We start from the raw sequence: 225,921 nt of genomic DNA on the forward strand, positions 1-225,921 counted from the left end.
CCATCAACGCTGATCGGCAATAACACCACAAGGGCTGACTGCATCCCGAGCTGAGTGGAGAAGATGGCCCCGGAATCTAGATAACGAGCCACCACCAAACTCAGCGACATCACCACCGAGGCCTGCCAGATACCTTGGCCAAACCAATGCATCAGCGTATCGCCCAGTGCCACACCCAAGGTGCAGCCCAAAGCGACTTCAGCGGTTTTGCGTATCGTGGTTGAGGCTCCAAAGCCCAAGGAGATCAGTGCGCTGGTGGCGGCAAAAATCGGTTGTGTATGTCCCCAGATGCTCTCCGCGATCCAGAAGGCGCCGATGGCGCCCATGGTCATGCGCAAAATCCTTGGAAGGGAGCTGCGCGCGCGTAACAGCCCAGAGCGGTTGCGCGCAGCGAGGAAGCCGGTTACCCGGGTTGGTAGCGACTTCGCTTTGCTCTGAATTGCCATAGGGTCAGTCTCCCACGCTCAGGGCTTTAACCCGATGAAGTTGCCTGCATATTGCTCTAGTGAGCAGGATCACGACAATACGTAGAAGCTGTTAACCCTTTGTTCATCTTTGCCGGGGGATCTGGTTACCTTGGCTCTTTAACGTCATAGATGAAGCGGGCGAAGATCCGCTGGAAGTTTTCATATTCATCGTATTCAACATGGGGAGTACCAACTCGTGAAGCTTAATCGCCTTGGCAGTGCAGCTGCCGTCCTTTCTGTAGCGGCAATCGCACTGACTGCTTGTGGCTCGGATAATCCGACCGCCACCTCAAGCTCGGGCAGCTCCGCAAGCTCGTCGGGCTCAGGTGCCAGTGGCACCCTGACCGGCATTGGCGCTTCCAGCCAGACCTCGGCTATGGAAGCTTGGAGCGCAGGCTTCAAGGCTGCCAACGCAGGCGCTAACGTACAGTACTCGCCAGATGGCTCGGGCGCTGGCCGTAAGGCATTCTTGGCTGGTGGCGCTCAGTTCGCTGGCTCGGATGCTTACCTGAAGGAAGATGAAGCCGAATCGTCCAAGAAGATTTGTGGCCCAGAAGGCGCTTTCAACATTCCTGCGTACGTCTCGCCAATCGCTGTAGCTTACAACCTTGAGGGTGTTGACGAGCTGAACATGGATGCGCAGACCATCGCCAAGGTGTTCAAGAAGGAAATCACCAAGTGGAATGACCCAGTGATTGCCAAGCAGAACCCAGATGCAACCCTGCCGGACAAGGAAATCACCGTTGTTCACCGCAACGATGAGTCGGGGACCACCGAGAACTTTGTTGAGTACCTCAAGGCCGCCGCTGGCAAGGTCTGGAACTACGAAGTTTCCGGAGAATGGCCAAGCGACATCCAGTCGGAAAACGCTAAGGGCACCTCCGGCGTGGTTTCCACCACCACCTCCACCGACGGCGCAATCACCTACGCTGACTTCTCGGCTGTAGGCAAGCTGTCCACCGTCAACGTCAAGGTGGGCGACGAATACACCAAGATCTCAGCAGACGCTGCCGCTAAGGCGCTGGAGACCGCAACCCCAGTGAAGGGTGCCTCCAAGAACGACCTGGCACTGGATCTGAAGCGCGACACCACCGAAGCCGGTACCTACCCAATCGTCTTGGTTTCGTACCACATCTTCTGCAGCACCTACAAGGATCAGGCAACTGTTGACCTGGTCAAGTCCTTCGGTAAGTACGTAGTTTCCGCTGAGGGCCAGAAGGCTGCTGCGGATTCAGCCGGCAACGCTCCACTGTCGAGCAGCATCGAAGAAAAGGCTGCCAAGGCTATCGACGCAATCACCGTCGCCAAGTAGTAACTCGCCGGAATCCGGCACTCGGTGCGGGTGGTGAACTCGACCACCCGCACCAGCAACACCCCTCCACCCCTGCAGCATTGGCTGCATCACCCCCGTTTTGTAAAGGCTCTAGCCATGACTACCAATGCTTTGACAAGCAAGTCATCGACTTCAGGCCGCCTAGGCGACAAGATCTTCTCCGGTGCAGCCCTGGCCGCCGGTGTACTGATCCTAATCACGCTCTTTGCGGTCGCAGTCTTCTTGCTGATCCAAGCCCTGCCGACGTTCTTTGCCGATCCGGCAGAGGTTTCCGGCGGTCAAGGATTCTTCGCTTATATCTGGCCGATTGTTATCGGTACGGTCATCGCCGCGGCTATCGCCCTGGCGATAGCTACCCCAGTCGGTCTGGGTGTGGCACTGTTTATCTCGCACTTCGCTCCACGCAAGGTTGCTGGCCCGCTGGGCTACCTCATTGACCTGCTGGCAGCAATCCCCTCGGTGATCTACGGTGCTTGGGGCTACATGATCCTGGCACCAGCCTTGGTTCCCGGATTTGAATGGCTGGCCAAGAACCTCGGATTCATCCCGATCTTCGCCGGTCCTGCCTCGCAGACCGGTAAGACCATGCTCACCGCCGGCATTGTGCTGGCCGTGATGGTTCTGCCGATTATCACCTCGCTGACCCGAGAAATCTTCTTGCAGACTCCAAAGTTGCACGAAGAAGCCGCCCTGGCTTTGGGTGCCACCCGCTGGGAAATGATCACCACCGCCGTTCTTCCTTTCGCCCGCCCGGGCATTATCTCGGCGGTCATGCTGGGACTGGGACGAGCCTTGGGCGAGACCATGGCAGTGGCCCTGGTGCTTTCCACAGGCAACCTGATCCCTTCGCTGATCAAGACTGGAAACCAGACCATCGCCGCGGAAATCGCGTTGAACTTCCCTGAGGCCTTCGGCCTGCGACTCTCGGAGCTGATCGCTGCCGGCCTAGTACTGTTCCTGATCACCCTGGTTGTGAACATCTTCGCCCGTGGCATCATCGCCCGCCACAAGGAATTCTCGGGGGCTAACTAATGAGCGCTACAACCACTAACGCACGACATAGCAGCGGCAACAGCCCGGTTCCACCGGTACGCAAGCGCAATTCGCTGGCCAAGGGCAAGCTGCCTAAGTGGGCCATCTGGGCCATCGCAGCCGGTTCGATCATCATCGGCGCTGCAGCTTCAACCCTGACCGGTTTTAGCATTGCCGCCTTTGCGATCTACTCCGCCATCATCTTCTTAGTTGCCGCCTCGGTAATCACCACCGTGGTGGAAGGCAAGCGTCGCGGCACCAACGCGATGTGGACCTACCTGATCTACGCCGCATTTATCGTGGCACTGATCCCGCTGGCCTCGGTGCTCTACACGGTGCTGGAAAAGGGCCTGCCGGGCCTGAACGGTCACTTCCTGTTCACCTCGATGAATGGTGTTACCGGTGCAGTAGATAATCAGGGCGTGGAAAACGGCACACCAGTTGTCGGTGGCGCGTACCACGCAGTGATGGGCACCTTGCTGATCACCCTCTGGGCTACCTTGATTTCCGTACCAGTGGGCATGCTCACCGCGGTTTACCTGGTTGAATACGGTCAGGGCAAGACGCTATCCAAGGCGATTACCTTCTTCGTGGACGTAATGACCGGTATTCCTTCGATCGTCGCCGGCTTGTTCGCAGCAGCGTTCTTCGGCATGATCCTTGGCCCAAGCGCCCGAATGGGCATTGTTGCCGCGGTGGCTTTGAGCGTACTGATGATTCCAACAGTGGTTCGCTCCACCGAGGAAATGCTCAAGATTGTCCCGAACGAATTGCGCGAAGCTTCCTTCGCACTGGGTGTGCGCCGCTGGCGCACCATCTTGAAGGTAGTTGTCCCAACCGCGATCTCCGGCATCGCCTCCGGTGTCACCCTGGCAATCGCCCGCGTCATCGGCGAAACCGCACCAATCTTGGTCACCGCCGGCATCGCAAGCAACATCAACATGAACGTGTTTGCTAACTGGATGTCCACGTTGCCGACCTTCATTTACTACCAGATCATGAACCCGACCAGCCCAACCAACGTTGACCCATCGGTCCAGCGTGCCTGGGCAGCAGCCCTGCTGCTGATTCTGATGGTGATGGCACTGAACCTGATCGCCCGCCTGGTCGCTTCGATCTTCGCTCCCAAGAAGGGCCGTTGAGCTTAAGGCTCCGTCTCTGACCCACCCAAAGTTTTAAGGAAATATCATGGCAAAACGCATCGACGTCAACGATCTGAACGTCTACTACTCCAAGTTCCTGGCCGTTGAGGGCGTCTCGATCAACATCGAGCCAAAGTCCGTTACCGCCTTCATCGGCCCATCGGGTTGTGGCAAGTCCACCTTCCTGCGCACGCTGAACCGTATGCACGAAGTCATCCCCGGCGGCCGCGTTGAGGGTCAGGTACTGCTTGACGGCGACGACCTCTACGCACCCGGCGTTGATCCGGTCACCGTGCGCAGCCAGATCGGCATGGTCTTCCAGCGTCCGAACCCATTCCCAACTATGTCCATCAAGGACAATGTGCTCGCCGGCGTAAAGCTGAACGGCAACAAGATCTCCCGCTCGGATGCCGAGGACCTGGTTGAGAAGTCGCTACGTGGCGCCAACCTCTGGAACGAGGTTAAGGACCGTCTGGATAAGCCAGGTTCCGGTCTTTCCGGTGGTCAGCAGCAGCGTCTATGCATCGCCCGCACCATCGCGGTGAAGCCAGATGTGATCTTGATGGATGAGCCATGTTCGGCACTGGACCCGATCTCTACCTTGGCCATTGAGGATTTGATCAACGAGCTCAAGAACGACTTCACCGTAGTGATCGTGACTCACAATATGCAGCAGGCAGCCCGCGTGAGCGACAAGACCGCGTTCTTCAACATCGCAGGCACCGGCAAGCCGGGCAAGCTCATCGAGTTCAACGACACCACCGCCATCTTCTCTAACCCAGAGCAGAAGGCCACCGAAGATTACGTCTCCGGACGCTTCGGATAAAGATTTCGGATGCCGCCACTTTTTAGTAGGCGGTAGACGAACCGGAAGGGGGGTCTTCCGGGGATCCTGGAGGGGATCACCGCCAGCGGCGCACCATCAAGGGTGCGCCGCTGGTTTTTAAAATCTGAGGTAAAGCACCCTTGACTGTAAAGCGTCCTTGTCTGTAAAGTAACGTTTACACAGCGATGAAGGAGAGCGATAAAAATGAACGCAGAACTATCGTCCAAAACCAGATGGGGTCGTTCGCGATTTGGTGGAGGCGCAGCCCTGTTGATCGGCATCAGCCTTATCGCAGGTGCGGCCCTAGCTCTTGGAGCTGGTTTGCTCTTTGCCAAGCTGAACGCCCCACAGAACCCAGTTTTTGCCACACTGATTATGGCCGCGGCCTTGTGGCCGATACTGTCCGTCATTTTCTGGGTCTTGTTGGTTGACCGAAATACGGTTCGCGGATCCCTAAGAAATCCCGAGATCTCAATTGAAGGTCAATGGCATGACGAGGCTGTTGTCAAAGTGTTCCAAGACCTGATGATTATTTGCGGTCTCGGCGCAGCGGTATTTTCGTTTATCAACGTGCAGGCATCTGTAAGCCTGGTGCTCACCGGTGTTTTGCTACTCACCGGGGCAGATTTCATCCTGCGCTACTTCTTGATCAAGCGGGCGCAGAGCTAGTGCAGAGCAATCTCAGTGAATACCGCAAGGACCGCGGGATCTCCCAACAGGCGCTAGCCGACCTGCTGGGGGTCTCCAGGCAGACGATCATTTCCCTAGAAAAAGGGCGCTACGACCCGTCCTTGCCGCTGGCGTTTAAACTCGCCGCACAGTTCAACTGCCGTATCGAAGACCTATTTATCCCCGAGGATCTTTAGTGACCGGCAAATAGCGGGCGCACCGCCAGTGTGAAAATCGCGCCACCGAGGACACAAACCACCGGGGTTAATAGCCAGTGCCAGACCACGCGGTACACATTGCGCCAAGCCACCGATTCAAAAGACTGATTCCGGCCAGCGCCGATAATACCGCTGGTCACCGCCTGCGTTGTGGACAGCGGTAGGTGGACCAACAGGGAGCCAACAAAGAGCATGCCAGCAGCCACGCCCTGGGCAATCATGCCGCGCAACGGATCAAAGTGCACCAAGCGCCGGCCCAGGGTATAGGTAATCCTCCAGCCGCCCAGCAGCACGCCGAAGCTCAAGGCGGAAGCCGCCGTGAGCTGAATGGCCACGGTCAGTGGCCCAGGATTCATCATCTGGCCGGTGATGAGCACCAGACTCAACAGGGCGCCGGTGCGCTGGCCGTCCTGCAGTCCAAGACCCAGAGCCACCGCCCCCGCCGCAACCGCCTGTCCCGCTTTGGACCCTTCGTTGACGGAGCGCGATGTGTTGTGGCGCAAGAACCAGGTTGCCGGGAAAACTAAGAGGTAGGACAGGACATAGGCGATGATTGAGGCCAGCACCATCGGGATGATCACCGAGGACAGCAACAAGCCCCACACATTGCGAGTGGACTCATCGCCCATGATCGCCGAGGCACCACTGCCACCGGCTAAAGCGGAGAGTAATGCGTGCGTGGAACTAATCGGCAAACCGCGCCACCAACAATAAATGCCCCAGATGCCGGCGACGATCAGCCCGCTGATCAGCAGTTTTAACCCATCAACTCCCGAGGGCACGTTGATGTTCAGTTCCTGCACCAGGGTCACACTCAACCCCGAAGTTGCCATGGTGCCAATGAAGGCGAACACCGCCGCTAAAGACACCGCAATGGCCGGGCGCAACGCCCTGGTGCGCACCGAAGCTGCCACCGCGGTGGAGGCGTCACGCATGCCGTTGAGCACGGCGTAGGCCAGCGTCAGGACGACCGCCACAGCGGTGAGGACCGTAATGAGGGTCATGGGTTTTAGGATTCCTTGACCAGCACTCGACCGAGGTGGTCGGCGAACTGGCGCAGAGTGTTGACAGTGAGCATCAGCTGGTCGGCGACCTGCTGATGGCGGTGAATGGTGCCAGCCTTAGCAAAATTAGCGATCTCATCGCCCCACACAAGGTGGGTGCGTGCGGCACGTTTGGAGAACTGAAGCATCTGCATCCAGTGATCTTCCAAATCATCGAGGTTGTTCAGTCGTTGCACCGCATCGGAGGCCAACTCAGCAAGCTGGCCAATCAACTCCAACTGCTCCGAGGAACGCTCGGAGAGCGGGGTGGAACCCACGGTCATAATCAGTTCGCCGGTACCACGCAGGTGCTCCATGGTCTCGTGCAAGAAGCGCGAGAGTGCGTACATGTCCTCGCGTGGCAGCGGGCTGATGTAGCTCGTTCTTAAGTGGGTGAGCACAGCGTGCACCAAGTCCGAGGCCTCGGCTTCAGCATTTGCAAGGTTGCGCAATTGTTCCGTGCGCGTGCTAGGACTGCCGATCATTTCGGCCACACTAGCCACGGACCCCCGAATGGTGGTGGTCAGAGCACAAAGCAACTCAATGCCACGCGAGGCGGAGGGAAAGACCTGGAACTTCACTTTTTGGGCGCACCATTCAAATCGACAGCTTTTGGTACCAACGCAGAACAGTTTACGACGTGGAAGTTAACGCCGGGGGATTGAAGGTGTCGGACCGGGAACGCCTCTCGGCGGAAGGTCGCTCGAAGCGGCAGAATTTTGGAGCCCGGGGTTACCAGCGGCCCGACACCGTTACCTAGTTTTCTCGCCTTACGCCCCTGATGTCAACCGTAATAACCTGTGCGTGTAATTTCTCACGCTAACGACGCAGATTCTTTTCCGCACCGCTCAGGCATAACAGCGCGCAACAGAACCAGATGGCGCCTGCCGGACCGAGGCCAGCGGCCACAGAACTTGAAATAACCGGTAAAGCTACTTGTCCGAGCCGGTTTCCCATAAGCCGCACGGCCAGTGCAGACCCACGATCCACCGTGGGCACCAAGGTAGAAATCATGGTCATGGTCATCGGCTGACCCAGACCTAGGAAGAAGCCTCCAATGAGCAGCGCCAACCCAGAAACCCAGAGCACGTCGATGAACGTCGGAGCCAACGCGATGGAAACGCCGGAAATGTACAGGCTGGCGACCAACATTTGGCGTCGGTCAAAGTGCGCGGAGAGTTTCGGAATGAACAATCGTGACACCACTGAAGCGCAACCACGAATGGCCAAAAGCACACCAACTGCTGCCGGTGTGACGTCATGTTTCTCCGCAACCAGCGGTAGGAAGGCAGTCAAAATGTCCAACATAGACAGCAAGGTCAACGACGCAAACATATGCGAGATCATGCCCTTGATTTTCAGGATCGAACCGATGGACGCTGTGGAGCGTTCCGGGCGCGCAGAGGTGACCGACTTGGAGGTTCGAGGCTGCCAATTGGGAAGCAAGAACGGCACCGCAAGTAGCGCGCATCCCGCGCCGATCCACAATGACTGGCTAATATCGGCTATTCGCTGCGCCGAGTGGGCATCCGTGCCGGTGCCCAGCAGCAGGCCGCCAACTAGCGGGCCCAAAAATTGCCCGGCCGCGTACGCAGCAGTGAACCAGCCGAAGCCTTTATCCAAATCACTGTCCGGGAAAAAGCGGGCGATGGATGACTGCCCACCGATGGTGAACATCAAATGCCCCAAGCCCAACACTGCGCTGGACAGGGCCACGCTGAGCGCATTAGGCGACAGGTTAATGCCCACACCGCCCACGGCAATCAGTGCCACACCGGCCACCATGAGTAACCGGATGCGTCGGATTCGAGAGCTAACCCGGCCCAAAAGCATTGCCGTGAATAGCGGCAGAATTGCGTAAGCGGCCGTCACCGCACCAACGGTAAATGAGCCAGAGCCAAAGGAGATGAGTTTATAGGTGGTCACCGGGCGAATGAGGTTTAAAGCTGCCTGGGACAGCAGTCCGGTGGCAATCAGTATCACCAGCCAACGCATGATCCCCGAAGAGTTCGCTTTTGATCCAGCGACCACACGTACCTGCCTAAAATTACGGGACTAGTTCCTCATCCATCCTAGAACTCTGTACTGGCTTTTTAATCCAATGCATCTTGGCGCCACAGGCGGGCGCAGATTTCCAGATCGGCTGCGGTCCTGCTCAGCGCACGAGCCTGCTGTGTCAGCTTGCTGCCACGATCACTATTGGACAGGTCAGCGGCATCAGCGTGTTCTGTCATTCCCAGCACAAGGACTCGGCAATAGGCCGCGGTACGCTCCAACGCGTGGGCGAAATCTCCGTCAAATGCGCCGGATAGAATCGAGCCGGTCATGTTCTTCAGCTCTTCCGCGGTAGGAGGTTCGGCAACGCCGGCGACAATCCGTTCAACTTGGGCCCTATGCGCTCCTGCTTGGAAACGCGCCGAATGCACTTCTGGTTTACTCATGGTTGCCGCGCGAACTGCGTACAGACGCCATAGTGCGCCGGGCAGTGAATGAGCTGGTGCCTCACTCCACAGTTCTGCGAGCACCTCAAGACCCTCATTTTCGGCCACCGCAATCAGCCGGTTAGAAACCTCTGGGTCATTGTTGGCGATGCCACGGCGGACAAATGCTTGGGCTGAAAGATGAGCGGCTTCTGAAACGCGCGCCGGGTCGGCACCACCTTCGTAGGGCTCGAATTCTTCGGGGGAGAAGGGGCGTGGTTTGTGATGACGGTATCCGGCATCCTGAGCTACTTTTGATCCTGCGCGTGCACCTTTCATGGGCTCAAGAATACTCCCCGAACCTTGAGGGTTCGTTAACTGGTGTTGCAGCGCACAAGGTGCGGGATTTAGCCAAATATGCGGTTGTCCGACGCGCTAATACGGCCGATTAATACTCACGCGGTTACATCAGGTAGTATGGTTTTTGGCCTTGTGCCGTGCGCCTTTAGCTCAGCTGGTAGAGCACTGGACTTTTAATCCATTGGTCGCGGGTTCGATCCCCGCAGGGCGCACAACCAGAAGATCCCCTTCACCGATTCGGTGAAGGGGATCTTCGATTTTCGGCTCATTTTTTGCTTAGAGGACGCTTTGGGCGTACTCCCAAAGTTTCTCGGCGTGCTCAGGGTCAAGTGCGTGCGCAGCTACGCCGGCACCAGTGTCACTTGTCGCGATGGCTGCTTCCTGATTGTCTTCGAAGTAACGTCCGGTGACGCCCGCTAGGATCGGTGACGCCGCAAACAGAACATTCGTTGCCGCCCCTTGTTCCATTGTTTTGTAATGCGGCTGATCGATGCGGTTGCCTTCAGCGTCTGCCCCGCCCATTTTTTGCAATGTTTCCAAGTCGATGTGCCGCTGCAGATTGGTATTGATCCAGCCAGGCATGAGCGCGTTTGCGACGATACCGTCCTTCGCCCAGCGGTTCGCGATGCCAACTGCCAGCAGTACGCCTGCCGTTTTGGATTGGCCGTAGGCAACCCATGGATCGTAAGGTGTCTGCTCGAATTGGGGATCTTGATAGTTTAAGGGGTGATTCCGATGTGCACCTGAGCTGACGATGGTTACTCGCGCATCGCCTGCGGCACGCAGTGCGTCATCTAACCAAGTGGTCAATGTGAAGTGGCCTAGATAGTTGGTAGCTAGTTGTAGCTCCCAGCCGCCGGGCGCGCGTCGCAACTCAGGGATGGCCATGATTCCGGCGTTGGCTACCAATGAGTGCAGAGGTCCGTCCCAGGAATCAGTAAATTCGCGTACCGAGCCAAGATCTGCAAGGTCAAGCCGGGCCGCGTTAATCGTCCCGGGCCAGTTTTTGTCTTTTGCCTCTTGAATGATTGGTTGCAGTGCGGCTGGATTGCGGACGGCAGCGGTAACTTCGGCACCAGCCTTGGCAAGGGCGCGCACCGTTTGTGCTCCGATGCCGGAGGCTCCGCCAGTGACAATCATGCGTTTGCCATTAAGTGCGACCCCGTCCAGAATGTGATCTGCCGTTGCGCGAGGGGGAACTCGGTGGTGATTAGATTGGTCATTTGTGCTACTTTTGTGAACTTCTTCCACAATAGGCCCGCGAGAGATAGACTATCTATCGTTATGAGTCCAGAAAAACCTATAAATCATCCAGATTTGATCGATCCACTTGAGGACGTCCTCGCATTACTCAAGGCCCGTGGTGAGCGTACTTCGACCTTCACCGGCCGTGGGGCATGGGCGGTGCGATTTCCGGCTCCGGGCGGAGCCAAGTTCAATTCGGTTTTAGAAGGTTCCTGCACACTGGATACCGAAGGTTTGGCTCAGCCGCTGACCTTAAATACAGGTGATTCTTTCCTGCTTACCCGACCGCAAGAATTTGTCCTCTCCACTTCCGGTCAGGTTCCCGAACAGCAAGCTTCCTCGCTATTCCGGGCCACGGCCGGTCGTAGCGCAGAGGTTGGTGCCAGCGAGCAACCGGTGAGCGCAGTGCTAATCGGCGGGAGCTTCAGGTTTGACCGCAACGCGCATGAGCTGTTGCTGGATTCGCTTCCGCCGGTCATTCATTTACCGGCGCACGCTCCGGGTGCTGCGATGTCACAGTACTTATTGGGGAGGATTGGTCACGAATCATCTGACCAGCGTATTGGCGCCGGTGTTGTAGGCGCACACCTAGCAGTTGTCCTGTTGATCGATATCATTCGTCATTATCTGGCTCAGGATCCGCAAGGCACTGGCTGGCTCAATGGGCTCTCTGATCCAGTTGCGTCCGACGCATTGCGTTCCATACACAGCAACCCGTCAGCGCGTTGGACTGTTCAGCTTCTTGCTGATAAAGCGCATGTTTCCCGATCCACCTTGGCGGCCAGATTTAAAGCGGTTGTAGGGGTCGGTCCGCTTGAATATCTCACACGTTGGCGCGTTGAGATTGGAGCCCACCGTCTGACCTCTACAGATGAAACCATTGCCACTATCGCTGAAGAAGTTGGTTATGGTTCGGAAGCTGCCTTCGCCCTTGCTTTTAAGCGGGAGTTGGGCAGTCCTCCGGGAACTTACCGGCGAACCGCATTGCAAGGTTCAGAGCGTTTTTGATGATCGACCAAGGCGTAATAGCCGTGGCCAAATCCGCTACGGCAACAAATAAAAGATGGTGGGCATGCACCCATTCGGCGATGCCCTGCCTTCAGCAACCGATATCTGGACGCGGACCTTCCAAATATTCGAGTGACGACAGAGAAATGCCGAGTATTCTCAGAAAATCATGGAGCTGAAGAAGACAGCTTCTATGAATCGTTGGTTGAGGACAAGTCCTAGACGTAAGGCTCCAAGAACTTGATGATCCGTTCCATGACCAGCGCCCTGGCCGCAGGATCATGCGAAGGCAAGGAGCTGTCGGTAAACAGATGTTGGTTTCCCGGGTAGGTGAACAACTGCGCCACGTCTTTACCTTCACCTTCGGCGAAGTTTTGTGCCGATTCCAAGTCGCCTTCCATGGCGAAGAATGGATCTTCATCCATACCGTGGATCTGTACTGGAACATTTTCCGGCCATGGCCCGAAGCTCCAGTCGGCGTCCAGGTCTACGAAGGACTCAAGCAACACAGCTGCGACGGTTCCCGGGCGCTGTTGTGCGCACTGTTGGGCCAAGGCTGCACCCCACGAAGTGCCGATGTACACCAGCTCTTCGGGTAGCTTGCTGAAGAGCTTGTCCACGCGTTCTTGGATCTTGTCTTCGCTGAGCTTATTGGCCAGACGAATTCCGGACTCAAGGTCCTTGGGGAGTTTTCCTGCAAACAGATCCAGAGTATGAACCGTGTGCCCGGCCGCACGCAGTTCGCCCGCCATCGCTTGGACGCCGGGGGTTAGTCCTTGGACGTGGTGGAACAAAACAATGGTTGCCATGACAGTACTCCTAGAAGTCTCTAGCGTTCGTCGACGAGGTTATTAATACGTTGAGGTAAGTGCTCCAAAGCGAGATCCCAGCCAGGCATTTGGCTGTTGATTTCTACGCTGTAGCCTTCAACCAGCATGAATTCTGCACAGGTAAGGGCTTCTTGCCCTGATCCGGTTTCGTAAATGAACGCACGTTTGATATCAGTCCAGAGCAAGGTGGCGGACTGGTCGATGACCAGTCCGGTGTTTACTACTTCAACGGTGCGCTGGGGATATGACATGTTCCACTTGCTTTCGAGATCCGCGGCGGTGTGCTTTGCTCAAGTCTAAACCGGAAGCACACCGCCAGTTGGGGATCAAACCGGGTCGGGGTAGGACTTGCTCAGGTTTCCTTGTGCCGAGAGTTCAAGAAAATAGTCCAGCTTCAGCTGTGCCAGGAACTGCTGATCGTGGCTGACTACCAACAACGCTCCACGGTAGGTCTGCAAAGCTTCGGCTAGCTGTCGCACACTGTCGATATCCAGATTATTTGTCGGCTCGTCGAGTATGAGCATTTGCGCAGTGGGCTCAGCCAGTAAGAGCGTGGCTAGATAAACGCGGAAGCGCTCACCGCCTGAAAGTGTGCCCAGTGCCCGATCTGCGCTGGCACCACGCAACAGCAATCGGGCGAGCATATTGCGAATCTGCCCGCTATTTGCCGACGGCGCTACGGCAGCCACGTTGTCCATGGCGCTGAGCTGGTCATCAAGACCCACCAGCCGCTGCGGTAGATAGCCGACGCGCTCTAGGTGCAGCGTCCCGCTCAGTTGCTCTTCGGGCTTTGTGCCTGAAACTAATTGCCGCAACAAGGTGCTTTTGCCTGACCCGTTAGGCCCGATCAGCCCGACTCGTTCAGGACCCTGAATGATGTGCTGAGTTAGACCAGAAAGCACCGTAGCTACCTGCTTACCTGCGGGCAACTGTGGATCAGGCAGTTCAAGGTTAATATGTTCAACCTCTCTCACTTTTTGATCCGCGTCATCAACCTTTCCCTGAGCGCTCTCGACCTTTCCCTCCAGATTTGAGCGCATCTTTCCAGCATTCGCTTCGGACTTCTGACGCAGGCTATTGGCCAGAATCTTCGGTAATCCGCTGCCGAGTTGTTCGGCACGGCCTTTGCGTTTGGCGCGCGCCAGCTTGGTCTCAGCCTGCACGCGCTGACGCTTTTCCACCTTCAGGTGATTTTGAGCAGTTTTTGCCGCTTGCTGTGCGGCGAGCTGTTCAGTATCCAGCTGCTGAAGGTAAACGCTGTAGGGCCCGCCAAATACGCGCAGTTCCCCGGCGTACAGTTCCACGGTGTGCTCAATTAGCTCTAACAACGCCAGATCGTGGCTGACCACAATCAACGATCCTTTCCAAGAACGCACCAGATCATAGAGCAGCTCACGGGTGGGCGCATCAAGATTATTGGTTGGTTCATCAAGCAGAGTGGTCTCGTTTCCGGCAAGCTGTAGGCCCAGCACGGCCAGCAACATGGCTTCGCCACCGGAGAGTGAACCTACCTCACGTTCCAAACTCAGGTGCCCAAGGCCAAGTCGGTCCAACTCAGCTTCAATACGCGCTTCTACATCCCAGTTATCGCCCACCGCATCAAAGTCGGCCGGATCGACACTGCCAGCCTCAATGGCTCGCAGCGCAACAAGCGACTTGTCAACGCGAAGTAGCTGCGCCACAGTTGCGTTCTTTTCCGAGGTGATCGTTTGTGGCAGGTAGCCGATCTGGGCGTTAGCTTCAATTGATCCGCTGGTAGGCTTCAGCAGCCCGGCCATGAGCTTAAGCAGTGTCGATTTTCCGCTGCCATTTCTGCCGGTGAGTCCGACTCGTCCGGCCGGGAAGGTTCCTTCCAAGTTAGTTAAAGCGCGCTCGCCGGTAGGCCATTGGAAGCTGAGATTGTGCAGGGTTATTGGTGGAGTCAAAGACATATATTCCTCCCACAGATGGTGAAGAGGCTGCCGACTGGCGGAATCAAGAACTGGCTCAACCTATAGGGAGCTAGAAAGAAAGGGACACCGTAGCCGGTAGCCAAAATGAACGGGTCGCCCCGAATATGAGGGGCGCAAGATCATTGGCTAGCTTAGTAGGTATCCATGAAAACGAGTGTAACAGCAGATTGTTGTCTCGTCGTTAACGAACTTTCGGCCCGCATCCAGCAAAGGATGCGAGCCGAAAAGTAAGACTGTGAAGGGTTACTTCCAGGCGCGGTGTACCGCGACGATGCCGCCGGTCAGATTGCGGTATTCCACATTCTTCCAGTCAACGTTGATGAACTTGGCGCCCAGATCCTCCTGGTTTGGCCAAGCCGCGATGGACTCTGCCAGGTACGCGTAAGCGGTTGGGTTAGGCGAAACAATGTAGCCCAGCGCAGGGATCACGCGTGGCAAAAATTGCTGGTAGGCCACCTTGATTGGGGTAACCGTTGGGGTGGAGAACTCAGCGACGACGATGCGTCCGCCTGGCTTGGTCACGCGACGCAGCTCCGAGAGTGCCTTCTCGGTGTCGTCGATATTGCGCAGACCGTAGGAGATGGTCACCGCATCAAAGGTGTCATCTTCAAATGGAAGTTCGTGTGCGTCGCCGTAGACGAAGTCCAGCTGTGGGTAACGCTTGCGTCCTTCTTCGAGCATGCCGTTGGACATGTCGCAGGCGGTGACATTGGCGCCCGCTGCTGCCAACGGGACCGAAGAGGTGCCGGTGCCAGCTGCTAGGTCGAGGATGCGCTCGCCGGGCTTTGGGGCAATAGCCTCGGTGGTGATCTTGCGCCAGTAGTTCACAATGCCACCGGTCATCAAGGTATTGAGCAAGTCGTAGCGTGGAGCCAGCTTGTCGAACATGTCCTGAACCTGATCGGCCTTCTTATCCAGGCCCGCGCGCGCGTTGTGAGAACTCATGAAGCTAAGTCTTTCATATTTGCGCGCGAGCGAAGACAGGATGTGGGGCGAATCGCCATCTAGAGAATTGATTCGAGCCGGGCGTAGCTGGCTTCCATTCCCTCTGTCATTCCGGTGGCGAGCACCATGTCGCGGGTTTGCGCGTCGGGATAGGTAATGAGCGCGGTGAGCAGGGTTCCGCCGTCATTTGGTGTCAGTGTCAGCTCGTTCACCGTGGCTGGGTAGTCCGTGTCGATCATCTGCTCGGTGGTCTGTTCATAGGACTGCGGCAAGGATTCCAGCACGGCGCCGGTGAACCCGAACCCGGAACCCGCATCAGCAGAAATCGGCTCCCACCAGTATCGGTAGGTCTCGCCTGTTTCCTGCGCCGTTGCACATTCAGTCATCTGCCATCCGTCGGGGCCGAGCATCCAGCGCTTTATGAGCTGCTCGTCATGGTGAGCCCGCCAAACTTGCGCGACTGACCCGCGAATCAGGCGGGTGATGCGTACCTGGGTATCAGAGAGAATCTGTGCATCGGTACTGAAATTTTCGGCGTAGTCACGCAGGTCGATGAGGACCTGTTCGATCTGGCTCATCGCCGAACGGGTGCCATCGATCATGCCCATGGCCACCACCTGTTCTAGTTCCTCGACGGAGTCAAAAACCGCGGTAATGCTCAGTTTTGATCCTTCGGGTGTCGGGTCGAAAGTGAAGACCATGCGGCTGAGTGGCAAATCGGTATTCGGAGTCCCCTCTGCATGCGCAAAGCCGTCACTAACTTCGAAGAACTTGTGCTCGACGATTTCGTTCCAGATCCAATAACCGTGAAATTCTTCTCCCTCGGGCGTGGTCATGTGGTAATTCGAACGACCGCCAACAATGGCATCATGTCGGGTGAAAGTTGCCGGGCATTCAACCGGACCCCAGAACTTTTCAAGCTGCCGGGCATCAAGGTAGGCATCCCAAAGGCGGGATACCTTGACCGGAAATTCTGCATGGACGGTCAGCGAGAGTGTTTCCGGATCTTTGACAACGGATGTGACGGGCATGGGAATGCTCCTTATTTGTCCCCATCGGCGAGCAAATCATCGAGCCTGCTGATGCGCTGGCGCCAGATGCCTTCGAGGGAAGAAAGTAGTTCTTGTGCGTGCCGGATGGTGTCCGGCTGTCCGCGAACTATGCGTTCGCGACCACGTGCGATTTTGATGACCAGACCAGCGGCTTCCAATGCGGCGACGTGTTTCTGAACGGCCGCAAACGACATGTCGTAGCTTGCGGCAAGTTCAGAAACGCTGACCTCGACGTGAAGGGTCCGCCGTACGATATCTCTTCGTGTGGCGTCTGCCAAGGCGCGGAAGACCTTGTTCGTCTGTTCTTCGCTCAACTCATATACAACCATTTGGTTGTATATTACTCTCGCGCAGAGGGTAGAGTAAAGAAATCGGTAAAAATAAAAGAAAGATAGTGTACTTGTCGACTATAAATTGGGCTCAATGTAGGTGACTTGTCGAACCGAATGCTCTGGCGGGGCTTGATATCTCTTCTCAAGCTTCCGCTATTGACCTAGTCTGGTTGGAAATGCAAAGAACCAACTTTTTAATGGGGTGAAGGGGGAGTATGGGCACGTCTGCTATCGACTGGTCCAACGCAACTCGCCGCGCACAAAAAGCCCGCGAGCTACTCTCCACACAAGAAGCGGCTCTAGGTGAGCTTCCATTGCGCACAGATGTTCGCGAATCCTGGAAACGGTCACTGGCCCAAACGGGTTCGCTCCAAGGCCCACCGGTTTTGAGCGACGACCGGCTGCGCCTTGCCCGTGAACGCAGTGAACTTCAGCGGATCTGGCCTGTTTTTGAAAAGCTCCTTGTTCCTGCCGCGACCGACGCCAATCTTTTGGTCGCGCTGGCGGATGCCGGAGGAACGTTGTTGTGGGTGGCGGGTAGTAACAGCTCCATGAGCCAAGCCGAGCACGTAGGTTTTATGGCCGGTGCCGACTGGGCCGAAAAGTCGGTCGGCACCTCCGCGCCTGGCATGGCGTTGGCCACCGGGGAAGGATCTCAAGTTTCCGGTGCGGAGCATCTTTACGAGCAAGCCCAGCAATACAGCTGTTCGGCGGTTCCCATTCGCAACCCGCGCACCGGACAGGTGATAGGCGCGATTGATCTGACCGGTGGGCCGGATGCGATCGCCATGCACTCTATGCCGCTATTGCAGGCCTCCGTGATGGCTGCAGAAACTCAGCTGCTACTTCCTGGCGCAGGTGTGGTGGCTGACCCGGATTACCTTGATTTGGGTCAACCCGATGGTGCTCACCTTGGATCGCACCCAATTTCTTTGAGGCATGCCGAGATCTTGACTCTTTTGGCTCAACATCGTGATGGGCTCTCCAGCGCACAGCTGGTTGACGAGCTGTTTGAAAGGCCGGATTCCGCAGCCGAAGGCACCGTCCGTGCGGAAATGGTGCGACTGCGCAAAGTCTTAGCTGGATTCCCGGGGCGTTCCTTGAATTCTCGCCCGTACCGTTTGCAGTGGGAACTGCAAACTACCCTCGGACGACTGCGTCGAGCGCTGGAAAATGGCGACATCGAATCCGCGCTGCAACTCTACTCGCCGGGCATGCTTGAGCGCTCGCAAGCTCCCGGCATTTTGGTACTGCGCTACCGTGCTGAGGCCGCGCTGCGTGAATTGGTGATGGACCGCGGTACCGCGCAACAGCTACTGAACCTCGGTCGCCAGCTCACCGATTCAAACCTTTTGCGCGCGGCCCTGCGTGAACTTCCGGCCACCTCTCCGGCCCGTTCGCTGATCGTTGCGGAGATCCAAGAACTCGAAGTCTAAAACTGTCGGTGCGTTGCAACCTACCTGCAACGTTTATGTGACTAGAGTCACACTCAAGGCACTGCGGGGAAAACTCGCGGCATCAGTCACTGACAAAGGAGTCACCATGAGTGTTTATGCAAACCCGAACACCGACGGCGCGCTGGTCAATTTTAAAGAGCGCTACGAAAACTACATTGGTGGGCAGTGGGTCGCCCCAGTTAAGGGCATGTACTTCGAAAATGTCACCCCGGTCACCGGCAAGGTCTTCTGCGAAGTTGCCCGTTCCACCGCCGAAGACATCGAAGTGGCACTGGATGCAGCACATGCCGCAGCTCCGGCCTGGGGCAAAACCAGCCCAGCCGAACGTGCGGTCATCCTGAACAAGATTGCCGACCGCATCGAAGGGAACCTTGAGATGCTGGCCGTGGCCGAAACTTGGGATAACGGCAAGGCTATCCGCGAATGCCTGAATGCCGACCTGCCGCTGGCTGTAGACCACTTCCGCTACTTCGCCGGAGCCATTCGCGCTCAAGAAGGCAGCTTGTCCCAGCTTGATGATGACACCACCGCCTATCACTATCATGAACCGCTAGGCGTGGTTGGGCAGATCATCCCTTGGAACTTCCCCATCCTGATGGCCGTGTGGAAACTGGCCCCAGCCCTCGCTGCCGGCAACGCGATTGTGCTCAAGCCAGCCGAGCAGACCCCGGTCTCCATTTTGGTGATGATGGAATTGATCGGTGACCTACTGCCAGCAGGTGTGCTGAACATCGTTAACGGTTTTGGTGTGGAAGCCGGCAAGCCGCTGGCCAGCAATAAGCGCATCCGCAAGATCGCGTTCACCGGTGAAACCACCACGGGCCGACTGATCATGCAGTACGCCTCCGAGAACCTGATCCCGGTCACCCTTGAGCTGGGCGGCAAGTCACCAAACATCTTCTTTGAGGACATCGCCGCGAAGGACGACGCGTTCTACGACAAGGCCCAAGAGGGCTTCACCCTCTTTGCGCTAAACCAGGGTGAAGTCTGCACCTGCCCATCGCGTGCGCTGATTCAGGAAAGCATCTACGACCGCTTTATGGGCGATGTGGTGGCCCGAACCAAGGCCATCAAGCAGGGCAACCCGCTGGATACCGACGTGATGATGGGTGCCCAAGCCTCCAATGACCAGCTGGAAAAGATCCTGTCCTACATGGACATTGGTAAGGCCGAAGGTGCCAAGGTACTGCTCGGCGGTGGCCGCGCAGACCTGGGTGGGGAGCTCTCCGGTGGCTTCTACGTGCAGCCGACCATCTTTGAAGGCACCAATGACATGCGCATCTTCCAGGAGGAGATCTTCGGGCCGGTGGTCGCGGTGACCAAGTTTAAGGACTACGACGATGCCATTAACATCGCCAACGACACCCTCTACGGCTTGGGTTCCGGTGTTTGGAGTCGTAACGGCAACGTCGCCTACCGTGCCGGACGCGCCATCCAGGCTGGCCGTGTATGGGTCAACCAGTATCACGCCTACCCGGCCCACTCGGCCTTCGGCGGTTACAAGTCTTCGGGCATCGGACGTGAGAATCACCTGATGATGCTTGATCACTACCAGCAGACCAAGAACCTGCTGGTCTCCTACTCGGAAGATAAACTCGGCTTCTTCTAAACCGAAAGGTATTCACAAAAACCCAAAGGTGCGGGTCGACTTAAGAAACGTCAGGGACGCGATTGGTTTTATTTTCCCAACGGTGGTTTCTGCCCAGCACTGTCGTTTTTCTTGCAAAGGACAAAGTACATGAGCACGATGAAAGCTGCAGTAGTCAAAGGTTTCGGCGACGAACTAGAAGTCGAAGATGCTACCATTCCCCAGCCCGGCCCCGGGCAGGTGCTGGTCAAACTGATCGCCTCCGGCGTCTGCCACACCGACCTTCACGCTGCCGAGGGGGATTGGCCGGTCAAGCCCAAACTTCCGCTGATCCCCGGGCATGAAGGGGTAGGTACCGTCGAAAAGCTCGGCGAAGGTGTCACCGAAGTTGCCGTGGGTGATCTGATCGGCAACGCGTGGCTAGCCAGTGCTTGCGGGCACTGCCAGTATTGCCGCACCGGCTGGGAAACATTGTGTGAAGAGCAGTCCAATGGTGGGTACTCCATGGATGGTTCCTTCGGGCAGTATATGCTCGTGGATGCACGCTACGCTGCCCACATCCCTGAAGGATCTGATCCGCATGAGATCGCGCCGGTGCTGTGTGCTGGGGTGACGGTGTACAAGGGGCTGAAAATGACCGAGGTTAAGCCAGGTCAATGGGTTGCGATCTCCGGCATCGGTGGTCTGGGGCACATTGCGGTGCAATATGCTGTGGCCATGGGGATGCGTGTGATCGCCATTGACGTGGCCGATGACAAGCTCGCGCTGGCCTCCAAGCACGGTGCGGAAATTACCGTCAACGCCTTCGCGCAGGATCCAGCTGAAGTTATTCAGGAGAAGGTCGGAGGCACCCACGGTGTGCTGGTCACCGCGGTCCACCCTAAAGCCTTTGGCCAGGCGATCGGCATCACTCGTCGTGGTGGAACCATCGTGTTCAACGGCTTGCCCGCTGGTGACTTCCCAGCTCCCATCTTCGACATTGTGCTCAAGGGGCTGACCATCCGCGGCTCGATCGTTGGTACACGCCAAGACATGATTGAGGCACTGGACTTCTACGCTGCAGGCAAGATCAAGCCGACGTTCCACACTCGTCCGCTGGAAGATATTAACGCGGTCTTCGACGAAATGCGTCATGCAAAGATCGATGGACGCGTGGTCATCGACTACACCGGAACAAAATAATTTACGTGTAACCTCGGGCTTGCCCGCCGCAACATTGTGGCGGGCAAGCCCGAGGTTTTTACTTCAGCAACACCGTGGACTGCATGGATGAAATGGAGGACACTGGCAACAACAACTTCACGCAGGAGTGAACCATGAGATCCGTAACTGAAACCAAGGCAACCATCGCCGGGGAAGGCTTCTCCCGAGTAGCCTTCGCGTCCGAGGCCCTAGACCTGTTGCGCAAACTCTGGGGCATCCATGGTCCGCTGATGTTCCATCAGTCCGGCGGGTGCTGCGATGGTTCCTCGCCCATGTGCTACCCGGCCGGGGAATTCCGCACCGGTGACTCGGATATTTTGCTCGGATTACTTCCCCTCGATGATGCCAACGGGCAAGCCTTGGGAGAGATCGAATTCTGGATGTCCAAAGAGCAGTTTGAATACTGGAAGCACACCAAACTGACCGTTGATGTGGTCACGGGTCGTGGCTCCGGCTTCTCTGTTGAAGCCCCAGAAGGCAAACGTTTTTTGATCCGCAGTCAGCTCATCGAATTTCCAACCAGTTAGGGAAACATGTCTTCCCCAATGATTTACGTGCTCTTCGAGCGCAATGCACGCGAAGCGATGAACTTTTATGCGGAGATTTTTGGTGGAGAGCTTCGGCTCTTTACCCATGAGCAGTTCAATCGCGACGAAGGTACGCCTGAGGCGATCGCGCACGCCGAGCTGCGTGGGGTGGTGAACCTAGGCGGCGCAGATGTTGCGGCAGGGCAGAGTGCGGTGAAGACTCAAGGCCTAATGCTTTCCCTGCTGGGGAGCGCTAAGCCAGAAATTATGCGCCAGTGGTTTGAGCAACTGTGTGTTGACGGTGAGGTCATCGACCCACTGTCACTCAAACCCTGGGGTGCTACAGATGGCCAGGTCCGCGACCGTTTTGGCCTTCACTGGCTGGTTGGCTTCGAGGTTGAATCGGCCTAGCCGAATAACCGCTTGAAGAAACCCTTTTTAGGTTCGGCTTCGTGACCTTGGCAGCGGTCCTTGGCCGAAACGTTGCGCATTACTGAATCAACGTGTTGGCCGCAGCCAGCCCACGTGGTCTTCTGGCAAATCTTGCATTGAACTTGACGGCACATAATTTTCCTTGGTGTTTAGTGGTGTGGTTAGGACAGGGAGAGGAATAGCTTTTCGAGTTCTTCGACGCTCAGTCCATCTTCTTCTTTGGAAGCTTTTTCTGGATCTGCAATGCAGTACTGCATTGCAGTGGAGACGATGGCGAAGCCTGCACGATCCAAGGCGGTAGACACTGCCGAGAGCTGCGTGACAACTTCACGACATGATCCGTCGGTTTCCACCGCATTGATGACTGCATCAAGCTGGCCACGGGCGCGCTTGAGTCGGTTAAGAATTCGCTTGCGGGTTGCTTCGTCAGCGGTACGCATCGTTGTCTCCTTGTTAGCTGGCCGGCCATCGGACTGGTGATCGTTCGGTGTAAGCGTCTTGAACTGTTCGATCAGCTGTTCCAAGTCGCCAGTGTTTAACGCGCCGGGTTTTGAATGTACAAGTATCCCATTTTTGAAGGCCCTAAGTGTCGGGATCGAAGCAACTTTGGCTTCTCGTGCCAGTTCACTTTGAGTTTCGGTATTAACCTTCGCAAACGCGATTTTCGGGTGTCGCACGCTGGCCAGGTCAAAGATCGGTGCAAAGCTGCGACAAGGAGAGCACCAAGGTGCCCAGAAATCCACAAGCACCAGCTCATTGTTCTCAATGAATGTCGCAAAATTGTAGGCGGTGAGTTCTATCGGCTTCATAGGCCGCCGCCTTTGGCCACAAGCGGGCATCGGATGTCGAGCGTTGGAAGCATGCGGCACAAGATAAGAAGTGCACCGCCAGTCACCGCTGTCCAACTGAGTATCAGCCCGCCTGGAGCTGGAAGCTCTTGGCTGAGTACAAATACCCCCATGGCTAAAACAAAATAACCAAATCCGCGACGCAACGCGCTGTCGTTGATTTTTTGAGAGATTTTCATCCCGATCAAAGATCCAACGATTGTTACTGCCGCCAAGCCCAATGCTAGCGTCCAATTAATTGAGAGGGCATTAAGCTGCCCTGACATGGCGGCAACTGAATTCAGGGTGATCACCAACAAGGAAGTTCCCACGGCATGCTGCATGGACAGGCCAGCTAATAAGGCCAACGCCGGAACGATCAGAAAACCACCGCCAGCGCCCACCAGTCCGGTCACCATTCCAATGCCCAGACCCACAGGGACGAAGAACCTCAAAGGAAGGCTGGCGTTGGCACGCTCCTTCCGTCCACGGATCATCCCGCGGGCGCTACCTACCATGATCACTGCAAAGCCGATCATGAGGAGCTGAGCAGGAATTCCTTGGGCCAATAACCCGGCTCCGTAGGCGCCAACCATGCTGGTGGCTGCAAAAATCAGACCTTGTACCCAGCGCACATGACCTTTGAGCGCATGTGGCAACAGGCTGACCGCCGAGGTTGCTCCCACCACAAGTAGAGAGGTGGCAATTGCTTCTTTGGTGGGCATCGCGGCTACATAGCTCAGTAGCGGAACCATCAGGATTGAACCCCCGCCACCGAACATTCCCAGGGCTAGCCCGACAACGCCCGCTAGGGCCAAGATCATGATCAGCAGAGGTCCAATTTCCATGGTCTACTTCTTTACCTTGTTCCAGGGTGCCATGCTCAGGACGTTGATCATCGGGCAGCTATCGCGTACAGCCGAGTATGCAAGCCCACCGCCGATCCCCGCCGAAAGGTAAGCGAACTTCGGGGAGATGAACTTTGCGCCGAGCAATCCAACTAATACCAAAGAACCGGCGGTCATGCGCATCTGGCGGTCCAAGGCCCAGCGCTGTGTACCGCGCACTATAGTGCCACCTGCAGATTCGTAGGCGGTGATACCACCACTGAGAACGGTGCTACCGGTGATATTCAGTTCCTGCAGAACGTGTTGCGCCTTAGTGGCCCGGCTACCACTGTGGCAGATCAGTATCGGGCGGCCAGGAATCTTGTTCAGCACCTCGGCAGCGTTCGCTTGGAACTCATCCAGCGGTACGTTGTAGGAACCGGGGATGTGGACGGTCTCAAATTCACCAGCCGTGCGTACATCGATCAGCGCGAGCTCGCTATCCGGGGTAGCTACCAGACACTTGAGTGCTTCAGCGTCCAGCACAGTCTTAGGGGAAGTCATAAAATTCAGTTCAGCTTTCGGTACTGTCGATGATTAGTTGTCTAGCTTGGACCAGCCGAGGTAACTACCTTCGAGCTCAATCACGTTGAATCCGGCATCACGTAGGGCGCTGGCAGCCACTGCATTGCGCATGCCGCTCTGGCAGTAGGTCACGATGGTGCCATCCGTTGGCAACTGGTCCTGCTGCCACAGCACTCGACCACCGGAAATCTGTGTGGCACCAGGGATATGCCCGGCGGCAAATTCGGTCTTGTTGCGCACATCTAGCAGTAAGTCATGGTCGAAATCAGTCAGTTGTGCAGGTGTGATTGACTGCGGCTTGTAGCTTGGGAGGCCATCAAGGGAGAGTGCGTAACCCTTCACGGCGTCGATCCCTACGCGCATCAGGTGTGCACGGATTTCATCTGCGTGCCCAACAGATTCCGCCAGCACCACCATTGAACGACGATCCTCTTCAGGGTCGTAGGCCCATGCGCCGAAGCTCGCGGTTTTTGCTTTGCCGGGGATCGACAGTGCGCCAGGAACTGTGCCTTCAGCGATCTGGATGTGACTGCGGGTATCAACAAATACCGACGTGCCAGCTTCCATCTGCTCAAGGATCTGTGCGGCATCGAGCTCTGTGAGCTGTTCAAGCTCACCAAGGATAGTTGGTCCCTGACGATTCTGCCGCTTCATACGGGCAAAGTAGGCGTGGGCATCTGGCTGGCCGTTGAGCAGTTCGGCGATGAAACCGTCCTGATCATCAGTGGCCAGGTAGGTGCTCCACCAAGCGAACTTGCGCTCGTAGCCCAGCGTAGTAGATGGAACCGCGCCAAGTGCCTTGCCGCAGGCGCTACCGGACCCATGACCCGGGTGGATCTGGATGTAGTCGGGCAGTTCGGCGAGAGTCTTCTTTAGGGACGCATAGAGATCGCGGGCGCCTTCAAAACGAGTGTCTACGCCTCCGGCGGCCTCGTCTAGGAGGTCAGGTCGGCCCAGATCGCCGGCAAAAATGAAGTCTCCGGAGAGCAAGTAGCCCGGGGAGCTGCTGAACGCGCCGTCGGTGACCAGATAGGCCAGGTGTTCTGGAGTGTGGCCCGGGGTGTGGCGAGCGACGATGCGTAGGTTGCCCAAGGCGATTTCATCCCCGTCGTAGAGTCGCTGGGCTTCAAAACCGTACTGCCAGTCTTCTCCACCTTCACCGGAAACGTAACTGGTGGCGCCGGTGGCAGCTGCCAGTTCGCGGGTGCCGGAGAGGTAGTCGGCGTGGATGTGGGTTTCGGCAACGGCGGTGATGCGCATGCCGTGTTTGGAAGCCAGAGCCAGGTAGTCGGAGATGTCGCGACGGGCATCGACCACAAGGGCCACACCCTTAGCTTGGCAACCAATAAAGTAGCTGGCCTGCGCGAGGTCCTCATCGTAGAGGCGTTCAAGCAACATGGTGATTCCTTTCGGGACGGATGTAGTACGAGCTTATACATACCCCCTGGGGTATGTCAAGAATACGGGCGGGGGTATGCGTGCGTCCAGTGAAAGTCGGCTTGTTGCGGGAGGGTTCTCCGGCCGCGCTGTTGCCTACAAGCTATCTAGGTGCGCGGCTAGTCGTTCGCTCGCATTCTCTAAATGCTGAGCTAATAATTCTGCGGCGCCCTGTTGGTCGCCGGCGGTGATCATTTCCAGTAACCGGGCATGTTCGTCGGCGATATCCGTGGTGTTTAGCAACGTCGCATCTTGCGCCTGCGTCATGCACAAGCGGATCTCGTCGCTGAGTTGGCCGTAAATGGCGCTGGTGCGCGGCGAATTTAGCGCCTGAACCAAGGCGGTATGGAAGCGAACGTCCGGGTCCACGATCTGGATCGGCGAGGCATCACGCAGGGCAGTGATTTCTTCGTTGGCCGCACGAGCGGCTTGCGGAACCTGGCCGGTGCTGGCCAGTAGGCGCACGGCCTCGGCTTCGATGATGGCGCGGGTGCTGTAGATGTCGCGGGCATCAGCCGAGGTCAGGCGCGTGACCCGGGCGCTCTGGTGGGCGTTGCGGGTGAGCAGGCCGCTGGCCACGAGGTTTTCCAGCGCGGCCTTGGCGGTGGGACGGGCCACCTCATAATGGGTGGCCACATCGACTTCGCCCAAGGGGGTGCCGGGGGCCAGCTCGCCGCTGAATATGCGGGTGCGCAGTGAGGCGATGACGGCCTGCACCACCGAAACCACTCCTAATCGGGCTGCCACGTGATTTCCTTTCGCGCCGGCAGAAAATAACTATGTAAGTATCCCATGAAACGTACTATCATGGCATGTATTCTTGTTAGACAATTTTCTTCTTGGGCAGTAACCACCTGCCCGCAACACAGGAGCGCACCATGGCATTGAGCACGCCGGCACTCGGTGAACCTAGGGTTCCATCCAGTATTCTCGACCTCGTGGGCGATCCGGGGCGCGTTAAAACTCGATCCATCGACCGTGTCGCCTACGCCTCGGATGCCTCGCATTACCTGTACACCCCTCAGGCCGTAATCCTTGCCAAAGATGCCGCTGAAGTCGCAGCCCTGCTGCGCGCCTCGGCCGCTAATAACCAACCGGTGACCCTGCGTTCGGGCGGCACCTCGCTGGCTGGCCAGGCCAGCGGTGATGGTTTGATGATCGACGTGCGCCGCAACTTCCGCGACATTCAGGTGCTCGACGACGGTGCTCGCGTGCGGGTGCAGCCCGGCGCCACCGTCCGCCAAGTTAACGCGCGTCTGGCGGTGTACGGCAGCAAGCTCGGTCCGGATCCGGCGAGCGAAGCGGCCTGCACCATCGGCGGAGTGATCGCCAATAACTCTTCTGGCATGGCCTGCGGCACCGAGTTCAACACCTACCGCACCTTGGAATCGATGACCTTTGTGCTGCCCTCGGGCACCATGATTAATACCGCCGATCCGGATGCCGACCGTCAGCTAGCCGCCGCGGAACCGGAACTGGTCGCCACCTTGGACACGCTGCTCAAGCGCGTGCGCACCAACCCGGCCTCGGTGGCCAAAATCCAAAAGCACTTTGCCCTAAAAAACACCATGGGCTACGGCATCAACGCCTTTTTGGACTATGACACCCCGGCGGATCTGATGGCGCACCTAATCATCGGCTCCGAAGGAACCTTGGCCTTTGTTGCCGAAGCGGTGTTCCGTACCGTGCCGATCCGTAAGTTGGCCATCGCCACCCTGGCCGTGTTCGAAAACCTGGATTTGGCCACCCGTGCCCTGCCTGAACTGTTGGAATCCGGGGCGGCGACCCTTGAACTAATGGACTCCACTTCACTGCGTGTGGGTCAAGAACTGCCCGGTGTGCCCGAGGCGATTATGGGCTTTGAGGTGGATCAACAGGCGGCGCTGCTGATCGAATACCACGCGGATAACGCCGAAGAACTTACCGGGTTGCAAACCGCTGGCCAACGTCTGCTGGACACCGCGGCGCTACGCGCCCCCGCACTGCTCTCTGACGATGCCAAGAGCCGGCAGGCTGCCTGGAAATTCCGCAAGGGCCTCTACGCCTCGGTGGCAGGCGCTCGCGCATCCGGGACCACCGCCCTACTAGAAGACGTCGTTGTCCCGGTTGAATCACTGGCTGAAACCTGCGACAACTTGCAAGGCCTGTTCACGGAGTACGGTTACGAAGATTCGGTGATCTTCGGCCATGCCAAGGACGGCAACATCCACTTTATGCTCACCGACCGCTTTGAGGGTGATGCGTCACTAAACCGCTACAACTCGTTTAACGACAAAATGGTTGAACTGATCCTGGCCAAGGACGGGAACCTGAAGGCTGAGCACGGTACCGGCCGCGCCATGGCCCCATTTGTTCGCGCGCAGTACGGCGACGAACTCTACGAGGTGCACCTTGAATTGAAGGCTGCCTGTGACCCGCGGCTGATGATGAACCCAGGGGTGATCATCGACGAGGACCACGCGGTCCACATTCGCAATATCAAGCTCAACGAAACCATCGAAGTTGAGGCCGACCACTGCGTGGAATGTGGTTACTGCGAGCCTGTTTGCCCTTCCAAGGACCTGACCCTCACCCCGCGCCAGCGCATCGTGGTGCGTCGCGCCATTGCCAAGGCTGAAGCCGAAGGCAACACTGAACTGGCTGCGGAGCTGGAACGCGATTACGAATATAACGGCGTACAGACCTGCGCCGTGGATGGCATGTGCGTGACCGCCTGCCCGGTCGGTATCAATACCGGTCTGCTGGTCAAGCGCCTGCGTCGCGAAGATACTCACCCGGTTTTGGCTGCCGGTTTTAAGGCCGCCGCCAAGGGCTGGGGACCGGCCACTCGTGCGGGGTCCCTTGCGCTCAGTGTTGCCGATAAACTCCCGGCACCGCTGGTACGAGGCGTCACCGATGTGGCCCGCAAGGTCGTGAGCACCGATGTTATGCCACGCTATGATGCGGATCTTCCCGGGGGAGGCAAGGCACGTAAATTATTGGCTGGGAATTTAGGCGCTGCTGGCACCGAGCCGCTGGCGATTTACCTTCCTGCGTGTGTGAACTCGATGTTTGGCCCGACCGGTGAAGGCGAAGGTGTGGCTTCGGCCTTCACCAAGTTGCTGCATGCCGTTGGCGTTTCGGTATATGTCCCGCAAGGCATTGAATCCACCTGTTGCGGTACCCCTTGGACTTCCAAGGGCTACGCGGAGGGGCACGAGGCGATGGCCGAGCGCGTCCTTCAAGAAGTTCGTTCAGCCTTGCCGGGGAAAAATCTGCCGATCATTTCTGATGCTTCCAGCTGCACCGAGGGCTTTGCCCACACCCTCGAAGAGCAGGGGTATGAAGTGGTTGACCTGTTGGCTTTCACCTCAAAGCACCTGCTGGACAAGTTGCCTGAAATTCAGAAGATCTCCTCGATCACGTTGCACCCGACCTGCTCGTCCACCCAAATGGGTCTGAACCCTGATCTGCAGAAAATTGCACAGACCGTGGCGCAGCAGGTGAACACTCCAGTGAACTGGGGTTGCTGTGCCTTTGCGGGGGATCGTGGCATGTTGCACCCCGAGCTGACTGACTCGGCCACCGCACGCGAAGCTGCCGAAGTTCGCGAGCTGGATGCGCAAGCCCATGCGTCGTGCAACCGCACGTGCGAACTTGGAATGTCCCGCGCCACCGGCAAAGAGTACCGCCACGTGGTTGAACTTCTTGCTGAGGCCGTCGGCAAGTAATCGCAATGAGGTCGTCCAGAAAGCTTTTCTGGACGACTTTGTTGTTGGTGCGAAAAGTACGCAGATCTGCACTCGCGGTGCCAAATAACCTAGACATATCAGGGTGCGCTCAGAATATGGTTAAACCTAGCCATCGATGATGCTTGGAAGGAACCAAATGCGTATCGTAGTAATGCAGGCCGAGGCAGAGGTATTGGAGATTGAGCGCAATCTTCTTGCCATCGATCATGCTGCGCAACGTGCTGCCTCCGATGGCGCCAAAATCCTGCTCACTTCCGAGCTTTTCACCGTCGGCTATGCGCCCTACGTCCTGCGCGATTCGCTGGATATTTCGTTGTTGCCTGGTGCGCGTGAGCGGTTGTCGGCCATTGCCGCCAAGCATTCGATTGCCCTGGTCTACTCCCTACCCGAGATCACTGATCACGGTTGGCTGATCACGTCTACTTTTGTTGATGATCGGGGAGCGAAGCTGGCCCATTATCAAAAGGTGCAGCTCTTTGGTACTGAAGAGCATGAAGTCTTTATCGCTGGCAGCAACCCTCCAGCCTCCTTCGAATATGAGGGCATCACGCTGGGCATGGTGATCTGCTTTGACGTGGAATTCCCGGAGGTTGTCCGGGAAGCCTCGCGACGTTCAGTGCAGTTGCTACTTGTTCCCACTGCCATGGGCCGCGGATACGAGCAAGTGTGCACTCAACTTGTTCCAACTCGCGCCATGGAGAGCCAGCTTTTTATTGCCTACGCAAACCACAGCGGAACTGAAGCTGGATTTGAGTTGGCAGGCACCAGCGTAATCGCCGGTGCTGATGGCACCATCCTGGCTCAAGCCGGTGCAGGTTCCGAGATTCTTGCTGCGGATATCGACGTGAGTTCTTTGGCGAAGATTAGATCGGAAGTTCCGTACCTTGCCGAAGCTCGGACGGATCTCTACGCGCAATGGCTAATGGAGAAATAACTGACCCATAGGGTATGCCCGCGCAGCGAAGTGCTGCGCGGAAACACCTTAGGTTTGCGGTCATGATGTGTTGGAAGCCGGCGGATCGCCCCGGCTCAGCCTGCCCTTGAAGTCTTTGAACCACGTTGCATCGGTCGCCAACTGTGGGAAAGGCTTATGCACATATCCGGTCGCAGGTGGGGCCGTGGACTGATAAGACATTCCGGATACCGGGCTGATGAGCATCGTGTGCGGACCCTTCATGGCCGTGAGCTCAATCCAACCGTAAGCTTCCTTATTCTTGTTGCAGTTTTCGCAACGGCCGCAGGAATTGTGCACGTTGGTCTTCCCACCCCGCGCGTACTGCTCCACGTGGTCAGTTTCGGCAACGATTCCATCGCAGAAAGGTGTGCGGCAATGTCGATCTCGAATGCTGACGAATTTCTTGAGCTTCTCCGGGAAGATCCGGGCCTTGGAATCCATGCTTATCAAGTCTTGGTTGCCGGGAGCCGTATATATTCTCGCGAGTTCGGTGAGCACTTCGATTTCTTCAATATGTTCCGGGGTGAGCTTTGCTTCCATCTCTTCGAAGGTTAATTCGTTGTCGATCTGGTGCCCGCCGATCCATTCACGCACCTCTTGTGCGGGAATGTATCCGTAGCCTTCGAGGAAAGCGGGTTCACGTTCGCCTTGGAAGAGTGCTCGCTCGGTCATGATGACGCCAACCTGCAAGTTGATGGGCATCTTTGAGGGCTCACCGATCATCATGTAGCTAAAGAGAATGTCGGCCCGGATCTGGTCCTTGGTGCGCTTGTCGCCCTTCTTATTGAGCTTGCGGGACTCCTTGTACAAGTAGTTCTTGAGTCCCATTCCCGACAGTAGTGGGAACTGTGCGGTCAGCTTCACGCAGCCCTTTTTCTCGTCGATAGTCATGCGAGCGAAACGAGACTCTTCGACAGTTTTGTGCTCTTTGGATACAGGGTCGGAATTGAAGGAAAGCGTGAAATTTCGGACGGTATCCTTGATCCGTTTCCGCCCCATGCCCTCGAACATGTTCGGATTCTGGCCGAAGAGATCATCAAATTCGGTGCGACGTTGCGCTTTGACAGTCTGCAGTTCGTTGAGGATGGTGAAAATTTGAGGTTCGGTAAATTCGCCCCGGGAAAAGGCTGCAGCGATATTTGGTGTGTCTTCAAAGAGGATGCGGCAGTTGACTAGGTAATTGCGGTAGCCATTTGGGGACTGTTTGCGGGCAATGGCTACGCAAGCAGCGGCACCACGAGTCTGGTCGTCAAGGTTGACGCCACGTTCCTCATGGTCGGAAACGAATTTCTTTTCCAGCTGGTGAGAGAGGCCGGCCTGCTGGAAGTTGGCAGACGCTATGAGCCCTTCGAGTAACTCGATGCCCCGGACACAGTCCTCTTTACTGCCGTGGTCTTGTATCCACGTCAGGTCTCTTTGCAATGCGAGCCAGTGGTTTTCGAATTCCGCTGGCTCTACCGCCTGGGGCAGGGCATCTCCGTGCACCTTTGCTTCGGACATATTCTAATTATACTTCATTAATTAGAATATGTCTTCGAATGTTGTGGAAAAGTTTCTTGAATCTCGGGCGCTGGGCTTAGCTCATGGAGCGGAAAGTTAAGGCCAGATATAGCTCCTGACGGACGTCGGCGCGGTTGAGGTCTTTGTTAAGAACCTCGCCGATGGCGGCGATGTGACGACGCACGGAATTGCGGTGCAGGTCGATGTTTTTCGACGTTTGGTCCCAGGAACCGTTGGCTTCCAACCAGCCTTGCAGCACCTCTAGATACAGGTCGCGACGCGCTTCGGGTAAATCAAGGATGTGTGCCAGGGTCTCCTGTGCTAGCTGCTTTCCGGCCTGGCTGGGTAGTAGGGAGAGGAACGAGCGGGGAATCACTTGAGCATCAAGGCTCTGGCCCTGTTCGCGCATCCGAGGCAGTAAGCCGGTTGCCTGGGCGAGTAGGTCGTGCAGTTTTTCGCCGAGCTGATGGTCGACGGGCGCTGGTGTGCTGAAGCCTGCGAGGTAGCCGGAGGACTTGAGCCGATCGAACCTAGTCTGGGTGGATTCGCAACGGGTGAGGGCCACAAAGTAATCGTCGTGCTGCATGACCAGTCGGGTATCAAACAGAGCCTGCAGGTGGGTGAGGTGGAAGTTGGCCTCGGTGCCGGGTTGATGCGACAGCGCGGTGATTACGACAACGCGGGCGGGGTCTGTGCGGTTCCCGCCGAGGTTGAGATTCAGCAGGGAGAGCATCGAGTCATCCAGCGGACCGCGATTGCCCAAAAGCAGCGCGGTGGCCAGCTGGGTTGCGGTGGAGGAGCTGGCGGCGCGCTCGCGGGCGAGGACTTCGAGTAGACCCAGCGCGGTGGTGATGAGGTTGTGGTCAAAAGCCGAGGGAGTACGGGCGAAGCCGACCGAAAGCACCCCAAGAAGTGGCGCGCGGCCGCCGGTGGGAAGTGTGGCGCGGATCGGGAAGGCTAGGTCGACCAAGGAATCTTCTTGGTGCAGGGCGAACTGCCCAGCGGCGGTGGTGGCCTGGGTGAAGAGCTCTAACTTCAGCTCCTCGTTGAGCTCAGCGGTGTCACCGATGGTGGCCTGGTAGCGGATGGCGCCTTCGGTGCCCAGCAGTCGCACGCTGGCAATTAGGCGCTGGGAGAGTACGGAAACCAGCGCGCTTTCGGGATCGCTCTGGGTCAGGCAGCGCATCAGTGCGCGGTTGGCTTCGGCGCTGGCATGCAGCTGCGCGGCGTTGTCGGCCTCGGTGAGCTTGGCAAAGGCGATGCCGATCGCGGCGAAGGGCACGCTGGCCGGAATTTGTAGCAGGGGCATCTGGTGCTTGCGGCAGGCGTCGAGCACCGTTCTCGGGATTTGGGTGAAATATGGCTCCAGCCCAAAACCCAGGGCGCTGACTTTGGCGTTGGCCAGCCGGCTGATAAAACCGTTGACCACCTGCGCATCATCGCTGTGGCCGACTAGGGGGAAGCCACTGGTGAGGATCATCTCCTGATCCAGTAGGTAATCGGTGGGGTCATCCATATCGCTGGCTTCTACCCAGCGCAGCGGCCGATCACCTGCGTCGTTGACCAGCGTGATTTCCGGTGGCAGTTGGCGCAGGAAACGACCTAAGGTGATGCCCGGGGTGTCGACGCTCGACCAGGATGGCGGCGGTGCAAAATGTCCCATAGGAAAATATTTTAGTTCAAAACTTCCATGCTGAGAGCCGGATCACAGATCTAGGCTTGAAGGCAGAAGAAAACCCACTGTGCAGCGAGGACCCGAGATGAACAGCACGACACAAGCCAGGCGCAAGCCAGCCACCGGCCTCGGTCCGCAGCTGCGACGGCGCAAGTCGATCACGCAGATGGTCTCCGAGAGCGAAGCCAACTCATCGGGCGGAACACTGCGCCGAACCCTAGGCATGTGGCAGCTGACCATGATCAGTGTCGGCGCGACCCTGGGCACCGGCATCCTGGTGATTCTTGGCGCCACGGTGCCGATCGCAGGCCCGGCCATCTGGATCTCCTTTGTGATCGCTGGCATCACCGCACTGCTTTCGGCGGTGTCCTACGCAGAGATGGCCGGAATGGTGCCGGTGGCAGGTTCCAGCTACTCCTATACCTACGCGACCATGGGTGAAGGCATCGCCTGGATCTGCGGTTGGTGTCTGGTGCTGGAATACGCGGTGTCCGTGGCCGCCGTGGCCGTGGGCGCCGGCGAATATGTCAACGAAGCGTTGCGCGCCTTTGGCCTGGAACTACCCGTTTCACTGGCCGGGGGACCGGCTGAAGGTGGGGTAGTGAACCTGCCGGCGTTGATCGTCGTGGTGCTCGCCACCTTGCTCTTGATGCGTGGAGCGCGCGAATCGGCCATCGTGAACACCGTGGTGGTCATCATCAAGGCCGGCATCCTGATCTTCTTCTCGATCGTCGCCTTCAGCGCCTTTGATGCGGGCAACTTCCAGCCGCTGTTGCCGATGGGCGCAGCCGGCGTCACCGCCGCAGCCTCCAGCGTGTTCTTCTCCTACATCGGTTTTGACGCCGCCTCCACGGCCGGCGAAGAAGCCAAAAACCCCAAGCGTGATCTGCCACGAGCCATTATGCTCTCGATGCTGATCGTCACCGTGGCCTATGTGCTGGTGGCGGTTTCCGCGGTCGGCGCCCGAAAGTGGACCTGGTTTGAAGGCTCCGAAGCTGCCCTGGTGCAGATCGTCGGCGAAATCACCGGGCAGCCATGGATGGTGCTGGTCTTTGCGCTGGCCTCGGTGCTGGCCATCGCCTCGGTGGTACTGACCGTGCTCTACGGACAGACCCGCATCCTGCTGTCCATGTCCCGCGACGGACTAGTGCCGGCGGCCTTCGGCAAAATTTCGCGCCACACCGGCACCCCGGTGCTGGGCACCGTGATTACCGGTGTGCTGGTGGCGATCACCGCCGGCTTTATCCCGCTGGGCGCACTGGCCGACGCCACGAGCATCGGCACCCTCTTCGCCTTTGCGCTGGTGGGCGTCTCGGTGATGTACCTGCGCCGCAAGCAGCCACTGGCACCGCGTACCTTCAAGGTGCCGTTCTACCCAATCACCCCGATTTTGGGCGTGCTCGCCTGCCTGTTCCTGATGACCCAGCTCAGCTGGCACACCTGGGTAGTCTTCGGTGCGTGGATGCTGGTAGGCATCGTGCTCTACCTGGCTTATGGACGCCGCCGATCAACGCTGGGCAAACTAAGCAAGCAGGCCTATATCGACAGCCACCTTTCGAAACTACCTCAGGACTAGCAATGAATACCAGCAACCCCATCACCATGCTTAACCCCGACTTCCCGTTCAGTTACGACAGATTTGTAGCCAACGAAGCCGGGCTGGGCTCAGTGCCCGAAGCGCTGTACGGCACCGAGGTGGCCGTGATCGGCGCCGGACTTTCGGGTCTGGTGACCGCTTATGAACTGATGAAGCTGGGCCTGAAGCCAGTAGTTTATGAGGCCGATTCGATCGGTGGGCGACTGCGCACCGCCAGCTTTGCTGCAGCCCCGCAGATCACCTGCGATCTGGGCGGCATGCGCTTCCCGGTCTCCAGCAAGGCGCTGTACCACTACATCGAGCTGCTTGAGCTGGATACCTACGACTTCCCGAACCCGCTGGCCGAGCCCACCGACTCCACGGTGATCGAGCTTAAGGGACAGAAAATCTACGTAGAAGACGTCGCCGATTTGCCGGTCTTCTACCAAGAAGTGGCCGAGGCGTGGAAGCAGGCCCTGCGCGAAGACGCCCACTTTGAGCAGATGCAGCAGGCCATCCGCGACCGCGATACCGCCACCATCAAGGCCTTGTGGGACTCGACGCTTGAAGAGTTCGACGAGGAAAGCTTCTACGGCTTCATCGCCAACTCCAAGGCCTTCAAGGAGGCCGGCTTTGAGCACCGCGAAGCCTTTGGCCAGGTGGGCTTCGGCTCAGGCGGTTGGGACACCGACTTCCCCAACTCGATCCTGGAAATCCTGCGCGTGGTGTATACCGACGCCGATGACTACCACCGCGGCATCACCGGCGGCGCGGCCAAACTGCCCGAGGCGCTATGGAATCACGCACCACAAAAGATGGCGCATTGGCCAGAAGGCACTTCCCTGTCCTCGCTGCACGGCGGCGCGCCACGCGGTGCGGTCTCCAAGGTGTACCGCACCCAAAACCCAGGCTTTAACGGGGCTAACACCATTGAGGTGACCGAACGATTTGGTCGCACCGCAGAATTTGGCGCCGTGGTGTCCACCGTGCAGTCCTGGTTGCTGTCCACCGGGATCGACACCGACGAGGAGCTCTTCCCAGCCGAACTGTGGACCGCGATCGAGCGCAGCCACTACATGCAGTCCTCAAAAACCTTCGTGATGGTGGACCGCCCGTTCTGGAAGGACCGCGACCCGGTGACCGGGGAGCACCTGATGTCCATGACGCTCACCGACCGGCTGAACCGCGCCACCTACCTGCTAGATAACGGGGAGGATCAGCCCGCGGTCATCCTGCTTTCCTACACCTGGAACGATGATGCGCTCAAGTGGCTCTCCCTGTCGGCGCAGCGCCGCATGGAACTGATGCTGCACTCACTGGAGAAGATCTACCCGGGTGTGGATATCCGTAGCCACATTGTGGGCCAGCCAATCACCGTATCGTGGGAGTCCGATCCGAACTTCATGGGTGCGTTTAAGGCCAACCTGCCGGGCCATTACCGCTACCAGCAGCGTCTCTACACGCACTTTGACCAGCAAAAGATGGCTGCCGGTCACCGCGGCATCTTCCTTGCGGGAGACGACGTGTCGTGGACCGCTGGCTGGGCCGAAGGCGCGGTGACCACCGGACTGAACGCCGTGTGGGGCGTGCTTCAGCACCTTGGCGGATCGGACGCGCCAGCCAACCCGGGTCCGGGTCAGTTCTTGGCCGAGTTCGGGCCCAAGGCGCTGTAGTTAGAACCAGCAAAAATCATAAGTCTCGTGCGCTGCTTCGGTTGGTGCGCGAGACTTTTGGGTTTAAAGGACCGCGGTGGCGTTGGCGGGGGAGCCGGTGCCGCCAATAACATTCAGGGGCTTGATGGTCAGTAAGCAATCCCACCTCTTCAGCTGGCTCATGCGTCGGGCCAATGGTCCCAATCGCCAAAGCTCTCCGAGCGGGAGGCCGAGCTTTGCCAAAAACTCTTGGTGCATCATTCCACGATCATTGGGGGCTGTGCTGATGAAGGGGGAGTTGGCCACCGGTGGCAGGCACTCCACGGCGAAGTTATCGGCCGCCAGGATGCTCAATCCCGAATCCCACGCCCAGTCCAGTAGTTCTTCGGATTGCACCAACCCGGTGGCTTTGCCACCATCACGTTGCCGGGATTTTCCCTCCGGGGATAGCGCTAAGAACCATTCGCTCCAGCCGGTGTGAACCATCAGCGAGTCCCCTTGTTCCAACGAGATTCCTTGGTGGCTTATGGCCTCAAGGAGCTGGGAAAGCGGGATCTGCTCCCCGTTGGCATGATCAAGTTGATGGCCGTGGGATTGAGCAAACCCATCCAGATCGATCAAAAGGCCACGGGTCACGATGGGCCGATCCGACCAGTATTGGATGCCCAGTTCGCTGGTACCTACAATGATTTTTTCGTCGGGCACACCATTGTAGAAGCCGACTTCATCCGAACGGCGGTGGCGCAGTCCATCGATCTGCGAGGAGCCTTGAAGGTAAAAGCTGTCCAGGTAGTCATCACGATGGGCCGGATGATTGCCAAAAATGTGGTGCTCTGGAGCGCCTCGGGTTTTGGACATGCCAGGCGAAAACGCATCGATCGGATAATCCAGCCCAAAGGTTTCTCCCAAGCGGACCGATGTGGCCGCCTGAATACGTTTGGCCGCATCAATCTTGTCGGGGGCGCCAGCAGACGGGGAGCTAAATAGGTCCCATGAGGTACCGGCAAGGATTCCCGGGCGTTGTTTTAGCTCGGCACGAGTGGGGTACTTGCTCATTTTGATGAGTTCTCCTGTGCATATTTCACCGGGGTGGAGCCCACATGGAGCAATAGATAGGCGGCGATCGAGGCAATAGATGCACAGATGCAAAGTACCGTTTTGAACACCGTGTTGGGGCCGGTCAGCAAGAGCGCACTGCCGAAGATCATTCCGGCGAGCTGTAACAGGACAAAAACGATTCCGCCGCACAGGGCCAGCGCCAGTGAGACGACAAAGGTTTTTCGAAGTATAAGTTGATACATTTTTCGTTTCCTTTTAGACCGGCAAGATTCCGGATGCGATCAACACACCAATGGCCAGCAACGGCAGTGCGTAGAACAGCATCATGGAACGGAAGGTGCTGTACGGGTTGACCCCGGCAATACCGCAGGCAACGTACAAGGGTGCTCCACCCGGGGGAACCGCCGCTTCGCAGGAGGAAAATACCAGCACAGCAACGGCAGCTGTCGGCGCCGGGACTCCGGCGGCCACAAGGGCGGCCACTCCCACGGTGCCCACCGCGGCCATAGTTGCTGTTGAGGACAACGGAGCCGCCACAGCAATGACGATTAACCCAATCACCAGGGCGAGCAGCCACACCGGCAGTGAAAGTTGGTTCAACACTGTGGTGAGTTGCTCCGGCAAGCCGGTGCTGGCCAGGGCGTTGGCGCCGGCAAAGGCGAAGAGCACGGTAATTCCGACAATGCCAAAGCGGGGGATAGAGTCCTCAAGCATGGATGACCAGGCCTTGAGGCTGCGTGGCAATTTGCTCAATCCGAGCAGCAATCCCATGACGATCAACGCGATGGGGATCCAGAAGATCGGGCTGATCGCTTTGGTCACGTTGGTTTGGGTGTAATTGCTCAGTGCCTCGGCGATGGCACCGCTGGTGATGATCATCGGAATGGCAACACCAACAAAGAGCAGCAGGGTGCTCCAGCCTTGCCTAAAAGCCACCGATAGTTGCTGGCGCTGTTCGGTGGGTGTGGCTTGGGCTCCGCTGCGGCGAACCAATAGATAGGTCACAACCAGTCGATGCGCCACGCACCAGAGCCCACCAAAAATCAAGGGGACCAGCAACTCATTGGCTGAGAGCAACGGGCCAACGGTGGAGGAACCAACAAGAACAAACATTGAAGCACTGAACGGGAAAGTGATTCCCATGCCCGCGTTACCGGCCACGATGGTGGCTGCGGTAGGGCGGTCGATCTTTGAGCGTTCCATCCACGGGATGGTAATCGATCCAACGGTTGCGGCGATGGCCGCCTGATTGTGCACGATGCTACCCAAACCGGCCGAGGATACCGTGGACACGTAGGCGGCTCCGCCCTTACTGCCACCGATCAACGAGTCCAGCAGGTTGATCATGCGTTCCATGACTCCGGCTCGTTCAAGCAGGTAGCCCATGAATACGAAGATCACTGTTGCATAGACGATTTCGTCGGTGAGCGCCTCATAGAGTGCGGCCCAACCAACGGACAGCATCTGGCTGCCACTGAACGCTGCGGCCACAACGAAGCCAAGAATCATCGCTTCACCGACGTTACGGCGCATTAGCACCGTCCAAACGATGATGACCGCGAGGTAGACGCCTAGCGCCCAGATGCCAATCATGCTGTTTCCTTCCAAGCTTGCTAGCGTCGCTGCTAGCCAGCTGTCATTTTAGTATCGATGGCCATGCGCTCCATTGCACTGGCCGAGGCGTCAGACATTTCGTGTGGGACGCCTAGGTCTTCCAAGTACCCGCCGGTCGAGCGCATTTCTGCCGCGCGCCGTACCGCGTGTTTGGCGGTGCCGCTAAGGAACCGGTCGATGGTTGCCTGTCCGTCACCGGCGAGCATTGTAGAGATTTCTGTTCGGATCCATGGTTCAAGTCCTGCAGCGGCGCCTGCGTGAACGGCTTCAATCACCACGGATGCAAGACCCTTGGTGAAGACGCTGCGTAGCAACTTGTGGGCCATGGCGCTGCCCGGTCCGCCTGCTACGACTTCGACCGGTGCTCCCACAGACTTGAGCAGATCGGCAAAGTCCTCAGCTCCCTGGCCACTAGCCATCAGCGGAGTTTTTGCACCCTGGGCAATAACGGGTCCAAGGATGGCGACATCGATGAAGTTGACCTGGCCCGAGGTGGCACCCAAGTCTTCCATGACCTTGGGGGATGAACTGGTCAGATCCGCGTAACCAGATCCTGGCTTCATCACCGGTAAGCATTCCTGCGCGACCTTTGGTGCGGCGCCGGCGCCGGTCAGAACCAAAACCATGTCTGCATCCTTAACTGCTTGGGCAGCTGACTGCGCTAATTGCGCGCCCTGCGGGGCATGATTGATAAACGGATCGTAGCCGGTGATCTCGTGACCAGCTTCGAGCAGCGCGGCAGCATAAGTCTGTCCGACTTCACCGAGTCCGATGAGTGCACATTTCATAGTATGAGGACCTTAGATTATTAGGAATGGGAGATTTTGCGGTCAGCAAGAATGGCTGCGCGGCGCTGTGACTCGTCAAGGTTCACGGCTTCGGCAGCGGTGGCGATGTCCTTGGCGCGTTCTGCCGGGATGATGACCAATCCGTCCGAGTCTCCGACGACAATGTCTCCCGGCGAGACGGCAACACCGCCAAAGGCGATGGTTCCGTTAACTTCGAAGGGACCATTCTTGTAGGGGCCGGCGGGGCTAGTAGCTCGAGCAAAGACCGGAAGATTGATTTCGCCGAGATCCACCGCATCCCGAACCGCCCCGTCGACGGCAAATCCCGCGACACCCTTGGATATTGCGCGCTCGCCGATAAGCTCTCCGAGCAGTGCGCGGTCGGTATAACCACCGCCGTTGACAACGATGACTTCGCCGGGCTGAACATGTTTGAGCGCTTCATGGATTCCGGCATTGTCGCCTGGGGCCACCCATACCGTGTAGGCAGGTCCGGAAATTTTAGCGCCATCCCACACTGCTTGGATGTCCGCCGAAGCAATTCCTAGTCGTTGCATGGCATCGCCGATGTTGGCGGCAGGAAGCGCGGCAAGTCGATTGATGACAGATTGTGCGACGCAAAGAGACTGTGTCGATTGATTCATGGGGCACCTATCCCAAATCTGGGGTGAGCGTGAAACAACTGAGTTAATTTCAGTAGACGTTCTATAGTTTCACACTACGCAATTTCTTGATGATGTACGGAATCATGGCATGGGCTGCGTCACAGTGTCAAGGTGTGGGAAATTGTGTTTCGCGCAGAGGGCGCCAAAAGTGTCGGAAATTCTGGGCACGACAATCAGGCGCGTGATTCACGCGCCTGATTGGGTTGGTTATTGCCTTAGTAGACGCTGCTTGCTAGAAGATCGGACAAGCGACGAGCGGCCTGAAGGAGTTCCGGAGCCCGAGTTTCCAGGGCTTCGCGGGTAAGCGTGTGGATGGGGCCGGTCAAGGAGAGTGCCTCGGTTGGTGGGCCTTGGCGAGAAGGAATGGCGGCGGCAATCGAGATAATGCCAAGGGCACGCTCATCCTCGGAGATGGCGTAGTTGGCATCGGTGTTGGGGGCGCGGTCCTTGATGGCCAAGAGGTCAAAGTCCTCTGCTTCGTAATGCAGGCGTCGAGACGTCTCGGCAATCTGCGTTAGCTCATCGTCGTCTGCGCCAAGCAAGAAAATGCGTCCGGCCGCGCCGGCCGTTAGTGGAAGGCGTCGTCCCTGCGGGAGGTTGTAACCTAGGGAACTTTCGCCCACCACGCGTTCAACCAAAACTCGCTCACTGCCCAGACGGGTGTACAGCGAAGCTGTCAGCTTCGTGGCTTGAGAAAGTTGCTGAAGGATCGGCTGGGCAACTCGCGGCAAGGGATCGTTTTCCAGGAAGACGCGGGCCGCAGGGAGCACCGCTGGGCCCAATCGGTAGCTCTTGTCGGTCTGGCTGACGAGGCCTGCTTCCTGAAGCACTCGCAAGATCCGAAGTGTGGTTGGCGAGCTCATGCCCATATCGGCAGCGATGGTGCTCAGGCGCCGAGGGTGCTCATAGCGCTGAATCTGCTCGAATACGGCAATAGCTCTGGTTAATGACCTCATGCCATTGGGTGTCTCGGACTTCTCGTTTTCTGCCGCCATGATTTCATTCTATGCAATTAATTTGTAATTTGATGCACTTGCTTGACGACCTCTTGTGTCCCATGTCACTATTTCATGGAACGCTAGATAATGTTACTGTATGAAATTTACGAACAAACTATGCAATTGGAGGATGCTGTGTCGAATGATGCAACGGGAAGCTCGGTTCCTTCCGGGCGATGGCCACTGCTCATTGGCCAAGCAGTCATCGCGCTTATCGGCCTGTATGCGCTGCTGGGTTCATTGAAGCTTGGACTCTGGAGCGCTTTGGGCCCAGGCGCCGGTTTTTTCCCCGCGGTACTTGGCATATTCCTGATGGCGCTTGCCGTCTTGTGGTTCCTGCAGGGACGCGCGACGCCAACAGAGCAAACCGAGGCAGAGTCGTTCGACGGGGCGCAAGTAGGGGCTGTCATCCTCAGCCTGGTGATACTGGCTGCCGCTTTGCCATTCCTCGGATTCCAGCTGAGCGTATTTGCCTTCCTCATGTATCACCTTGGCTTCCGGGCTCGGATCGGGTGGGTGAAAGCCGTAGTTATTTCTCTTTGCGGGAGCGTCGGTGTGTTCTACCTGTTCACGACCGTCCTGCACGTCTCTCTTCCGGTGGCAACGTTGCTGCCGTTGAGCATGATTGGAATTTGATATGGACGTTCTTAATGAACTCATGATGGGTTTTGCCGAGGCGATGACCTGGCAAAACCTGCTCTTCGCCTTCGTTGGCTGCCTGCTGGGCACGGTCATTGGCGTACTGCCTGGCATCGGACCGGTCGCCGGCATCGCCTTGCTAATTCCACTGACTCTCAATCTTGATCCTGCCGGTTCTATCATCATGCTGTGCGCGATTTTTTATGGCACAACCTACGGCGGAACCATCACCAGCGTTCTGCTTAATACGCCCGGCGAAGCCGCTTCTGCGATTACCGCCATCGATGGTTACCAAATGACTAAAGTCGGCCGTGCCGGCGTAGCCCTGACCATCGCCGCGGTTGGTTCATTCATCGGCGGGACTATCGCCACCGTGGGTCTGGTCCTGGCTGCCAAACCGCTCGGAAGTCTGGGGTTGCTCATTGGTCCACCAGAATTTTTCGCTCTTGTAGTTGTTGGAATTTCTCTGCTTGTTGCTTTGGCAGGACGCTCCATGGTCAGGGCGCTGATTTCCGGTGCCCTGGGTCTGCTGATTTCAATGATTGGTATTGACCCGGTCATGGGAGCACCACGTTTTACCTTTGGCATGGACCGTTTGCTTGACGGCGTCTCATTTGTGGCCGTTATCGTTGGCATCTTCGGGTTGTCGGAAATCTTGTCTTACCGCCCGGGAAAGAACCAGACGGTGACGCAGACACCTGGACTGCGTGCCCTACTTCCCACACGAACTGACTGGAAACGCAGCACGCCAGCTTTCGCTCGCGGTACCGGCATTGGATTCGCGATGGGACTGATTCCGGGAATGACCGGATCGGTTTCCTCCCTGCTTTCCTACGGAGCGGAAAAGAAATTCTCCAAGTATCGCAACGAACTGGGACGAGGAGCCATCGAAGGTGTCGCCGGTCCCGAGACCGCAAACAATGCGCACGCAAACGGTGCACTAATCCCGCTCTTTACCTTGGGAATTCCCGCCTCGCCGACCATTGCAGTGCTCATGGGAGCTTTCCTGCAGCAGGGCCTGACCCCAGGCCCGACGTTGTTCGCCGAACACAGCACGCTGGCATGGACGATTATCGCCAGCCTGTTCATCGGTAACGTTCTGCTGCTTGTGCTCAACGTTCCTCTGGTCGGCCTGTGGACTTCGATCTTGAAGGTGCCTTACCCAATCCTGGCCGGGTTGATCTTGATGTTCATGGTTGTTGGTGCCTACACGATCAACTTCTCGGTATTCGACGTATTTGTCATGATCATCTTCGGCCTGGTCGGTTTGGGACTGCGTCGTCTGGACATCCCTCTGGCTCCGATGGTCCTGACCCTGGTTTTGGGCCCACTGATGGAACGTTCCCTGCGCGAGTCCTTGGACATTTCGCACGGTAGCTTCTCCATTTTCTTTGACCGTCCCATCACGATGGTGCTCCTGCTCATCGCATTGGTTATTGTCTGCAGTCCGCTACTGAAGCTGCGCAAGCCAGCCGCGCTGGTGGCTGAAGACCCTGAAAGCTAAACACTCGCAATAAGTTGTACCGAAAACGAAGGAAAACACATGAAACGCATCATCACCGCCGTTGCTGTAGGTGCTCTCACCCTGGCTGCTGCCGGCTGTTCAGCCAGTGGAGCATCCACGTCCAATGCAGGAGCCGATTTTCCAAAAAATGGTAAGTCCGTAGAACTGCTGGTGTCATTTTCGCCCGGCGGACCAGTGGACACCGCTGCTCGCCTGATTCAGCCCGTACTGGAAAAAGAGCTAGGAACCAATGTCGAAGTGGTCAACAAGCCGGGTGCTGGTGGGCAAATCGGCTACACATCACTGGCCAATGCCAAGCCTGATGGCTACACCATTGGAGCCGTGGGTTCACCATCAATTGTTGTCATCCCAATGGACGAGGCACGCGGAGCGGCCTTCAAACGTGAAGACCTTCAGCCGCTGGCGCGACAGGTAGTTGATCCGATGGTGATTGCTGTGCAGGCCGACAGCAAATACAAAAATCTCAAGGACCTGCTCGAGGACAGCAAGGCCAAACCTGGGTCTATTAACGCCACGACCACAGGTCAGATGGGTGGCGAGCACTTTGCCATCGCACAGATCAACGATGCCACCGGGGCTGAACTGAGCCCAGTTCATTTCTCGGAGGGAGCCTCGCAGGCCTCTACTGCTTTCCTAGGCAAGCACGTTGACGTGTTGGTTGGAAACATCAGTGAAGTGATTGATCTTCAGGAACAGGGCAAAGCCAAGGTGCTCGGAGTGATGGACAAGGAACGCGCCGAGGTCTTGCCGGACGTGCCAACCTTCAGTGAAGAAGGCTATGACGTGGTGGCAGCAACTGCTCGCGGTTACGCTGCGCCAGCGGGCCTGCCTGAAGATGTGGCCAAAAAATTGGAGGCCGCGTTGCAGGCTGCTATCGAAGATGAGTCCGTGGTTTCAAAGATGGACAATCTTGGCCTGACAACTAGTTACCAAGATTCGGCGGAATACGGAAAATTCTGGACCAAGCAGGAAGCCGACTACAAAAAGGTTTTGACGCTAGTGCAGGCTAAATAGCGGGATATTTTTGCACCAGGCGTGGCTTAAACATGAGGACTTCAGCGGTCGTTTTGAACTGCTGAAGTTCTTGTGCTTAACGTGCCATTAGGTCATAGTGTGAAATATGCGGATAATCCATGAGTCGTCCATGCCTTTCAGTGCAGAACAAGTCTTCACTTGGCACGAGCGTGTTGGAGCCATGCAGCGGCTCCTACCACCTTGGCAACCGGTGCGCGCGGTGCACCAAGCGGACTCGCTGGCCCATGGTGCCTCGGTCATTGGTTTGCCTATCGGTCTACGGTGGCGAGCGGAACATCAAGTTGCAGACTACGAACGTTTCCGACTCTTCACCGATGAGCTCGCGCCCGTTGGGTCTCGACAGCTACCTTTGCGGCCGCTTCGGTGGCGACACAAACACGAGGTTGTGCCAGAAAGCGCGAACACTTGCCTCATGCGCGATGAGGTCGAAACCAATTTACCGGCACGGATGGTACGGCGAATGCTCACCTACCGCCATGTGCAGCTTGCCCAAGATCTGACGGCTCACCAGCGTGCGGCCCGGCACGGTATGGAGCCTATGGTTATCGCGGTGACTGGATCTCACGGGCTTGTGGGGACCGCGTTGGTAGCTTTTCTGCAATCCGGAGGTCACAAGGTCTATCGCCTGGTCCGCGGCACTGCGCGCGCGGACAATGAGCGCTTCTGGAATCCCGAGGACCCGGATGTAGCGAGCTTGGCTGGGTGCGATGCCGTCATCCATCTTGCTGGTGCCACGATCGCCGGACGCTTCACGCAGAAACATCGTGAGCGGATTCGCGACAGTCGAATCGATCCCACGAGAAAGTTGGCTAGGGCCGCCGCAGCAGCCGGGGTGAAGACCTTTGTCTCAGCCTCAGCCATCGGCGTTTACGGCGCACACGCTGGAGAGAAGCTGTTGGATGAGGATGCCGAACACGGAACCGATTTTCTAGCCCAAACGGTCCAAGACTGGGAGGCTGCAGCCCGCGAGGGTCAAGCCCAGGGTATGCGCCGTGTGCAGGTGCGCACCGGTCTGGTTCAAAGCCCTCAGTCAGGGGTGCTGGGCTTACTTAGGCCGCTGTACTTGTCGGGGTTTGGCGGAAGAATTGGTCAAGGGCAGCAGTGGCAGTCATGGATAGGCCTAGACGACTTGGTCGAGATCTATCATCGTGCGTTGTGGGATGTGTTTTTGGAAGGCCCAGTTAATGCGGTGGCACCATGCCCAGTAAGGAATCAAGAGTATTCAAAGACCTTGGCACGAGCACTTCACCGATTGGACTTGCTTCCCGTTCCGACGTTGGCGCCCAAACTTCTTCTGGGCGCGCAAGGAGCAGACTTGTTGGCCCTAGCCAGCCAGCGCGTGACACCTGCAAAACTGCTTCAACGCTCGCACGCATTCCGCACGCCGCACTTGGATGAGGCGCTCGCGCACTGCCTAGGCGTTCAGCCTGAGGACAAAGCGCTCTAGCGCAAACTGCTCCCAGTGCCCTATCATCATTGAGTCAGGGGTCACAGTATTGTGGATTCCGGCGCTCTCAAAAGGGGCGATACCCGTTGCCGTAGCAACTGGTAACGGCAGACATATATGGAATTTTCTTCATCATCATTTCTTGAAAAGAGTCCATAATGTCTAGCGTTTCCGCAGCCATTGCCCATGCCCTAAAACCGGTAGCCCCACAGATCTTCGGATTGATGGGCAACGGCAACGCCCACTTCCTTGATGCCGCCGTTCGCGCGGGATTCGACTACACCGCGGTGCGCCATGAATCGGCCGCTGTCTCAGCAGCTGACGCGTACTTCCGGATTTCAAATAAGCTGGCCATCGCCACCACCACCTATGGTGCCGGCTATACCAACGGGGTGACCGCGCTGGCCGAAGCTGCCGCCGCTGGCACCCCGTTGCTTTTTGTCACCGGCGATGCGCCGAGCACTGGACTGCGCGGCTGGGACGTAGACCAAGTCGCCATCGACGCTGGGGTGCGAGCACCTCGTTATGTAGTGGACCGCCACACTCCGGGAAGCACCGCTCTTCAAGCCGCCGCGCATGCGCTGCGTGAGCAGACTCCAGTGGTTCTGGCCATTCCCTACGATCTGGCCGCGGCCGAAAGCGCTGAGGAAGAACTTCCAGAACTCGCTTCGATGAATTGTGCGCCACCCAAGCCCCGGCTTGCTTCCGCCACACTGCAGCAGATCGTTCAAAAGCTCGACGCCTCCAAACGCACGCACATTCTTTATGGTCGCGGTGCCATCGACGCCGCCGAGCAAGTTAGAGAACTGGCGCAGAAGTTGGATGCGAGTACCTCGGGCACGTTGCTGGCACGCGATTTGTTGGACTACACATTTGATCTAGGTATCACCGGTGGTTTCAGCACCGGAGCCAACGCGCGCATTATCGCCCAGGCCGATACCGTGCTGGTTTTGGGTGCGTCCCTGAACCAATTCACCATGCGCTTCGGCGAGCTGATTGACCAGTCGACGACGCTGATTCAAATTGATCTGGCGCCGAATGCCACCAACGCGCGCGTGGACATCTTTGCCCAGGGCGACGTGCAGGTTGCCCTCGAAGATTTGCTGCATGCAGTGCACACCGCCGATAGCACCTGGTGCCCGAGCCTAGATCTGGAGGACCTACGCACCCGTCCGGCCGGCGACGACGTGGCTGAGGACGGCTTGCTTGATCCGCGCCGGGTGGCTAGCGAACTGGAAAAGATTCTGCCGGCCAACCGTGTGCTGGTTCAAGACGGTGGTCACTTCATCGGCTGGGGACCAATGTATTGGTCCACCACCGGTGCCCGCTCGCTGAGCTGTGTGGGAACCGCCTACCAGTCCATCGGACTAGGCATCGCTTCGATGGTGGGCGCTGGCGCAGCGGCCGAGGGGCGAACCGTGGTGCTGGCTGCCGGCGATGGCGGCTTCCTGATGGGCTTGGCAGACCTGGAGTCGATCATCCGCACGGTCAACAGCGGAGTCATCGTGATCTACAACGATTCCGCCTATGGCGCCGAGGTGCACCAGTACGGTTCGATCGGTCTGCATGAGGATCCGATGCTGATTCCGACGGTGGACTTCGCTGGCATCGCTCGGTCCATGGGTGCCACTGGCGTGCGGGTTGATCAGCTTGAGGACTTGAGCGCTGTTGGCGACTGGGTAAGTGCCGGTGCCCATGGAGTATGTCTGGTTGACGCCCGCGTATCTATGCGGATTCGTGCCCCTTATATGGAAGAGATTCTCGAGGCCAACAAGAAGGCGACGATGAAGCTCGCATTACAATCCGATTAAGGTGCTGGAAAAACGGTTGGGGTACGGCGTAGGGTTGATCCGTGCGAAAGTTTTTAGTTGGAGCAGCAGGGGTGAGCCTAGGGACGCTTTTAGTGTTCCCCGCAGCCTCGGCCCTTGCTGTCCCAGCCGGAGCCACTGATGTAGCTGGCATCCCAACCCAAGCACTGTCGCAGACCTCATTGCGTGTTGCCACCATCGAAGCGAACCTCACCGCGGATGCGCCGGGTAAGTTGAACGAAAACCTGATGGGGGCAAGCAACCTGCAGGCAGGGCATGTCGCTGACAGCATCGCTCAGTCCAACGCTGACGTAGTTGTCCTTACCGATGTGGATGCGGACCAGGCAGCCCTAGATACCTTCCGCGACCAGTACCTGAACAACACCGAGGATGAACGTCCAGATGTTGACTATCAGTACTCCTATCTAGCCGTTGGTTCCAAGGGGTTGCAGAGTGGCGCGGATCTGAACGCTGACGGTGTCATTGGTGGGGCACAAGATGCCTGGGGTCAGGGCGAATTTGAAGAGCAGGGCTCGGTAGTCGTGCTCTCCAAGTACCCGGTTGATGAAGATCAGATCACCGCGGTCTCCAAGCTCAAATGGCAGGACGTTGCCAACAACCAGTTGCACCACACCAAACTCGACGGTGTACTGGCCGCATCAATTCCAGTGATGAACACCGGACTATGGGACATTCCTATTGAGTACCGCGGTCAGCGTGTGCACGTAGTAGCCACACAGACTGAACCCGAAGATCAGAACCAAGACCTTGCCGCAGCTCGCCAGAGTGATGAACTTAAAGTTATCTCCGACTATCTAGCCGGCAAGGACTACGTTCATATCGATGAGGGGCGCCAAGCCAAAGGTGTGGGCGACGAGAAGTTTGTCATCGCCGGAGCCCTGAACCTACAAGAGTCCGGCGAGTCACGCATCAAACCGTTCCTTAAGTCACTGGGCCGCGAAGATGCGCTCAACGAGTCCGGAAGCTACTTGGTACCTGATACTTCGTGGCAGGTTGTTGGCCAGGGCCTTATCGAGCAGAGCCAGCCACCGCTGGATGAAGCAATACCAACGATCATTGATGAACCTGGGTCATTAATCTGGACTGACATTCAGTTCTAGCCCGTTCGCGCAGGGCGATCATCCCTGTATTTTCTCGCCTTAGCATTGCAGAATCCCGCAACTGAACGTGCCGTAACCGTCACTGGTCTGAAGTTATCTGTAGATTAAGTTCCACAAGCAAGTAATGCACCATCCACTCAATGGCAGCGAACCCGAGCAAAGCACGGCAGACTCAAGGTAACTCTCAGGGTTTTGCGGAAAGCTGGAGGCATCATGAAAAAAGATCCAATCTCGATGACTTTCATTGGCAAAGATGGCAAGCCACGCCCTAATGTGCAGCAAGCTATTTTGAAGGGCATTGGCGTGCAGCGGCCACTGGTACTTGCGTACATCAATCGACTGCGTAAGAGGCGCCCCCAAGCGGACTCGACCGAACTGGCCGCCATCGTGGAACGTGACTACCTATTAGTTGTCACCGGTTCCGGAGCTGCCGTCGGTGGTACTGCAGCAGTACCGGCTATTGGCACGGTGATATCACTGAGTCTTTCAGCTGCGGCGACCCTGGGCTTCCTTGAAGCTTCTGCACTCTATGCGCAGAGCTTGGCCGAACTACACGGCATCGCCATCGAAGATCCAGACCAGTCACGAGTCTTGGTGATGGGCATCCTCATGGGTGAAGAAGGAAGCTCGATGATTGCAGGGCTTACCGCTCAGGCCGCTGGCCGTGGTGGAGGACCTGTGAAGGGTTGGGCCCAAGCCTTCGGGGCGAACAAGAATACCAGCCTCTACTCCAGCATGCAGCGCACCTTGCAGAAGAAGTTTCTGCATAAGATCATTGGCACCCAGGCTGCCAGCATGATGGGAAGATTGGTTCCGTTCGGTGTTGGCGCGGTGATTGGTGGGGCTGGCAACCGATTCATGGCAAAGCGCGTGATCGAGAATGCGAACGTAGCTTTCGCCGGCATGCCAACGATTGTCCCGAGCGCACTGTCGCAAGATGACCCACGCGTTCTGGACGCCGAAATCGTCGAAGACTAGACGGTTAACAGGTTTTGGCGCCGATGACGGCGCTTACTAAACACCCTGTAAAACAGTTTTAACTGTTTTACAGGGTGTTTTTTTGAGTTTAAACCGCATGATGTCGCGGTTTAAACTGGTTGCAGCGGATTAAGTGTGCACGGTCACCGCCACAAACCACCTCACCGATTTGCACGACCCCCCAAACCTGTGTATAGTTTTTCCTTGTCGCCGAGAGCAAAACGGAAGAAATAACCGGATGTAAATCGGAGGCAAAACCCCAGAATATCAACGGTTTTGCACAGGTCACTGTGGAAAAGATGTTGAAGAATGGGAACCATGAATACTGATTCAAATCACAAACAATTGATTTGACTTTCAGAAATTCACGGTGATAAGATTTGAATATAACGCTGGACGAAATTACCGCCTGAAATGGTCGGTAAAGAACCGGTAAGTGTTTGTTGTTTGAGAACTCAATAGTGTGCCAAGTTTGTTGATACCGAATATTTATTTTATTTGGTGAATACATAACATTTGCTTGAGGCATTGCACCCCCGTGTGATGTTCTTGAGTGTTTTTTATTCGCCAGGACTTCATTGGTTTCGCCCTTATTTTCCGAGGGGTTGCTGATGGCTTTTTATTTTTTTATGGAGAGTTTGATCCTGGCTCAGGATGAACGCTGGCGGCGTGCTTAACACATGCAAGTCGAACGATGACCCCGTGCTTGCACGGGTGATTAGTGGCGAACGGGTGAGTAACACGTGAGTAACCTGCCCCCGACTTTGGGATAAGCCCGGGAAACTGGGTCTAATACCGGATATGACTTCTTACCGCATGGTGGGTTGTTGAAAGATTTATCGGTGGGGGATGGACTCGCGGCCTATCAGCTTGTTGGTGAGGTAATGGCTCACCAAGGCGACGACGGGTAGCCGGCCTGAGAGGGTGACCGGCCACACTGGGACTGAGACACGGCCCAGACTCCTACGGGAGGCAGCAGTGGGGAATATTGCACAATGGGCGAAAGCCTGATGCAGCGACGCCGCGTGAGGGATGACGGCCTTCGGGTTGTAAACCTCTTTCAGTAGGGAAGAAGCGAAAGTGACGGTACCTGCAGAAGAAGCGCCGGCTAACTACGTGCCAGCAGCCGCGGTAATACGTAGGGCGCAAGCGTTATCCGGATTTATTGGGCGTAAAGAGCTCGTAGGCGGTTTGTCGCGTCTGCCGTGAAAGTCCGAGGCTCAACCTCGGATCTGCGGTGGGTACGGGCAGACTAGAGTGATGTAGGGGAGACTGGAATTCCTGGTGTAGCGGTGAAATGCGCAGATATCAGGAGGAACACCGATGGCGAAGGCAGGTCTCTGGGCATTTACTGACGCTGAGGAGCGAAAGCATGGGGAGCGAACAGGATTAGATACCCTGGTAGTCCATGCCGTAAACGTTGGGCACTAGGTGTGGGGGACATTCCACGTTTTCCGCGCCGTAGCTAACGCATTAAGTGCCCCGCCTGGGGAGTACGGCCGCAAGGCTAAAACTCAAAGGAATTGACGGGGGCCCGCACAAGCGGCGGAGCATGCGGATTAATTCGATGCAACGCGAAGAACCTTACCAAGGCTTGACATGTGCCAGACCGCCTCAGAGATGGGGTTTCCCTTCGGGGCTGGTTCACAGGTGGTGCATGGTTGTCGTCAGCTCGTGTCGTGAGATGTTGGGTTAAGTCCCGCAACGAGCGCAACCCTCGTTCCATGTTGCCAGCACGTAGTGGTGGGGACTCATGGGAGACTGCCGGGGTCAACTCGGAGGAAGGTGGGGATGACGTCAAATCATCATGCCCCTTATGTCTTGGGCTTCACGCATGCTACAATGGCCGGTACAATGGGTTGCGATACTGTGAGGTGGAGCTAATCCCTAAAAGCCGGTCTCAGTTCGGATTGGGGTCTGCAACTCGACCCCATGAAGTCGGAGTCGCTAGTAATCGCAGATCAGCAACGCTGCGGTGAATACGTTCCCGGGCCTTGTACACACCGCCCGTCAAGTCACGAAAGTTGGTAACACCCGAAGCCGATGGCCTAACCACCTTGTGTGGGGGGAGTCGTCGAAGGTGGGACTGGCGATTGGGACTAAGTCGTAACAAGGTAGCCGTACCGGAAGGTGCGGCTGGATCACCTCCTTTCTAAGGAGCTAACCATTATTATGGTTGCCCATGTCTGTGCACGAGTGTTGTACGGGTGGGTTGCTCATGGGTGGAATATCAATGAACTCAATACTGGAAAACGTGCGCACGCTGGTCCTCATTATGAGTGGTTGGGGTGTGTGTCGGGGTATTGGCTGTGGCTGTATGGTGTTGGTGCTTGCGAGTACGCATTGTTACTTCACATGAGTGAATCCGTCCTTTTGGGTGGGTTTGTTGGTGTGTGGTGGTGGTGTTGGAATGTGGGTGTTGATGGTGTGTGGTTTGTATGGTTTGGCATGCTGTTGGGTTTTGAGGCAACAAGCCTCCGTCCCTGGTGGATGATTTGATCAAGTGTTGTGGTGCTGGCCTTTTGGGGTTGGTGTTGTGATGGTTGGTTGATTGTCTTCTTGGGTGGCGGGGTTCTTGGTGTTTCGGTGTTTGTCCTGTGTTTGCTGCAGGCATGCTCGGTACGAGCAATAGTCCTTTTGGGTTGTTGTTGGTGGGTGTGTTTGTGGGGGTGTGGGGTTGTTGTTTGGGAACTGTATAGTGAACGCGAGCATCTTGCAGATGAGATGAGTCTTATGACCCTTTTTCCTTGGGTTGTAGGGTGTTTGAGTCTTGTCTGTGTGATTTTGTTAGATTGTTTTATTGCTCAATTCTGAGAACTTTGTTTTGTGTTGAAGTTTTTAAGGGCGCACGGTGGATGCCTTGGCATCAAGAGCCGATGAAGGACGTGGGAATCTGCGATAAGCCTGGTGGAGTCGATAACCGGACGTTGAGACCAGGATTTCCGAATGGGGGAACCCCGCACCATGTTATGTGGTGTGACCTGCAGCTGAATGTATAGGCTGTGTGGAGGGAACGCGGGGAAGTGAAACATCTCAGTACCCGCAGGAAGAGAAAACAATAGTGATTCCGTTAGTAGTGGCGAGCGAACGCGGATGGGGCTAAACCGGTTGGTGTGTGATAGCGGATAGGCGTTGCATCATCGGGGTTGTGGGGTTGACATGTACCAGCGCTATCTTGCTGGTGGGATGAGGTGCAGGCGTATAGGTGAATCGGTTGGAATGCCGGACCATAGAGGGTGATAGTCCCGTAGGTGTAATGCGTGTCTGCCGTTCTAGTGTTGATACCCGAGTAGCACGGGGCCCGTGAAACCTTGTGTGAATCTGCCAGGACCACCTGGTAAGCCTGAATACTACTTGATGACCGATAGTGAATCAGTACCGTGAGGGAATGGTGAAAAGTACCCCGGGAGGGGAGTGAAATAGTACCTGAAACCGTGCGCTTACAATCCGTTAGAGCCTGGGACTTGTTCCTGGGTGATGGCGTGCCTTTTGAAGAATGAGCCTGCGAGTTAGTGTTACGTCGCGAGGTTAACCCGTGTGGGGAAGCCGTAGCGAAAGCGAGTCTGAATAGGGCGTTTGAGTGGCGTGATCTAGACCCGAAGCGAAGTGATCTACCCATGGCCAGGTTGAAGCGCGTGTAAGAGCGTGTGGAGGACCGAACCCACTTCAGTTGAAAATGGAGGGGATGAGCTGTGGGTAGGGGTGAAAGGCCAATCAAACTTCGTGATAGCTGGTTCTCCCCGAAATGCATTTAGGTGCAGCGTTACGTGTTTCTTACCGGAGGTAGAGCTACTGGATAGCTAATGGGCCCTACAAGGTTACTGACGTTAGCCAAACTCCGAATGCCGGTAAGTGAGAGCGTAGCAGTGAGACTGTGGGGGATAAGCTTCATAGTCGAGAGGGAAACAGCCCAGAACGCCAACTAAGGCCCCTAAGCGTGTGCTAAGTGGGAAAGGATGTGGAGTTGCTTTGACAACCAGGAGGTTGGCTTAGAAGCAGCCACCCTTGAAAGAGTGCGTAATAGCTCACTGGTCAAGTGATTCCGCGCCGATAATGTAGCGGGGCTCAAGCACACCGCCGAAGTTGCGTCATTCAAATATTTGCTTGGTCTTCGGATTGGGCGTTTGGATGGGTAGGGGAGCGTCGTATAGCGGGTGAAGTCGCGGTGTAAACCAGCGGTGGACGCTATACGAGTGAGAATGCAGGCATGAGTAGCGAATGACGGGTGAGAAACCCGTCCGCCGAATGATCAAGGGTTCCAGGGTTAAGCTAATCTGCCCTGGGTTAGTCGGGGCCTAAGGCGAGGCCGACAGGCGTAGTCGATGGATAACGGGTTGATATTCCCGTACCGGCGAAGGACCGCCCATACTGAGCTGTTGATGCTAACCATGATGGATTCCAACTGTTGATGCCTTCGGGTGTTTTTGTTGGTTGATGTGGTGGGAACCGATGCAGTGAGGTCAGCGTATTAACAGGTGTGACGCAGGAAGGTAGCCGAGCCAGGCAATGGAATTGACCTGGTCCAAGGGTGTAGGACGAGTCGTAGGTAAATCCGCGGTTCATGATGTCTGAGACCTGATAGGCGCCCACTTTGGTGGGTGATTCGGTGATCCTATGCTGCCTAGAAAAGCATCGGCGCGAGGTCCTAGCCGCCCGTACCCCAAACCGACACAGGTGATCAGGTAGAGAATACTAAGGCGATCGAGAGAATCATGGTTAAGGAACTCGGCAAAATGCCCCCGTAACTTCGGAAGAAGGGGGGCCTGCCCCGTGATCAGCTCTTGCAGTTGTGAGCGGGTGTGGGCCGCAGAGACCAGGGGGAAGCGACTGTTTACTAAAAACACAGGTCCGTGCGAAGTCGCAAGACGATGTATACGGACTGACTCCTGCCCGGTGCTGGAAGGTTAAGAGGACCGGTTAGCAACTTGTTGCGAAGCTGAGAATTTAAGCCCCAGTAAACGGCGGTGGTAACTATAACCATCCTAAGGTAGCGAAATTCCTTGTCGGGTAAGTTCCGACCTGCACGAATGGAGTAACGACTTCCCCGCTGTCTCAACCATGAACTCGGCGAAATTGCAGTACGAGTAAAGATGCTCGTTACGCGCAGCAGGACGGAAAGACCCCGAGACCTTTACTATAGTTTGGTATTGGTGTTCGGTGCAGCTTGTGTAGGATAGGTGGGAGACTGTGAAGCTTGGACGCTAGTTCAGGTGGAGTCATCGTTGAAATACCACTCTGGCTGTACCGGTCACCTAACTTCGGACCATGATCTGGTTCAGGGACAGTGCCTGATGGGTAGTTTAACTGGGGCGGTTGCCTCCTAAAATGTAACGGAGGCGCCCAAAGGTTCCCTCAGCCTGGTTGGCAATCAGGTGTCGAGTGTAAGTGCACAAGGGAGCTTGACTGTGAGAGTGACAGCTCGAGCAGGGACGAAAGTCGGGACTAGTGATCCGGCGGCACCTCGTGGAAGGGCCGTCGCTCAACGGATAAAAGGTACCTCGGGGATAACAGGCTGATCTTGCCCAAGAGTCCATATCGACGGCATGGTTTGGCACCTCGATGTCGGCTCGTCGCATCCTGGGGCTGGAGTAGGTCCCAAGGGTTGGGCTGTTCGCCCATTAAAGCGGTACGCGAGCTGGGTTTAGAACGTCGTGAGACAGTTCGGTCCCTATCCGCTGCGCGCGTTGGAAATTTGAGAAGGGCTGTCCTTAGTACGAGAGGACCGGGACGGACTAACCTCTGGTGTGTCAGTTGTACTGCCAAGTGCATCGCTGATTAGCTACGTTGGGAAGGGATAACCGCTGAAAGCATCTAAGCGGGAAGCCTGCTTCGAGATGAGATTTCCATGCACCTTGAGTGTGTGAGGCCCCCAGCTAGACCACTGGGTTGATAGGCAGGATGTGGAAGCAAGGACTAAAGACTTGTGTAGCTGACCTGTACTAATAGGCCGATGACTTTCAACACACAATATATACAATAATGACTAATAAGATCATTGCTGTTCGCGTTCACTATGCGGTTACGAGACAACAACTCGACAACCGAAACTAAACATGAGACTTGACAAGTAGTTTTTGTCGCATCGTTTCATACAACACCAGAAAATTGGTTTGTGTGCTTCGTGATTGTTACGGCGGTCATAGCGTGGGGGAAACGCCCGGTCCCGTACCGAACCCGGAAGCTAAGGCCCACTGCGCCGATGGTACTGCACTCGTGAGGGTGTGGGAGAGTAGGTCACCGCCGGACTTAACTTAATAAAGATGAATGTTGGTTTGAGGCCCTAACCTTTTGGTTGGGGCCTCACCTGTTTAACCAGTTGAGACTGCTGGTTGCTGGTTGGTGGGGGTTGAGCTGAAGCTCGACCCCCTTTTTCCTGTTTAAGAACAAAGATCATTTGGGATCCCTTGACGCTGCGCTGACAGCGGCTCTACAGTCAACGCACGCACTTGCCGTTGTCAGAGGAGAATCTGCAGATGGGGCAGCTAACGTGGCTCTTAAAACTTAAGCGTGGTGCAGAGTGTTCAGCACGGGCGCAGCCCTGCCGTATATAACAGTATCCGAAGGCGGTAATGCGCATGGTTCCGATAACCCCGGCCAATGCGTTTCAAGTTCTTCGCCGTCAGATTCGCTGCCTCACTCCTGGCGTTCGTCAATCTGGTTCTAACGAACACCAGCAACTCCCTGCGCCATCCGGTCAACGTCCGGAACAGCGACTTCGCCTCAACCATTGTTGTTGCTCGCACGGACTTTTCCAGCACCGCCCACCGGGATTGGAACTCATGGATATTCGTAGCTTTCAATAGTTCCCGCACATGCTCCTTGATCGCATAGATCACTCCGAGTTCCGGGTCTGATTCCAAGATCAGCTTCAACCGTTCAACCTGCTTGATCGACAAGTTCTCCAGATTGCAAGTCAATAATTTCCGGTACTTGTAAGCCGGATCAGCAGCCCGGCCACGACGATCAAAGACTTCGTGGGAGCGACGTCGGCGGACCTGGGTGATCATCAGATTCGCCCGCTGAATCACGTGGAAATGATCCACGCTAACCTTTACCTTCGGCAGATTCTCCCGCACCGCCTTGCGGAACTCCGATGACATGTCGATCGCGACGTACTGCACCCGTTGGCGCCAATACCGTGGCCGATTCTTCAGCCACCGTTTCACCGCCGTGCCGCGGCGTCCGTCCACGATATCCAGAATCTTTCCGGTATCCAGATCAGTAAACACAATCGACCACGGCTCAATCCGCACTACTTTCCCGGTCCGGCCCCGTGCGTAGCGGACTTTGCGAAACCGGTGCTCATCAATGCCGAGCCGGCGGATGAACATGCGGTCCACGTCCCCGACCAGTTCACCGATCGTGGTTAGCCGGGCCATGACCGTAGGCCAAGACACCCCATGCGCGGCAGCGACCCGGGACACTGCCCTGAGTTCGGAACTCATCTCGTCCACGAACTGTTGGGAGAGTCGTGTGGTGATCCTGGCACGGAACGGGAGTTGCTCGGTGGTTTGAACGAATGAACGGCGTTCGCAGGCCGATTCCTGGCAGGCCATACGGCGTTTGCGCACCAATACCTGCAGGTCGGTGCCGCCGACTGGCACGTCCTTCACCCGATGTATTGGTCTGGCCTGGATTCGTTGGGTGAGCACTCCACAGGTGGGGCATGCTGCTTCGGTAGCTTTGGGCTCGATGAGGGCTTGTCGTCCGTCTGCTTCGTGGGTGGCGCTGATGACGCGGTAGTCGTTGAGGTTCAACAGAATCGACGCAGCATCGATTGGCCCGGTATCCTTGAACACGGCTCGTAGTTCCTTGCTGATGTATGTCTAGACAACACTCATCTTCGCAGAGGACTGCGGGCCTTACTTCTTTTTCGGGGTCACCACGCTAAAACTTGAAGAGCCGCTAACGTTCGCTATAAATGTCACTCTTGACGGGTGTATCGACCATAGGGTCGGCATCGCTGACGAAGAGACGCACGACTACTTCACTGACCTCATGAACCAGCATGGCGTTATGCTGTGGGGACGAACCACGTACGAAATGATGGAAGACTACTGGCCACTGGTGGCTAGCGGGGAAGTTGCCGCACCCCAGGCATTGCGCGATTGGGCGATCCAGCTGCAGGACAAGCCCAAATACGTAGTTTCTAGCACTCGAACCGAGTATCCATGGAACAACAGTCACCACCTTATGGGTGACCTGGCTAGCTCAGTTCAGGCGCTCAAGGATCGTACGTCAAACGGGGTGCTGGTGGGCAGCTGCAAGCTGGCAACAGCATTGGATCAGCTAGGGATGATCGACGAGTATCGCTTTTTAGTGCAACCCCTCATCGCTGGGCATGGGCCACGGTTATATGATGCGGGGCTACCTGATGCGCGTCATCTTCAGCTGCTCGATACCAAGATACTATGCAACGGCGTGATCGCGGTGCACTATTCTCGCGCACAATAAAGCCGGCCCGCTCATGCATTGGGTGCACGAGCGGGCCGGCTGTCAGAGGCCAGTTGGCTAGCGGGTGGAGACCTGCTGATCCGTGAGCTGCGCCAGGGTGGCCACAGCGCCTTGCTGATGCAACGACTCCAAGGTCTTCAGATACGGGGTGGTGAACCGTTCATCATCAATAACGTCCCCAAAGAGGTCGCGCTGGCGCAAGAAGGCTAGCGGATCTTCGCTGTGCTTAGCCGCGGCAGCCTTGACCTCTTCGGCCAAGCGGTCCACGATGCTGATCTCTTCGCCCGCTTCATCGGTGCCCTCGGCATAACGAGCCCAGCTGGCGACGATGGCTGCGGATAAGGTGACCTCACGATCGGCGGCAAGATTTTCGCGAACCACTGGCATGAGCCATTTGGGGATGCGATCGGAGGAATCCGCGCAGAGGCGGGCCACGGTATCAGCAACGTACTCATTGCTGTAGCGCTCAATGAGCTTATGCTGGTAGGCGTCCAGATCAACGCCGGGCAGTTCGCGCAGGGTCGGCTCGGCCTCGTTTTTCATGTAGCGAAGCAAGAAGTCTGCAAACAACTTGTTGCGGGCCACGTCGTGCACCGCTTGGTAGCCGGCGAGGTGGCCAAAGTAGCATAGGCCCTGGTGGGTGGCGTTAAGCAGGCGCAATTTCATCAGCTCGTAGGGCACCACGTCGTCAACCAATTGCACGCCAGCTTCTTCGTAGGGTGGGCGGCCGGCAACAAACTTGTCCTCCAGCACCCACTGCTCAAAATCTTCGCAGACAACTGGCCAGCCGTCCTCGATGCCATAACGCTGCGTGACGTCGGCGCGATCGGCATCCGTGGTGACCGGGGTAATGCGGTCCACCATGGAGTTTGGGAAGGACACGTTCTCTTGGACCCACTGGCCGAACTCGGCATCGAGGGCGGAAGCAAAAGCACCAAACATCTTGTGGGCCACTTCGCCATTACCTTGGATGTTGTCGCAGCTCATCACGGTGAAGGGGGCGATGCCACGGGCTCGGCGCAGCTTCAGCCCGGCGCTGATCAACCCGAAGGTGGTGCGTGGTGCCTGCGGGTTGGCAAGGTCGGCGGCGATGGCCGGATTGGCGGTATTAAACTCCCCGGTGACTGGGTGGACGTTGTAGCCGCCTTCGGTGACCGTCAGTGAGACGATGCGGATCGCAGGATCGGCCAGCTGGTTGATGGCGGCGTTTATGTCATCTGGTGCGTAGAGGAAGTCGAGGATCGAACCGATGACTTCAACCTCGCGGGAGCCATCAGGGTTTTTCACTACGAGGGTGTAGAGCCCGTCGCTGTCCTTGAGTACATCGCGCATGCGCTGATCGGACTCCATAACGCCCATGCCGATAATTCCCCAGTCCAACGCCTGGCCCTGATTCATCAGCCGGTTCAGATACATGGCCTGGTGAGCGCGGTGGAAGCCACCTACGCCGAAGTGCACAATGCCGGCGCTGGCTTGTTTGCGGTCGTACTGTGGGGTGCGAACCTGCGGGTCAACCTGGTTCAGGGTGTGGTTGCTCAGTTTCATTATTCAATGCTCCTTAGTCAGGATCGATTAGTGGGTGCTGACGGCGGCGGGTTGGGCGACACCCTGAAAGCCGGGCTGGGTGCCGCGCAGTGCGTGGGACATCAGGGCCGCGACGAGGTAGAGGGCTGCAAAGAGGAAGACCATGCCCGCAGCACCAAGTACGTTGTAGAGCACGGCGACCAGCAGTGGGCCAGCAAAGACGGCGGCGCCGATGCCGAGGTTATAGGAGGCCATGGCTGCCCCTGGATGTTCGGGAGCTAGGGACACGGCGATGGCCGAGAGTGGAACAAAACCTGCCAGCCCGATGCCAAAGATCGCCCCGATGATCAGGGTCAGTGGGTAGGCGAAGGGGTAACCGTGATCGGTGGCCCACGCTGGTACGAGGTACAGTCCTGCCATGGAGATCGCGCAGAGCACCGCGCCGAACCACACCACGACCTTGGACCAGCCCAGCTTGTCGCCCAGGGCGCCGAAGAAGAGGTTGAAGGGGATGTTCACCGCGTAGATCACGGTGGTCAGGATCAGGAACTGGCCCACGCTCCAGCCGAAGCGGTCCACGAACAGGGCCGGGAAGAAGATGGCCATGCCGTAGGTGGGGACCGAGTTGATGGTTCGGGTGAGCATGACCATCAGGGCCTTGCGGTTGCTCACCAGTAGGCGCAGGCCGAAGCTCATGGTGCTGAAAACCTGTTCGGGATTGGCCACCAATGGCGCGCGTCCGGTCTTTTCCTTCACGCCGATCAGCGCGATGGCCGCTCCGATGACCACCAGGGCCAGGGAGACCCAGAGGGTCTGGTAGTAGCTCAGGGAGAAGAGTTCAAGGCTGGCGCTGGCGGTCAGCGCGCCGAGGGTGGGCAATCCGGAGCTGAAGGCGACGTAGAACCAGCCGATGGCCACGGCCAGGCGCTTGGCGTTGGCGGTGGCGGAGATCCAGACGAGGAAGCCGTAGGCGAAGAACGGGTAGCCGAAGCCGCGTAGTCCGTAGGCGATGAAGATCAGCGGCGTGCTCGAGGTGTTCAGCGCGATGCCCAAAAAGAGCAGTTCAAAAATCACCCAGATGCCGGCGCCGATGAACATCACCTTGCGCGGGCCCCAGAGGTCGGAAAGCGAAGCGGAGAGGAAGGCGGCGATGGCTACGGCCACGCCGTAGACGGTGACCAGGGTTCCGGCCAGCGGGATGGAGAAGCCATGTTCGCCGGTGAGGTACGGGGCGAGGATGTTCGTTTCCACGCCGTCGCCGATCATGAAGATCATCAGGCCCACAAAACCCCATAGGAGCGGACGCGGTAGCCCTAGGCGATCAAAGATCGAGGGGTGTGTTGGCGTTGAGTTTGTGGTCATGACGCTCCTTTGCGACGGCCTTGCCGGTGTGATCGATTGAACCAATCTAACACCAAACAAACAAACTCAACAGATTTTCTGTTAAAAACTTGAAGAAAGTGATGTTTTGAGACTTGAGACGCAGCATCTATCATCAGAGATGTGGCAAATCACGAATTCGATGTTGAAAACGATGGTCCCGGCTTAAGTCAGGGGCTGCCTCCAGAGACCCGCCGGGACGAAATCACCGGGCACGTTAATAAGGTGCGCACTTCACGGGTGGAGGAATTGGCCGAGCTCTTCTCGGTCAGCGCCATGACCATCCACCGCGACCTGGACTACCTGGCCAAGGAAGGCCGGCTCGAGCGCATCCGCGGTGGAGCACGAGCCATTACCGCCCGGCTGGCCGAACGCGATGTACGCCTGCGTCGGCACCTGAACGCTGAGCTAAAAAGTCAGCTTGCCGCCACCGCCGCCAAGCTGATCGAACGCAATTCGGTGATTGCGCTGGATGACTCCACCACGGTTGGGGCGCTCGGTGCGCACCTAGAAGAGCGCGAGCCTTCCACGGTAATCACCCACTCGCTGGCGCTCATGGGCGCGGTCTCGGCCATGGCACATATCGACATGGTGGGCCTCGGTGGACAGTACTATGCCGAAACCGATTCCTTCCTCGGCTCCATCGTGGTCGAACAAGCACAACGGCTGACCGCCGACGCAGTTTTTGTCTCCACCACCGCCATCAAGAACAACGCCTTATTACACCCGGATGCCGAGGCAGCGCGCACCAAACGCAGCCTGCTACAGATGGGGCGACGCAAGATCCTGGTGGTGGACTCCAGCAAATATGAATCGGCAGGCATTTATCATGTGATGAACCTGTCCGAGTTCGACGATGTGGTGATCGATGATCAACTTGATGACGCACTGATGACCCAGCTGCAGCAGCTGGGCCCACGCATTCACATAGCCACCACCTCTGCAAAGGCGCAGCCATGAAGCCCACCTATGTACTAGGCATCGATTCCTCCACCCAGTCCTGTAAGGCACTGTTGGTCGACGCGAACAGTGGTGAAGTAGTGGCCGAACAACGCCATGGGCATCCGCAGGGAACACAGGTTGACCCGCAAGAGTGGATCACCGCACTTGAAGCGGCCACCGATGGATTACTTCAGCGGGCCTCAGCGGTGTCCATTGCCGGCCAACAACACGGCATGGTCGCCCTTGATAAGCACGGGAATCCGGTGCGTGACGCGATGCTGTGGAATGATACTTCTTCGGCGCAACAAGCAAGGGAGCTGACCGAAGAGCTCGGCGGCGAGCTGGCCTGTGCGCAGCAGATTGGCAGCGTACCGGTGGCCTCACTGACGGTGACCAAGCTACGTTGGCTACGTGATCAGGAAACGGAGAACGCAGAACGCACAGCGATGGTCTTATTGCCACACGACTACCTCACCTGGCATTTAGGTGGACGCAAAGAGGCGGTCAGTGATCATGGGGACGCCTCGGGTACGGGATACTATTCCCCAGCGCAGCGCCGCTTTGTACCCGAAATAGCTGCCGCAGCGTTGGGGCACCAGGTGCAATTGCCACGCCTAGCGCAGGGCAACGAGGTGGTCGGTCGAACGTCCACCGGGGCGGTAATCGGTGCGGGTACCGGAGATAATATGGCGGCCGCCTTGGGGCTGGATCTGCAGCCCGGTGACGTCTGCATTTCCATGGGCACCTCCGGGGTGGCCTCCGCAGTGGTAGAACACAGCGTGCATGACGGATCGGGCATGGTTAACGGCTTTGTGGCCGCCAACGACAAATTTTTGCCACTGGCCTGCACGCTAAACGGGGCACCGGTGCTGGACTTCGGCGCCCGCATGCTCGGGGTGGGACAACAAGAATTTTCAGACCTCGCGTTGGCTGCACAACCGGGCTCGGGCGGGGTTGTATTACTGCCCTACTTTGGCGGAGAACGTACCCCCAATCGGCCCGAAGCCACCGGTCTATTACAGGGGTTACGCACCAGCACTTCCCGCGAACAGATTGCTCGCGCGTATGTGGAAGGACTGTTGTGCTCCATGAAAGATGCGGTGGCTGCCCTGGAGGCGAGCACCAAGGTGAGAACCCGACGCATCTTGCTGATCGGTGGGGGAGCGCAGTCCGAAGCGGTGCGAGTGATCGCCCCACAGATCTTCGGCGTCGCCGTCCAGGTCCCGCAAACAGCAGAGTACGTGGCCTTGGGTGCTGCGAGGCAAGCGGCCTGGGCACTGAGCGGGCAGGATCAACCGCCGGTATGGAATAGCGCCGAGTCCACTACCTATGAGGCGCAATCCCGTCCAGAAATTTATGCGAACTATGCACGCCTGCGTGATGACACTAAGGGGTGGAAATAAGCGACAGATCGCGTAGCGTAGGGACTATGGATACGCTCTTTTTCGCCCACCGCGGCAGTTCCCACAAATATTCGGAGAACACCCGGGCCGCCTACCTGCAGGCCATTGATGAGGGTGCGGACGGTATTGAATGCGATGTCCATTTGAGCTTGGACGGTCAAGTGGTATGCCACCACGACCCCACCGTTGATCGCACCTCTGATGCCTCGGGACTGGTATCTACCTTTACCCTCGAGCAGCTCAAAGCCATGGACTTCACCGGGGTTGTACCGACCGAAGTACCGGCAGAGTACGGCACGGAAAATGAGCAGCTACTGAGCCTTGATGAGCTTTTGACGCTGATCGAAGAACGCGGCAAACCGGTGGGTTTGGCTGTGGAGATCAAACACCCCAGCCCTTATGGGTATCTACTTGAAGACCGGGTCATGCAGGTCCTTGCTGCTCACGGTTTTGATCCTCAAACCGGGCGGGCCGGAAGCGCGGGGCAGATCGCGGTGACACTGATGAGCTTTGATCCTGGCTCATTGCGCTACCTTGGCCGCAAGGTGAATCCGGACTTGCTCTGCCAGCTGATGACCGAGGTGAATCCCGATTACATTCAGGAGCTTGTAGATTCGGGGCAGGTGGGCCGGGCCGGTGTGTATTCGGTGCTGTACCGTTCGGTGGCCGAAGGCATTGAACTGATCAACGCCGGTGGAGCCGGGATTATCGGCTCGGGCGTTGCCTGGACGCGTGCCAATGAACCGATGGTGCGCCAATGGTTGGCCGAAGGGCGACATGCTCGCATCTGGACGGTGGACCGCCCTGCCGATGCACAGTATTTGATTGACCTTGGGGTTGGTGAGCTAACCAGCAACCGGCCAGTGGAGCTTCGCCGGGAATTGGAACAGCATTAAAAGATGAGCGATACAAGTGAATAAATGGTTGACCCCGGCCACCAAGATGGGCCTATCCATCGCGGTCGCGACCGGGTTGTACGGTATTTCTTTTGGTGCGTTATCCATCGCCGCGGGGCTGAACCTGTGGCAGACACTCGCGCTGAGCGCGCTGATGTTTACCGGCGGATCGCAGTTCGCTTTTATCGGCGTGATCTCTGGCGGCGGGGCCGCATCGGCGGCATTTTCCGCGGCTTCATTATTGGGCATCCGCAACGCGGTATACGGAATGCAGATTAAACAATCCTTGCGTCCGCGCACAGCGCAGGTGCCGGGAATGGCCCAAATAACCATCGACGAATCCACGGCCGTGAGCCTAGGACAAGCAGAAATCGGCGAAAAGCGTCGCGGATTTTTCACCGCGGGCATTGGCGTTTATCTGCTGTGGAATCTCTTTACCCTGGTGGGAGCACTGCTGGGTGAGAAGATGGGGGATCCTGCCGCTTGGGGCCTCGACGGTGCCGCGGTGGCCGCGTTTATTGGGTTGCTGTGGCCGAGGCTCAAGTCGATGCAACCGATACTGATCGCGCTCGCGGCGGCGATCGTTACTGCGCTCGCGGTGCCGGTGGTTGCACCGGGCTTACCGATCCTTTTAACTGCTATTTGTGCCGCCGTTTATGCGGTGCTTTCGGCGCGACAAAAGCCTGCTGCTACCCAGCACGGTGATCTAGACCGTGTGGACGGGGAGTAACAATGAGTGAATTAAGCTGGTGGGTTCTAGCCAGTTGCCTCACGGCCTATGCCATCAAATTGTGCGGCTATTTTGTCCCGCGCAAGGTGCTGGATTCGCCGATGATGTCCCATGTGGCTTCCACCTTGACCGTTGCCCTGCTGGCCTCCTTGGTGACAGTAAACGCCTTCACCTCGGGCCAAGAACTGAAAATTGATGCCCGCATTGGCGCCTTGGCAGCGGCAATTATTGCGCTGATCTTCAAAGCGCCCTACCTGGTGGTGGTATTGGCTGGCGCACTGGCAGCGGTGCTCTTGCGGGCCACCGGGCTAGCGGCCTAAGCCAAGTAAGTGGGACAGTAGAGGCATGATTGTAGCTTTTTCTGTAGCCCCAAGTAACGACAACCCCAACGGTTCAGTCCACGATGCCGTGGCTGAAGCCGTGAAGATCGTGCGTGATTCCGGTCTGCCTAATCGCACCAGCTCCATGTTCACAGAAATTGAGGGTGAATGGGACGAGGTTATGGAGGTCGTTAAGCAGGCCACGATGGCCGCTGGAAAGTTCGGATCCCGCGTTGCGCTGGTGCTCAAAGCCGATATTCGTCCCGGCTACGAGGGCGAAATTGACGCGAAGATTCAACGGCTTGAGAAGGCTATCAAGGATAGTTAGGAGAGTGCGTCGCCATGATTCACCATAGGGCTGAACGTGAGGCCGGTGCGGTTGAGCAGTATCTGGAAGAATCCCTCGGGCTTCAGGTCCAGGCCCTGGAAAAAGGCCGTGAGCATGATCGGGCCTCGGGGCTGCCGTCCATTGAAGTCAGCACGGGGCAGGGAAAATTTCTGTAGTTAGTAGCGCAGATGATTGGCGCTCGCCGAGTGCTAGAGATCGGGACCTTAGGTGGCTACTCCACCAGCTGGCTGGCCCTTGGTGTTGGTGAATCGGGCAAGGTGATTACCTGCGAATTTGAGCCCTTGCATGCCCGCGTAGCGAGAGGAAACCTCGAACGGGCCAGGCTTGGCGACCGTGTAGAAATCAAATTAGGTGCCTCCCAAGCAACCTTAGACTCACTGATTACCAAACGCACCGAGGCATTTGATCTGATCTTTATCGATGCCGACAAGCGCAATAACGTGATCTATCTTCAACGAGCGCTGGAACTCTCGCACCCGGGAACGGTGCTGGTCTCAGACAACGTGGTGCGAGGCGGGGCGATCTTGGATGATTCGGGCCAATTGGGAAGCCAAGAAGCCGACGTGTGAGGAGTCCAAGAGGCACTGATCTGGCTACGTTATCATTCGCGGGTCTCAGCCACCGCACTGCAAACAGTGGGCGCCAAGGGCTGGGACGGGTTTGCGCTGGCCAGGGTGCTGTAAAAATGCGGAGACGGTACTAGCGTGCCGAGTGGTGTTCGCTGAAGCTGCGTTCGGGTTCCTCGTCGGCCTCCGGAGCAAAAGGTGGGGCCTTGATAATCAAGACGTACATTGCCACAGCGCAGATCACGGCGACCGGGGCTCCGATCCATAGGGCGTATTCGGTGTTGCGCACTAATCCTGCAACAACCGGGCCAATGAGCATCGGGACGATGTAGTAGTAATGCTGCGGTGTGGCCGGGCCCCAAATACGCTCGAGTTTTGAGATGAGACTGAAGCCGGCGGCCAAAAGAATGCATCCGAGCAGGATGACCCAGAGCGTTGATGAAAGGCTGATAGTCAGGGTCAGCGAGCCGACTAGGCCCGCGGTTAGATAGGCGTACTTCGTATTTTGATGCAAGCCTTCTCCCTTTTCTGCTCCAGTTTGATTTGATGCGATACATGTATTTTTTCAAACCTTTGGACAGTTCGCAATGCTACTTAAGTAGGAGGGGTGCCGGGAGCGTTGAAAGAAATAAGCCCAAGCACTGCCGTAGGCTAGAAATGTGCCACAAATGAACGACTACCGAATCCGACTGGCGACCGAAAACGACGTACGCCCAGCCTTGGAAATGAAACTTGATTCCTGGCGCGAAGCCTATGCTGCGTTACGCGAGCCCTCCTTCTTCGCCCATCACCAAGAACAGCTCGAAGGCCAAGTAGCTTGGTGGGAGCGGGGCTTGGCTTCCGGCGCGCAATTTTTTATCGCCGAAGATGAGCAGGGCAAGATCATTGGCCTTGCCGGCGGTACCCCAACCATTGAAGAAGACAAAGACACCGGCGTTGAGATCGAGCTGGGCATGCTCTACGTAGAAAAGCAGTACTACGGCAGCGGGCTGGGTGCACACCTGATGGACGTGGTGCTCGGTCAGCGTGATGCGCTGGTTTGGGTGCTGGAAGGTAATTCGCGAGCCCAGGCCTTCTTTGAAAAGCAGGGTTTTAAAGCCGATGGAACTACCGAGTCACTGGTGGGCACCTGGCAGGGATTGATTGAAAGACGGATGGTACGCGCCCATGGCTAGGGACTCCAAGGACTCATTGCTCGGCGAATTCCCCATTGATACGGGCACAGCCATTATTGAGTCCGATCCCTACGGCGGAAACCGGTACATCCTCAAGGTCAACGGGGTCCCGTCCTCGCATATTGACCTCGACGACCCGACGTACCTGGACTTTGAGTACATGCGCTGGATGGAACCGATTTTCACCTATGGTTTCCCTGCCGAAGACTTTGACGGCCGCGCCCGAAAACTGCGGGTGCTGCACCTAGGCGGCGGCGGTTGCTCGATGGCCCGCTGGGTGGCCGCGAGCTACGAGAACGCTCGCCAGGTGGTGGTGGAGCTCGATGCCAAGCTGGCCGAGCTGGTCCGTACCTCATTCGACGTGCCTCGTGCTCCGCTGGTGCGCCTTCGTGTGGGCGATGCCGCCGCGGTATTGCCAACCCTGAGTGATGACAGCCGCGATGTCATCATCCGCGACGTGTTTGCTGGAAGCACCACCCCGAGACAGCTGACCACGGTGGAGTATGCGCGAGATGCCCAGCGGGTTCTGGACGCGAATGGTGTGTACATCACCAACTGTGGTGACACCGCTGATCTGGCCGGAGCTAAGGCTGAGGCCGCCACCCTATTAGAGGTCTTTGAACATGTGGCCATGATCGCTGACCCGCCAATGCTTAAGGGCCGTCGCTACGGGAACATCGTGTTCTTGGCCAGTGACGAACCGTTGAAGCTTGGGGCCGGATTTGAACGCAATCTGCGCACCGCACCCTTGCCGGCGCAGTTGGTTGCAGGGGCAGGTGTGCAGCGTTTCGCTACCGGCACCAGCGCAATTCTGGCCTAGTTAGCGGCACCGCGCTGGTAGCTGGAGCCATCAGCAGCACGCAGCAATAGGCCGTGGTCAACCATGTAACGGCGCAGCAGTGCCACATCGGGGTGAAAGACACGCAGGCGCTCATTGACCTGTTCTTCGCGCAGTTGCTCATCCTGGCCGATGATCGCATCACGAAGGTAGACCAGTACCTCGTGGCGGTCCGCTGGCTTGGCCGGCAAGGTATCCAAACGGTGACCGGTGAAAAAGCGCTGAATGCCGTTGGACGCCGGCTTTGTTGCCGCGGTCGAGGCTAGGGTTCGCTCCAGGAACTGCTCGTTGAGTACCCAACAGTCATCCGCTTCGGATAACAAACCGATTTTCACCCAGCGCGCTAAATCTTTGCGTTGGGTTTTGGCTGGTTGCTCAGCAAGGTCGGACCCGGAAAGCACTGCACCAAGAAGCTGACGCATTGAAGGGTTTTTTAGCCCGGCAGCAACCTGAATCCACTCATTGGTCTGTTGTTGACTCATGAGCAACAGTCTAACCATTTTCTGCCTTTGCTCTGGGTGCACAACAGCCCGCCATGACTAGGTCATGACGGGCTGTGAAGACAAGTGGTGAGTATTAGACCCCAACCCACATTTCAATCAAGCCAATGCCGAAGAACAGCACAAAGGCCGCGGAAACTACCCACATCAATGGGTGGATTTCCTTGGCGCGGCCCTGGGTGGCGCGGATGAAGACGTAGGAGATGAAGCCTGCACCGATGCCGTTAGCGATCGAGTAGGTGAATGGCATCAGGGTGAAGGTCAGGAAGGCTGGCAGCGCAATGCCCCAGTCGTTCCAATCGATCTTTGAGACCTGGGTGATCATCATGAAACCAACAACTACCAGTGCAGGAGCCACAGCTTCGAAAGGCACCAGATAGATCAGTGGGCTCAGGAACATAGCCACGATCATCAGCAGGCCGGTCACCACCGAAGCCAGACCGGTTCGTGCGCCTTCGCCGATGCCGGCGCCGGATTCCACAAAGATTTGCGCCGAGGAACTCGAGGTACCGCCACCGACGATAGCGCCGGCTGCATCAACCATCAGGACCTTATCCACGTCTGGGATCTTACCGTTTTCATCCATGGTGCCAGCTTCAGAAGCCAGACCAACCATGGTTCCCATGGCGTCGAAGAAGATCGATAGCAGGATCACGAAGGCCAGCAGCGAGGCGGCGGTGAAGCCCAGCTTGCTGAAGGCGCCGAAGATGTTGACGTGCCCGATCAGCGACAGGTCAGGCAAAGTCCAGTTTGGCAAGGACGGAACAACCAGCGACCAGGTGCCGGTCTTAAACGTGCCAATGTGGAAGATGGATTCAAGGATGTTGGCGATTACCGCGGAGACGACGATACCGATCAGGATCGCGCCCTTAACCTTGCGGACAACCAAAGCCATGGTCAGCAGCAAGCCGATGATGAAGACCAGGATTGGCCAGCCCATCAGTTCACCATCAAAGCCCAGTCCCACCGGGACGGTGGTCTTGGCCGCGTCAGGCACACGCTGAACAAAGCCGGCGTTCACCAGACCGATCAGCGCGATGAACATACCAATGCCCACCACGATGGCGGTTTTCAGGCCTGCTGGGACCGCGTTGAATACCGCGGTTCTAAAGCCGGTCAGCACCAGGACAAACATGACCACACCGGCGATGAGCACTAGGCCCATAACATCTGGCCAGGTAAGTTCCGGGTTTGTGGCTACGGTGATGGCCACAAAAGCATTAACGCCAAGGCCGGTGGCCATGGCGAAGGGGTGGCGGGCCCAGATGCCCATGAGGATGGTCAGGATGCCGGCCACAAAAGCGGTCACCGCGGCAACGCGCTGGATGCCCAACTCGCCGCCCGAGGAGTCGGCGCCGGAAAGCACCAGCGGGTTGAGGACGACGATGTAGCTCATCGCGAAGAAGGTGGCGATGCCGCCGCGAACCTCGGTGGAGAACGTGGAGCGCCGTTCCGAAATCTTGAAGTACCGGTCGATCCGCGCGGCCGCAGACGTGCCGGAAGCAGTTTTGGTGGAGGAGGACATGGAAAAATTCTATGTTGTTTTTGTTGCGTATCGATATCTAACTTCTAACTAACTAGGCACAATCAGAAAACTTTAGACCCAACTCACACCTAGTAACTGCCAAAGCAAGTACATTGGAGGTAAGGGAAATCACACCCATGTTGATCTGAGGTTATGAAGGAGCGATTCAGATGAGTGATGAAGCGCCAGTCGCAGCAGAAAAGATCGAAGGAATTGTTGTCGGTGTTGATGGTTCGCAGCAAAGCAAGTGCGCTTTGCGGTGGGCCGAACGCGAGGCGGTGCGCCGCGGAAGCGTGCTGAATATCGTTTCCGCCTACACCATCCCGGTCTTCGCCGCGTCCTCCATGGATGCTGGTTACTCGACCCTGGACGATGATTTGATTCGCGGCGGAGCCGAGGAAATCGTCCGGCAGGCGCGGGCCGATCTTGAAGGCAGCCAGGCGCAGATCCGCACCTATATCGAATCCGGGGATCCGGCCGGTGTATTGCTGGATCTTAGCGCGGATGCGGAGCTGGTTGTTGTTGGCACCCGAGGCCGTGGTGGCTTTGTTGGTCGCTTGCTCGGCTCGGTGTCTTCGGCGCTTCCGGCACACTCCAAGTGCCCTACCGTCGTGGTGCCTTTGTGCATGTCCAAGGAGCAAGAAGCCGGAGCCGCGAGCACAAATGAGCGCAAGGCGGTGGTGGTTGGTATTGATGGTTCGGACCGAGCTCGTTCGGCCGTGCTAGCTGCCGCTGATGCTGCGATGGCCATCGGCCTGCCGATCCGACTGATTTGTGCGGTGCCGCCGGTGGGTGCAGCGCTGGCATGGATGCCAGCGACCATCGACCAGGAGGCAGTGCTAGAAGATGTCCGCTATCAGATGGGCGTTGGAACCCGATGGCTTAATTCCCACTACCCAGATTTGCAGATTGAAACCGACGTGGTTTCTGGGCCACCGGTGGAGGTGCTGATTCGCGAGTCTGAGCACGCGGTACTCACGGTGACCGGTTCACGAGGTCGTGGCGGATTTACCGGCATGCTGTTGGGCTCCACGTCTCAGGGCGTGCTGCACCACTCCAAGGGGCCGGTGATGGTGGTCCCTGACTCGGAGGATCCTCGCTTGGCTGATCGTCATAAGTTCGATACTCGCGCCCAGGAACAGTAGAAATAACTAAATGAACATAGACTAACGGCCACACACCCCAAGGGTGTGTGGCCGTTAGTCTATGTTGGCTGCTGCTTAGTAGCGAGCTGCCTGTGAGTACAGGTTGTTGACCCAGCTCAATGGCGTTACCGAAATACCAACACTTGGGTTACGGGCGTGTACTACGTTGCCGTTACCGATGTAGATCGCAACGTGGTAGAACGATGCGCCACCGTTGGAGGACGAGAACACCAGGTCACCTGGGCGCAGGTTGCTCAGCGACACGTGCTGTGGTGCGCTGAAGAACTGCTGGGTCGAGGTGCGTGGCAGGTTGATGCCCGACTGGCCGAAAGCACGCTGCGAGAAGCTCGAGCAATCAAATGCGTTTGGACCGTTGGCACCGTAGACGTAGTACTTGCTTGGATCGTCAGCGGTCTTTAGCGCCCAAGCGAAAGCAGCCGAGTAGCTCTTACCTGAAGACTCTGGCTCTGGCTCAGCGGTCTTGGTTGGCTCTGGCTCAGCAGTCTTGGTTGGCTGTGGCTTTGGAGCTGGCTTAGGTTCGGCCGTTTTGGTCGGCTTAGGTTCAGCGGTCTTGGTTGGCTTTGGTTCGGCCGTTTTGGTCGGCTTAGGTTCTGTAGTCTTCGTCGGCTTTGGCTCTGCAGTCTTAGTCGGCTTTGGTTCGGCCGTCTTAGTTGGTTTTGGCTCTGCAGTCTTGGTTGGCTCAGGATCAGCCGACTTAGGAGGTTCTGGAGCGAGGGTAGGAGTTACCGTATCGAGCTCTACAGCCTTTGGCCTGACCGTGTCCTCTTCTTCAGAGTCCTCGGTAGTCTCAAGTTCCGTTGGTTCTGCTACGGCCTTTGGCTTAACCGTGGCTTCTTCTTTGGAGTCTTCAGTTGGCTCAAGTTCCTGTGGCGCAGCTACAGCAAGTGGCTTGATAGCTTCAGGTGCTTCTTTTGGAGCTTCGGCAGTGTCTGCAGTAGCGATAACCTCTTCGAGGGCTGCTTGCTGCTCTTCGTTCTCTTTTTTCTCAACTGCCTTGCGAACTTCAGCCTTTTCCTTCTGCTGCAAAGTAGCAAGGTTGCTGATTAGTTCATCGCGAAGCTTCTTTTCCGGATCAACAGCGTTCTCATAGGTGGAAAGAGTGCTGTTGGCGGTAGCTGCGGCGGAGTCGTAATTTGCGGCGGCATCTTCAGCGGCGCTTTGTGCTGCGTCAGCGTATTCCTGCCATGCCGAAACCAGTGCTTCAGCTTCGGAAGCGGTGTTGACCGACTTCACCTGCTGTTCGCTCAGTGCGTCAATGGTGGCGGCCTTTCGGAACAGGTCACCATCCTGGTTGTCATCCAGCAACAGGCCCAGTGTCGAGTTGCCTGCACCGTTGCGGTAAATATCAGAGGCGATAGCGCCTAGATCCTTGCGGCTCTGTGCAAGGTAGGTTTTTGCGTAATCCAGCTGCTGGACTGCCTTCTTGGCATCAGCGGTGCGCAGATCGCGCTCTTCGCCGGCCGATAGCAGTGACTCTTGCGCCTGAGCAGCTTCGTTTTCTACTCGCTGCATTTCAGCGCGGCTGGAAGCCAAGGATTCCTCGATGCGAGCGATCATCGCGTTCGTCGAGTCTTTATTCTTCTTGGCTTCTTTGATCTCTGCGTCAGTAGGCAACGCGGAAGTGCTTGGTGCAGCTGCAATGGACACAGATGCAGGGAACGTAGCAGCGGTTGATGCGGAAGCAGGTAGAGCACCTGCAAGGCAGGATGCTGCTAGGGCCAGCGTGCTTGCGGCAACACTGAGCGTGTGGCGAGTAGCCATATCGTTCCTCACTAAGTACTTGGATGACGTGGAATCTTGAAAACGTGACTCTCTGAGGTAGAAAGATCACGATTTGGATAAGACTCCAATTAGCACATTAGGCTAATCGTGACACCCTTGGCAACACTGTTCACATCAGTCACATGAATCCCAAACGTGTAATTCATCTGCGGTTTTAGCGCGTGATCTGCGGGAACGTGTAATTGCGCGTGGTGAACTTTCTGAAAGAAACCTTGGAAAAATTTTCTGAATTTATGTCCCGAGGCTTGGTGCACTGAACTAAAGGTGAAGCGTTGGTAACGCGGGCAGCACGTCCCGGGGGTGATTCCTAACGACAGTAAAAAGTGGGTGCGTTAATAGGGAGCGTTTGGCACGTAGTGGAAAGCGGCAAGATGGACGCAGGCGTGTTCCCAAATATCCGCGCGAGCCAGGCGTGTGGTCCGCCTCTCTTTTATTCGGTCTCTGGCCACCAGCTTCGTTGAACTTTGTGAGGCAGATCTCAAAACAAGTTTTTGCGTTTTTTGCCTCAGGACCACCCCAAAGCATGCAATTTTTCATCATCGATTCCAAAGTGATGGGCCACTTCGTGCATGAGCGTGATTCGAATTTCACGCACCACGTCTTGATAAGTTTCGCAGGCCCGAAGGGTCGGATTTTTGAAGATTGTAATGTGGTCAGGCAGCGCTCCGGCGTCCCATCCTGAATCTCTCTCGGTGAGGGCTGTACCCTCATAAAGCCCCAAGATTTCAAGGTTTTCTGGCTCGCCTGGACGTGGCGTGTACTCGTCTTCGATGAAGAAAATGACGTTTTGCATCATGTCTATGGCGGAGTCCGGAATGGAGTCGATGGCCTGTTCAACTAGCTGCTCAAACTCGTCGTCGCTGATGTTCAAAAGCATGTTTTCAGCCTAGGCGAGGACGCTGAGTTGAGCATCGCAAATTTGGATCAGGAGCCGATTTTGCGAAATCAAAAAACCCCACGTATAGTTATTGGAGTCCGCTACGGAGAAGCAAGAAACCGAAGCGAACTTAGGCCCCCATCGTCTAGCGGCCTAGGACACCGCCCTTTCACGGCGGCGGCACGGGTTCGAATCCCGTTGGGGGTACAAGCAATCATTTTATGATTGTTAGATGGAGAAATCCATTGGCTTGCGAAAGCAAGGCCCTGTAGCGCAGTTGGTTAGCGCGCCGCCCTGTCACGGCGGAGGTCGCGGGTTCAAGTCCCGTCAGGGTCGCTCAATTTACTAATCTATTAGTAAATTTGGTGTCCACTTAGTGGTACCAGGCTCTGTAGCTCAGTTGGTAGAGCGTTCGACTGAAAATCGAAAGGTCACCGGATCGACGCCGGTCGGAGCCACGCAGGCCCTCGGTTTACCGAGGGTTTTACTGTGTGTATTGAAATAAATTCAAAACACTAGGCCCTGTAGCGCAGTTGGTTAGCGCGCCGCCCTGTCACGGCGGAGGTCGCGGGTTCAAGTCCCGTCAGGGTCGCATATGAACAGAAGCTCCGGATTGATTACCGGAGCTTTTGCTGTATCTACAGCACGTCAGTTCGCTCGACCAAGGTGACGCGGACCCAACCATCGGTTGCTCAAACGGCGGTATGCCGCAGCTGCGCCTGTCATGTCACCATCTTCCATTGCTTGAAGGCCATCCAAGAGATCACTGGCGGAATCATCGGGCCAAACAATCTCAGCCAGTAGCCCATAGTCCAGCTCAATTACCGAGCGGCTATCAAAGGACTCGAGCCAACTGCCGAGGTCTCCTAGCTCTTCAAAAAGCTGGGACTGCGGCGCATGGGTAACTAAAGTCTGCACGGCCCAGGCTAGGCGCTCTACGGCCTGTTCAAAACCGATATACATGCGCACGGTCTTCAGGCGTTCACCCTCGTGCACCGTTTCGCATTCGTCGTCTTCACGGAACAGCGCAAACCAGCTCAGCGGAATTCCCCACGAAGAGGTACGGGTATGTAGGTGTGTTAGATCTGCAGCCAAACGATCTGGATCGATCCGCTGTGAGTTGGCTTCACGAGAAACCGGCGGAACCAATAGATCGAATACCTCGGGGCGAATGGCTTCTTCGGCTTGTTCTGTCGCCAGGAAGCTGCGGGCTTGCAGTTGCCCGGGGCAGTAACGGGTATGTTCGGTGCCCTGATAGTCCAAGGTCTTCACGCTGCGGAAGAATTCGGGCTCGTTGTGTGGGAACGGGTCTGAGACGCTACGCAAGGTGCGCTGCCATAGACGTGCGTTCTCAAACTCATCCCATTGATCAGCGGTGCGTGCCGGCGCACGCAAGATCATCGACTGGGCCCAATCTTCAAAGGTATCTAGTGGTTCGTAGACACGAAGAAGTGCTGTGGCCGAAGTAAGTTCGCTGGTGGGCCCAGTCAATTTTGGGTTCATAGTTAGTCCGACAACTCCACGATGACAGGCGCGTGGTCACTGGCGCCCTTACCCTTGCGTTCTTCACGGTCAATGCTCGCAGAAGTCACTCGCGCGGTGAGGGCCGGGGAAGTTAGCGAGAAGTCAATGCGCATACCTTCACCCTTTGGGAAGCGCAGCTGGGTGTAATCCCAGTAGGTGAATTGTCCCTCAGTGTAGTCGCGAACTACATCCTTGAATCCAAGCTCCTCAAAGGCGCTGAAAGCTGCGCGTTCGGGTGCGGAAACATGGGTGAGCTTGTTCTCTAAGAAGAAGTCGATATCCCAGACATCTTCATCTTTCGGTGCGATATTCCAGTCACCCATCAAAGCGATCTGCGCTTCGGGGTTTTCGCTGAGCCACTGGCCAGAACGCTGCTTCAGCTCATCAAGCCAATGAAGTTTGTAGGCCATGTGCTCATCGTCTAGGGCGCGACCGTTGGGAACATAGAGGCTCCACACCTGGACTCCGCCACACGTCGCGGCAATGGCGCGCGGTTCTTGAATCGGGTTCTTGCCACCCTTGCCAAATTCTGGCTGGCCCGGGAACGTTCGTTGTACATTTTCGAGTCCCACACGGGAGGCGATGGCTACACCGTTCCACTGGTTCACGCCAAAGTGGGCTACCTCGTAGTCATTGTTCTCAAACAATTCCCACGGAAAATTATCGTCTTTGCATTTTGTTTCCTGAATAGCCAGGACATCTACATCTGAGCGCTGCAGCCAATCCTCCACGCGGTCAGCGCGGGCTCGTAGCGAGTTCACATTCCAAGTTGCAATCTTCACTAGTTCAACCTATCAAGTTTGCGGAAGTGTGCCACTTCAATTTACTTGGAAGCCCGAGTATATTCTTAGTCAAACTGTGGCGCCATTCATTCCAAGGAGGCAACGTTGCCTGAAATTTTGACTGAACGACGTGGGCATTTGGGTTTGATCACGCTGAACCGGCCCAAAGCGCTGAATGCGCTTAATGCCGAAATGTGCCAGTTAGCTCTTGAAGCTTTGTTGCAGTGGCGAGATGACCCTGAAATTGTTCAGGTGGCGGTGCAAGGTGCAGGGGAGCGGGGACTGTGCGCCGGTGGCGACATCGTGGCTATTTACCGAGACATCAAGGAACGCACCGGTTCTTCGGAGAATTTTTGGCGTATTGAGTACCAACTCAACGCCTTGATCAGTGAATACCCCAAGCCATATATCGCCATCATGGACGGAATCGTACTTGGCGGTGGCATCGGAATCTCCGCCCATGGCAGTCACCGAATTGTCACGGAGACAAGTCTTTGTGGCATGCCTGAAGTGGGTATCGGTCTGTTCCCAGACGTTGGTGGAACGCACCTTCTAGCCAAGGCGCCTCAAGCAGCAGGCCGCCTTGCGGCCCTGACCGGAACCAAATTTGGTGCAGCCGATGCCATGCTGCTCGGCCTGGCCGATGTTTATGTTCCGCAGGCGCGGCTAGCAGAACTGCTAGAGAAGCTGGCCAGTGAGCCGGTGGATGCATTATTGGGGCATTTCGCTGAAGAGCCAGCCGAGGGGTTTATGCACGAAGAATGGGTGCAGGCTTTCACCCATCAGAATCTGCGAACAGTGTTGCTTGAACTTCACAAAGAATCGGCTCCGAAGGCGCAACAGATGGCGAAAGCGCAACAGATGGCGAAGGCGCTGCAAGCTGCCTGCCCAAGTTCGGTGCGACTGACCGATGAGCTGATACAACAAGCCGGAGGAGATCTTCGGGTGGATCTCCAGCGTGAATTCCGTGCAGTGGTTCACCGGTTAGATGATCCTGATTTTGCTGAGGGTATCCGGGCTGCGGTTATCGACAAGGACCGGACGCCACACTGGGTTGAATACCTGCCGGGCCTAAGCCACGAACAACGCACCGCAAAACAGCTCGGTCCCCTTCCCGGGGCGGAGCTGAATTTTGCATTGCTGGAGCACTAAATTTCGCGCTGATGGTTTGAGACTTTAGACGAAGTCTCCGGAGGCTTTGCGGAAGCGGGAGAGGATCTCAAATAATTCGGTAGCGTCCGAAGCACAGAGATTGCTCTGGGCAAAGAGCAGTTCGTTAAGATCATCGCGGGCCGCGTTTAATACCTGCTGACCTTGTTTGGTCAGTTCTAATAAACGCGTGCGCCCATCGGTAGGGTGCGCCATGCGCCGAACCAAACCGGTGGATTCCAACCGGTCTACCGAGTTGGTCAGGCTGGTGGCGTGAACCTGTAGTAACTCGCTGGCCTGGCTCATAGGCAGGGAACCGCGCTTGGAGAATCCCAGCAGTGCAAGCACCTCAAAGCGGGCAAAGGTCAGGCCATGAGGCTTCAGGATGGAGTCGGCTCGTTGTAAATAAATTGAGGCAGTACGCATCACTGCGGTGATTGCTGCCATCGGTTCGGCCTCAGCTTCCCACCCGTGTGAGATCCATTGTTCTCGCGCTTGGGCGATCGGATCGCGGGACAAAGGTGAAGCCATTGAGATACCCCTAAATTAGTAGACTTAGTCCAACAATATACTTGGACTTCCTAGGGAATGGAAAGAGCGCTCGCTCGACCTGATGGTCGCGGTAGCTCAAAGAATGTTTCAACAAGTACTTTCCAATATGGAAAGTACTTGTTAGTCTGAAGTTATTCGTTAGGTTCGCAGGCAAAGGAGTAGGGCAATGAAGATGACCTTCAATTCTTGGTACGTCGCCATCATTAGCGCGGGAGGCCTGATCTTCCTCGCCTTGGCGATGACCGCCTACGTTACAGGTCATTCCTACCTGCTCTGCGGGGGGATCGTTTTCTTTACCGCGGTCACCGTGACGATGTCCTCTACTTACGCACAGCGTCAGAACAAAGCTCGCAAGGTGGTCGGCAAATGAGTTCCGAAGAGCAGCTGAATGCCGATGAGCAACTGGCCGCCCTGAATGTGGCGCAACAGCGCATGGAGCGCGCCTCCGGCTACGGCGCCAAACTCATGGGCGTTTACTGCGTGATCTTGGGTTTGCTCATCGGGTCACTAGCGGCCCTATTGCAGGTCTACCGCCCCGAGAAAAACTTCACCGGATTCATTGTTCTTACCGCACTTTTTGCCATAGCCGTTGTAGCAATATCGTTGGCCTACGCGAAGCTATACCGTTCACTACCGCGGGGATTTTCCAAACTATATCTTCGCGGATTCTTCGGGAGTATGGCCCTGTACATGATTGCGGTTGCCATGCTTAGCGCAGGTGAATTGGGTTGGGGTGTTACCGCGTTGACCTGGATGGTAGTTGCTGCGCCGCTGTGTATCACTGGAATAGTGATGGTGCGCAAATGAGTGGCCACGCTCGCGAACGACTCAATGAGGACTTCTCAAATCCGGTCAGACTCTCGCTCATGGGATCTTTGCGAGCTGTAGATGAGGCTGACTTTAAAACCCTGAAGGAAACGGTGGGAATTTCCGACTCGGTGCTTTCTAGGCACTTGAGCGCGTTGGAGGCAGCTGGATACGTGCGTATCAAAAAGGGTTACGTAGGCAAAAGGCCCCGTACCTGGGCGAAGCTAACTTCGAGCGGGCAAGAGGCCTTTGTACAACATGTTCAGGCGTTGAAGGAAATCACCGGATTGGCGTGAACCTTAGGCCCGCCACCACTTGTCCCAATAGGTAGCTGGGACTGCACGCTTGTGACGAGAATTCACAAAACGCTTCTCGATGGCTTGGGCAGCAGACTCACTAATCTCGCGACCTTCAAGATAGTTATCAATCAGCTCGTAGGTCAGTCCAAGTTCATCTTCGTCGGTGCGCTGCGGCTGACCATCAAGAAGGTCAGCGGTAGGCTTCTTTGACCACAGCAACTCAGGAGCCTGGAGCTCACGTAATAGGGACTGGTTTTGACGCTTGTTTAAGCCAGCCAGTGGCAAGAGGTCTGCTCCGCCGTCGCCAAACTTGGTGAAGAATCCGGTGACGGATTCGGCAGCATGGTCAGTGCCCAGTACCAACAGGCCGCGGTCACCAGCCAACGCGTACTGCACGATCATGCGGGTACGCGCCTTAGCGTTACCACGGTTGAAGTCGCTGATCTTATCCAAACCGGCATCGGCAATTGCTTCATCCAGTGCGGCGACGGGCTTTGCGATGTTGACTTCATACTGTTCATCCGCAGCGATGAATTCCATGGCTGCGGCAGCATCAGCGGCGTCTTGCTGTACTCCATGAGGCAGGCGCACCGAGACAAAGCGAGCTTCGCCGCCGGCCTCTCGGACTTCCTGTACTGCCAACTGGGCTAGGCGACCGGCCAAGGTGGAATCAATGCCTCCAGAAATCCCCAGCACGAACCCCTTGGCGCCGGTTGCGGCGAGGTACTCCTTGAGGAAATCGACCCGACGCCGAATCTCCTGCGTGGCGTCAATTTCAGGGCGTACGCCCAACTCTTCAATGATCTGTGCTTGCAATTCACGCATGTCTTTAATCCTAGGCAGTGGGGGTGGGCGCAGGGCAACTACGGTGGCGTTTGCCGCGAAATTTAATCTGTTCTCAACATACGCGTTGATCAGTGGTTAGGGAGTCTGTGGCTCTTGCTCCGGTTCCCAGCCCAGGCTGCGCGCAATCTTTTCCAGCGTCTGGATAACAGCGTCATATTCTGAGCCATCTAGATCCTGACCGAACTGCGTGCGGATCTTCTCCACTAGCTCGCTGAGCTTCAGCAGTGAGGTGTGGCCACGTCCAGTGATCGAATACTCACCGTTATGTACGGTGACCCACCCGGATTCCACCAGCTCGGCCAAGTGCTCACTTAGCGACTGCGGTTCATCTTCGGACGCAAAGAAGGGGGAGAGGCCGGTGTTTAGCTGCGCTTCGCTGGCAGGTTGATGTTCTAGCAAGTTCAGGACCTGCCACTGCCGGCGTGTCACACCGTGTTCTTCTAGAGTCGCTGCAAACTGCTCGTCAATCAGCGAATCCACCAATTTTAACCAGTAACCCAAGGGGCGTTGTGCGTTCATAAAATCAGCCTAGCGATGATGCCGACTAGAATCGAGGGTATGAGCGAAACCGGCGCCCGTGCGCGACTAAAAGAACTGATCCAAGAACTAGCCATTGTGCGTGGCAAGGTCATCTTGTCTTCGGGCAAGGAGGCCGATTACTACATCGACCTGCGTCGTGTAAGTCTGCACCAGGAAGCTTCGGGTTTGATCGGCGAGGTCATGCTTGACCTGCTTGATGAAGCCAAGCTGGAATTCACCAATGTTGGTGGTTTGACCATGGGCGCTGACCCAGTGGGCACCGCCATCATGCATACCGCTCGCGCCAAGGACCGCGCCATTGATGCGTTTGTGGTCCGCAAGGCGCAGAAGTCCTACGGCATGGGTCGTCAGGTTGAGGGCCCAAGCGTTGAGGGACGCGACGTCATCGTGCTTGAAGATACCTCCACCACCGGTGGCTCGGCGCTGACCGCAGTTGAAGGTGTGCGCAAAGCTGGCGGCAACGTGATTGCCGTAGCCGTGATCGTAGATCGTAACACCGGTGCCAAGGAACGTATTGAATCTGAAGCTGGCGTGCCGTACCTGTTTGCCTACGGCAAAAAGGAGCTGGGCCTGTAACCAGTAGTTGCTTTTTTGGTCTCACAACCCGCTATTCCGAATCATTCGGAATAGCGGGTTGGCTGTTTTCTGAACTGTTTTAGCTCTGCGGTGGGGCAGCGGTGGTATCGCGCGGAACCAACACGGCAGGTAGCTGGTGCGGCTCGGTGACCTCTTCACCCTGAAGCAAAGCCAAGAGCATGCTCACCGCATGACTACCCATTTCATGCAGCGGCTGGCGCACGGTACTGAGCGCGGGGGCGGATTGGGCAGCGGCGGGAATATCGTCAAAGCCGATAATGGATAGTTCCTGCGGAACGGCGAGTCCACGTGCGGAGGCGACCTCTAGGGCCGCCAAGGCGGAGATATCGTTGGCCGCAAAAATTGCGGTGGGTGGCACCGGTAGGGCGAGGAGTTGTTCGGCCGCTTGCGTCGCGGTGTCCCATTGGTAATCGCCAGCGTGGATCAACTGCTCATCAAATTTGATGCCGGCTTCATCCAGCGCTCGCCGGTAGCCTTCTTCGCGTAGGTGTGCGGAATTCAAATCATCGCGCCCACGGATATGCCCAATGCGTTGATGGCCCAGATCAATGAGGTGCTTGGTGGCCGTATATGCGCCACCAGAATTGTCCACGTCTACGGTGTTGGGCATATCGGTGCCGGCCTGCGGGTCGATGGCGACAACAGGCACTGAGCTGTGCGGGATTTCTACGGTTGGGGTGACAATGATGGCCCCGTCAATGAGCGTTCCACCCAAGCGTGAGAGTGAACGACGTTCCCAGCCGATATGCCCTTCTGGGCTCAGGTTGCCAGCGTAGGCCATGAGGTCATATTTGGTGCCGCGCAGGGTGGCGGATATTCCGTTGAGAAGCTCCAGGGCGAAGGGCTCAAATTCGGCAACCAGGATGCCGATAATGTTCGTTTGAGAGTTGCGCATCGAGGATGCGACCAGTGAAGTTTCGTAACCGAGTTCATTGATGACCTGATGCACGCGAGTGATGGTTCTTGGTGCAACGCCGTAACGACTGTTAACAACTTTGGAAACGGTGGACACCGAAACTTCGGCAACGCGTGCCACATCATTGATGGTCACTCGGCCTTCCGCTGGCTTTTCGGCAGACGTTGGAAACTGCCCAGCGGTGGCATTCACGTGGTGTTGGGTCTCAGGGGTCATCACCCGACTAACAGTAGCTCATAAATCCGCGAAAACAGTGGTGTTTGTGGACTTGTGACCGGTGATTAGCAAATTTTCGATAACGTTTTCGCTAAGGATTTCGAAAACGTTATCGAAAACGATTGACATGATGTGCGTCACAGTGCAATTCTTGGTGGAGCCAAGTGCCTGCCGCGTGGAAGTCGACGGGTCATCACATCATCAATGCACAGGAGCACACGTATGTTGTCCAAGTCCCGAACTGCGAAAATGTTGGCGCTGGCAGCCACTGGCTCGCTACTTTTCTCCGGCTGCGCCTCAGGCTCTGATACTCCTGAAGCCTCGACAAACGGAACCACCACCATCACTTGGTGGCACAACTCGAACAACGGAGAAGGCAAGGCCTACTACGAAAAGGTCGCCAAAGATTTTGAGGCTACACATCAAGGCGTGGACATCGAGGTTAACGCCATGCAGCACGAAGACATGCTCACCAAACTCGACGCCGCTTTCCAAAGCGGTGACACCCCAGATGTGTACATGGAACGCGGTGGCGGGGAACTGGCCGCGCACGTGGAAGCCGGGCTGACCAAAGACCTCAGCGAGCAAGCCAGAGAAGAACTAAAATTCCTCGGAGACACCGCCGGCGGCTGGCAGATCGATGGCAAGACCTACGCCCTGCCGTACTCATTGGGCGCTGCAGGGTTCTGGTACAACAAAGCATTGTTCAAAAAAGCCGGCGTCGACAAGGCGCCCGAAACCTGGCAGGACCTTCTTGACGCCAGTGACAAGCTCAAAAAAGCTGGCATCACCCCAATCTCCGTAGGAGCGGGTGACAAATGGCCGGCAGCTCACTACTGGTACTACGCTGCGGTGCGTGAATGTGCCCAGCAAACCTTGGCTGACTCGGTCACCAATATGGATTTCAGCGACCAGTGTTTTGTGAAAGCTGGAGAAGACGTAGATCAGCTGATCAAGACCGAGCCGTTCAACCCAGGATTCCTCTCCACTCCAGCTCAGTCCGGTCCAACCTCAGCCTCGGGCCTCCTAGCCACCGGCAAAGTTGCCATGGAACTGGCCGGTCATTGGGAACCGGGCGTAATGCAGGGGCTCACCGAAGACGGTAAAGGTCTAGGCAAAAACACCGGCTGGTTCTCCTTCCCCGCAATTGAAGGTGGCCAGGGTGATCCGAAAGCACAGTTAGGTGGCGGCGATGCCTGGGCGGTAGCTCAAGACGCTCCAGACGAAGCAGTCGAGTTTGCCAAGTACATGGTCTCCGAGAAAGTCCAGAAGGGCTTTGCCGAGTTGGACATGGGCTTGCCTACTAACCCCAAGGCCAAAGACTCCGTTGCAGACCCAGCCTTGGTATCCATGATGGACGTTCGGGATAAGGCGCCTTACTTCCAGCTGTACTTCGACACCGCTTTTGGTGCTTCAGTCGGTGGAGCCATGAATGATCAAATCGCCTTGCTCTTTGCTGGCAAGTCCGATGCTCAGAAGATCGTTGATGCCAGCCAAGATGCCGCTGATCTAGAGAAGTGATCCCTACCGTGGCTCAAGAAGTAAGTTTTGTATCAAGTTCGCGTACCGATGACGCTGACCCAAATCCGGTGAGCGTTACACAACCGACCAGAATCAAGTCGGTCAAGGCCAAAGAGCGTCGGCGCAAACCAGCAGATAAACGCAAGAATCTAGAAATCTTGTTTTTCATCAGTCCGGCATTGATTCTCATCGCAGTATTTATGCTGTTGCCCATCATCCAAGCTGTGCGCTTCTCGGTGTACAACTGGAAGGGCTTCGGCCCACTGGTGGACTTTGTAGGGCTGAAAAACTACGCCCGCGTACTGCAAAACGAGGTTTTCACCGATGCGATGATTCATAACCTGATCATCATTGGTGGATCTATCGCTCTGCAATTGCCCATTGGTTTAGGGATTGCTCTCTTGCTCAACCGCAAGATGAAAATCCAATCATTGCTGCGCACCATCATCTTTGTTCCTTATGTGCTCTCCGAAGTCATCGCCGGGGTGATCTGGTTCCAACTCTTGCAACCCCAGTACGGGGTCGTGGACACCATCATCTCCAAGCTGGGCATCCAAGGTCCTGCCCAAGGCTGGCTCGGCACTCCCGAGCTGGCGCTGTGGACGGTACTGGCCGTACTGACCTGGAAGTACCTCGGGCTGGCGGTGATCTTGTTCTTGGCAGGACTCCAAGGGGTTCCCTCGGAGCTTTACGAAGCAGCACAAATCGATGGAGCGTCCTGGTGGCAGATCCAACGCAAAATCACCATTCCATTGTTGGGGCCGACCCTGCGCACTTGGGGATTCTTGTCCATGATTGGTTCACTGCAGCTCTTTGACATGGTTTGGATTCTCACCGGCGGGGGACCGGCCAACTCAACGACCACGATGGCCAGCTTCCTAGTCTCTGAGGGAACAAAACGGCAGAACTTCGGTGTGGCAGCTGCTGCCTCGGTGATCCTGTTTGTCGTTGCTTTGATCCTCGCAGTTTCCTACCAGCAGTTTGTTCTTAAGCGAGACTCGCAGCCAGATGACGAACGAACCAAGCCGAAGAAGGTCAAAGCATGAGCACCATCCTGGCCACCGGACCACAGCACACCCCAACCCAAGCGAAGCGCGCTAAAAAACGTTCCAAAAACCAAGGCGGAAACGTTCTGGTTTATGCCCTTGCGCTCGCCGTAGTCGCTCTAACACTCGGCCCGGTGCTCTATGGGGTGCTTGGTGGCTTTCGCACCAACGCTCAGTTAGCGCAAAACCCTGCGGGGCTGCCGGCCCCATGGGTGTTGGATAACTACCTAGGCGTGCTAAAAAACCCGGACTTCTGGAACTACGCACTGAACTCATCAATGATCGCGGTCATCACAACCCTGATCGTGGTGATCTTTGGAGTGATGGCGGCCTACCCGCTGGCGAGGTATCAGTTCCGACTGCGCGAACCGATCTTTATGGTCTTCGTTTTGGGTCTGCTTTTCCCGGCCACTGTGGCCATCGTTCCACTGTTCATCATGATTACCAGGGACCTGCATATGGGTAATACCTGGTGGGGTGTTGCCCTGCCACAGGCGGCATTCGCCTTGCCGATGACGGTGGTCATTCTGCGCCCGTTCCTGATGGCGCTGCCACAAGAATTGGAAGAAGCCGCCCAGCTCGATGGCGCCAGCCGAATCGGATTCTTCTGGCGCATCCTGCTGCCTCTATCGGGACCGGGCATGGTCACCGTGGGTGTCTTGGCCTTTGTTGGCTCGTGGAACGCCTACCTACTTCCACTGCTCCTATTACAAGGAGATATGCGGACCCTTCCCTTGGGCGTCGCAGATTACTCATCGGAGCACTCGGCGGACACTGCCGGCGTTTTCGCCTTTACCGCACTGGCAATGATTCCAGCACTGATCTTTTTCCTTGCCATGCAAAAGCGCATCGTCAACGGGCTACAGGGAGCAGTCAAAGGCTAATGCGTCCAGGCGAAAACACGCCTGCCCACTTTTTGAAGAATAGGACTTTCATGAAAACTGCCGAGCAGACTTGGCGTAATACCGCATTGCCAACCGAACAGCGCGTAGCTGCTCTTATGGAGCAGATGACCCTCGAAGAAAAAGCGGGGCAACTTGGTTCCTACTGGATCCGTCCAGAGGAAGAAAACCACGATAGTGAAGCCAACGTGGCACCCATGGCTGATACCTTCAGCGGCGGCCCGAGCTTTGATACTGCGATCCAGAACGGGCTGGGGCACATCACCCGTGCCTTTGGCACTGTCCCCGTAGATCCGGGCCAGGGGCGAGACCGGTTGGCTGAACTCCAAGAACAAGTTATTGCTGCCAACCGATTCGGCATCCCGGCCATCGCCCACGAGGAATGTCTTACCGGATTCACCACCTTGGGGGCTACCTGCTATCCGGCATCTATTGCGTGGGGAGCGAGTTTTAACCCGGAACTCATCAAATCGATGGCCGCACGCATCGGTGCAGATATGAAAAAGATGGGTGTACATCAAGGTCTTTCTCCGGTCTTGGATGTAGTGCGTGACTACCGCTGGGGACGCGTTGAAGAGACCATCGGTGAAGACCCACACCTAGTCGGAGAATTAGCGGTCGCCTACGTGAAAGGACTTCAGGGCTCTGGAGTCAACGCCACCTTGAAGCATTTCGCCGGTTACGCTGCCTCCCAAGCTGGACGTAACCACGCGCCGGTATCAATTGGTCCGCGTGCTTTGGAAGATGTGGTCTTCCCACCTTTTGAACGCGCAGTGCGTGAAGCACAAGTGGCGTCAGTAATGAACTCGTACGCGGATATTGATGGTGAAGCACCGGCCGCGAGCCGCCGGCTACTCACCGAAGTCCTGCGTGAACGCTGGGGCTTCACCGGCACCGTGGTGGCCGATTACTGGGCCGTGAGCTTCTTACACAGCATGCACGAAATTGCCGAGAGCGAAGATGCTGCTGGGCTGCTAGCGCTTTCGGCCGGCATGGACGTGGAGCTACCTGAAACCATCTCCTTCGCCAATCTGGCTGAGGCGGTACGTGCTGGGCGACTACATGAAGACGTGCTAAATACCGCGGTGAGCCGGGTGCTGACACAAAAGATTGAAGCCGGGTTGCTGGATCCTGACTATGACCCGCGGGGTGCATGGCTAGGTGATGATACGGAACTGGACTCGATCGAGAATCGAAAGCATGCCCGGGCCATGGCCGAAGAATCCATTATTCTTTTGCGTAATGAGCAGATCCTTCCACTCAAAAGTCCGGCACGCATGGCGGTCATCGGCCCCAGCGCCACACAGCCACGCACCCACCTCGGTTGTTATTCCTTTACCAACCACGTGTACTCGCGCTTCGCTGAACACGAGGACTATGGCGTCGAAATGGTATCCATTCTCCAAGCGCTTGAGGACTCCCCAGCGCTCGCCGGAAGCAACATTGAGTATGTTCGTGGCGTGGACTTCACCGACCTCGATGACAGTGGAATTGAACAGGCCGTTCAGGCCGCCCGTAACGCGGAAGTTGCCGTGGTGACAGTTGGAGATCTAGCCGGACTCTTTGGGCGTGGAACTTCGGGTGAAGGCTGTGACGTGGTGGACCTGAAGTTGCCTGGGCGACAGGCCGAACTTGTTGAAGCGGTCTTAGAAACCGGAACACCTACCGTGCTGGTCTTGGTCACCGGCCGCCCCTACTCGCTCGGACAGTTCGCCCATCGTGCGGCAGGCATCGTTCAGTGCTTCATGCCGGGTGTCGAAGGTGGCCCCGCACTCGCTGCGGTACTGACCGGCCAAGTGAATCCATCAGGCAAATTGCCGGTGCAGATTCCTGACCATGTGGGCGGACAGCCAGGAACCTACCTGACGCCCAAGCTGGGTTGGCACTCTGACGGAGTTTCGAATCTTGATCCCCGTCCGCTCTATCCATTCGGCTACGGCATTTCTTATACAGAATTTGAGATATCCGAGCTGCAGCTATCCCACACAGAAATCTCAACCGAAGGAAACCTGGAGATCAGTGCGACGATCACAAACACTGGTGGATTTGCAGGCGCGGAAGTAGTCCAACTGTATTTGTCGGATGAGGTCTCACAGGTGGTGCGTCCGCGACGTTGGTTAGCTGGTTTTGCCAAAGTTCAGTTGGAAGCTGGTGCTTCGACGCGGGTCACCTTCGACGTGCATGCGGATAGAACATCATTTATTGGATTAGCTGGGCGCAGAATTGTGGAACCGGGCAACTTCATCGCGACGGTTGGCTCAAGCAGTGAGGACCTGCGCCTTCAGGGACAATTCCGGATTGTTGGCCACGTCCGTGAGCTCAAAGAAGGTCGAGTCATGGATACTCCGGTGAGAATCGACTAGCTCCAGGCAGGCCTTGAGGCCGTAGCGATGTGCCTGAGAGTAGCCACCAGCAGTATTCAATTCATTTTCTAGTGAGTACAGTTCGAATCCAAAGCCTGAGGTGATCAATCGGCCTCAGAATAATTGGGGTGGATTTGATGGACGCGGACGTCATTATTGTTGGTGCTGGTCTTGCCGGTCTGGTTGCGAGCAACGAAATAGTCAAGACCGGCAAGAAAGTACTGATCGTTGAGCAGGAGAACGCCGCGAACCTGGGCGGTCAGGCCTTCTGGTCTTTTGGCGGAATCTTCATGGTTGATACCCCGATGCAGCGCCGCTTCGGGGTACATGATTCTTTTGACCTCGCTTGACAAGACTGGCAAGGGTCAGCCGGGTGGGATCGCTTGGACGGTGAACATCCCGAAGATCAATGGGCGCAGAAGTGGGGGCGCGCCTATGTTGAGTTTGCTGCCAGCGACAAACGCCAGTGGCTCCAAGAGCAGGGGGTGAAGTTCACTCCCTTGGTCGGTTGGGCAGAACGTGGCAGCTTCGCTGCCAATGGTCACGGCAACTCTGTACCCCGGTTCCACATCCCATGGGGCACTGGCACCGGAATCTCAGAACCTTTTGCCAATAAGGCACGTGAAGCGGTCGAATCAGGTCTTGTGCAGTTTGCCTTCCGACATCAGGTTGATGGGCTAGTCTTCACCGCAGATAAGGTCACCGGCGTGCACGGAACAGTCTTGGCTCCAGAGACGGCCAAGCGCGGAGCACCTTCGAACCGTCAAGCAATCGGCACTTTCGAATTCACCGCACAGGCAGTAGTTATTGCTAGTGGCGGGATTGGTGGCAACCACGAACAAGTCAGAAAATGGTGGCCACAGTCTCTGGGAACTCCGCCTAAAAAGATGATTACCGGGGTACCCGAATATGTTGATGGGCGCATGCTTGATATTGCCAATGAGCACGGAGTTCGGCTAGTAAACCGCGACCGCATGTGGCATTACACCGAAGGGCTACAGAACTGGAACCCAATCTGGCCTTCCCATGCCATCCGGATCCTCCCTGGGCCATCATCGATTTGGCTTGATGCCCGTGGGCGCCGACTTCCCGCTCCAGGGCTGCCAGGTTATGACACTCTTGGCACGCTAAAGATCCTGCGCACAACAGAAGATATCCGTGACTACGACTACTCCTGGTTCATCCTTGACCAGTCAATTATCAAAAAGGAATTTGCACTCTCCGGATCAGAACAGAACCCCGACATCACCAACCGAGACGTGAAGTTGCTCATAAAAAGCAGGCTTGGCCGTTCGGCTACCGGTCCGGTGGAGGACTTCAAAAAATATGGTGAGGACTTCGCAGTGGCCGATACCCTTGAGCAGCTGGTTGACTCCATGAACAAGCTGAGCGGAGACCATCTGCTTGATCTTGATGAGATTGCCAGCATCCTGAAGGCTCGGGATAACGAGGTGGACAATCCGTACTCCAAGGATGCGCAGACCATCGGTATTCAGAACAGCCGCAGGTACCTGGGCGATAAGCTCTTCCGCACGGCAAAACCGCATAAGATCCTGGATAAGAAACATGGTCCGCTGATAGCGGTCAGACTATGGGTCGTTACGCGCAAGACTCTCGGCGGAATCCAGACTGACCTTGCGGGTCGTGCGCTCGGTTTAGACGGAACACCGATTCCCGGACTCCTTGCCGCTGGTGAAGCCGCCGGTTTTGGCGGCGGAGGGGCCCACGGCTACAACGCTTTGGAAGGTACTTTCCTTGGTGGCTGTATTTTCACCGGCAGAACAGTTGGTCGCTCGTTGGCTCAAGTGCTCTGAGCGGGGGGATAAACCATGACCGTAGCTAGCTGAGCATGATGCGAAATCGCGGCGGCCCATGGTCAACGGAGTGAGGCTGATCCCGGTTACAACACCGATGAAAAAAGCGGCCGGAAAATTCCGGCCGCTTCTTTATGGTTCTGGATTTGGTTACTTCTTAGCTTCCTTGGCTTCAGGAACTACCGCGTCCTTGGCCAGTTCTGCGTGAAGGTTCGCCACGGATGGGTACTGAAGGTCCGGACGGAATGGGAAAGTATCCATATCTTCACGGGCGGTGATGCCGGTGAAGACCAAAGCGGTAAGTAGACCAGCTTCCATGCCAGCAACAATGTCGGTGTCCATGCGGTCACCAATCATTGCAGTGGTTTCCGAGTGTGCATCAATGCGGTTCAAAGCAGAGCGGAACATCATCGGGTTGGGCTTGCCAACTACATATGGTTCGCGGTTGGTTGCACGAGAAATCAGCGCAGCAATGGCACCGGTGGCTGGCAGCAGACCTTCTGCCGATGGGCCGGTAGCGTCAGGGTTGGTTGCGATGAACTTGGCGCCGCCTTCAATCAGTCGGATCGCCTTGGTGATCGCTTCGAAGGAGTAGGTGCGAGTTTCGCCTAAAACCACATAGTCAGGATTCTGGTCAGTCATGATGAATCCGGCATCGTGCAACGCGGTGGTTAGCCCGGCTTCGCCGATAACAAAGGTGCGTCCACCCGGACGCTGGCGAGCTAAGAATTCAGCGGTAGCCATCGCGGAGGTCCAGATGTTTTCTTCAGGGACGTCCAAGCCGGAAGCCAGCAACCGGGCACGCAAGTCACGTGGGGTGTAAATGGAGTTGTTGGTCAAGACTAGGAAACGCAGGTTGTTTTCGCGCCAGTAGCTCATCAGCTCTGCGGCACCCTTAACAGCCTGATTTTCATGGACAAGAACGCCGTCCATGTCAGTAAGCCAGCACTTGATGTCGTGGACAGTGCGGGCAGCGCGGTTGGTAGTCGTCACGAGGTGAAGTCCTCCCTGATGAAATTGTGGTGGGAGCTATCTGCGTTGAAAGAATCCCCTGCTACTAAAAAGACTACACAGCCTTGGAGAATTGCGCCGTGAACAAGGGCACGATTAGAAAGAACTACGCTTAATAACGTGAATCAAGAAACGCAGGAACCAGTAAACGACCCCAGCGAGCAGCATGTCATTGGAGTGGGCCCTTGGGAAGGGGAGCATCCAACCGACGAAAAGTATGATCTTGAGCTGCTAGCCAACGGTGATCGTCGCAATGTTGCTGACAAGTATCGCTACTGGAACATGGACTCGATCATCGCGGATTTGGATGAGCGTCGCCACGATTTCCATATCGCCATTGAAAACTGGCAGCACGACATGAATATCGGCACGGTGGTGCGAAGTGCCAACGCGTTCCTCGCCAAAGAGGTCCACATTATTGGTCGTCGCCGGTGGAACCGCAGGGGAGCGATGGTGACCGATCGTTACCAACACGTGCGTCATCACCCAACGGTCGATGATTTTGTTACCTGGGCGGAATCCGAGGGGCTGACCATTTTGGGGATCGATATCTTCCCTGACTCCGTACCTTTGGAAACCTACGACATTCCAAAGAATTGTGTTTTGGTGTTTGGCCAGGAAGGACCCGGGTTAAGCCCTGAAGTTCATGCGGCAGCCAAAGACACCTTGTCAATTGAACAGTTCGGTTCAACGCGTTCTATCAATGCGGCCTCGGCCGCTGGAATTGCCATGCACGCATGGATCCGCAGACACGTTTTTGGGCAACAGGTGGGGTAACGGAGAAATTAATACTCATGAGTATTAGTCGAGCATCTGGATTAGTTACTTTTTTCAGCTTACTCTGGAATCCAGTTATGGAAATGTGATCTGGGAGCGAGTGGCTGTGAAACGTCGTCATCAAGTGAATCATGACTTACTTCTGCCCGGGTTACACCGAACGAAACGACCAGCAGTTGTGTGGTCAGCCTCGGTGATTGCGGCCCTGGGATTGACCGGCGCATTAGCAATCCCATTGGTAGCCCAGCCAGCTGATACTCGTCAGGGGAACGTCCAGGTGTCCATGGACGCCGTCGCTGACGCTTCCTTGGCCTACGGGCCGGTGTTTGTCAGTGTTGATGCTCCGCTGAATGCTTTTGGGGCCTCGGGTAGGCAACTTGCCATCGACGGACGTCCCATCGGAATGGTGGCCGGTGCCTTAGATGCCTCCGAAGTGGTAGAAGCTGAGACCGTGGACGCGGAACAGAGTGCCGAAAGCGAAGAAGAAAATACCGCCAGTACTGCACTTTTGGCTGGCACGGTAGGCGAGATTGGCAAGCTCCCGGGAGACCTGCAGTTGATGCACCCGGTGACTTCACGCCGAATTTCTAGCCCTTATGGTTGGCGTTCGAACCCTACCGGTGCCGGAAACCAGATCCACATTGGTCAGGACTACCCAGTATCTTGTGGCTCTCCTGTCTACGCCTCTGAAGATGGAACGGTGAGCGTTTCGGGATGGGCAGGCCACTCTGGCATGCGTGTGAGCATCGATCACGGATCAAATATCCAAACCGGCTATAGCCACAACTCGAAGCTCATCGCTAAGGTGGGGCAGCACGTACAACAGGGCGAGTTGATCGCCTTGGCCGGTACCACCGGTAATTCCACCGGATGCCACGTGCATTTTGAAGTCATCATTGATGGTCGGTGGCACGATCCACGCAACTACCTGCCTTTGATCCCTGGCCAGCGTCAGGCAATGATCAATTCCCAGCGTCTGACCGTCGGCGCAAACTCTGCTCCAAAGAGTGGTGCTCCACGAAGCTCCGCACCTTCTACCAATCAGCCGGATCCGGACATTATTGTTCCGGAGAACGACACTCCATACATTCCTAGCCCAGCTCCCAAGCCGCGTCCGGTGCCAACTAAGACGGTCAAGCCGACACCGACCCACAGCGAGGCTAAGACTCCTACCCCAACAAAGAGTCCTAGTACCTCAACTGCGCCGCCCGAAAGCACCACCAAGGCGCCTTCACCTAGTGCGAAGCCAGCGCCTAGTACGTCGCCAACAAAGATTCCTTCGCCGACGCCTACAACTAAGGCGCCTGAACCCACCACCTCGAATTCGGTGCCACCGGTTCAAAGCTCCCCGGATAAAAAGCCGACTACGCCCGCGCCAACGGTGAGCAGCACGCAGGAAAAGAAGAGTGGCGCTAGCTCGCCAACAGGCTCAGAAGGCTCGAGTGGCAGTGCTACCCCGAGTACAACAGGTAGCGCCAGCAGCTCAGCATCGATAACCCAATAAGCAACCATCCGTGAGGTGGTGGCGCTCTGCATTGCAAATACAGGTTCTTTACCGTGTCACGATATGAGATTTTAGGTTGAGATAGTGACCTAGGCGATAGGATGGATGGCGAACCGCCGTCAATGGAGACGCGAAACCTCGCTAATCACCAGGAGTGAAGCATGCCTATCGCAACCCCCGATAAGTACAATGCCATGATCGACGCTGCCAAGGCTGGCGGCTACGCCTTCCCAGCAGTAAACGTGACCAGTTCGCAGACCCTGAATGCCGCTATTCGCGGCTTCGCTGAAGCTGAGTCTGACGGCATCATTCAGGTCTCCACGGGCGGTGCCGCCTACTGGTCCGGTGCCTCCGTTAAGGACATGGTTGTTGGCTCGTTGGGCTTCGCAGCTTTCGCTCGCGAAGTAGCCAAGAAGTACGGCGTCAACATCGCCCTGCACACCGACCACTGCCCAGCAGACAAGCTGGATAGCTTTGTGCTGCCACTGTTGGCTGCATCTGAAGCAGAAGTTGCTGCAGGCCGCGACCCATTCTTCAACTCCCACATGTGGGATGGCTCGGCTGAGACCCTTGAAGAGAACCTGCGTATTGCTGCAGAACTGCTGCCACGCACCGCTGCTGCCAAGCAGATCCTCGAAGTTGAAATCGGCGCAGTGGGCGGCGAAGAAGACGGCGTAGAAAACGCTATCAACGACAAGCTGTACTCCACCGTTGAAGATGCACTGGCTACCATCGACGCTTTGGGCGCCGGTGAAAAGGGCCGCTACATCACCGCACTGACCTTCGGTAACGTACACGGCGTGTACAAGCCAGGTAACGTGAAGCTGCGTCCGGAGATCCTGAAGGATATCCAGGCTCAGGTTGGTGGCAAGATCGGCAAGGCTAACCCATTCGACCTCGTCTTCCACGGTGGTTCGGGCTCCTCCGATAAGGAAATCGCGGATGCTGTTTCCTACGGTGTTATCAAGATGAACATTGACACCGACACCCAGTACGCATTCACCCGTCCAGTAGCTGGCCACATGTTGGGCAACTACGACGGCGTGCTCAAGATTGACGGCGAAGTTGGCAACAAGAAGACCTATGACCCACGCGTTTGGGGTGCCAAGGCTGAAGAGGGCATGGCAGCTCGCATCGTTGAAGCTGCTCGTCAGCTGGGCTCGGCCGGAAAGTCGCTGAAGTAAATATGGCTGGCGAAAACCTGTTGGGCATTCCAGAAACTCTGCTTCCTGAGGAATCTGAGGTTTTGGCTCGCCTTGAAGCTGGCGATGAGCCAACGGACCTGGCCGCCAAGTTCCCATCATCCTCTTTGGTGTGGGCACTGCTGGCTGATGAAGCGCACGGCGAAGGCCGCATTGTGGAGTCCTACGCGTTTGCTCGTGTTGGCTACCACCGTGGTCTGGATTCGCTGCGTAAAGCCGGTTGGCGCGGACAGGGACCAGTTCCTTGGAGCCACGCGCCGAACCGCGGCTTCCTGCGTTCGCTGTATGCGCTGGGCCGTGCGGCTGCAGCCATCGGTGAAGCTGAAGAAGTTGATCGCATCGGCAAGTTCCTGAACGATTCGGATGCTTCTGCCAAGGCTGAAATCGAAGCCGGCAAGTAAGTATTTTGACTCTGCAAACGGCGGTTCTTCCCTTTTGGGGAAGAACCGCCGTTTGGTGCGTAGTTGAGTAGTAAAGGAAATTAGAAACTAACATTATGAGCGTTCTGCAAGCAGGCGAGGTACGCAGCTGAAAATCTCACTTTTAATTTCAGTACTGCCGATACAGTTGCCGGAAAATTCCGTTCAGCAGCACAAAGCGTGAGGGATCAACACTCCAGTAGGCAATCCTTCGTCTCCACGGGTAGTGAAGACTTTAAGGGTGGATTCGCGGAAGGGTTCGCCTTTAACGCGGAGACCGCCTCAGCCGACGGTACTGAGCTTGCGACGCAACTTGATCAAGTCGCCGAAGCCGCCGATGATTTGGCGAGCCAGGCAAAGGAAGAAAACGAACGGCGAAAAGTCGCTCGTGAGTACTACGAACACAAAGATTCGTGGCGAGGGAAAGTTGAAGAATTTTTCCACCTCGAGGGACCCGCCCCGACTGGACCTAAATCAAGTCCGATGTCGCCACCTAAGGCCATCGAATCAAAAGGCCTGGCGCGTCAGAGTCCTCTGGAACTTGCTACGGCCTCTAACGGTGTCTCCTCAGGGAATCCCAAAAATCTTCGCTCCTACGCCAACGGTTCCGCGGGTCTCAACGAAGATCTGTCGAGCCTTCCTGGAGCGCTGAGCACACAACTTTCCAACTTCGCTAGCCAGTGTCAGTTTGTCTCACTGAATGCAAACGGAGTCATCAAAGCTTTCAACGACTGGATGGCTGCAAACAAAAACGACGTCACCTGGGCTCGCACCGTGGCTGATGCTTTCGAGGCGGCTGGCAGCGAAGGCAATGTCGGCACCGTTTCTAACGCCTCCCTGTTCTCTGCGCTGAAGAACGCCGGAGTGAACGCCAGCCGCACAGATTTGAAAATCCCCGCGGCCCAAGTCAAAGGCGGCGAGACTACAACCGGTTACGCCTCTGACCCAATCAATACCGCCAACGGTAACTTCATTGAGCCTGAGCTCGATTTAGCTTTTGCCGGAGCCGCCGGGTCGCTGCGCATTGAACGCATGTACAACAGCATCTCCGAGACCAATGGGTCTTTTGGCCCAGGTTGGGACAGCGTCCTCAACGTTCGGCTAGTACTGGATGCTGAAGGTGCTACGTGCGTCATGTCTGACGGGCGTGAACTATTCTTCCCCCGTCAAGGTGACGGCTGGGGTCGCGCCAATGCTGCCAGCTACTGGCTAACCAAGCACACTATCAATGACTCAGAACTTCTTATTGTTTCCACCAATGAGGGGGCGCAGTGGGGATTCAACAACGCTGGCCACTGGCTGTATAGCGCCCAGGGCGAAGGCACTCGTGTCGATGTGCAACGCGATGAGAACGCTCGTGTCTCCCGACTTGTGCATGAATTTGGTCGCTGGATCAGCGTGCAGCGAGTAGCCTCCGAGGATCCAAAAGGGCTCTTAAAAGTTAAGCGTGGCGCAGGATGCTCAGCACGGCCGTAGCCCCGCCGTATACAAGAGTATCCGCACCCGGTAATGATCATGATTCCGGTACCCTCGACCAATACGTTTCAGGTTCTTCGCCGTCAGATTCGCCGCCTCACTCCTAGCGTTGGTCAACCTCGTACGCACGAACACCAACAGTTCCCTTCGCCAAGCCGTGAGCGTGCGGAATAAGGACTTCGCTTCCACCATTTTCGTGGCCTTCACGGATTTCTCCACCACCGCCCACCGGGCCTGGAACTCATGGACATCCGTGGCATTCAACAACTGCCTGACGTGTTCTTTAATCCCGTAAATCACACCCAGTTCAGGATCGGATTCCAGGATCAACTTCAACCGTTCCACTTGCTTGATGGATAGGTTCTCCAGGTTGCAGGTCAATAATTTCCGATACTTATACGCCGGATCAGACACCCGGCCGCGACGGTCAAAGACTTCGTGGGACCTGCGTCGGCGCACCTGAGTAATCATCAGATTCGCACGCTGGATCACATGGAAATGATCCACGCTGATCTTCGCCCTCGGCAGATTCTCTCGCACCGCTTTACGAAACTCTGATGACATGTCGATAGCAACGTATTGGACGCGTTGACGCCAATACCTTGGCCTGGATTTGAACCACTTCTTCACTGCTGCGCCGCGGCGTCCGTCCACGATGTCCAGGATCTTGCCGGTATCCAGGTCCGTAAACACAATCGACCATGGCTCAATGCGAACGACTTTTCCCCTCCGACCTCGGGCGTAGCGGACTTTGCGGAATCGGTGTTCATCGATGCCTAGTCGGCGGATGAACATGCGGTTCACGTCCCCGACGAGTTCACCAACACTGTTAAGTCGGGTCATGACCGTAGGCCAAGACACCCCATGCGCCGCTGCGACCCGAGAAACAGCACGTAACTCACTACTCATCTCGTCCACGAGTTGTTGGGAAAGTCGTGTGGTGATCCTGGCCCGGAAGGGTAGCTGTTCGGTGGTTTGCACGAAGGAACGCCGTGAGCAGCCAGTTTCTTGGCAGGCCATCCGTCGTTTGCGCACCATGACTTGCAGGTCTGTGCCGCCTACTGGCACGTCTTTCACCCGGTGTATTGGCCTTGCCTGGATCCTAGTGGTTAGCACCCCGCAGGAAGGACATGCCGCTTCGGTGGCGGCGGGCTCAACAAGTACCTGCCGTCCGACAGGTGCTTGGGTCACGGTGATGACGCGGTAGTCGGTGAGGTTCAACAGAATCGACGCAGGGTCGATTGACCCGGTATCCTTGATCACGGCTCGTAGTTCCTTGCAGATGAATAGTTTTAGTCGACATCCATCTTCGCAGAGGACTGCGAGCCTTACTTATTTTGGGGTCACCACGCTAAAAATCGAAGAGCCTCCAAAAGCACCAGAGCAACGCATTGCCAAACTAGCCTCCAGCGATGGACGCACGGCATCTTATGAGTACAACACCGCCGGTCAGCTCATCTCGGTTACTGCTACCGGTGCTGGTACCCGACGTTATGAGTGGAATGCTACTGGCCTGATTTACAAGGTCATTGATGCCCACGGCGTTGTTGAAGCAGAGAACACCTATGACGAGAAAAACCGTGTCACCACTCAGGTCTCTGAATTCGGTCGTACCACTCGTTTCGCGTACCTTCCGGGTCTGGTCACTAGCGTCTCTGAATTCGGTCGTACCACTCGTTTCGCGTACCTTCCGGGTCTGGTCACTAGCGTCTCTGATGTGGACGGTTCACGTTCGAACACCTATATTTCAGATCCGCAAGGCCGCCTAATCAGCATCACCGATGGTAACGATCAAGAGCAGCGCATGTCTTATGACAAGCACGGCAACTTGCTCAACTCTATTGAGCGTGACGGTGGCGTGACTCGCCATCTGTACGACAACCGTGGACGCCGAATCCGTACCAAAACCCGCGACGGCGCAGAACTAACCTACGGCTACGATGAATTTGACCGTATTACTGCTGTGGTGGCCGGCAATGGCGGCACCACTGAGTTTGAATACTCTGACAAAGACTTAAGCTCCGGTTCGGCCTTTGGGGTGACACGCAACCCGACGGTGGTCATTGACCCAATGGGAGGTCGCTCCGAGATGACTTGGGAGCACGGAAAGCTCACCCGAGTTGTTGACCCAACAGGCGTCACCGTCACCTTGGGCTATGACGAATTCGGTGATCTGGCCACGGTCACCAACGCATTTGGCAACACCGCCACTTATGAACGCGATAGCGCTGGACGACTTATCCGGGCGATTAGTCCCTCCGGCGCGATCACAACTTTCGCCTACGATTCCGTAGGAAATTTGGTCCGACTCACGGACGCAGAAGGTGGAACTTGGCAGTATGAGTACGGCACTAATGGCCGAATCTGTGCCAGCGTTGACCCGACCGGTGGCCGAACAGCCTATGAATACGATCCCGTCCATGGTCAGCTTGTCTCCACTGTTGACCCGTTGGGCCGTGCCACTGAACAGTCCTACGATGACCTAGGGCATGTAGAGACGGTCACCTTAGCTAATGGTGCACAGTGGAATTTCGAACACGACCTACTTTCACAGCTGACTTCAGTCACGGATCCGCTCGGTGGATTGTGGCGTAACGAATACGGTGTGAATGGTGATTTGACGGCCACCGTAGATCCGACAGGTGTGCGTGAATCAGCCTCGATTGATCAGAAGGCTAAGACGCTGACGGTGGCTGATGCGTTCAGCAAAGAAACCATCAAATTTGATGAGTTTGGGCGTCCGGTTAAATCCGTTGCTAGTGACGGTTCAGCAGAAGTTATGGTCTATGACCTAGCTGGTCGTGTTGTTGAATTCTTGGACGGTGAAGGACACCTGACCAAATTCTCTTATGACCTAGCTGGCCGCATGATCGAAGAGACCTCACCAAGTGGCGCAGCGTCCCGGTATGAGTATGATGCTGCCGGACGTCCGAGCGTGATGACTGATCCTTCCGGTGCTCAAGTCCGTTTGGAATACGATGCTGATTCCAGGGTGGTTGCCCGTCACTTCAGTAGTGAAGATCCGCAAGCTGTAGATGGTTGGCTGAGCGAACGCACCTATTACGACAGGCTAGGCCGCGTGATTGCTCAGGGTGCTGCCCGCTTCCAGTACGACGCGTGCGGTCGGATTACCGCGTTGCAAGATCCGCTGCACGGTACACGACGTTTCCAATATGATGCTGCCGGTCAGCTCACGGCCGTTGCTAATGGTGTTGGTGGAGTCACGCAGTACGAGTATGACGTGACGGGTAACTTGGTGAAAACCATTGACCCTCTGGGCAACGTGTCCACGCGAGAATACGATGCTGCAGGACGCCTGGTTGCGCAGGTTGATCCGCTAGGACGTAAGACCTCAGCTGGTTATGATGCTGCAGGTCGTTTGATCTGGCAGCGCACCGGTGATGAACAAGAAGTGCGCTGGACGTACGACAATGCCGGCAACCTGAAAACAGTAGGCACCCCAACTCGTGTTTTGGCTGAGTACGCGCGTGATGCTTCCCGCCGTTGCGTGACCATCACTGATCACACCAAGAATGAAAACAGCTCTGTTGAGCATGTGTTGCGTTATGACGGTGTAGGGAATCTTCTCTCACATACCCGTGACGGTCAGGGCCCATCGTGGGTTTATGACAATGAGGGTCGGATCGTTTCGGTCACCGATCCGACGGGTGTGAGCATCTCGTATGGTCATGACATTGTTGGTCGCGTGACGTTGGTGGAGCATCCCGTGTTCGGTCAGGTTGTTTACACCTATAACCACGAGGGGGAGCTGACTTCAGCTACTGCACAACCGAAGGATGCTTCGCATCCCTCGGTGACTCAGTCGTGGGAGTACGCCTACGGTGCGATTAGCCGCCATGAGGTCTCTGGCGATGGCCAGGATCCAGTAGCCACCAATATTTCTCGTGATGATTTGGGACGTATCGCTGGTGTTCAAAGTTCTGATGGCGTCGAGGCGCGCTACGCCTTTGATGGGGCGCATCAGCTGGTTGGAGCCTATGCGGCGAACGGAACGGAGGCGGCAGGTTCTGCTGCCGATACTTCGGGTTCACAGAATACTGAGTGGGTGTATGACACTGCCGGTCGTTTGATCCGTGAATCCAATGGGGGAATCACCACCGACTACGTATATGACGCTGCGAGCCAGCTGATCTCACGTACGTCAACGGCACCTGATGGTGATGTTGTAACGGTGTCCTACAGCTACGACGGCGCTGGACGTCGAGTCAGTGAACACGATGGTGCTCAGGAACGAGTATTCGTTTGGGATGCGTCGGGCCGTTTGTCCTCGATCACCACTGCACTATTGGATCCTGCGACGGGTGCACGTACGGGCGCGTCTACAAAGCAGGATCTTTGGGTCGATGCTTTAGGTGACCTCGCCCAAATTGATGGTACTGATTTGTGGTGGGACACCAACGCTGCGACGCCGCAACTGCTCACCGTGGGGGAAACGTCGCTCACGCACGGACCAGCAGGAAACACGATCATTGATGGTCAGCTACAGGTTTCTGGCTGGCGCAGTGAGCATTCCTCGCATCCTGCAACTCCATGGTCACAGCAAGCAATGGCTGTTAGCCCGTTGGCCGGTATTCCAGGTTTGCCTGAGCATGTTCAACTCACGGGTAATGGGCAGTTGAATGTGCGGGGTTTGGATTGGCTTGGCGCGCGTCTGTATGACCCGTCTACCCGAGGTTTTTTGAGCACGGATCCGTTGGAGTCGACTATTGGTGCTGGGTGGGCTTCGAATCCTTATTCGTATGCGGGTAATGATCCGGTACATCAGATTGACCCGCTGGGTTTGTCACCGGTGAGCGCTGAGGAGCTCAAGGCTTATTCTGATGCGAATCAAGGTTGGCTTAATAAGGCTAGCCATTGGGTTGGGGAGCATTGGGAAGTTATTGCTGGCGTTGGTCTCGCGGTGGCTGGTGTCGCCTTGACCTGTACTGGTGTTGGAGGACCAGCAGGTGTCGCCCTAATGGTAGCTTCTGGTGCCATGATTGGTGGTGGTGTTTCTATGGCCACCCAGGAGCTCACGACGGGGGCGACTGACTGGTCAAAGGTAGGAACAGATGCTTTGATTGGGGCTGTCACTGGCCCTCTAATGAAATTCGGGTCCAAACCGTTATCAATGCTGACAGGTCGCATAGCCAATGTTGGCAAAAAGGCAATTGGCGGTGTTACTAACGCAGCGAAAAACCTTGCTTCCAAACTTCCCGGTGTTGCCCAGAATGCTAAGGGAGCACTGATAAGTGCGCGGCAGAGTATCGGCGCTCAAGCTCAGGTTCTGAAAGCAAGAGCTACAACGACCTATCGAGGTATTGCTGAATTTGCTAAATCAGAGCTCCGACACGTGAGGAACGGTGCTGGCTATATTAGGAACGACGTCACTAGATATTATCGTGGGCTATCAAGTCAGGTCCGGTCCCGAGCGCAGTCGGCTACCAATCGCGTGAGGACAGGGACGTCCAACTTCGTTAAGGAAAATTGGTCGGACATGTGGAAGACGAGTGTGGCCAATTCCCAAGTCGAGGGTGCTGGGAACTTGGGGTGGGCATACTTGACGGATGACAGGAGTGAACCTGACGGTGGTTTTACGTTCCGAGAAGGTCTTGGAGCCTACAGTAGCGGATTGGTAAGCGGTACTCTTGGCGGGGCTGGACCAATCACTAAGCTCATACCCAACGCGACTTATTCAAGATACGTGGGTTATGGACTTGGTGCGGCGGGCAGCGAAGCAGCGCTTTATACCGAGAAGGGTATAAACGGTGAAGAAATCACGACCGGAGATCACCTATGGAATATCGGGACCGGCGCCGCTATGACTCATTTCCCTGGAGCGAAGTTTGATGATGCTTCAGTTCCAGAAAATTGGCGTCACCTCGATCCGTCACTTTTCGAGTATTTTGGGTATGGTGCAGCTGGTCAGTCGGCAGGCACCGGTCTGGAAGGACTTAAGTTTGCGACTGAGCAGACTGTCGACCAACTAAGTGAACAACATAACGAAAAGTGACATACATGAACGAGCCAGCCTCAAAGAAAAAATATCAGGTGAATGGCACGGAGGTAGAAAATAATGGAAAAAACGCAACTAAAATTTTATTAGTTTCCATCATCGTGACTTGCATTCTGGCCATCTTTGGTTTTCTAACCATTCCCCTTGGCACGCGTCTCGAAGGTGCCGGGCGACACGGAAACGGACTCGGAATATACGCGCTACTAGCGATGCCCATTGCTTCATTAGTTCTACTAAGACAGCTAAGGAAGGGTATTGCTGAAAATAAGAGGAAACCTGACGAGGTTAAAGAATCAAAAGTATCAATGCGTATTTTTATTCTTGTAAACTTCCTGCTCGGTGTAGGTTTCGTTTTTGGAGAATTGAAGTTCTTGGAGATCTTTGCGGAAGCCGCGGGCATGCGCTGAAGTTCTGACAGGTTGCCCGCCACCATTTTCCACATTGGAAAACTAGCAAGACGCATCCGGTGCCCTGTCTAATAGCATATGTATATGCGCCACTAGATGAAGCCTAAAGAGTGTAAAGAAATGAATAGAAGTACGATGTTGACGCAGTGTCGCGACAAATATCATGACAACATTTGTCCGGGATGCACTCAATAGCCACATGGCCCCGCACGAGTGAATGCCACCTGCAAGCGAGAACCTAAAAAGACACCGAACTCCACAATGCATTTAGGACTCTCGTTTCGCTTCTGATCGAGCTAAAAGAGCACAACCCGGCACACCGCATCAGTGAAATTTATGAAAATTTCTGACCAGTCCTGAGCTGAAACGAGCTGCCCGTCTCCGGACCTGTGTCGTGCCAAATGCCTTAGTAACCACCACGAAGCTTCGTAAGCACTTCTTCCAACCCTTCGGGGACCTGCGCTGCAAAGGTCAACACTTGGCCATTGATCAGTACTTTCGCTGAGCGGATAGCTTTCAGATCGGTGATCAGCCGTTTCAACGGCACACCAGATAATTCCTGCAAATGCCGGCCAATAGCCAACGCCGCGAACACCACCGTCAAATGCGCATCAATGGAATCCTTTTCACGATGGAAAATCGGTCGGGCCCGCAGATCCGATTTCGTCATCCTGAACGACGCCTCAACCTGCCATAAGTCGTGATAAGCACTGATCACCAGCGTGGCAGGCACAGAATCGACGAGCATATTAGTGACATAGCCCTTCAGCCCGGCCAGCATCCTGGCCCGCTCGATGACCTTCTCATCCAGCTCCTTCTCTGCCCCTGACACTTTCAAGAACCGCACTTTCTTCATCGGCGATTTCCCTTCGGCGACCGCCAAAGCCTTGCGCTCCATGAGGTTGATATTGCGGTTATCTCTAGCAAAACGCTTGGCCGACCACTGATAAACAATCCGACGTTCCCGAGCGTTTTTCCCGGTGCCCATCACCCGCGTGGATTCCAGGACCTGCCCGTTGGTGAACCGATTGCCTTTCGTATCAAAATGCTCCTGCAGGTCATAGGGTGCCTTGGTCAGCCGGGAGCCGACAATGAACTTGAATCCGGCATCCTCGATCGCGTTCAGGTTGTTTGCTGAAAGCATGCCCGCGTCAGGGACTACGACCAAGTCGGTGATTCCGTGGCGTGCCTGGAATGCTTGAAGCACGGGAATGATGGTGGTCGTTTCGGCCTTGTTGCCTTCGAACATGTGCAGTTCCAGCGGGAATCCTGCCGGGTCCACGAGTAGCCCGACCTGGATTTGCGGGTCGACGCGGCGTTCTTTGCTCATCCCGACTTTGCGTAGCTTATCTTCGTCTTTCGCCTCGAAATGTAAGGTGGTCACGTCATACATCACTAAGGATGCCAGGCCTGCGGTTGCTGACCGGTAGGCGACCATGCCCTTGGCCAGCTGGTCGCGGTAGTCCTTCTCGATGCAGGCGCCCAGGCTGCGGAACAGCGTACGCAGGGACGGGTGGGGTGCATCGATCTGTTGGAGCACTCGAATGCTCTGGGCTTTCGAGGTGGGTTCGATCAGCCTCGCCAGCACCATGGCTTTGAATGCAGTGTCATCAAGGATGTTGAATCCCAGCCGGTCGTAAGCTGCTTCGAGGATCTCCCAGAGCTCAGTGGCTGGCGAAGCGATTACCTTCGCGTCGGCAGCAACCGGTGCGCTGCGTGGCCTGCCTGCGGAGCGTGTTTCTGCGGGTAGTTCTTGAGCGGTCCAGTTCGGAAGATCACCCATTGCGACGGGTTTTTGCTCGACACTGAAATCCAAGGTGTCCTGGCCAGGAAGCAGCCGTTCCTTGGCTGAAGCAAGCAGGACGGCAAGGTCTTCGTCGGTGTTGGCGGAGCCGAGATGCTCAATGCCGATCACGGTTCTGCCGTTTTTCTCCACGATTTGCACTGCTATCGCACCGGATGCGGTGCGAACTTTGCGAATGAATCGTGATCCCATGCTCTTCAGCGTACCGAAATACCTATTTTTAGTAACCACATCACGCTTTGGTGCCACCTAAAGCTGCAAGTCAACATTCATATCGGTTTTCCGATTTCAAAACATGGCACGAAACAGGGGGTCGGGAGCGCTTATTGCAGCGAAGACTGCTGGAAAATCGTTGAGCCTCGGTGCTAGGGCGACTATCGGTGCTGGTAGCGGAGCGGCTGAGGGCGCGACATCTAGCACTGTGGAGTAGCTGGTCAACAATGATGGTGACTTTAGCCTGAGTGAACTTGGAGATGCAACGCTTGCTGGCGCGCTGCCGGGTGGCGTGACTGCCTATAAGCCTAAATGGTTGAATGCGGAAATGAGGAAGACGTTTACGGCTGGGTTCTATCGATCGGGATACACGAAACGAGGAGAGATTCTGTTCCGAGCAGGAGACTCTGGCGCGCTCAAAAAAGGATATAAATACGGTGGGTTCTGGTCGCGAGACCGTCCCATGGACGAGATGGCGGTGCGTCATGATAAGGCCATTCCGTACCATTGGCCGCGTAAAGATGGAAAGCCGCTGACCCGCAATACAGTAGATCTTGGATTTGAAGGTCGCTGGGAGTCGGGTGCTGCAAAATATTCAGGCTGGGTAGCGCCACAACGCGATGCGAAGACTGGTGAGCTCTTTGAAGGTGGCGGTGGACAGGTGCACATACCTAGGAAATACGGATATCCAGAACGTGAAGAGTGGCAAATCGATCAGGAGAAATTAGTTGAAATTAGCGACCCTTGGGGCTTGGAATGAAAATAGATAAAAAGTCGAACGAAGCATTTGAGATAGCTATTGATTCATTTCTTGAAATAGACAAACCCGACTGGGCGGAAGCTTTAAAAGAATTCAAGGAAGCCATAGAAGGAACAACTGATTCACTTGAGATCCTGCATCTAAAGAAGCAGTTGAGTGGGCTTGTTCGCGCGGGCTGGGGTGGCGTTGATGATATGTCCGTCCCGTACGATAAGGGGCTCTTCGATTTTTAGCGTGGTGACCCCAAAATAAGTAAGGCTCGCAGTCCTCTGCGAAGATGGATGTCGACTAAAACTATTCATCTGCAAGGAACTACGAGCCGTGATCAAGGATACCGGGTCAATCGACCCTGCGTCGATTCTGTTGAACCTCACCGACTACCGCGTCATCACCGTGACCCAAGCACCTGTCGGACGGCAGGTACTTGTTGAGCCCGCCGCCACCGAAGCGGCATGTCCTTCCTGCGGGGTGCTAACCACTAGGATCCAGGCAAGGCCAATACACCGGGTGAAAGACGTGCCAGTAGGCGGCACAGACCTGCAAGTCATGGTGCGCAAACGACGGATGGCCTGCCAAGAAACTGGCTGCTCACGGCGTTCCTTCGTGCAAACCACCGAACAGCTACCCTTCCGGGCCAGGATCACCACACGACTTTCCCAACAACTCGTGGACGAGATGAGTAGTGAGTTACGTGCTGTTTCTCGGGTCGCAGCGGCGCATGGGGTGTCTTGGCCTACGGTCATGACCCGACTTAACAGTGTTGGTGAACTCGTCGGGGACGTGAACCGCATGTTCATCCGCCGACTAGGCATCGATGAACACCGATTCCGCAAAGTCCGCTACGCCCGAGGTCGGAGGGGAAAAGTCGTTCGCATTGAGCCATGGTCGATTGTGTTTACGGACCTGGATACCGGCAAGATCCTGGACATCGTGGACGGACGCCGCGGCGCAGCAGTGAAGAAGTGGTTCAAATCCAGGCCAAGGTATTGGCGTCAACGCGTCCAATACGTTGCTATCGACATGTCATCAGAGTTTCGTAAAGCGGTGCGAGAGAATCTGCCGAGGGCGAAGATCAGCGTGGATCATTTCCATGTGATCCAGCGTGCGAATCTGATGATTACTCAGGTGCGCCGACGCAGGTCCCACGAAGTCTTTGACCGTCGCGGCCGGGTGTCTGATCCGGCGTATAAGTATCGGAAATTATTGACCTGCAACCTGGAGAACCTATCCATCAAGCAAGTGGAACGGTTGAAGTTGATCCTGGAATCCGATCCTGAACTGGGTGTGATTTACGGGATTAAAGAACACGTCAGGCAGTTGTTGAATGCCACGGATGTCCATGAGTTCCAGGCCCGGTGGGCGGTGGTGGAGAAATCCGTGAAGGCCACGAAAATGGTGGAAGCGAAGTCCTTATTCCGCACGCTCACGGCTTGGCGAAGGGAACTGTTGGTGTTCGTGCGTACGAGGTTGACCAACGCTAGGAGTGAGGCGGCGAATCTGACGGCGAAGAACCTGAAACGTATTGGTCGAGGGTACCGGAATCATGATCATTACCGGGTGCGGATACTCTTGTATACGGCGGGGCTACGGCCGTGCTGAGCATCCTGCGCCACGCTTAACTTTTAAGAGCCCCTTAATCCCATGGCCTTTTGCTTCCCAGAATTTGGTCCACCACTTGTGCAGCGATCTGAGCATTTCTAGGACTTTTGTCTTCATGCTTTGCGTTGGCCACCAAATCAATTTTGAGATTGCTACTGCCAGTAAGCCTATCGGTTGGTTTCCATATCATCTGTTGAAAGCCATCAAGGGCCAGTCTGGCTCGACAGGCAGCCAACCGAAACATCAGGTCAAGTCTCATTCAGAAATATGAGGGCATTCTCATCCAGTTCTACTTTTGTCTTCATCCTGTTCACCTACAGTACACTTAGAAGGGATCATCGCCTCACGCTTTTTGAAAGGGATAAGAATGTTGTCTTTCTGGACAGGACTAGCCTCAAACGTCATCGGCATTACCGTGCTGGTGTACTTCGTATACTTCCGTCGCCACTTCCGCCGAGACCTTGTACTTGCGTACATCGCGTTGAGCATGGGCATCTTTGCGGTCACCTTGCTACTTTCAGGCAGCGGGGCAGGCATGGGACTAGGCCTAGGCCTCTTCGGCATCCTTTCAATCATTCGCCTGCGGTCTGACACCCTGACTCAAGAAGAAGTTGCCTACTACTTCATTTCGCTGGCTATCGGTTTGGTCAACGGACTACACCCAGACCCAGCCTGGCTTGCTCCGTCTGCCACCGCGGCTCTTGTGCTGGTGATGTTTGTAGCTGATCACCCGAGCTTTGCCCCTCGCACCGAACGCCAAACCGTCACCTTAGAAAAGGCCTACCCGAAAAAGGCAGAACTTCAGGCGGCGCTTGAGCAGCTATTAGATGCCAAGGTTTTGCGCACCGTAGTTATTGAGCTGGACATGGTTCGAGATCTAACCATCGTTGACGTCCGGTTCCGCACTAACGCGGGCGCCTTAGCGAAGCCGACGGGCGATCCTGGAAATGCAGAGTCCTTCCCCGGAACGTACGAACTGGCCAAGGGGCAGACGCCGTCCTCGGCTTCCTCCGTACAGAACGGAGCCAAGCAGGAGACGTGGTCCTAATAACTGTGCTTGATAGTCGCAGCCACACAGCAAGGGCAACAACGGCCCGTGCTGCACTGGAAGAAGCCGTTGCCTACCGAGAACCAATCAGCTTGGACGAAGTGGTGTCCGAGGCTGCTTTGCAGACCCGTGTTGATAAGAAATTTCTTCTCACCCCTGAGCAGTTCACCGCTTTGTCAGAGCATCTAGGTGAGAAGTTCAAGATCATGCAGATTGATGGTCTGCGTACCTTCCGGTACGAATCCGTGTATTTCGATACCGAGGACTTTGACCAGTATCGGGCTCACCGCCAAGGGCGGCGCAGGCGTTATAAGGTTCGTTCACGAACATACGCTGACACCGGACTGTCGATGTTTGAGATCAAGACCAAAGGCTTGCGCGGGGCAACGGTGAAACATCGGATCCAGCAGGATCTGGATCAGGCCGGAGAGCTAACCGAAGATAACCTGCAGTTCCTGGAATCCGTGCTGGAGAGCGAATACGGTCAGCAAGTCCCTGAACTGCAACCGGTGCTGGACAGTTCTTATACCCGGGCGACCTTCGTGAACCCGGTGGATTCTGAACGCCTGACCTGCGATGTCGAATTGGAATACGCCAATTCGGGTAGGAAGATCAACGGACCGGATTTGATCGTGGTTGAGACCAAGTCTGCTGATGGACGAGGGGCTTCTGACCGTGCGCTTGCAGAGTTGGGCATTAGAGAAGTATTCATGTCAAAATACTGCATCGGTGTGGCTCTACTGAATCCGCATCTTCCGGCCAACCGGTGGAGCAGATTATTGCAGCAGAACTTTGTCCCGGACCCGACCCTTCGCTAGGCCGCGCACCGCGAGCTATTTTGAGGTGGCTAGCCGGTAGCCAAAACCTCGCACGGTTTCAAAGCGTGTTGAGCCGAGCTTATTGCGAAGGTACCGCACATATACATCAACCACGTTGGAACCGGGATCAAAATCGTAGCCCCAGACTCGGGAGAGCAGCTGCTCACGGCTGAGCACCTGACCAGGGTTGCGTAAAAAGGCCTCGGCCAGAGCAAATTCGCGAGCAGAAAGATCCACTTCCGTTGAGTTCACGGTGACCCGTCGGCGCAGCAGATCCATGTGCAGATTTTCATGGCTCAGTGAAGAGACTTCAGGAGCATTGTCTTCGGTCCGCAAGCGTAAGCGGACCCGGGCTAATAGCTCATCAAAGTGGAACGGCTTGGCCATATAGTCATCGGCACCATTTTGCAGTCCGGCTACGGTATCTTCGACACTTCCGCGCGCGGTCAGGATGATTACCGGGGTAGAGATCTGCGCTGCGCGCAGTCGTCGTAGGACCGAGAAGCCATCTTCATCTGGTAGGCCTAAATCCAAGATGATCAACTCGTGCTCACCATCGAGCGCTTGAGTGAATCCCTCGTGCCCGGTCTCAGCGATGGAAGAGGTCAGCCCAGCAGCCCGTAGTCCCTTGGCCACAAAAGAACTGATGCGCGGTTCATCTTCAACGATCAATATTTGGCTCATGATTCCTTATTTCCAGTCGACAGCGGCAGATCAATGTAGAACGTGGAACCCTTGTTTGGCTCCGAACTTACCCAGACTCGTCCACCGTGAGTTTCGGCGATGGCTTGCACAATATTTAGTCCCAAACCGGATCCGGAAGAGCGGGCAGAATTCTGTCCACGTCCGAAGCGTTCAAAGATTCGTTCCAGATCATCGGGGTGAATGCCAAGGCCAGCATCGGAGACCCACCAACGCAAGGTAGTTTCACCCTGCCCGTTGCGCAGGATCTCGTTGCCTAACGCAATACGGCTATCGTCCTTGGAGAATTTCACTGCGTTAGCGCATAACTGCAGCATGGCCTGGGTCAGGCGTATCGGGTCCAGCCTGACCGTGGCCTCGGTGCGGTAGTCGATACGCCACTGGCGTTGGCCCAACCCACGAGCCTTATCCAGAATGTCATCAAGAAGCTTGCCCACCTGGACCGGCTCAATCTGCAGGAAGTCCGTACGGTTGGATTTGGCCAAGGTCACCAGATCATTGATCAGCAACGACATTCGGCCCAGCTCATCCATGGCAATATCGCGGCTCTGTTTTACATCCTGTGGGTCCGCAGGATCCATGAGCTCTAGATGTCCATTGATGATGGTCACCGGGGTGCGAAGCTCATGTCCCACATCGTCCAGTAGCTGGCGTTGGGCTTTGAGCGCACCTTCAAGACGGTCAAGCATTTCATTAACGGTGACGGTCAAGTCCGCAAATTCGTCATTGCCGGAGACCTCAATGCGCTGGGAAACATCGGTTTCGGAGATCTGCTGAGCGGTTGTTTGCAATCTTCGAATCGGCTCCAGCATCCGGCCCACAAGCAACCAAGCGGCTAAAGCAGCAACAAGTATGACCGAAGCACCCACGGCACTGTAGATCATGAAATTCCGGTCATTGGCAATGGCTTCGGCCGAGTAGTCGTAGGCCAAAACAAAAGAACCGTATTCGTGGTCCGCCGGCAAGCTGACCGGAACAACAACCGCACGATAGGTGGCGATATCCGTTTTTACCGTACCCAGCCGGATGTGGTTGCTTTCTTGTACCTGGAAGGCCCATTCCAGGAATTCGGGGTCATCTTCCAACCGGGTGCCCACGATATCCGGTGCCGTCCAGCGAACCTCTTTACCAACGAGGGAGACCATTCCCTGTTTAGGCGAGGGCAGGGTGCGCTGCATGGCGATATAGAGCAGGTCTTCGGCGTGCTCAAAACGTTTCATGGTTCGCGGGTCCACGCCGGTTTCGGTCAGGACACCGAATTCTTTGACTGACCGGGAGAGTGATTCATCCAGACGTTCATTAAGTTCGTGGCGTTGCACGGCGAAGCTCGCCGCTCCGGCGGCCACAAGCGCCAAGCCGACCAAGAGCAACATGCCGGTGAGCACACGAGCGCGAATGGACCATCGGCGTTCGGGCGCTTTAGTCATCGTCATCTACGTCGTCGGCCTCATCGTCATCATCATCAGACTCGTAATCGTCATCATCGTCGTCGTCATCGTAGTTTTGGTTGCCTGATGGAGGCAAAGGTGTGACGGTTTTTTTAGGCGGAGCGGGAGTCACAGGTTTTGGTTTGGGCTTTGGCGTCGCGGTGGGCTTGGGCGAAGGTTTCTTGGTAGAGCTACTTGGCTTGGGGGTAGGGCTAGGCGTTGGTGTTGGTTTGGCCGTTTTGGACTCTGCTGGAGTGGATGAGGGGGTTGGTCCTCGGGGTGCATCGGTGGTGGGGGACGGCGAATCTTCCTTGAAGATAAACCCTTCGCCTAGATCCTGATCGGAGGGGCCACCTAGTGCACGGCTGATTCCAAATGCTCCTAGACAGATGAGCGCTACAACAGCGATTGAAGCCACGACGCGGCGCAATGTTTCCTTTCCCATGCCACTCATTGTTCCGGACGCAAATGAGATCTAGATGAGAGATGCCACGCGACGACGCTGAGGGCAGGATTAGCGTAGATGCTCAAAGATGATCACTGTTTGGGTTGAAGAAAACGCTCTGTTTGATCCCAGATGCGTAGCGACAAAAGTACGCAGATCATCGATGCTCCGGGTGGCTACTCGAACCAGTAGATCGGGGGAGCCACCTAGGACAAAGACTTCTTTAACTTCAGGCAGTTCTTGCAGGGACTTCGCCGAAGAAAGCAGCCGGTCCCGGGCGGCTGGAGAAACGAGTACAGAGATCATCGCATTGACCGTGACACCAAGGAGTTTTTCGTTGATCGCTGCGTGGTATCCGGTGATGATGCCAGCGGAGGATAAGGCTTTGACCCGGCCCAAGCAGGTAGAAGGAGCCACACCAACCTTGGCAGCGAGAATGTTGTTGGCAATCCGGGCGTCTTTGCTCAGTTCCGAGAGGATCGCTAGGTCGGTGGCATCAACGCGAACAGGATTCGGAACGGCATCACCTTGCACCGTCCAGAGGGAATTATCCACGGGTATCTCATCTCATTCTTTATCAAAGTTCGAATTTGGTCGCATGATCTCGTGTTTGATTCTACGATGTCTACAGCGTAGAGAACTGAAATCTTAGGAGCACAATGCCTGCCGAGCTGACCCGCCAATCTTTAGCCCAGCTGGATGAGGCGGATCCCTTAACCGCTTTTGGGGATCGTTTCATCTTGCCTGAGGACACCATCTATCTGGATGGAAACTCGTTGGGTGCCCTTCCCAAGGGGGCATCAGAACGAGCAGCCCAAGTGGTCAGCGAAGAATGGGGCCAGGGGCTGATTCGTTCGTGGAATACTGCTGGCTGGTTCGATTTGCCACTCAAATTAGGCGACAAGCTAGGCAGCCTACTTGGTGCAAAGCCAAATGAAACTGCCATCACGGATACGACTACGTTGAACCTGTTTAAGGCGTTGGCCTCAGCCTTGCGCACGCAAAAAGCTGACGCTCCTGAGCGCCGGGTGATTCTGACCGAACGAGATAATTTCCCCACCGATATCTACATCGCCGAAGGTCTGGCTGACCTGGTCAACTCGCTGTCGCAGGAGACTGGTGTCGCTTATGAAGTGAAGCTGATTGATGACGAGGCTTCACTGCGTGCCGCATTGGACGATACCGTGGTAGTAGTAGCGCTGTCGCACGTCAATTACCGCACCGGTGCCATGTGGAACATGGATGAAATCACTGCGGCGGTTCATGCTGCTGGTTCGCTGGTTATCTGGGATCTGGCCCATGCCGCCGGTGCGGTACCGGTAGATCTGAACGCAGCAGACGCTGACTACGCGGTGGGTTGCACCTACAAATACCTCAATGGTGGACCAGGCTCACCGGCCTTCATCTGGGTTAATGCCCGCCACCATGAACGTTTCTGGCAGCCACTGTCGGGTTGGTGGTCCCACAACAGGCCGTTCGAAATGTCCCAAAGCTACACCCCTGCCAATGACATCCGCCGATTCATGTGCGGTACCCAGCCAATGACCTCACTGGCCATGGTTGAGGTGGGGCTCGATATTGCCATAGAAGCAGATATGGCTCAGCTGCGTGCCAAGTCGCTGGAACTCGTGGACCTGTTCATCAACCTAGTTGAGACGCGATGCGCTGGCTACGGACTGGAACTAGTGACCCCACGAGAGCATGCCGCACGTGGTAGCCACGTGAGCTTCCGCCACGAACACGGTTATGAAATCATCGCGGCGCTCATCGACCAAGGGGTGATCGGGGACTACCGCGAGCCCGAGGTCCTGCGCTTTGGCATTACCCCGCTGTACCTAACGCGCACCAATATTTGGGATGCCGTGGAGAAACTGCGTGAAATTCTGCACACCGACTTGTGGCAGCGCGAAGAGTACGCCGTACGAAATGCCGTGACCTAACCGGGAAACCGGTAGCCACTACTTTGGGGGCTCTAGACTCTGGCCAGCAATGGCCAGAGTACGCTTATACGCAGCACGGTATGTTCTGATGCCGTGCTGTTTGTATGAGATTTGAAGGAGCATTGTTGGGCAAGCAGCCGGTACGCGCCACTGACGTCGGGTCGGGTCTGAAAAAATCACTGACCCCTGCGCAGATGTCCATGATCGCCCTGGGCAGTGCCATTGGCACCGGACTTTTTGCTGGCAGCAAGTTGGCCATCATGATGGCTGGCCCATCGGTAATCCTCAGCTACGTGATCGGTGGTGTGGTTGCCTTGCTGGTCATGGGTGCGCTCGCCGAAATGACGGTCAAGCAGCCGGTGGCTGGATCCTTCGGCGTTTACGCTGAACGCTATCTGGGTCGATTTGCCGGATACCTGACCAAATATTTGTATTGGTCTGCACTGATCTTTGCGGTAGGCACCGAGGTTAGCGCGGTAGGCGAATATATGCAGTACTGGTTCCCACAGATTCCCGGACTGTGGTGGGTAGCCATTTTCTCCGCCGTGCTCCTAGCGGTGAACTTCTCCAGCGTGAAGATCTTCGGAACCACCGAATACTGGTTCTCGGCTATTAAGGTTTTTGCCGTCCTTGCCTTCATCATCATTGCCCTGTGGCTGGTCTTCCATAATTCTCAAGATCAGTTTGGGGTGCATCACTACAGCGCTGAAGGCGGATTCTTCGCCAACGGATTGTTTGGCACCTGGAGCGCGGTGATTGTTGCGATCTTCTCATATATGGGAATTGAAGCCATCTCGATTGCCGCAGCCGAGGCTCACAATCCAAAGATTGCGGTGCGCAAATCCTTCAAGGTTTCCTTTCTCAGGCTCTTGCTGTTCTACGTATTCACCATGGCTCTGATCCTGGCGGTGGCACCAACCAGCGAACTGATTTCCGGTGGTTCACCCTTTGTCACGGTGATGTCCCAAGTTGGTATTCCCTTTGCTGATTCCGTGCTGAATTTTGTGTTGATCATTGCTGCGCTGTCGGCCATGAACGCACAGCTTTATGCCGCCACACGGATGTTGCATTCTCTAGCTGACTCGGGCCACGCGCCACGCATGGCTTTTCGGACTAACCGTTCCGGGGCGCCGATTCATGCGGTGTGGATGTCTGCCGGCGGCATTGGAGTCGCAGCTATTGTTTATGCGCTGGTTCCGGATGGAGGATTTGGCATCATGCTGTCCTTGGCCACCTTTGGTGCCTTGGCCACGTGGTTCATGATTCTGATAACCCATGTGTCCTTCCGTCGCAGAGTGAAGAAGGAGCAGGTGGTTTTGGAGTACAAATTGCCTGGATATCCAACTGCGTCCATCTTGGGTGCTCTGTTATTGGCGGCGCTGCTGGCGACTTCCTTCTTTGTTCCTCAGTTCAAGTACACCTTGATCTTCGGCGTGCCATTTGTTGTGGTGATGTCAGTCTTGTACTGGGTGGTCTTTGCTAGAAAGCCAAAGCAGGACACCCTCTAGATTTCGGTAATTCGAACTTCCAACGCCAGCTGTGAGTTGAGTTGGATTGGGCGCTGCACCGAGTGTAACTACCGTTGAATAACGGAGCTGGCACTAAGATCGTAGGGTGCCCGCTAGTTGGTAGGCGCAACGATTCTTCAAGGAGCGATAGTGGCCAAGTTGTATTTCCGCTACGGAGCAATGAATTCTGGCAAGTCCACGAGTTTGCTTCAGGCTGCTTTCAACTATGAAGAACGTGGCCAGCGCATCCTGCTGGCCAAACCTGGTGTTGATACCAAGGGTGAGAACTCCATCGTTTCGCGACTGGGGATCAAGCGCATCGCGGACTTCACCATTGGCCCGGAGGATAACGTCCGGGAGCAGTTCGCAGCCCAAAGTTCTGGTGATGACCCGGATGCATTGCTCACCCATGTAGATGCTCCACCCGTGGCCTGCCTTTTGGTGGATGAAGCGCAGTTCTTGTCGAGCGAGCAGGTTGATGACTTGTTGCGTATCGCCGTGCTGGATAACGTGCCGGTCTTGGCTTACGGCATTCGCACTGACTTCCGCACCCATGCATTCCCTGGGTCGGCACGCTTGATGGAGCTTGCCCACTCTTTGGAAGAGCTGAAGACCATTTGCCGTTGTGGACGCAAGGCCATGTTTAACACCCGACGGGTCGGCGAAGCTGTGGTCTTTGACGGGGATCAGGTAGCCATCGATGGCGAAGACGTTTGGTACGAATCGCTGTGCGCCTCGTGCTACCTCGAAGCTTCCGGCGGGAAACTCAGCTAACCCTCGATGCGATGGGCTTCTTGCAAACTATGTAAGTGAAGAAGCTCCCTTTTGCCGCAGCAGAGTCCGGGAGCCCGCAACCTTTACAAAGCCAGAGGCCGGTGCCAGTTCCGTTTCTTCAGAATTCAGTATAAAGCTATTTTCCCAGCGGTCAGCTAATCAGTCCCGCAACAGCCCGTTGCAGTCCCCAGTCGAACCCATCCGCTAATGGTGCATCAACGTCCAATTGCACGAGGTTCTGTCGGAAGGCAACAGACCCCAGGATGTGGTTGAGCAGTAATTGTTGTCCGTAGCGGGCCTGCTCGGTGGAAAGCCCTGAAGATTCCAAAAGGTCACGCAACTGCAATACTGGCGCCAATTCGGTGACTTGCATCGCGGTTGCAACTTCGATGACTTCAGGGCTGTCCTGTATCGGCAATAACGCGAGATAAAGACGGCGCGAGAGTTGAAGAATCGCATCTGCAGGAGCGTTAAAATCTTCAGCATTAACCGAGAGCTGCGGGGTATTAAGCAGCTTGGCAGCCACCTGAGCTAGCAGTTCCTGCTTGTTCTTCACATGCCAGTAGAGAGCCCCAACTTGAACATCCAGCTCTTTGGCCAAACGACGCATCGACAAGTCAGCTAACCCGAATTGCTGCAGGATAGTGACTGCGGTGTCCACCACCGTATTTTGGGTCAATGCCATAATTCCAAGTCTAGCCTCCGGAACCCTTTGACTCTGGAGGTTAGCTGTTGATGAGCTCTGGAAGTATGCCGGAAACTTGCTCGTGCTGCGTAGCTAAGCGCTGAATCAACATGCGGAGTTGGGTGGAGGCGGTCTGCGGATGTTCCGGGTGCCATTGCACGGCGGTCACTGGCGCTGACTCATGAATGACGGCTTCAATAATGTCATCGGTGGACATGGCAGCGATTTGCAGACCTGTGCCCAATTCGTGAATTGCTTGATGGTGTGTGCACTTGTGGCTGGTCTTGGAAGATAGATCTTCCTGAAGCTCAGTACTGACCGAGTCCAGACAGGTATCAACAAATGGATCGCTGCCGGTGCTGCGGTGAGCATCTGCGTTCTCCAAGTGTTGAATCAATGTGCCACCCAAAGCAACGTTTAATAACTGCAACCCTCGGCAGATTCCCAACAGTGGGGTCTTGGTAGTGATGGCATGCTGGATGGCGGCGATCTGGTTCCGATCCGCTGCAAGCTCATGATAACCACCGCCCGGGTAAGCAGAGGTGTGGCCGTACAGCGAAGGTTCAACATCTTCACCACCCATGATGATCACGGCGTCAGAAGCATCAACAATCTGCAGCATCTGCTCGACGCTCAGATCATTACAGGGCACTAAGGACGCATTGTGTCCGGCATCAATAATCTGACCTACAGTGTTTTCGTTGAGCTCATCAAGTTCCTGCTGGAATAGGGGGTTATGCGGTCGGGATTCGCGTATGTGCAGAACCGTGAAATTCAAAGGTGCCAAGACCAGCTCCAACTAATGCATTTCGGGCCTGTGAAAATGGCCGATAAGGGTTGATGAAACCTAAGCTACAAGTCCCGGATTTCGTAGTGGAATCGCGGATGTTTCCTGCATGTTTCCCGAAGTTCATCTATAGCGACTGGCTAATAAAGCCATGTCGACCGCTAATAATTGCCTTCCAGAATATCTTCGAGGTGCCCGTCAACCTACAAGAAGTCCGCTGATGACCGGCCTTTTACAAAGAATTCACACGGTCGATATTTGGGCTGTGAAACGAAACATTATGTTGCTTGCTGGAAATGGATTCGAAAGCGAAGCGGAATGTTGCATCGATAGTTTGAAATTGCTCGCAAACACAAACTTCGAAAGGGGCGCCCATCATGGAAGCCGCTGACATGGCATGGCTCCTGGCGGCATTCGCCATGGTCCTGCTGATGTTCCCAGGACTGGCAATGCTGTACGGTGGCATGCTCAACGGACGCAACGTCCTGAACATGATGCTGATGGTGCTCAGTGCATTGGCGGTGACCGGCGTTGTCTACGTGGTTATCGGCCATGGACTGGTTCTCGGTGATTCGCTCGGGGGCGCAGGAATCATCGGCAATCCCTTCGACTACACCTTCTTCTCCGACTTCATGTCCGACGACGAGGCGGGAGGAACCTTCTGGGGTGCGTTCTACATCCTCTTTGCCGCAATCTCCGTGGCGCTGGTAGCTTCCGGCGCTGCCGGGCGCATGAAATTCGGTGCTTGGCTGGTCTTCGTGGCCCTGTGGATCATTTTGGTCTACTGCCCGCTGGGACACTGGGTCTTTGCGCTTGATAATCCAGAGACCGGCGCCGTCGGCGGCTGGTTGCGCAACAAGCTGGGCTTCCACGACTTTGCCGGTGGCACCGCGGTGCACATGAATGCCGGTGCTGCGGGTCTGGCGCTGGCCGTGGTCTTGGGCAAGCGAAAAATGCACCCGGGGCGTCCGCATAACTTGCCGCTGATGATGATCGGCGTGGGCTTGCTTGCTACTGGCTGGATGGGGTTCAACGGCGGCACCGCCGGCGGAGCGAATTTCATGGCCCAATACGTCATCCTCACTACCTTGCTGGCCCTGTGCGGTGGCATGCTGGGTTTCATCACGATCGAGCGTGTCCGTGATGGCCATGCCACCATGCTGGGTTTGGGTACCGGAGCCATTGCCGGAATGGTCGGCATCACCCCGGTGGCCGACGTGGTGGGTCCGATTGGCGCACTGATGGTCGGTTTCCTTGCCGCCGCAGCTGCCGCGTGGGCCATCACCTGGAAGCGTCGCCACCAGATTGATGACTCGCTGGATGTTTTTGCGGTGCACGGCATCGCCGGCATCACCGGTTCGCTGTTCGCGACCTTCTTCGCCAATCCGAAAGCGCCAGGTGAAATGGCTGGCATCTTCTTCGGTGGCCACTTCGCCGAGTTGGGCCACGAGCTGATCGCGATTGCCGCCACCTTGATTTACAGCTTCGCCATGACCTTCGCCATCGCCTGGGTGATGAACAAGATTTCCCCAATCCGCGTCAGCGAGGCGGAAGAAGAGGCTGGGTTGGATAACTCCATCCATGCCGAATCCGCCTACGACAGCCGTCAGCTCTAGCAGCCTGAACAGAAAGGCTCTGCCATGAAACTTATCACCGCAGTTATCAAGCCCATCAGGCTTGAATCCATATGTTCCGAATTGGAGAAGGCCGGCTTCTCGGGAGTGACCGCCACCGAAGTCCAGGGCCGGGGCGCCCAGGGCGGGCGCACCGAGTATTACCGAGGCCAAGAATTCTCCGTGAAGTTCCGGACCAAGATCCGCCTGGAACTGCTGGTTGCAGAATCGGACTTGGAACGCGCCCTGGACCTTATTGTCAGCGCTGCAAAAACCGGCGAGGACGGCGAAATCGGCGACGGCAAGGTCTGGGTTTCTTCACTGGAACAGATCATCCGCGTGCGAACCGGCGAAACCGGCGAAGCAGCCATCTGAGCATTGATCGATTAGAAAAACCAGCAAAGGAGCACCACATGACTACTATCAACTTCCGCTACCTCAGCGAACAGGACATGATCGCAGCAGGAGTCACCGACATCACCCGTTGCACCGACGTGATGGAAGAAGCGCTGATCCTGTTGCGCAATGGGGACTACCGGATGGCCGGCGAGAACGGAAACTCGCACGGAGCGATGATCACCTTCCCGCAGAACCCTGTTCACGAAGGCATGCCAAGCGATGGCCCTGACCGCCGTTTCATGGCCATGCCGGCCTATCTCGGTGGACGATTCGGGACCACGGGCGTGAAGTGGTACGGCTCGAACACCGCGAACCGGGCCAAGGGCCAGCCCCGGTCCATTCACCTGTTCACCCTTAACGACACCGACACAGGCGCCCCGATGGCTGTGATGAGCGCAAACCTGCTCAGTGCCTACCGCACCGGAGCCGTTCCGGGGGTTGGCGTGAAGCACCTGGCCAAGCAGGATGCCAAGGTTGCGGCCGTCGTTGGCCCAGGTGTGATTGCCAAGTCCGTGATTGACGCGACCCTGTCACTGCGTCCGAGCATCGACACCGTGACCGTCAAGGGCCGTTCGGCCGCTGGCGTGGAGACCTTTGCGCAGTACATTCGTGACAACTTCCCGCAGGTGAAGTCGATTGTGGCCGCTGACACTGTTGAGGAAGCGATCAAGGATGCGGACGTCATTATGGCGACCACCAGCACCGACATCAAGGGATCCGAGGCGTTCCCTTACTTCCCAACCGCAGCCATCAAGCCCGGAGCTCTCTTGCTGCTGCCCGCGGCTGCACGTTTTGATGATGACTTTGTCATCAACGACGCTCGGCTGATTCTCGATGCCCGCGGCTTGTACGATGCGTGGGCTGAGGAGTACGGCACCCAGGCCTATCAGCTGCTGGGGATTCCCGGCACTCACTTCCATGATTTGATGCGTGAAGGCAAGCTGCCCGAATCCAAGCTGGAAGAGATTGCTGACGTCGCTACCGGCAAGATCCCGGCTCGCCGCAATGATGAAGAAATCATCCTCTACTCGGTGGGTGGCATGCCGATTGAAGACGTGGCATGGGCTACCGATCTGTACCAGTCGGCCGAGGAGAAGAACATTGGCCAGGTCCTGAACCTGTGGGACGCCCCGGTCCTCGCCTAGAGTTTTAGGTCCGGCTTGCCGGACTTAGCTAAACGCAGATCCCCGGAAAGCGGAGTGTGGCCGCTTTCCGGGGATTTGCCATGTCCGGAGTAGATTGAGTGGGCGTTTCCAACGGATTCTGGGCTTGAGACAGGTGCAGGAATCGTCAGTGGAATTTGGGGGCTCTTAAAACTTAAGCGTGGTGCAGAGTGTTCAGCACGGGCGCAGCCCTGCCGTATATAACAGTATCCGAAGGCGGTAATGCGCATGGTTCCGATAACCCCGGCCAATGCGTTTCAAGTTCTTCGCCGTCAGATTCGCTGCCTCACTCCTGGCGTTCGTCAATCTGGTTCTAACGAACACCAGCAACTCCCTGCGCCATCCGGTCAACGTCCGGAACAGCGACTTCGCCTCAACCATTGTTGTTGCTCGCACGGACTTTTCCAGCACCGCCCACCGGGATTGGAACTCATGGATATTCGTAGCTTTCAATAGTTCCCGCACATGCTCCTTGATCGCATAGATCACTCCGAGTTCCGGGTCTGATTCCAAGATCAGCTTCAACCGTTCAACCTGCTTGATCGACAAGTTCTCCAGATTGCAAGTCAATAATTTCCGGTACTTGTAAGCCGGATCAGCAGCCCGGCCACGACGATCAAAGACTTCGTGGGAGCGACGTCGGCGGACCTGGGTGATCATCAGATTCGCCCGCTGAATCACGTGGAAATGATCCACGCTAACCTTTACCTTCGGCAGATTCTCCCGCACCGCCTTGCGGAACTCCGATGACATGTCGATCGCGACGTACTGCACCCGTTGGCGCCAATACCGTGGCCGATTCTTCAGCCACCGTTTCACCGCCGTGCCGCGGCGTCCGTCCACGATATCCAGAATCTTTCCGGTATCCAGATCAGTAAACACAATCGACCACGGCTCAATCCGCACTACTTTCCCGGTCCGGCCCCGTGCGTAGCGGACTTTGCGAAACCGGTGCTCATCAATGCCGAGCCGGCGGATGAACATGCGGTCCACGTCCCCGACCAGTTCACCGATCGTGGTTAGCCGGGCCATGACCGTAGGCCAAGACACCCCATGCGCGGCAGCGACCCGGGACACTGCCCTGAGTTCGGAACTCATCTCGTCCACGAACTGTTGGGAGAGTCGTGTGGTGATCCTGGCACGGAACGGGAGTTGCTCGGTGGTTTGAACGAATGAACGGCGTTCGCAGGCCGATTCCTGGCAGGCCATACGGCGTTTGCGCACCAATACCTGCAGGTCGGTGCCGCCGACTGGCACGTCCTTCACCCGATGTATTGGTCTGGCCTGGATTCGTTGGGTGAGCACTCCACAGGTGGGGCATGCTGCTTCGGTAGCTTTGGGCTCGATGAGGGCTTGTCGTCCGTCTGCTTCGTGGGTGGCGCTGATGACGCGGTAGTCGTTGAGGTTCAACAGAATCGACGCAGCATCGATTGGCCCGGTATCCTTGAACACGGCTCGTAGTTCCTTGCTGATGTATGTCTAGACAACACTCATCTTCGCAGAGGACTGCGGGCCTTACTTCTTTTTCGGGGTCACCACGCTAAAACTTGAAGAGCCAATTTGGGAGAGCGATTGAGTGCCTGCGGGCAAAAATGCTTGCTAGAAAGCTAGAAAGCTAGAAAGCTAGAAAGCTAGAAAGCTAGAAAGCTAGGAAGACTTGTCGGCTCCCGTTCTCTACCAGTGCCGGGTTGCATCGAGTGCAGCGTTGCATGGAACGACTATTCTCTTGCGATAGGCATGAATAATGTTCTGGGAAGAGCGCCTCTGAATCCCAGGTGATAAGCACCATCCATTTCAAAACACGCAAAAGCGCAGCACCGGTATCCGGCACTGCGCTTTTAGCTGCGGAGCAGCTATGACAGCAAAGATGACAAGGCGTCGGCCAGAGCTGCCGCACCGAGCTCAGCATCAGCGTCTTCCACGTATTCTTCGGGGGAGTGGGAGACGCCGTTGGGATTGCGGACAAAGATCATGGCACTCGGTACGTGTCCGGCCAGTACTCCAGCGTCATGTCCCGCACCGGTATCCAGTACCGGTGCTTTGGGGAGCGCCAGGGCTAGTTTCCCTGAAAGCCCTGCATCAAAAGTTACCGTCGGGCTCAACGACTCCTGGGAAAATTCCAGCGTACACCCCTCTTCAGCGGCAATGATCCGCGCTGATTCGTGAATCTCTTGAACTACGCTGGCGGTCACCGCATCATCTGGATGCCGCACGTCCAGCCAGTAGTCCACGCGCGAGGCGATGACGTTGGTTCCGCCTGGCACCGGCTGCAGCCGGCCCACGGTAGCTCGTGCGTTATCTCGCGAGCGGGCAATATGCTGCACCGTGGCAATGCTCCGGGCAGCGGCCACCATTGGGTCCTTGCGGTCGGACATGAGCGTTGTTCCGGCGTGGTTGCCTTGCCCGCGCATGCTCAGCTTCCAGCGGCCGTGGCCGAGGATGGATCCGCCGATGGCTACCGGATGATCGAGGTCTGCCAGGCCGAGTCCCTGTTCCACATGCAGCTCGACGAAGACGCCAATCTGTCCCAAGAGGCGGCGGTCCGGGCCGATGAAGCGTGGATCAAGGCCATTTCTGGTAGCGATATCGGCAAAACTGTTGCCGTCGGGGTCCTTCAGGTTCAGGGCCTTGTCCCGGTCGATGGCTCCGGTGAGCAGGCGCGAACCCAGGCAAGCCACGCCAAAGCGGGAGCCTTCTTCTTCCGGGAAGACCACGATGGCCATGGCTCGGGTGCGCACAAGATTGCGTGACTGCATCAGGTCAAAGGCAATTAGCGCGCTGGCTACACCCAACGGACCGTCAAAGGGTCCGCCGCCGGGAACCGAATCAAGGTGGCTACCGGTAACTACAGCGTTGGTGCGGACGCCGGTCGGCAAATCCCACCATGCCCATAGTGCACCGTTGCCGTCTTCCTCAACGCTCAGTTGTCGTCGAGTGGCTTGCTCGATGAACCAGGTGCGCAAATCAATTTCAGCGCTGGAATACACTGTGCGGGAGTAGCCGCCTCGCAGCTGGTCTTGGCCGGTTGCAGCGATGCCTGCCATGAGCTCGGTGACCGTCGTCGTGGGCAGGTCTAGCGGGATGTTGAACAAGGGATTCTCCAAAAGGGCTTTCTGCTCGGTCTTCTAGGCCATGGCCTTGGCGTGGGATGCCAGGCGGAAAAGCTCGGGGGTTTCGCGCGCCCCGGTGGCGAGGTCCGCCGCCAGTTCGCCGAGCAGCGGACCGAATTTGGCGCCATGCCCCGAGCAAGGGGAGAGGATGGTGATGCCATCCGCTTCATCCATGATGAAATCCTCGGTGGGGGTTGCGCTGAAGATGCAGGTGGTCTCCGCATAGGGCGTGGGTTCCAGTCCGGGAAGGTACTTTTTCACGTACTCGATCACGCGTTCGCGGTTGGCCGGATCGATCTGGCCGTTCTGCTGGCTGGCGGTGTCCATGCGGTGCCCGGCCATGTACTCTGCTACCTTTTGGCCGCGGAAGCTTGCGTCGCGTCCACCGGGCAGGCCGTAGGACTTGAAAGCAGGATCCTTGTGGATGTAGGTGGGCCATGCCAGGCGGGCCTCGGGATCCTGGTCCCGGTAGGGGAAGTGGTAGGCATTCTCTTGATAGATGTCCATCGTGGGGATGCTGCGCAGGAAGCCGGAGGGCAATGGCAGATTGCCGAGCAGTTCTGGCAGCCAGCCACCTGCGGTGACGATGATCTTGGAAGCGAGATAGGTGCGGCCGTCGCTGGAGGTGAGCTTGTAGCCATTAGCTGTTGCCTCGACTGAGGCGACGGGCCATTGGGTTTCAACCTTGGCTCCGTGGATCTTTGCCTGTGCGACCATCGCCTGGACGGAGCGTTCGGAATCCAACACCCCGGCCCCGGGGTGCCAGAGAACCTCGGTATCGAAGTTGATTCCGTTAAAGCGGTTGCGCGCCTCAGCGGCCGAGAGCAGTTCATGCTCCACGCCGGAGTTTGCGAGAATTTCGGCGAGGTGCCGGGGATTGCGCAAAGGGCCGTAGTCGACGGAGCCATGCGGGGCGATCAGCTGGCTGCCGCTGGCTTCTTCCAGCTCGTCCCAAGCGGTACGGGCGCGGACAACAAGATCCGTGTAGAACTGGTCGGGGTAGGCGTAGCGGAAAATTCGTGCGGAGCCATGCGAACTGGCATCGGCTGCCGCTGGTACCTTGCGTTCAAGCAATGCGACTTCGTAGCCTCGCTGAGCTAGTCGCCAGGCTGTTGAAGAGCCGGCCAGACCTGCCCCAATGACGACGTATTCTGCGGAGGGGGACTGGGACGAGGTGCTCATGGCTTGCTCCTGATCTGGGCATCTTTGTTGTTCTACCTCTAGTAACTCACGCGAATTATTAGGTAGTCCAATACTATTTTCCTAGACATTATTAGTCTTTGTGCAAAAATAGACTGCATGGAACTGCGCCACCTCCACTACTTCCTCGTTGTTGCAGAACATTTGCATTTCGGCCGCGCCGCCGAAGAGCTCCGCATGTCCCAGCCACCCCTGACGGTGGCTGTGAAAAAGCTGGAGCAAGAGCTGGGGGTCCAGCTTTTTGATCGAACTACCCGCAGCGTGAGCCTTACCCCTGCTGGGCGAATGTACCTGGATCGGATCAAGCCGCTGCTGTCCGACCTGGACAAGGCCAATCGGGAACTCACGGAAGCCGGACTGGGGTTGCGCGGGCGGCTCAATGTTGGATTTGTCAGCTCGGCGAGCTATGCCACCATGCCCTCGGCGCTGCGCAGGTTCCGTGAGCTGCGTCCGAATGTGGAGTTGGTGCTGAACCCGCTGACTACGGACGAGCAGATAGAAAAGTTGCTGGAGGGCAGTCTTGACCTTGGGATTCTGCGTGACCCAACGCGAGTGCCCGGTATCGAACTGCGGGAAATCCATTCGGAGCCGCTGGTGGTGGCGCTTCCTGCAGGGCATCGCCTGGGCAGCAAGGATCAGATCGACGCTAGCGAGTTAGCGGACGAAGACTTTGTCCTGTTCCCCTACAAGTACATGAGCGGCTTCTATTCTCTGGTGCACTCATTGTTTGATGGGCATACTCCCCCTCGAATTGTGGAACGGGCGATCCACCAGGAGACCATCCTCGGGCTGGTTGCTGCCGGGCTGGGAGTCTCAATCCTGCCAGCATCGGTTTCGCGCTTCCAGATGCCCGAAGTCTCATTCCATCCTTTGTCGGGCGAGCCGAAGACGCGGCTCTATGCAGGCACGGGCGTTGAAAATCCTGCAGCCACGGCTTTCCAGGAGTGCTTGCTTGAAGCTGATCTCGAGGGCGGGCAACAGCTAGACCGATCGGTATAAGTTGGCTACTGTCTTAAAGTAGACAGAACGGTCTACTTTGGAGTTTTCATGTCACCTCGCATCACAGCCCGCACCAAGCTTCTCGACGCGGCCGCACAGCTTTTTTATGCCGACGGGATATCGGCCACCGGAATCGATGCGGTGATCGCCAAGGCCGGTGTGGCCAAGATGAGCCTCTACAACAACTTCGAGTCAAAAACCGGATTGGTTCTCGCTTATCTTCAGGCCCGTCACCAGGAGTGGCTGGCGCTCTATCAAAGGCGCCTGGAAAAGGCGAGCGCTGGAGCCGGTGGAGTGCTCGCCGTTGTAGACGCCTACATTGACCACGCGGAAGCCGGGTATGAGCACGGTTTCCGCGGCTGTGGCCTGCTTAATGCCGCCGCTGAACTGCCAGCCGGAGATCCGGGTCGTGCGATTGTCGCGGCTCACAAGTCCCAGGTGGAACAACTTCTTGCCGGCCATTTGGAAACCCTGACTGCGAAAAAACAGGCTGCCCTGCTGGCCGGGCAGATTTCCTTCCTGCTGGAAGGCGCAATATCGCGTGCCGGTCTGGAGGGGAGCAGCGCGTTGCTCTTGCGAGCGCGGTCCATGATCAGCGACATGGTTGGAGCACTGTGAACAGGCCGCGCCAAAATGGTGCAGGGGGAGCTATCGGGCTCTTATTGCTCGCCTCCATTTTGTGGGGGACGACCGGCACCGTGGCGGCACAAGCACCAGAGGTTTCGCCACTTGCCATCGGTGCTGCCTCGCTGGGAATTGGCTGACTGCTGCAGTGCGCAGTGGGAGCACGCCGGGTGTGGGGCGACCGCAGCGCACTGGTTGATAACAAGGGCCTGGTGATCTTCGGCGGGGTGGCCGTCATGATCTATCCGCTGGCCTTCTACAGTTCCATGTCCATGGGAGGAGTAGCGCTGGGCACCGTGATCTCCTTGGGCACGGCCCCGCTCTTTTCTGGAATCCTTGAACGATTTGCTGACGGTGCACGATTGACGGTGCGCTGGCATGCCGCGGCGGTCCTGGGGATCGCGGGAAGCACCCTGCTTGGATTCTCGCGAGCCGCGGAGAGCGGTGGCAGCGGCACTGGCGTAGTGGCAGGGTGCCTGCTCGGGCTTGTCGCCGGCGCCAGCTACGCCTGCTATTCATGGGCTACCGGACGGTTGATCCGGGCTGGGATTGGCCGACAAGGTGCCGTGGGTTCGGTCTTCGGGGTCGGAGGCTTGCTGCTGATGCCGGTGTTGCTTTTCTCCGGCGCGCCACTTCTGGACAGCGCCCAGAACTTCATGGTCGCTGCTTATCTGGCACTGATTCCGATGTTCCTGGGCTATCTCGCATTTGGCATGGCGCTGGCCAAGGTGCCGGCGAGCACCGCCACCACAGTGACGCTGAGCGAGCCAGCCGTTGCCGCCGCATTGGCCGTCGGATTGCTCTCGGAGCATTTGGGGTTCACGGGCTGGGCGGGCATGGCACTGATTGCTGTTGCGCTATTGATCCTGTTGGTGTGGAGCCCGCGGAATATAGGTCCAATCGTTTCAGCGACTGCGCACCAAAAATATTGCGCCGAAGGAACTCGTTGCGGAATTTGCCGTCAGGATCCAAGCGCCGAGCTAATGCGATGAAGTCGTAGAACTTCGAGTGCATGCTGCTCAGCTGCCCTGCGGTGGCTGCAAAGAGCTTGCCCCAGTGCGGGCGAGGTGCGCAGGGCGCGAGGCAGGATCGTCTCCTCGGCTTGTCGCTGTGGTTTCCAAATAATATGAACGGCAAAGCCATCGCGTCCACGAAAGCTGCGGCATGATTCTGAGCGTGTGCTGTCGTTGATCAATTAGGGAATCGCTTACTGACTTCGCAAAAGATGGGGGAAGTGGGCCAGATCACATATGCACTTTCGTGCGCATAGATGTTCTTCCGTCAATTCAAGTACACTTTCGTGTATCAGGAGAGCGTACTTGTTGTCGATAAAGGAGGCATCTATGCGGCTGCAGAACCCATTCGCTGCCCTGGGATCAACGGGAATGGACTCGCAGGTACTCGCTGTCCTATCGCGCAGTGAACAATATCTGACCATTCCCGCTATCCATCGGCTGCTCCCCGAGGAGGGGTCATCGACAGGGGCGCGCAAGGCGCTCTCTCGATTGGTGGAGCAGGGCGTCGTCCTCGAGCAAATAACGGGCAGGACCCACTCCTATGCCCTGAATCGGGAACATCTGCTGGCGGATGTCATCTTGAAAATCGCCAATTCCAGAAGAGAGCTGACCTCGCTAATCCAAGATGTCATCAACAGCTGGCCAGTCAAGCCTGTGACGGCGACGATCTTTGGCTCAGCGGCCCGAGGTGAAATGCGGTCGGACAGTGACATTGACATCCTCATCGTGATGCCCGATGAAACACCGGAAGGGCTGGACGACGAATTGGCTGGTGCCCTGGCCAGCAAGGTCGCACGGTGGACGGGCAATGACGTACGGCCGTTGCTCTATCGCGCCGCCGAGGTAAAACCAGCCCCGATATTTGACCTCATTATCAAAGACGGGGTGGATGTTGCGGGAGACCCGGCGTGGCTGCGGCGAATGGCACGTGGGCATAAGGTTTCGCCGTGACCCCTAAACACGACAAAATCAAGACTGTAGATGCAGGGAAAGCTGAGCGTCAGGGCCGACTAAGCAAAGCTCGGCAATTCCTTCAATCTGCGGACGATCTTCGTAGTCTTTATGAGGATGACTCGGTCGTGGCAGACACTGCGGTGACCCTGTACGTTCATGCGGGGATTGCTGCTGCTGACGTTATTTGTGCTGTCTCTCTTGGCAAGTATGCGCAGGGTGACAGTCACCAAGATGCCGTCAAGTTGCTGGCAACTGCGGATGCCGCAGCTGCAAAATTGCTAGACACCCTGCTGCACATGAAGACCCGGGCGGGATATGGCTTTGACCCCATTAGCAATACCAAGCTGATCCAGGCCGAGAGGGCAGCGCGGGCGATCGTGGAAAAGGCATCTTCGTAACAGGGGAACAGCCCTCAATGAGATGATTTGCGGCCTATCGATTGCGATCGATGCAGGATTGAAAAGGAAACCTTCCTGTTGCGTCTCCCATTGGGCCGAACTTGTTGTAATTCGGTGACTACGCACCAAAAATATTGCGCTGAAGGAACTCGTTGCGGAATTTGCCGTCAGGATCCAAGCGCCGAGCTAATGCGATGAAGTCGTTGAACTTCGGGTACATTCCACGCAGATCTGCTGCGGTGGAAGCAAAGAGCTTGCCCCAGTGCGGGCGAGGTGCGTAGGGCGCGAGGACGGATTCAACCTGCGGGAGGATGGCCTCGACTGCTTGCTGCTGCGGCTTCCACGTAAAGTGCAGGGCAATGCCGTCTCGGCCATAGTTGCCGCTGAGCCATAAATCGTCGGCGGCGATGGTTCGCACCTCGGCCACCAGCAGCAAGGGAGTGAGCACGGGGGATAGCTGTCGCATCGCGGCCATGGCCGCAACCGCGTGTTCGCGCGGGACCAGGTATTCGGTCTGCAGCTCATCACCGGCACTGGGCATGAAGTCCATGCGGAAATGGGAGAGGCGGTCGGACCACCGCCCAGCCGCTCCGAGCTGTTCGCTGCAGATGGCGCCGTCGGCCCCGGGCAGCGGATGCATCGCGGCGGTGGCCGGGAATCCGCCGAACTTGCCCTGGTCAATATCATCGACCAGGCCGTCGCCAACACGGCGCTTGAGCCAGGTCTGGCCTACCAGCTCCCCGCTCCAGTCGGTGAACAGGCTGACGCTATAGGCAGAAGCCTGGAGGCCAGCAAAGTTGTTGAGCACCTTGTCCCAAGACAGCTGCTCGTACACGGTTTGCTGAACATCAAAGCTCGGCACAATATCCAAGGTCAGGTGAGTCATTACACCCAAGGCGCCAAGGGACACCACGTAGCCGTTGAACTCCGGGTCGCCCCGCTTGGCGGATAGCTGCGAGCCATCGGCCAGTACCAGTTCCACCGCGCTGACCGCGGTAGCAAGGCTGCCGAGGGCTTCGCCGGAGCCATGGGTGCCGGTGGCTACCGCCCCGGCCACCGAGATATGCGGCAGGGAAGCGAGGTTGTGCAGCGCAAAACCAACTTGCTGAAGAGCATCAGCCAGCGCGCCATAAGTGGTTCCGCCACTGACGCGCACGCTCATGGCCCGCGCATCGATCTCGATGACTTCAGGCATCTTGCTCAAGGAAATCAAGGTTTCACTGGTATCGGCAATGTCATTAAATGAATGGCGGGAACCGAGCACGCGCACCTTGCTGGCGGCGCGAACCTGTTCCTGCAGTTGCTCAATGCTGGTGGGGTACAGCAGTTCGCTGGCCCGGTACTCAAGGTTTCCAGCCCAGTTGAGTTCCTTGGTCTCTAGCTCCACGGCAGATCCTTACTTCTCTAGCCACTGGCTGGAAACCAGCGAACGGTAGCGTTCCAAAACATGCGGTGTTGCTTCTGCCGCAGGGACTTCGGTGGAGTCCTGGGTCCACTGCGGGAATGCTCCGGCCAGCACACCGGCAGCTTGCCGTGCCGCGCCATCAGCCACATACTCGCCAGGGGCCGGAATGATAATCGGCAGGCCCAGCACCTGGGCTGCAATCTGCTGCACCGCTGTGGACTGCGCTCCGCCGCCCACCAAGATGATGCGCTGGGCTTGAACCCCTTGGGCCTCAAGCGCGCGCAGCCCATCGGCTAGCGAGCAGATGATTGCTTCCACCGCGCTGCGAGCCAAGTTGGGCGCAGTGTAATTCGCACGGGTGATTCCGTGCAGCGAACCCGTGGCATCTGGCAGGTTCGGGGTGCGCTCGCCGTCGAAGTAAGGGAGCAGGGTCAGGCCATTGGAGCCCGTGTTGGCTGACAGGGCGAGGTCATTGAGCTCTGTCAGGCTCACCTGCAACAGGTTGGCGGTGGCATCAAAAATTCGGGTGGCGTTCAAGGTGCATACCAGCGGGAGGTAGTTGCCGGTGGCATCGGCAAACCCGGCCACCAGCCCGGTGGCATCTGCGCTGGGTGCGTCGGCGACGGCGAAGACCGTGCCGGAAGTGCCCAGGGACATCACTACATCACCAACGGTGGCGCCAACCCCCAGTCCGGCGGCGGCGTTATCACCCGCGCCGGGACCGATCAGCGCGCCGGTGGCGGTGCGGCCGATGGATTCCAGCGGTCCCGCCACCGCAGGCAAAATCGGGGCGTGCCCCAGATGCTGCTCCAAGGCTTTGAGGTCATAGGATTTTTCGGCAGCCCGGTAGTACCCGGTGCCCGAGGCATCGGAGCGGTCGGTGCCTAGAGCGGCCAAGCCTTCGACACCGCTGCCCGGGCCATAACCGGCCAGACGCCAGGACAGCCAGTCGTGGGGCAGACAGACCGCGGCGACCTTGGCCGCGTTGTCCGGTTCATGGTCCTTGAGCCAACGTAGTTTGGCCAGGGTGATCGAGGAGACCGGAAGGGTGCCGGTACGCTGCGCCCAGTAGGCGGCGCCAGCCTCGCTGTCACCGTCGCCGGCCTCGGTGATGATGTCGCGGGCCGCCTGCGCGCTGCGGGTATCGTTCCACAGCAGCGCAGGGCGGATCACCGCACCGGTGGCATCCAGCACGACCATGCCATGCTGTTGCCCGCCCACCGAGATCGCAGCCACATCGTCCAGGCCGCCGGCCTGGGCGATCGCTTCTTGCAGGGCGGCGAACCAGAACTCCGGGTCCACTTCGGTGCCATCCGGGTGGCTGGCGCGTCCGGAGCGGATCAACGCTCCGGTGTCAGCGTCGCGGATGACAACCTTGCAGGACTGGGTGGAGGAGTCGATGCCGGCTACAAGCGTCATTGAGTGTGGCTGCTTTCTACGGTGGGTTTTGGCGGGGTTTAGCGCGAGCCGAGCAGGTGCTCGATGGCCAGCTGGTTCAGGCGGATGAAGGCGAAGTTGCGCTGCGCGGCAGCATCGGCGTCAAAGCCTGCGAAGCTCGCGGAGTCATTCATCAGATCCGCTGCGCTTTCTCCGGCGTTCAGGGTGGTTTCGCCCAGTTCGAAGACACCCGAGGTCTTCATGGCTTCCTGTACTTCTGGATCCGCGCGGAAGGCCAGGGCGCGTTCCTTGAGCAGCAGGTACATGGACATATTGGCCTTGGCTGAGTCCCACACGCCGTCGTAGCCGTCGGTGCGCGATGGCTTGTAGTCGAAGTGGCGTGGGCCGGTGTACTTTGGCCCGCCGTTGGGGAAGCCGTTCTCCAGCAGGTCAACGGTGAAGAATGCGCTGGTCAGATCGCCGTGGCCGAAGACCAGGTCCTGGTCGTATTTGATGCCGCGCTGGCCGTTGAGGTCAATGTGGAACAGCTTTTCGGCCCACAGTGCCTGGGCGATGCCGTGGGTGAAGTTCAGGCCAGCCATCTGCTCGTGGCCGGTTTCCGGGTTCAGGCCGACGATGTCGCCGTGTTCCAACTGCTCGATGAACGCCAGGCCGTGGCCGACGGTTGGCAGGAAGATGTCGCCGCGTGGTTCGTTCGGCTTTGGCTCCAGTGCGATGCGCAGGTTGTAGCCCTTGTCCTTGATGTAGCCAGCTGCCGTGTCCACGCCTTCGCGCATGCGGTTCAGTGCTGCGGCCAAGTCCTTGGAGCCGTCGTATTCGCTGCCTTCGCGCCCGCCCCACATGACGAAGGTTTCGGCGCCCATCTCGGCGGCAAGATCGATGTTATGCAGGACCTTGGCCAGTGCGAAACGGCGGATCGAGCGGTCGTTGGAGGTGAAGCCGCCGTCCTTGAATACCGGGTGGCTGAACAGGTTGGTGGTCACCATCGGGACCTTCAAGCCGGTTTCTTCCAGGGCTGCGCGGAAGTCAGACAGGATCTTTTCGCGTTCAGCCTCGGTGGCGTCAAAAGGAATCAAGTCATTGTCGTGGAAGGTGATGCCGTAGGCGCCGAATTCAGCGAGCTTGTGCACGGCTTCTACCGGGTCCAGGTTCTTGCGGGTGGCGACACCGAATGGGTCGGCGCCGGTCCATCCCACGGTCCAGAGGCCAAAGGTGAAGTGGTCTTCAGGGGTCGGGGTAACGCTCATGGTGATACATCCTTGGATCGTTCGGAATGGCTGACGCCATTTAGTTTATGTCCTGAACTATATGGGTGGTGATGCGCTAGAGTCAATAGCGAGCAATGAACGATTCATTCAAAAAAATTCCCAAGGAGAAGGCATGCGCCAGCCAGCGACTACCGCCCGAGCCGCAACATCTTCGGCCCCGGGCACCGTCGGTGATGTGCGCAAAGCCAACCTGGCCAGAGTTCTGGCGGTGATTGCGGCGGCAGGGGAAGACCAGCGGTTATCGCGCGCCGATATCGCGCAACTCAGCCAGCTCACCAAGGCCTCGGTCTCCAGCCTGGTCACCGACCTTCTGGGCGCCGGCATGGTTATTGAAATTGGCGTGCACCGCGACGGGGAACGCGGCCGCCCCTCGGTAGGACTAGTGCTGAACCCCGCGCGCTGTGTCATGGGCATGGAAATCAACGTTGACTACATCGCCGCCGGACTGGTGGACCTCAGCGGCAAACTGCTGACTCACGAGGTCCTACCTCGTGCCAACCACAGCTCAACAGCAAGCGAAGTGCTCGCTGCGCTGGGGGAGTTGAGCCAGAGGCTCCAAGCTGCTGCCCAGGCCCAGGGTCTGATGATCCTCGGCGGAGGATTAGCCGTTCCCGGTTTGGTCAACGAGGAACATTTCACCGTCCTGCAGGCACCAAACCTTGGGTGGGTTCAGCAGGAACTGGACGTGGCAGCATTGTTGCCTGAACCCAAAACCCGCTTCCGGCTCTTTAACGAAGCCAACGCCTCAGCACTGGCCCAACAGCAATTGATGGACGCGCAAGAGGACAACTTCCTCTTCGTTTCCGGGGAAGTGGGCATTGGTGGCGGATTGATCATCGACGCTGAACTCTTTGTCGGGCCTCAGGGCCACGCCGGCGAACTCGGCCATGTGGTGATCGCACCCGATGGCAAAACCTGCAGCTGCGGCGGACGCGGTTGTTTGGAGACCATTGCCGGGCAGGAAGCCATTCTGGCCGCTGCCAACCTCGGCGCTGGCGCCGACAGCGCGCCGCGCCAAGAGCGAATCAGCCAGCTCTACCAAGCATTGGAAACCGGAACTGAACCCGCGGCGAAAGCGGTAGCCGAGGCCGGAAAATCCTTGGGAATCGCGGTGGCTTCGGCCCTGCGACTCTACAACGTTTCCACTGTCGTTTTTGGCGGGCACTTCGCCGCCCTTGAACAATGGATGCGTCCAGCGATGGAAGCCAGCCTCCAGATGCATGCGCCGAGCATTGTCGGACAGACGCGGCTGCTGTGTTCGCCTCTGGGCCAAACCGGTGCGATGGTCGGTGCGGCACGTAGCGTGGTGGGAGACCTGCTGGAAGCTCCATACCAGCTGGTGGATTAGGGAGCGCCGACCGGCTGCTGAAGTTCGGTCACCCAATCCGCTTGGTCATCGGACACGGCACGCACGTAGACTTCGCGGCACGGACCGGACGGGACTAGACCGCGGGCCAGGACTTCTTCGTGCACGGCCTGCCAGCTTTCATGGATGGTGTCCATGGCTCCAAGGTGTACTCCGCAGATGGCCTCGGGCACCGCGGGAAGCTCGATGATCTCGACACCGGCCAGGCTCTGGGCGCTAGTGGCATACCCGGCGATGACCTCGACTCCATCCTCGGTACCGTTGTATTGCGCAATGGGTGTGGCAAGGCTTTGGCCCTGAATGGACTGCGTGATTCTGTCGAAAAGCGGGCCGATGCGTCCGGCGATTTCAGGCTGTTCGGCCACCGTGAAACGGCCGGCGGCCAAGCGCACCGCGGGCAATGGCTTGTGGATGATTTCAATGCGTGACATGAGGTTCTCCTTGGAGATCAGTTGTAGACGTCGTTGCACTTCGCGTAGGCGCTGCGTGGCCAGCTGGTGTTCAGCCTCTACCCGCGCCTGCCGAATGAGCAAAAGTTCGGAGATCTTTCCAGCAGTTGCTCCCTGAGCCAGAATCAAAGAGACCTCTTCGAGCCCAAATCCCAAATCGCGCAGAGCAACAATCTGATGCAAGCGCTGAAGCTGGGACGGATCATAGGAACGATAACCGCTGAACGGGTCCACATGGGCAGGGGTGAGCAGACCGGCCGTATCCCAATGCCGCAACATGCGGTGGGTAACCTGACCAATCTGCGCAAACATCCCGATGGATAACATTCTTCAGTTCTCCGCCCTCACACTGTGTCAGAGTCAAGCTCTTCGCTGGTTTTGGAACAATTGTTGCATTGTGGGGGTCCGCCTGCGCGATTTTGACGGCCAACAATGTTGACAAATCTTCAAGTCGCAACGCTTAAATCATTGGATGCGGTAGCCACTGGTTATAGTCTTCGAGGGTGAAGATCTCTCAAGTCACCATGCGCTATCTCAACCTGGCTCGAATACTGTGGGCGCTACTCACCTTGAGCGCTATCGTGGCGACCTACGCCGACACTGCATCGCGGGGTCCGGTGCTACCGCTGAATTTCTTTGGCTACTTCACCATACAGTCAAATCTGGTGGTGGTTATTGTCGGGCTTATCGCAGGGCTGATGGGCCTAGCCAAGGGTGCCGCGGTGCCTCGCTGGGTTGTGGGCCTGCGAGCCTTGGCGTGCGTGTGCATGGTTGTGGTCGGGCTGATCTACATCACCTTGCTGGCGCCCTTAGGAGCAGCAGGGGGAGTGCCACTTCCTTGGGCCAACTGGGTCATGCATATTTTCGGACCGCTCGTTGTTCTTGGCGACTGGCTCTTGGATAAGGAACGCGGTTTTTTGCCGTACAGCGCTGTGTTCCCGATCCTGATTTACCCATTGCTGTGGACCGGTGTTGTTCTGGTGCGTGGAGCGACCGATGGCTGGGTTCCCTACCCATTCCTGAGCCCAGACCAAGGGTATGGGGTTATTGCCTTGTACGTCTTTTGCATTGCTGTGCTCTTCGCTGGAATCGCGCTTCTTGTGCTCGCCTATGGACGTCGCGGGCGACACCGTGACGTACAACTCGAGATTCGCTAATCGTTTCGGTAAACTTTGGTCGTAAGAGCCCCTAACTCTTGCAACGAACCTTTGGGTTTTAGTGAGCAGGACAGGGGCATATTTTTTGCCCGGCACCGTGCCGGGACGGCGCTAAGCACGCCGTAACCACTGCTTTAAGCAAGGGGGAGGATCCCATGCCAGCAATCGTGATCGTCGGAGCCCAATGGGGCGATGAAGGTAAAGGAAAAGCTACCGATCTGCTCGGTGGCAAAGTTGACTACGTAGTGAAGCCAAACGGCGGTAACAACGCCGGGCACACCGTAGTCGTTGGCGGCGAGAAGTACGAGCTTAAGCTCCTTCCGGCCGGCATCCTGTCCCCGAACGCCACTCCGATTATCGGCAATGGCTGCGTGGTGAACCTTGAAGCCCTCTTTGATGAGATCGATGGCCTGGAATCCCGTGGCGCCGACACTTCGAAGCTGCGTGTCTCGGCCAACGCGCACCTGGTTGCCCCGTACCACCAGACCATGGACAAGGTCACCGAACGCTTCCTAGGTAAGCGTGCCATCGGCACCACCGGACGTGGCATCGGGCCGGCCTACATGGATAAGGTTGGACGCCTGGGCATCCGCGTGCAGGACGTCTTTGACGAGTCCATCCTGCGCCAGAAGGTTGAAGGCGCATTGCGCCAGAAGAACGAACTGCTGGTGAAGATCTACAACCGCCGCAGCGTCGAGGTCGAGGAAATCGTCTCGTACTTCCTTTCCTACGCTGAGCGCCTGCGCCCATTGGTTATCGACTCCACCTATGAGCTGAACAAGGCTCTGGATGAGGACAAGGTTGTACTGATGGAAGGCGGCCAGGCAACCTTCCTGGACGTGGACCACGGCACCTACCCATTCGTGACCTCATCCAACCCAACTGCTGGCGGCGCATCGGTGGGCTCGGGCATCGGCCCAACCCGCATCACCCGCTCCATCGGCATCATCAAGGCGTACACCACCCGTGTGGGTGCCGGTCCATTCCCGACCGAGCTCTTTGATGAGATGGGCATCTACCTGCAGAAGACCGGTGGCGAGTTCGGTGTGAACACCGGCCGCCCACGTCGTTGCGGTTGGTACGACGCAGTTTTGGCTCGCCATGCTTCGCGCGTGAACGGCTTCACCGACTACTTCGTGACCAAGCTGGATGTGCTTAGCAACATTGAGCAGATCCCAGTGTGTGTTGCTTATGACGTAGACGGCGTGCGCCACGATGAGATGCCAATGACTCAGACCGATTTCCACCACGCGAAGCCGATCTTCGAGTACTTCCCAGGCTGGACTGAGGACATCTCGGGCGCCAAGACCATGGAAGATCTTCCGGAGAACGCCCGGAACTACATCCTGGCTCTGGAAAAGATCTCCGGCACTCGGATCTCCGCCATCGGCGTGGGCCCGGACCGCGATCAGACCATCGTGCGTCATGATCTGATCAAGGACTAGTTCCTAGACATTAGGGAGCTATCGCAGTTCATTCATTGAATGAACTGTGATAGCTCCTTTTTCGTGCGCTCGAACCTAGGACGTGCACAACCAGCATGTGGATGGATCACGGAGAAACCCGAATGCCGGAACAGATTATTTGTCAGCGGGCATTGCCGTGCAAGAGGCGGGCAGATCCTGGCAGTCGGCAAACCAGATCCGGCATCATTCATGTTCTAGAGTGGCGGTCTCAATCAGACGAGTCTCTTATTGATGCCAGCGTGCGCGAAGTGAGCGAGGAACTGAGGTTCAGCTCCCTATTCGCTATGCACTTGGCGGGTGAGCCGGTCGATGCGTTTTCTGGTGTCATTGGCAACGTCGAGGATCATGGGGGTGAACCAGCCTTCTGCGTGCGACTGCTCGATGAGCGCCGGGAGCGCATCCAGCAGCGCTTCCAGGGTGGTACGAATCTGTCTGGCGGCAATTTTCGGGGGCGCACCCCAAGAAGCTGCTTCATCCATCAGACGCCTTCCGTTGACGTCGTCGATATGCGCACCGGCGTTACCCCTCAAAGGAGTGTAATGCACTGATTTTTGAACTTTAGTCGGCTGATGGCCTTAATGCGAGGAATCTTGTGCATTGGTACACGGTGGCGATTGATGCCCAGAAGTTTGGTCTTTAACCGTTGTGTGCCACTCAAGTCCAAGAGGCAGCAGGCATGCAACAAATATCACGCAGGGTGAAGACCTTGAACCAAGTGTCATTGCGTTTGAGAATTGCATTCGGTGGTGGACGCGCACGATCATTGATTTCGAATACCTAGTCCAACGGTCTATATAATTGATGAGCTACTCGGATGCTAATAATTACGTTCTGATATGTGATGTTACTTCAGGCGTTTGGAAATAATGCTGCTCAGATATAGCGTGTTTCGTGACATTAGGTGATGTAATTGGCGGTAGATCTGACTGGAGATTCGAATTCAATTCAAAAAAATCAACGTTGCGCTATCCGTGTGCGCAATTCTCATTGTCAGCACGATTGTGGGTCAACCCGCGGGGGCTACCATTACAGAATTTAGTACGAATGAACGTCAAATTCTCGGAGAAGCGCAGGCGGATGAACTATATGTCGTTGGCCCAAGCGGCGATAGATTCTATCCGGACCGCCTGTCGGCGTCGTTGAAATTTGTCGGCACTCCAGCGAATTACTGGTCACCATGTGGAATTTTCGACAAGAATAACAAGATGGTCCGGAAATTTAACCGTCAAGCAATCAAAGGGCTTTCCGGGAAAACGGGTAACTTACGTTGCGGGTGGCATAAAAACGCAAAAGGAAGCACGAAAGCAACGGGCGTAGGCTTTCGGCACATTAAAGCTGGTCACATGAGCCAGTGGGAGAATCAGGCCGTTTTCCTCCGTGCCAACTGGCGTGAAATGGCGGACTGGGCTACGAACGAGGCTCTGAATCACTCTTGTAAGAAGGGATACTTTAAGTCTCAAGGCAAGGCCAAGTATGTTGCTCCATATCAGATTCGCGATAGCCGGGATCGGGTCATCAGGAGGTTTGCAGTCTATGTAGTGGTTGGCGCAAAGGATCAGAATGTAATCACTAGTTACCCGAGGGATGGTCGCTACTCGTGCAGCCTATAATTTTCAATCTAGCCTGACTGTATTGCGTCTTATTGATTTATTGCAGAGTTTCGATTTCGTACGAATTTCCGCGAATTAGTCCGCGTTTTCCGGAGAAATTATAAAGGGCGCCCAATATTAGGTCGTCTTGTGGGGCATAGGGAACGTCGTGGTCGGCAAGGCGCCATTCGATGACTGCCAAATGGTCTTCCTGTGCAGCGGGGAGTTCTATGTAAATACCCCAAGGGCTCAAACTCGCTTTAATGCCAGGCTGATCGTTCAGGAAATCGACCAGCAATTGCCGCTTATGTGTAATCATGCAAGATAGCCTAGCCCAGATTCATCAGGTGAGCTCCGTCGTGAGTCGCAGTTTGATAATCATATTTGCTAGAGTCCTAGTCGCCTTCTGATTATTAGGACAAGTGATAAAACCACCAGCGCCAGGTGCTCGGTGCTAGGTTCCACGCACCCGGAAGACAAGGTAGTTTTCCAAAAACATTCGTACAGGTACTGTCCATTCAGAGGGCAAGGACAAGGGGTCGCGATCCCTGAAACGACGAACTTAATATCCGTCCTGCAGCTGTCGCGTGAAACAGTAATTTTCGGGCCCTCTAAGGGGTCGACAACTTTCCACCTGGGCGGATGCAATAATCTTCCCCGCCAGCGAAACATTTGATAGCCCGCTCATTCCTCCAAGACTGTCGGTTCTGTCTCTCGGCAAAGGACTTAGCTGCGCATTCAGAACCCATCGCCCAAATAAACCTTTCAATCCGTTTCTCAGAAAAGCCCTAGGAATGAATTGCGCCTGTCATATGTATCAAAGCGGGCGCGACCAGCACATGGACGGAACAAGAAGGAAACGGAATGCCAGAGCAGATTAATGTCAGCGCCGTCATCATCAGAAACGAAGCGGGACAGGCTCTGACAGTTCGCAAACGAGATACAACGTTATTCATGTTTCCCGGGGGCAAGCCAGAACTGGGGGAGTCGGCTATTGACGCGGCGGTGCGTGAAGTAAGCGAAGAGCTGGGCGTCAATTTGAATCCAGCATTGTTGCGACTCGTTGGGACCTTCACTGCCCCGGCAGCCAATGAAGCCGGGCATAGCGTTCAAGCCACCGTATTTGAACATCCTCTGGTGCCGATTGGTGAGCCGCTGGCTGAAATCGAAGAGCTGCAGTGGATCGACCCTGCAGCGCAATTAGATGAGCTCGCCCCGTTGCTCAAAGACGTGGTCTTCCCGGCGTCGCTCGCTGGCCCACGAATGATCCAGAGTTTAGCGGTGTTCACCGGCTCGGCCTCGGGCAAGTCACCTGTGTATGAGCAGGCGGCAGAAGACTTCGCACGTACCGTTGCCGACTCAGGGCGAGCCATCGTTTATGGCGGCGGACGCGTGGGTTTGATGGGAACAATTGCTGATGCGGCGCGCAAGGCTGGTGGCGAGGTTTACGGTGTCATGCCACAGGTCCTGGTTGATGGCGAACTGGCGCATCCGGGGCTAACAAGCCTCGAAGTTGTTGCGGACATGCATGCACGCAAGCACCGCATGTCGGAACTAGCCGATGGCTTTGTCGCGCTGCCCGGTGGTGCCGGAACCTTGGAAGAGCTCTTTGAAGTATGGACCTGGCAGCAGCTGGGAATCCATGCGAAACCAGTAGCCCTTCTGGACGTCGACGGATTCTGGCAGCCTCTGCTGAGCATGCTGGATCACATGACTGATCAGGGATTCCTGGCTCCGCAGTTCCGAGACTCGTTGGTGGTGGCCAGCGAACCACAAGCGCTTTTGGACGCCCTGTCCTCGTGGCAGGCTTCGGCGGCCAAATGGAGCGCAGGATCTAAGAACTAAAGCACGAGGAACAATTCGAGCCCAGTGCCCAGCAGTTTGCACCGCAGGGCACTGGGCTCGAATTCATGGGTTCGACTCGGTACTACTAGCTCACTAGAGCGTAGGCTCTTGTGCCGTTGCGTTCACCGGGGCATCCTGGGCCTTGCCGGCAACGCGCAGGTTCCAGTGCTCAATCACTTGTCGATCCGTGGTCTTGGTCAGCAGCGAAACAATAATGAACGCTACTGCCGAAGCGATCAGGCCGTAGTAGATAGGTTCGTTGGCATAGACGCCATCGAACTTGTTCTCCGCCTGGATCTCCAAGATGATCATCGTGCCCAGGGTTACCAGGGAGCCGGCAGCCATGGAGGCCGTAGCCCCAACACCGTTGCCGCGCTTCCACAGCAGGCCGCCGATGATAGCCACCAGCAAACCGCCCACCAGAATGTCGTATGCGATAGTCAATGCGGCAACCACGTCATCCACCAGGATGGCCAAGGTGACCGTGACGACGCCTAGAACCATGACCCAGATGCGGTTGGCGCGAACATCGTGCTCAGGGTTCTCATTCGAGTTGACCTGGATCTGCTTGCCGAACCAGCTAGCCACAAATGGAGTCACGTCGGTGCGTGCCACGGTGGCGGCGGCGATCAATGCGCCCGAAGCGGTGGACATCATGGCGGCAACAGCCGCGGCCATCACCAGACCGCCCACAGCTACTGGCAGCAGCTGTGTGGCGACCTCCGCGTAAACGACGTCCTTATTATCAGCAGCACCAGCGATCTCAGGCAGTGCTACCTTTGCGGCCATGCCGATCAGGGCACCTGCTGCGCCGTAGAAGATGCAGTAGATGCCAGCAGTCATGCCGCCCCAGCGAGCTACCTTGGGAGTCTTGGCGGTGAAGACGCGCTGCCAGATGTCCTGGCCGATGAGCAGGCCGAGGGTATAGACCACGAAGTAGGTGATGATCGACTGCAAGCCGATGCCGGTGAAGCTGAAGAACTCAGCGTCCACGCGTTCACGGATGCCGTCCAGGCCGCCAGCTGCGTGCATGGAGAATGGGAGCATCAGGGCGAAAATGCCTATGGTCTTGATGATGAACTGGACCTGGTCCGCAAGGGTAATGGACCACATGCCGCCAATGGTCGAGTAGACCACCACGATCGCACCGCCAATGGCAATGGCTACCCACTTTTCCCAGCCGAAGAGCACCACGAAGATGGTGGCGTAGGCACTGGTGGAGGTTGCGCAGAGCATCAGCGTGTAGGCCAGCATGACAATGCCGGAGGTGTTGGTAGCCGCTGCGCTGCCGTAACGCAGGCTGAGCATCTGCGAGACGGTGAAGACCTTGAGCTTCTGCAGGGTTGGCGCGAAGAACACCGAAAGGAGAATGACGCCGGCGCCGATGGCGACCACGAGCCACATGCCTGAGATGCCCCATTTGTATCCCAGACCCACGCCGCCCACGGTGGAGGCGCCGCCAAGCACGACGGCGGCCATGGTCCCGGTGTAGAGGAACGGGCCGAGGCGGCGGCCGGCGACTAGATAATCGCTGCTGTTTTTGGTGCGGGACTTGCCCCACCATCCGAACGCGAGCATTGCGGCGAGATATAACGCGACAATGGTCCCATTGATGAATTCCATGGACTTCCCCGATGCGAGTGAGAATGCTTACTATCAGTAAACTTTTATTTCTCAATAGGCTACTTGTGTGAGCTGACACAGGTCAATGCTTTCCGGCTTTGTGTCTGTGAACTGGCCCGCTCAGAGGTGTGATAAACATTACTGTTCTACGGTTCCAAAAAATATAGACAATTTGCCTAGAAATATGCATCACGGCGCGCATGGTGTCATAGTTGCGTAGTAATAGGCATTCACAGTGCGCAATTGGGTCTTCTTTAGTACTGTTTTGCGACAACGCAACGTTGCATCACTGGCTTTAGAGCCGTCAATTTCCGTTGCGTCTGACAATTTCCCGCAACTAGAAAGACGCCTACAGATGAGTGAAAATGCCCAAGGACTGACAAAGAAGTCAGCCGGACATGTCATTGTCGATACACTTGCCACACACGGCGTTGAACGAGCCTACGTTGTTCCGGGCGAAAGCTACTTGGATGTCCTCGATGGACTGCACAACTCATCCATTGAGACCGTCGTATGCCGCCACGAGGGCGGCGCTACCTACATGGCCGAAGCCGAAGGCAAGATGCACCAGCGTCCCGGCATTGCCATGGTGACCCGAGGCCCGGGCGCCGCCAACGCGCACGTCGGGCTGCACACCGCCTGGCAGGACTCCACACCGCTGGTGCTTTTTGTCGGCCTGATTCCTTTTGAGCACCGCGAAAAGGAAGCCTTCCAGGAATTCGACCCGAAGGCCTGGTTCGGCACAGGAGCCAAGCGCGTGATGATCCTGGACCATGCGGACCGCGCCAGTGAAGTAGTCGCAGAAGCGATGTTCGCAGCCATGTCCGGCCGTCCCGGCCCCGTGGTGGTTGGCCTCCCAGAAGATGTCATCCGCAACGAGATTTCTGCCGAACTGCACCCGGAGATTCCGGTTGCCACCGGCGGCATGACCGTAACGGACTGGAAGGCGCTGAACACCGCCCTGCAGGAGGCGGACAAGCCGCTGTTCATTTTCGGCGGCAACGACTGGTCGCCGCAGGGCGCAGCCGATTTCACCCGCTGGCTCGAAGAGCATGACCTCCCGGCCGCTGCCGAATGGCGTTGCGAAGGCACCGTTCCATTCAATTCGCCTTCCTATGTCGGCCCCATCGGCTACGGCCGCCCCAAGCCAACCTATGACCTGCTGGAAGAAACAGATCTGCTGATCTTCGTTGGAACCGTTCCAGGCGACGTGATCACCGACGGCTTCAACGTCCGTCAGAACTGGGAGAAGAAAAACTTCCTGGTCACCATCGACCCATCCTTGCGCGGTCGCTCCGGTCCGGTTTCGCACCAGATCGTGGCCAAGCCCGACGTATTTGTCCGCGACCTGCTGTTGATGGACTTGCCCGTGAAGGACTCCTGGAAAGAATGGACCTCGCGGATGCGCGGCGAGCAGGAGAAATTCGCGGCGCTGCCAACTCCGATACCAGCCGACGGGCCAGCCAAGATGGCAACCCTGATGTCGAACCTGGTCAATGCATTGCCTGAAGACGCCATGGTTACTTTCGGTGCTGGCGAGCACACCAACTGGGCCCACCGCTACTTCCCGACCAACGGATATGCCTCGATGCTCTCCGCGCGCAATGGCTCCATGGGATACTCCATTCCATCGGCAGTGGCTGCTTCGCTGAATTACCCGGGGCGCCGAGTGGTGACCATCGCAGGTGACGGAGAATTCTTGATGAACGGCCAGGAACTGGCCACGGCAACACAATACGGCGCCACGCCGCTGGTGGTCATCATGGACAACCAGCAGTACGGAACCATTCGCACCCACCAGGAACGCCAGTACCCCGATCGTGTTTCCGGCACTCAGCTGCAGAATCCTGATTTCGCCTTGATGGCCCAGTCCTTTGGCGGCTTCGGGGTCCGGGTCGAAAAGGACGCCGATGTTCCAGCGGCCCTGGAAGCCGCATTGAAGGCTGTCGACGAGAACAAGACCTTTGCGTTGATCCACCTGATCGTGGAGCAGGGCGTCAAGGCCTACTAAGGGCGAGGCTAAGAGCAAACACATAATTCCAACGGGTATCGTTTATGCGGTACCCGTTGGATGCCTTAAGTGGCAGAGTGGTCAGAAGAAGTCTGCCAGCAACAACTTGCAATAGTGGAGCTCTCACAATATGAATGATCCCCTGATCGCCAGCCTCCTGCGTGCCGTCGAAGCGGCGCCAGAGGAACACGAATTGCGCCTTCATCTGGCCCCGCAACTGCACCAAGCCAACCGAGCGGCTGAAGCTCTGGCGCATATCAATATCGTGGTCCAAAAAGACCCCGGAAATACTGCGGCCTTGCAATTGCTCGGCCAAGTCAGCGCAGCGCTCATGGGCGGCGCGGGGGAAGAGCCAACTCCCGAACCGGCTTCAGAACCGGCTCCAGCCACGCCACAAAGCACCGAGCAGCCAGGCTTTGACTGGGACGCGGCGGCGCAGCAATTCGAGCAGTCCGTGCCAGCGCCCTTTGCAGAACCGGAAATCCAGATGGGCGAGAGCACGGAAACCGTCGCCCCGGTAGAACCGGCGGGCCAGCGCATCACCCTGGCCGATGTAGGCGGCCTTCAGAACGTGAAGGACCGGCTCAACGAATCGTTCCTGGCGCCGATGCGCAACGCCGCCATCGCCAAGGCCTTCGGCAAGTCCCTGCGCGGCGGGCTTCTTCTCTATGGCCCTCCGGGTTGCGGCAAGACCTTTGTGGCACGTGCTGTGGCTGGCGAGCTCCAAGCCAACTTCATGGCGGTCACCATGACCGATATCCTCGACTCGCACATCGGAGAAACCGAAAAGAACATCAAGGCCATCTTCGAAAAGGCCCGCAGCAATTCGCCAACCGTTCTCTTCCTTGATGAGGTTGATGCCCTGGGCCTGCGCCGTGGGTCTTTGACTGGCAGCGCCTCGTGGCTACGCCAGATGGTCAACCAGCTTCTCATGGAGATGGATTCGCTCTCATCGAACAATGATGGGCTCTACGTACTGGCCGCAACCAACCATCCGTGGGATCTGGATGAGGCGTTGCTGCGTCCTGGCCGCTTGGACCGTACCGTGCTGGTCACTGCGCCGGACCTGCCAGCGCGTGAATCCATCCTGCGCTATCATCTGGAGCGCCGCCCTATCGCCGGAATCGATCTGAAATGGATTGCCGAGCAAACTGACGGATTCTCCGGAGCCGACCTGGAGCATTTGTGCACCACCGCGGCCGAGAAAGCCATGATGCAGTCCATCCAGCGCAATGAAGTGCTGCCCGTGGATATGGCGCATATCCACACGGCCATGAAAGAAGTGAAGCCATCGACCCTGCCATGGCTGGAATCGGCTCGCAACGTCGTGCGCTTCAGCAACGAGAACGGCCGATACGACGAGCTGGCTGATTACCTGGTCGCCAGGAAACTGCTCTAGCCCAAGCAGGAAAGGCGCCGCATGGAATTTGACGTCCTCTACACCAGAATCAGCCACCACCTGGCGACCGGCAGGGAAACCGAAGCCATCAGCCTGCTCAAGGATAATCTCAACGAGTATCAGCAGGTTGCCGAATTCTGGATGCTCTATTCGGCCTGCCATCTGAACCTGGAACAGTGGGACGAAGCCGAAGGTACCGCACGGGCGGCGCTAGGTCTGAACCCTGAACATCCAGTAGCCGGAGAACAGCTGGCGGTTGCGCTCTCCAGGCTGCGCCGCCGCGATGAAGCCTTGGCGACGATCCAGCAGGTCATTGCCGTGGAACCGGAGTATGCCCGTGGCCATCACCTGCTGGGAATGATCCTGCTGGGAAATGTGCAGAATAATGACGAGCGGATCCTGGCCCGCCAGGCCACCGAACATGCGCTGATGCTGGAGCCGGAAAACCCTGACTTCTATCAAGGCGCTGCACTTGCAGCCGATATGGCCGGGGACCAGCGCAGCGCGTTGAAGCACCTCGAAGCAGGACTGCGCATCGACCCGCATCATCAGGGCCTATTGCGTTCAGCTGGAAGCATTGAAAAAGGCCACAAGATCGTGGGGGACCACGGCCAATTGCTGCGTGGCATGCTGGCCAGCGACCCCATGAATGAAAAGCTGCACGAGGACTACGCAGAGAACTTCCTCGCCAAGCAGGCGGTTTATGCGAACCGCTGGTGGCTGTTCATTCCTCTTCTTGCGGCCATCTCCTCTTTCGGGGTTGGCGCCAGCTTGCCGGTTCTCCTTATTGCCATTGCGCTGGTGTCAGTTTGCGCCGGGCTCTTTGCCTGGTGGAGTATCAGCACCTACAGGAAGAGCGAGAAGTCCCTCCCAGCTGGATATATCAAAGATATTCATGCCCGTTTTCCGAGCCTGCCCAAAGCCGCCCGCGCGTACAAGATCAGCTGGGCCGCAGCCCTCATCGGAGCGATTGCAGGTTGCTTTGCCCCGATGGCGGGAGCAATCATGATGATTCTTGGTACCGCGGCGGGCCGGGCAGGTGCGGCGCTGATTTTCCGCGAGATTTCGGGTCCTCCGGAAGATCGCCAGGATCCTGAAGAACGCCGGATACACCTGGTGCGCCTGAGCGGTGGATACGCTGCTGGGTTCTGGAAACGTGTCCTCTTGGTATTGGCCCATCTGATTCTTTTTGGCGTGTGCATGGCGCATCCAAGCCAGCTGGCCGCAGTGCCCCTGGGGTCGGCAGGACTTGGCCTCTTGGTCATCGGCGCAGTCCTGGCCTATTGCCAATTCCGTTTGGGATTCAAGGACAACGCCTTCGCGTACGGGCTCGCAGTGAGCTCCTCTGCAAAATTGAGGGGATTCGCCTTGCTCCGAGGCAACCTTGGTGGACTGTACTTCATTGCCGTGCATTTGGTGTTCGGGCTCATCGCCTTCGCAGTGTCCCTCTCGCTGCTCGGCAGCGTCCCTCAGCCCTCGGAAGATTCCGGCGGCCCGGTGGAAGATGGGCCTGGCGGGCCGGTCGAGCTGACGCCCGAACAGCTTGACCAGCTGACCAAATCACCTGCACCGAAGCTCGACGACTTCAGCTTTTCACCTATGCCTGAACTGCCTGATGTCCCTTCTCTGGATCAGTAACAGCCGTCGAAAATCACGCGGTCGAAAAGATCACAATCCAACTGAAGATTCTGTCTTGGCATGCTCGCGCTGAAGAAATAAGATGAATTGCTACCGAATTACGTGAAGCAAAAACCCCGACCACGAGGTGGATAATCAGATGGCAATGATGAGCGAAGAGCTCATTGAGCAGTGGGCTGACGCAACTGCTGAAATCTACAATGAGTCCTTGACTGGCATCAACCTGAGCCGTCTGCCCGAGGCAGTGGCTCAGTACGTCGAACTCTTTGCGCAGAGCGAGAATCTGACGTTTAACGAAGATGCCACCCCAACCGATTACTTTGAGCATCACCCATTCGTTGCGATGACTGCAGTGCTTAACAGCCCCGAAGCCCTTGAGGTTTTGGACGGTGATGCGCAGGAAGCGCTGGATTCCATGGCTGATTTCACCGAGGCCTGGTACAACTTCGACCTGGAGCAGGAGCCGGAGCTGGGCATCTCGGAGGCCGACGTTGATGATGAAGACTGGTAAACACCAATAACGCCCCTGGCCGGCGCCAAACAGGACAACTGTTTGGCGCCGGCTTTTTTCTACCCGAATCTTCTGAAAGCTATTCCCATTCACCCATGGGAGTGCAACGATTCCGGTATGAGCCAGTTCAGTGTTTTTGAAAGCACCGTTCTCATTCATCTTCCGGTGCACCGCGTCTGGGAATTGCTGACCGACTGGGCAGCAGCTCCCTTGTGGATCCATGGGATTGGTTCCATGCATTCAGATGACCCCGAATTGAAGGTGGGCACCAATCTGGTCTATCGGGTCTCCGGACATGAACGCGTCTATCGCGTCCATAAACTCATCGACAATCGATTGCTCATTCTCCACACCTCAGAAAACCCGGATGGCCTGTCCTATCGGTATGACCTGAAGGACGACGCCGGGTACACCGAAGTGGTATTGCAAGTGGCGATCATCAATCCTGATTTGAGCGTGGAACAGTGCGAGGAACTCGCTGCGAACGTTCGCGAAAGCGAGGGGGACAAGCTGGATCAGCTGCGTCTTTATGCTGAACAAGCGCCTTGATAATTACTGCTGCGCGGGATCGTGCGGCGCCGATGAATACACCACGGAATTCTCCATTTCCCCGGCGAAGAGCTGGTCCACGGTTACCGGGGTGTAGCCCTTGGCTCGCAGCTGCGACACCATTTCGGGAATGGCTTGGACGGTGGTCTTGCGAGGATCGTGCATCAGGACGATGGACCCCGGCTGGACGGTATCCATCGTGACCTTCACGATCTTTTCGGAATTCTTCAGCCGCCCATCATGGGTGTGGATGTCCCAAAGCACCAGTGGGTAAGGGACCAGCTGATTGTGCGCCTTGTCGTGATGTCCTAGCGGCGGACGGAAAACGCTGGGGCTCTGCCCTGTCGCCTTTTTGATGGCGGCATCCGTGCGATCCAGCTGTTGCTTCAGCTGCTGGGCTGACAGCTTGGTGATATCCGAATGGTCCCAGGTGTGGCTGCCGATCTGGTGGCCTTCAGCTGCCATGCGCTGGAGCGTGCCAGGGAGCTTCTGGACCTTGCTTCCGATGAGGAAGAACGTGGCAGGGGTTTCGGTGGCCTTCAGGGTATCCAGCAACTCATCGGTGAACTGATCCGGGCCATCATCAAATGTGAGCGCGACGCAGCGCTGCACGGAGCAATCAACTTGTTCGCTGGCGGACTGGCTGGGGGATTGGGCCTGCGGCTCCGCCCCGGTGGTGGCAGAGCAGGACGCGGCACTTGTAGCGCCCAGCAGCGCCATGGCAAGCATGATCCAGCGGGAAAGTTGTCGGCTCATCCTTCTAGTGTTATCCGAGGTGGCGAGATTGGTACAGAGCGCCACAGTGAATGGGCCGAAAATTACCCATCCGTTCAACTGCGGTGCGAAGGGATGCAAGAGCAAGCCGAGGGGTGAACTTCGGCAACGGCCGGGCTCACCCCTCGCTTACGGGCAAAGGCTCATCCACCAGCGGATGTTCCACTTCGTCTCGAGCGAACTTTCCAGCCCACCAAGCGATGATTCCGAAGACCGGCGAGGCGAGGCCCGCGATGACAAATATCGATTGCAGGCTCAGAACCTGGGTAAGGGGTCCTGCGACCGCCATGGACAGCGGCATCAGCGCCAGCGAAACGAAGAAGTCGAGGCTGGAAATCCGGCCCAGTAGCCGGCTGGGAACCCTGCGCTGCAAGAGCGTTCCCCAGATGACCATGCCCACCGCATCGGTGATGCCGAAGGCCAAGAGGATAATGAACAGCATCCATGCTTCATCAACATAGCCAACCATGGCCAAGGGCAAGGTGCCCAAGCACCAGCAAGCGGTCATCAGGCTCAGATAGCGGCGCGGAAATTTAGCCGAGGCAATCAGCAATGAACCCAGCGCTGATCCGACGCCGAAGAACGCCAATGCAAAACTGAAAAGTTTCGCATCGCCATGCAGGTTGTCGCTGACGATAAAAGGCAAGAGCACTTCGAAGGGGCCGATGAAGGTGAATACGGAGATGACCGAAAACAACAGGGTCCATAACAGCCAGCGGGTGCGCACGGTATAGCCGACTCCCTCACGCAATTGGCGGACAATGCCCGGTTTCGCTTCGCCGTCAGCGACCGCTGCGGCGTTATAGGCATCCCGGTTGGGGATCCTGCGCAGCATCAGCAAAGCAGAGAAGTGCACCAAGGCCACGCCAATGATCGCGTGGGCCGGTGACAGCGTGGCGACGAGGAAGCCGGCGGCCATGGGGCCCAGTGCGGTATGCACCACGGGGCGCACGGTGCCCTCCAACCCGTTGGCGGCCAGAAGCTGATCGCTGGGCAGCATCTTGGGCAGCAGCGCAGAGTAGGACGGGTAGAAGAATGCTGATCCGGCACCCATGAGGAATCCGGCCACCATCAGATGCCATAGTTCCAGTGCGCCGGAAATTGCGAGAATCGCGGTGATGCTCATCAGGGCAAAGGAAAAGGTCTCCACCAGCAGTACAATGCGACGGCATGAATGCCGGTCGGCCATGATGCCGCCGAACAGCACAAAGCACAGCAGGCCCACGGCGTTGGCGGTCGCGACCATGGACAGTTCTACCGGTCCGCCATCCAGCCTGCGTACCTGGTAGACCATGGCCACGCTCCACATGCCCGCGGCAAAGGTCGAGAAAACAAGGGCGCTGGCCAGCAGGGCGTAATCGCGGATGGCGAAGGGCTTGATGAGGCGCAGCGCGGAGGTCTTGAGTGCGCTCATGCAAACTCCTACGTTAGTGCGTAAGTATCATCATCCGCTAAGTGATTGAGTTCTGTCAATCGGTAATTTGGCCACAAAAAACGGGGAACAAGCCGTAGCCTGTTCCCCGGATTTTCGAGCTAAGGATTACTCAGCGTCGTGGTCGGTCTCCAAGATGGTGACCAGCTGGTCAAGGGCAGCTTCTGCGCCTTCTCCCTCGGCACGCAGGACCACGGTGGTGCCGTGCTCAGCGCCCAGGCCCATCAGCGAGAGGATGCTCGAAGCGTCCATTGCCTCATCTGCTGGCTCGCCTTCCAGGGCGATGGTGACCTCTACCGGAAGCTCTGCTGCTGCTTCGGCGAAGATTGCTGCCGGGCGGGCGTGCAGGCCGACGCGGCTGCCGATAATTGCTTTACGTTCTGCCATGATGGCTCCTTCAGGATCTTGTGAACGGTCGTTGAAGATAAATTCTAGTGGCCTACAGGCCGAAGCGGTCCAGTTCGCTCAGCTCGGCGCGAACAGCGCTGCGGGCCAGCTCGGCAGACGGCGCATCAAGCGCCAGCTTGGCCAGGCGCTGGGCCTTGGCGAAGTCCACGGTGCGCAGTACTGCGGAGACCGGAGCCAGCGCGCGCTTGTTCATCGACAAGGTGGTGACACCCAAGCCCACCAGGACCACGGCCAGCGCAGGGTCGGCTGCGGCCTCGCCGCAAACGCCTACTGGCTTGCCATCGGCGCTCTGGGCGCCTGCGGTAGTGGCAGCGACCATGTGCAACACGGCTGGCTGCCATGGGTCGTTGAGCTCGGCCAAGGTGCCCAGCTGGCGATCCGCAGCCATAGTGTACTGGGTCAGGTCATTGGTGCCAATGGAGACGAAGTCGCAGCGCTGCAGGATCTGGCCCGCCAGCACTGCAGCTGAGGGGACCTCAATCATGGTGCCGGCGATGGCCAAGCCAGCTGCCTTAGCCATGGTGGCGAAGTCTTGCGCTTCAGCTGGAGTGGAGATCATCGGAGCCATCACCCAAACATCAGCCTCATGCTCGCTGGCAGCTTGGGCAATAGCCTTAAGCTGACGGTCGAGCACACCTGGGCTGGTCAAGTCGGTGCGGTAGCCGCGCACACCCAGTGCCGGGTTTGGCTCGCTGGAATCGGTCAAGAATGGCAATGGCTTATCCGCGCCTGCATCCAGGGTGCGAACAACAACCTTTTTGCCTGGGAAGGCGGCAAAAACGGCGCCGTAAGCAGCAACCTGCTCCTCATGGGTTGGTTCTTTTTCCTTGCCCAGGAAGCAGAACTCGGTGCGCAGCAGGCCCACGCCTTCGGCGCCGGCTTCGGCTGCCAGCTGGGCGTCCTCGCCGCTGCCCACGTTGGAGAGCAGCGGAACGCGGTAGCCATCGGCCAGCTCGCCGGTGCCCGAGAAGTCCGGCAGGACCTCGCGGTTGGCGTAGGTGGAGGCCAGGTGCTCTTCGGCTTCGGTGGGGTCGGTGATGACCTGTCCGTCGATGCCGTCGACAAAGACGTAGTCACCGTCGGCCAGCTCGGTGGTTTCCGGAGCGGCAACAATGGCTGGCAGCCCCAGCGAGCGGGCGATGATCGCGGTGTGCGACTGCGGTCCGCCATCGGAGGTGACCAAAGCCAGCACCTTAGCTGGATCCAAGGTTGCAGTGTCAGCGGGCGCCAAATCCACCGCAGCAAGGATAAATGGCTCATTGGAGTCCGGGATACCTGGGGCAGGCACCCCGCGCAGTTCGGCAACAATGCGGGCGCGAACATCCAGCACGTCGCCAGCGCGTTCGGCCATATAGCCGCCCAGCGCGGTCAGCTGGGTGGCTACCGCGTCGGCAGCTTCCCAGATGGCCGACTCGGCGCACGTGCCACCGGCAACCAGCTTGGTCGCCGACTTGATCAGCGAGCGGTCGCTAGCCATCAACGCGGTGGCCTTCAGCACGGCCTGAGCATCTCCGGTAGCCAGTGCTGCGCGCTCCTTGAGCCCGGTAGCCACGGCCTTGGAGGCATCGGCCAGACGCTGAGTTTCTTCTTCAGCGCTGACACCCTGTGGCAGTGGTGCACCGTCGGCCGGTGCGAGGATTGGTTCAGGCATGCGACGTACGCGTCCAATAACACGTCCGGCGCTGACGCCTACTCCAGTGTATTTCTTGCTCATGCTGCGACCTTTGCCGGCTCAGCGGCTCCAACTGGAGCCTTGCGTACGTACTTCTTCAAAACTATAACCAGTACTGCTGAGATTACCGCACCGATCAAGGTAGCCAACAGGAATAGTGGCCAGGTGTTATTCATAGCGAAGAAGACGAAGATACCACCGTGTGGTGCCTGGCTGATGACGTTGAAGCTCATGATCAGCGAACCGGTTACACCAGCACCAACCATGGAGGCTGGGATGACGCGCAACGGGTCGGTGGCAGCAAAAGGAATGGCACCTTCAGAGATGAAGGCTGCACCTAGCAACCAGGCAGCTTTACCGTTTTCGCGTTCGCCTTCGCTGAACAGCTTCGGCTGGACGGTCGTGGCCAAAGCCAGGGCCAGAGGTGGAACCATGCCGGCAGCCATCACGGCGGCCATGATCATCATTGGTGCAGGGTTATCTGCCAGTGAAGCGGTACCCAGACCAGCAACTGCGAAGGAGTAGGCCACCTTGTTCACCGGTCCCCCGAGGTCGATGGCCATCATCAGACCAAGAATCAGACCAAGCACTGCGGCAGCGGTACCGGACATGCCCGAGAGCCAGCTATTCAAGGCTTCGGTCAGCTTAGCGATAGGGCCACCAAGGAACAGGAACATCAGACCCGAGGCAATAATCGAACCCAACAGTGGGGTGATCACTACTGGCATCAAACCGCGCATCCAGCGTGGCACGTTCCAGGAGCCGATCCAGCGGCAGGCCAGACCTGCGATCAAACCACCGACGATACCGCCGATGAAGCCTGCGCCCATGAAGCCTGCCACCGCACCGGCGGTGAAGCCTGGGGCGATACCCGGACGGTCAGCGTAGGCGTACGCAATGTAGCCGGCTAGCGCGGGGACCAGGAAGCCCATGGAGAGGCTACCGATCTTGAACGCCACTGCACCGATGTAGGACATGAAGTCAGCATCAGGCAGGTTGAACAGGGTGTTCTCGGTCAGGTACTTGTCTGCAACGCCGGTGATGTCGTAACCGCCGAACAGGAAGCCCAAGGCGATCAGCAAACCGCCACCGGCGACAAAAGGAATCATGTAGGAGACACCGGTCAGCAGCGCACGCTTCAGGCCAGCGCCGAAGGACTCATTGTCCTTGTTCTCTTCGGTGCTGGTGGCAGCACCGGCAGGAACACGGCGGGCCGATGGATCCTCGGAAGCAGCAATGGCGTCGTTGATCAGCTTTTCTGGCTCATCAATACCGCGCTTGACTGGAACCTGGATCACTGGCTTGCCAGCGAAGCGTGAACGGTCACGCACGTCAACGTCCACCGCAAAGATTACCGCGTCAGCGGCGGCAATGACGGCTGGATCTAGTGGGGTGGAACCCGAGGAACCCTGGGTTTCTACGGCGAAGTCCACGCCCATTTCCTCGGCGGTCTGTGCCAAGGAATCGGCGGCCATGTAGGTGTGCGCAATACCGGTAGGACAAGCGGTCACAGCAACGATGGACTTCTTCTTTGGTGCATCACTAGCTACGGCAGCCGCTGGTGCAGCCGGCGCAGCAGCAGCTGGAGCTGGGGCATCTGAGGTCACAGCGCGAACCAGTTCCACAATTTCAGCTGGGCTGGTTGCTTCACGCAAGGAGGCGGTGAAGGACTTCTTCACCAGTGCGCGAGCGAGCTTGGACAGCAACTTCAGGTGCGCCTGGTCGGCGCCATCTGGGGCAGCAATGAAGAACACCAGGTCAGCTTCGCCGTCCTTGGCACCGAAGTTGACCTTCGGGTTCAGCCGGGCCATGGCCAAGGTTGGCTCGGTCACCGCGGCGGAGCGGCAGTGCGGAATAGCGATGCCGCCGGGTACACCGGTAGCGGTTTTGGCTTCGCGAGCCTTACCGTCGGCAGCCAGCGAGGCTGCGTCGGTGGCGCGGCCCTGGTTGGCAACCAGCAACGCCAGCTGATCGATGACTTCCGTGGTGCTACTGCCGAGGTCGGCATCGAGCAACACGAGCTCTTCTGTGATTAGTTCACTCATGACTCGGTTCCTTGGGTTGAAAAAAGTTCGTTGACACTGACCGCGTCAACGGTGAGATCTGCTTGGGTGGGGATGCTGGACCCGGGCAACTGTGTGGCAGCAGCCCCGTAGGCCACTGCGTTTTTCAGTCGATCCGGGGCGCTGGCCCCGGCAACATCTGCCAATAGGTAGCCGGCCAGCGAGGAATCGCCGGCTCCGACGGTACTGCGTGGGGTGATCGGGGTATGCGATCCGTACCATACTCCCTGCTTGGTCACCAGCAGTGCACCCTTGGAGCCTAGGGTGGCCAAAACTGCGCCGATCCCCTTCTCCAGTAGTTTGGTGGCGCACTCGGTAGCTAGTTGCGTGGAGCCTTCCAGCGCTTCTTCATCGCAGTCGCCCACTAATTCAGCCAGCTCTTCAGCGTTGGGCTTGATTAGATCCGGGATGTGCTGCTCAGAGTGCGCAAAAAGTTCGATCAGCGGAGCACCGGAGGTATCCACTGCGATCTTCGGGCACTTTTCACCCAGTGAGGCGCGAAGCTGTGCGGTGAGCTGTGCGTAGAAGTCGGCGGGGACTCCCGGCGGCAGCGAACCGGCCAAGACCAGCCACTGTGCACCGGCTGCGGCGTCGGCCACCAACTGGCTGAGTGCCTCAAGTTGTGCGGCGTCCAGTGTCGGGCCCGGCTCGTTGATCTTGGTGGTGGTGCCATCAGGATCGGTCAGGGTGATATTGGTGCGCAGTGGTTCGTCGATAGACAAGCTACGGTGCGCCAGCTGATCAAGAGCCAGTGCGGTGATCAATGGATCGGTGCTCGCCCCGGGCAACACGGCCAGGGTCTGAACTCCGGCTGCGGCAATGGCGCGCGAAACGTTAACACCTTTACCAGCGGCTTGCACGTGGCTTGCCTTGGCGCGCTGCACGGACCCGTGGGACAGTGGCTCACCAAGTTCAATGGTCTTATCCAGTGCCGGGTTGACGGTCAGGGTCACAATCATGCGATCACCACTTCTACGTCAGCAGCGTCCAAGGTGGCGGCGAGTTCATCGCCGGGCTGCTGGTCAGTGACCAGAGTGTCGATGGAATCCAGGCCGGCAAAGCAGACCAGGGTTTCCTGATCAAACTTGGAGCTGTCGGCCAAGAGAACCACGCGGCGGGCACTGGCTACCAAGGCACGCTTGACGGCTGCTTCCAGTGGATCTGGGGTGCTCAGCCCGAAGCTGGCGTGCAGACCGTTGGTGCCAACAAAGGCGATGTCTGCGCGGTGACGGGAGTATTCTTCGACGGTCTGTGCTCCGGAGGTGGCACCGGTGAGTCCACGTACGCGGCCACCGATCAGTTCCAGGATGACACTTGGGCTCTGGACCAGTACCGAGGCGATGGGCAAAGCGTGGGTGATGACCACCAGTCCGGCGCTTGCGTTGGTGCGCAGCATGCGTTCGGCGAGGAATTCGGTGGTCGTTCCGGCATCAATGATGACCGAGGCATCCGAGACTGGCAGCAGGCTCAAGGCGCGCTGCGCAATCCGGGATTTGGCGTCTGCGTGAATTGCGGTGCGCACTAGGTGGCTTTCTTCGCGAGTGCTGGCTTCAGTGATGGTCACTGCTCCGCCGTGGACACGGCGTAAGAAGTTCTCTGATTCCAGTTGGGCCAGGTCGCGGCGCACCGTTTCCCGGGTGATTTCAAAGCGTTCGGCGAGCTGAGCGACGGAGACTTTTCCGTCCTTCTCAAGCTGCTCGACGATCAGCCGGTGTCGTTCTTCGGCGAACATTTATTGCCTCCGCAATTCTTCATGACATGCACCACATGAATCTGTGTTTCCATGACTTTATGCCCGAATGAGTGGGAACGTCAAGTGAACTGTGAGGGAAAATTAACCATTCGGACATCTGAAAGTGGTTATAGTTGGCATTTTGCCGAGTGGGGAGCCAGTTGCCCGAAAAAATCGGTCTTAAAACTTTGATCTGCACGGGTCTTGGTGGGCACGTTTACCTCGTGAGTTCTAGAACCTAGGACCAGAAAAATCTGGGTATGCTGAACCGCAATAGACAGCTAACGCCGCTGGCGGGCAACCAAAAGGTTGCCCGCCAGCGGCGTTAGCTGATCAGGACTGTTTACGCGAGAACCTGACGCTTCGAAGAAATTACACCGGTATTAAAGCCGGCCAAGCGCAGTCCGCCATGGAAACGCGCGTGCTCAATCTTCACGCAGCGATCCATTACTACGTTCATGCCGGCCGCTTCGGCCCGGCGGGCCACGTCTTCATGCCATGAACCTAACTGGAGCCACAGGGTCTTTGCGCCAACGGCCAATGCCTCATCTAAAACTGACGGCATGTCATCGTGCTTGCGGAAGACCTCCACCAGATCTGGAGTCTCTGGCAGATCTGCCAGCGACTTGTAGACCGGCTGGCCCAGGATCTCATCGAGTACCGGGTTGATGAAGTACACCTTGTACTTAGACGAAGAAAGTAAATAGGTCGCCACGAAGTAGCTGGCCCGTGAAGGCTTATTGGATGCGCCAACAATGGCAATGGTCTTGGTATCGCGCAGGATGGTCAGGCGCTGCGCAGCTCCCGGACCTTCCCAGGTGCGTTCGGTGGTGCTCATTAGTTAGCTCCCTTCGGTGCTGCGTTGATGGTGCAAGCCGCACCATCATAGGTCGGTTCTGCAAAATCATCGGCGGAAGAAGCGACTGCTTCTTGCGAAGCGGTTAATGCCTGATCCAGATCCCAGAGGATGTCTTCAACATCTTCTAGGCCCACTGATAAACGGATCAGATCTTCAGGAACGCCGGCAGCATTCAATTGCTCTGGGCTCAACTGCTGGTGCGTGGTGGAGGCAGGGTGCAGCACCAAGGTGCGGGCATCGCCGATATTGGCAAGGTGGCTTGCCAGCTGCAAGGCCTCGATGAACTTGGTGCCGGCTTTGCGTCCGCCTTTCACGCCGAAGCTGAACACTGAACCCACTCCCATGGGCAACAGTTCCTTGGCGTGAGCAAACTGCGGGTGGGATTCCAGACCGGCGTAGTTCACGTAGGTAACGCGGGGATCTGCTTCGAGCCAAGCAGCAACCTGCTTGGCGTTGGCCAAGTGGTTGTCCATGCGCTGTGGCAAAGTTTCTAGGCCCTGCAAAAGCTGGAAAGCTGACTGGGCCGGCAGTGCCGGGCCGAAGTCGCGCAGCTGCTCGCTGCGCAGTTTGGTCAGGAACCCGTATTCACCGAAGTTGGCCCACCAGGAAACATTGCCGTAGCTGGCCACCGGTTCGGTCATGGCAGGGAACTTGCCGTTGCCCCAGTCGAACTTTCCGGACTCAATAACAACGCCACCCAGGGTGGTGCCGTGGCCGCCAATGAACTTGGTTGCCGAATGGATGACAATATCGGCACCGTGCTCAAGGGGACGCAGGATGTATGGGGGAGTAAGCGTGGAATCAACTACCAGTGGGATTTGGTGGCGGTGTGCCACTTCGGCCAAGCCCTTCACATCGGCAATGTCACCGGATGGGTTGGCTATCACCTCGGTATATACGGCCTTGGTGTTCTCCTGGATCGCGGCGTCAAAGTCGGCTGGATCATTGGAATCAATGAAGGTGGTGTTAATGCCAAATCGACGCAAGGAAACATCCAGCTGGGTGATGGTGCCACCGTAGAGCTTGGAGGAAGCGACAATGTGGTCGCCAGCTTGGGCGAGAGCTGCGAAGGTGACAAATTCGGCAGCCATGCCAGAACCGGTAGCTACTGCGCCGATGCCACCTTCCAAGGAGGCCATGCGTTCTTCAAAGGCCGCGACGGTTGGGTTGCCAATACGTGAGTAGGTAGTGCCGTACTTCTGCAGCGCAAAAAGGTTCGCTGCATCGTCGGTGTCTTTAAAGACAAATGAAGTGCTTTGGTAAATGGGTACTGCGCGGGCGCCGTGCTCGGCGTCGGGGGTGCCACCGGCGTGCAATGCGCGGGTGCGGAATCCAAATTTATGATCTGCCATGATGGCTTACGACTCCTTGTCGATTGGGTTTTCGCGTTTCACCGCTCAGCGGTGGTGCGATCGAGGCAGGAATCCCGGAATCAATGTCGCTTCTTGTTGTGATTAAACAAGAAAAGCGGCTGCATCGTTTCTGGCGGTAGCACCGTAACCACCGGATGTGGCAGGTTGCTGCGGCTTCATCGAACCAGATCTCTCAGCCGCTCGGGATGGTGTAATAATCTTCGCAACATGACCGATCGTGACCTAACTATGAGTCGTAACGTTGCGTATTAGACGTAATATCGGAGATTCTTCGATATCTATGCACCCCGGTACGCTTGAGTCATGGATACTGCGTTGGCGTTGATCAGACACGGACTGACAGATTGGAATCTGGCGGGACGCCTCCAAGGCCGTACCGACATTCCGCTGAACGACATCGGACGCGAACAAGCCCGCGAAGTTGGACGTGAACTTCAAGGCGCCGGATGGTCACTTTTCCTTGCCTCCCCGTTGGGGCGTGCGCAGGAAACTGCTGCCCTCATTGCCCAGGAAGCGGGAGCGGAAGTAGGCCCACCTGTACCTGAACTAATTGAACGTAGCTTCGGGCCTTTAGAAGGCCGGATTTTGGCTGAGGTCAGCGACGAAGAATCGGCAGCTGCTCAGCCTGAGCTGGAACCAATTGAGCAGATCCTACGCCGTGCCATTCCAGCTTTGCTTCACTTAACGGTCAAGTACGCCGGACAGAAGATTGCGGTGGTTAGCCACGGAGCGACAATGCGCGTGATTCGTGATGCGCTGACCGGGACCAAGGCACCTTACGGAGTAGAAAACGGTGAACTGATCCACATTGATCTGGACCGGCTCCAGGCCTTGGCCCGCGAACTTGATCTGGTCACTCTCTAAAGTTGAAAAGTTTTTCCTTTTACCTGCTCACACTTTTGCCGCACACAACGTTTACATGGTGAAAGCCCTAAAAGGTGCCAATTCTCAGGAGAGCCATGCAAGTGCCGTTTGAGCGGATAGTCCAAGATTATGGACTGAACGTATTACGTGTTTGCCGTGCCTTGTTGGACGAACACCGTGCCCAGGACGCATGGTCTGAGACATTTTTATCTGCACTGAGTGCCTATCCAAAACTTCCTGAAGAAGCCAACGTTCTAGCGTGGCTGGTGCGTATCGCAAGAAATAAGGCTATTGACGAGCTGCGCAAGAACAAGCCAGAAATTCTTGATGACCTTCAATCCTGGGAACAGGTTGATGAGGGACAGCAACCCGAAGCGCAGCTAGAGAATCTAGTGCTGTGGCAAGAAGTCGGACGGTTGCCGCACAAGCAACGCTTGGTTGTCGCCTACAGGTACTTGGGAGGACTGGACTATGCGCAAATCGCAGACATTCTTTCTGGAACGGAAGCGGCAGCGCGTCGGGCAGGTGCTGATGGGATCAAAAATCTTCGACGAATGCTCGAGGATGACACACTGTGGCAGGAGCAGTCATGACTGATGCAACATCTACTTCCCAAGCGACCAACGAAGAAGCTGCGCTTTTGGGACAGCTCGGCGGACAACTGATGATTAAGGCCCGTGCTAAAGACTTGATTGATGTGTCCTACCGCGTGGTTGATTCTCCGGTGGGTTCACTGCTTTTGGCCAGCACCCCGGCGGGACTGGTTCGGGTGGCTTTTGAATCTGAAGATCACGATAAAATACTGTCTTTGCTCGCTACGAAACTTAGTCCACGAATCCTCAAAGATGCCTCGCGTTTAGATGCGGTGGCCCGGCAGCTTGATGAATACTTTGCTGGTGCCCGGCACAGTTTTGATGTGCCTTTGGACTTGAAGCTCTCAACAACTTTCCGCCGCCAAGTGCAGGAAGAACTGGCTGCGATTGATTACGGACAAACCTGGAGCTATTCGCAGATGGCTGAGCGGATTGGTAATCCCAAGGCCGTTCGTGCGGTGGGTTCGGCCTGCGCGACCAACCCGATCCCCATCGTTTTACCCTGCCACCGAGTGCTGCGCACCGACGGTTCGCTGGGCGGCTATCTGGGTGGATTGGATGCAAAGACGCAGCTGCTGAAGCTAGAGAATCCTGCGTTTGGAAGTTCAGCGCAGCGATTGTTCTAGGTTCAGAAACCTGCCTACTGATTTTCTCGAATGCCACTGAGCGATTCACGCAGTTCTGCGACGGTTTGTTCAGGAAGTTCAAGAAGCGGAACCATTGCCGCTGCCTGAAGTAAGAGATGCTCCCAACCGTCGGTATATTCAAGGCCTTGTGCGATCGCGGCCTTGATGGTTCCGGTGGTGTGCTCAGCGTAAACAAAATCGTAAACGTAACTCCCCGGGGAGAGGGTTGTGGTTCCCCACGCGGCGCCGTCCTCTGGGTACTTCCCGATGGGTGTGGCATTGATGATCAGTGAAGCTTTGGTAGCAACCTGCGAAGCCGCAGACCAGTCGACGACGGTTCCGGAAATTCCCATGCGGGTTGCAAGATCTAATAGCTGCTGAGCCACTTCGATGTCTTGATCGGTGATGGTTACCTCGGTGATGTGCTCCTTGAGGGCAATCAGGGCTGCGCGTGCCGCGCCGCCTGCACCGAGGAGTAGTACGTGTTGATGGGTTTTGGTGGCTAGCTTTTCTTCCACCGCGCTGATGTCGGTGTTGTAGGCATCAAGCTGACCGTTGTTGCGGATCAGTAGGTTCGCAGCCCCGCTGAGGGCGACCTGTTCAGTGCATGTATCGGCGGCGCTGGCAGCCCATTGTTTATGGGGCATGGTCACATTGGCTGCTATGACCGTGGGATCCAAAAGACCATCACGCGTAGGCTGCATTTCACTTCCAGTAGGAACATCCCACGGTTGATAGTTCCAACCGTTTCCCAAGGCTTCGAACACTGGGTTCCAAAGATTTGGAGACATCGTGGTCGAGGCGTGAGAACCAATGATAAAAAGTTGCGTGGTCTTCTCTGGGCGGTTCATAGTTTCCTTTCGGCGTAAACGAGTGCAGCGGTCAATTGATTGCTTCATATGCCTTGTGACACGCCTCACCTTGCTGTACTCTATTCATTGTCGAATATCGCACGATAGTGCGCATACCGCACAAAAGGTTTAGTGCATGAGCGAAACATCCCCGCCGTCGTGGAAGGACAACCCATGAGTAAGACCATCACCAATACGGGAGTCAGCATTGACTCCGAACAAGAACGCAAGTTGAAACGGGCTAAAAAGGCTGCGCTCGCTGGTTTTCTTGGCGGCGCATTGGAGTACTACGACTTCTTTATCTATGCGACGGCTGCATCTTTGGTCTTTTCAAAGATTTTCTTCCCTACTGGAGATGCGACCATTGCGATGCTTGCTTCCTTCGCGACTTTTGGTGTCGCCTATATTGCCCGCCCCTTTGGTGCGGTGTTCTTCGGGCACCTTGGCGACAAGCTTGGACGTAAAGCCACTTTGGTGATGACTCTGGTGCTGATGGGCTCAGCCACCTTCCTTATTGGTGTCCTGCCCGATTTCCGTACGGCGGGATACTGGGCCCCAGCACTGTTGGTGGTCTTGCGACTGATGCAGGGTCTATCGGCCGGCGCTGAAACCGCAGGTGCTTCTGCACTATCTACGGAAGAGGCTCCGGAAGGGCGAAGAGGATTCTTCGCAAGCTTTGCCATGAGCGGGATTTCTTTTGGCATCGTCCTAGCTTCGCTGGCGTTCCTGCCGGTGGCAGCAATGGACGAGTCGGCACGCTTGGCGTGGGGTTGGCGTATCCCGTTCTGGCTTTCGCTTCTGGTCTTGCTGGCTGCTTACCTAGTTCGCCGTTCCTTGGATGAGCCAGAAATCTTTGAAGAAAAGCAGGAAAGCGACGGACTGGTCAAGCTTCCGTTTACCAATATGATCTCCACTCACCCTGCTCAGTTCTTCCAAGTCGCCTTGATGTCCTTCCAGGTGGTCACCAGTACCTTCATGCAGTCATTCGGTCTGGCCTATGCGGTCTCCGTGGGAGTCTCGGCATCCACAATGTTGTGGGTGAGTATCGCTGGAAATATCATCGCTATCGCCAGCCAGCCATTCTTTGCTCGACTCTCGGATTCCTTTGGGCGAAAGAAGGTCTTTGTTTCAGGTGTAGTGGGATCCGGGGTCATGATCTTTGTGTACTTCATGACGATTTCCACGGGAAATCTGGCGATGATCTTTGTTTCTAGCATGATGATTACCGCTGGTACCTACGCTGCTTCAAACTCGGTGTACCCGGCCTGGTTCTCGGAGCTGTTCAATGTCAAGGTGCGCTATTCAGGAATGGCTATCGGATTGCAGGTCGGCATCCTTTGCGCAGGCTTTACCCCGATGCTCGCCACTGCATTGGTTGGCGGGGTCTCCGCGAACTGGGGTCCCGCAGCGTGGATCGTTGCCGGTTCATCTGTTCTGGCAGTCATCGGTGCGCTGTGGGCGCGCGAAACTAATAAGACCGAACTGCGGGAGCTAGGAAACCCTGTTCCGTAAGCGCGCTGTTTCAGGTCTACCTGTTTAAACGACGGTGGCCGCCACCTTCCGAATCAATCGGAAGGTGGCGGCCACCGTTGTGCGCCGTGGGCTGCTTACTTGCGCAGCTCGAAGCGGTCTGCATCCATGAGCTTGGCCCATGCTGCGGCGAAGTCCTTGACGAACTTCTCCTTGGCGTCGTCCGAAGCGTAAACCTCGGCCAGTGCGCGCAGCTCGGAGTTCGAGCCGAAGACTAGGTCTACGCGGCTGCCGACCCAGCGGCCGTCAGTGGTTGCGTAGGTTTTCTCTTCTGCATCTGGGGTCCACTCAAGGCCCAGTTCCAGCAGGTTAGCGAAGAAGTCGTTGGTCAGTGCACCTGGGGTCTCGGTGAACACGCCGGTGTTCGAGCCATCCCAGTTGTTGCCCAGTACGCGCAGGCCACCAAGCAGTACAGCGGTTTCCGGTGCGGTCAGACCCAGCAGGTTAGCGCGATCCAACAGCAGGTACTCGGAAGGCAGGTTCAAGAAGCCTGAGTCGTAGTTACGGAAACCGTCAGCTACTGGCTCCAGCCATGCGAACTGCTCAACGTCGGTCTGCTCTTGGGTTGCGTCAACACGGCCCGGGGTGAATGGAACCTCGATCTGCTGACCGCCAGCTGCAGCGCCCAACTCAACACCTACGTTGCCGGCAAGAACCACAACGTCAGCGAACGAAGCCTTGACCAACGAAGTGGCGTTGAAGCTCTCAACGATTTCTTCCAGCTTTGCGATGACGATCTTAAGCTGCTCTGGCTGGTTTACGCTCCAGGAAACCTGTGGTTCCAGACGGATGCGGCCACCGTTGGCGCCGCCACGCTTGTCCGAGGAGCGGAAAGTTGCCGCTGCCTTCCATGCGGTGGAAACCAGCTGCTGAACGCTCAGACCGGAGTTCTTGATCAGTTCCTTCAGCGAAGAGATCTCTGCAGCGCCTAGGGTGGTTACTGGTGCAGCTGGCAGTGGATCCTGCCAGAGCAGGTCTTCTGCTGGAACCTCTGGACCGAAGTAGCGGGATTTCGGGCCCATGTCGCGGTGGGTCAGCTTGAACCAAGCACGGGCAAAGGCGTCAGCGAACTTTTCCTGGTTGTCCTTGAACTCGCGGGAGATCAATTCGTAAGCAGGATCTACGCGCAGTGCCAGGTCGCTGGTGAGCATGCGTGGTTCTCGGCGAGCTGCAGCGTTGTGAGCCATAGGAACCAAGTCGGCACCGCCACCATCCTTTGGACGCCACTGCTGTGCGCCGGCCTCAGAGTGGAACAGTTCCCACTCGTAAGCGAAGAGGATGTGGAAGAACTCGTTATCCCAACGGGTTGGGTGGTAGGTCCAGGTAACTTCCAGACCGGAACCGATGGTGTCATCGCCACTGCCGGTACCGAAGTCAGACTTCCAGCCCAAGCCCTGCATTTCCAATGGGGAAGCTTCTGGGTCGCCACTCTTGTGCGACTCTGCGCTGGCACCGTGGGTCTTACCGAAGGTGTGGCCACCGGCAATCAGGGCGACAGTCTCTTCATCATCCATGCCCATGCGGCGGAAGGTTTCGCGAATATCAGCTGCGGAGGCCAGTGGGTCAGCAACACCGTCTGGACCCTCAGGGTTGACGTAGATCAGACCCATCTGGACTGCAGCCAGTGGAGCCTCAAGGTTGCGGGCGCCGGTGTAGCGTTCGCTATCCAGCCATACCTTTTCTGGACCCCAGTAAACGTCGTCGTCTGATTCCCAAACGTCCTTGCGGCCGCCGGCGAAGCCGAAGGTCTTGAAGCCCATATCTTCCAGAGCCACGTTACCGGCAAGGATCATCAGGTCGGCCCAGGAGATCGACTGGCCGTACTTCTTCTTTACTGGCCACAGCAGACGGCGAGCCTTATCCAGGTTCACGTTATCTGGCCAGGAGTTCAGTGGAGCGAAGCGCTGCTGGCCTGCGGAGCCGCCGCCACGACCGTCGTGTGAACGGTAGGTGCCGGCGGAGTGCCAAGCCATGCGGATTAAGAATGGACCGTAGTGACCGAAGTCAGCTGGCCACCAGTCGTAAGACTTGGTCATTAGCTCAGCTAGGTCAGCCTTGACCGCTGCCAGATCCAAAGCTTCAAAAGCCTTGATGTAATCGAAGTCTGCATCCAGAGGGTTAGTAGCCTCCTGATTTTTTGCAAGGATCTTTAGATTTAGCTTATTTGGCCACCACTCGGTGTTGGCGTTGCCCTGGGTCGGGTGTACTCGACCAGTGTTGCCTACAACCGGGCACTGACCTGCTGTTGTCTCAGACATATGCTTTTCCTTCCGGATTTCTTGGGTTTAGGGATCGATGCTCATCGCGCGAGAAGTAACGCTCGATGACAAAGCGTAAGGGCCTTGCGGTTACTCGTTGATCAGCTCAGCCTGGCATTCGGGGCAGGTGCCCCAGTAGATGACTTCGGCTTCGTCAATTTTGAAGCCGTGATCATCCGAGGCGTGTAGACATGGCGCTCCGCCGACGGCGCAGTCGACGTCTGCGAGTTTTCCGCACCGGCGACAAACCACATGATGGTGGTTATCGCCAACGCGGGTTTCGTAGCGCGCAATATGTCCTTGTGGCTGAATCTGACGGATAACACCCAAGCTAGTGAAGAGTTTGAGTGAATCGTAGACCGCTTGGTGTGACACTGCGGGGTGCTCGCGGTGGACCGCCGAAATAATTGTTTCGGTGTCACCATGAGGGTTTGCTGCAACTGCTGCGAGGACAGCAACGCGCGGTTGCGTCACTCGCATGGATGCCGCTTTGAGCACTTGCTCAACCCCGTCCTGTGATGTCATATCTTCAGCATGCCTGCTTATTTTGAACGAGTCAAGATAAGTCGCAATGTATTTCAGGTTACGTCACAAAGACCTGCTGGTTAATCGCCACTTCACTGGCTGGTTAGTGAATATTCCGAATGGAGAATATGTTCTGCTGGATCTGAATCAGGGCCCATCGTGTGCAGATGAGGCAATTCTTGCTCCACACAATTGCAAATTGCTCCAGAATCTCAGGGCTAGAATTCGGGTCCTGGAAGTCAGAAATAGGTGTGGCTCTCACGGGGAATTGCGCTCACGAGAGGGAGCTCACAGGTTTGCAATCCCTTAGGCATACTGCGCGAAAAACGGGCCATCTTGGGTCAAGAACCGCGAAAAATCAGCACTCTGGTTTGACCAATGGGTGTCGTTCGACCATGCTTAAAAAGGACTATTTACGATTTATTGTGAGAATCCGAGAAGAAATAGCGTCGGGTCACCGGAGAAATTGCCCGGTCATTCCCACAGGGTCGCTGTACCAATCAGCGCCCGCTGACGCTAGATTTGGAATCAGTAAATCTACACCGATAAGCAATTCGCAATCAAGCACACTGCACGGCAACCACTTCCCGCGGGAACGGTTGTTTGTCGGGCTCCGGCCGGATTTCATCCGCAGAGCCTCACCAGTGAAGGAAGAACGCAATGGAGCAGACGGATCAATCTTTTGAAGACCTCGTCGGCGAGCTGCATTCGGCTCGACAACGACGACCAAAGAAATATTCGGTTTCAGGAACCGACTATTGGGTATTTGGTATCGCCGGCGCCTTAGCGCTGGCATTTATTGTGTGGGGTTTTGTGACCCCTGAGGGCCTAGGCAAAGCCTCAGATGTAGCCCTTGACTGGGTCATCACCAACACCGGTTGGCTGTTTGTTATTGCAGCCTCGGTCTTTGCACTCTTTGTCATTGTGGTCGCCGCGAAAAACTTCGGGCGCATCCCACTAGGCAAGGACGACGAAAAACCACACTTCAGCACAGTTTCATGGATCTCCATGATGTTTGCTACGGGTATGGGTATCGGCCTGGTCTTTTACGGCGTAGGAGAACCACTGTTCTTCTACATGTCGCCTCCACCAGGAACTGTTGAAGGTTCCACGGACGCAGCATTAAGCACCGCCATGGGTACCACGCTGTTCCACTGGACGCTGTTCCCTTGGGCAATGTACGCCATCGTTGGTTTGGGTATGGCCTACGGTAGTTTCCGTTTGGGACGCCCACAGCTATTCTCAGCGATGTTCACCTCGATCTTCGGTGAGCGCATCATCCACGGCTGGGGCGGACGAACCATTAACATCTTGGCTATTATCGCCACCCTGTTCGGTTCGGCCTGTTCCCTGGGCCTGGGCGCACTGCAGATCGGCGGCGGTATCCAGTCCGCTGGAATCATGGAGAAGGTTGGCTCCGGTGTACTGGTGGTCATCATCGCTATCCTTACCGCACTGTTTGTTGCCTCGGCCGTTTCCGGCATTGAGCGTGGCATTCAGTGGCTGTCGAACATCAACATGGTTCTGGCAGTGATCTTGGCACTGATCGTATTCATCGGTGGACCAACCCTATTCATCCTGAACGTTATTCCTAACGCAGTAGGTGCCTTCATTGGTGACCTGCCGCAGATGGCATCACGCACGGCTGCCTCGGGTGACAGCACCATGTCTAGCTGGCTGTCCTCCTGGACCGTCTTCTACTGGGCTTGGTGGATCTCATGGAGCCCATTCGTAGGCTTGTTCATCGCGCGCATCTCGCGCGGTCGCACCATCCGTCAGTTTGTCACCGGCGTTCTTCTGGTTCCATCAGCCGTAACGCTGATCTGGTTCTCGATCTTCGGCGGCGGCGCCATTGGTTTGCAGGAACGTGCAGAGCGTGCAGGTAACACCGGCGACATGCTGACCAAGATGGCGGACGGAGCTCCGGACATCAACTTCGACCTGGTCCTCTTCGACCTGCTCGATAAGCTTCCGGTCTCCGGTTGGGTCGCAACGATCCTCATGATCGTCACGGTCTTGCTGATTGCCATCTTCTTTGTCACCGGCGCTGACTCGGCATCCATCGTGATGGGTGCACTGAGCGAACGTGGTGCAGAGGAACCAAGCAAGAAGGCAGTGATCTTCTGGGGTGTGGCTACCGGTGCTGTGGCAGCAGTGATGTTGCTAGCCGGTGGTGATCATCCGGCCGAGGCACTGAATGGTCTGAAGAACATCACCATCGTTTCGGCACTACCGTTTGTGATCGTGATGCTGCTACTGTGCGTTGCACTGTGGAAGGACCTGAGCCGAGATCCGCTGATCTTGCGCGGCAAGGTGGCACGTACCGTGCTGGAGCAATCGGTGACCCAGGGCGTGGACCGGCATGAAGGTAGCCAGTTCAGCTTGATGACCACCGAAATTCCTATCGTTCAGCCGGCACAACAGCCTGGTGAATCAACCGGGGAAGCAACACAGGTATTTGTTACTGAAGCTGATGAGAAACCATTGGATCAGTCCAAGGACTCGTAGCTAGAAGCTCGTAGCTAAACAGTAAACAAGCCTCGTCTGGCAATTGCCAGACGAGGCTTGTTTACGTTAACGCACTTTGTGTTCTGAAGCAGGACTACCTGCCAAACTAGTTGCGTGCCCGGCAGATCGCATTGATTTCAGGGATGCACGGTTCATTTTGCAGGCTGGTGGTATCACCCAAAGCGGTGCCTTCAAAGAGCTGGGTGAGCAAGCGGCGCATGATTTTTCCAGAACGAGTCTTGGGAACGTCTGGAACCAGCACCACATCGCGTGGCTTAGCAATCGGCCCAATTTGCGTGGTTACCGTGGAGCGCAGCTGACTAATAAATTCTGCCTGTCGGGCAGCGAGCTGCTCATCAGGGTGTTCTGCAATCAGGGACTTATCCAGTGGCACCACAAAAGCGGTAGCGGCATGACCGGTCTTTGCATCCGGGGTCGGGCAAACGCCAGCTTCCACCACGCCTGGGTTGGTAACCAACGCTGATTCAATTTCAATGGTGGATAGTCGGTGACCAGAAATGTTGATCACGTCATCAGTGCGGCCAAGAATGAAAATATCTCCATCGTCATCAAAGCGAGCACCGTCCCCAGCCAAGAACCATCCTTGCTGAACGTACTGCTCCCAATAGCTGGTGTAATAACGTTCCGGGTCGCCCCAGACCGTACGTGCCATTGATGGGCCGGTTTGGGTGATGACAATATTGCCTTGGGTATTCGGCTCAACGCTGTTCCCCTGAGCATCCACGATATCTACGCTGACTCCGGGCAGGGCGCGAGCGGCGCACCCTGGCTTGAAGTAGTCATCGGTGGGCAACGGGGAGAGGATGGTAGCTCCGGATTCGGACTGCCACCAGGTATCAACCATGGGCAGACCCGCAGTGGTGTCGCGGCCGAGCTGTTCGCGGAACCACTTCCACGCTTCGGGGTTAACAGCCTCGCCCACGGTGCCGCCAATGTTGATGGTGGACAGATCGTATTTGGCTGGAATACCTTCTGGGAACCAACCCATCAGCGAGCGAACCAAGGTTGGTGCGGTGTAGTAACTGGTGACCTTGTAGCGTTCAATCACTTCAAAGTGTCGTCCCGGGTGCGGCGCATTGGGCACACCCTCGTAGATCACCTGGGTGACGCCGTTAGACAGCGGACCGTAGATCTCGTAGGTGTGCGCGGTAACCCACGCCAAGTCAGCAGTGCACCAGTGCACGTCGTTGTCTCGCTGGGACGCATCAGGGTTGGCGAAGAGCAAGTTGTAGCTCGCGGTTGCCTGGGTCAGGTAACCGCCGGTGGTATGAACCAAACCCTTGGGTTGGCCAGTGGTGCCGGAGGTGTACATGATGAACAGCGGCGTTTCTGAATCAAAGAACTGTGCCTGATGTTCGGTGGACTGGGTCTCTACGGCCTCGTGCCACCACACGTCACGGCCTTCGGTCCAAGGGATCTCATCGCCGGTGCGGCGAATGACCAAGACCTTCTCGATATTGTTCTCACCGGAGACCGCCTGATCGGCATTGGCCTTAACCGCAACTGTGGTGCCACGTCGGTACTGGCCATCGGTGGTGACCAGTACTTTGGCCTTGGTGTCTTCTACTCGGAACTTCAGCGCTTCGGCCGAGAAGCCACCGAAGACCAATGAATGAATGGCTCCGATGCGCGCGCAGGCCAGGGTGATGACGATAGTTTCAATCAACACCGGCAGGTAGATAACGACACGGTCGCCCTTGACTACACCCAGAGCTTCCAAAGCATTGGCTGCTTGGCTGATGCGCTCTTGCAGGTTTTTGTAGGTGACGGTCTGTCGGTCACCGGGTTCGCCTTCAAAGTACAGCGCGACTTTGTCTCCGCGGCCAGCAGCGACGTGGCGGTCAGCGCAGTTGACCGCAGCGTTGAGTTGGCCACCTAAGTACCACGAGATTTCTGGACCACGCTTGGCAGCTGCGTCGGCTGGGACGATTTGGCTAGTGGTGTGCCAGTTGGTATCCCAATCGAGGAGGTTTGCCGCTTCGTCCCAGAATGCTTGGCGTGCTTCCTCTGAGGCCAGCGTTGAGGTGGATGCCGATTCGATGGTCATGACAGAAAATTTCCTTGATGTGTTTTTTGGTTGGCGAAGTTGAATTGGGACAGCGGGAACTCTTAGGTCCAACGTTTAATGGCCCAGCGTTCTGCTATCGAGAGCAGGGCGTCGGTAATTTTTCCGAAGATGGCCAACAAGATGATGGTCATGATCAGTCGGTCCAGTCGGCCGTTGTTCTGCGAATCAGTCAGCAGGAAGCCCAGACCCATCGAAGCGCCGAGTAATTCAGCGGCAACAAGGAAGAGCCAAGACTGCGCTAGGGCTAGGCGCAGCCCGGAGAAAATCGAAGGCACCACCGCAGGAAGCTGCACCGTACGCAGCAACTTGATTCCGTTCAGCCCGAAAGATCGGGCGGCTTCTACCAGCTGGGCATCCACATGACGAAGAGCCAAGGCCACGGTGGTGAAGACGGGGAAGAATGCACCAATGATCACTAGGGTGACTTTGGAGTCTTCACCCATTTTCATCCACAGCACCAGCAGCGGGACCCATGCTAAGGATGGCACCGCACGCAACGCACTAATGCTCAAACGCAACAGAGCATCAGCCAATTTGGACAGGCCGACCAGTGCGCCAAGCAGTAGACCGAGCAAGGAACCAAAGAAGAATCCAAGCAATACACGTTGCGTGGAAATGCCAATGTGTTTGCCAAGATCTCCGTCACGCAATAGCTCAACTGCTGCAGTGACTACAGAAGTGGGGGTGGGCAAAGTCCAAGGAGCGACGATTCCAGTGGACGTCACGACCTGCCAGATCACCAGAACAATAACCGGCAAGATCAGGGATAACAACCAGTGTGGAGCGCGCAAGATGGTGGCAGAGACTCCGGATTTAGCCTTCTTCGGATTTCTCGTGGAGACGGTGGTGCTCATTGCTGACTACTCTCCGGAAATTTTGGTTGGGTCAGCTTTGGTAGCAAATTGGTCATCAACCAAAGTTGCTAGGGCCTCGTCTACGGATTCCTGCTTGGAGACATCGCCGCTGGCGACCAAGGTGGGCGCGATAGTCTTCAAGACTTTGGTGTACTCGGTTCCGGGAACGGCCGATACGTCCAAGTTGGAACGTTCTTCGATGACAGTGGCGGCAACCTTAGGATCTAGACCGGCAACATCAGCCAAGATCTTGGCGGTCTCTTCTGGATGCTTGCCCGACCATTCGCGTGCTTTCTCGTAGGAGTCAACGACCAGCTGGGCTAGTTCGGGGCTCTGCTTGATGAAGTCTTCGCGAGCATTAAGTGCACCGTAGGTGTTGAAATCTAGGTTGCGATACAGCAGCTTCGCACCGTCTTGTTCGGCTGCGGCCATGATGGGATCTAGTCCGCTCCAAGCGTCAACCGAACCGTTGACCAACGCGGTACGACCGTCCGCGTGTTGCAGATTCTGTACGGTGATGTCCTTTTCGCTCAGACCTGCCTGCTCTAGTGCTTGAAGCAGGAAGAAGTAAGGATCGGTGCCTTTAGTGGCGGCCACAGTTTTGCCCTTGAGGTCTTTCACCGATTTGATCTTGGAGTCCTTAGCAACCACCAGAGCGGCCCATTCTGGCTGCGAATACAGGTCGATAGTCTTGATCGGTGAACCGTTGGACCGGGCTAACAAAGCGGCGGATCCTGCGGTGGAGCCAACATTCACTGCGTCAGCACGTAATGCTTCATTGGCCTTGTTAGAGCCAGCGGACTGAACCCATTCCACCTTGACGCCTTGATCCTTAGCGGCGTCGTCGAGCCAACCTTTTTCTTTGATGACCAGGCTCAGCGGGTTGTAGGTGGCGAAGTCAATGGACAGGGTCTTATCTGATCCTGAGGCCGTAGCGTTTTCTCCGGCGCAACCGGTCAGGGCAGTAGCCCCGATCAACAGTGCTGCGGTGGCAAGTGCGGTACGTCGAGTGAAGCGGTGCGAAAGCATAATAATCCTCTAAATTGTGCGTGCGGGTAAGCGACAGCTATGTCGCTGATGGAGTAGATCAGGGGGAATCGGTGTTAAACGTCAATGGTTAGTCGGGTCCACACCAAGAAGTCGAAGCAATCCTGCGCGGTGAGCGATGAACTGATCTTCGTTGTGTTTGCGAGGATGAGAAGCGCTCATTGAGAGTTCTTTAATGACGGTGGCCGCGGTATCTTGACCCTCACGTCCCAGGACGATGACTCGGTCAGCCAAGGTCAACGCCTCGTCCACGTCGTGGGTGACCATAAGAATTGTGGTGGGGAAGGAAGCATGGATGGAGAGCAATAGATCTTGCATTTTCAGCCGCGTCAAAGCGTCCAGTGCGCCGAAGGGTTCATCAAGTAGCAGCACTCCAGGGCGCCGTGCCAAGGCACGAGCCAGCGAGACGCGCTGAGCCATACCACCTGAAATTTCGCGCGGGCGAAGATCTGTCGCGTGGCTGAGCCCGGTCAGCTCGATTAATTCATCAATCAGTTCAGCACCGTCGGCCTTGCTGGTACCTGGCGCGAGGCCCAAAGCGATATTTTCTCGGACCGATCGCCACGGTAGTAGTCGTGGTTCCTGAAATGCGACCGCACATAGTTCGTTGATGCCATCTACGTTGCGTTTTCCGGTACGGATGGATCCGGTGGATGGTTGGTCCAACCCGGAGACCGCGCGAAGCAGTGTGGACTTGCCGCAGCCGCTAGCTCCAAGGATCGCAACAACTTGGCCCGCGGGGATCTGCAAGTTGATATCGCTGAGGACCGCGCGGCTTTCACTTTTGGTGGTGAAGGTGCGCGAAACATTGCTGAATTCCACGTCTAAAGCGGTCGAGGTGTGCGCTTGAGGCAGTGCAAGGCTAAGAGCCATGATCATCTCCATCGGTCCTGGCGGTAGCACCGGCCTATGGAGTGTGTCATCCATAGGTGGTTGCTGCGGCGTCACTGAGCCAGATCTCTCGGCCGCTCGGGATGGTTACGTGTCCATTACAGGCTTTCGAACGATTTGAAAGCAAATCTTGCGTAACATGAAAAATCTTCGATAACTACGTCACATGCGCGGGTTATTTCGTTATTTATTTCATTAGAAGGCTGTTTAATCGATAGTTGGGGATTCTTGGCAAGTCATCTTCGATATGACGCGTCATTGACTGTGCAACGCAACTGTCAAGCCACCTGGTCTGAACAATGAAATGTGACTTCGTGGCTTGGAATGATTGCTTTGTTACGGCTACAAATGAATGACAACCCATCCAGAGCGGCTGAGAGATCTGGCTCGACGACGCCGCAGCAACCACCCGAATCGCGGGACGGTGCTACCGCCAGGACCGATGGAAAGAATTGAGGACTTCAATGTCATTTGGCGAGTCGCCGAACACTTCCGGTTTGGACTTCAACCAGCTCAGCGATCCTTCGCAGGCTAGCGCCATGGGACTAGATGACTTCGAAGAGCAACTGTCTACGCGGCAACTACTCAAAGTCACTCCCGGTCCGGGCGCGGACGAACAGTATGACCGTTTGGCTGAAATTTTCCGTCCGGTATTCGCTCAGATCGCGTCGACCGCACGGGACCGCGATCGCAACCGCGTGCTACCTTTTGAACAGGTAGGCCTGCTGAACCGCGACCGCTTTGGTGCGCTGCGCATTCCAGTTTCTGAGGGCGGCTACGGCGCACGTCTGGTTGACGTGTTCCGCCTGCTGATTGAACTTTCCGAGGCTGATTCCCATGTTGGCCAGCTCTGGCGAGCACACATCGCCTTTGTGGAGAGCATTCTGATTCTTGAAGATCAAGAGCTGCGCAACAAGTGGGTTACCCGTATTGCTGCCGGTCAGATTGTCGGCAATGCGTACACCGAACGTGGCGGCAACGCACTAGGTACGCTGAACACCAAGGTCACCGAGTCTGATGGCCGCTGGCTAGTTGACGGTGAAAAGTACTACTGCACCGGCACCATCTTTGCCGACTGGACCGCAGTGGCAGTGGCCCATCCAGAAAAGGCTGGCCGGCAGATTGCCGTCGTTTCCACCCAACGCAGTGGCGTAAAAATCCTTGACGATTGGGATGGGTTTGGTCAGGGGCTGACCGGTACCGGCACCACCGAGTTCCATCAGGTGCCCGTGGACTGTTTTATCCCACAGGCAACTAACGACTCCGAAGCTGCGATCTACCAGCTGGTCCTCACCGCAGTGCAAGCAGGTATTGCCCGCGCCGCGCTGAACGATCTGCGCCAGTCGGTCCAGAACCGTACCCGTATCTTCACCACCGGCACAGGCGTTCCTGCCTACCGCGAACCACAGGTACTTCAGCTGGTCGGCGAAGTCTCAGCAGAGTCCTTCGCCGTCGACTCGGTAGTGATTGGCGCAGTACTAGAAGTTGAAGCAGCACTGGTAGACCCAGGACTGAACGACGAGGAACGCTACGCGGTCTGTGAACTATCGGCTAACCGCGCCCAGACCATCGTGCAACCGTTGGTGCTCGGAGCAACCAGCAAACTCTTTGACGGTTTAGGGGCCTCATCAACCAGCATTGTGTGCAACCTAGATCGGCACTGGCGTAACGCACGAACCATCGCCACCCACAACCCGGCCATGTACAAGGCGCGCATCGTGGGGGACTACGAAATCAATGCGGTTCAGCCTCAACGTCTCTTGGTCACCGGCGAAGACAGCAACCACCAAAACTACGGCGCCTAAGCGCCTAATTTCTAATTTCACCAATACAGATTCACGGCAAGGAGAACACCTATGAGCACGAAGCGCGAAATTCTCTTCAACGCATTCGACATGAACTGCGTGGTGCACCAGTCGCCAGGTCTGTGGCGTCACCCAGATGACAAAGCCTCAACGTACAACACCATCGGCTACTGGACCCACCTAGCGAAGGTGCTAGAAAAGGGTAAGTTCGACGGCCTGTTTATTGCCGACGTACTAGGTACCTACGATGTCTTTAACGGCACCAACGAATCCCCACTGCGCTCGGGCGCACAGGCACCGGTTAATGACCCGATGATGCTGGTCTCGGCCATGGCTGCAGTAACTGAAAACTTGGGCTTCGGCGTCACCGCCGGAACCGCCTATGAGCACCCATATGCTTTTGCCCGTCGTCTGGCTACCTTGGATCACCTCACCGATGGTCGTGTGGGTTGGAACGTGGTCACCGGTTACTTGCCTTCGGCCGCCCGCAATATGGGCCAAGAAGACCAGATGGAACACGACGAGCGTTATGACCACGCCGACGAATACCTCGAAGTGGTCTACAAGTTGCTTGAAGGCTCGTGGGAAGATGACGCGGTTCAGAACAACAAGGAAACCGGGATCTACACGGACCCGGAAAAGGTGCACAATATTGAGCACGAGGGCAAGTACTTTAAGGTGCCCGGTATTGCTATCACTGAGCCGTCCACCCAGCGCACCCCGGTGATCTACCAGGCCGGCGCTTCTTCACGTGGCATCAAGTTCGCCTCACAGAACGCTGAAGCAGTATTTGTTACCAGCCCTACCCGCGAAATCCTCAAGGCTACGGTCACCAAGATTCGTGACGCTGTTGAGGCTGCTGGCCGCGACCGTTACGACGTGAAGATTTTCGCCATGCAGACCATCATCACCGATGAGACCTCTGAAAAGGCTCAGGCCAAGTACGAAGACTACAAGTCCTACGCGGACGTCGAAGGTGCACAGGTACTGATCTCCGGTTGGATGGGCGTTGACCTCTCAGAGCTGGATCCCGATGAGCCACTGGGTTCCAACGTCAAGTCCAACGCCATCCAGTCTTCGGTGGAGACCTTCCAGAAGGCCAGCGGCGATGACGGCAACCCATGGACCATCCGTCAGCTTGCTGAATGGGTTGGTGTTGGCGGCTTCGGACCAATCACCGTTGGCTCGGGCCCAGAGGTTGCAGACAAGCTCATTGACTGGGTGGACTACACCGACGTTGATGGTTTTAACCTCGCCTACGCCGTGACCCCGGCAACCTTCGAAGATGTTGTTGAGTATGTTGTTCCTGAGCTACAGGCTCGTGGTGCCTACAAGACCGAATACGCCGACGGTTCGCTGCGTAACAAGCTCTTCGGTACCGGGGACCGCGTGAAGGAAACTCACCGCGCCGCGAAGTACAAGATCAGCAATCGCTTGGCTGCCAAGAGCTAAAGTTCCTAAGGCCTAGCTAGCTACAAAGCGTGGAGGCGTTGTTCACTCAAGTGAACAACGCCTCCACGCTTTTGCGTTAGAAACTTACTTGGTTGGGTTAAGTACCAGGGCAGAACCTCCGCCACGGCGCACTGGTTCGGCCGCCGCCGTCAGCGTTCCGTCAGCATTGATTTCCACGGCTTCCACCGCACCAATTTCTGCCTGCGGGGTGAAAGAATCTCCGGCAGGAGTGAGCTTATGACCGAAGGCTTCCATCGCTGAACCGTACCTGGAGATGAACTCAGGTTCCGCGGTGACCGCGGCAGTATTGCGTTGCGAAGCACGAGGAGCAGCAATCGCCTCACTGATGCTCATGCCCAGATCATAGCGGTTGAGCAGGGTCTGCAACACCGTGGTGATGATGGTGGAACCACCAGGGGAACCGATGGCCATAACTGGCTTGCCGTCTTGCAAAACAATCGTTGGCGCCATCGAAGAGCGCGGACGCTTACCTGGTTCAAGACGGTTTGGATCTTGCGGATCATAAACGGTGGAGAAGTCGGTGAGCTCATTGTTCAGCAAGAACCCACGGCCTGGAACTACCATGCCCGAACCACCGGTCTGTTCAATGGTCAGCGTGTACGCGACCGCATTACCCCAACGGTCAACCACCGACAGGTGGGTGGTGGAGATGTTCTCGGTGTCTTGCTCCTTAGCTGGCTCAGCAGTACTTGCTGGGCACTGACCATCAAAGTTTGCGACATCACCCGGAGCCACCGGCTTAGTGGCGGCCTTAGCTGGATCGATTTCGCACGCACGGTCGGCACCAAAGAGCTTACTGGTCAAGGTTTGGGTGGGAACATCGACAAAGGCAGGATCTCCCACATACTTACCACGGTCAGCGTAAGCCAACGCGGTGGCCTCAAAGTAGTGGTGCAACGCGTCGGTTGGTTCCATTGATGCAAGGTTAAAATTGCTCAGAATATTCAGTGATTCACCAATGGTGGTTCCACCGCTAGAGGATGGGGCCATGCCATAAACATCTAGTCCACGGTATTTCACCGTGGTGGGCTCCTGCTCCGCGACCTTGAAGTTGGCAAGATCTTCGGTGCTCACGTAGCCAGCGGGTACTGGCAGTTTGGTATCTTCCACCTTGGGTGGAGCCTGCACGGTCTGGGAAATCTCTGAGGCGAGATCACCTTGGTAGAAAGCTTTTGGACCCTTGGCTGCCAACAGCCGGTACGTGTCGGCCAGCTCTGGATTCTTGAAAATGGTGCCTACCTTTGGGGCATCACCCTCAGGCAAGAAGAGGTCGCTGGTTGAGCTGAAAGCAGCAAAGCGTTCCTTGTTATCTTGAGTTTGTTCATGGAAGGTCTTGTCCACCACAAAGCCTCGCGAGGCGACCTGAGTTGCCGGTTTGAGAACCTGCTTGAGGCTTTGTGAACCCCAGTTATCTAGCGCCCGTTGCCAGGTGGCCACGGTGCCAGGAACGCCTACTGCTACACCGCTGGTGACCAGTTCGGGGGTGAAGTTATAGGGCTTTGAGGTAGCCGGATCGATGAAGGCATCATGCGGTATTGCTGCCGGCGCGGTTTCACGCCCATCGATGGTGCTGACCTTGCCCGTGGACGCGTCGTAGTACATGAAGTAGCCGCCGCCGCCAATGCCAGCGCTGTAGGGTTCGGTGACACCTAGGGCTGCAGCGGTAGCCACCGCGGCATCAACAGCGTTGCCACCCTTACGCAATACTTCGAGTCCTGCTGCCGAAGCTTCTGGATCCACGGAAGCTACTGCGCCTCCGGTACCGGTAGCAGTCGGGGTCTTTTCTGTGTGCCTTGGGTCAGCGCTCGCCGGGAGGACTGTGAAAGCTCCTAGTCCCAAAGAAAGAATCGTTGCGCCAGCCAAAGCGCGCAAACTTGATCGTTGCATACTCTGATCTCCTGAAAGAGGTGGGGATGAAGTATGCGTCAATTTACGGGAAGTGCTCGAAGCGCTAGGGGTGTGACACGAGCCATCTTTTTAGAAGCGTTGTAATTCCGCGCAAGTGATCACAATATTTATAGTTATGACGTTAGAACTGTGGGCAGTGATCCCCGACTAGTCAGTCGGGGATCACTGCCCACTTCAGCGTTGGTGCAGCTGGTTAGTTTACTGAGCCAGAGCTTCCTTGATGGTCTTACCCAACGATGCGGTTGGACGGCCAATGAGCTGGGAAAGATCTGCCGAGTTCACTTCCAGGGCACCGTCACGAACCTGCACGTCGGTATCAACCAGGATGTCTGCAAACTGTGCTGGCACGCCGGATTCGGTGTAGATCGCAACGAGCTTCTCTGGTTCAACTTCCTGGTAATTGACCTCTTGGCCGGCGGCGGCGCCCACGGCACCGGCCAGCTGACTCAGGGTGAAGGCCTTGTCGCCACCAAGTTCGTAGATCTTGCCGGACTCATTTTCTTCGGAGAGCAATACCGCTGCGGCTGCTTCTGCGTAGTCGGCACGTGGGGCGGCGCTGATCCTGCCGTTACCTGCGGCGCCGAGAACTACGCGGCTGTTGAGGTAGCCCAGGAGCTGATCGGTGTAGTTTTCGGTGTACCAACCGTTGCGTAGCAAGACGTATTCAATGCCGGAGCCCGCCAGTAACTGTTCGGTAGCCACATGCTCTTGCGCCAGTTTCATGTTGCCGGTCAGGGCATTGGCAATAGAGGTATAAGCAATCAGCGATACGTTCACGCGCTGGGCAGCGTTGATGACGTTCTCATGCTGGGTGATGCGCTGGCCAACTTCGCTACCTGAAATCAGAAGCAACTTGTCTACGCCTTCGAGAGCTGACACCAGGCTTGCCTCGACGTTGTAGTCAGCGGCGCGGGTCTCCAGACCCTTGCCCGCCAGAGGAGCGAGTTTTTCTTCAGAACGTCCAAGGGCAACCAGTTGTGCAGGATCTGCACCGCGCTCTAATAGTGCGTTGATAACCAGTTGGCCCAGCTGTCCGGTGGCTCCTGCAATTGCAATCTTCATGTTGTCCTCTCGTTGGTCTGCAAACTAATACAACCACGTCCCTCGCGGTTCAATTCCCGACGGTCAGTCGTGCGCATGAAACCAAAAGGGGAATCAATACGTCAAGGGTCGTCGTCTTGATTCGAAACCTTTGAGGAAAGTGAAGAATTGCTACGCAAACCAAAGCAATTTTTTGACGTTGTGAGTAAGTTTTGGTGACTTCATGACTTCCGTTTACGTAATTATTGTTCGGTCATGGCCATGGAAGACAGACTTAAATCGTTCGGACCGTACAACCGAACACACACCATCCAGAGCGACTGAGAGATCTGGCTCAACGACGTCGCAGCAACCACCCGTAAGGGAGCGGTGCTACAGCCAGGACCGATGGAGTACTTTCACTTCGCGACGGGAAAGTCTGTTTAAAGACAGGTTTTCCTCGTGAAGAACGCTCCGTATAACCAAGCAGTAAAGGAGCGATGATGATTCGTCTTGAGAACGTAACAACAACATTTGGCAATGGCCAGGATCAATTCACGGCAGTTAAAGACGTGACCCTGAACATTGAAGCCGGAAGCATTCACGGGATCATCGGCTTCTCCGGTGCTGGCAAGTCAACGCTGTTGCGCAACATCAACTTACTTCAGCGCCCAACCTCCGGTCAGGTTTTTGTCGATGACGTGGAACTTACCGGACTCAGCGATGGCGATTTGCGTAAGCAACGACATGAAATCGGAATGATTTTTCAGCACTTCAATCTGCTGAACAATCGCACCGCGTTGCAGAACGTGGAACTGAATCTGAAGTTTGCTGGTGTAGCAAAAAACGAGCGTCGCGAACGCGCCTTGGAAGCTTTGGCCATTGTTGATTTGGCTGACAAGGCCAGCGCATACCCAGGACAGCTTTCAGGCGGTCAGAAGCAACGCATCTCCATTGCACGAGCGTTGGTGACCGAGCCAAAAGTCCTCTTGTGCGATGAACCGACCAGTGCAGTGGATCCGCGAACCACGACCTCGGTGCTGCAGTACCTCAGCGACATCAACGCCAGCCTCGGAATCACCACAGTTATTGTCACGCACGAAATGAACGTTATTAAGGCCATCGCAGACCGCGTCTCGGTAATGGAAGACGGTTCAGTAGTTGAAGAGTTCGCCCTGAATGAGTTGCAAGAGCCTGGCTTTGAACCCACGACGCCTATCGGACGCTATCTGATCAGCGATGAAATTACGTTGAACCGCAGCCCAAAACCCGTTTCATCCTCATCAGCTGCCCACGTAGCGCGCGTATAAAGAACCTGGATTACCAATGAACTTATCTTCACTAGTGCTGGGCACGAGCAACGGCAGTGCAGCAGCTTTTAACTTTGACCGAATTGTTGAACTGGCCCCGGAAATTTGGGTGGCCATGGCACAAACTTTCGCCATGCTTCTGGTCGCCATTCCAATTGCAATTTTGCTCGGAACGCCACTGGGGATCTGGCTGTTCTCCATGTCGCCTAATGGTCTGCGTCCCCGTCCGCGGTTGCACCAGATTGTTGACGGAATAGTGAACACCATCCGTTCCTTCCCATTCCTTATTTTGCTGATTGCCATCATCCCGTTCACCCGGTTTGTGGTGGGAACGACCATTGGAACTGCTGCCGTCATTGTTCCGCTGACGATTAACGCGATTCCTTATTTTGCACGTTTTGTGGAACAGAACATCAGCCAGCTTGGCAATGGAGTTGTTGAAGCTGCGCAGGCCATGGGTGCTACCCGCGGACAGATCATTCGCGAAGTATTACTTGTCGAGGCAAGACCTGCACTGCTCTCATCTGTCACCATCATGACGGTCAGTTTCATCTCGTACTCAGCGATGGCCGGTCTGGTAGGTGGCGGAGGTATTGGCGATTTTGCTATCCGCTACGGCTACTACCGTTACGAAACCGGCGTCATGCTCCTAGCGATCATTCTGATGATCTTGCTGGTGCACGCAGTTCAGTTTGTTGGTACTCGGCTCTCGCGTGCAGCAGACAAACGCTAAACACTTCTTCTCAACTCGCACTTTATCTAAGGAAAACATCATGGCAGTATCTCGTCGTACTTTCTTGACCTTCGCCGCTGGCTCGGCAGCACTCTTAGGACTAACCTCATGTGGTCTGGTCGGAGGCGGAGAAGCTTCCGGAACTGGGGACAAGACCATCAAGATCATTGTCACCGAATCGGCTCCGTCACAGGAGCCCACCAAGATCGCTCAGAAGCTACTGGCTGAGAAGGGTTGGAAGCTGGATGCCACGTATGTCACCGATATCGTGCAGCCAAACCACGTGGTATCTAACGGTGAGTATGATGCGAACTTCTTCCAGCACGGTGCCTACCTTGAGCAGTTCAAGAAGGACCAGAACGTGGATGTGGATCCAGCCTTCTACATGTACAGTTCACCAGCCGGCGTGTACTCGAAAAAGTACGATTCCATCAAGGAACTGCCTAACGGTGCCACCATCGCATTGCCTGTAGATACCGCTAATAATGGTCGCGCATTGGCCCTGCTTGATAAGGCAGGGGTATTGAAGGTCACGCCAAACAAGAGCGTGATTCGCCTGTCGCAGAATGACATTTTGGAGAACCCAAAGAACTTCAAGTTTGTTGAAGTTGATCAGCAGTCATTGTCCAAGACTCTGCCGGACGTTGACGCCGGATTCCTCTTTGCTCGCCTCGGCGCCGAGATTGGTCTGAACCCAGACGACGCGTTGCTCTTTGAAAAGGAAGAAGAAGCACTTCCATACATCAACATCATTGGTGCCAAACCTGGATTCATGGATACCGAGAAGGGCAAAGTCCTTGAAGAGGCTTATCACTCAGATGAGGTCAAGCAAGTGGTACGCAGATTACCTTGACGGCGCTCTAGGCACCCCATGGGACCGCGACCTGGAAGCAGATTTCGCCACCTGGAATAAGTAGGCCTTGGCCCCACGACGATAGTTGATCCGCGTCGTGGGGCCACTACTTTTTGATACTGAACTTAGATACCGATGTCCTGCAGGGAGAAGCAATGACGACAATCGCCGCGGCAACAACAGAGAGCCACTACCAGGAACTGCTCAAGCGTTTCAGTGAAGTTTTCGCACGAATAGCTGAGGGAAGCCGAGAACGCGAACAAAACCGTGTTCTGCCATTTGAGCAGGTGCAGTGGCTCAAGGACGCAGGATTTACCACGTTGCGCGTACCTGAAAGTCACGGTGGCACACCAGTCAGTCACGAGCACCTCTTCCGTTTGCTGATTGAACTTGCCACGGCAGATTCCAATGTGGCTCATTTGTTGCGCAGCCATTTCGCCTTTGTAGAGACCATCGCATTGCAACCCGAGAAGTTTCAGGACCGTTGGTTCCCACGGGTGCTGGATGGTCAGATCTTTGGCAACGCTGCAACTGAACGTGGCGGCAACGCATTAGGCACCACGAATACCAAGCTCGTGAAGAACGCTGATGGCTGGGTCTTGCGCGGTGAAAAGTACTACACCACCGGATCGATTTTTGCTGATTGGGTTGTGGTCATGACCAGTACGCAAGGTGTTGAAGGGCGTCAGTACGCCATCGTTGACCGGAACGCTGACGGGGTGGAAATCCTGGATGATTGGGATGGGTTTGGCCAGCCATTGACCGGTACCGGTACTGCCATATTCACTGATGTTCCGGTTCAGGCCGAGAACATTATTCAGCGTAAAATCGCATCTACTCTGGAACCTGCGTTCTTCCAACTGTGTCTACTGTCGGTACTTGTAGGCATCGGTAAGGCCGCCCGCAATGAGGCAGCACAGATCGTAGCTACGCGTACCCGCACCTTTAACACCGGTTCGGGTTCTTTGTTCAAGGATGATCCGCAGATTCAAGAGTTGGTTGGACGCTTGGCGGCGAATGTTTTTGCTGCTGAATGCATAGTCACCACAGCAGCCCGCGAATTAGACGCGGCCCTAGATCCGCAGCTGGCTTTGGATTCTGATGCTGCGTACCTGCGTGCAGAGTTGGCAGTTCAACAAGCTCACGTAACCACACCAAAGCTGATTTTGGATGCCACCAGCGAACTCTTTGATGTCACCGGCGCGTCAGCGGTATCGACCTCTAAATCGTTAGATCGTTTCTGGCGCAATGCACGCACAGTTGCGACCCACAACCCGGTAGCCTTCAAGGCTCGCTCTGTGGGCGACTATTTCATCAACGGCACTGTGCCAAATGGCCTGAACTCTATCGGCGAAGCAAAAGCAGGGAAGTAATCATGGGAACTTTTGAATCACGTCCACGTTTGCTGCTCTCAGCATTCCTAATGAATACCTCAAGCCACATTCTTGGTGGCATGTGGCGTCACCCAGAAGCGCAGCAGCACCGTTTTAATGAACTGAATTTGTGGGTGGATTTGGCAAAGAAGCTGGAAGACGCCAAATTTGATGCGTTGTTCTTTGCCGATGTTGTGGGCCTTTATGGAGATCATGAGGGTGGTTGGGCATCCCACGTACGCAAGGGCCTACAGGTTCCTAGCCATGATCCGCTGGTACTGCTCTCTGCCTTGGCAACAAGCACCAAGGATATTGGTTTGGCCATGACCAGTTCTGTCATTCAGAGTCACCCTTTCCAATTTGCCCGACAGATTTCAACCCTTGACCACCTCTCGCAGGGCCGCGTTGCGTGGAATATCGTGACCAGCGTTCTAGAAAATGCACACCGCAACTTTGGTGGCAAGGACCTCGTAGCTCACGATGACCGCTACGGGTGGGCTGAAGAGTATGTGGAAGCTGCCTACAAGCTGTGGGAGGGGTCTTGGGAAGAGGACGCGTTGCTGGCCGACAAGGTCAACGGAATCTATGCTGATCCGTCCAAGGTCAACAAGATCAATCACCGTGGGGACTACTACCAAATTGATGGCCCACATCTTGCTTTGCCCAGCGCACAACGCACGCCGTTCCTCTTCCAAGCTGGATCATCAGCGCGCGGTTCGCAGTTCGCAGCAACGCACGCAGAAGCAACCTTCCTCTTCGCACCGCACGCAGAATATGTTGCAAAGAAAAACGCTCAGCTAACTGAAAATCTCGTTGCTGCAGGACGCCAGCGAGAAGACATCAAAGTCTTCGCAGGGTTGTCCTTTGTTGTTGGATCCACCGAGGCTGAAGCCAAAGCCTTGGAAGCCGAATACGACGAGTACTTGGATCTAGATGCGATTGTCGCGCACATTGGTGGCGGTCTGGGAGTAGATCTAGGCGGGTTGGATCTGGACACCCCATTGGGAGACATTCAGACCCAGGGTGCCCAAGGCGTACTTGAAGCGATCAAAGCTTCTGTCCCGGGCGGCAATCCTACGCTGAAGGACTTGGCCCATTACCGGGCCAAGGCGCAGCAAATCGTGGGTACCCCAGAAAGTATCGCTGATGAGCTTGAACGCTGGCAGGATGCAGGAATTGACGGCTTGAATATCATGAACCATGTGCTGCCTGGCTCCTACGACAACTTCATTGAAGGACTTATCCCTGAGTTGCGCCGACGAGGTCTGGCACAAAGCGAATATGAGCAGGGTAGCCTGCGACAAAAAATCTTTGGACGAGGAGACTACCTGCCACAGAACCATCCTGCGGCGCAGTATCGGGGAGCATTTTCCTCGCTGAGCGCAGCAGATACCGAGGCAGGCGTCCAACTGCAGAAGTAGAAGGATCACGTCAGTGAGGTCAGCAGTCTCAGGTCAAGGATCGCTGCTGACCAACTGAGGATTATCAAACTATGCAGTGTCGCAGGTGGAGCGAGTAATGTGGCGCGTATGCACAATAGTCACGTAAATGATCCCGCGGTGATTCGTCGGCTCTTGAGTACCCCGGGCAGGTGGGCAGTAGTTGGACTCACCAACAATCCCACCCGAGTAGCTCCGTCCATTGCACGATTCCTGCGTGATGAACTGTCTATGCAAATCATCCCGGTTTCACTAGATGCTCAGGATGTGATGGGGGAGCAAGGGTATTCAAAGCTTGCCGACATTCCAGGACCTGTTGATGTTGTTGACTGCTTTGTAAACTCGTCAAAAGTTGGCGATATCGTCGACCAGGCAATTGAGATCGGGGCCAAAGCTATTTGGATGCAGCTAGGTGTCATTGATCAAGACGCTGCCCAACGTGCCAAGCGTGCTGGGCTCGATGTTGTCATGAATACCTGCCCCAAAATTGAGTACCCGTTTCAGTAGTCGAGGCGAGAATGACAAACGATAAAAGCCAAGAAGTACTCGAACAAGCATGGGCGAAGCTGTGTTTGAGCCTGCCTTGTTCCTTCGCTGATTATCCTTTCGGTCCCGAATACACCGTCTTTAAAGTTTCGGGGCGGGACACGAGCAAGGCAAAAATGTTCGCGATGGTGATAAGCCTGCAAGGTGAGCCAGCGTTGAACCTCAAATGCGAGCCAGCGTTGTCAGATCAGCAACGCAGCGAGCACCCGGAAATCACGCCTGGCTACCATATGAACAAAAAGCATTGGAATACCGTCAGATCTGGTTTAGACCTTGAACTGATGCGAGAACTCATTGAAGATAGCTATGATCTTGTGGTCGAGGGCATGTCGGTGAGGGATAAAGAATACATTCGTTTGCAAGACACCATTAGCCACGGAGCCCTATACTAGAGGCATGTACTTCATCGTTGTTAAATATCAGGTAAAGCCAGAAAACACCGAGAACTTCATGGATCACGTTGCAGAGTTCACCAAGGCCACCCGCGCCGAAGAAGGTAACCTCTGGTTCGATTGGTCCGTGAGCGTGGAGGATCCCAACGAGTTCGTTCTTGTTGAAGCCTTCCGTGATGACGAGGCAGCTTCTGCCCACGTAAATTCCGCACACTTCGCAGCTGGCATCGAGTCCATGCGTCCGCTGCTAGTTTCTACTCCAAAGATCATCTCGCGCAAGGTTGAAGGCGACGATTGGGATTCCATGGGCGAATTGGTCATCGACTAATTTCCCAAACAGTGAAGGGACGTAACCACGAGATAATTCGTGGCTACGTCCCTTCGTTCATGTCCGGCTGTTTCTAGCGTCCGGCCTTGTTGCCGAAGCGGCGGATCAGTAGCAAGATGATGCCTGCCAAGACAATGACTCCTGCAACGATGCCAATCCAGCCAGCGGTGAAACCGGTATCGGCCAAATCCTCGGTGTCCTGCTGCTGAGAATCATCCGAGGAGTTATCCTTCGAATCGTCCTCTGACGGGGAAGATGAGTCGCTGGTTGGCGCTGAGCTATTAGTCGGCTCCGGAGAATCAGAGTCATCCTCAGATGGTGAGGATGGATCATCTGAAGAATCAGATTCGGAAGGTTCCGGTGTTTCAGTTACATCTTCGGACGGCGAAGGCGTAGCTGACGGCGAAGCCGACGGGGTCGGCTGTACTGGCGCTGCAACGACCGAGAAGTCAGTTGTAATGTCTTCATGCTGTACCTGCGAAACAATCAGCTGGTAGTCGCCAGGGGCTACAGAGCTTTTGACTGGAAGCTGGAACTTGGTGGTTCCGGATGCATCCGCAGCCGGGATGCCAGCAACCTCAACGGCGCCATCAAAAGCAGAAGCCGAGATTTGCGCGTTTTCTTCCAAACCGGTGACCGTCACCGTAACGTTTTCACCAGCGGTTGCTTCAGTTGGCGCAAGCGCAACCTTGGCCCAGTCGGTGCCAGCCAATGCTGCACGGCCTAGTGGAGATGGCGAGACTACATCGTGAGCCTTGAAGAAGTTCACGGTGGCATCAAGGTCAACCTGACCAGAATCAGAATGGTTGGTGCCCTCAGCGAAGGCCAAGAAGTTATCGCCACCGCCAGCCAAGAAAGCATTGGCGGCTACGCGGAAGGTCTCCGACTCATCCAGCGGCTTGCCGTTAAAGGTGATCTTCTTGATGTGTTTGCCTGCTGGGGCATCCTCAACGTAGGTGTAAGCCAGACCTTCAGAAATACCCAGCTGCAGCTTGTTACGTTCAGAGCCCTCAGGCTGCCACTGCTGTTCTAAGGCTTCACGGATCTGAGCTCCCGTGAGGTTAAAAGTCACAAGGGTATTAGCGAAAGGCTGGACCTCTGCGGCGCCCTGATAGGTGACGGTTCCGTCCTTGCCATACAGCAGATCAGCACGAAGACCGCCGGCGTTCATAAAGGCAATCTGAGCTGGCTTGCCAGCGAAGTCTTCATTGGAAGTGGCCCAGAGGTGAATATCTGCCACGGTGTTGCCTAAGGTAGATTCAACGCCGCGGTCTGAGCCTGGGGTCTGCCCACCACGCAAGATATCTTCCGAAATTGCGCCGACCTTCTTGCTGCCAACAACTTCAGCTTGGTCTTCGGCGTCCTTCACAATCTTCGCCACAGCTGGATCCGCCGCGTAGTTTGCCGTCCAGTTTCCCTCGGAATCTTCAGTGGCCAGCGGAAGACGTTCGCTGCTGGACTTCAAAACCTCACCGGTAGCAGGATCAACATCGAGGCTGACCTTGCCCAGAGTGGAACCGTACTGGTGCGATTGAATCACTGGTCGCTCGCCGGAAGGGCCAGCAATGGAGCAGTCATAGGAGCTGTGAGTGTGCCCGGAGAAGATCGCATCGATCTTGCCGCTGGCTTTGCGCAGTAGATCTCCGTACGCAGTGTCTTCGGCCGCGATGCTTGGGCATTCGGCATTGGCTGAACCATTGTGGGTTAACAACACAATCACGTCGGCTTCGCCGTTGGCGTTGTCGCCGTCGCTGAGCTGGGTAGCAACACGGTTGGCTGCCTCAAGTTCGCTTCCGATGCTCAAGCTTGAGATGCCGCTAGGTGAAACCAAGGACGGAATGTCTTCGGTTGCTGTGCCGATGAAGCCAACGGATAGCCCGCCCACTTCACGGATTGCGTACTCTTTCAGAGCTGGAGTTTTGGTGCCGGCCTTGTAGACGTTGGCGCCTAGCGCGAAGTCCGCACCTGGCTTTCCCGTTGCTTTGGCGAACCTGTCAACTACCCGTCCTTTGAGGTCCTCGTAGCCCTTATCGAACTCGTGGTTACCAACTACCGATACGTCCAGGCCAGCTGCACCCAATGCGTCGATTGTAGGAGCATCCTGCTGGGATGCGGAGGCGAAGGTCGAAGCTCCAATATTGTCACCAGCGGAGAGGAAAAGTGTGTTTTCGTTTTCGCTTCGAAGCTGGGTAACTGCTCCGGCCAAAACAGCGGCGCCGGCGGAATCCCTATCGGCTGCAATCCGGCCGTGGAAGTCGTTGATTCCCACAAGGTCCAAGGTCACCGGATCTGCTGCTGCGGTTGAGGCTGAGCTTTTGGTTGGCTCCTCGGTGGAAGCTGCCTGCGCAAGAGCGGTGCCGGTAGCTACGAGCGAAAGTGTTGCCAATGATGCGAGACTGAGTTTTCTCATCTGCTTGAATGCAGACATAGATGCTCCTAAAGAGTGACGAGTGTGACTACTTACATATCTATCCCATCTATATGAACCTGTCGATGCCTCGGTGTTAAATTGCCGTGAAGGACTACGACTTCTGGCGATTAAATAGTCAAAGCAATACACCAGCGGTGGGCTGACGTATTGCTTCGAAATGAATTTGGGGCTCTAGCGGCGACGTTTTTTTCGTGGTTCCGGGGACGTGACCGCAGAAGAACCCAAGATAATTCCCAACAGCAGCATCGCTGCAGCAATGAAGAATATTGTTGAAAGCACCCAGCAACCCATGGCTGCATCGCGATGGGAAGTATTCAAGGCAAACGCAAAAAGGCAGACGCTTGCTAGCAGCAGAAGGGCAGCTGACAACTTAGTCTTCATTGTTCGCCTTAGCAGCAGAGAATTTTACTGGCAGTCACAAAACATAATGACCATTAGCTTGATAAACACCATGATGCCACAAATCGATCAGGTTGACTATAGGTCTTAAGGAGGATATTTCTCCGCATAGCCAAGTTCTGTGTCTGCACAATGGGTCGATAGCCATTAATTACACGCAGGATTTTAGAATGCGCTCAATGGTGTCGTGTTCTGCCTTTGTCATCCACGCGCCGTACTTGGCTTTGACCTGTGTCTGGCGTGAGACGTATTCGCAGCGGAAGCTTTTGTTGGGCGGGAGCCAGGAAGCTGCGTCCTTGTCGCTCTTGGATCCGTTGGTCGGTCCGTCCGAAGCCATGAGGTTTAGCGGATCGTTGGCAAATTCGAAGCGTGCTTTTTCACTCCAGCGCTGTGCACCCTTTTGCCAGGCATCGGATAGGGGAACAACGTGATCAATCTGAACTGCAGTGCTGGTGTTCTGACCGCGAACAAACTTGATAGTTGTATTGGTATACGGATCGTGAAAGATTCCGCTGAGCACTACGCAAGGCCTTGACGCTGATTTGTACTTCACGTTTTCCAGATCGCGGGTCAGAATGTCATTGCGGGCATCACATCCGTTGTGATCCGGATCTTTCCAACCATTACTGAATTTTTCTCGCTCGTACCCGGTCTTTGGCGCACGGCCCTTAATGTCAATGTTCGCCAACAGATCCAGGGAGTCAGCGTAGCCGGCACGTTGCTTGGCAGAATCTTGTGAAGGGGCCGCCTGAGCATCCGGCGTTGTGTAAAGATCGATGGAATCCAAGGTTGAGCAACCGCTCATGACCATAGATGAAGCGATGAGGGCAAAAGCAATGGTGCGGCGCAGCAAACGCATGCGGTGGTACGACTCCTAGGGCGACGAAAAGTAGGGGAGAGCCCCCCTAGAAAACTATATGGATCGCAGCGGACCATTTAGACGGCTGCGCGACGTGTTTCAGTGTGAGATCTATGGGAAATTTGTGGTGAAGTATCCGTTGACTGCGAATTACTTGCTCTCTACGTGCGCCAATATCCGTTGTTTAACTTGGCGTCGTGGCATAGGGTCAAAGAAAGTTTTGCAGTGTGGTGACTCGGAGAATATATGAAGCGGATTGTGCCAGTGGCTGTTGTGCTTGTTTGTGCTCTCACCTCGTGCACCACTCCGGTCTCGAAGCTGAAACCTTCGCAAGAACCGACCGTGTCCGTTGTTGAAGAGACCACGCAAGAACAATCGTCCGGGCTTGACCCGTCATGGTTTCCGCCAATGGCCAATTTTGGCCACACGATTCTAGCGGACAATGGTTTGCTGAATATCGAAAATGATCAGGGTGGCGAATTCATGGCAGTCAACGGTGACCACTCGGTGGCGTCATCGGTAAACACATTTCGGTTTAGCGACGAGGGTGAAGCGCTGCCGGAGACTTTGATCTATCGAGTTCAATCCGGGACAAAAATCTTCTCAGGTATGCCTGCCAAGGCACCGGAGCGGTTCAACTTCAAGTGCAGGTGGGTCAGGAAATGATCGCTGAAGATACCGCGCAATGCGCAATCCCGGCCGATGAGCTTAGCATGGAATTTGATGTCCCGGCCGGCCCTGAAGTAACGATCATAGAACAACCTAGCCCGGAGACGCGCGGATTCTACGAGATAGCATTTTACGACTAAATCGGTCCTCAGAATAGCTGGGTCGAGTGCCTCGGGAGATTGACTCCTAGCCTGCCTTCGCGAAGGGTCCAGTATGAAGAGATATGCGTTGCTCGTTTATCTAGATTCCCGTACTTGGTGATGTGGTTAATGGCCTTGACCGTTGAACGCTCGGCGTGAGCGATTACCCCGATTGGTGCCGTTGGTAACGGCAAAGTGCGTAGCGCTTCGGCGATAACGTGACTGCGCCCGGCTGGATCTTGATTCCGCGGAAGCCAGCTTAAAACAACCCCTTCGGGATGTTTCACGTCAAACATTGAAGTTGCCTCGGCAACTTCGAGCAGTGCCACCCCTTGTGCCTGTGCCGGTAGGGCTTCTAGAACTTTGGCAATCGCAGGCAACCCCGCTTCATCGGCAGCAAGCACATAGTATTGAGCATCCAGCGAAGGGGAGGACTTGCTGCGAGCTGGAGAAATAACTAATGGTTCTCCCGGCTTTGCATGTGCTGCCCAATGCCCAACCGTCCCTGGATCTCCATGAACTACAAAATCTATGGAGAGCTCGTTGAGCGCGGTGTCGACCCAACGGATCGTATAAGACTTTGAGCGGGGTACCTGTTCGCGCGGCAGTCGGTGACGCAAGGCATGGATGTCATAGGGCGGTACTAAGCCAAGTTCAGGGTCGGCTACATAGACCTTGACGTATTGGTCTAACGCCGAGTTGGAACGAAAGCCAGCTAAGTCTGGGGCGGCACCAATGATGCGAACCATATTGGCAGAGAGCTGTTCTATCCGCGTGATGGTCAGGACATGTTGCTCAACTTTTTTGCGAGGTGCCTGGAAGTTTCCGAGCGACGGGGAGTACTGGGCCAGAGGTTCTTCATAGTTCTTTGGAGAAACTTGAGTAGCAACAGTTTCAGGATCAGCGGACAGCTGTGGCTCAGCGTTTGAACGGAAAGAACTTCGAAGCGTTTTGTCGATCACCTTACGGGCGGCGAGCAGCGCAGCTGCTGATCCGGCGCGCTGAGCTGCTGCCAGCAACTCTTCGGTCTCTTGTTCGTTGAGGATCTCGTTGTTGTTACCAATGCTGCGGTAGAGCTCTTCTTTTGCCACCGCATATCCAGCCTTGGCCCCAGCTTTTTCGGCGATGGCCAATACTTCTAAGGTCAGTCGCTCACCTGCGGGGATCGCGCTTGAAACGTGGTGCCCGCGATGCTTGTAGTGTTTAGACATTGGTGCGCTGCCCCCTCAAAGTGCTGTCGCAGTATTTGGCTCCTAAGGCTGAGTATGAGCGAGATTGAGGAAACAAAACAAGTGTTCTTATACCTAGATGTCATCTTTGGGTAGCCGTGCTGAGGACATGAATTGAGGGTCGAAGCTGGCAACGGTATTCGATATTCGATTCATTCGACAATAGGAGTTCTGAGTAACTAAAATTAGCCCCATGTCTGATTCGTTGCCTCCGTGCCCAAAGTGCTCCAGCGAGTACACCTACGAACTTGATGCGTTGCTGGTTTGCCCTGAATGCGCACATGAATGGAGCGCTGAAACCGAGGAATCGGAACCAACCGAGACCGTCATTAAGGACGCAGTGGGCAACGTTCTGCAGGATGGTGACACTGTCAGCATTACCAAGACCATGAAGGTCAAGGGCGCCCAGAGTGCACTGAAAGCCGGCACTAAGGTCCGCAACATTCGCCTAGAGCCAGGCTCCGGCGATCACGATATCGCCGCAAAGGTGGACGGCTTCGGCCACATGGAACTCAAGTCTTCCATCGTGAAGAAGATCTAATACTTCACCACGGTGATACTGGCGGTCAGCTTTCCTTCGAGGAAGCTGGCCGCCTCAGTTTTTAACCTGACAAAAATTGTGGGAATTTAATGGCGATTGACTCTAACGCCAATTTAGCGTAAGACTCTAGCTAGAAGGCAAAAGCACCAGCAAAGGGTTTATTGTGAGCGCAGAAAACACGGCAGGCATGCTCGACACCATCGTTATTGGTTGGGGCAAAGGTGGCAAAACGCTGGCTGGCACGCTAGCTCGCTCGGGTGAACGAGTGGCGATGGTTGAACAGTCGGCCCAAATGTATGGCGGAACATGCATCAACATTGGGTGTGTGCCCACCAAGATCTTGATTCATGAAGCCGAGCAAGCCCACGGTTCTGATTTTGATCCGCAACGCTTTGAAGCCGCGGTGCAACGCCGAGACAAGCTGACCTCGATGATGCGCGCCAAGAACTTCTCGATGCTTGATGATCTTGAGTCGGTCTTGGTCCTCACCGGGCACGCTACCTTCAGTGGACCTCGAACCATAAAGGTCAGTACCGAAACTGAAGAGCTGGAATTGAGTGCGCGGCGGATCATCATCAACACCGGTTCGGTTCCTGCCCAACCAAAAATTGAGGGAGTCGAAATTCGTGGCCGCGTCCATGACTCCACGACGTTACAGCATGCGGAGATGCCAAAGTCCCTGATTGTTGTGGGTGGCGGTTATGTCGGCATTGAATTCGCGTCAATGTTTGCGCAGTTTGGCGCTAAAGTTACCGTCTTGGATCGTGGTGAGCGTGCGCTGTCCAAAGAAGATCAGGACATCGCCAGCGAGGTTCAGTCATCATTAGTTGACGCTGGAGTTTCTATCATCAGCTCTGCTCAAGTCACTAAGATTAGCCAGGATCAATCCAGCGCAACGGTCAGTTTTGAACTCGACGGGCAAGCGCAGCAACTTGAAGCTGACGCAGTATTAATTGCCTTAGGCCGAACCCCAAACACCAGTCATCTGGGTCTTGAAGCTGCCGGAGTAAAAGTCGGTGAGCGAGGGGAAATCGTCGTAGATAAATTCTTGGCCACGAGCGCCGAGGGAATTTATGCTCTGGGTGACGTGAACGGTGGCCCGCAATTCACCTATGTATCACTGGATGATCATCGAGTTCTGGCCAATCACCTCTTAGGTGATGGTTCGCGTAGCACCGAAGATCGCGTGGCTGTTCCCTATACCATCTTCACTACGCCACCATTGTCGAGGGTTGGGCTAAGTGAAGCTGCAGCTATCGAGCAGGGCTTAGGGATCAAGATTGCGGTGAAGAAAGTCGCAGAGATTGCCGCCATGCCACGGCCAAAAATAGTCGGTGACCCGCGAGGTGTGATCAAGTTTGTCGTTGATGCGCACACCGACCAGATTCTTGGTGCAGCGCTAATGCACGTTGATTCCCAAGAAGTGATCAACCTTGTGGCTTTAGCCATGCGCCAGAAAATGACCGCCAGCTCGCTACGCGATCAGATTTTTACTCACCCATCATCCACTGAGGCCTTGAACGAGGTCCTTGGCCAGCTCTCGTAATCTCGAACGAGTAGCGGGCTTAGTTTTGCCGTTCTTTCTTCCGCGCGTAGGCTCGCGCAGCGCGGACCCGGTCGCCACAGCGGGTTGAACACCAGTGCCGGCGGCCGTGGGTGCGCAGTAAATATCTGGTGCAAGGCTCTGATTCGCATTGGGCTAACTGAGTGGCCTCGTCGCTACTCAACAGGGAAGCCGCATCTTCGGCCAGTGTGGCTAACGCATGTTCAGTTAGCTGCGTGGCGGGGTGTTCCAGCGCGCGGAAAAATCCCTTACCGCCCTCTTGCTTCAGCAAAGGCGTATTTGGTGCTGCCAACAAGGCCGCGTTGATTCCTTGCAGCGCCACTTCATCAATTGGTGTACCCGAAGTGCTTGCCGAAAAAGCCTGGCGCACGTACTGGCGCAAGGTGACGAGCCGGTTCTGGCAATACTCCTGAAGCTGCGCATCTTCAGGTACGAGTTCTCTGTCAATCAGCCAGTCAGTGGTGGATTCTGGTGAGGCCAGCGCGTCGAATGTCTTGTTACCGGGTAGCTGGATTTCACTGTTGACCAGATCGATGCTGCTGTGTTGCTGCGCACCGGGGCTCGGGGGAAGTGGCATCTGAGTCATACTCTCATGGTATCAGTCTTGTTTTAACGTGATTTCCTGTTAGGGTGAGTATCACGGTAAAAGTCAAAATAAACATGAGAAATGAGATTTGCTTTGCAGCCAGCGCCACGATTTGGCTCTGCGCCTTTCGCTCTGTCTGTACACACTGGTGGCGGACCAGGCGTCGGGCAAACAGCTCAAGATGGATTGAGTGACACCATCGATCTTGCCAAGGCAGCGGATCAACTGGGCTTCCACCGATTCTGGATGTCGGAACATCATGCAATGCCCGCACTATCCGTGGCCTCGCCCCCGCTGATGATGGCCAGGCTCGCCGCCGATACCCGCCAAATCAGGCTCGGTGCCGGTGGAATCATGCTGCCAAATCATGCACCGTTGATTGTTGCTGAACAGATTGGAATGCTTGAAGCGCTGGCGCCAGGGCGGATAGACCTTGGGGTGGGGCGAGCGCCCGGTACCGATGGCGCAACAGCAGCAGCGCTTCGTCGGGGAACTGGAAGCGCGCAATCATTTGATGAGCAGCTAGCCGAACTTATTGGATTCTTGGCCGACGACTTTCCACAGAATCACCCATACAGCACCGTGCACGCCGTTCCTGGGCCATGGCAAAACCAGCAGAACCAAGTGCCGGCAGCGCAGCATCAAACCCCGCTGTGGATCTTGGGTTCTTCGCCCTAGTCGGCGCAATTAGCTGCGCGTCTGGGCCGGCCATATGCGTTTGCCCTGCAATTTGGTGACGCTGATATTGAAACTGCGCTGCGTATCTACAGAGATAACTTTGTTCCATCAGCGCAGTTGGAGCACCCCTACGTCCTGGTCAGTCTTAGTGCCATTGCCTTCGAAGATATCGAATTTGCCGGGGCACAGGCAGCATCCGGGGCCATGGCTATGCTGCGGATGTTTAAGGGCGAATCCTATAAATTGCTGAGCCCTCAAGAGGTGGCCGACTACTCGGCGACACTCAACGAACGAGCCATCATTCAGATGTACACCAACCGTACCTTCGCAGGAACATCGCAACAGGTTGCGCGGCGGCTCGAAGAATTGCAAGAGCGAACTGGCGCCGATTAGCTGATGTTAGTGACTGGTTCTCACGTGCGGAACGCCGCGCTAGGTACCGTGCAACTGATGGCAGAGCACTACAAGCCCGCCAGCAAGTCTTGAAAAACGGCACCAACCGGTGCCACCGTTATACCGAATCAAAGGAGAACATCATGTCCACACCACGTCGTGCACTAGTCGCCATTGACGCTCAGCAAGAATATTTTGAAGGCCTGCTCAAGATCCAATACCCTGAGCGTGAGAAGTCCGTAGCAGCCATTGCGCAGCTAATGGACGCTGCACAACAAGCCGATACCCCTGTTGTTGTAGTCCAGCACCAGAGTCCTGCAGGGTCACCGGTTTTCGCTCCTGAATCTTCAACCTTCGCCCTTCAGCCACAGATTCATGACCGGCTTGAATCGGCAGCTCTGCGCATCACTAAGAACTTCGCCAGCATCTTTGAAGGCACCGGACTTGAAGTTTGGTTGCGCGAGCGAGAGATCGACACATTGACCCTTGTTGGCTACATGACCAACAACTGCGTGATCGGTTCGGCCGCTGCCGCCGAACCACTGGGATTCGCGGTCGAGGTGCTCTCCGATGCCACCGGCGCTATTGATATCGTCAACTCCGCTGGTTCAATCCCCGCCAAGCAAGTTCACGAAACCTTGATGGCTGTTTTGAACTCCAATTGGGCTGCCGTGGCACCGAGCGCCGAATGGGTCAGCGCGATTGAATCCGGCAGTGCATTAGCCGGGGATAACCTTATTGAATCAGCAGCCCGAGGGCGCACCGAACAGTAGTCACCACTGGCTCTAATAAAGCCAGTGAGGGCCCTGCGTAGTTTGATTTAGTTAGGCGGAGGTCGCCAACTGAGCCGATCCAATGAGATCGGCCAGTTGCGCCTCTGGCCGGTTGGCGCCAAACGCTGGCTGCCCCGGTTGCAATCGTTGACCTTCACTCAGCGAGCCGATGCGCAGTGGATCAAATCCAAACTCGTCCACAATTCGTGCAACAATTTCCAGATCTGCTTCAAGATCGCCGGCCACTGCGATGGCCTTGCGCCCAGTGACGCCAGCTGCACGAGATTCCTCTTCAATCTCGTGATAACCCATGTGGTTGAAGGCTTTCACTACACGGGCGCCGGGCAAGAACTCTTGAATCAGTTCGCTGGTGGAAACTCCTGGTCCGTTCAGGTCTTCGCGGATACCGTCGGTTTCCCACCAGTAGTTCATGGCATCGATAACCAGTTTTCCGGCCACCTGCTGTACCGGAATGCTCTGGTACTTTCCCAGCGGCAGAGCCAAGATCACAATGTCGGCGTCTTTAGCCGCGGTATGCGCATCAACGGCTACTGCACCTGGCGTGAGGATTTGAATGGTGAGTGCGATGGCGCTGGGGTCACCGGAACCTGCAATGAGCACTTTGTAGCCGGCCTTGAGGGCTAGCCGAGCCAGTGCGGTGCCAATCTTTCCTGCACCTAGAATGCCGATAGTTTGCTGTTCCATGTTCGTGCCTTCCTGCAAAGTCGGTGATGCTAAGTGATTATGCTTGGGCAAGCATTTCGCGGACCATTGGGATGACCTTGCTTCCGTACAGTTCCACAGCGTGAAGTCGAGCGCCTGCATCCACGGCTCCGCCGGAGTAGATCAAATCAAAGCGTCCGATATCAAGGGACTTCACCGTGTTGGCGATCTTGCGGGCAACGGTTTCAGGCGATCCGATGTACAACGAGCCTTCGATTGCTTCATGCTCAAATTCTTCGCGGCTCATTGGGCTCCAGCCTCGGCTGGCGCCGATCCGGTCGCGCTGTTCCTTGTAGGCGTCAAACATTGCTTCGCGGGCCAGTTCATCGGTATCAGCTACGAAGCCCGGGGAATGTAGACCAGCCGGAGTCGATTGGTGGCCGAATTGCTCATTGGCGCGGCGGTACAGGTCGATATAAGGTGCGAAGCGTTCCGGTGAGCCGCCGATAACTGCGAGCATCATTCGGAAACCGTAGTGCGCCGTGCGGATCACGGACTGTGGGGAACCCCCGACGCCTACCCAGGTGCGCAGTCGGCCGGATTCAGTTTTTGGGAAGACGTCCATGTCGGCTAGTGAAGGACGCTTGGTGCCTTGCCAGGTAACAGGCCTCTCGTCGAGCAGCTTGTGGAAGAGGTCGATTTTCTCATCAAAGAGGATTTCATAGTCGGCCATATCGTGCCCAAAGAGTGGGAAAGACTCAGTGAATGAGCCGCGCCCCAGCATGACCTCAGCGCGTCCGTTGGATAGCGCATCTACGGTGGAGAAACGTTGGAAAACGCGCACCGGATCATCAGAGGATAGGACGGTAACGCCGGAGGAGAGGCGAATACTTTCCGTTGCGGTGGCAATGCCAGCCAGTACGGTTTCCGGGCTGGAAATAGCGTACTCAGGTCGGTGGTGCTCACCAACAGCGATGACGTCAACGCCTGCCTGATCAGCAACCATGGCTTCTTGGACGGTGGCACGAATGGCTTGCGCTTGAGTTAGTATCTGGCCATTGGCTCCGCTAGGTACATCACCAAAGGTGTCGATGCCGAATTCGATATTTTCGATGCCGTCCATGACCCGCTCCTCGTCCCACGAATTCAGTTGATGCATCAATCATGACTCAATATTGTTGACGTGTCAACTATATAAATAATGTACTGCGGAAAGGCGCGCGTCTGGGCGTCGTGTGCGGCTGACGGGTAGGCGGGGTCCCAGCCATGGGCCATCAAAGCAATTGGCCCGCCTCCCAGAAAAGGGAGGCGGGCCAATCAGGCTTCAACCGGTGGGTATTAGCCGAAGTACTTCTTCATGGTGCCTTCGTTAGCCTCACGAAGCTCTTCCAACGAAGCGGTGAATTCGCCCTGGACTTCCAAAGAACCGGACTGCGCATCAACGATGCCCAAGCGAGCCACGGTCACACCGCGGGCGCTGGTCATATCCTTAAAACGAACTTCTTCGCTTCGTGGGACAGCAACGATGGCGCGGGCCTGAGTCTCCGAGAACAAAGCGGTGAAGGAATCTACGCCGTCACGTTCCTTGATCTCATCCAGTGCTACACGAGCGCCAACGCCGAAGCGCAGAACCATCTCGGTCAATGCTGCGGCCAGACCACCTTCTGACAAGTCGTGAGCTGCATCGATCATGCCATCGCGGCTAGCGTTGATCAGGATCGCGCCCAGTTCCTTTTCCGCTTCCAGGTCAACTACCGGCGGTACACCGCCGAGGTGACCGCGCAGGTTAGCGAACTCAGAGCCATCAAGCTCATCCTTGGTGTGACCGATCAGGTAAATCGCCTGACCGTCGGCCTCTTCGCGCCAGCCCGAAGGGGTGCGGCGAGCAACGTCATCAAATTTACCCAAGGTAGCAACCACTGGGGTTGGGTGGATCGGCTTGTCGCCGGTCTGGTTGTACAGCGACACGTTACCGCCGGTGACTGGAACACCAAGCACCATGCAAGCATCAGACAGGCCGCGGATACCCTCGGCTAGCTGCCACATGACATCTGGGTTCTCTGGGGAACCGTAGTTCAGGCAGTCCGAGACCGCCGCAGGGATTGCACCAGAGGTAGCAACGTTGCGGTAGGACTCGGCCAGTGCTAGCTGAGCGCCAGCGTATGGATCCAGATAGGTGTAACGGCCGTTGGCATCGGTAGCGATGGCCACACCCAAACCGGTGGACTCATCAATACGCACCACACCGGAATCATCCGGGGCGGCCAATGCGGTGTTGCCACCAACGTAGCGGTCGTACTGGTTGGTGATCCAGGACTTGTCGCACATATTTGGGCTGGCAATCAGTTCCAGCACGGCAGCCTTGAGCTCATCACCGGTTGCTGGCAAGTTCTTGCCGGCCTCCGAAGACTTAAAGGTGTCAGCCTGCAGAGCATCCTGCCACTCTGGGCGAGCGTAAGGGCGGTCGTAAACCGGGCCGTCGTGGGCCACGGTCTTAGGGTCCACGTCCACGATGACCTCACCCTTCCAGGTGATGATCAAACGGTCGGTATCGGTCACCTCGCCCAACCAGGAGTACTCCACGTTCCACTTGGCCATAACAGCTTCAAACGCGTCAACGTTTTCAGGGGTGACAACTGCCATCATGCGTTCCTGGGACTCCGACATCAAGATTTCGCCCGGGGTCAGGGTGGAGTCGCGCAGCAGCACGTCGGTCAGCTCAACCTGCATGCCGCCTTCACCATTGGAAGCCAGCTCGGAAGTTGCACAGGAAATACCTGCAGCACCCAAGTCCTGGATACCTTCAACCAGTGAAGCCTTAAACAGTTCCAGGCAGCACTCGATCAGTACCTTCTCGGCGAACGGGTCACCGACCTGTACAGCAGGGCGCTTGGAAGGCTTGGTGTCATCGAAGGATTCGGAAGCCAGCACCGAAGCGCCGCCGATGCCATCGCCACCGGTGCGTGCACCGAAGAGCACTACCTTGTTGCCCACACCCGAGGCGTTAGCCAGGCGCAGGTCTTCGTGGCGCAGTGCGCCAACAGCCAAGGCGTTCACCAGTGGGTTGCCCTGGTAGATCGGATCAAAGACGGTTTCGCCGCCGATGTTCGGCAGGCCCAGCGAGTTGCCGTAGCCGCCGATGCCGGAAACTACGCCGTGCACCACGCGTTGCGAGTCTTCGTGATCGATGGCGCCAAAACGCAATGGATCCATCACGGCGATCGGACGGGCACCCATGGAGATGATGTCACGTACGATGCCACCAATGCCGGTAGCAGCACCCTGGTATGGCTCAACGTAGGAAGGCGAGTTGTGCGACTCGATCTTGAACGTCACGGCCCAGCCGTCGCCCAGGTCGGTAACACCGGCGTTTTCGCCCATGCCGACCATCAGGTCCTTCTTCATCTCATCGGTGACCTTCTGCCCAAACTGGCGCAGGTGGTTCTTGGTGGACTTGTACGAGCAGTGCTCGGACCACATCACCGAGTACATGGCCAATTCAGCAGCGGTGGGACGACGGCCCAAGATCTTCACGATCTCGGCAAATTCGTTGTCCTTCAAGCCCAGCTCTGCCCAAGGCAGTTCTACATCTGGGGTGCCGGCGGCGTTATCGACGGTGTCGATGTTGAATTCTTTGGTGACTTCCTGGCTCACTTTTTTCCTCCAACAAGGTGGGTCAGAACACTGGTGAAGAAGGTTAGCCCATCGGTGCCGCGGGCATCGGGGCCAAAGCCAACCTCAATGGCATGCTCCGGGTGAGGCATAAGACCCACCACGTTGCCAGCCTTGTTGCTGACGCCAGCGATCGAACGGCGCGAACCATTCGGGTTCCAGCCCACATAGGAGAACGCAATGCGGTTCTCGGCTTCAAGCTCATCCAGGGTCTTCTCGTCGGCCACGTACTGGCCGTCCTGGTTTTTGAGCACGATGGTGATTTCCTGGCCAGCTTCAAAACCATTGGTCCAAGCGGTCTGGTTGTTCTCCACACGCAGCAGCTGATCGCGGCAGATGAACTTCAGGTGATCGTTTTTGATCATCGAGCCAGGCAAAAGATGCGACTCGGTGAGGATCTGGAAACCGTTGCAAATACCCAGTACAGGCAGTTTGGCATCGGAGTTCGCAGCGTCGGCGATCTTGGCCATCATTGGAGCAAAACGCGAGATCGCGCCAGCCCGCAGGTAGTCACCGTAGGAGAAGCCACCAGGGATTACCACGGCGTCAACATCCTGCAGGTCGGTGTCGGCGTGCCACAGGGACACTGCCTCGGCACCGGAGGCGCGCACTGCACGGGCGGCATCACGGTCATCAAGGGTGCCTGGGAAGGTCACCACGCCGACGCGTGCTCCTGACAATTCGTTTGTTGGCGCTGAGTAGTCGCCAATCAGGGGGAGTTCGGTGCTCATTAGTCTTCGACTACCTCGACGTTGACGACATCTTCGATCACCGGGTTGGAGAGCAGGGTTTCTGCTGCCTCACGAGCCTGAGCAAGGATTTCTTCGGTCACCTCGCCGTCCACGGAAAGTTCAAAGCGCTTGCCCTGGCGGACAGCTTCGAAGGAGGTGAAGCCTAGGCGGGGAAGTGCTCCCGCGATGGCCTTGCCCTGAGGGTCAAGGATTTCTGGCTTGAGCATGACATCTACAACGATGCGGGGCATCCGGCATATCTCCTGTTGGCGAGGTTAAGTTAAATGCCACACGGAGATGCCGTCTCACACCAGGGGGATTTGGCGCTCCGCGAGCTTGCCCTAACAGTCTACCCGTGAATGTGACCGGCCAGACGTGCCTGTGCCTGATCGGGCCGATATCCCTAGATATAAGTCATGTGATCTTTGGCTCACGGGGCGCAAAACTGTGTGCGACGCGTATTCTGAAAGCGTGAAAAACTCTAGTCAGACAACGTGTTCATGCCGTGAATTGGACTCGGTCAAGCTCAGTTACGCTCAGTGCTGCCAGCGCTTTCATGACGGACGGGCGGACGGTTCGGTATTGCCTGAAACCGCTGAAGAACTGATGCGTTCGCGCTACAGCGGATTTGTGCTGGGCCTGGTTCCCTATCTTCTGGCCACCTGGCATGAGAGTACTCGCCCTCAAGAATTGGATTTGGACCCCCAGATGCGCTGGGCGGGTTTAGAAATCCTGTCCACTCGTGCTGGTGGTGCTCAGGCCACCCGTGGTGTTGTGGAATTTGCCGCGCACTATGTTGATGGGGGCAATGCAGCTGCGCAACATGAGGTGAGCACCTTTGTCCGCGAAGCTGATGCTTGGTTTTACGTTAACGCCCTGTGAGCTTTAGCGGCGGCTAGCAGTCTGCAGCATGGTTAACATCTGCGTCTGCTGGCGATCACGGGCCATCTTGAAAGCGTCGGCTCCGGTACGGTCTTTGAGTCGTGGATCTGCGCCGTTGGCAACCAACAACTCGGCGATATTCACTGAACTCTTGGTGCCTTGGCCCAGCACGATAGTTTCATGCAAGGCAGTCCAACCCAGATCATTCACGTGGTCAATGTTGATGTTAGTGCGCAACAGAATTCGTACGGCCGCAACCTGGCCGTTTTCGCTGGCCACAGTCAAGGCGCTGCCACCCATCCGATTGACCTCTTGGACGTTGGCGCCGCCCTTGATAAACATCTGCAGCGCACCGGTTTGACCGTTAGCGCTGGCGCGTAAGAACGGGGATTCCTGGTAATTGTCCTTGATGTTCGGGTTGGAGCCGGCATCAAAGAGTGTCTTGATGATGGGCTCATTTTTGGCAATGACTGCCTGCATCAGTGCCGTGCGTCCGGAGCCATCTTTGACTGCCAAATTAACGCCGGACTTCAGGACCTTTTTGACGCCCTTCAGATTATTGGCCTTGATGGCAGCAAATAGCTTGCTTGATTCGGCGGGAAGAGCCGCCACGGTGGATTCCACTGATTTCAGAGTCTCGCCGGATCCGGCTCCGGAAGCCAAAGGTGAGAGGGTGCTCTGCGAACTTGCACTACTTGGGGTGGCGCTAGCTGTAGCAATTGCTGAAGCAACAGTTGCTGGAGCACTAGTGGCTGCGGGGGTAGCTGACGGTGTGGCCGCCGTGCTTTGAACTGGTGCCTGCGAAGCGGAACTAGACGGTAGCGCTGAGGATTTTGAAGCTGTCGAAGATTCTTGAGCGACGGTTGGAGCTGGCGTGGCGCTGGAGGCACTAGGGGCGTTGCTTGCCGAAGGGCTGCTGGACTGCGTTCCTTGGGCTTGCGGTGAGGACGGGGCGCAACCAGTGAATGCACCGATCGCGGCTGCCAATGGAAGCGCAATTAACGCGATGCCACGGCGGCGCGTGGAGAGCCCGGTTAGAAGTGCCATCTGTCCTTTCGCGGTTTCGGCAACCGTTTCCCATGACAATTAATGCCAATAGGGGATTTCGCTTGGAAACTTTCGATTTCCTTTGTGAGCATATCGGCTGAAGCTGAAAATTTACGGTCAATCAGCGCCAAAAATTCTTGGCGTTTGTTGTAGCAGATCTTCGCTAAAATCGTAGACATCATGGAATGCCTCTACTTTTCTGCCTCCCGTTGCCGCTCATGCACACAAATGACGGTTCCTTATGCCCGCCAGTTGCAAGCAAAAGTTGAGGATTGCCAACATCTGCTTGCCGACTTTGACACACTGAAATTCTTGCCCGCTCAACCAAGCAATGAACAGGGCTTCCGCAATAAAGCCAAAATGGTCATCTCCGGAACGACCCAGGCTCCGACCATCGGCATCCTCGATACCGAGGGGCACGGCGTGGACCTGCGCAACTGTGGCGTCATTGCGCCAACCTTGCGCACACTGTTGCCGGTGATTGAGCGATTCATCAAAGAACTCAAACTCATCCCTTATGACGTTCCCAAGCGCAAGGGTGAGCTCAAGCATGTAATCCTCACACTTTCGGACACCGGAGCGGTGATGGTGCGTTGGGTCTTGCGCACAAAGAAGCACTTTGTGGCCTTGCGCGATTCGCTGCCACAATTCTTGGAACTGTTGCCGCACCACAGTGAGGTTTCGGTGAACTTCCTTCCGGAGCACAAGGCAGTGCTGGAAGGTGAGGAAGAAATTATCCTTACCCGTCGCACCACCTTGGAATTTGGGCTCAACGGTGTGCCAATGCATCTGCGTCCACAAGGTTTCTTCCAAACCAATACCGAGATCGCTGCGGCCCTGTATCGTCAGGCACGCCAATGGATTGATGACGTTGAACCTGAAAGCGTGTGGGACCTGTATAGCGGAGTCGGTGGCTTTGCCCTGCATACCGCTGGCGAAGGCCGCACCGTCTACGGAATTGAAACTAGCGAAGAGGCAGTTGCTGCCGCAAAGATCAGCGCTGAATCAATGGGTTTCACCGATGCGCACTTTGTTGTCTCAGATGCCACCGAGTTTGCACTGAACGCAGGCTGGGCCCCGGACGCAGTGATTGTGAACCCACCGCGACGAGGGATCTCAGCTGAACTTTCGCAGTGGCTGAACAAATCTGATGTGCAGCACCTGATCTATTCCAGCTGCAATGCCAAGTCCTTGGCCCGGGACCTTGAGCGTCTAGAAAACTACACGCCTCAGGTGGCCCGTGTAATGGACATGTTCCCGCAGACTGACCACTACGAAGTCATGGTCAAGCTGGAGCGCAAGAGCTCCTAGCGGTCCAAGGTGGCGGTGCGTCGGTCCAAGCGGACAACAATCTCGTCCACCAAATGCGGATCAATATTCGGTTCGCGGCGAGCCTTGAGCAACTCGTCGCGGGCCGCTTCCAAGGCAATGGCCTGGATCGAATCTGCCTTGGCGATCACGGCGCGAATCTGAGTGTATTTTTCATCAGAGATCGCATCGTGCGGGTCCGGATCTTTAGACAAGATTGAATGCAATGAGTTCATGCGGCGGCGTACTGCCTGCTGGTAGTTCTCCGGTAACTCCTGCAAGTCAACGTTCTTGCGCAGCGTTGACATTGCAACAGCTTCAGCGCGACGGGCCAAAGCACGACGAGCACGTTTGGTGTCCTGCTCGTTATTGCGCAGCCTCAGTACACGCATGAGAGCTGGAAGGGTCAGACCTGGCACCACCAAGGTGCACAGCAATACCGCGCACGCGGTCACCACAACAAAGTTGCGTTCTTCGATGACCGTTCCGTCGGCTCGTACATGAGGTAGCGCCAAGGCGAGGGCCAAGGTTGCCAGACCGCGCATGCCACACCAGGTGAGTACCAGTGAGTCCTTGCGTGCGGGGATTTTGGCCTTGCTGCGGTTAGGCAAATAATACGTGCCGAACATCCACAGTGCACGTATCGCGATTACTACGAAACAGATGGCGGCAATACCCGGGATGTAGCCAATCAGGTTGCTGCCTTCCTCCTGAATAACTTGGTTCATTTCGATGCCCATCAAGCCGAAGGCCAGACCGGTGGCGAGCAGTTCCAGTACTTCCCAGAAGGCCTGACGGGTCAAGCGTTCCGCCGAGTCCTGAGGGCGGTCACGACGAACCATTTCCAGGGCGGTGACCACCACTGCAATAACCCCTGAGACATGGACTTCTTCAGCGATCATGTACACCGCGTAGGGGGCCACCAAGGTGGCGGCGCTACGTGCGGCCAGGTTAGGAACAAAGCGGTTCAGCGCACCAATAGCCCAACCCATGGCTAGACCCAGGACCACTGCACCAGCAGCACCGATGACAAACTGTGGGATGAGCTCCAGCCCGACACTTGAGTTATCCACGGTGGCTTGAACAGCCAACTGGAAGATCACGATAGCCATGGCATCGTTGAACAGACCCTCGGTTTCCAGCAACGAAGTTAATCGTCGTGGCATTTTTACCTTGGTCGCAATGGCGTCCACTGCTACCGGGTCAGGCGGGGCAACAATCGCGCCCAAAGCCAGTGCCAATGGGATCGAAACGACGGGGGTGAAGGCCATGGCTGTGGCCGCGACCGTACCCGCAGTGACCACAATGAGCACTACCGCTAGCCGGATCAGGGCTTTCCACCGAAGTCGGAAGACCGACCAGCTGCTTCGCTGCGCTGTGGCAAAGAGCAGAGGCGGTAGGAATATTGGCAGGATCAGTTCTGGTTCGATATGCATTTCGGGCATGAACGGGAGGAAGCCCGCCAGCGACGCGAATATCAACATCAGGATCGGGTAAGGCAGTTTAATGCGTTCTCCGACACCGACGATCAGAATAGTGGCGAACAATAATCCGATGACCAGAAGGAAAAAATCCATAGTCTTCTAATTGTAGTAGATTCTTGCAACTAATTTGTGGTTTGTTTCCCTCATGTACCGGAATCCAAGAGGAATTTTGCTGCGTCCCATTGGCTAATCAAGCAGCCGTCGGATCGGGAGAATTCGAGGTTTACCGCTTGTCCGCGCAACAGTCCAGAGACCTGGGCGCGTTGCGGCCCACCGTAAATTTGGGTACAGACTTTAGTGGGGTTGGGCGAGGAATTTACTAGGGTAGTTAACTTTTCCAAAGAAGCACAGGCAGCCAAAGCATCGGGCAGAGTGCTGGTATTGGTGGCCTTTTCCCCATTGCAGTCCAGGGTGTGCTGGGCGGTAACTTTTTCACCGTCGGCACGGAAGATGATTTTCAGTTGAGTTTGCGCAGAAGGTTGCTGTGGCGCTGAGCAAGAAGTCGCCACCAAGATCAGTACGACGATGAATCCATGGATTAGAACCCGACTAGGGCGAGTATTGGTGCCCATAAAAACATTGTGCGCCGTGACCCTAACCAAGATCTAGTCTTGGACGATAAGCGGTAGGTTGTTGGCGACTTCCAGCAGTCTAAGACGCAGCACATCAGCCCTATCGGCAAATTGTTTTTGCAGCCGAACGTATTCGGCTTTTCCGCTAGGAGTCTCGATACGAATCGGCTCATGGCCCCAGTCGCCCAGGTCATAGGGAGAAGCTTGCATGTCCATGGTGCGGATATCCCATGCGAGTTCAAAACAATCCATAACCAAGTCGCTAGGCACGGCTGGGGAGAGCTTATAGGCCCACTTGTAGAGGTCCATGTTGGCGTGCAGGCAACCGGGCTGTTCCAGGTCGCGTTGAGTTTCGCGGGTGGGCTGTAGCTCGTTGAGGCCCACTGCTTGTGGCGTATAAAAACGGAAGGCATCAAAATGCGTGCAACGAATTTTTTCGGTTTCCACTACTTCGTCGGTAGCCGCTGCGCCCAAGCGCAGGGGTAGGTACTCATGACGGATGCCATTAACCTCAGATTTGTAGGCCATGGCCCATTCGTGCAGGCCGAAGCACGCAAAATTGCCGGCCCGCTGCGAGGTGCCAGCCAGAATTACTCGGGCAAAATCTATGGCCCGGGCACGTGCCTGAACAAAGGCCTGTGCATCAAACTCGTAGCCGGTGCCCGAGGCGGTTTGAACCGGTCGATAGAACTTCCAATCAGCACGCTGTTGAGCCTGCTCCCCGCTGAGCACAACATTCATTCCTGGATGCCAGCGATACAGCTGACCCGGCTTTTGCGTGTAGTAAGTGAAAAGAAAGTCCTCAATCGGATGCTTCTTTCCCTTCATGCGTCGGTCTACAAATGGTTCACCGAAGGCACGCGCGCGGGCCTCGTGGTGGTTGGCCAAGGGCGTCCACTGTGAGGCTTCCAAAATGGTGGCGGTAACGGGCATACTTCTCATTATTCAATTCATCGCTCGGTGAGACCACTTTGGTACGCCAACTCACACCAACCTCAGGAGTAGGCCATGGATGATTTTCCTGTTTGGGAACCGCCAGTGTTTGCTAGCGAAGAGCTGCACCTATTTGCCATGCTTGATCGGTTGCGGGTGACTTTTAGGTACAAGGCTGACGGGCTGCAGATCACGCAATTAACTGCACAACTGCCCAGTAGTGCCTTGAGCCTTGGCGGTCTGCTCCAACACCTTGCAGCAGTTGAGGATGAGAAATTCACTTATCTCATTGCACAAAAGCGTCCCGAAGTGTTGCTGGAACTCACCGCTCAGGGACACGATCCATTTGCTGTAGACAGCTCTCAAACAGCTGAAAATCTCTATGAACTCTATGACCAAGCGGTGGCCAATAGTCGAATGATCACGCAACAGATCCTCGAGAACAACCTGTTGGATACCGAATCAGCCCTGGATTTTGACGGACAATTTTTGTCGGTACGTCGGATCGTTTGCGACTTGATTGAAGAGTACGGCCGGCATACCGGACACGCTGATTTACTGCGGGAAGCCATCGACGGCAGGGTGGGTGAAGATCCGCCGCAGGATTTTCTCCCCTCATGGTTTGACGCTTAAAAATGCGGCGTCCCGCAGTGCTCAAGATTGAGGACTGCGGGACGTCGCTTTTGAACTAATTACTGTCTGCGGGCATTAGCCCATGTGGATTGCTCCGAAGATCACACCGGTGGCAAGCATAACCAAGGCCACAACCAATGCGCGCCACAATACCTTCTTGTGGTGATCGCCCAGATCTACGCGAGAGAGCGATACCAGCAGCAAGATGGCAGGAACCAGTGGGGACTGCATGTGTACCGGCTGGCCGGTGATCGAGGCGCGAGCCATGTCTACGGCTGGAACACCGAAGTGTGCACCGGCTTCGGTGAGCACTGGCAGGATGCCGAAGTAGAAGGCGTCGTTGCTCATCAGGAAGGTGGCCGGGATGGAGATCAAACCGGTGATAACTGCCATGTATGGGCCCATGGAGTCAGGGATGATATCAACCAGCCACTGGCTCATGGCATCAACCATGCCGGTGCCGGAGAGCACGCCGGTGAGTACTGCTGCACCGAGAACCATGGAGACCACAGCGATGATTTCGCTGGAGTGCGCTGCAATCATCTTCACCTGGTCGGAGACCTTCGGGAAGTTCACTACCAAGGCAACTGCGGTACCAACCATGAACAGGTAGGACAGTGGAAGAACGTCAACAACCAGCAACACCATGATGGCTACGGTGAGCACCAAGTTGAAGTAGAAAGTCTTTGGACGCAGGGTCTCGCGGTTTGGATCCAGTACGGTGCCGTTCATCGTGGCAGCTTCTGAACCATCCCCCTTGCGGGCTACAGCTTCAAGGACAGCAAGGTTTCCACCGGATGACGAAGTGCCAGCTGGTGAGGTGCCACCGGTTGGGGAGCTCATGTTGCCGCCACCGAATTCGGTGCCCCAGAGCTCTGGGCGTTCACGCTGCAAGCGACGGCGTTCAGCAACGCCCATCTGCCATGCGAACAGGGCAATAACAACCAGTGCGACACCCAAGGAAGGAAGCATTGGAACAAAGACGTCAGCTGCATCAACCTTTAGCGCTGCGGCAGCACGAGCGGTTGGGCCGCCCCAAGGAACGATGTTCAGCGTGCCGTTGGTCAAACCTGCAACGCAGGTCAGTACTACTGGGCTCAGGCCCAGACGCTGGTAGATCGGCAGCAGGGCTGCGGTGACCACGATGAAGGTGGTGGAGCCGTCACCATCTAGCGAGATGACTGCGGTGAGCAGCGAGGTGCCCATAACTACCTTGGCCGGGTCATTGCCTACAAGCTTTTGAATGCCAGCAACCAGGCGGTCAAAGAGGCCAACATCGATCATGATGCCGAAGTACATGATGGCAAACATCAGCAGTGCTGCGGTGCCGGACATGTCCTTGATGGAGTCCATGATCATGTCGCCCAGGCCGAAGCCGGCGCCGGTGAACAAACCGAAGATGGTTGGGACGAGAATCAATGCCAGAAGTGGCGTCATGCGTTTTGTCATGATCAGCGCCATAAAGGTGGCGACCATGAGGAATCCGAGTGCAACAAGCATTGCCCCGACCTCCATTTCGGTGAGTGGTACGTCTTTGTGTCACCCAGAAGTTCAGGGCACCAGTCAAAAGTACGTGGCGGGGCTCACGTTGCGCGCCTTGTGCTGATTATTGAACGCTTAAGTTCTTAACCATCTTTTTGCTCTTTAAAATCGCGTTGGCTCTTCAGTGCGTCTATGCTGGGTGGCATGTTCCGTTCTGGCCCTCGCTCGAGGCATTTTGCATCGCGCATTATGCGTTTGCAGTTCCTTGTTGTTGGTGTACTCATCGTGCTGGTCACCGCCGGAACGCTTTATGCCAGTTATGACCGGGTGTATTCGCGCGCCGAAGACACCTCGCTGACCATCGCTAGATCTGTCGCGGTACTTCCGGAAGTTGTTGACGAGGTGAACCGCTACTCGGCGATGGAAGACCTTGATGAAAAAGAGCTATCCAACGGGAAATTGCAGCAGCTGGCCAATGCCATTCTGGAACAAAAACAGGCGTACTTTGTGGTGATTACCGAGGACCGCGGACTGCGCCTGAGTCATCCCAATCCAGCAGAAATAGGCCAGATGGTTTCCACCGATCCGGTGGCACTGGACGGAATCGAAGCGGTGTCTAGGGAGCATGGCACCTTGGGCGAATCGGTGCGCGCCAAAGTCCCTATCCATGGCGGATCCGGCCAGATCATCGGCGAGGTTTCGGTGGGCGTGACCACCCAGTCACTGACCGGTGCACTCTTACAATCGTTTAGCTGGATCGTGCTCTTTGCCCTCTTGGCTGCCGGGCTGGCCACGGTGGCCGGACGGATCACCGTGCGCCGACTCAAACGCCAGACGCTGGGACTTGAACCGACCGAAATTGCCCAGCTGGTCCGTGATCAGCAGGCGGTGCTCTACGGTGTGACCGAAGGCGTGATGGGCATCGGCGTTGACCGACGGATCACCGTGCGCAACAAAGCGGCCCGGCAACTTTTGGGCCTGCCACATCGCACCGAACTCGAAGACGTAGTTGGGCGGCACTTTGAATCTGCTGGTCTGGACCGACGGTTGGTCAAGGCCATCAAGGAACGAGATCCTGCCCCGGTGCGCCTGGAAGCCAACGGCAATTCACTGGTTGCCCGAGTAAACGAGGTGAACCGCGACGGTCTGGATCTGGGGCAGGTAGTGCTGCTCCATGATGTCACCACCATCGAGGCCCTGGGTACCAAGCTGGATGCGGTTCAAGATATGGCTGATGCCTTGCGTGCTCAGCGCCATGAGTTCGCCAACCGTATGCACGCGGTATTGGGACTTCTTGATTTGGGCCAAATTGAGCAGGCCGAAGCCTACCTGCGTGAAGTGATGGAAACCGGGCCGAAGATCGCACAGGTGCCCGGACTGGAAGCGATCCAAGACGCCTATCTTTCGGCATTTATCTCGGCCAAGGCCGTTCGCGCTCACGAACAGGGCATCAAATTGCGGGTGTCGAGTCAATCCATGCTCTTTGGCCAGATCGCCTCGGCTCATGATGCTCAAGACGCCACCGCGGTGCTGGGCAATCTGCTAGACAACGCCTTTACCGCGGCCTTGCGCGGTAGCGGAGAGCCGTGGGTGGAAATTGATTTGCTCTCCGAGGCGACAACGCTGCACCTGGCGGTGGCAGATTCCGGTCCCGGCATCACCACCACGGAAGACATTTTTGCCCGGGATGTCAGTACCGGATCGCATCTAGGCAATGAACATGGGCGCGGGGTCGGGTTGCCCTTGATCAAGCGACTGGCACAGGCCCGCAGTGGGGATGTCTGGATTGCTGATCCGGGCAACGGCACCGACGGCGCGGTGTTTGCCGCCCGATTGCCTGCGGTACTGGTGGAACCTTCCACCCCAGAGAACAACAACAAGACTGAAGGAGCGTAGTGATGAGCGAAAACGCCAATGGAAACTATCAAGTCATGATCGTCGATGACGACTTTCGTGTAGGTGCTCTCCACGCAGAGATGGTCAATTCCATTCCGGGTTTCCAAGCTTTGGAACCAGTCCAAGACCCGCGCACGGTACCCAAACTTGTCACCACGCTTAAGCCTGACTTGTTGCTCTTGGACCTGTACTTGCCACATGTCAGTGGCATTGAGCTGCTGCGTGAACTGGACGTAGATGCCATCATGATCTCGGCGGCCACCGAGCCAAAAAACATTGACAAAGCCATTCGGCACGGCGCCCTGGCATTTATTATCAAGCCTTTTGACGCTAAAACTTTGAGTGCCAAACTCAAAGGGTGGGCACGATATCGACGTCAACTCACCGGCGTGACTGAATTTAATCAGCAGGGTGTTGACCGACTCTTCAGAGCCTTGCAAGGCAGTGAAGAAACAGCCCCGAGTGTGGGTGCTGCTCCCACCGAACAGGCGGTGCTCAACTGCGTGAAGGAAGCAGCTGAACCAATGAGTGTGGCCGAGGTGGCAGAAGCCGTAGGCGTTGGACGAGCTACTGCCCAGCGTTATCTCGCTGCCCTGGTAGCCAACGAATCCTTGGAGTTGCAGTTGGGCTACGGGACCCGAGGCCGTCCCGAGCATCGCTACGTGGCACGCTAGAAACGTGGATTAGGTAGCGTCCCAGATACGTCGGTAGAAAGCGATTTTCTCTTCGTTAGGATCTATTCCGTATCCGGCATAGACCGAGTGTTCGTAGCCCGGACCATAATTCCATTCGGTACTCCACGCTGCGATGGCAAGGTCTGCCCAGCGGTCCGCAACGCCGAGATTTCCCATGTCTACGTGACCCAGGAAATTACCGTTTGCATCCAATATGGTGTTGGGTAGGCAGGCGTCACCGTGGCAGACTACTGCGTCAAGTGGTGGAGCTTCGGCCAGTAATGCGGATTGCTCGTTGTGCGATAGAGAATTGATCCGCGTGGACAAGTGCCAGGTAAACGGACACTGCTCGACCGGCAACTTATCGTGCAGTTCTCGCAACCCTTGGCCGATGGCGAGAGCGGAACGCTCGGGGGCGGACTTGCCGAGTTCACTGACTGCACTGTGGCCGGGTAGTGCTGCGGTGACCAGCAGTTGACCTTCAGGATATTGCTCGCAGGAAAGCGCTGTAGGGACGTTGATGAATTGCCCCGCCCACTCCATACGCTGGGCCTCGATGAGAAGATCGGCTTCTTGATACGGTGGATTCCCCGGTGACCACTTGGCAAAGCGCAACTTGTCGACTGGCCCAAGCCGATAGGTCACTCCGCCGATAGCGTTCTGCCAGACGGCCTCGATGTCAGCTGTTCCTGCCACTGCTCGCACCGCCGTGGGAATCGCTGGCGCAGTCTTTGGCGGTCCGGAAAGCACTTGAGGTGAACTCATTTTTCTAGTGTGCCAGTAATCATTGCCCATGAGGTTCGTACGGGAGAACGTTCTTTAGGAGCTCTGGGCGCACTTAGCCGTTTTCTCTCCCGGGCAGCGGTGCTCCAGCCAGAAATGCCTGATACTCGTCCGCTACATCAGCATCTACGGAAGGCTGAACGTTGCTGTAACGACCATCGGAACGGTCGCGTTTCGGTCCTGAGATCCAATACTCATCGCCAGTCTCGGGATCAACAAAATTGGCGTCGAAGGTTCCAGAGACTTTCCGTAGAGCTAGATCGCGGAAGTATGCGGTACTCCAAGACTTTGAAAACCGGACGCGAGTTATCCATGCCGGACCACGGTCGGTGTTGTATCCGGTCTTGAGCTGAATGAACATGATGCGTTCGGCCATGGAAATATCGTATTCCGTGCGTCGGGGCTTGTGAACAGACTTGTCGAAAGTTCGTCTGCGGGTCAGGGGCCACGCTTCGAAGCAGGCAAACCATAACAACGCGCCACCTTCACCATGCAACACGGATCGTTCGTCGCCGAAGGGCATTGATGCCGGACCGGTTTCAGTTGCACCGTAGAGGAATCGCGCGAACGACAATTCATTTTCGCTGAGTGCTAGCCTGAACCTCAACATCTAGTATTCAGGTCTCCAGTGTGCCAGTAATCATTGCGCTGGAGGTTTGTACCGGAGAAGCTGACTGGAATCCACGCATGAGACCACTAAAGTAAAGGCCTAGGATTCCGGCAAAGATAGCCAAGGGTTCGGAAGTATCGTTCCAAGACCGACGATAACGAACCTGTAGTCTACGAAAATGACGATCAACAACATGCTGCTTAGAAAAGCTTCAGAGGCGGATGCGACCGGCCTTTACAAGCTGACGAACATGTTTACGCCGGGACCAGCGACAGATTTTGAAGAATTTGAAATTCACTTTTGCGCATTGCTCAAGGACCCAAATTGGTTCATAGGTGTTGCGGTTGAGCAGTCGATTCTGAGTGGTTACATTGCCGTTCAAGACTACGGTCGGGCTCTACGAGGTTCGTTTTCCGTTGGACGAATTCATGATTTGTTTGTCGTGCCAACGACCCGCCGGAGTGGAACTGGTCGTTCGCTCGTCGAATCAGCCTTCGAATGGGCAACAGAGCGTCCGACTCCGATGATTCTGGATTGGCAAGCAACACCTGAATCTGTTTCGTTTTATGAATCGTTAGGATTCAAAGCTGATTTCGTCGGTGATTTTCCGGAATTTCCTGGATTCACCCTAGACCTTCGTTAACGCGGAGCAGGTCAGCGATAAGCCTTGAGCTCGGCAGTGCAGAGGATTGGGAGCGCAGCGCACCCGTCTAACAAAGCCCACATCCACAGCAATAGCACCGGACCGGTGAATCCTGCTAGGGCACCACCCGGCAGTGCGGCGACCGGCATAACGCCCAAGGTGATGGTGCGTTGCGCAGAACCGACCGAAGCCAGAGTCTCCGCAGGAATAATACGAGGCAAGACCTCCGCACCGGCTACCGAGGCAATAGCCACCAAGAAACTCCAACTCATCGACTGTGCAGCAAGCCAGATCAACTCGTGGCCTGGAAGCTGTTGGCAGGCAATGGCCATTGCGACAGCTGGAATCGACAGCACAGCAGCAGCGGTGCGCAAAGTACGCAGTCCGAATTGTGCTGATAGTCGTGGCGCCAGTGCTGCCCCGAGTATCGCGCCCACGGCGGAGACGATACCCAAAGCTGCGAAAAGTGCAGGGACAATGTCCAGATCTCGCAGCAGAAAGACGGGCAGTACCGTATTGCCAAGCATTACCCCGGCATTGATTAGTGCGCTGGAAATCGTCAATGACCACAGCGCCGGAGTGCGCCGCAGGGTAAGGAAGTCATCGGAAAATTTTCTGTGTTCTGGCTGAGCCACGTTGGCAGGGGCTAATGTCGGCGGAATCCTTCGTTGAAAAAATAACGAAGCAACGTAGGAGCTCATGGTTAGTCACAACAAGCCAGGTAGGCCCAGCAGGCCGAGCACGGAGCTCCCCAGAGCGGCCGCTGTCGTTCCAGCGCTTTGATCAGTAATCGTCAAACGAGAATACGCGAGCTTCAATCCTTCTTTGGGAACAAGCCCTTGAATCACTGGGCCTTGAGCGGTGGTGAAAACTACATCGGCTATCCCGATGACCACTGCGACTGCAAGGACAGCTGTCCCCGTAAGCCAGCCGGTGGCAAATGAGACTGCAAGCACTAGGAGGGCCACTAAGCGGACGAAACTTGAAACACTCATGGCCCTGCGGCGGTCCCGGAGGCGGTCTATGAGCATGCCTATCGGCATCCCTAGGAGCAGGAAAGCTCCCAGACCAATCGAATTGATGACACCAACAAATCCGGTGCCGTATCCCAAGATGGTGACCAAGAGAATGGGCATGAGCGTGCGTGCCATCGCGTCCCCAAACCCTTCTGTTGCAGTGGTTGCCAACATGTAACGGAAGGATCTAGGGAGTTTTTCTGGCGTTGGTATGTGCTGCGCGGGCGTTTCATTCGTGGTCACGAGAACTCAACATTCTGTAAGGTATTACCTGACAGCATGTCAGGTAGATCCTGACGGGTCAAGAGTCTCCCGTAGACTAAATGGCATGGAACAGAGTGCTAATGGTGTCAGGGATATTGCTTCAGCAGATCAGCCATTCATGTGTTCGTTTTGCCTTCGATCTCGCGCGGAGGCCGGTGTTCTCGTGGGTGCTCCTACTGTGGGCATCTGCCGAAAATGTACAGAAGCCGCTTTGGTCCTTTTTCAGAATTCTGCTCCGGAAGCAAAATCGCAGCAGCGAGCACCGTGGGACTCCATGGATAACGAGGAGCTCCTTGGACAGCTACCCAAGGTCGCGAAAGCCCGGGATGACGTTGAAAATCACCTAAGGATTTGGGTGGGTGTAGCAAGGAGCCGGAAAATCAGTTGGGCCAGCATTGGGGAATCTCTAGGGATGTCCCGACAGTCGGCCTGGGAACGCTTCCATCAGTCTGTTGTGGCCGAAGATGAATCGCGGCGAAGCTAAGCATCCGCAAGCGGGGGATTGACTGACGTTTTGCTTATGTCCTTCGCGGCTTTGAAGACTCTAACCAAACCTGCAACAGGGCGTCTGCACCTTCCGGATACAGGGGCTTGTTCAGTTGCTCGATGTTGATCCATCTCACTGGGCTGCCTTCGTCTAATATGTGCAGTTGTGCGTCGAGAGCAATCGAATCGATGTCAGTAGACTCTACGGCGAAAACATGCGCTATTTGATGACCTGGTCTGCCCTCATACTCAAAGAAGTTCTCAACAACACCGAGTAGCCAGACGTCTATAAGTTCCAGACCGAGTTCTTCTCGAAATTCACGACGGAGTGCAATTTCGGCTGTTTCTCCGAAATCGATTCCGCCCCCAATTGCGCGCACGTAGCTACTGCCCTTAACGGTGTCTTCACCTTCCTCGACGAGAAGATGACCATTGCGTATCGGCAGTCCACGGCGAGGTTTCGGATGGTAGGCATGCTTTAGTTTATACGTCTGGCACTTGCCAGCCTTGATAGCAGATTCGATTAGTCTGCTGGACTACCGCGTAGTTCGGCACAGATAGATCCTTTGACGGCCAATGCCTTGTGTAGGCTCTCATCGGCAATCGCCGTGAGATGGCATCGGAGCCGGCAGCGCGCTTACCAAGGATTTCGATCCCCAACGCTTTTCGTTCGGAATCCAGATCAATGACGGCTTAGCTTGGATCCCTATTCGGAAAGCGTTGCGCGTTCCTGCTGTCGGCGGACAACTAGCCATCGTGCCACGCCCGATGCCACGACACCGATCATGAGTGCAATGAGCAACCGCCATGGTGAGCCTGGCCAGCCGACCAAAATCAGGACCAAGTTCGTTGAAACCGCAGCAACGACCCAAGCCGTAAACGGTAGCCAGATCAGGAGGGGTGTACGCCGCCAATCTTGGACGCGGAAGATCTCAGCAAATAATCCCATGTACCAACCTTCCCAAGCTTTTGTTCCCTTTTCAATCGGCCCACCGGCTTATACGGCAGGGTGCCTTTGGCTGCAAGGTTGGATTCTTGGCGGATGATGCGTCGGCGTGCGGGCTACCGCCGCCATGCTTGATCGCGTGTGCGAGACTGTCACCGTGACTATCGACATCAGAGCCATGCTTCATCGGGTTGTTGCTGAAGTGTTCGACCAGAATTTCGCTGTTGAGGATGCGACTGCCAGCGGTGATTCTTCGCGCCCTGCAGTGCTCGTGATCAGTCATCTCGTTCAGGGCAGAACAGCGATCATTCGTGCCTCCTCAGTGTGGATGGACGCTTTTATCCCCGAACTGAACGTGCAAACCAGCGTCCTTGCCGAAGATGAGGTGGAGCATCAGAACGAAGATGAGCTTCGAGGGCTCTGCCACGTCATGCATGCGTATCTTCGGGGCGAAGGGTCTATCAGTCAACGGCGTAGGTTCTTCCGCCGAGGCACGGCTCTGGTCCTGACAATAGAGGTGGATGGAAAGGAGTGGCGTCTTGGCCGGAACCGCTGGTCTGTGCGTTAGGACGACGGAGGTTCTAGCGCCCCTCTAAGCAAACTGCTTAGCGATCATGGATCGCACGATATCCTGTCTGACCGCATGTGGGACACTATCCTCGTGACTATGGACATCGGAAAGATGCATGATCGAGTCGTCGCTGAGGTGTTCGGCCAGGAATTCAAAGTGGAAGAAGCGAATTCCAATAAGGATCCTTGGATATACGCAGCGCGCGTGAAAAGTCGGAATGAGCTAGGCCGTTCGGCGATTATTCGTGCCACCTACGAGTGGATGGATATTCATATCCCTGAGCTAAACGTTGGGGCAATCACCTTTGCCTATGAAGATGTGGAGCAAGAGAAGGTAGATGAGCTAACTAGGCTCTGCCTCGTTGCGCGCGCCTATCTTCGGGGCGAAGGTCGCATTGGACAGCAGAAGCGGTTTTTCCGACGGGACGCAATCCCAGTCTTGAATATCGAGGTGGACGGCCTCGAATGGAGTCTCGGTCGGAATTTTTCGAAGGATCCATACCCATAAGTATTGGCTTCTGTGTCTGTTTTCATCGTTTTCGTAGCGGTGAACAAGTTTCGAGATGAAACAGGGAGGGCCTGAAGCGTATGGCTCTTCTTTTGGCAGAGCCCGCATTTCAGAGCGATTAACGTAGATGGCTCCCGAGCGTGATTCGATAAAGAGCGGATGTCCAAATCTCAACGCCAGCCGTCTCGCAGGAGAAACTCTCGGCGGGAGACCTGTATGAAGTCGGCCATTCGGCATCTTTGCCATGTCTTAGATGCCAGTGGCTTATTGCCTATTGGCGTCAATTTCACGCACATGAACGCGAACAAGATCTTCGATCAGGCGGCTGGACAGGGGTGAATCCGGCGTGAATAGGATCGCGTGTTCGGTGGTCTTGAAGTCCTGGAGCTGGTCCCGGAGTTCCTCGATCGCCCATGACGAGGGGTAGAAACTCATGTGCTTTTTGGACGCGGTGAAGAACACCAGCGCTCGGTTTTTGTACTTGAGCGTCGGCATCCCATAACTAAGGGTCTCTTCGGTGTCCGGCACGAGTTGTTTGACCAGCGTGCGGATCTGTTCAAGTTCTGCTTTGTAGGCGGGGTTCAGCGCATTGAGATACTCTTCGACATTCTTCGCTTTTTCACCCATGGCACGAGTGTAGCGTTGGGCATCGTCCCGCCTCGTCCGGGCGCGGGTTCCCTTTTCATCTAAGCCGACTGTATTGGTCTCCGAAACCATCTGCACTGTATGGCGGTGTCCATAAAAGGAACCAACTTTTGAATGCCAGTGGCTTGGCCTGCGCATTTCAGCCACGGTCATTTATCGTCTTCAACGTATCCGGTGTCGTATTTCGACCAATCTTGATCGTCGGACCCCGGGAGTAGTCGATGGTAGGGGAGACGGAATGTATTTGCCCAGTCATCCGGCCTGTCATCCCATGCTTCGATCAGCCATTTAGGCGGCTTGGCATTAAAACTGATGAGGGCATCGTTGGCCTGTAAATCCCAAATGGATGCGGTTGGATCCATGGTCCGAATTCCTTCTAATCCCACGAAGCGAAACGGCTGGATTTGTGAGGCCTGGACGAGGCCCTGCAACGAACTCACCGTCGTGAAGTTCACGATCATCGGCCATCTGTCTTGTGGTGGAAGAACCTCGATTTTCCCCGATTGGACGATTTCAAACTCCGTCACGTTCCCAAGTTGGCCCCAGTCCGAATGATCGGATGCGCTTTTCACCCCTCGAAGTTGCACTTGGATATGCGATTCGGACAAATCATTGAGCATGTCAAGGCTTCCGCCGTCCACTTCCAGATTTCTGAGTCGTGGCGAAGCAATGAGCTCTTCCGTTACTCCAGCGGAATAGGGCATAAGTACGCGGGTCAGGTTTAGGGGCTTGGTCGGGGGAGCCGAGGAAGGCAGGATCTTTTGGCAGCGATGAATCAACAGATGTACGAGGTGGGGCATGGACTCGATCCCGGTGAGGTCCACATTGCCTTCAACATCGATTCCAACCGCCTGGATGTCTGGATCCACTGCGGCCAATTCTTCCGCGAACAAACCCGACTCAGGTAGTTGTGTGATGTTGGCAAATTTGAGCCGCTCGCGGTGACCTTCAATCAAGTTAACGTTATGGGATTGAGTGCTCCACGTCAGTCCAGAAGCTGTCGTGTGATTCGCCGCCATTGTTGCCTCGATTGTTATGCCTGTGATGTCTCGGTCTGGAAAGGATACAGCCAACCGTGGCTGACAATTCGAGGATAGCTTCGCGATGCCACTTACCTTGTGTCCCAAACAGGATCCTTAAGCGAGGCAGGATTTAGGTTGCTGAAATAATCGGGCCAGCAGGTCTACGAAGCCAAACCGTTATGAAGCCTTCTTCCATGTGTTCCTCTAAATCGAGTTTGAATCACGCCGTTCATGAAATGTTTGAGCGGCTGAATTCCCTTTCACGAATTCGATCCTTACATCGCGGTCTGGGCCAATGGCAGCAAAAGCTACGTCCATCAGAGCTTGGCGTGTAGGAGGGCCATTGCAGAAAGAATCTATTGCGGAGTTATGACTACTTGCACATATGCAATCGTTGTGTCAGAGTTTCTTCACCAAAGATAAAAGAAGGGTGTTTGAACTTGGGCGACAAAACTGAATCATTGGTAATTCCTCGCCCACCACGGCGAGTCATAAACACCTCCGACTGGCTCTTCCTGCTTGCCACACCAGTGATCATGTACTTGGGTGGAATAGCCTCTGCGACTGGCAATGCGAGCGGCTTGATATTGGTTGGTTTTGCGGGGTTGGCGGTAATCACGCTTCGTACGGCCAGAGTGGGCCGACGGAATGAACCGCGTGTATCAAGATGGTCTGGCCCAGGAGCGATCATTGTTGCTGTGTTTAGTTTTGTCTGGTCATGGAGCCTTTATAAGCAACCCCTAGCAGGGGTTGCGGAGCAGTTTGTGTGGCCACTTTTGCCGGTAGTGCTCTACGGAGTCCTCATCCTCGTGATGTTCGTACCACGACGGGTGCGGTAAGCACTATGGACCTTCAGCGTGCACTTTTTTCCCCTCCTCGTTTCAAGACCATGGGGTTCCTGATACAGGTAGAAAAATCGGATTACCCCTCGATTCAGGAGTTCACCGGCCTATCCTTACCGGATGTCTCGCGTGCGGTTGGCTTTCTGGATGAACACGATCTAGTTCATGTGAGCAAAGAGCGTAACGGTCGCTACCCGGTAACCGTTGTAAGTGCATCTGAAGCAGGCAGAGCAGAGTTTCGTTTGCTTCTCAAAGAGCTCAAGAAATATGGTTCAGGCTCGGTATGACCGAGCCTGAACCAATATGCCGTTTTTCTCTCCTGCGTTAGTCGCGCGAGCAGAGGATGGCGCTGACGTCGAGTCAACACAACTCAGCTAGAAATGAGTCTTCAGCGCTAGCCGCGGCAGTGCTACCAGACCATCAGGCTGTTCCTGTTGCCGGACTTGTACCTGCGGTGTTCGTCGACAAATGCGATAGCGGCCGTACAGAGTACGGATCACAGAGCTTTTTGCAGCGTGTTGAAGAGGACCATATCCGGGTCGTGGCAGGAACAATATGAGTCATGGAACCGGAATGGAGCACTCGCATTACATGGGCTAACTTACCCGAGCACGTGCGACTTGGTATCGAGCAGATCTTGGGATCATCTGTCGTGGAATCTATCGGTCAGCAGGGAGGCTTTTCGCCTGGAACTGCCGACAGAGTGCGAACAGCATCCGGACGCACGGCCTTCGTTAAAGCGGTGAATTCGTCTTTGAACGAAGTATCACCGGTGATCCATCGAAAAGAAGCCGCAATTACTGCTGCTCTACCACTAGAGCTACCAGCGGCCTCACTGATCGGAACATTCGATGACGGTGACTGGATAGCGTTAATCCTCTCAGATGTGGAAGGCAGCCACCCTCACGTACCTTGGCGAACCAATGAGCTGACTCTGGTGCTTGATGCGCTGCTGGATCTGACAAGGACTGCTGTTCCTGAAGGACTGGAGCACCTGCCGAAACTTTCGCAGGAGTTGAGCGTCGATTTTGGAGGGTGGGCGCGAGTCCGCGCCGACCTCCCGGAATCCTGTGACCCGAGGATTCGTGCAAACCTCGATCGCTTGGAACACCTAGCAGAGCATGGGCTGTCGACTCTGGATGGCGATTCGCTGGTTCACACCGACGTCCGAGCCGACAACGTTTTGATCACCCGCGACAATGGAGCCATTCTCGTGGACTGGCCTTGGGCGTGCATCGGTGCGCATTGGTTCGATGCGCTCACGGTCCTCGTCAATGTACGTGTGTTTGACCCCTCCTTTGACGTGGAGTCAGTGGTGCAATCGCACCCAGTATTTGCCACAACTAATGCGAGCAGTGTTGATGGTGTCCTCGCAGGACTTGGCGCATATTTCGTTGACGTTGCCCGTCGGCCTGCGCCACTGGGCCTGCCGACTCTTCGAGTTTTCCAGCAACAGCAGGGCGAGGCTGTTATGGGTTGGCTTCGACAGCGTCTGCCCGAGAACAGCTAGGGTTCATCAGTCGAGAAGGTATTCGCCAAAGACACTGAAGGCGAGCAATGTTCGAAGGACTTTGAACTGACTCAGGGGTATAGACATGGCGCTTGGCAAGTGGAATCCCAAGCGAGCAGCTAGAAGCCGATGACCGTATCGATCTGCACCTTGGCGCCGAGTGGAAGGGCAGCTACCTGGATCGTTGTTCTGACAGGGTACGGCTCAACCAGATGCTTAGCGTAAGCGGCATTGATGGTTCCGAAATCCTTGTAGTCGGTGAGATAGATCGTTGTTCTTAGGAGATTCGAAAAGTCCAGATTAAGCTCTTCCAGCAGTGTCGCTAGATTCCGCATCATTGCCTCGCACTGTTCGGCAACGTCGTCGGAAACGAGTGAGCCATCATCTGTTCGTTGACCAATGATTCCGGCAGTGTAGCCGGTGTCGTCGTGTCGAACGAAGTGCGAAAACGGGGCAGTGGACTGATGAAGGCTGGGGCTGAAATGGTACTCAGGCATCAGGTATGCGCATTTCTTCCGGAGAGAGGCGTGGGTTATAGAACGCCTACAACACTAGGCAGTTGCCTTGAAGCAATCGCAAAGTGTTACGACATCTGGCTCTTAGATGCACCGGTGTCAACCTTGACTCGGGATCTAGCCGACTAGCGATTCGGGTCTTGTCGTGTTTTTCGGGCAAAGGTATGGCTCGAAAGGAAAACTGGAAGCGATCCTTTAGGTCGGTGTAGCCGTCGCTAGGATAATTTCTCTTTGTATTCATCTCAGCTCAAGGAAGCGGCTGAATTAGTCATGAACACTGAATTCCATGACTAATATTTCGCGTCGAAATTTGCTGACCGGCGCCTTGGGCGCAGGAGCCCTAGGCCTCGTTGACCCCACCGGTGCCGCTCTGGCCTCTAGTAGCCCACGCTTGGTCCGTTCACGTTTGGGACTCACCAGTGGTTTCTCCATGGGTGACGTTTCCACCAATAGCGCAGTACTCTGGGCCCGCAGTTCTGCTGAAGGCCGACTGCGCGCACAGTTGCGTGCCGTGGATGAAACCGGACAGATCATTCGCGGTCGGGGATCCTTCGCCCGCACCCTAAGAGGTGCCCAGGCTACCGAGGCGAGCGACTACACTGCAAAAATCAGTGCTGCCCATCTGCCAGCTGGAACACGCTTCTCGGTAAGCATCGGTTTTGAAGATGAGAACGGAACCGTAGGTGAGACCGAACAGGGCTGGTTTAGCACCGCACCATCCCTCAACGGCCGCCGCAACCATGAGGCTGCCCGAGCACAAAGCTTCGTTTGGTCGGGCGACACCGCCGGTCAGGGCTGGGGCATCAATGAGGAAATTGGCGGCATGCGTGCCTACGCCGCGATGCACGCCACCAAGCCTGACTTCTTTGTGCACAGTGGTGACACGATCTACGCTGACGGCCCGATCTTTGCAGAGGTTAAAGAAGCCGATGGCCAGATTTGGCGCAACCTAGTGACTGAAGAAGTTTCCAAGGTTGCCGAAACTTTGGCCGAATACCGTGGGCGCCACCGCTACAACATGATGGACGCTAACGTCCGGGCGATGTATGCACAAGTCCCTGTCATCGCTCAGTGGGATGACCACGAAACGCACAACAACTGGTGGCCGGGGGAGACCATCACTGATGAGCGTTACACCGTGCGTGATATCAATACCTTGGCATCCCGAGGACGCCAAGCGTGGCAGGAATATCAGCCTATCGCTGATCCTCGTGCGTTGCGCGGTGGCACCGGTTTTGAAGCTGCACGAATTTACCGCAAGATTTCCCGCGGTCCGGCCTTGGACTTATTCGCATTGGATATGCGCACCTTCAAGTCAGAGAACACCGACGGCATGGAGTCAAAGGAAACTGCGATCCTCGGTGAAGAACAGCTGAGCTGGTTGGTCGACGGGCTAAGCCAGTCTAGGGCCACTTGGAAAGTCATCCTCAATGATCTGCCTCTGGGCATCATCGTTCCTGACGGCAAGGCACAAGAATCCATTGCTAACGCTGATCACGGTGCCCCGTTGGGTCGAGAACTGGAATTGGCGCGACTGCTCAAAGCCATTAAAGACCGTGGCATTAAGAACGTCGTCTTCCTGACCGCGGATGTGCACTACTGCGCGGCACACCACTACTCGCCCGAGCGAGCAGCGTTCAGCGATTTCAACGAGTTCTGGGAATTTGTTGCCGGCCCGGTTAACGCCGGTTCCTTCGGCCCTAACAAGATGGACGGAACTTTTGGGCCGAAGGTGGACTTCGCTCTGGCCGGTACCGTCGCTAACCAGTCACCTCGCGATGGCAAGGGCCAGTTCTTTGGACATGTTGATCTGGATGATCAAGACATGTTTACCGTTAGCCTGCGCAACGGGTTGGGCGAAACTGTCTACTCCAAAACTTTGGAACCAGCCAAGTAA

General features: G+C 56.3%; 211 protein-coding genes, 5 tRNA genes, 3 rRNA genes, 3 pseudogenes and 4 riboswitches (1 of these 226 running past the window's edge). Of the genes and pseudogenes, 120 read left to right on the plus strand and 102 right to left on the minus strand.

Translation table 11 applies throughout. The features are described from left to right. A protein-coding gene (locus ACT3RW_RS00550; protein ID WP_444612469.1) for an FUSC family protein crosses the window boundary here: on the minus strand, positions 1-446 show its beginning. Its footprint begins 697 nt before the window's first position; the window shows 446 of its 1,143 coding nt (coding positions 1-446); the start codon lies at positions 444-446; its stop codon lies beyond the left edge, outside the window. A 217-nt stretch (positions 447-663) separates the two neighbouring features. On the opposite strand from ACT3RW_RS00550, the gene pstS reads away from it, so the two are divergent. From pstS to ACT3RW_RS00580, 6 genes are all read left to right on the plus strand, one after another. Then, positions 664-1,779, plus strand: coding sequence for a phosphate ABC transporter substrate-binding protein PstS (gene pstS, locus ACT3RW_RS00555; protein WP_444612470.1), 1,116 nt, complete (start codon positions 664-666; stop codon positions 1,777-1,779). A gap of 117 nt (positions 1,780-1,896) precedes the next feature. Continuing rightward, positions 1,897-2,832, plus strand: coding sequence for a phosphate ABC transporter permease subunit PstC (gene pstC / locus ACT3RW_RS00560; RefSeq protein ID WP_131090736.1), 936 nt, complete (start codon positions 1,897-1,899; stop codon positions 2,830-2,832). Beyond that, positions 2,832-3,974, plus strand: coding sequence for a phosphate ABC transporter permease PstA (pstA, locus tag ACT3RW_RS00565; protein WP_444612471.1), 1,143 nt, complete (start codon positions 2,832-2,834; stop codon positions 3,972-3,974). The genes pstC and pstA overlap by 1 nt, the downstream gene beginning before the upstream one ends. A 46-nt stretch (positions 3,975-4,020) precedes the next feature. Continuing rightward, positions 4,021-4,800 (plus strand): phosphate ABC transporter ATP-binding protein PstB, encoded by a 780-nt coding sequence (pstB, locus tag ACT3RW_RS00570; RefSeq protein ID WP_262198759.1) that lies wholly within the window; start codon positions 4,021-4,023, stop codon positions 4,798-4,800. 204 nt (positions 4,801-5,004) lie between these two features. After that, positions 5,005-5,469: a hypothetical protein gene (locus tag ACT3RW_RS00575; protein ID WP_262198757.1), complete on the plus strand. Its 465-nt coding sequence runs from the start codon at positions 5,005-5,007 to the stop codon at positions 5,467-5,469. After that, positions 5,469-5,666: a helix-turn-helix transcriptional regulator gene (locus ACT3RW_RS00580; RefSeq protein WP_131090732.1), complete on the plus strand. Its 198-nt coding sequence runs from the start codon at positions 5,469-5,471 to the stop codon at positions 5,664-5,666. Before ACT3RW_RS00575 ends, ACT3RW_RS00580 begins: the two co-directional genes overlap by 1 nt. On the opposite strand, the gene ACT3RW_RS00585 is transcribed toward ACT3RW_RS00580, so the two are convergent. The 4 genes from ACT3RW_RS00585 to ACT3RW_RS00600 all read right to left on the minus strand — a co-directional run bounded on the left by ACT3RW_RS00585 (position 5,663) and on the right by ACT3RW_RS00600 (position 9,489). Continuing rightward, entirely contained in the window at positions 5,663-6,691 is a 1,029-nt protein-coding gene (locus ACT3RW_RS00585) for an anion permease (RefSeq protein WP_444612472.1), read from the minus strand. The two genes, ACT3RW_RS00580 and ACT3RW_RS00585, sit on opposite strands and share 4 nt — an antisense overlap. Before the next feature lie 5 nt (positions 6,692-6,696). After that, entirely contained in the window at positions 6,697-7,311 is a 615-nt protein-coding gene (locus ACT3RW_RS00590) for a hypothetical protein (protein WP_444612473.1), read from the minus strand. A gap of 238 nt (positions 7,312-7,549) precedes the next feature. Next, a complete protein-coding gene (locus ACT3RW_RS00595) occupies positions 7,550-8,761 on the minus strand; it encodes an MFS transporter (protein WP_242632631.1) in 1,212 nt (403 codons plus the stop codon). Positions 8,762-8,823: 62 nt separating this feature from the next. After that, a complete protein-coding gene (locus ACT3RW_RS00600) occupies positions 8,824-9,489 on the minus strand; it encodes a hypothetical protein (RefSeq protein ID WP_131090729.1) in 666 nt (221 codons plus the stop codon). A 160-nt stretch (positions 9,490-9,649) separates the two neighbouring features. Between ACT3RW_RS00600 and ACT3RW_RS00605 the strand changes: the two genes are divergently transcribed. After that, a tRNA-Lys gene (locus ACT3RW_RS00605) sits at positions 9,650-9,722 on the plus strand. Between the two features lie 64 nt (positions 9,723-9,786). On the opposite strand, the gene ACT3RW_RS00610 is transcribed toward ACT3RW_RS00605, so the two are convergent. Next, positions 9,787-10,650: an SDR family NAD(P)-dependent oxidoreductase gene (locus tag ACT3RW_RS00610; RefSeq protein ID WP_444612474.1), complete on the minus strand. Its 864-nt coding sequence runs from the start codon at positions 10,648-10,650 to the stop codon at positions 9,787-9,789. Positions 10,651-10,794: 144 nt separating this feature from the next. On the opposite strand from ACT3RW_RS00610, the gene ACT3RW_RS00615 reads away from it, so the two are divergent. Further along, positions 10,795-11,763 carry an AraC family transcriptional regulator gene (locus tag ACT3RW_RS00615; protein ID WP_131090728.1) on the plus strand — a complete coding sequence of 323 codons (969 nt, stop codon included), beginning with the start codon at positions 10,795-10,797 and terminating at the stop codon, positions 11,761-11,763. 218 nt (positions 11,764-11,981) lie between these two features. Here ACT3RW_RS00615 and ACT3RW_RS00620 read toward each other — a convergent pair whose 3' ends face one another. The 6 genes from ACT3RW_RS00620 to ACT3RW_RS00645 all read right to left on the minus strand — a co-directional run bounded on the left by ACT3RW_RS00620 (position 11,982) and on the right by ACT3RW_RS00645 (position 16,871). Beyond that, on the minus strand, positions 11,982-12,572 hold the full coding sequence (locus ACT3RW_RS00620; protein WP_131090727.1) for a dienelactone hydrolase family protein: 591 nt from the start codon (positions 12,570-12,572) through the stop codon (positions 11,982-11,984). Positions 12,573-12,592: 20 nt separating this feature from the next. Continuing rightward, positions 12,593-12,844: a hypothetical protein gene (locus ACT3RW_RS00625; RefSeq protein ID WP_131090726.1), complete on the minus strand. Its 252-nt coding sequence runs from the start codon at positions 12,842-12,844 to the stop codon at positions 12,593-12,595. Between the two features lie 75 nt (positions 12,845-12,919). Continuing rightward, a complete protein-coding gene (locus tag ACT3RW_RS00630; protein WP_444612475.1) occupies positions 12,920-14,524 on the minus strand; it encodes an ABC-F family ATP-binding cassette domain-containing protein in 1,605 nt (534 codons plus the stop codon). Positions 14,525-14,788: 264 nt separating this feature from the next. Continuing rightward, entirely contained in the window at positions 14,789-15,490 is a 702-nt protein-coding gene (locus tag ACT3RW_RS00635; RefSeq protein ID WP_131090724.1) for a class I SAM-dependent methyltransferase, read from the minus strand. A 59-nt stretch (positions 15,491-15,549) separates the two neighbouring features. Continuing rightward, on the minus strand, positions 15,550-16,521 hold the full coding sequence (locus tag ACT3RW_RS00640) for an SRPBCC family protein (protein ID WP_444612476.1): 972 nt from the start codon (positions 16,519-16,521) through the stop codon (positions 15,550-15,552). Positions 16,522-16,532: 11 nt separating this feature from the next. After that, the gene (locus ACT3RW_RS00645) at positions 16,533-16,871 is read right to left on the minus strand and encodes an ArsR/SmtB family transcription factor (protein ID WP_131090722.1); all 339 of its coding nucleotides are present in this window, start codon (positions 16,869-16,871) and stop codon (positions 16,533-16,535) included. Between the two features lie 218 nt (positions 16,872-17,089). On the opposite strand from ACT3RW_RS00645, the gene ACT3RW_RS00650 reads away from it, so the two are divergent. The 5 genes from ACT3RW_RS00650 (at position 17,090) to ACT3RW_RS00670 (ending at position 22,060) form a co-directional block, all read left to right on the plus strand. After that, positions 17,090-18,310, plus strand: a complete 1,221-nt coding sequence (locus ACT3RW_RS00650) for a transcriptional regulator (protein WP_444612477.1) — start codon at positions 17,090-17,092, stop codon at positions 18,308-18,310. Positions 18,311-18,416: 106 nt separating this feature from the next. Beyond that, positions 18,417-19,940, plus strand: coding sequence for an aldehyde dehydrogenase (gene adh / locus ACT3RW_RS00655; RefSeq protein WP_131090720.1), 1,524 nt, complete (start codon positions 18,417-18,419; stop codon positions 19,938-19,940). A 129-nt stretch (positions 19,941-20,069) separates the two neighbouring features. Beyond that, positions 20,070-21,101: an alcohol dehydrogenase AdhP gene (gene adhP, locus ACT3RW_RS00660; protein WP_131090719.1), complete on the plus strand. Its 1,032-nt coding sequence runs from the start codon at positions 20,070-20,072 to the stop codon at positions 21,099-21,101. 134 nt (positions 21,102-21,235) lie between these two features. After that, a complete protein-coding gene (locus ACT3RW_RS00665) occupies positions 21,236-21,649 on the plus strand; it encodes a DUF779 domain-containing protein (RefSeq protein WP_131090718.1) in 414 nt (137 codons plus the stop codon). Between the two features lie 6 nt (positions 21,650-21,655). Further along, positions 21,656-22,060 (plus strand): VOC family protein, encoded by a 405-nt coding sequence (locus ACT3RW_RS00670; RefSeq protein WP_131090717.1) that lies wholly within the window; start codon positions 21,656-21,658, stop codon positions 22,058-22,060. Positions 22,061-22,242: 182 nt separating this feature from the next. Here the strand turns inward: ACT3RW_RS00670 and ACT3RW_RS00675 are convergent, their stop codons facing one another. The 6 genes and pseudogenes from ACT3RW_RS00675 to ACT3RW_RS00700 all read right to left on the minus strand — a co-directional run bounded on the left by ACT3RW_RS00675 (position 22,243) and on the right by ACT3RW_RS00700 (position 26,504). Next, a complete protein-coding gene (locus tag ACT3RW_RS00675; RefSeq protein ID WP_131090750.1) occupies positions 22,243-22,521 on the minus strand; it encodes a metal-sensitive transcriptional regulator in 279 nt (92 codons plus the stop codon). A gap of 78 nt (positions 22,522-22,599) precedes the next feature. Then, positions 22,600-22,920 (minus strand): annotated as a pseudogene (locus ACT3RW_RS00680) (thioredoxin family protein); the annotation flags it as partial. Beyond that, complete coding sequence (locus ACT3RW_RS00685; protein ID WP_444612478.1) at positions 22,887-23,756, minus strand: sulfite exporter TauE/SafE family protein; 870 nt, start codon at positions 23,754-23,756, stop codon at positions 22,887-22,889. The gene ACT3RW_RS00685 and the pseudogene ACT3RW_RS00680, both read right to left, overlap by 34 nt. 3 nt (positions 23,757-23,759) lie before the next feature. After that, positions 23,760-24,299: a rhodanese-like domain-containing protein gene (locus tag ACT3RW_RS00690; protein ID WP_444612479.1), complete on the minus strand. Its 540-nt coding sequence runs from the start codon at positions 24,297-24,299 to the stop codon at positions 23,760-23,762. A gap of 33 nt (positions 24,300-24,332) precedes the next feature. Continuing rightward, the gene (locus ACT3RW_RS00695) at positions 24,333-25,718 is read right to left on the minus strand and encodes an MBL fold metallo-hydrolase (RefSeq protein ID WP_444612480.1); all 1,386 of its coding nucleotides are present in this window, start codon (positions 25,716-25,718) and stop codon (positions 24,333-24,335) included. Positions 25,719-25,853: 135 nt separating this feature from the next. Continuing rightward, positions 25,854-26,504: a GntR family transcriptional regulator gene (locus tag ACT3RW_RS00700; protein ID WP_444612481.1), complete on the minus strand. Its 651-nt coding sequence runs from the start codon at positions 26,502-26,504 to the stop codon at positions 25,854-25,856. Positions 26,505-26,635: 131 nt separating this feature from the next. Between ACT3RW_RS00700 and ACT3RW_RS00705 the strand changes: the two genes are divergently transcribed. Both ACT3RW_RS00705 and ACT3RW_RS00710 read left to right on the plus strand, forming a co-directional pair. Then, positions 26,636-29,467 carry an FAD-binding and (Fe-S)-binding domain-containing protein gene (locus ACT3RW_RS00705; protein ID WP_444612482.1) on the plus strand — a complete coding sequence of 944 codons (2,832 nt, stop codon included), beginning with the start codon at positions 26,636-26,638 and terminating at the stop codon, positions 29,465-29,467. Positions 29,468-29,624: 157 nt separating this feature from the next. Next, positions 29,625-30,422 (plus strand): nitrilase-related carbon-nitrogen hydrolase, encoded by a 798-nt coding sequence (locus ACT3RW_RS00710; protein ID WP_444612483.1) that lies wholly within the window; start codon positions 29,625-29,627, stop codon positions 30,420-30,422. 60 nt (positions 30,423-30,482) lie between these two features. On the opposite strand, the gene ACT3RW_RS00715 is transcribed toward ACT3RW_RS00710, so the two are convergent. Both ACT3RW_RS00715 and ACT3RW_RS00720 read right to left on the minus strand, forming a co-directional pair. After that, positions 30,483-31,943 carry an HNH endonuclease gene (locus ACT3RW_RS00715; protein WP_444612484.1) on the minus strand — a complete coding sequence of 487 codons (1,461 nt, stop codon included), beginning with the start codon at positions 31,941-31,943 and terminating at the stop codon, positions 30,483-30,485. A 76-nt stretch (positions 31,944-32,019) separates the two neighbouring features. Beyond that, positions 32,020-33,606, minus strand: coding sequence for a PucR family transcriptional regulator ligand-binding domain-containing protein (locus ACT3RW_RS00720; RefSeq protein ID WP_444612485.1), 1,587 nt, complete (start codon positions 33,604-33,606; stop codon positions 32,020-32,022). A 97-nt stretch (positions 33,607-33,703) separates the two neighbouring features. Between ACT3RW_RS00720 and ACT3RW_RS00725 the strand changes: the two genes are divergently transcribed. Then, positions 33,704-35,194 (plus strand): amino acid permease, encoded by a 1,491-nt coding sequence (locus tag ACT3RW_RS00725; protein ID WP_444612486.1) that lies wholly within the window; start codon positions 33,704-33,706, stop codon positions 35,192-35,194. A 2-nt stretch (positions 35,195-35,196) separates the two neighbouring features. Beyond that, positions 35,197-36,867 (plus strand): flavin monoamine oxidase family protein, encoded by a 1,671-nt coding sequence (locus tag ACT3RW_RS00730; RefSeq protein ID WP_444612487.1) that lies wholly within the window; start codon positions 35,197-35,199, stop codon positions 36,865-36,867. A gap of 63 nt (positions 36,868-36,930) precedes the next feature. Here ACT3RW_RS00730 and ACT3RW_RS00735 read toward each other — a convergent pair whose 3' ends face one another. The 6 genes from ACT3RW_RS00735 to ACT3RW_RS00760 form a co-directional block, all read right to left on the minus strand. Next, positions 36,931-37,902 carry a cyclase family protein gene (locus ACT3RW_RS00735; RefSeq protein WP_444612488.1) on the minus strand — a complete coding sequence of 324 codons (972 nt, stop codon included), beginning with the start codon at positions 37,900-37,902 and terminating at the stop codon, positions 36,931-36,933. Beyond that, on the minus strand, positions 37,899-38,147 hold the full coding sequence (locus ACT3RW_RS00740) for a hypothetical protein (RefSeq protein ID WP_444612489.1): 249 nt from the start codon (positions 38,145-38,147) through the stop codon (positions 37,899-37,901). Before ACT3RW_RS00740 ends, ACT3RW_RS00735 begins: the two co-directional genes overlap by 4 nt. Positions 38,148-38,160: 13 nt before the next feature. Then, the gene (locus ACT3RW_RS00745; RefSeq protein WP_444612490.1) at positions 38,161-39,498 is read right to left on the minus strand and encodes a TRAP transporter large permease subunit; all 1,338 of its coding nucleotides are present in this window, start codon (positions 39,496-39,498) and stop codon (positions 38,161-38,163) included. Positions 39,499-39,530: 32 nt separating this feature from the next. Next, complete coding sequence (locus ACT3RW_RS00750; RefSeq protein WP_444612491.1) at positions 39,531-40,307, minus strand: DUF1932 domain-containing protein; 777 nt, start codon at positions 40,305-40,307, stop codon at positions 39,531-39,533. A 20-nt stretch (positions 40,308-40,327) separates the two neighbouring features. Next, positions 40,328-40,951 (minus strand): RraA family protein, encoded by a 624-nt coding sequence (locus tag ACT3RW_RS00755; protein ID WP_131090703.1) that lies wholly within the window; start codon positions 40,949-40,951, stop codon positions 40,328-40,330. A 236-nt stretch (positions 40,952-41,187) separates the two neighbouring features. Next, the gene (locus tag ACT3RW_RS00760; protein WP_131090702.1) at positions 41,188-41,967 is read right to left on the minus strand and encodes an IclR family transcriptional regulator; all 780 of its coding nucleotides are present in this window, start codon (positions 41,965-41,967) and stop codon (positions 41,188-41,190) included. A 138-nt stretch (positions 41,968-42,105) separates the two neighbouring features. On the opposite strand from ACT3RW_RS00760, the gene ACT3RW_RS00765 reads away from it, so the two are divergent. The 7 genes from ACT3RW_RS00765 to ACT3RW_RS00795 all read left to right on the plus strand — a co-directional run bounded on the left by ACT3RW_RS00765 (position 42,106) and on the right by ACT3RW_RS00795 (position 50,523). Next, the gene (locus ACT3RW_RS00765) at positions 42,106-42,606 is read left to right on the plus strand and encodes a tripartite tricarboxylate transporter TctB family protein (RefSeq protein WP_444612492.1); all 501 of its coding nucleotides are present in this window, start codon (positions 42,106-42,108) and stop codon (positions 42,604-42,606) included. Between the two features lies 1 nt (position 42,607). Then, a complete protein-coding gene (locus ACT3RW_RS00770; RefSeq protein ID WP_131090700.1) occupies positions 42,608-44,113 on the plus strand; it encodes a tripartite tricarboxylate transporter permease in 1,506 nt (501 codons plus the stop codon). 39 nt (positions 44,114-44,152) lie between these two features. Continuing rightward, positions 44,153-45,148: a tripartite tricarboxylate transporter substrate binding protein gene (locus ACT3RW_RS00775; RefSeq protein WP_444612493.1), complete on the plus strand. Its 996-nt coding sequence runs from the start codon at positions 44,153-44,155 to the stop codon at positions 45,146-45,148. A 130-nt stretch (positions 45,149-45,278) separates the two neighbouring features. Beyond that, positions 45,279-46,616 (plus strand): TIGR01777 family oxidoreductase, encoded by a 1,338-nt coding sequence (locus ACT3RW_RS00780; protein WP_444612494.1) that lies wholly within the window; start codon positions 45,279-45,281, stop codon positions 46,614-46,616. A gap of 158 nt (positions 46,617-46,774) precedes the next feature. Continuing rightward, positions 46,775-48,427 (plus strand): thiamine pyrophosphate-binding protein, encoded by a 1,653-nt coding sequence (locus ACT3RW_RS00785; protein WP_444612495.1) that lies wholly within the window; start codon positions 46,775-46,777, stop codon positions 48,425-48,427. A gap of 41 nt (positions 48,428-48,468) precedes the next feature. Then, positions 48,469-49,545 (plus strand): endonuclease/exonuclease/phosphatase family protein, encoded by a 1,077-nt coding sequence (locus tag ACT3RW_RS00790; protein ID WP_444612496.1) that lies wholly within the window; start codon positions 48,469-48,471, stop codon positions 49,543-49,545. 213 nt (positions 49,546-49,758) lie between these two features. Next, entirely contained in the window at positions 49,759-50,523 is a 765-nt protein-coding gene (locus ACT3RW_RS00795) for a hypothetical protein (RefSeq protein WP_444612497.1), read from the plus strand. Positions 50,524-50,611: 88 nt separating this feature from the next. Here ACT3RW_RS00795 and ACT3RW_RS00800 read toward each other — a convergent pair whose 3' ends face one another. Continuing rightward, positions 50,612-51,034 (minus strand): hypothetical protein, encoded by a 423-nt coding sequence (locus ACT3RW_RS00800; protein WP_444612498.1) that lies wholly within the window; start codon positions 51,032-51,034, stop codon positions 50,612-50,614. 115 nt (positions 51,035-51,149) lie between these two features. On the opposite strand from ACT3RW_RS00800, the gene ACT3RW_RS00805 reads away from it, so the two are divergent. From ACT3RW_RS00805 to rrf, 3 genes are all read left to right on the plus strand, one after another. Continuing rightward, positions 51,150-52,675: ribosomal RNA gene (locus ACT3RW_RS00805) — 16S ribosomal RNA — on the plus strand. A gap of 676 nt (positions 52,676-53,351) precedes the next feature. Beyond that, positions 53,352-56,487: ribosomal RNA gene (locus ACT3RW_RS00810) — 23S ribosomal RNA — on the plus strand. Between the two features lie 165 nt (positions 56,488-56,652). Then, positions 56,653-56,769: ribosomal RNA gene (gene rrf / locus ACT3RW_RS00815) — 5S ribosomal RNA — on the plus strand. Together the 16S, 23S and 5S rRNA genes form the textbook arrangement of a ribosomal RNA operon. A 275-nt stretch (positions 56,770-57,044) precedes the next feature. On the opposite strand, the gene ACT3RW_RS00820 is transcribed toward rrf, so the two are convergent. Beyond that, positions 57,045-58,322 (minus strand): ISL3 family transposase, encoded by a 1,278-nt coding sequence (locus ACT3RW_RS00820; RefSeq protein ID WP_444612499.1) that lies wholly within the window; start codon positions 58,320-58,322, stop codon positions 57,045-57,047. 118 nt (positions 58,323-58,440) lie between these two features. Here ACT3RW_RS00820 and ACT3RW_RS00825 point away from each other — a divergent pair, with 118 nt between their 5' ends. Then, positions 58,441-58,977, plus strand: a complete 537-nt coding sequence (locus tag ACT3RW_RS00825) for a dihydrofolate reductase family protein (RefSeq protein WP_444614591.1) — start codon at positions 58,441-58,443, stop codon at positions 58,975-58,977. A gap of 57 nt (positions 58,978-59,034) precedes the next feature. Here ACT3RW_RS00825 and ACT3RW_RS00830 read toward each other — a convergent pair whose 3' ends face one another. Together ACT3RW_RS00830 and ACT3RW_RS00835 are read right to left on the minus strand one after the other, a co-directional pair. Next, entirely contained in the window at positions 59,035-60,522 is a 1,488-nt protein-coding gene (locus tag ACT3RW_RS00830) for a mannitol dehydrogenase family protein (protein ID WP_444612500.1), read from the minus strand. A gap of 27 nt (positions 60,523-60,549) precedes the next feature. Next, complete coding sequence (locus ACT3RW_RS00835) at positions 60,550-61,863, minus strand: MFS transporter (protein ID WP_444612501.1); 1,314 nt, start codon at positions 61,861-61,863, stop codon at positions 60,550-60,552. Positions 61,864-62,004: 141 nt separating this feature from the next. Between ACT3RW_RS00835 and ACT3RW_RS00840 the strand changes: the two genes are divergently transcribed. Genes ACT3RW_RS00840 through ACT3RW_RS00875 form a run of 8 tightly spaced genes read left to right on the plus strand, consistent with a single transcriptional unit; the run spans position 62,005 to position 67,090 of the window. Further along, positions 62,005-62,841 (plus strand): DeoR/GlpR family DNA-binding transcription regulator, encoded by an 837-nt coding sequence (locus ACT3RW_RS00840; RefSeq protein ID WP_444612502.1) that lies wholly within the window; start codon positions 62,005-62,007, stop codon positions 62,839-62,841. Continuing rightward, positions 62,838-64,226, plus strand: a complete 1,389-nt coding sequence (gene xylB, locus ACT3RW_RS00845; protein ID WP_131090669.1) for a xylulokinase — start codon at positions 62,838-62,840, stop codon at positions 64,224-64,226. The genes ACT3RW_RS00840 and xylB (ACT3RW_RS00845) overlap by 4 nt, the downstream gene beginning before the upstream one ends. A gap of 26 nt (positions 64,227-64,252) precedes the next feature. Further along, entirely contained in the window at positions 64,253-65,122 is an 870-nt protein-coding gene (locus ACT3RW_RS00850; protein WP_131090668.1) for a glycerophosphodiester phosphodiesterase, read from the plus strand. 46 nt (positions 65,123-65,168) lie between these two features. Further along, a complete protein-coding gene (locus ACT3RW_RS00855) occupies positions 65,169-65,852 on the plus strand; it encodes an AzlC family ABC transporter permease (protein WP_444614592.1) in 684 nt (227 codons plus the stop codon). A gap of 2 nt (positions 65,853-65,854) precedes the next feature. Next, positions 65,855-66,172: an AzlD domain-containing protein gene (locus tag ACT3RW_RS00860; RefSeq protein ID WP_131090667.1), complete on the plus strand. Its 318-nt coding sequence runs from the start codon at positions 65,855-65,857 to the stop codon at positions 66,170-66,172. Positions 66,173-66,197: 25 nt separating this feature from the next. Continuing rightward, the gene (locus ACT3RW_RS00865; RefSeq protein WP_131090666.1) at positions 66,198-66,500 is read left to right on the plus strand and encodes a thiamine-binding protein; all 303 of its coding nucleotides are present in this window, start codon (positions 66,198-66,200) and stop codon (positions 66,498-66,500) included. A 14-nt stretch (positions 66,501-66,514) separates the two neighbouring features. Continuing rightward, a complete protein-coding gene (locus tag ACT3RW_RS00870; RefSeq protein ID WP_444612503.1) occupies positions 66,515-66,676 on the plus strand; it encodes a hypothetical protein in 162 nt (53 codons plus the stop codon). Between the two features lie 12 nt (positions 66,677-66,688). Then, complete coding sequence (locus ACT3RW_RS00875) at positions 66,689-67,090, plus strand: O-methyltransferase (protein WP_242632617.1); 402 nt, start codon at positions 66,689-66,691, stop codon at positions 67,088-67,090. A gap of 130 nt (positions 67,091-67,220) precedes the next feature. Here the strand turns inward: ACT3RW_RS00875 and ACT3RW_RS00880 are convergent, their stop codons facing one another. After that, positions 67,221-67,601 (minus strand): hypothetical protein, encoded by a 381-nt coding sequence (locus tag ACT3RW_RS00880; protein ID WP_131090665.1) that lies wholly within the window; start codon positions 67,599-67,601, stop codon positions 67,221-67,223. Positions 67,602-67,755: 154 nt separating this feature from the next. Between ACT3RW_RS00880 and ACT3RW_RS00885 the strand changes: the two genes are divergently transcribed. Beyond that, entirely contained in the window at positions 67,756-68,262 is a 507-nt protein-coding gene (locus ACT3RW_RS00885) for a GNAT family N-acetyltransferase (protein WP_242632626.1), read from the plus strand. Beyond that, on the plus strand, positions 68,255-69,082 hold the full coding sequence (locus ACT3RW_RS00890; RefSeq protein WP_444612504.1) for a spermidine synthase: 828 nt from the start codon (positions 68,255-68,257) through the stop codon (positions 69,080-69,082). The genes ACT3RW_RS00885 and ACT3RW_RS00890 overlap by 8 nt, the downstream gene beginning before the upstream one ends. Here ACT3RW_RS00890 and ACT3RW_RS00895 read toward each other — a convergent pair. Next, positions 69,079-69,582 (minus strand): DUF2087 domain-containing protein, encoded by a 504-nt coding sequence (locus tag ACT3RW_RS00895; protein ID WP_444612505.1) that lies wholly within the window; start codon positions 69,580-69,582, stop codon positions 69,079-69,081. The two genes, ACT3RW_RS00890 and ACT3RW_RS00895, sit on opposite strands and share 4 nt — an antisense overlap. 94 nt (positions 69,583-69,676) lie before the next feature. Next, positions 69,677-71,125: an NCS2 family permease gene (locus ACT3RW_RS00900; RefSeq protein ID WP_444612506.1), complete on the minus strand. Its 1,449-nt coding sequence runs from the start codon at positions 71,123-71,125 to the stop codon at positions 69,677-69,679. 170 nt (positions 71,126-71,295) lie between these two features. On the opposite strand from ACT3RW_RS00900, the gene ACT3RW_RS00905 reads away from it, so the two are divergent. Then, positions 71,296-72,270 (plus strand): universal stress protein, encoded by a 975-nt coding sequence (locus ACT3RW_RS00905; protein WP_131090660.1) that lies wholly within the window; start codon positions 71,296-71,298, stop codon positions 72,268-72,270. Between the two features lie 75 nt (positions 72,271-72,345). Here ACT3RW_RS00905 and ACT3RW_RS00910 read toward each other — a convergent pair whose 3' ends face one another. Both ACT3RW_RS00910 and ACT3RW_RS00915 read right to left on the minus strand, forming a co-directional pair. Further along, the gene (locus ACT3RW_RS00910; RefSeq protein WP_444612507.1) at positions 72,346-74,052 is read right to left on the minus strand and encodes an NlpC/P60 family protein; all 1,707 of its coding nucleotides are present in this window, start codon (positions 74,050-74,052) and stop codon (positions 72,346-72,348) included. A gap of 526 nt (positions 74,053-74,578) precedes the next feature. Further along, entirely contained in the window at positions 74,579-74,950 is a 372-nt protein-coding gene (locus ACT3RW_RS00915; RefSeq protein ID WP_131090658.1) for a metallopeptidase family protein, read from the minus strand. A 134-nt stretch (positions 74,951-75,084) separates the two neighbouring features. On the opposite strand from ACT3RW_RS00915, the gene ACT3RW_RS00920 reads away from it, so the two are divergent. From ACT3RW_RS00920 to ACT3RW_RS00935, 4 genes are all read left to right on the plus strand, one after another. Next, positions 75,085-75,157, plus strand: a tRNA-Glu gene (locus tag ACT3RW_RS00920). Between the two features lie 55 nt (positions 75,158-75,212). Then, positions 75,213-75,286 (plus strand) — tRNA-Asp (locus tag ACT3RW_RS00925). Between the two features lie 49 nt (positions 75,287-75,335). Continuing rightward, a tRNA-Phe gene (locus tag ACT3RW_RS00930) sits at positions 75,336-75,408 on the plus strand. 60 nt (positions 75,409-75,468) lie between these two features. Further along, positions 75,469-75,542, plus strand: a tRNA-Asp gene (locus ACT3RW_RS00935). Positions 75,543-75,598: 56 nt separating this feature from the next. Here ACT3RW_RS00935 and ACT3RW_RS00940 read toward each other — a convergent pair. Beyond that, entirely contained in the window at positions 75,599-76,453 is an 855-nt protein-coding gene (locus ACT3RW_RS00940) for a hypothetical protein (RefSeq protein ID WP_131090657.1), read from the minus strand. Between the two features lie 2 nt (positions 76,454-76,455). Next, on the minus strand, positions 76,456-77,256 hold the full coding sequence (locus tag ACT3RW_RS00945) for an exodeoxyribonuclease III (protein ID WP_131090656.1): 801 nt from the start codon (positions 77,254-77,256) through the stop codon (positions 76,456-76,458). Between the two features lie 105 nt (positions 77,257-77,361). On the opposite strand from ACT3RW_RS00945, the gene ACT3RW_RS00950 reads away from it, so the two are divergent. Next, entirely contained in the window at positions 77,362-78,408 is a 1,047-nt protein-coding gene (locus ACT3RW_RS00950) for a 3-hydroxyisobutyryl-CoA hydrolase (RefSeq protein ID WP_444612508.1), read from the plus strand. Between the two features lie 24 nt (positions 78,409-78,432). Here ACT3RW_RS00950 and ACT3RW_RS00955 read toward each other — a convergent pair whose 3' ends face one another. Continuing rightward, positions 78,433-78,936, minus strand: a complete 504-nt coding sequence (locus tag ACT3RW_RS00955) for a MarR family winged helix-turn-helix transcriptional regulator (RefSeq protein ID WP_444612509.1) — start codon at positions 78,934-78,936, stop codon at positions 78,433-78,435. A 187-nt stretch (positions 78,937-79,123) separates the two neighbouring features. Between ACT3RW_RS00955 and ACT3RW_RS00960 the strand changes: the two genes are divergently transcribed. The 3 genes from ACT3RW_RS00960 to ACT3RW_RS00970 are packed head-to-tail and all read left to right on the plus strand — an operon-like array spanning position 79,124 to position 80,060. Next, a complete protein-coding gene (locus ACT3RW_RS00960; RefSeq protein WP_444612510.1) occupies positions 79,124-79,327 on the plus strand; it encodes a hypothetical protein in 204 nt (67 codons plus the stop codon). Continuing rightward, complete coding sequence (locus ACT3RW_RS00965) at positions 79,324-79,764, plus strand: hypothetical protein (RefSeq protein ID WP_444612511.1); 441 nt, start codon at positions 79,324-79,326, stop codon at positions 79,762-79,764. The genes ACT3RW_RS00960 and ACT3RW_RS00965 overlap by 4 nt, the downstream gene beginning before the upstream one ends. Next, positions 79,761-80,060: a winged helix-turn-helix domain-containing protein gene (locus ACT3RW_RS00970; RefSeq protein WP_444612512.1), complete on the plus strand. Its 300-nt coding sequence runs from the start codon at positions 79,761-79,763 to the stop codon at positions 80,058-80,060. The genes ACT3RW_RS00965 and ACT3RW_RS00970 overlap by 4 nt, the downstream gene beginning before the upstream one ends. Before the next feature lie 3 nt (positions 80,061-80,063). On the opposite strand, the gene nadE is transcribed toward ACT3RW_RS00970, so the two are convergent. Together nadE and ACT3RW_RS00980 are read right to left on the minus strand one after the other, a co-directional pair. Further along, a complete protein-coding gene (gene nadE, locus ACT3RW_RS00975) occupies positions 80,064-80,888 on the minus strand; it encodes an ammonia-dependent NAD(+) synthetase (RefSeq protein ID WP_444612513.1) in 825 nt (274 codons plus the stop codon). A 96-nt stretch (positions 80,889-80,984) separates the two neighbouring features. Continuing rightward, the gene (locus tag ACT3RW_RS00980; RefSeq protein WP_444612514.1) at positions 80,985-81,428 is read right to left on the minus strand and encodes a MarR family winged helix-turn-helix transcriptional regulator; all 444 of its coding nucleotides are present in this window, start codon (positions 81,426-81,428) and stop codon (positions 80,985-80,987) included. Between the two features lie 39 nt (positions 81,429-81,467). Between ACT3RW_RS00980 and pyrE the strand changes: the two genes are divergently transcribed. Continuing rightward, positions 81,468-82,025 (plus strand): orotate phosphoribosyltransferase, encoded by a 558-nt coding sequence (gene pyrE, locus ACT3RW_RS00985; protein WP_444612515.1) that lies wholly within the window; start codon positions 81,468-81,470, stop codon positions 82,023-82,025. Between the two features lie 79 nt (positions 82,026-82,104). Here the strand turns inward: pyrE and ACT3RW_RS00990 are convergent, their stop codons facing one another. After that, on the minus strand, positions 82,105-83,178 hold the full coding sequence (locus tag ACT3RW_RS00990; RefSeq protein ID WP_444612516.1) for a LacI family DNA-binding transcriptional regulator: 1,074 nt from the start codon (positions 83,176-83,178) through the stop codon (positions 82,105-82,107). 222 nt (positions 83,179-83,400) lie between these two features. On the opposite strand from ACT3RW_RS00990, the gene ACT3RW_RS00995 reads away from it, so the two are divergent. The 5 genes and pseudogenes from ACT3RW_RS00995 to ACT3RW_RS01015 all read left to right on the plus strand — a co-directional run bounded on the left by ACT3RW_RS00995 (position 83,401) and on the right by ACT3RW_RS01015 (position 90,824). Further along, entirely contained in the window at positions 83,401-84,699 is a 1,299-nt protein-coding gene (locus tag ACT3RW_RS00995) for an ABC transporter substrate-binding protein (protein WP_444612517.1), read from the plus strand. An 8-nt stretch (positions 84,700-84,707) separates the two neighbouring features. Beyond that, positions 84,708-85,745 (plus strand): carbohydrate ABC transporter permease, encoded by a 1,038-nt coding sequence (locus ACT3RW_RS01000; protein ID WP_131090646.1) that lies wholly within the window; start codon positions 84,708-84,710, stop codon positions 85,743-85,745. Then, positions 85,742-86,629: a carbohydrate ABC transporter permease gene (locus tag ACT3RW_RS01005; RefSeq protein ID WP_131090645.1), complete on the plus strand. Its 888-nt coding sequence runs from the start codon at positions 85,742-85,744 to the stop codon at positions 86,627-86,629. Before ACT3RW_RS01000 ends, ACT3RW_RS01005 begins: the two co-directional genes overlap by 4 nt. A gap of 50 nt (positions 86,630-86,679) precedes the next feature. After that, a complete protein-coding gene (locus ACT3RW_RS01010) occupies positions 86,680-89,010 on the plus strand; it encodes a glycoside hydrolase family 3 N-terminal domain-containing protein (RefSeq protein ID WP_444612518.1) in 2,331 nt (776 codons plus the stop codon). Positions 89,011-89,147: 137 nt separating this feature from the next. After that, positions 89,148-90,824 (plus strand): annotated as a pseudogene (locus ACT3RW_RS01015) (FAD-binding dehydrogenase). 150 nt (positions 90,825-90,974) lie between these two features. Here the strand turns inward: ACT3RW_RS01015 and ACT3RW_RS01020 are convergent. After that, on the minus strand, positions 90,975-91,817 hold the full coding sequence (locus ACT3RW_RS01020; protein ID WP_131090643.1) for an HAD-IIA family hydrolase: 843 nt from the start codon (positions 91,815-91,817) through the stop codon (positions 90,975-90,977). Between the two features lie 138 nt (positions 91,818-91,955). On the opposite strand from ACT3RW_RS01020, the gene ACT3RW_RS01025 reads away from it, so the two are divergent. From ACT3RW_RS01025 to ACT3RW_RS01045, 5 genes are all read left to right on the plus strand, one after another. Further along, positions 91,956-92,612 (plus strand): TrmH family RNA methyltransferase, encoded by a 657-nt coding sequence (locus ACT3RW_RS01025; RefSeq protein ID WP_131090642.1) that lies wholly within the window; start codon positions 91,956-91,958, stop codon positions 92,610-92,612. A gap of 106 nt (positions 92,613-92,718) precedes the next feature. Further along, a complete protein-coding gene (locus ACT3RW_RS01030) occupies positions 92,719-94,116 on the plus strand; it encodes a peptidoglycan DD-metalloendopeptidase family protein (protein ID WP_444612519.1) in 1,398 nt (465 codons plus the stop codon). A 161-nt stretch (positions 94,117-94,277) separates the two neighbouring features. Next, positions 94,278-95,300 carry a class II fructose-bisphosphate aldolase gene (gene fbaA, locus ACT3RW_RS01035; protein ID WP_131090640.1) on the plus strand — a complete coding sequence of 341 codons (1,023 nt, stop codon included), beginning with the start codon at positions 94,278-94,280 and terminating at the stop codon, positions 95,298-95,300. A 2-nt stretch (positions 95,301-95,302) separates the two neighbouring features. After that, entirely contained in the window at positions 95,303-95,719 is a 417-nt protein-coding gene (locus ACT3RW_RS01040) for a DUF3151 domain-containing protein (RefSeq protein WP_131090639.1), read from the plus strand. A gap of 198 nt (positions 95,720-95,917) precedes the next feature. Continuing rightward, positions 95,918-97,213: a DUF6531 domain-containing protein gene (locus tag ACT3RW_RS01045; RefSeq protein WP_444612520.1), complete on the plus strand. Its 1,296-nt coding sequence runs from the start codon at positions 95,918-95,920 to the stop codon at positions 97,211-97,213. On the opposite strand, the gene ACT3RW_RS01050 is transcribed toward ACT3RW_RS01045, so the two are convergent. Further along, entirely contained in the window at positions 97,199-98,476 is a 1,278-nt protein-coding gene (locus ACT3RW_RS01050; RefSeq protein WP_444612521.1) for an ISL3 family transposase, read from the minus strand. The genes ACT3RW_RS01045 and ACT3RW_RS01050 overlap by 15 nt on opposite strands. A gap of 19 nt (positions 98,477-98,495) precedes the next feature. Here ACT3RW_RS01050 and ACT3RW_RS01055 point away from each other — a divergent pair, with 19 nt between their 5' ends. Together ACT3RW_RS01055 and ACT3RW_RS01060 are read left to right on the plus strand one after the other, a co-directional pair. Beyond that, positions 98,496-103,226 (plus strand): RHS repeat-associated core domain-containing protein, encoded by a 4,731-nt coding sequence (locus tag ACT3RW_RS01055; protein WP_444612522.1) that lies wholly within the window; start codon positions 98,496-98,498, stop codon positions 103,224-103,226. 5 nt (positions 103,227-103,231) lie between these two features. Continuing rightward, positions 103,232-103,636 (plus strand): hypothetical protein, encoded by a 405-nt coding sequence (locus tag ACT3RW_RS01060; protein ID WP_444612523.1) that lies wholly within the window; start codon positions 103,232-103,234, stop codon positions 103,634-103,636. A gap of 406 nt (positions 103,637-104,042) precedes the next feature. Here ACT3RW_RS01060 and ACT3RW_RS01065 read toward each other — a convergent pair whose 3' ends face one another. Next, positions 104,043-105,632: an IS1634 family transposase gene (locus ACT3RW_RS01065; protein ID WP_444612524.1), complete on the minus strand. Its 1,590-nt coding sequence runs from the start codon at positions 105,630-105,632 to the stop codon at positions 104,043-104,045. A 313-nt stretch (positions 105,633-105,945) separates the two neighbouring features. Between ACT3RW_RS01065 and ACT3RW_RS01070 the strand changes: the two genes are divergently transcribed. The 5 genes from ACT3RW_RS01070 (at position 105,946) to ACT3RW_RS01090 (ending at position 109,878) form a co-directional block, all read left to right on the plus strand. Next, the gene (locus ACT3RW_RS01070; protein WP_444612525.1) at positions 105,946-106,413 is read left to right on the plus strand and encodes a hypothetical protein; all 468 of its coding nucleotides are present in this window, start codon (positions 105,946-105,948) and stop codon (positions 106,411-106,413) included. Then, entirely contained in the window at positions 106,410-106,646 is a 237-nt protein-coding gene (locus tag ACT3RW_RS01075; RefSeq protein WP_444612526.1) for a hypothetical protein, read from the plus strand. Before ACT3RW_RS01070 ends, ACT3RW_RS01075 begins: the two co-directional genes overlap by 4 nt. Positions 106,647-106,734: 88 nt before the next feature. Then, positions 106,735-108,012, plus strand: coding sequence for an ISL3 family transposase (locus ACT3RW_RS01080; protein WP_444612521.1), 1,278 nt, complete (start codon positions 106,735-106,737; stop codon positions 108,010-108,012). Between the two features lie 367 nt (positions 108,013-108,379). Next, a complete protein-coding gene (locus ACT3RW_RS01085; RefSeq protein WP_444612527.1) occupies positions 108,380-109,060 on the plus strand; it encodes a DUF4956 domain-containing protein in 681 nt (226 codons plus the stop codon). Further along, positions 109,051-109,878: a polyphosphate polymerase domain-containing protein gene (locus tag ACT3RW_RS01090; RefSeq protein ID WP_444612528.1), complete on the plus strand. Its 828-nt coding sequence runs from the start codon at positions 109,051-109,053 to the stop codon at positions 109,876-109,878. Before ACT3RW_RS01085 ends, ACT3RW_RS01090 begins: the two co-directional genes overlap by 10 nt. Positions 109,879-109,893: 15 nt before the next feature. Here ACT3RW_RS01090 and ACT3RW_RS01095 read toward each other — a convergent pair whose 3' ends face one another. The 4 genes from ACT3RW_RS01095 to ACT3RW_RS01110 all read right to left on the minus strand — a co-directional run bounded on the left by ACT3RW_RS01095 (position 109,894) and on the right by ACT3RW_RS01110 (position 113,007). Further along, entirely contained in the window at positions 109,894-110,562 is a 669-nt protein-coding gene (locus tag ACT3RW_RS01095; protein ID WP_131090621.1) for a response regulator transcription factor, read from the minus strand. Continuing rightward, positions 110,559-112,007: a sensor histidine kinase gene (locus tag ACT3RW_RS01100; protein WP_242632614.1), complete on the minus strand. Its 1,449-nt coding sequence runs from the start codon at positions 112,005-112,007 to the stop codon at positions 110,559-110,561. The genes ACT3RW_RS01095 and ACT3RW_RS01100 overlap by 4 nt, the downstream gene beginning before the upstream one ends. Then, positions 112,000-112,452: a hypothetical protein gene (locus tag ACT3RW_RS01105; protein ID WP_444612529.1), complete on the minus strand. Its 453-nt coding sequence runs from the start codon at positions 112,450-112,452 to the stop codon at positions 112,000-112,002. Before ACT3RW_RS01105 ends, ACT3RW_RS01100 begins: the two co-directional genes overlap by 8 nt. Before the next feature lie 69 nt (positions 112,453-112,521). Then, positions 112,522-113,007, minus strand: coding sequence for an Lrp/AsnC family transcriptional regulator (locus tag ACT3RW_RS01110; protein ID WP_242632613.1), 486 nt, complete (start codon positions 113,005-113,007; stop codon positions 112,522-112,524). Between the two features lie 104 nt (positions 113,008-113,111). On the opposite strand from ACT3RW_RS01110, the gene kynU reads away from it, so the two are divergent. The 3 genes from kynU (at position 113,112) to ACT3RW_RS01125 (ending at position 116,674) form a co-directional block, all read left to right on the plus strand. Then, the gene (kynU, locus tag ACT3RW_RS01115; protein WP_444612530.1) at positions 113,112-114,392 is read left to right on the plus strand and encodes a kynureninase; all 1,281 of its coding nucleotides are present in this window, start codon (positions 113,112-113,114) and stop codon (positions 114,390-114,392) included. 125 nt (positions 114,393-114,517) lie between these two features. After that, a complete protein-coding gene (locus ACT3RW_RS01120) occupies positions 114,518-115,900 on the plus strand; it encodes an amino acid permease (protein WP_444612531.1) in 1,383 nt (460 codons plus the stop codon). 150 nt (positions 115,901-116,050) lie between these two features. Then, entirely contained in the window at positions 116,051-116,674 is a 624-nt protein-coding gene (locus ACT3RW_RS01125) for a thymidine kinase (RefSeq protein ID WP_444612532.1), read from the plus strand. Between the two features lie 151 nt (positions 116,675-116,825). On the opposite strand, the gene ACT3RW_RS01130 is transcribed toward ACT3RW_RS01125, so the two are convergent. Next, entirely contained in the window at positions 116,826-117,359 is a 534-nt protein-coding gene (locus ACT3RW_RS01130) for a TetR/AcrR family transcriptional regulator (protein WP_444612533.1), read from the minus strand. A gap of 40 nt (positions 117,360-117,399) precedes the next feature. Then, the gene (locus ACT3RW_RS01135; RefSeq protein WP_444612534.1) at positions 117,400-118,146 is read right to left on the minus strand and encodes a gamma-glutamyl-gamma-aminobutyrate hydrolase family protein; all 747 of its coding nucleotides are present in this window, start codon (positions 118,144-118,146) and stop codon (positions 117,400-117,402) included. 377 nt (positions 118,147-118,523) lie between these two features. On the opposite strand from ACT3RW_RS01135, the gene ACT3RW_RS01140 reads away from it, so the two are divergent. Genes ACT3RW_RS01140 through ACT3RW_RS01150 form a run of 3 tightly spaced genes read left to right on the plus strand, consistent with a single transcriptional unit; the run spans position 118,524 to position 121,303 of the window. Next, positions 118,524-119,762 carry an ammonium transporter gene (locus tag ACT3RW_RS01140; protein ID WP_060700333.1) on the plus strand — a complete coding sequence of 413 codons (1,239 nt, stop codon included), beginning with the start codon at positions 118,524-118,526 and terminating at the stop codon, positions 119,760-119,762. Between the two features lie 24 nt (positions 119,763-119,786). Then, the gene (locus ACT3RW_RS01145) at positions 119,787-120,134 is read left to right on the plus strand and encodes a P-II family nitrogen regulator (RefSeq protein ID WP_444612535.1); all 348 of its coding nucleotides are present in this window, start codon (positions 119,787-119,789) and stop codon (positions 120,132-120,134) included. A 38-nt stretch (positions 120,135-120,172) separates the two neighbouring features. Then, positions 120,173-121,303 carry a tyramine oxidase subunit B gene (locus tag ACT3RW_RS01150; RefSeq protein ID WP_146277423.1) on the plus strand — a complete coding sequence of 377 codons (1,131 nt, stop codon included), beginning with the start codon at positions 120,173-120,175 and terminating at the stop codon, positions 121,301-121,303. A 192-nt stretch (positions 121,304-121,495) separates the two neighbouring features. Here ACT3RW_RS01150 and ACT3RW_RS01155 read toward each other — a convergent pair whose 3' ends face one another. From ACT3RW_RS01155 to ACT3RW_RS01165, 3 genes are all read right to left on the minus strand, one after another. Further along, positions 121,496-122,773 carry an ISL3 family transposase gene (locus ACT3RW_RS01155; RefSeq protein WP_444612499.1) on the minus strand — a complete coding sequence of 426 codons (1,278 nt, stop codon included), beginning with the start codon at positions 122,771-122,773 and terminating at the stop codon, positions 121,496-121,498. Positions 122,774-123,174: 401 nt separating this feature from the next. After that, positions 123,175-124,413 carry an allantoate amidohydrolase gene (locus tag ACT3RW_RS01160; RefSeq protein ID WP_444612536.1) on the minus strand — a complete coding sequence of 413 codons (1,239 nt, stop codon included), beginning with the start codon at positions 124,411-124,413 and terminating at the stop codon, positions 123,175-123,177. Between the two features lie 33 nt (positions 124,414-124,446). Continuing rightward, on the minus strand, positions 124,447-125,613 hold the full coding sequence (locus ACT3RW_RS01165; protein WP_195181651.1) for an FAD-dependent oxidoreductase: 1,167 nt from the start codon (positions 125,611-125,613) through the stop codon (positions 124,447-124,449). A gap of 117 nt (positions 125,614-125,730) precedes the next feature. On the opposite strand from ACT3RW_RS01165, the gene ACT3RW_RS01170 reads away from it, so the two are divergent. The 4 genes from ACT3RW_RS01170 (at position 125,731) to ACT3RW_RS01185 (ending at position 128,246) form a co-directional block, all read left to right on the plus strand. Beyond that, complete coding sequence (locus tag ACT3RW_RS01170; RefSeq protein WP_444612537.1) at positions 125,731-126,630, plus strand: LysR family transcriptional regulator; 900 nt, start codon at positions 125,731-125,733, stop codon at positions 126,628-126,630. Positions 126,631-126,678: 48 nt separating this feature from the next. Then, positions 126,679-127,248: a TetR/AcrR family transcriptional regulator gene (locus ACT3RW_RS01175; protein WP_195181649.1), complete on the plus strand. Its 570-nt coding sequence runs from the start codon at positions 126,679-126,681 to the stop codon at positions 127,246-127,248. After that, entirely contained in the window at positions 127,245-127,394 is a 150-nt protein-coding gene (locus ACT3RW_RS01180; protein WP_444612538.1) for a hypothetical protein, read from the plus strand. The genes ACT3RW_RS01175 and ACT3RW_RS01180 overlap by 4 nt, the downstream gene beginning before the upstream one ends. Positions 127,395-127,526: 132 nt before the next feature. Then, positions 127,527-128,246 (plus strand): EamA family transporter, encoded by a 720-nt coding sequence (locus ACT3RW_RS01185; RefSeq protein WP_444614593.1) that lies wholly within the window; start codon positions 127,527-127,529, stop codon positions 128,244-128,246. Here ACT3RW_RS01185 and ACT3RW_RS01190 read toward each other — a convergent pair. Beyond that, positions 128,242-128,397 (minus strand): annotated as a pseudogene (locus tag ACT3RW_RS01190) (hypothetical protein); the annotation flags it as partial. The gene ACT3RW_RS01185 and the pseudogene ACT3RW_RS01190 sit on opposite strands and share 5 nt — an antisense overlap. A gap of 200 nt (positions 128,398-128,597) precedes the next feature. Between ACT3RW_RS01190 and ACT3RW_RS01195 the strand changes: the two are divergent. Both ACT3RW_RS01195 and ACT3RW_RS01200 read left to right on the plus strand, forming a co-directional pair. Next, positions 128,598-129,221, plus strand: coding sequence for a nucleotidyltransferase domain-containing protein (locus tag ACT3RW_RS01195; RefSeq protein ID WP_257745791.1), 624 nt, complete (start codon positions 128,598-128,600; stop codon positions 129,219-129,221). Then, entirely contained in the window at positions 129,218-129,622 is a 405-nt protein-coding gene (locus ACT3RW_RS01200) for a hypothetical protein (protein ID WP_257745792.1), read from the plus strand. Before ACT3RW_RS01195 ends, ACT3RW_RS01200 begins: the two co-directional genes overlap by 4 nt. A gap of 118 nt (positions 129,623-129,740) precedes the next feature. Here ACT3RW_RS01200 and ACT3RW_RS01205 read toward each other — a convergent pair whose 3' ends face one another. The 3 genes from ACT3RW_RS01205 to xylA are packed head-to-tail and all read right to left on the minus strand — an operon-like array spanning position 129,741 to position 133,672. Beyond that, entirely contained in the window at positions 129,741-131,009 is a 1,269-nt protein-coding gene (locus ACT3RW_RS01205) for an FAD-binding protein (protein ID WP_444612539.1), read from the minus strand. Between the two features lie 9 nt (positions 131,010-131,018). Then, entirely contained in the window at positions 131,019-132,446 is a 1,428-nt protein-coding gene (gene xylB, locus ACT3RW_RS01210; protein ID WP_444612540.1) for a xylulokinase, read from the minus strand. Between the two features lie 38 nt (positions 132,447-132,484). Then, a complete protein-coding gene (gene xylA / locus ACT3RW_RS01215) occupies positions 132,485-133,672 on the minus strand; it encodes a xylose isomerase (protein WP_061952778.1) in 1,188 nt (395 codons plus the stop codon). A 133-nt stretch (positions 133,673-133,805) separates the two neighbouring features. Here xylA and ACT3RW_RS01220 point away from each other — a divergent pair, with 133 nt between their 5' ends. Continuing rightward, positions 133,806-135,041 (plus strand): ROK family transcriptional regulator, encoded by a 1,236-nt coding sequence (locus tag ACT3RW_RS01220; RefSeq protein WP_444612541.1) that lies wholly within the window; start codon positions 133,806-133,808, stop codon positions 135,039-135,041. Here the strand turns inward: ACT3RW_RS01220 and ACT3RW_RS01225 are convergent. After that, positions 135,038-135,835: a MerR family transcriptional regulator gene (locus tag ACT3RW_RS01225; protein WP_444612542.1), complete on the minus strand. Its 798-nt coding sequence runs from the start codon at positions 135,833-135,835 to the stop codon at positions 135,038-135,040. The two genes, ACT3RW_RS01220 and ACT3RW_RS01225, sit on opposite strands and share 4 nt — an antisense overlap. A gap of 176 nt (positions 135,836-136,011) precedes the next feature. Between ACT3RW_RS01225 and ACT3RW_RS01230 the strand changes: the two genes are divergently transcribed. Continuing rightward, entirely contained in the window at positions 136,012-136,665 is a 654-nt protein-coding gene (locus tag ACT3RW_RS01230) for a Pr6Pr family membrane protein (protein ID WP_444612543.1), read from the plus strand. A gap of 155 nt (positions 136,666-136,820) precedes the next feature. Beyond that, on the plus strand, positions 136,821-138,110 hold the full coding sequence (locus tag ACT3RW_RS01235; protein WP_444612544.1) for an adenylosuccinate synthase: 1,290 nt from the start codon (positions 136,821-136,823) through the stop codon (positions 138,108-138,110). Positions 138,111-138,406: 296 nt separating this feature from the next. On the opposite strand, the gene ACT3RW_RS01240 is transcribed toward ACT3RW_RS01235, so the two are convergent. Next, the gene (locus ACT3RW_RS01240; protein ID WP_444612545.1) at positions 138,407-138,610 is read right to left on the minus strand and encodes a hypothetical protein; all 204 of its coding nucleotides are present in this window, start codon (positions 138,608-138,610) and stop codon (positions 138,407-138,409) included. Positions 138,611-139,778: 1,168 nt separating this feature from the next. Next, positions 139,779-140,039 carry a hypothetical protein gene (locus ACT3RW_RS01245; protein WP_444612546.1) on the minus strand — a complete coding sequence of 87 codons (261 nt, stop codon included), beginning with the start codon at positions 140,037-140,039 and terminating at the stop codon, positions 139,779-139,781. Between the two features lie 545 nt (positions 140,040-140,584). On the opposite strand from ACT3RW_RS01245, the gene ACT3RW_RS01250 reads away from it, so the two are divergent. Next, complete coding sequence (locus ACT3RW_RS01250; RefSeq protein WP_444612547.1) at positions 140,585-141,565, plus strand: TIGR00730 family Rossman fold protein; 981 nt, start codon at positions 140,585-140,587, stop codon at positions 141,563-141,565. Between the two features lie 93 nt (positions 141,566-141,658). On the opposite strand, the gene ACT3RW_RS01255 is transcribed toward ACT3RW_RS01250, so the two are convergent. Beyond that, a complete protein-coding gene (locus ACT3RW_RS01255; RefSeq protein ID WP_022875366.1) occupies positions 141,659-143,188 on the minus strand; it encodes a sodium:solute symporter in 1,530 nt (509 codons plus the stop codon). A 355-nt stretch (positions 143,189-143,543) separates the two neighbouring features. On the opposite strand from ACT3RW_RS01255, the gene ACT3RW_RS01260 reads away from it, so the two are divergent. From ACT3RW_RS01260 to ACT3RW_RS01280, 5 genes are all read left to right on the plus strand, one after another. Continuing rightward, entirely contained in the window at positions 143,544-145,199 is a 1,656-nt protein-coding gene (locus ACT3RW_RS01260; protein WP_444612548.1) for a thiamine pyrophosphate-dependent enzyme, read from the plus strand. A 130-nt stretch (positions 145,200-145,329) separates the two neighbouring features. Continuing rightward, the gene (locus ACT3RW_RS01265; RefSeq protein ID WP_444612549.1) at positions 145,330-146,598 is read left to right on the plus strand and encodes an AAA family ATPase; all 1,269 of its coding nucleotides are present in this window, start codon (positions 145,330-145,332) and stop codon (positions 146,596-146,598) included. Positions 146,599-146,619: 21 nt separating this feature from the next. Continuing rightward, positions 146,620-148,236 carry a hypothetical protein gene (locus tag ACT3RW_RS01270; RefSeq protein WP_444612550.1) on the plus strand — a complete coding sequence of 539 codons (1,617 nt, stop codon included), beginning with the start codon at positions 146,620-146,622 and terminating at the stop codon, positions 148,234-148,236. 139 nt (positions 148,237-148,375) lie between these two features. Further along, positions 148,376-148,747 carry a hypothetical protein gene (locus ACT3RW_RS01275; protein WP_444612551.1) on the plus strand — a complete coding sequence of 124 codons (372 nt, stop codon included), beginning with the start codon at positions 148,376-148,378 and terminating at the stop codon, positions 148,745-148,747. Between the two features lie 42 nt (positions 148,748-148,789). Continuing rightward, positions 148,790-149,296, plus strand: coding sequence for an SRPBCC family protein (locus ACT3RW_RS01280; RefSeq protein WP_444612552.1), 507 nt, complete (start codon positions 148,790-148,792; stop codon positions 149,294-149,296). A gap of 3 nt (positions 149,297-149,299) precedes the next feature. Here the strand turns inward: ACT3RW_RS01280 and ACT3RW_RS01285 are convergent, their stop codons facing one another. The 9 genes from ACT3RW_RS01285 to ACT3RW_RS01325 all read right to left on the minus strand — a co-directional run bounded on the left by ACT3RW_RS01285 (position 149,300) and on the right by ACT3RW_RS01325 (position 159,588). Then, positions 149,300-150,052, minus strand: a complete 753-nt coding sequence (locus ACT3RW_RS01285; protein ID WP_061952798.1) for a polysaccharide deacetylase family protein — start codon at positions 150,050-150,052, stop codon at positions 149,300-149,302. 136 nt (positions 150,053-150,188) lie between these two features. Next, a complete protein-coding gene (locus tag ACT3RW_RS01290) occupies positions 150,189-151,484 on the minus strand; it encodes an MFS transporter (RefSeq protein ID WP_444612553.1) in 1,296 nt (431 codons plus the stop codon). A gap of 126 nt (positions 151,485-151,610) precedes the next feature. Next, positions 151,611-151,889, minus strand: coding sequence for an HPr family phosphocarrier protein (locus tag ACT3RW_RS01295; protein WP_022875374.1), 279 nt, complete (start codon positions 151,887-151,889; stop codon positions 151,611-151,613). A gap of 52 nt (positions 151,890-151,941) precedes the next feature. Next, a complete protein-coding gene (ptsP, locus tag ACT3RW_RS01300; RefSeq protein ID WP_444612554.1) occupies positions 151,942-153,624 on the minus strand; it encodes a phosphoenolpyruvate--protein phosphotransferase in 1,683 nt (560 codons plus the stop codon). After that, positions 153,621-155,627, minus strand: coding sequence for a PTS fructose transporter subunit IIABC (locus ACT3RW_RS01305; RefSeq protein ID WP_444612555.1), 2,007 nt, complete (start codon positions 155,625-155,627; stop codon positions 153,621-153,623). The genes ptsP and ACT3RW_RS01305 overlap by 4 nt, the downstream gene beginning before the upstream one ends. Continuing rightward, positions 155,624-156,604 carry a 1-phosphofructokinase family hexose kinase gene (locus ACT3RW_RS01310; protein ID WP_131090588.1) on the minus strand — a complete coding sequence of 327 codons (981 nt, stop codon included), beginning with the start codon at positions 156,602-156,604 and terminating at the stop codon, positions 155,624-155,626. Before ACT3RW_RS01310 ends, ACT3RW_RS01305 begins: the two co-directional genes overlap by 4 nt. Beyond that, positions 156,601-157,377, minus strand: coding sequence for a DeoR/GlpR family DNA-binding transcription regulator (locus ACT3RW_RS01315; protein WP_444612556.1), 777 nt, complete (start codon positions 157,375-157,377; stop codon positions 156,601-156,603). Before ACT3RW_RS01315 ends, ACT3RW_RS01310 begins: the two co-directional genes overlap by 4 nt. Before the next feature lie 343 nt (positions 157,378-157,720). Then, the gene (locus ACT3RW_RS01320; protein WP_444612557.1) at positions 157,721-158,215 is read right to left on the minus strand and encodes a CoA-binding protein; all 495 of its coding nucleotides are present in this window, start codon (positions 158,213-158,215) and stop codon (positions 157,721-157,723) included. Further along, positions 158,215-159,588 carry an O-acetylhomoserine aminocarboxypropyltransferase/cysteine synthase family protein gene (locus tag ACT3RW_RS01325; protein WP_131090585.1) on the minus strand — a complete coding sequence of 458 codons (1,374 nt, stop codon included), beginning with the start codon at positions 159,586-159,588 and terminating at the stop codon, positions 158,215-158,217. The genes ACT3RW_RS01320 and ACT3RW_RS01325 overlap by 1 nt, the downstream gene beginning before the upstream one ends. Before the next feature lie 118 nt (positions 159,589-159,706). Next, positions 159,707-159,801: riboswitch (SAM riboswitch) on the minus strand. Positions 159,802-159,924: 123 nt separating this feature from the next. On the opposite strand from ACT3RW_RS01325, the gene ACT3RW_RS01330 reads away from it, so the two are divergent. From ACT3RW_RS01330 to ACT3RW_RS01340, 3 genes are all read left to right on the plus strand, one after another. Further along, positions 159,925-160,473, plus strand: coding sequence for a histidine phosphatase family protein (locus ACT3RW_RS01330; protein ID WP_444612558.1), 549 nt, complete (start codon positions 159,925-159,927; stop codon positions 160,471-160,473). 95 nt (positions 160,474-160,568) lie between these two features. After that, positions 160,569-161,066 (plus strand): RNA polymerase sigma factor, encoded by a 498-nt coding sequence (locus ACT3RW_RS01335; RefSeq protein WP_444612559.1) that lies wholly within the window; start codon positions 160,569-160,571, stop codon positions 161,064-161,066. After that, positions 161,063-161,692, plus strand: coding sequence for a methylated-DNA--[protein]-cysteine S-methyltransferase (locus ACT3RW_RS01340; RefSeq protein ID WP_131090582.1), 630 nt, complete (start codon positions 161,063-161,065; stop codon positions 161,690-161,692). Before ACT3RW_RS01335 ends, ACT3RW_RS01340 begins: the two co-directional genes overlap by 4 nt. A 14-nt stretch (positions 161,693-161,706) precedes the next feature. On the opposite strand, the gene ACT3RW_RS01345 is transcribed toward ACT3RW_RS01340, so the two are convergent. Beyond that, positions 161,707-162,543, minus strand: coding sequence for a shikimate dehydrogenase family protein (locus ACT3RW_RS01345; RefSeq protein ID WP_444612560.1), 837 nt, complete (start codon positions 162,541-162,543; stop codon positions 161,707-161,709). Positions 162,544-162,717: 174 nt separating this feature from the next. On the opposite strand from ACT3RW_RS01345, the gene ACT3RW_RS01350 reads away from it, so the two are divergent. Beyond that, positions 162,718-164,055, plus strand: a complete 1,338-nt coding sequence (locus tag ACT3RW_RS01350) for an MFS transporter (RefSeq protein WP_444612561.1) — start codon at positions 162,718-162,720, stop codon at positions 164,053-164,055. A 95-nt stretch (positions 164,056-164,150) separates the two neighbouring features. On the opposite strand, the gene katG is transcribed toward ACT3RW_RS01350, so the two are convergent. Then, positions 164,151-166,331 carry a catalase/peroxidase HPI gene (gene katG / locus ACT3RW_RS01355; protein ID WP_444612562.1) on the minus strand — a complete coding sequence of 727 codons (2,181 nt, stop codon included), beginning with the start codon at positions 166,329-166,331 and terminating at the stop codon, positions 164,151-164,153. A 90-nt stretch (positions 166,332-166,421) separates the two neighbouring features. After that, a complete protein-coding gene (locus ACT3RW_RS01360; RefSeq protein ID WP_444612563.1) occupies positions 166,422-166,856 on the minus strand; it encodes a Fur family transcriptional regulator in 435 nt (144 codons plus the stop codon). A gap of 660 nt (positions 166,857-167,516) precedes the next feature. Between ACT3RW_RS01360 and ACT3RW_RS01365 the strand changes: the two genes are divergently transcribed. Continuing rightward, on the plus strand, positions 167,517-169,364 hold the full coding sequence (locus ACT3RW_RS01365; protein ID WP_262198639.1) for a BCCT family transporter: 1,848 nt from the start codon (positions 167,517-167,519) through the stop codon (positions 169,362-169,364). Between the two features lie 106 nt (positions 169,365-169,470). Here ACT3RW_RS01365 and acs read toward each other — a convergent pair whose 3' ends face one another. The 4 genes from acs to ACT3RW_RS01385 all read right to left on the minus strand — a co-directional run bounded on the left by acs (position 169,471) and on the right by ACT3RW_RS01385 (position 174,227). Next, a complete protein-coding gene (gene acs, locus ACT3RW_RS01370) occupies positions 169,471-171,432 on the minus strand; it encodes an acetate--CoA ligase (protein ID WP_444612564.1) in 1,962 nt (653 codons plus the stop codon). 62 nt (positions 171,433-171,494) lie between these two features. Continuing rightward, positions 171,495-172,307, minus strand: a complete 813-nt coding sequence (locus ACT3RW_RS01375; protein ID WP_444612565.1) for an ABC transporter permease — start codon at positions 172,305-172,307, stop codon at positions 171,495-171,497. A 6-nt stretch (positions 172,308-172,313) separates the two neighbouring features. After that, a complete protein-coding gene (locus ACT3RW_RS01380; protein ID WP_444612566.1) occupies positions 172,314-173,336 on the minus strand; it encodes an aliphatic sulfonate ABC transporter substrate-binding protein in 1,023 nt (340 codons plus the stop codon). 81 nt (positions 173,337-173,417) lie between these two features. Continuing rightward, on the minus strand, positions 173,418-174,227 hold the full coding sequence (locus ACT3RW_RS01385) for an ABC transporter ATP-binding protein (protein ID WP_131090574.1): 810 nt from the start codon (positions 174,225-174,227) through the stop codon (positions 173,418-173,420). 5 nt (positions 174,228-174,232) lie between these two features. Then, positions 174,233-174,335, minus strand: a riboswitch (SAM riboswitch). Positions 174,336-174,602: 267 nt separating this feature from the next. Next, positions 174,603-174,694, plus strand: a riboswitch (SAM riboswitch). A 15-nt stretch (positions 174,695-174,709) separates the two neighbouring features. On the opposite strand from ACT3RW_RS01385, the gene ACT3RW_RS01390 reads away from it, so the two are divergent. Together ACT3RW_RS01390 and ACT3RW_RS01395 are read left to right on the plus strand one after the other, a co-directional pair. Then, positions 174,710-176,050, plus strand: coding sequence for an acyl-CoA dehydrogenase family protein (locus ACT3RW_RS01390; RefSeq protein WP_444612567.1), 1,341 nt, complete (start codon positions 174,710-174,712; stop codon positions 176,048-176,050). A gap of 51 nt (positions 176,051-176,101) precedes the next feature. Further along, the gene (locus ACT3RW_RS01395) at positions 176,102-177,502 is read left to right on the plus strand and encodes an LLM class flavin-dependent oxidoreductase (protein ID WP_444612568.1); all 1,401 of its coding nucleotides are present in this window, start codon (positions 176,102-176,104) and stop codon (positions 177,500-177,502) included. An 84-nt stretch (positions 177,503-177,586) separates the two neighbouring features. Here ACT3RW_RS01395 and ggt read toward each other — a convergent pair whose 3' ends face one another. Together ggt and ACT3RW_RS01405 are read right to left on the minus strand one after the other, a co-directional pair. Then, positions 177,587-179,410 (minus strand): gamma-glutamyltransferase, encoded by a 1,824-nt coding sequence (ggt, locus tag ACT3RW_RS01400; RefSeq protein ID WP_444612569.1) that lies wholly within the window; start codon positions 179,408-179,410, stop codon positions 177,587-177,589. 219 nt (positions 179,411-179,629) lie between these two features. Further along, positions 179,630-180,493 (minus strand): SDR family oxidoreductase, encoded by an 864-nt coding sequence (locus ACT3RW_RS01405; protein ID WP_444612570.1) that lies wholly within the window; start codon positions 180,491-180,493, stop codon positions 179,630-179,632. 283 nt (positions 180,494-180,776) lie between these two features. Further along, positions 180,777-180,866: riboswitch (SAM riboswitch) on the plus strand. 85 nt (positions 180,867-180,951) lie between these two features. Between ACT3RW_RS01405 and ACT3RW_RS01410 the strand changes: the two genes are divergently transcribed. The 8 genes from ACT3RW_RS01410 to ACT3RW_RS01445 all read left to right on the plus strand — a co-directional run bounded on the left by ACT3RW_RS01410 (position 180,952) and on the right by ACT3RW_RS01445 (position 187,425). Next, positions 180,952-181,761: a methionine ABC transporter ATP-binding protein gene (locus ACT3RW_RS01410; RefSeq protein WP_242632612.1), complete on the plus strand. Its 810-nt coding sequence runs from the start codon at positions 180,952-180,954 to the stop codon at positions 181,759-181,761. Between the two features lie 16 nt (positions 181,762-181,777). Continuing rightward, positions 181,778-182,494, plus strand: a complete 717-nt coding sequence (locus ACT3RW_RS01415; RefSeq protein ID WP_444612571.1) for a methionine ABC transporter permease — start codon at positions 181,778-181,780, stop codon at positions 182,492-182,494. Positions 182,495-182,534: 40 nt separating this feature from the next. Continuing rightward, positions 182,535-183,347: a MetQ/NlpA family ABC transporter substrate-binding protein gene (locus ACT3RW_RS01420; protein WP_444612572.1), complete on the plus strand. Its 813-nt coding sequence runs from the start codon at positions 182,535-182,537 to the stop codon at positions 183,345-183,347. A 155-nt stretch (positions 183,348-183,502) separates the two neighbouring features. After that, entirely contained in the window at positions 183,503-184,720 is a 1,218-nt protein-coding gene (locus ACT3RW_RS01425) for an acyl-CoA dehydrogenase family protein (protein WP_131090566.1), read from the plus strand. A gap of 2 nt (positions 184,721-184,722) precedes the next feature. Further along, entirely contained in the window at positions 184,723-186,141 is a 1,419-nt protein-coding gene (locus ACT3RW_RS01430) for an NtaA/DmoA family FMN-dependent monooxygenase (protein ID WP_444612573.1), read from the plus strand. A 108-nt stretch (positions 186,142-186,249) separates the two neighbouring features. Beyond that, positions 186,250-186,666, plus strand: coding sequence for a CoA-binding protein (locus tag ACT3RW_RS01435; RefSeq protein WP_444612574.1), 417 nt, complete (start codon positions 186,250-186,252; stop codon positions 186,664-186,666). Between the two features lie 11 nt (positions 186,667-186,677). Further along, the gene (locus tag ACT3RW_RS01440) at positions 186,678-187,097 is read left to right on the plus strand and encodes an MmcQ/YjbR family DNA-binding protein (protein WP_131090563.1); all 420 of its coding nucleotides are present in this window, start codon (positions 186,678-186,680) and stop codon (positions 187,095-187,097) included. Between the two features lie 4 nt (positions 187,098-187,101). Next, complete coding sequence (locus ACT3RW_RS01445) at positions 187,102-187,425, plus strand: putative quinol monooxygenase (protein WP_131090562.1); 324 nt, start codon at positions 187,102-187,104, stop codon at positions 187,423-187,425. Positions 187,426-187,498: 73 nt separating this feature from the next. On the opposite strand, the gene ACT3RW_RS01450 is transcribed toward ACT3RW_RS01445, so the two are convergent. Then, a complete protein-coding gene (locus tag ACT3RW_RS01450; protein ID WP_444612575.1) occupies positions 187,499-189,853 on the minus strand; it encodes a 5'-nucleotidase C-terminal domain-containing protein in 2,355 nt (784 codons plus the stop codon). Positions 189,854-190,061: 208 nt separating this feature from the next. Here ACT3RW_RS01450 and ACT3RW_RS01455 point away from each other — a divergent pair, with 208 nt between their 5' ends. Further along, positions 190,062-190,346 (plus strand): hypothetical protein, encoded by a 285-nt coding sequence (locus ACT3RW_RS01455; protein ID WP_444612576.1) that lies wholly within the window; start codon positions 190,062-190,064, stop codon positions 190,344-190,346. A 60-nt stretch (positions 190,347-190,406) separates the two neighbouring features. Here ACT3RW_RS01455 and ACT3RW_RS01460 read toward each other — a convergent pair whose 3' ends face one another. Then, positions 190,407-191,114 (minus strand): HNH endonuclease family protein, encoded by a 708-nt coding sequence (locus ACT3RW_RS01460; protein ID WP_444612577.1) that lies wholly within the window; start codon positions 191,112-191,114, stop codon positions 190,407-190,409. 342 nt (positions 191,115-191,456) lie between these two features. Here ACT3RW_RS01460 and ACT3RW_RS01465 point away from each other — a divergent pair, with 342 nt between their 5' ends. After that, positions 191,457-191,780 carry a hypothetical protein gene (locus ACT3RW_RS01465; RefSeq protein WP_444612578.1) on the plus strand — a complete coding sequence of 108 codons (324 nt, stop codon included), beginning with the start codon at positions 191,457-191,459 and terminating at the stop codon, positions 191,778-191,780. A gap of 151 nt (positions 191,781-191,931) precedes the next feature. Here ACT3RW_RS01465 and ACT3RW_RS01470 read toward each other — a convergent pair whose 3' ends face one another. Further along, positions 191,932-193,134, minus strand: coding sequence for a siderophore-interacting protein (locus ACT3RW_RS01470; RefSeq protein ID WP_444612579.1), 1,203 nt, complete (start codon positions 193,132-193,134; stop codon positions 191,932-191,934). Between the two features lie 211 nt (positions 193,135-193,345). Here ACT3RW_RS01470 and ACT3RW_RS01475 point away from each other — a divergent pair, with 211 nt between their 5' ends. Both ACT3RW_RS01475 and ACT3RW_RS01480 read left to right on the plus strand, forming a co-directional pair. Beyond that, positions 193,346-193,693, plus strand: a complete 348-nt coding sequence (locus ACT3RW_RS01475; RefSeq protein WP_444612580.1) for a zinc ribbon domain-containing protein YjdM — start codon at positions 193,346-193,348, stop codon at positions 193,691-193,693. Positions 193,694-193,856: 163 nt separating this feature from the next. Further along, positions 193,857-195,239, plus strand: coding sequence for an FAD-dependent oxidoreductase (locus ACT3RW_RS01480; protein WP_444612581.1), 1,383 nt, complete (start codon positions 193,857-193,859; stop codon positions 195,237-195,239). 19 nt (positions 195,240-195,258) lie between these two features. Here the strand turns inward: ACT3RW_RS01480 and ACT3RW_RS01485 are convergent, their stop codons facing one another. Further along, positions 195,259-195,843 (minus strand): CGNR zinc finger domain-containing protein, encoded by a 585-nt coding sequence (locus tag ACT3RW_RS01485; RefSeq protein ID WP_131090555.1) that lies wholly within the window; start codon positions 195,841-195,843, stop codon positions 195,259-195,261. 81 nt (positions 195,844-195,924) lie between these two features. Between ACT3RW_RS01485 and ACT3RW_RS01490 the strand changes: the two genes are divergently transcribed. From ACT3RW_RS01490 to ACT3RW_RS01500, 3 genes are all read left to right on the plus strand, one after another. Continuing rightward, positions 195,925-196,521: an MsnO8 family LLM class oxidoreductase gene (locus tag ACT3RW_RS01490; protein WP_444612582.1), complete on the plus strand. Its 597-nt coding sequence runs from the start codon at positions 195,925-195,927 to the stop codon at positions 196,519-196,521. Positions 196,522-196,638: 117 nt separating this feature from the next. Beyond that, positions 196,639-196,914: a hypothetical protein gene (locus ACT3RW_RS01495; protein ID WP_444612583.1), complete on the plus strand. Its 276-nt coding sequence runs from the start codon at positions 196,639-196,641 to the stop codon at positions 196,912-196,914. Between the two features lie 143 nt (positions 196,915-197,057). Beyond that, positions 197,058-197,687: a cysteine hydrolase family protein gene (locus tag ACT3RW_RS01500; RefSeq protein ID WP_444612584.1), complete on the plus strand. Its 630-nt coding sequence runs from the start codon at positions 197,058-197,060 to the stop codon at positions 197,685-197,687. 51 nt (positions 197,688-197,738) lie between these two features. Here the strand turns inward: ACT3RW_RS01500 and ACT3RW_RS01505 are convergent, their stop codons facing one another. From ACT3RW_RS01505 to purS, 5 genes are all read right to left on the minus strand, one after another. Then, positions 197,739-198,443 (minus strand): NADPH-dependent F420 reductase, encoded by a 705-nt coding sequence (locus ACT3RW_RS01505; RefSeq protein ID WP_444612585.1) that lies wholly within the window; start codon positions 198,441-198,443, stop codon positions 197,739-197,741. Then, positions 198,430-199,473, minus strand: a complete 1,044-nt coding sequence (locus tag ACT3RW_RS01510; RefSeq protein ID WP_444612586.1) for an LLM class flavin-dependent oxidoreductase — start codon at positions 199,471-199,473, stop codon at positions 198,430-198,432. The genes ACT3RW_RS01505 and ACT3RW_RS01510 overlap by 14 nt, the downstream gene beginning before the upstream one ends. A gap of 215 nt (positions 199,474-199,688) precedes the next feature. After that, positions 199,689-202,004 carry a phosphoribosylformylglycinamidine synthase subunit PurL gene (gene purL / locus ACT3RW_RS01515; protein WP_444612587.1) on the minus strand — a complete coding sequence of 772 codons (2,316 nt, stop codon included), beginning with the start codon at positions 202,002-202,004 and terminating at the stop codon, positions 199,689-199,691. Then, positions 202,001-202,753 (minus strand): phosphoribosylformylglycinamidine synthase subunit PurQ, encoded by a 753-nt coding sequence (gene purQ, locus ACT3RW_RS01520; protein ID WP_131090550.1) that lies wholly within the window; start codon positions 202,751-202,753, stop codon positions 202,001-202,003. Before purQ ends, purL begins: the two co-directional genes overlap by 4 nt. Next, positions 202,753-203,004 (minus strand): phosphoribosylformylglycinamidine synthase subunit PurS, encoded by a 252-nt coding sequence (purS, locus tag ACT3RW_RS01525; RefSeq protein ID WP_038991933.1) that lies wholly within the window; start codon positions 203,002-203,004, stop codon positions 202,753-202,755. Before purS ends, purQ begins: the two co-directional genes overlap by 1 nt. A gap of 220 nt (positions 203,005-203,224) precedes the next feature. On the opposite strand from purS, the gene ACT3RW_RS01530 reads away from it, so the two are divergent. Continuing rightward, on the plus strand, positions 203,225-203,635 hold the full coding sequence (locus tag ACT3RW_RS01530; protein WP_131090549.1) for a YchJ family protein: 411 nt from the start codon (positions 203,225-203,227) through the stop codon (positions 203,633-203,635). 3 nt (positions 203,636-203,638) lie between these two features. On the opposite strand, the gene ACT3RW_RS01535 is transcribed toward ACT3RW_RS01530, so the two are convergent. Then, positions 203,639-204,682, minus strand: a complete 1,044-nt coding sequence (locus ACT3RW_RS01535; protein WP_131090548.1) for an ankyrin repeat domain-containing protein — start codon at positions 204,680-204,682, stop codon at positions 203,639-203,641. 180 nt (positions 204,683-204,862) lie between these two features. Between ACT3RW_RS01535 and rlmD the strand changes: the two genes are divergently transcribed. Beyond that, entirely contained in the window at positions 204,863-205,993 is a 1,131-nt protein-coding gene (gene rlmD / locus ACT3RW_RS01540) for a 23S rRNA (uracil(1939)-C(5))-methyltransferase RlmD (RefSeq protein ID WP_444612588.1), read from the plus strand. On the opposite strand, the gene ACT3RW_RS01545 is transcribed toward rlmD, so the two are convergent. The 3 genes from ACT3RW_RS01545 to ACT3RW_RS01555 are packed head-to-tail and all read right to left on the minus strand — an operon-like array spanning position 205,990 to position 208,979. Continuing rightward, positions 205,990-207,567, minus strand: a complete 1,578-nt coding sequence (locus ACT3RW_RS01545; protein WP_444612589.1) for a cation:proton antiporter — start codon at positions 207,565-207,567, stop codon at positions 205,990-205,992. The two genes, rlmD and ACT3RW_RS01545, sit on opposite strands and share 4 nt — an antisense overlap. Before the next feature lie 50 nt (positions 207,568-207,617). Next, positions 207,618-208,046 (minus strand): hypothetical protein, encoded by a 429-nt coding sequence (locus ACT3RW_RS01550; RefSeq protein ID WP_131090545.1) that lies wholly within the window; start codon positions 208,044-208,046, stop codon positions 207,618-207,620. 33 nt (positions 208,047-208,079) lie between these two features. Then, a complete protein-coding gene (locus ACT3RW_RS01555; protein WP_444614594.1) occupies positions 208,080-208,979 on the minus strand; it encodes a 3-methyladenine DNA glycosylase in 900 nt (299 codons plus the stop codon). 75 nt (positions 208,980-209,054) lie between these two features. Between ACT3RW_RS01555 and ACT3RW_RS01560 the strand changes: the two genes are divergently transcribed. Further along, positions 209,055-209,612 (plus strand): mycothiol transferase, encoded by a 558-nt coding sequence (locus tag ACT3RW_RS01560; RefSeq protein WP_444612590.1) that lies wholly within the window; start codon positions 209,055-209,057, stop codon positions 209,610-209,612. Between the two features lie 75 nt (positions 209,613-209,687). On the opposite strand, the gene ACT3RW_RS01565 is transcribed toward ACT3RW_RS01560, so the two are convergent. After that, complete coding sequence (locus tag ACT3RW_RS01565; protein ID WP_131090542.1) at positions 209,688-211,112, minus strand: CitMHS family transporter; 1,425 nt, start codon at positions 211,110-211,112, stop codon at positions 209,688-209,690. Between the two features lie 231 nt (positions 211,113-211,343). Here ACT3RW_RS01565 and ACT3RW_RS01570 point away from each other — a divergent pair, with 231 nt between their 5' ends. Continuing rightward, positions 211,344-212,990, plus strand: a complete 1,647-nt coding sequence (locus ACT3RW_RS01570) for an ATP-binding protein (RefSeq protein ID WP_444612591.1) — start codon at positions 211,344-211,346, stop codon at positions 212,988-212,990. 2 nt (positions 212,991-212,992) lie between these two features. After that, positions 212,993-213,664, plus strand: a complete 672-nt coding sequence (locus tag ACT3RW_RS01575) for a response regulator (protein WP_444612592.1) — start codon at positions 212,993-212,995, stop codon at positions 213,662-213,664. Between the two features lie 9 nt (positions 213,665-213,673). Here ACT3RW_RS01575 and ACT3RW_RS01580 read toward each other — a convergent pair whose 3' ends face one another. After that, a complete protein-coding gene (locus ACT3RW_RS01580) occupies positions 213,674-214,429 on the minus strand; it encodes a phosphotransferase (RefSeq protein WP_444612593.1) in 756 nt (251 codons plus the stop codon). A gap of 73 nt (positions 214,430-214,502) precedes the next feature. Beyond that, positions 214,503-215,057: a hypothetical protein gene (locus tag ACT3RW_RS01585; RefSeq protein WP_444612594.1), complete on the minus strand. Its 555-nt coding sequence runs from the start codon at positions 215,055-215,057 to the stop codon at positions 214,503-214,505. 178 nt (positions 215,058-215,235) lie between these two features. On the opposite strand from ACT3RW_RS01585, the gene ACT3RW_RS01590 reads away from it, so the two are divergent. Beyond that, positions 215,236-215,700 carry a GNAT family N-acetyltransferase gene (locus ACT3RW_RS01590; RefSeq protein ID WP_444612595.1) on the plus strand — a complete coding sequence of 155 codons (465 nt, stop codon included), beginning with the start codon at positions 215,236-215,238 and terminating at the stop codon, positions 215,698-215,700. Positions 215,701-215,711: 11 nt separating this feature from the next. On the opposite strand, the gene ACT3RW_RS01595 is transcribed toward ACT3RW_RS01590, so the two are convergent. Both ACT3RW_RS01595 and ACT3RW_RS01600 read right to left on the minus strand, forming a co-directional pair. Further along, positions 215,712-216,335 carry a hypothetical protein gene (locus ACT3RW_RS01595; RefSeq protein ID WP_444612596.1) on the minus strand — a complete coding sequence of 208 codons (624 nt, stop codon included), beginning with the start codon at positions 216,333-216,335 and terminating at the stop codon, positions 215,712-215,714. 72 nt (positions 216,336-216,407) lie between these two features. Further along, positions 216,408-216,890 carry an MFS transporter gene (locus tag ACT3RW_RS01600; protein WP_444614595.1) on the minus strand — a complete coding sequence of 161 codons (483 nt, stop codon included), beginning with the start codon at positions 216,888-216,890 and terminating at the stop codon, positions 216,408-216,410. Positions 216,891-217,098: 208 nt separating this feature from the next. Between ACT3RW_RS01600 and ACT3RW_RS01605 the strand changes: the two genes are divergently transcribed. After that, complete coding sequence (locus ACT3RW_RS01605) at positions 217,099-217,464, plus strand: ClpX C4-type zinc finger protein (protein WP_444614596.1); 366 nt, start codon at positions 217,099-217,101, stop codon at positions 217,462-217,464. A 34-nt stretch (positions 217,465-217,498) separates the two neighbouring features. Here ACT3RW_RS01605 and ACT3RW_RS01610 read toward each other — a convergent pair whose 3' ends face one another. Then, positions 217,499-217,990 (minus strand): NUDIX hydrolase, encoded by a 492-nt coding sequence (locus ACT3RW_RS01610; RefSeq protein WP_444614597.1) that lies wholly within the window; start codon positions 217,988-217,990, stop codon positions 217,499-217,501. 182 nt (positions 217,991-218,172) lie between these two features. Further along, positions 218,173-218,415: a hypothetical protein gene (locus ACT3RW_RS01615; protein WP_444612597.1), complete on the minus strand. Its 243-nt coding sequence runs from the start codon at positions 218,413-218,415 to the stop codon at positions 218,173-218,175. A gap of 154 nt (positions 218,416-218,569) precedes the next feature. Between ACT3RW_RS01615 and ACT3RW_RS01620 the strand changes: the two genes are divergently transcribed. Continuing rightward, the gene (locus ACT3RW_RS01620) at positions 218,570-218,980 is read left to right on the plus strand and encodes a hypothetical protein (protein ID WP_444612598.1); all 411 of its coding nucleotides are present in this window, start codon (positions 218,570-218,572) and stop codon (positions 218,978-218,980) included. Positions 218,981-219,073: 93 nt separating this feature from the next. Further along, a complete protein-coding gene (locus tag ACT3RW_RS01625) occupies positions 219,074-219,490 on the plus strand; it encodes a hypothetical protein (RefSeq protein ID WP_444612599.1) in 417 nt (138 codons plus the stop codon). A 264-nt stretch (positions 219,491-219,754) separates the two neighbouring features. On the opposite strand, the gene ACT3RW_RS01630 is transcribed toward ACT3RW_RS01625, so the two are convergent. Then, complete coding sequence (locus ACT3RW_RS01630; protein ID WP_444612600.1) at positions 219,755-220,288, minus strand: iron chaperone; 534 nt, start codon at positions 220,286-220,288, stop codon at positions 219,755-219,757. Then, on the minus strand, positions 220,285-221,262 hold the full coding sequence (locus ACT3RW_RS01635) for a hypothetical protein (RefSeq protein WP_444612601.1): 978 nt from the start codon (positions 221,260-221,262) through the stop codon (positions 220,285-220,287). Before ACT3RW_RS01635 ends, ACT3RW_RS01630 begins: the two co-directional genes overlap by 4 nt. Positions 221,263-221,923: 661 nt before the next feature. Between ACT3RW_RS01635 and ACT3RW_RS01640 the strand changes: the two genes are divergently transcribed. Both ACT3RW_RS01640 and ACT3RW_RS01645 read left to right on the plus strand, forming a co-directional pair. After that, positions 221,924-222,286, plus strand: coding sequence for a transcriptional regulator (locus tag ACT3RW_RS01640; protein ID WP_444612602.1), 363 nt, complete (start codon positions 221,924-221,926; stop codon positions 222,284-222,286). Between the two features lie 275 nt (positions 222,287-222,561). Beyond that, positions 222,562-223,509 carry a phosphotransferase gene (locus tag ACT3RW_RS01645; RefSeq protein WP_444612603.1) on the plus strand — a complete coding sequence of 316 codons (948 nt, stop codon included), beginning with the start codon at positions 222,562-222,564 and terminating at the stop codon, positions 223,507-223,509. 119 nt (positions 223,510-223,628) lie between these two features. Here the strand turns inward: ACT3RW_RS01645 and ACT3RW_RS01650 are convergent, their stop codons facing one another. After that, a complete protein-coding gene (locus tag ACT3RW_RS01650) occupies positions 223,629-224,006 on the minus strand; it encodes a RidA family protein (protein ID WP_444612604.1) in 378 nt (125 codons plus the stop codon). A 304-nt stretch (positions 224,007-224,310) separates the two neighbouring features. On the opposite strand from ACT3RW_RS01650, the gene ACT3RW_RS01655 reads away from it, so the two are divergent. Next, positions 224,311-225,921, plus strand: coding sequence for an alkaline phosphatase D family protein (locus ACT3RW_RS01655; protein ID WP_444612605.1), 1,611 nt, complete (start codon positions 224,311-224,313; stop codon positions 225,919-225,921).

It is taken from the genome of Glutamicibacter sp. AOP5-A2-18, assembly GCF_052446055.1.
Taxonomy (GTDB): Bacteria; Actinomycetota; Actinomycetes; order Actinomycetales; family Micrococcaceae; genus Glutamicibacter.

Excerpts from the sequence above, each read along its gene's own strand:
- pstC (WP_131090736.1), top strand. The coding sequence starts at position 1,897 with ATGACTACCAATGCTTTGACAAGCAAGTCATCGACTTCAGGCCGCCTA.
- pstA (WP_444612471.1), top strand. The coding sequence starts at position 2,832 with ATGAGCGCTACAACCACTAACGCACGACATAGCAGCGGCAACAGCCCG.
- pstB (WP_262198759.1), top strand. The coding sequence starts at position 4,021 with ATGGCAAAACGCATCGACGTCAACGATCTGAACGTCTACTACTCCAAG.
- ACT3RW_RS00575 (WP_262198757.1), top strand. The coding sequence starts at position 5,005 with ATGAACGCAGAACTATCGTCCAAAACCAGATGGGGTCGTTCGCGATTT.
- ACT3RW_RS00585 (WP_444612472.1), bottom strand. The coding sequence starts at position 6,691 with ATGACCCTCATTACGGTCCTCACCGCTGTGGCGGTCGTCCTGACGCTG.
- ACT3RW_RS00600 (WP_131090729.1), bottom strand. The coding sequence starts at position 9,489 with ATGAAAGGTGCACGCGCAGGATCAAAAGTAGCTCAGGATGCCGGATAC.
- ACT3RW_RS00610 (WP_444612474.1), bottom strand. The coding sequence starts at position 10,650 with ATGATTGTCACTGGCGGAGCCTCCGGCATCGGAGCACAAACGGTGCGC.
- ACT3RW_RS00615 (WP_131090728.1), top strand. The coding sequence starts at position 10,795 with ATGAGTCCAGAAAAACCTATAAATCATCCAGATTTGATCGATCCACTT.
- ACT3RW_RS00620 (WP_131090727.1), bottom strand. The coding sequence starts at position 12,572 with ATGGCAACCATTGTTTTGTTCCACCACGTCCAAGGACTAACCCCCGGC.
- ACT3RW_RS00625 (WP_131090726.1), bottom strand. The coding sequence starts at position 12,844 with ATGTCATATCCCCAGCGCACCGTTGAAGTAGTAAACACCGGACTGGTC.
- ACT3RW_RS00630 (WP_444612475.1), bottom strand. The coding sequence starts at position 14,524 with ATGTCTTTGACTCCACCAATAACCCTGCACAATCTCAGCTTCCAATGG.
- ACT3RW_RS00635 (WP_131090724.1), bottom strand. The coding sequence starts at position 15,490 with ATGAGTTCTCACAACGCGCGCGCGGGCCTGGATAAGAAGGCCGATCAG.
- ACT3RW_RS00640 (WP_444612476.1), bottom strand. The coding sequence starts at position 16,521 with ATGCCCGTCACATCCGTTGTCAAAGATCCGGAAACACTCTCGCTGACC.
- ACT3RW_RS00645 (WP_131090722.1), bottom strand. The coding sequence starts at position 16,871 with ATGGTTGTATATGAGTTGAGCGAAGAACAGACGAACAAGGTCTTCCGC.
- ACT3RW_RS00650 (WP_444612477.1), top strand. The coding sequence starts at position 17,090 with ATGGGCACGTCTGCTATCGACTGGTCCAACGCAACTCGCCGCGCACAA.
- adh (WP_131090720.1), top strand. The coding sequence starts at position 18,417 with ATGAGTGTTTATGCAAACCCGAACACCGACGGCGCGCTGGTCAATTTT.
- adhP (WP_131090719.1), top strand. The coding sequence starts at position 20,070 with ATGAGCACGATGAAAGCTGCAGTAGTCAAAGGTTTCGGCGACGAACTA.
- ACT3RW_RS00665 (WP_131090718.1), top strand. The coding sequence starts at position 21,236 with ATGAGATCCGTAACTGAAACCAAGGCAACCATCGCCGGGGAAGGCTTC.
- ACT3RW_RS00670 (WP_131090717.1), top strand. The coding sequence starts at position 21,656 with ATGTCTTCCCCAATGATTTACGTGCTCTTCGAGCGCAATGCACGCGAA.
- ACT3RW_RS00675 (WP_131090750.1), bottom strand. The coding sequence starts at position 22,521 with ATGCGTACCGCTGACGAAGCAACCCGCAAGCGAATTCTTAACCGACTC.
- ACT3RW_RS00685 (WP_444612478.1), bottom strand. The coding sequence starts at position 23,756 with ATGGAAATTGGACCTCTGCTGATCATGATCTTGGCCCTAGCGGGCGTT.
- ACT3RW_RS00690 (WP_444612479.1), bottom strand. The coding sequence starts at position 24,299 with ATGACTTCCCCTAAGACTGTGCTGGACGCTGAAGCACTCAAGTGTCTG.
- ACT3RW_RS00695 (WP_444612480.1), bottom strand. The coding sequence starts at position 25,718 with ATGTTGCTTGAACGCCTCTACGATGAGGACCTCGCGCAGGCCAGCTAC.
- ACT3RW_RS00705 (WP_444612482.1), top strand. The coding sequence starts at position 26,636 with ATGGCATTGAGCACGCCGGCACTCGGTGAACCTAGGGTTCCATCCAGT.
- ACT3RW_RS00710 (WP_444612483.1), top strand. The coding sequence starts at position 29,625 with ATGCGTATCGTAGTAATGCAGGCCGAGGCAGAGGTATTGGAGATTGAG.
- ACT3RW_RS00715 (WP_444612484.1), bottom strand. The coding sequence starts at position 31,943 with ATGTCCGAAGCAAAGGTGCACGGAGATGCCCTGCCCCAGGCGGTAGAG.
- ACT3RW_RS00720 (WP_444612485.1), bottom strand. The coding sequence starts at position 33,606 with ATGGGACATTTTGCACCGCCGCCATCCTGGTCGAGCGTCGACACCCCG.
- ACT3RW_RS00725 (WP_444612486.1), top strand. The coding sequence starts at position 33,704 with ATGAACAGCACGACACAAGCCAGGCGCAAGCCAGCCACCGGCCTCGGT.
- ACT3RW_RS00730 (WP_444612487.1), top strand. The coding sequence starts at position 35,197 with ATGAATACCAGCAACCCCATCACCATGCTTAACCCCGACTTCCCGTTC.
- ACT3RW_RS00735 (WP_444612488.1), bottom strand. The coding sequence starts at position 37,902 with ATGAGCAAGTACCCCACTCGTGCCGAGCTAAAACAACGCCCGGGAATC.
- ACT3RW_RS00740 (WP_444612489.1), bottom strand. The coding sequence starts at position 38,147 with ATGTATCAACTTATACTTCGAAAAACCTTTGTCGTCTCACTGGCGCTG.
- ACT3RW_RS00745 (WP_444612490.1), bottom strand. The coding sequence starts at position 39,498 with ATGATTGGCATCTGGGCGCTAGGCGTCTACCTCGCGGTCATCATCGTT.
- ACT3RW_RS00750 (WP_444612491.1), bottom strand. The coding sequence starts at position 40,307 with ATGAAATGTGCACTCATCGGACTCGGTGAAGTCGGACAGACTTATGCT.
- ACT3RW_RS00755 (WP_131090703.1), bottom strand. The coding sequence starts at position 40,951 with ATGAATCAATCGACACAGTCTCTTTGCGTCGCACAATCTGTCATCAAT.
- ACT3RW_RS00760 (WP_131090702.1), bottom strand. The coding sequence starts at position 41,967 with ATGGCGGCAGAAAACGAGAAGTCCGAGACACCCAATGGCATGAGGTCA.
- ACT3RW_RS00770 (WP_131090700.1), top strand. The coding sequence starts at position 42,608 with ATGGACGTTCTTAATGAACTCATGATGGGTTTTGCCGAGGCGATGACC.
- ACT3RW_RS00775 (WP_444612493.1), top strand. The coding sequence starts at position 44,153 with ATGAAACGCATCATCACCGCCGTTGCTGTAGGTGCTCTCACCCTGGCT.
- ACT3RW_RS00780 (WP_444612494.1), top strand. The coding sequence starts at position 45,279 with ATGCCTTTCAGTGCAGAACAAGTCTTCACTTGGCACGAGCGTGTTGGA.
- ACT3RW_RS00785 (WP_444612495.1), top strand. The coding sequence starts at position 46,775 with ATGTCTAGCGTTTCCGCAGCCATTGCCCATGCCCTAAAACCGGTAGCC.
- ACT3RW_RS00795 (WP_444612497.1), top strand. The coding sequence starts at position 49,759 with ATGAAAAAAGATCCAATCTCGATGACTTTCATTGGCAAAGATGGCAAG.
- ACT3RW_RS00800 (WP_444612498.1), bottom strand. The coding sequence starts at position 51,034 with ATGTATTCACCAAATAAAATAAATATTCGGTATCAACAAACTTGGCAC.
- ACT3RW_RS00830 (WP_444612500.1), bottom strand. The coding sequence starts at position 60,522 with ATGAAACTGAGCAACCACACCCTGAACCAGGTTGACCCGCAGGTTCGC.
- ACT3RW_RS00835 (WP_444612501.1), bottom strand. The coding sequence starts at position 61,863 with ATGACCACAAACTCAACGCCAACACACCCCTCGATCTTTGATCGCCTA.
- xylB (WP_131090669.1), top strand. The coding sequence starts at position 62,838 with ATGAAGCCCACCTATGTACTAGGCATCGATTCCTCCACCCAGTCCTGT.
- ACT3RW_RS00850 (WP_131090668.1), top strand. The coding sequence starts at position 64,253 with ATGGATACGCTCTTTTTCGCCCACCGCGGCAGTTCCCACAAATATTCG.
- ACT3RW_RS00855 (WP_444614592.1), top strand. The coding sequence starts at position 65,169 with ATGGGCCTATCCATCGCGGTCGCGACCGGGTTGTACGGTATTTCTTTT.
- ACT3RW_RS00860 (WP_131090667.1), top strand. The coding sequence starts at position 65,855 with ATGAGTGAATTAAGCTGGTGGGTTCTAGCCAGTTGCCTCACGGCCTAT.
- ACT3RW_RS00865 (WP_131090666.1), top strand. The coding sequence starts at position 66,198 with ATGATTGTAGCTTTTTCTGTAGCCCCAAGTAACGACAACCCCAACGGT.
- ACT3RW_RS00870 (WP_444612503.1), top strand. The coding sequence starts at position 66,515 with ATGATTCACCATAGGGCTGAACGTGAGGCCGGTGCGGTTGAGCAGTAT.
- ACT3RW_RS00875 (WP_242632617.1), top strand. The coding sequence starts at position 66,689 with ATGATTGGCGCTCGCCGAGTGCTAGAGATCGGGACCTTAGGTGGCTAC.
- ACT3RW_RS00885 (WP_242632626.1), top strand. The coding sequence starts at position 67,756 with ATGAACGACTACCGAATCCGACTGGCGACCGAAAACGACGTACGCCCA.
- ACT3RW_RS00890 (WP_444612504.1), top strand. The coding sequence starts at position 68,255 with ATGGCTAGGGACTCCAAGGACTCATTGCTCGGCGAATTCCCCATTGAT.
- ACT3RW_RS00895 (WP_444612505.1), bottom strand. The coding sequence starts at position 69,582 with ATGAGTCAACAACAGACCAATGAGTGGATTCAGGTTGCTGCCGGGCTA.
- ACT3RW_RS00900 (WP_444612506.1), bottom strand. The coding sequence starts at position 71,125 with ATGTCCTCCTCCACCAAAACTGCTTCCGGCACGTCTGCGGCCGCGCGG.
- ACT3RW_RS00905 (WP_131090660.1), top strand. The coding sequence starts at position 71,296 with ATGAGTGATGAAGCGCCAGTCGCAGCAGAAAAGATCGAAGGAATTGTT.
- ACT3RW_RS00910 (WP_444612507.1), bottom strand. The coding sequence starts at position 74,052 with ATGGCTACTCGCCACACGCTCAGTGTTGCCGCAAGCACGCTGGCCCTA.
- ACT3RW_RS00915 (WP_131090658.1), bottom strand. The coding sequence starts at position 74,950 with ATGCTTTTGAACATCAGCGACGACGAGTTTGAGCAGCTAGTTGAACAG.
- ACT3RW_RS00940 (WP_131090657.1), bottom strand. The coding sequence starts at position 76,453 with ATGAACCCAAAATTGACTGGGCCCACCAGCGAACTTACTTCGGCCACA.
- ACT3RW_RS00955 (WP_444612509.1), bottom strand. The coding sequence starts at position 78,936 with ATGGCTTCACCTTTGTCCCGCGATCCGATCGCCCAAGCGCGAGAACAA.
- ACT3RW_RS00960 (WP_444612510.1), top strand. The coding sequence starts at position 79,124 with ATGAAGATGACCTTCAATTCTTGGTACGTCGCCATCATTAGCGCGGGA.
- ACT3RW_RS00965 (WP_444612511.1), top strand. The coding sequence starts at position 79,324 with ATGAGTTCCGAAGAGCAGCTGAATGCCGATGAGCAACTGGCCGCCCTG.
- ACT3RW_RS00970 (WP_444612512.1), top strand. The coding sequence starts at position 79,761 with ATGAGTGGCCACGCTCGCGAACGACTCAATGAGGACTTCTCAAATCCG.
- nadE (WP_444612513.1), bottom strand. The coding sequence starts at position 80,888 with ATGCGTGAATTGCAAGCACAGATCATTGAAGAGTTGGGCGTACGCCCT.
- ACT3RW_RS00980 (WP_444612514.1), bottom strand. The coding sequence starts at position 81,428 with ATGAACGCACAACGCCCCTTGGGTTACTGGTTAAAATTGGTGGATTCG.
- pyrE (WP_444612515.1), top strand. The coding sequence starts at position 81,468 with ATGAGCGAAACCGGCGCCCGTGCGCGACTAAAAGAACTGATCCAAGAA.
- ACT3RW_RS00990 (WP_444612516.1), bottom strand. The coding sequence starts at position 83,178 with ATGACCCCTGAGACCCAACACCACGTGAATGCCACCGCTGGGCAGTTT.
- ACT3RW_RS00995 (WP_444612517.1), top strand. The coding sequence starts at position 83,401 with ATGTTGTCCAAGTCCCGAACTGCGAAAATGTTGGCGCTGGCAGCCACT.
- ACT3RW_RS01005 (WP_131090645.1), top strand. The coding sequence starts at position 85,742 with ATGAGCACCATCCTGGCCACCGGACCACAGCACACCCCAACCCAAGCG.
- ACT3RW_RS01010 (WP_444612518.1), top strand. The coding sequence starts at position 86,680 with ATGAAAACTGCCGAGCAGACTTGGCGTAATACCGCATTGCCAACCGAA.
- fbaA (WP_131090640.1), top strand. The coding sequence starts at position 94,278 with ATGCCTATCGCAACCCCCGATAAGTACAATGCCATGATCGACGCTGCC.
- ACT3RW_RS01040 (WP_131090639.1), top strand. The coding sequence starts at position 95,303 with ATGGCTGGCGAAAACCTGTTGGGCATTCCAGAAACTCTGCTTCCTGAG.
- ACT3RW_RS01055 (WP_444612522.1), top strand. The coding sequence starts at position 98,496 with ATGAATAGTTTTAGTCGACATCCATCTTCGCAGAGGACTGCGAGCCTT.
- ACT3RW_RS01060 (WP_444612523.1), top strand. The coding sequence starts at position 103,232 with ATGAACGAGCCAGCCTCAAAGAAAAAATATCAGGTGAATGGCACGGAG.
- ACT3RW_RS01065 (WP_444612524.1), bottom strand. The coding sequence starts at position 105,632 with ATGGGATCACGATTCATTCGCAAAGTTCGCACCGCATCCGGTGCGATA.
- ACT3RW_RS01075 (WP_444612526.1), top strand. The coding sequence starts at position 106,410 with ATGAAAATAGATAAAAAGTCGAACGAAGCATTTGAGATAGCTATTGAT.
- ACT3RW_RS01085 (WP_444612527.1), top strand. The coding sequence starts at position 108,380 with ATGTTGTCTTTCTGGACAGGACTAGCCTCAAACGTCATCGGCATTACC.
- ACT3RW_RS01095 (WP_131090621.1), bottom strand. The coding sequence starts at position 110,562 with ATGAGCCAAATATTGATCGTTGAAGATGAACCGCGCATCAGTTCTTTT.
- ACT3RW_RS01100 (WP_242632614.1), bottom strand. The coding sequence starts at position 112,007 with ATGACTAAAGCGCCCGAACGCCGATGGTCCATTCGCGCTCGTGTGCTC.
- ACT3RW_RS01105 (WP_444612529.1), bottom strand. The coding sequence starts at position 112,452 with ATGGGAAAGGAAACATTGCGCCGCGTCGTGGCTTCAATCGCTGTTGTA.
- kynU (WP_444612530.1), top strand. The coding sequence starts at position 113,112 with ATGCCTGCCGAGCTGACCCGCCAATCTTTAGCCCAGCTGGATGAGGCG.
- ACT3RW_RS01130 (WP_444612533.1), bottom strand. The coding sequence starts at position 117,359 with ATGGCATTGACCCAAAATACGGTGGTGGACACCGCAGTCACTATCCTG.
- ACT3RW_RS01140 (WP_060700333.1), top strand. The coding sequence starts at position 118,524 with ATGGAAGCCGCTGACATGGCATGGCTCCTGGCGGCATTCGCCATGGTC.
- ACT3RW_RS01145 (WP_444612535.1), top strand. The coding sequence starts at position 119,787 with ATGAAACTTATCACCGCAGTTATCAAGCCCATCAGGCTTGAATCCATA.
- ACT3RW_RS01150 (WP_146277423.1), top strand. The coding sequence starts at position 120,173 with ATGACTACTATCAACTTCCGCTACCTCAGCGAACAGGACATGATCGCA.
- ACT3RW_RS01165 (WP_195181651.1), bottom strand. The coding sequence starts at position 125,613 with ATGAGCACCTCGTCCCAGTCCCCCTCCGCAGAATACGTCGTCATTGGG.
- ACT3RW_RS01170 (WP_444612537.1), top strand. The coding sequence starts at position 125,731 with ATGGAACTGCGCCACCTCCACTACTTCCTCGTTGTTGCAGAACATTTG.
- ACT3RW_RS01175 (WP_195181649.1), top strand. The coding sequence starts at position 126,679 with ATGTCACCTCGCATCACAGCCCGCACCAAGCTTCTCGACGCGGCCGCA.
- ACT3RW_RS01185 (WP_444614593.1), top strand. The coding sequence starts at position 127,527 with ATGGGAGGAGTAGCGCTGGGCACCGTGATCTCCTTGGGCACGGCCCCG.
- ACT3RW_RS01195 (WP_257745791.1), top strand. The coding sequence starts at position 128,598 with ATGCGGCTGCAGAACCCATTCGCTGCCCTGGGATCAACGGGAATGGAC.
- xylB (WP_444612540.1), bottom strand. The coding sequence starts at position 132,446 with ATGACGCTTGTAGCCGGCATCGACTCCTCCACCCAGTCCTGCAAGGTT.
- xylA (WP_061952778.1), bottom strand. The coding sequence starts at position 133,672 with ATGAGCGTTACCCCGACCCCTGAAGACCACTTCACCTTTGGCCTCTGG.
- ACT3RW_RS01220 (WP_444612541.1), top strand. The coding sequence starts at position 133,806 with ATGCGCCAGCCAGCGACTACCGCCCGAGCCGCAACATCTTCGGCCCCG.
- ACT3RW_RS01225 (WP_444612542.1), bottom strand. The coding sequence starts at position 135,835 with ATGTTATCCATCGGGATGTTTGCGCAGATTGGTCAGGTTACCCACCGC.
- ACT3RW_RS01235 (WP_444612544.1), top strand. The coding sequence starts at position 136,821 with ATGCCAGCAATCGTGATCGTCGGAGCCCAATGGGGCGATGAAGGTAAA.
- ACT3RW_RS01240 (WP_444612545.1), bottom strand. The coding sequence starts at position 138,610 with ATGGATGAAGCAGCTTCTTGGGGTGCGCCCCCGAAAATTGCCGCCAGA.
- ACT3RW_RS01245 (WP_444612546.1), bottom strand. The coding sequence starts at position 140,039 with ATGATTACACATAAGCGGCAATTGCTGGTCGATTTCCTGAACGATCAG.
- ACT3RW_RS01250 (WP_444612547.1), top strand. The coding sequence starts at position 140,585 with ATGCCAGAGCAGATTAATGTCAGCGCCGTCATCATCAGAAACGAAGCG.
- ACT3RW_RS01255 (WP_022875366.1), bottom strand. The coding sequence starts at position 143,188 with ATGGAATTCATCAATGGGACCATTGTCGCGTTATATCTCGCCGCAATG.
- ACT3RW_RS01260 (WP_444612548.1), top strand. The coding sequence starts at position 143,544 with ATGAGTGAAAATGCCCAAGGACTGACAAAGAAGTCAGCCGGACATGTC.
- ACT3RW_RS01265 (WP_444612549.1), top strand. The coding sequence starts at position 145,330 with ATGAATGATCCCCTGATCGCCAGCCTCCTGCGTGCCGTCGAAGCGGCG.
- ACT3RW_RS01270 (WP_444612550.1), top strand. The coding sequence starts at position 146,620 with ATGGAATTTGACGTCCTCTACACCAGAATCAGCCACCACCTGGCGACC.
- ACT3RW_RS01275 (WP_444612551.1), top strand. The coding sequence starts at position 148,376 with ATGGCAATGATGAGCGAAGAGCTCATTGAGCAGTGGGCTGACGCAACT.
- ACT3RW_RS01285 (WP_061952798.1), bottom strand. The coding sequence starts at position 150,052 with ATGAGCCGACAACTTTCCCGCTGGATCATGCTTGCCATGGCGCTGCTG.
- ACT3RW_RS01290 (WP_444612553.1), bottom strand. The coding sequence starts at position 151,484 with ATGAGCGCACTCAAGACCTCCGCGCTGCGCCTCATCAAGCCCTTCGCC.
- ACT3RW_RS01295 (WP_022875374.1), bottom strand. The coding sequence starts at position 151,889 with ATGGCAGAACGTAAAGCAATTATCGGCAGCCGCGTCGGCCTGCACGCC.
- ptsP (WP_444612554.1), bottom strand. The coding sequence starts at position 153,624 with ATGAGCAAGAAATACACTGGAGTAGGCGTCAGCGCCGGACGTGTTATT.
- ACT3RW_RS01305 (WP_444612555.1), bottom strand. The coding sequence starts at position 155,627 with ATGAGTGAACTAATCACAGAAGAGCTCGTGTTGCTCGATGCCGACCTC.
- ACT3RW_RS01310 (WP_131090588.1), bottom strand. The coding sequence starts at position 156,604 with ATGATTGTGACCCTGACCGTCAACCCGGCACTGGATAAGACCATTGAA.
- ACT3RW_RS01315 (WP_444612556.1), bottom strand. The coding sequence starts at position 157,377 with ATGTTCGCCGAAGAACGACACCGGCTGATCGTCGAGCAGCTTGAGAAG.
- ACT3RW_RS01320 (WP_444612557.1), bottom strand. The coding sequence starts at position 158,215 with ATGAGCACCACCGAACGCACCTGGGAAGGTCCGGGAGCTGCGCAGCGC.
- ACT3RW_RS01325 (WP_131090585.1), bottom strand. The coding sequence starts at position 159,588 with ATGGCAGATCATAAATTTGGATTCCGCACCCGCGCATTGCACGCCGGT.
- ACT3RW_RS01335 (WP_444612559.1), top strand. The coding sequence starts at position 160,569 with ATGCAAGTGCCGTTTGAGCGGATAGTCCAAGATTATGGACTGAACGTA.
- ACT3RW_RS01340 (WP_131090582.1), top strand. The coding sequence starts at position 161,063 with ATGACTGATGCAACATCTACTTCCCAAGCGACCAACGAAGAAGCTGCG.
- ACT3RW_RS01345 (WP_444612560.1), bottom strand. The coding sequence starts at position 162,543 with ATGAACCGCCCAGAGAAGACCACGCAACTTTTTATCATTGGTTCTCAC.
- ACT3RW_RS01350 (WP_444612561.1), top strand. The coding sequence starts at position 162,718 with ATGAGTAAGACCATCACCAATACGGGAGTCAGCATTGACTCCGAACAA.
- katG (WP_444612562.1), bottom strand. The coding sequence starts at position 166,331 with ATGTCTGAGACAACAGCAGGTCAGTGCCCGGTTGTAGGCAACACTGGT.
- ACT3RW_RS01360 (WP_444612563.1), bottom strand. The coding sequence starts at position 166,856 with ATGACATCACAGGACGGGGTTGAGCAAGTGCTCAAAGCGGCATCCATG.
- ACT3RW_RS01365 (WP_262198639.1), top strand. The coding sequence starts at position 167,517 with ATGGAGCAGACGGATCAATCTTTTGAAGACCTCGTCGGCGAGCTGCAT.
- acs (WP_444612564.1), bottom strand. The coding sequence starts at position 171,432 with ATGACCATCGAATCGGCATCCACCTCAACGCTGGCCTCAGAGGAAGCA.
- ACT3RW_RS01375 (WP_444612565.1), bottom strand. The coding sequence starts at position 172,307 with ATGAGCACCACCGTCTCCACGAGAAATCCGAAGAAGGCTAAATCCGGA.
- ACT3RW_RS01380 (WP_444612566.1), bottom strand. The coding sequence starts at position 173,336 with ATGCTTTCGCACCGCTTCACTCGACGTACCGCACTTGCCACCGCAGCA.
- ACT3RW_RS01385 (WP_131090574.1), bottom strand. The coding sequence starts at position 174,227 with ATGGCTCTTAGCCTTGCACTGCCTCAAGCGCACACCTCGACCGCTTTA.
- ACT3RW_RS01390 (WP_444612567.1), top strand. The coding sequence starts at position 174,710 with ATGTCATTTGGCGAGTCGCCGAACACTTCCGGTTTGGACTTCAACCAG.
- ACT3RW_RS01395 (WP_444612568.1), top strand. The coding sequence starts at position 176,102 with ATGAGCACGAAGCGCGAAATTCTCTTCAACGCATTCGACATGAACTGC.
- ggt (WP_444612569.1), bottom strand. The coding sequence starts at position 179,410 with ATGCAACGATCAAGTTTGCGCGCTTTGGCTGGCGCAACGATTCTTTCT.
- ACT3RW_RS01405 (WP_444612570.1), bottom strand. The coding sequence starts at position 180,493 with ATGAAGATTGCAATTGCAGGAGCCACCGGACAGCTGGGCCAACTGGTT.
- ACT3RW_RS01410 (WP_242632612.1), top strand. The coding sequence starts at position 180,952 with ATGATGATTCGTCTTGAGAACGTAACAACAACATTTGGCAATGGCCAG.
- ACT3RW_RS01415 (WP_444612571.1), top strand. The coding sequence starts at position 181,778 with ATGAACTTATCTTCACTAGTGCTGGGCACGAGCAACGGCAGTGCAGCA.
- ACT3RW_RS01420 (WP_444612572.1), top strand. The coding sequence starts at position 182,535 with ATGGCAGTATCTCGTCGTACTTTCTTGACCTTCGCCGCTGGCTCGGCA.
- ACT3RW_RS01425 (WP_131090566.1), top strand. The coding sequence starts at position 183,503 with ATGACGACAATCGCCGCGGCAACAACAGAGAGCCACTACCAGGAACTG.
- ACT3RW_RS01430 (WP_444612573.1), top strand. The coding sequence starts at position 184,723 with ATGGGAACTTTTGAATCACGTCCACGTTTGCTGCTCTCAGCATTCCTA.
- ACT3RW_RS01435 (WP_444612574.1), top strand. The coding sequence starts at position 186,250 with ATGCACAATAGTCACGTAAATGATCCCGCGGTGATTCGTCGGCTCTTG.
- ACT3RW_RS01440 (WP_131090563.1), top strand. The coding sequence starts at position 186,678 with ATGACAAACGATAAAAGCCAAGAAGTACTCGAACAAGCATGGGCGAAG.
- ACT3RW_RS01445 (WP_131090562.1), top strand. The coding sequence starts at position 187,102 with ATGTACTTCATCGTTGTTAAATATCAGGTAAAGCCAGAAAACACCGAG.
- ACT3RW_RS01450 (WP_444612575.1), bottom strand. The coding sequence starts at position 189,853 with ATGTCTGCATTCAAGCAGATGAGAAAACTCAGTCTCGCATCATTGGCA.
- ACT3RW_RS01460 (WP_444612577.1), bottom strand. The coding sequence starts at position 191,114 with ATGCGTTTGCTGCGCCGCACCATTGCTTTTGCCCTCATCGCTTCATCT.
- ACT3RW_RS01470 (WP_444612579.1), bottom strand. The coding sequence starts at position 193,134 with ATGTCTAAACACTACAAGCATCGCGGGCACCACGTTTCAAGCGCGATC.
- ACT3RW_RS01475 (WP_444612580.1), top strand. The coding sequence starts at position 193,346 with ATGTCTGATTCGTTGCCTCCGTGCCCAAAGTGCTCCAGCGAGTACACC.
- ACT3RW_RS01485 (WP_131090555.1), bottom strand. The coding sequence starts at position 195,843 with ATGACTCAGATGCCACTTCCCCCGAGCCCCGGTGCGCAGCAACACAGC.
- ACT3RW_RS01490 (WP_444612582.1), top strand. The coding sequence starts at position 195,925 with ATGAGATTTGCTTTGCAGCCAGCGCCACGATTTGGCTCTGCGCCTTTC.
- ACT3RW_RS01500 (WP_444612584.1), top strand. The coding sequence starts at position 197,058 with ATGTCCACACCACGTCGTGCACTAGTCGCCATTGACGCTCAGCAAGAA.
- ACT3RW_RS01510 (WP_444612586.1), bottom strand. The coding sequence starts at position 199,473 with ATGGACGGCATCGAAAATATCGAATTCGGCATCGACACCTTTGGTGAT.
- purQ (WP_131090550.1), bottom strand. The coding sequence starts at position 202,753 with ATGAGCACCGAACTCCCCCTGATTGGCGACTACTCAGCGCCAACAAAC.
- purS (WP_038991933.1), bottom strand. The coding sequence starts at position 203,004 with ATGCCCCGCATCGTTGTAGATGTCATGCTCAAGCCAGAAATCCTTGAC.
- ACT3RW_RS01535 (WP_131090548.1), bottom strand. The coding sequence starts at position 204,682 with ATGGCACTTCTAACCGGGCTCTCCACGCGCCGCCGTGGCATCGCGTTA.
- rlmD (WP_444612588.1), top strand. The coding sequence starts at position 204,863 with ATGGAATGCCTCTACTTTTCTGCCTCCCGTTGCCGCTCATGCACACAA.
- ACT3RW_RS01545 (WP_444612589.1), bottom strand. The coding sequence starts at position 207,567 with ATGGATTTTTTCCTTCTGGTCATCGGATTATTGTTCGCCACTATTCTG.
- ACT3RW_RS01550 (WP_131090545.1), bottom strand. The coding sequence starts at position 208,046 with ATGGGCACCAATACTCGCCCTAGTCGGGTTCTAATCCATGGATTCATC.
- ACT3RW_RS01555 (WP_444614594.1), bottom strand. The coding sequence starts at position 208,979 with ATGCCCGTTACCGCCACCATTTTGGAAGCCTCACAGTGGACGCCCTTG.
- ACT3RW_RS01560 (WP_444612590.1), top strand. The coding sequence starts at position 209,055 with ATGGATGATTTTCCTGTTTGGGAACCGCCAGTGTTTGCTAGCGAAGAG.
- ACT3RW_RS01565 (WP_131090542.1), bottom strand. The coding sequence starts at position 211,112 with ATGCTTGTTGCACTCGGATTCCTCATGGTCGCCACCTTTATGGCGCTG.
- ACT3RW_RS01570 (WP_444612591.1), top strand. The coding sequence starts at position 211,344 with ATGCGTTTGCAGTTCCTTGTTGTTGGTGTACTCATCGTGCTGGTCACC.
- ACT3RW_RS01575 (WP_444612592.1), top strand. The coding sequence starts at position 212,993 with ATGAGCGAAAACGCCAATGGAAACTATCAAGTCATGATCGTCGATGAC.
- ACT3RW_RS01580 (WP_444612593.1), bottom strand. The coding sequence starts at position 214,429 with ATGAGTTCACCTCAAGTGCTTTCCGGACCGCCAAAGACTGCGCCAGCG.
- ACT3RW_RS01585 (WP_444612594.1), bottom strand. The coding sequence starts at position 215,057 with ATGTTGAGGTTCAGGCTAGCACTCAGCGAAAATGAATTGTCGTTCGCG.
- ACT3RW_RS01590 (WP_444612595.1), top strand. The coding sequence starts at position 215,236 with ATGACGATCAACAACATGCTGCTTAGAAAAGCTTCAGAGGCGGATGCG.
- ACT3RW_RS01600 (WP_444614595.1), bottom strand. The coding sequence starts at position 216,890 with ATGTTGGCAACCACTGCAACAGAAGGGTTTGGGGACGCGATGGCACGC.
- ACT3RW_RS01605 (WP_444614596.1), top strand. The coding sequence starts at position 217,099 with ATGTGTTCGTTTTGCCTTCGATCTCGCGCGGAGGCCGGTGTTCTCGTG.
- ACT3RW_RS01615 (WP_444612597.1), bottom strand. The coding sequence starts at position 218,415 with ATGGGATTATTTGCTGAGATCTTCCGCGTCCAAGATTGGCGGCGTACA.
- ACT3RW_RS01630 (WP_444612600.1), bottom strand. The coding sequence starts at position 220,288 with ATGACCGTGGCTGAAATGCGCAGGCCAAGCCACTGGCATTCAAAAGTT.
- ACT3RW_RS01645 (WP_444612603.1), top strand. The coding sequence starts at position 222,562 with ATGGAACCGGAATGGAGCACTCGCATTACATGGGCTAACTTACCCGAG.
- ACT3RW_RS01650 (WP_444612604.1), bottom strand. The coding sequence starts at position 224,006 with ATGCCTGAGTACCATTTCAGCCCCAGCCTTCATCAGTCCACTGCCCCG.
- ACT3RW_RS01655 (WP_444612605.1), top strand. The coding sequence starts at position 224,311 with ATGACTAATATTTCGCGTCGAAATTTGCTGACCGGCGCCTTGGGCGCA.